Below are 230,686 nucleotides of genomic sequence, written 5' to 3'. Positions count from 1 at the left end.
GTATATCTTGGGAAGGATTGATGAAGTGAGCCAAGAGCTAGACAAGCTTAAAGAAGATGAGCATAGATTAAACCTGAAAATCAGCTCAATGCATTTGGCGAGCAAGTCCGACTTTAATGTGATGGAGATTTACCGCCTATTGCTAACAGAGCGAGGACGCATAAAGATCAATAACTTTCTGCACTCACAGAAAATTAAGCTAATTATCAATCCAATAAAAAAGAAATTCTTTGAGCTTGATATTTATCACGCTGACAAACATTTAGATACTATTGATGTAACGCCGGACGGTTACACGGCTCGATATAAGCCTCATCTGAAATAACGCATACCCAGCCCTAAAAAGCACCCAATCAAGATTGGGCACCTTTTAGGGCTCCACCCATAAAATCAAAAATCGTTAAGCTTGTCGAGCTTGCCGTTACCGTTCAATGCGCTTTGCATTTCTTTACTGATATTATCGAACTGACCAACAATTTGTGGATAGTCGCGCTTGGGAGGTAATGTCCAACCACACACTGAAGGGTTAGGTGCTCCCGGCACTAGCGCCAGCTGGAGTCTTGCTCGCCCGTCTTTAGCAATGAAGTAGATGTCATAGTTAGAGTAACAGGGCATTCCGGTAATAACGAAGCTATCAATGCTTAATTTCCAGCTTGAAACTGCTTTGGCGATGATAGTCCCTCGCTCCTTATCTTCAACCCTAGAGATTACTTTGCTGTTATTATAGGTGATCGCGAGATAATCACTTGCGCGCGTGTATAACTCATCCTTGCTAATTCCGGGGACCGAGTAGTCATAAAGAAATTCTTTTTTTTCGGTAGTTATGGGGAGTTGGTCAGGCGGAGTCGTTACGCAAGCAGATAATGCTAGGGCGCAGGCAAGAAGCATTGTTTTTCTTATCATACTATTAACATCCATGGTCGTTATGTGATTCGTTAATTTTTGTGAGTAACTATGGAAAATATCATGTTGCCATCAACTCGTCAAAATATATTCACCAACAAAGTATGCAAGGTGAACAAGTCCAGCCAAAAGCACAGCCCCATACAAGTATGGGTAAGCTGAACAAGTCCAGCTTAAAAGCAAAAGCATTGATCCAAATGCTAATATTTATATAGGGTTTATTCTAACCCGTTGGGCTTACCACCACACTTTGCTTCGCAAAGACGCTTCGCTTGCGGTAGTAAGCACAGGTTCCTTGCCGGAATGGCAGAAGCTAAAAGCGCTCTACTCCAATATAACAATCAACATGAGGATAAAATGAATGGCAAAAAAATAACTTCAATGATATTCAAAACATTGAACTATACAAATGAGATTAAGAAAAAATCAACAAATGGGCACGGCGGTCGCCGTCAGTTATTCAAGAGTCTGCGCCACTCCCTGCGCATACCAGCAAGTCAGCCAAAAAAATTGGAATGGTTCGATGAGCAATCTCATCTTAACCTAATCTGGCTTCCTGAAACTGGCACAACCAGACTTGACGATTACCCGAAAGAACAGAGAGAAGCACTACTTGCAAAAATCACCGATGAGGCAGAAGCACCAACTGTCGTTAAGAATAATAGAGCCGAACTACTGGAAGCACGCACAAAACTAAAAAACAAAGTCAAGAACGCAAGCAAAAAAGAAACTGACGATGGAAGTATCCTCGCTTTTCAAAACATACTCAACGTCAAAGGCATTGCTGATACTGAACAGCTTTTATCTGACATTGCTTTGTTTGACATACAACGAAAAAACCAGAAACTCGATACAGTGCGAAAATTTCTTGAATGTCATAACGAGATTGAAAACGGTCCAAAGCCTCTCATAAGAAAAAACCAAGCAGTCATCCAAGAAGCATTTTTTAAATTCCCTTCTAAAAACGAAGTTTCAGGGGTTAGCGCAGAAGGTCGAATTGACTTAATCAAAGGTTTTTACCAGCAGGTATTTCCTGAATATCCTATTCATTTCATCGTTTTGCATGGTGATGAAGACGTTGATCTAACAGACCATAGCGACCATCCGCACTTATTCATTTCAACAAAGAGCAGTAAAACTGGGCGTTATGACTTGCGTGAAACGCAGATCAAAAAAGTTAATTCTTACCTAAAAAAGCATCGCCCAGGAACAGAACTGATTGGCGAGACGCCTGATTTTTTGGAGTCTCAATTATTGTTCGGGTATTTACAGGATATGTTTTACGCCTACACGAACAACAGACTATTGAAAAACACCTCTTACTATGCAAAAAAACACGAAAAGACCGAAGGGCACATGAACACACTCCGCTACATCAATGGCGAGGCTAAAAAGCCAAAATCAGAACGTGCGTTTAATCTCTATGAATTGGCAAAAATCAAAAGAGAGGAAGCGGAGAACGCTTTAAAACTTGCACAAGGACGAAAGCAGGAAACCACTCATTATGTCCATAAAGCCCAGCAATATGTTAAAGCTCAGTTGACCAAGGCAGAGGACGCCATAGAACGCCAGAGGCTTGCAGAGGAAGCAACAGCCGAGGAACGTGAACAAGCAGATGCTTATCGCAGGAAAACTCAAAACCACATCAAAAATATTGAGAGTAAAAGTGCCGAGTCAGACCGTATTCAAGGAGAAATAACGGCAAGGATTGCCGAGTTAAAGTTATTTAAAACCAACCTCGGTGATCTCATATCTGGTGTAGTTGGCTGGCTTGATGAATTATTCTATGAGAAACGTCAAGACATACAGGAAAAGGCTCTTGAACGAGCAAGACTGGCTTATTTAAGAATTCAGATAAACGATAGGACGGATGGTAGCGAATTTATAAATCAAGCTGATAGAGAAATAGACCAGCATTTGGAGGTGCTGGATGAACATCGTGAAGAACTTCCAGACCTTCCGATTTCATCAGAAATAAAGCGCAAAATAAAACCAAGGTAAATAAAACCATCATTAGATGGTTTTTCAATGCAGAAACATTAAAAAATAACTATTGGCATCTGCTTTATAGCAATTATTCGGCGCTAGAGCCCTTGGCAATAAATATAAAACCCCTAGCTATGACTAGGGGTTTTACGGGTTATTATGCGAGTGAGCCGATTCAAAGCTCTTATTCATCATAACATATTGAATTTCAATTTTTAGCTTATAAAAACAAAACCCCTTAAAATTTGCACTTTAAGGGGTAAATGTTATCTTGCTTGTAAGGAGTAGAAATTAGGAGCGACCAAGCCTATCAATTTCTACGTTCAACGCATTGTATATCCAATATACCATTTCAAGTTGATGTAGCAAGAGCCAGTCTCAAATTTTCCTCCTAAATAACTAAATAATTAGAGGGGAAAATGAACAATGCTCATTTAAGGCTTGAAAACACGCTTGAACAATATAAGTCAAAACTTCCACCAAAGCCTTATCACACTAACGATTACTACTTCGGCAAGAAGATAGGCGCATTAGATTTAGCTCTAAAATCAAACCATATTCAGCCGAATTCGTTGACTCATAAATATTTCATCATACTTGATTTAGATAGTGATATGAGCGTATTGGATTGGGCAGACAAAGGATTGCCAGCGCCACATTTGATTGTGAGGAATTTAGATAATGGTCGCTCACATATGACCTACATACTAAAAACGTCCATCAAAAACGACGTGACGGGGCTCCAAAAGCCTATAAAATACTTTTCCGATGTTGAGCATGGGCTTGCAGTAAGGGTCGGCGCAGATATGAACTATAATGGGCTTTTGACTAAAAACCCTTTTAAAGCGTCCTCCTATAAAGTCCTTTCCTATGAAGATACACCCTACGATCTCGACTATCTCAATGAGTTTGTTGATAAAGACCTTGTTAAAAAACAGAGAGCCGAAAAAAAGAAAAAGAAAATTGAAGACGGATTCGCCTCGGGTAGAAATTGTACACTGTTTGAAAATCTCCGTTTATGGGCATATTCAAATTGGCATAGGTGCCATCAAACAGAGTTACGCTCAAATATTCTTGAGCAAGCAATGGAATTTAATACATTTGAGTGCCAGTTAGGTACAAGAGAGGTTGAAACCATTGCGAATAGTGTCTATCGGTTTATTACTCGCCATTTCTCTATAGAGAGGCTTAACGAATTGAAAAGTGATAGGGCTAAGCAGTCAAGAAAAAAGAGTTCTGCAAATCTAATATATATCGATGGCAAGCCTTGGGAAGATGAAGGGATACCGAAAAGAACCTACTATTATCGGAAAGAGAATAATGTCGATGCAGACCGCTCAGTTGAGTCCCAAGATAAGCCTTGGGAGAAAATGAATATGAGCCGTAGAACGTATTATAGAAAGAAAAGCCAAGGATTGATTGAAATAAATTTTTAGTTTGGCACTAAAGTTGCACTTTTACTATATCAAGGATAATAGCCCCGTAGGGGGAGCAACTTGGCAGGGTATCTCCAATATACTCCCATAAATTTTCGGACAAACAAAAAGCCCAATCAAGGGCTTTGTTGTTTTGGCAGAGCATTAGGTATTCGAACCTAATCTAATAAACACAAGGTCGGTAACTTCACCTCCGTTATCTCCACATACACTCCCCACTTGAGATATGCTGTAAGTGCTATCGTATGTAGCCAGAGCTTTACCTTCGACAGTATCCCAGCCAACAGCCTTTTGTGCTCTAACTATATTTGAACACACTTCGCCAGAAGGCACGCCTGTATATGTCACAGTGAACCCGCTTGGGGTTTGCCCTGTTATTTCGATAGTCCCGCCGAAGACGTTGCTGATAACACCACTGCTACTTACTTTAACGCTTTTAGGAAAAACGCCCATTTTTAGAGCGAGCGCTTTATCTAGGTCTTTCGTATCTTCACTAGCGAAAAGTTGTTCTGTCTGAGAGAATATCGTAGATAGCTCCTTATTCACAGTTGATGAATTGCTGGCATTACGTGCATTTGAATAAAGAGCAAATATCCCTGCAACTACTGCTGCAAATATAGCAAACCATATCAAAGCTTCAATTAGGGTTAATCCGTTATTTTTGGATGAGTGTTTTAATTTCATATATATATTTAATGTTATTTGATTAATTTAACATATATTTTTCTTTAACTCAGGAATTGGACTTGACAGTTAGTAATCAAATGCTAAATTGATATTGTTTAGTGTTGTTATTAAACGCCAACTTATAGTTTGTTATGAGATTTTAAGTTGTTAAGAAAAAACCGCCTTCGGGCGGTTTTTCGTGTTTAATCTTTATTGGTCATTATTCGAGGTATTCGGTTTTGTTGCCAGAGGAATGATTGACACGACCTTGATCATCCCAGCCTTATAGAGCACGGTGAAAAAATACTAATGCGCAAACTTTCCAACTCCTTGTAGTTTTGTCTTATCCACTCTCGTAACGCACGCCCTCCCATTATCCTTGGTGTTCCATTGCTATTGGCTTTTCTGTTTATTACTCCTACAACTGGATCACTATATTTCCCCAGATAAATCTCTATGTTTTCTCCATCATCTCCGAACAACTTTGATTCCAGTATCGGAACGTTGAAAAAACCTTTCTCATAATAGGTAGAATGCAATATAAGTTGGAACTGTTTCTTTATTTTTGGTGCGACTTCCGCCCGCTCTATTTTTGGAGCTTCTAGCTCTTCACTTGCGAAATGGTTAGTCTGCCGACCATTCCATTCAGGATTTACAGTTTTTATAAGACTGTCTTCGAGTCCAGCAGCAAGATTCAGATGAAAGACTCCGTAATGCATAAGCCCATTGTCAGGCAGAACGTAAATATCAACAACTTCATCTTGGGATATAGAGCTCAAGATATTAGCATTATTTTTTATATTAGTTCTTTGAGTTTCAGAGGGTTTCTTATAACCATACATACGTTCTGCAATAGTTCTTGTTGTTTTTCCAATATATTTAACTTCATCATCTATAGCGAATGCGTAAAGAGCGTTTTTTTGACTGGCAGACTTGTTTAGTTCAAGTTTTAGCTCTTTGTTTTCGCTGAACCAATGACCAATTAATTCAAATCCTATCGCCCTCAACCTATCCATATTTAAAACGCTCCGAATCCGATCACTTTCTTAAATACAATATTCAATCATAGCAGTCCGTTGGACAGAAATGCAGGGACGTGTCAGAATTCTGAAATTCTACATATCGCCCCGTTCATTGCGTTCATGGGCGTGCGGATCTCATGGCTCATGGTCGCCAGGAACGTGCTTTTCGCGCGATTGGCCTCATCGGCGCGGTCCTTGGCGGCGCGCAGGTCATCGAACAATTGACGGCGTTCGCTGATGTCGATCCAGCCGCCGATGATGCCCTGGACCATACCCACGGAATCGCGGTACGGCAGGATCCAGTGATAGATCGTCAGGTGTTGCCCGCGAATATGCAGGGCGCGGTCAAGAATCAACGGCTTGCCCTCGGCCACCACCCGCAGATAGTCGGCATGGTACTGGTTGGCTTGCGTTTCGTTTTCCAGGCTGATCTGCATGACGCTCTTGCCGATGACCTCCTCGCGCTTGACGCCGAAGACCTGCAAGTAGCTGTCATTACAGGTCTGTAGCAAGCCATTGCGATCACGCACGTAGATTGGGTGAGGGGTTTCATTGACCAGGGCGCGCATGAATTCGTACTGGTCGCTCAGGGCCCGCTCCGCCATCTGCCGGTGCTTGATCTGCCGGCGCATGTAGCCGTTCCAGGCCAGTGAGGTGAGCAGCAGCAGCCCGGCGGCGCTGATGATCTGGATAATCAGGCGGTGGTAGTTGCGCCAGTAGCTATCGGAGGCGGCCGTGTAGCCACGCCAGCGGTTGTTGATGACCCCCAGTTCATCCGGTGCGATGCTGAGCAGGGCCTTGTCCAGGATGGAGGCCAGTTCGGTGGCGCTGCGTGACGTCGCCAGGGAAAAAGAAGCCAGTTGCGTGCCGATACTCGAGCTGATCTGCAATTGCCCCTGAAAAAAGTGGGAGGAGAGAAAGTAATTGGCGACCACCAACGAGTTGACGGCCCCCTCCACATGCCCCTGGGCCAGCATTTCCGAGGCCTTGAAGGTATCGCTGGCCTGCACCAGGATGATCTGTGGAAAGGCCTGGCGCAGGTAGTCCACCAGGGGATTGCCTTCGGTGATCGCCAGTTTTTTCCCGGCCAGTTGTTCAAGGTTCGAGGGCGCTCCAGGCTCCTTGCGCGTCAGCAGGACATAGGAATTCTGCAGGTAGGGGCGGGTGAAATTGAGCTTGGTTTCGCGTTCGTGGCTTGGACTGATGGCGGCAATGATGTCGGCGCTGCCGTTTTCGACCTGCTCGATCATCTGGTTGACGCTACGGGTGTGCTGGAACACCAGGCGCAAGCCCGTACGTAGCCGGATCAACTCCAGCAGGTCGGCGGTCATGCCCCGCAACTGGCCATCTGAATCGACGAACGTCAGTGGTGCGAAGGTTTCGTTGATGACCACTTTCACCACCGGGTGGTCCTTGAGCCAGCGTTCTTCCCGTTGGGTCAACTGCAACTTGTGGTCGGTCAGCAGGATATCGCTGCCTGCACTCCAGCGTTGGGCGATGTTTTCCCGCTCATAGGTCCCGACCCCGGCGAGGACCGTATCGACGATGCCCAGCAGGATTGGCTGGTCGCGGTGTACGGCAAAGCTGAAGCCATACGCTTCGTGCTTGCCGAAATTGGCCATGCGGATGTTCTTCAGGTAGCCCTTGTTGATCATGTAATGGGTGGAAATGGTATCGCCGAGAAACACGTCGGCCTGGTCGAAGGCCACGGCGTTCAGCGCATTCAAATAGGACGGATGGACCTGGATGATCGCATTGGGGTACAGCGCCTCGACTTCCTTCAGCGGCAGGTAGTGGTAGACAAGGCTCAAGCGCATGCCCGCCAGCCCGTCATTGAGCGGGCGGGTTTCTGCGTCACGGGTGACCAGCACCGGCTGGTCGACCGCGTAGGGCGTTGACAGGACGATGTCGGCGTTGCTCGCTTCAAATCCGTTGGCGCTGCCCAGCAAATCGATTTCCCCGTCCTCCAGCGCCTGGATTGCCGCCTCCCGCGAGGGGTAGCGCATCACCGTGACGGGCAATGCCAGGGCTTTGGCCAGGATCCCCGCGTAATCGGCAGTAATACCTTCATAGTCATGACCGCTGGCGGTGATGTCGAAAGGCGGGTAGTCGGGTGTCGAGGTTCCCAACACCAGTTCGCGTTTGTTTTGTAGCCATTGGCGCTGCGTGGGGTTCAGTTGGGTGTCCAACTGAACGATACCGGCACGACTCAGCAGTGAGTAGCGTTCTGGAGCGGTTTGAGTGGCTGGCACGGCTGTACTCAAGCACAGCCCGGTACTCAAAATGATTAGATAGTCCTTTAAACGCCTTGGCATCCTGTTTCTCACACTAACGCGTTGCGTTTTGCCATCTCGATAAGTTCTACCAAGGACTTGGCCTTAAGTTTTTGCATCAGTCGTTTTTTATAAGTGCTGACAGTTTTGTTACTGAGAAACATACCTTTGGCAATTTCCTTATTTGTACGACCTTGTGCAAAAAGTTGTAAGACCATAAGTTCACGGTCATTGACTGACTTGAAAAGACTCAATTCTTCATTTTCGCAGGAGTCGGAACCTGTGGTATTCAAGGCCTGGCTTGGAAAATAGTTGTAACCTGAAAGTACAGCTCTGATGGCACTTAGCAGTTCACTCAGGTCACCTTCTTTGCAGACATAGCCATCGGCACCTGAACGCATGCAGCGTGTGGCAAAAAGTGTTGGAGACTGTGCCGTCAGGATCAGGGTTTTCATGGGCGTACTCATTGCGTTGAACCTGCAGAGAACCTCCAGCCCGTCGAGTTTTGGAATACTGATGTCAAGTATGATGAGATCTGGAAGGCACTCGCGGACCATTTGTATTGCATCACAACCGTTATCTGTTTCACCGACTACTTTGTAACCTTCATGTTCCAGCAACATTCGGATTGCAAGTCGAATAACCGGGTGGTCGTCAATAATAAAAACTGTATTCATGAGCCAATTCCATACTAGTGCAAATAAGCGCGCACATTAGCTCAGAAGGTAGGGCAGGAGCATGAAGGGAAGGCTGAGTAGATATAAAACAGGAAAATTCCTACGACTAAAAAGGTATTGGACTACAATGCATTGAGGCTTTATTGACCGAGATGTAAGCGTTTTTTGGGTGAAAGGTTTAAAAGTTGCGCAGTGTTATTTGCGAGTTGGATGAGGGTGATATTTCATTTGCAGGCGCGTTTAATGTCCTACGTTTAAAGTTGAAAAGTTACCAGGGCAATCAACAGTGCCCTGGTGCAGTGAGGCGCTTCAGGTTTATCAGGCGGTTTCGGCTCATGTGCAAGGTCGTACTCTTTAATCGTGGGCAAGCCCTGATTGGTTGATCAACTCGATCCAGGCTTCCTTATTCAAGGGCTTAGCCAAATATCCAAGCAGGCGCAAGTCGCGTTGTATTGCCAGGGTTTTCAGATGTTCCAGTTCGGGGGCGGGCAACCCACTTAGCAATACAGCACTTTTGATAAAGCCTGCATGGCTGGCGATCTCCACCAGCTCCAGCCCGGTGAGGTCGGGCAGGCATTGATCGCATAACATGAGATCGAAGGGGGCTTCGTTTGTTCTCATCAACTTGATCGCCTGCTCGGCATTCTCGGCAGGTGTCAGTTGGTTGAAGCCGAAACTCTTGAGCAGGCACTGAATGGCCAGGAGTTGGAAAGGGTGATCTTCCACCAGCAGGATGCGCAATTGTCGTTCGGGCATAGGAAGTTCCGTGGAAGTAGCTGCAGCCGGAAAAATGCCAGCCAGTGCCGGTGTCTGTTTGCCCTGTGAGCCAGGCGCTGGCTATCGTGGGTTTGGGTGAATGTAGGAGCTGATCGCTGGGGTGGATAAGAGAGGGGTGATTATTCATCGGGTGTTGGGGCGAATTCGATCAGGCTGCTCTGGTGCCCGCGTAGGTCGATTCTTTGAGGCAAGCGTCCAGGCAGGAAAACCTGCCTGGACCATGGGTCACTGAGGGTGTGAACGCCCGGTCATTTCCCGGGCCATCTCGCTGGCGTAGCTGTCGGTCATGCCGGCGATGAAGTCGATCATACGCAGGAACGAGCGATGCAGCGGCCAATCGGGATGGGGGGCGCTGTTGCCCAGCAGATCCAGGACGCGACGGTTCTTGAAGGAGGGGGTACGCCCGCCATGTTGCTCCAGGGCCGCGCCGCAGAAGGTGTTCAGGAGGATCTCCAGGGTGGTGTAGGCGCCGATCTCATGCAGGGTCTTGCGCTTGTCCTGGAAGATTTTCTTGCGCGCCATGTCTTTGGCATTCAGTACACAACGCTTGGCCGGGCCATGCATATGTTCCACCAGGTCACCTTGCAGGGTCCCGGCCAGCAGCGCCGGCTGTTGCTCGACGAACGCCCGTGCGGCGGCGTTGGTCAGGTGCTCGATGGCCTTGCCTCGCAGGATCGCGAGTTTGCGTCGCCTGGAGTCCTGGGGCCCCAGTTGCCGGTAGGTTTCCGGCAAGTCATCGCCGACCAGGTTCAACAGCAGGGACTCGACCTCGGCGTACTCCAGCAAGTCCATTTCCAGGCCATCTTCCAGATCGATCAGGGCGTAGCAGATATCGTCGGCCGCCTCCATCAGGTAGACCAGTGGGTGGCGCGCCCAGCGTTGTTCCTCAAGTTGTGGCAGGCCGAGTTTGTGGGCGATCTGTTCAAGGATCGGCAGCTCGCTCTGGTAGCAGCCGAACTTGTGTTTCTTGTAGCCCAGGGAGTCGGCGTGGCGCGCGGTCCAGGGGTACTTCAGGTAAGTGCCCAGGGTGGCGTAGGTCAGGCGGGTGCCACCGTCAAACTGGTGGTATTCCAGTTGTGTCAGCACGCGAAACCCTTGCGCGTTGCCTTCAAAGTTGAGGAAGTCATTGCGCTCGGCGCTGCTCATATCATCCAGCCAGCCACGGCCGGCTGCCTGCTGGAACCAGTGGCGGATCGCATCTTCGCCGGAGTGGCCAAACGGGGGATTGCCGATGTCGTGGGCCAGGCAGGCCGATTGCACCACCATGCCCAGGTCGCTGGGGTCGCACCAGTCGGGCAGGGCGCTGCGAATGGTCTCGCCGACGCGCATCCCCAGGGAGCGTCCCACGCAACTGACTTCCAGCGAGTGGGTCAGCCGGGTATGGATATGGTCGTTGCTGGTCACCGGATGGACCTGGGTCTTGCGGCCCAGGCGGCGAAAGGCCCCGGAGAAGATGATCCGGTCATGGTCTTTGTGAAACGGGCTGCGGCCCAGCTCTTGCGGGCTGTGCAGGGTTTTTCCAAGGCGTTCGCGGGTAAGCAGGGTAGGCCAATCCAAGGCGGGGGCGCTCCGTGGGATGAATGTCGGCCTCCAGCTTCCCGGTTCGGCGTGCCGGGAGCAAGCGAAAAACTATAGGCCGGCGGCGTCAAGATCGATTAACAGCAAGCGCTGGCCGTTATCGAAGAATTGTCCTGCCGTCAGGCAGTATTGATTGGTCGTGGCATCGCGGTAGGTGTTGGAGAGAATCAGGCGGCGCTCTTCCCAGCCTTCGGCCAGCAGATGATAGAAGTAAGGGCGCCATGACCAGTTGTGGCCCAGGTAGCGGCTGTCAGCGTGCCAGGCATCCTGGCGCCATTCAAAGTTGGGGGTCAGTTGGGTGCCATGGCGATCGCACTGATAGAACCGCAGTAACCGGGGAAAGCCCGGCAGCTGTGGCAATTGCGTGAGCGGTGCGTGGGCCTGCGCCCAGCCTTGCAGGATCTGCATCAGCTCGATCAGTGGCTGGCGCAGCAGCATGATCCGCCCACGCTCCGCCAGTTTCTGCTGGACATAGGCCTGGCGCAGTACGGCGAAACGCGGGACAAAGGCGTCGCTGGCGAACCAGTCCAGTTGCGCCTGGGCAAACAGGTAGCCCTGGACATAACGCGCGCCACATTCAAGGGCAAAGCGCAGTTGCGCTTCGGTTTCCACGCCTTCGGCAATGATCCAGCACCCGGTTTTTTCCGCCATTTGCGCCAGGGCGCGTACCACCTCGCCGCTCGGGCCACCCAGGGCTGCGGCCTGGAACAGGCGCATATCCAGCTTGAGGATATCCGGGCGCAGGGCCAGGACCCGATCCAACTGCGAGTACCCGGCACCAAAGTCATCAATGGCAATCCGTGCCCCCGCCTCGCGGTAGCGGGCGACGACCTCGGCCAGGCGCTGGCTGTTGCCGCCCAGTTCGGTGATCTCAAACACGATGCGTTTTGGATCGACGCCATGGGCCTGCAACTGTTTCAGGCTGGGTAGCGGTTGCCCCGGTCGTAGCAGGGTGATCCAGCGCGGCGAGATATTGAGGCTCAGGAACCAGTCTTCAGGCGCTTCATGCAGGCGGCTCAGGGCATTGTCGCGCAGCGTGCGGTCGAGGCGGCGTAGCGCCGGGGTGGGCGTGCGCGTATCGGCGAACAATGGGCCCACCGAAAGCAATTGCCCATCTGCCTGGAGTAGGCGGCCCAGTGCTTCGACTCCGGCAATGCGGCCGGTGGCGGTGTCGATAAAGGGTTGGAAACAGGCGAGCGGTTGCCCGTCAATCACAGAGCCTCCTTAGGGTACATCGCATAGGAAATAGTCGACATAAAAAAGGCCCGGCTCCTCTAGGGAAGGAGCCGGGCCTGATCCGTTTGCAAGAATGCAGCCAGTTGCGTCAGGACTTGCGGGTGGCACCCTGCATGGCGAGCTTGATCAACGGGATCAGGCCCGCACCGAGTCGCACCAGGCGGGTCATGGTGCCAATGCCGCCGCCCTTGGCGCCTTTGCCGGTGAAAAATCCCAGCAGGGTCACTGCGGCGACGCCCCACAGCGGCGCATGCTTGAGCCCGAACCCGTCCTGCCAGCTTTGGCCCATGTTGCGCACCTTTTGCAAGGGCAGCAGCAGTTGCTGGGATTCGTGGCGAATTTCCTGGCGATGCATTTCCATGCGCAGGCGGATCAAGGCCTTGCGCATTTCCCGCCGGGAGTTGGTTTGCGGCAGTTCAGTCAGGCTCATGGCAGCAGGCGCTCCCGGTCGTTGGCCAGCTCTTCGAGGGTGGCGTGGAAAGGCGTGGACTCATCGAACACCGCGGCCTTCAAGCGTAACCCGCAGAACGCTGCGGCCAGCACGTAAAACACGCAGAGGCTGATGATCCCGGTCAGGCGATAGGTATCCCAGACCAGGATCATGACCAGTGCCGATAGCCCCACCAGCAGCAACAGGGCGAACACCAGCGCCAGCCCGGCAAACAGCAGCAGGCTGACGGTGCGTGCCTTCTGTTCCTGCAACTCGATGCCGAACAGTTCGACATGGCTATGCAGCAAGCCCAGGACAGCCGCGCCGAGGCGCCGCGATGTGGAGCTTGGGCCCGAGGACGAGCCGGTTTCGCCGATAGACATGATTAGCGCCTTGTAGCCAGCAGGCCGATCAGAAAGCCCACGCCGGCAGCGATGCCAACGGATTGCCAAGGATTGGCCTGTACATAGTCTTCGGTGGCGGTGACCGCCGCCTTGCCGCGCTCGCGCAGGGAGTCTTCGGTCAACTTCAGGGTTTCCCGGGCCTGCAGCAGGCTGTCGTGGATCTTCGAGCGCAGTTCATCAGCCTGGTCACCGGCCAGAATCGCGGTGTCGTCCAGCAGCTTTTCGGTATCGCTGACCAGGGTCTGGAAATCTTCCATCAGTATTTCTTGAGCAGTCTTTGCCGATTTTCTGGCCATGGTTATCTCCGTGAGTGGCTGTCTGGTGCTTTTACAGGGTTTTGCTTGAGAGTCACCGGCATTGGTGAAGGTTCACTGCAATTGTCTGGTACAGCTTTTGCTTTGCCTTGGTGCGCCAGCCGCAAGGCTTGCGCGCAATGTGGGCGGTTTTCGCCAAAGCCTTGGAAAACCTTACCCTAAATCCCTGAAACCCGTGGAAAAACCCGCAAGTCACTGCCTTCTGCAACGGTCGTCGCGCCAAAGCGGTTCATACCCTCTGAAGAAGGGTGGAACGCGCGGTGCCAATTTAGTGCGCGATCGTTGGGCGATGAACTGCTTTGGTGCTTTTCCTGAACTGTAGGCCTGCCAATCCCCATGGAAAATGTGCAAAGCGCGGTGGACACCCTGGTCCACAGCTCCAATACGCTGTTTATTTTGATCGGCGCGGTGATGGTCCTGGCGATGCATGCCGGCTTCGCGTTTCTGGAAGTCGGTACGGTGCGGCAAAAGAACCAGGTCAACGCGTTGTCGAAAATCCTCAGTGATTTTGCGGTCTCGACCCTGGCCTATTTCTTTATAGGCTATTGGATCTCCTATGGGGTCAGCTTTATGCAGCCGGCCGCAGTGCTCAGTGCCGACCACGGTTATGGCCTGGTGAAGTTCTTTTTTCTGCTGACCTTCGCGGCAGCCATCCCGGCGATCATCTCCGGGGGCATTGCCGAGCGGGCTCGCTTTGCTCCACAACTGTGCGCCACGGCGTTGATCGTGGCGTTTATCTACCCGTTTTTCGAGGGCATGGTGTGGAATGGCAACTTCGGTCTGCAAGCCTGGTTGTTGGCGACCTTTGGTGCGACGTTCCATGACTTTGCCGGCTCTGTGGTGGTGCACGCCATGGGGGGCTGGCTGGCATTGGCGGCGGTGTTGCTGCTGGGGCCGCGCCAGGGTCGCTATCGCGATGGGCGGCTGGTGGCGTTCGCGCCGTCGAGCATTCCGTTCTTGGCGCTGGGTTCGTGGATATTGATCGTCGGCTGGTTCGGTTTCAACGTGATGAGTGCGCAGACCCTGCCCGGGGTGAGCGGGCTGGTGGCGGTCAACTCGTTGATGGCCATGGTGGGCGGCACCGTGGCGGCGCTGGTGATTGGGCGTAATGACCCAGGCTTCTTGCATAACGGCCCGTTGGCCGGGCTGGTGGCGATCTGTGCGGGTTCCGACTTGATGCATCCTGTTGGCGCGCTGGTCACCGGGGTGGTGGCCGGTGGCTTGTTCGTGTGGTGCTTTATTGCCGCCCAGGCGCGTTGGAAGATCGATGATGTGCTGGGTGTCTGGCCCCTGCATGGCTTGTGCGGGGTGTGGGGCGGGATTGCCTGCGGGATCTTCGGCCAGGCCGCCCTGGGTGGGCTGGGCGGCGTGAGCCTGATCAGCCAGTTGATCGGCACCGCCCTGGGAGTGGTGGTGGCCCTGGCGGGCGGGTTGCTGGTGTACGGCGTGCTCAAGCGCCTCTGCGGCCTGCGCTTGAGCCAGGAACAGGAGTACTACGGCGCGGACTTGTCGATCCATAAGATTGGCGCTGTCAGTCAGGATTGATCGGGGCTGCACGGTTGTCGTCGGTGTGCTGGTAGAAACCGTGGAGCAAGCGGTAGCGGTTGCGCCGTACTTCATCGACGCGGTCGCGCACCTGCTGGTCGGGCAGGCCGAGCATGATCATTGCGTGCGAGGCGAGCATCAGGCTCGACTCCAGTAGTTCGGGCACCACCTCGCTGGCCCCGGCGGCCTTCAGTTCAGTCAACTGGCTGTCGTCGCGGGTGCGCACCAGGATCGGCACTTTGTGGTTGATCCGCCGTGCTTCCTTGAGCACCACCAGGGCCACGTCGCTATTGTCCACGGCAATCACCACCAGGCGTGCGCGCTCCAGGCCGACCGCGCTGAGCAGGGCGCCACGCCGGCAATCGCCATAATGCACGCTGCTGTCCTCGGTGGCGGCTTCCTGCACCCGTTCAGGGTCATCGTCCAGGGCAATGAACGCCTGTTGTTCACGGCGCAGGAAGCGCCCGATGGATTGCCCGACCCGGCCATAACCGCAGATCAGCACATGCCCGCGCAGTTCGGCGTTGAGCGCGGTGATTGCCTCCAGCTGCACTTGCTGGTTGGGCTTGCGATGCAGGCGCAGTGCAATAGCGGGGGCGGCGCGCAGCAGCAGGGGCGTCAGCAGCATGGAGCAGAACGTCGCCGCCAGCAGCAGGCTGCTGATTTCGCCTGGCAGCATGTTGCTCAATTGCATCTGCGCCATCAGCGCAAAGCAGAACTCACCGCCCTGGGCCAGGGCCAGGCCACTGCGCCAGGCGGTTTCGCTGTCGCTGCCGCGCAGCTTGACCAGCGCGGCGACAATGCAGCCCTTGATCAGCATCAGCGCCAGGGTCAGGCCAAGGATCTGCAGGCTGTGGCTGATAAACAGCTGCAAGTCGATCAACATGCCGATGCTGACAAAAAACAGCCCCAGCAGGATGTCGCGAAACGGGCGGATATCCGCTTCGATCTGGTGCCGGTAATGACTTTCGCCCAGCAGCATGCCCGCCAGGAATGCGCCGAGGGCTGGCGACAGGCCCAGCAGGTGTGTGAGCCAGGCCGTGAGCAACACGATCACCAGGGCCAGCAGCACGAACAGTTCCGCCGAATGCGAGGCGGCCACTTCGTGGAACAGGCGCGGCAGCAGCCAACGGCTTGCAAGCAGGAGGCCGAGGAACAGCACCACGGTCTTGCCCAGGGTCAGCGGCAGAGCCCAGTACCAGGCCTGCTCGCTGCTGCCGGCGAACACCGGCACCAGGGTCAGCAACAGCACCGCGACCACGTCCTGGAACAACAGCACGCCAATCGCGTTCTGCCCATGGCTGCTGAAGATCTCCCCCAGGCTGGTCAACTCCTTGCTCACAATGGCGGTGGATGACAGGGCCAGCCCGGCCCCCAGCAGCAACGCGGCCACCGGCGACATGCCCATCAACAGCAGCAAGGCGCCCAGCACGATGGCGCAGCACAGCACCTGCAGGCTGCCGAGGCCAAACACCACCCGGCGCAGGCTGAGCATCTTGGACAGGGAGAACTCCAGGCCCAGGGAAAACAGCAGGAACACCACCCCCAGTTCGGCGAGGTCGGGCAGGTCTTCGCTGTCATTGACCCAGTCCAGGGCCGTTGGCCCGACGGCCAGGCCCACGCACAGGTAGCCGAGCACCGGCGGCAGTTGCAGCCGGCGGAACAGCGCAATGACGACCAGGGATGAGGCAAGAATGATCAGCAGGTTGGCAAACACAGACATCTCCGTCGGGGTGTTGCAGGAAAAAAGCCGCGAGAATCGCTGAATCAGTTATAGGCCATGCTGATCTGGATCAGGTCTTTGGCATGACTCGACGAGGTTTTTCCCGCGGCCTAGAATGGTGACCTGTTTCTTATCGGGTCTGTACGCCATGCTTCCTGAATGCCAGTTGTTCGGCACCCTGGGCTGCCATCTGTGTGAGTTTGCCGAAGCGCAAATCATGCCGTTGGTCGAACACGGGCTGATGGTCGAGTTGGTGGATATCGCCGATTCGCAAGCGCTGTTCGACGCCTATGGCCTAAGCATTCCGGTACTGCGCCGGGTGGATACCGGGGCGGAACTGGGCTGGCCGTTCGACACGGAACAGGTCGTTGCCTTTCTAATCTAGCGCCAACCCATGGCAGGTTGCTGATTATTCGGTTACTGTATGTTTGTACAGCTATTTGAGTGAGAGGGAACGCCCGTGGTGAATGTCGAACAACTGAAAAGCAGCGTCAACCGCATGTCCGTAGATATCGTGCGCGATGCGGTGAATGAGCTGCGCCTCGATGGCCTGGTCACGGAAGGCAAGACGCCGTTCAACAAAGTGCATTTCAACACCTGCTTTGCCGAAATCGAAGCGTTGTTCCAGCGCGCCGGTTATCACAAGCAACTGGACGTGGTGGGCTATCAGGGCCTGTTGTATGCGTTGTACGACCCTGGCCGCTGGGAGGCGGTGGATGTACTGCGCTGGCTCAAGGAGTTCACCGAGGCGGCCAGTGCCTCGCCGGTACTGCGGGCCGAATTGGTCAGGGCTTGAGATTCTGGGGGATAATGCCTCCTTAGTCTTTCCAGGCCTTGAGTGTACGCATGTCCGATACCGGTTTTTCCGCTGCCCAGAACCAAGCCAGTACCTTGTACCTGCCGCCTGGCCCCTGGGTGACGGTGCTCGATTGCCTGTGCGGGCACTTTCGCGCCATCGGCCGCGCGCAGTGGCTGGACCGCATCGCCCGTGGCCGGGTGCTGGATGGCAATGGCCAGCCCATTGCCGTGGACCTGGCCTACAAGGAAGGTTTGCGCATCCACTACTTTCGCGAAGTGCCGGATGAAAAGCCGATCCCGGTGCAGGAGAGCATCCTGTACGCCGACGAGCATCTGGTGGTGGCCGACAAGCCGCACTTCCTGCCAGTGACGCCTGCCGGCGAGTATGTCGAGCAGACGCTGTTGCGCCGTCTGATCCGCCGCCTGGATAACCCGTCGCTGGTGCCGCTGCATCGCATTGATCGCCATACTGCCGGGCTGGTGCTGTTCTCGGCCAACCCGCAAAGCCGTTCGGCGTATCAGCAACTGTTCCCCACCCGCCAGATCGATAAAATCTACGAGGCCATTGCCCCGGCCTTGCCCGCGCTGACCTTCCCGCGGGTGCACAAGAGCCGCCTGGTGGATGGCGAACCGTTCTTCCGCATGCAGGAGGGGCCCGGGGCGAGCAACACGGAAACGGCGGTGCAGGTGCGCGAGAAAAACGGTGACCTGTGGCGCTATGGCCTGTTTCCGGTGACGGGCAAGAAGCATCAACTGCGTGTGCATATGACGGCGCTGGGCGCGAGCATCTGCAATGACCCGTTTTATCCCCAGGTTATCAAGGATGCTGTGGACGACTACGCCAACCCGCTCAAGTTGCTGGCCCAGGGCGTACGTTTTGTCGACCCGGTGACCGGCGAACAGCGCAGCTTCAACAGCAGGATCGTGCTGGATTGGTGATATTTCCCACGCGCCAGATGCAACAAAGCCCGCTCAAAAGCGGGCTTTGTCGTAGCAGGTGTTAAGACTTACAGGTCTTTGACGGTGCGAACCTGATCCTTGTTGATGCGGGTGTGCTTGCCATCCAGTTGTTCGAATTCGTAGAAGCCCGAATCCTGATCGAATTTAGGGGTGTCGACAGCCTGGATTTCGCGACCGTCATTCAGGGTGATCACTGTTGGCGAGGCGCAACCGGCGAGGGTAGCAAGGCCCAGTGCAAGCATGAGAGCGGCGATGGTCCGTTGAGTCATGAGTCTTCTCCGAGAGTGTTGCTGTATTGAGTTCTGACCTTGTGACGTGTGCAACGTCGGCAAAGTTCCTTGTTCTGGCGCTCATTCTGACACGCCGGGGCGTGGGTGCAACAACTCTGGTGTATTGAGGTTGGCCAGGCGCGGGTCGTTCTCGGCGCAATCGAGCGCCCGGGCCCCCAGTTTCAGGAGGATCTGCCGTGGGCTGCGCTCTGCCGCCAGCCAGGCGTTTTCCACGTCGCCGCGCAGGCGCGTCGGTATGACGCAGAGCAAAGGCTCCCAGAACGCGCCGTGGCGGATCATCACCGGCACCTGTGGGTGTTGTCGGGCGGTTTCGAGCAGGTCTGCCAGCAACTGCCCGTCGATGTGTGGCACATCACAGGGCAATACCAATAAGTGTTCATGACGTGCGGCAGCCAGCCCGGCGCGGATACCGGCCAGGGGCCCCGGGAAGTCCAGGCTGTCGTCGCTGACCAACCGGTCGCCGTAGGGGGCGTACTGCGCCTGGTTGCGGTTGCAGGAGATGATCAGGTCGTCGGTCAGGGGCCGCACCCACTGATGCAGGTGGGCAATCAGCGGTTGCCCGTGCCAGTCGAGCAGGCCCTTGTCCAGCCCGCCCATGCGCTGGCCGCGACCGCCGGCCAGCAACAGGACCGAGCAGGGCAGGGGCGAAGAATTGAATGGCATGACGGCTCCGCAGCGGCAGTGAAATAGGGGGCTGTGATATAACATCGGGCTGTTCCTTCGACAACCGGACCGAGCCATGAAAGCCCAGGCTGATACGCCTTTCGTACCTCTTAACATTGCTGTCTTGACCGTCAGCGATACTCGCACCCTGGAAACCGACACCTCCGGGCAGGTCTTTGTTGAGCGCCTGCTCGCGGCCGGCCATCGCCTGGCTGAACGGGTATTGCTCAAGGATGATCTCTACAAAATCCGTGCGCAAGTCGCGCACTGGATCGCCGAGGACGTGGTGCAAGTGGTGCTGATTACCGGCGGTACCGGCTTCACGGGCCGCGACAGCACCCCCGAGGCGGTCAGTTGCTTGCTGGACAAGCAGGTGGATGGGTTTGGCGAGCTGTTCCGGCAGATTTCGGTGGCCGATATCGGCACTTCCACCGTGCAGTCCCGCGCCCTGGCCGGCCTGGCCAATGGCACCCTGGTGTGCTGCCTGCCGGGCTCCACCAACGCGGTGCGCACCGGCTGGGACGGGATTCTCGCCGAACAGCTGGATGCCCGCCATCGCCCGTGCAATTTCGTGCCGCACCTCAAGCTGGCCGAACCGTGTGAATCCCGTGGGTAAGCCGGGCCAGACCGGCGCCTTGATGCCGCTAGAGCAAGCCCTGGAACGCCTGTTGAACATGGCCGAGGCCGCGCCGATCCGTGAGCAGGAACACCTGCCATTAGCCGCGTGCGACGGGCGCGTGCTGGCCGAGGCGCTGGTGTCCACCCTCGACCTGCCGCCCTGGCCCAACAGCGCCATGGACGGCTATGCCTTACGCACTGCCGATTGGGCGGGCGAGCCGCTGCTGGTGAGCCAGCGCATCTTCGCCGGCCAGGCCCCCGAGCCCTTGGCGGCGGGGACGTGTGCGCGGATCTTCACCGGCGCCCCGGTGCCGGCAGGCGCCGACTGCGTGGAAATGCAGGAAAACGCCGAGGTGCAGCCCGATCAGCGCGTCAGCTTTACCCAGGCACTGCGCGCAGGGCAAAACATCCGGCCCAAGGGCCAGGAGACGACGGTCGGCGAAGAAGTCCTGGCCGCCGGTACACGGCTTGGCCCGATAGAACTGGGCCTGGCGGCGTCCCTGGGGCGCGACCGCCTGGCGGTGGTGCGCCGCGTGCGCGTGGCGGTGCTGTCAACCGGCGACGAGTTGATCGAGCCGGGCCTGCCACTGGGGCCGGGGCAGATCTACAACAGCAACCGGCGGGTGTTGTGCAGCTGGTTGCAACGCCTGGGTTGCGAGGTGGTCGACGCCGGTATCTTGCCCGATGACCTGGAATTGACCCGGACCCGTCTGGCGGCCCTGGGCTCGGTGGACCTGATTCTGTCCACCGGTGGGGTCTCGGTGGGGGAGGCGGACTTCCTGGGTATCGCATTACGCGAAGAGGGCGAGCTGGCCTTGTGGAAGCTGGCGATCAAGCCTGGCAAACCGCTGACATTCGGCCATTTCCGTGGCGTGCCGGTGATTGGCCTGCCGGGGAATCCGGCGTCGACCCTGGTCACGTTCGCTCTGTTGGCGCGCCCGTACCTGCTGCGCCGCCAGGGTGTCGAAGCGGTGCAGCCGTTGCGTTTCGAGGTGCCGGTGGGGTTCGTCTGGGCCAAGCCGGGCAACCGTCGCGAATACCTGCGCGGGCGCCTGGAGCAAGGGCGGGCGGTAATCTACCAGAACCAGAGTTCCGGGGTCTTGCGCAGTGCCGCCTGGGCCGAGGGCTTGGTGGAAGTACTGGAGGGCACCACCTTGGCCATCGGTGACCGGGTGAATTTCATTCCTTTGAGCGAAGTGCTGGGCTGAAGAATTAATTTACAGCCCAATGGCTTTTTTCCGACTGCCGAAGGTCAACATCCCTCAGGTCCCCTCCAACGATAGGAGCTTCACCCCCATGAGCAAACCCAAGGCACTGTTGATTCTGCACGGCAAGCAAGCCCTCAATGAAGACGTGCGGGCAGCAGTGCAAGGCAAGCGCGAGCAGGGGTGGGAGCTGGCGGTGCGCGTCACCTGGGAGGGCGGTGATGCCCAGCGCCTGGTGGGTGAAGCCCTGGAGGCCGGCTACACACGGCTGATTGCGGGCGGTGGCGATGGCACCTTGCGCGATGTGGCCGAGGCCATGGCTCGGGCGAAAACTGACGCCAGCCTGGTGCTGATGCCCCTGGGCACTGCCAATGACTTCGCCCGTGCGGCCGGGGTGCCGCTGGAGCCGCGCCTGGCCCTGGAGCTGCTGGACGTGGCACCGCGCGCCATCGACCTGGGGGAGGTGGGCGGGCAGGTGTTTCTCAATATGGCCACCGGCGGTTTTGGCAGCCAGGTCACGGCCAACACCTCCGAGGACCTGAAAAAGGTGCTGGGCGGCGCGGCCTATCTGTTTACCGGCCTGTCGCGCTTCAGCGAGCTGCGGGCCGCCTATGGGGAGCTGGTGGGGCCGGACTTTCATTGGCGCGGCGAGTTGCTGGCCCTGGGGATCGGCAACGGTCGCCAGGCCGGTGGCGGGCATGAGCTGTGCCCAGGCGCCCTGGCCGATGATGGCCTGCTGGATATCAGCATCCTGCCGGCGCCCCAGGAAGTGGTGGGCACCTTGCGCAGCCTGATGACGGACGGCTGGGGCCTGGACAACCTGTTTGTGCGCGCACGCCTGCCATGGGTAGAAATCAAGGTGGCCGAAGGGTTGGATATCAACCTCGATGGCGAGCCGCTCAAGGGCACCGACCTGCGCTTTTGCACCTTGCCCAAGGCCTTGCAGGTGCATTTGCCGGTGGGTTCGCCGTTGCTGGCTAATCGTCCAGGCTGATGATCTGCTCGCGCACGGCAAACAGCACCAGGCCGGCCACATCGAAAATCTGCAGGCGCTTCATGATCTGCGAGCGGTGGGCTTCCACGGTCTTGATGCTCAGGCCCAGGCCATGGGCGATTTCCCGGGTGGACTTGCCGCGCACGATCAGGCGCAGGATTTCCAACTGGCGTGCCGTCAGGTTGTGGCGCTGTACGGGGGCTTCCGGGTGGGACTGGCTGTGGATCAAGGCCTGGTTGATCACCGTGTGGGCAATGGCCGGGCTCAGGTAGCGCTCGTTATTGCGCAGCGCCAGCAGCGCATGTTCCAGCTCATTGGCGGTGGTGTCCTTGAGCAGGTAGCCATGGGCACCGGCCTCCAGGGCACGCATGATCAACTGCGGGTCGGTGTGCATCGACAGGATCAGCACTTTGCTCTTGGGGTAGGCGTGCTTGAGTTGCTGCAAGGCATCCAGGCCACTGGTGTGCTTCATCGACAAGTCCAGCAGGACGATATCGGGTTGCAAGGCATCGAACTGGGCGAGCACTTGCGCGCCGTCGTTGGCTTCGCCAATCACCGCATAGCCGGGAATATCCAGGATCAGCGCGCGCACACCAGCGCGGATCAGGGCGTGGTCATCTACCAGGAGTAAATTGCAGGTCACTCTAGAGCCTTAGGGGGACTGGCCCGTTCGAGGGTGCGCGGCGCCCAGGGAAACAGCGCTTCGATCTGCGTGCCACAGCCGGGTTGGCTATTGACCGCCAGCATGCCGCCCAGTTGATCAATGCGCTCGGACATGCCCGCCATGCCCCGTTGCCCGGCCCGGCCCGGGTCGGTGGCGGGCGAGAAGCCCTGGCCGTCATCGCTGATAAACAGCGACAGCCCCTGGGGCAAGCGTTGCAGGCGCACCAGCAGGTTGCGCGCCTGGGCATGGCGCAGCATGTTGGTCACGGCCTCCTGGGTGATACGAAAGGCCGCCACGGCCATCTCTTCTGGAATCCCGGTCAGGCGTTGCTGGCATTCCAGGCTCCAATGTACCGGGGTGTTTTCCAGGGTCTTGAGCAGGTGCGCGCGCAGGCTCGCTTCCAGGCCCAGGCTGGCCAGTTGCCGAGGGTTGAGAATGGCTGACACGTCCCGCACCTTGGCCAGGGTTTCGTTGAGGGTATTGCACAGTACGTTGCATTGTTCCTGCAGTTCCGGCGGCAGGCGGCGGCGCAGCCAGTCGCTTTGCAGCTTGGCGGCGGTCAGCAGTTGGCCGATATCGTCGTGCAGCTCGCGGCTGAGGCGGTGGCGCTCGTTTTCCTGGACTTGCAGCAGGCGGTCGGCCAATTCCTGGGGCTGGAACTTGATCGATTTACGCGAGCGCCAACGCTGCAGGCCAACGGCGACCAGGGTGGCAAGGTTGAGCAGCAGCAGGACTATCGGCAGTGGCGCTTGGTGCGCATAGACCCACAGGCTGACCAGCGTCGCACACAGGCATAGGCCAAGGGTGATCCAGCGGGTACTGCCTTGGGATCCGAACCGGGCGATGAGTGAGATGGGGCTGGTGTACATAGCAGATGGAGCCGATGGGTGTTCGCTGCGGGTAGACCGGTCACGACCGCTGACCGGGCTCTGTTTGGAAAGCGCTCTGGGGACATGGGCTCCCTTCGGCACCGGGTCTGCACGGTAGTGACTCTGATGTTGATTCGAGGTGCGTTTCACGTTTTCTTGCATCATGACGTTCAGCCACTTCGAGCGTGGTCATAGTACCATCAACCATTACCGCTGGTCGCCTGGCGTTGTGCTTGGCGACAGTCATGGGCCCCAGCGCTGCCATGGCCAGTTCTACGGGCGGCTAGTTGTATGATTGATCTTGTCTTGTATCTTTGTTGCCGATAATGGCCTATTGATAGTTGTGTGCTCAAACACCCTTTCAAACAGTGAAGCCGGCGCGTCTACCTATGGAAAAGGCCGGCTCAGGAGGCGTGTGGTGCGGCCTGGCGATAGGTGTAGTCGACGCTTTTTTGTGGGATCAACTGGGCAGCCGTCTCGATCAGCGCAACTTGCTCAGTCTCATCCAGGCTGAGTTTGCCGGTCTTGATATCAATCAGTTCCAGTTGCCAGGCCATCAGTGTCAGGCAGTCATGCAAGGCCGAGAGTGCCTGGTCGTGCAGTTGCACCGGGCTTTGGGCGTTGTTGATCAGGTCCTGCAGGCGCCGGGAAAAATCACCGATAGCCCCCAGCGACATGGCATCGGCCTTTTCGGCGAGTTTCCTCAGGCTGTTTTTCATGCAATCGATGGCATCGTTGTCGTTGCGGATCAAATGCAGGTGACTCAAGCATTCCTCTGACTTGGCCAGCAGCATTTCGGCCTCCAGGAGGAACTCGGGAAGTGCGTCTTGCCACTCTTTACCGTCGTTCATCATGAAAGTCTCCACAACATACGGTCAGATATTGAGATGCAGCACTGGAGCAATGGCTTCAAGCTAGCGCCGAAATATGACCGAAATCTGTAGTTCATTTCTGAATTTTGAGTAGTACTTTTATTTGAGTGATCAGCGTCGCGACGGCTGGTGCTGCAAACAACCAGTGGCATTCGCATGACTTCGATTACCAAGGCGTTAATGCCTGGAAGGCCCCTGGACCGGGGGCTTGCGATAGCAAACAAAAGCCTGACTCCATTCATGCAATGAGAATGGCGTCACATTAATGGCTATTGGATATTGCGAATATCAGGTTGGGCCTGATTGTGACTAGGGGAATCCCTTACATGGCGGAACCTTGTGACCGTTTGAGGGTCTCGCGGCATTGCTTGACTGCCAGACGATAAGGTGATGGCAGTAAAGCATGATGTCAGTGTGACATCAATGCATTTACGTGGCATTTTACCGAGGGTCAAGCTCTGGCACTGGCTGCCGATAACCTTTTTAGTAAGCAGTCAATCTTTCAGCACACCCCAGGAGTCTTTAATGGCTGGCATTCTCGACACGGTAGATCAACGCACACAATTGGTGGGTGAGAATCGCCTGGAGATCCTCATGTTCCGCCTGGCCGGTCGTCAGTTGTTCGCGATCAACGTGTTCAAGGTGCAGGAAGTCCTGCAGTTGCCCAAGCTGACCCTGATGCCCCAGCGTCACCCGTTTGTCTGCGGCGTGGTCAACCTGCGTGGCCAGACCTTGCCGGTGATCGACCTGTCCCAGGCCATCGGCATGCGTCCGCTGGTGCCGGGGCCCAACAGCACCATTATCGTTACCGAGTACAACCGTTCGGTGCAGGCCTTCCTGGTAGGCGGTGTCGATCGCATCGTCAACATGAACTGGGAGTCGATCCTGCCCCCGCCCGCGAGCGCCGGCCGCCAACACTACCTCACGGCCATCAGCAAGGTGGACGAGCAACTGGTAGAGATCATCGACGTGGAAAAAGTCCTCGCCGAGATCGTGCCCTACAACGCCAAGGTCTCCCGGGAAAAACTCGATGACCCGGTACTCGAACGTGCCCGCGGCCGCGAAGTGCTGTTGGTGGATGACTCCAATGTGGCCTTGTCGCAACTGCGCGACACCCTGGGTCAACTGGGGGTGAAGATGCATATCGCCAGCGATGGCCTCAAGGCCTTGAACATGCTCAAGGCCTGGGCGGACAGCGGCCAGGTAATGACCGACAAGTTGCTGATGATCTTCACCGACGCCGAAATGCCCGAGATGGACGGCTACCGCCTGACCACCGAGATCCGCAACGACCCGCGCCTGCGCAGCCTCTATGTGGTGCTGCACACCTCGTTGTCCGGCAGCTTCAACGAATCGATGGTCAAGAAGGTCGGTTGTGACAACTTCCTCTCCAAGTTCCAGCCCGACAAACTGGTTGATGTGGTGCGCGAGCGCCTGATGCTGGATGAGCCTTCCGCCTGATCCCCTGCGGCCGTAAGGCGTGGGGATATTTTGATTCTCTCGACGGCCTCGTATAGGGTGACGCTTTTGCTCACAGGAACCCAGGCTCATGCTTCGTCTCAGCGCGTTGTATCGGTACCCCTTGAAGTCCGGCAAGGCACAACCCTTGTCGCATATTGGCCTGGATAAACTGGGGCTGGACGGGGACCGCCGATGGATGCTGGTGGACGAGGCCAGTGGGCGTTTCCTGACCCAGCGTGCAGTGGCGCAGATGAGCCAGCTGTCGGCCCTCTGGAATGACGCCGGGGGCTTGACCTTGAGCAGCGCAGGCCAGCCCAGCCTGGACGTGGCATTGCCCGGTGCGGATGCCGAGTTGCGTGGCGTGACCATCTGGCGCGACACCCTGCGAGTTCCCGATGCCGGCGATGAAGCCGCGCGCTGGGTCAGCGAGTTTATCGGCAAACCGACCCGCCTGGTGCAGGTGCCCCTGGAGCGCGCCCGCACCACGGCCGCCGGCTACGGCAAGGATGATGACCAGGTTGCGTTCGCCGACGGTTTCCCACTGTTGCTGATTGGCCAGGCGTCCCTGGACGACCTGTCGCAGCGCATCGGCCGGCCCATGGAAATGCTGCGCTTTCGTCCCAACCTGGTGATCGAAGGCAGCGAGGCCTTTGCCGAAGATGGCTGGAAGCGCCTGCGCATTGGTGAGGTGGAGTTTCGGGTGGTCAAGTCCTGCTCCCGGTGCATCCTCACCACCATCGACCCGGCAACCGGTGAGCGCAACGCCGACCGCCAGCCCCTGGCGACCCTGGAAACCTACCGCAAGCAGCCCGATGGCGTGATGTTCGGCCAGAACCTGGTCAATGACGGGGTAGGCCACCTGGAAGTCGGCATGCCGGTGACCATCCTCGAATAAACCGGCCCCATGAAAAATGCCCGTCTCACAGGAGACGGGCATTTTTTTGCGTGCGGGAAAGGCTTAGCCGCGGTATTCGCACAGGTAGGCAGTGTTCACGGCCACCTTGAGCTGGAACTTGCTGTCGGCCGGCACATTGAACTGGCTGCCGGCGGCGAAGGTTTCCCAGCTGTCGCTGCCGGGTAGCTTGACGGTCAGTGCGCCCGAGACCACGTACATGATTTCACGCTGGGCCGTGCCGAATTCGTATTCACCCGGGGCCATCACGCCGACGGTCGCCGGGCCTTCAGGGGTGCCGAAAGCGATCGACTTGACGGTGCCGTCGAAGTACTCATTGACTTTGAACATGGGGGAATCCTCGAAAAAGGGGCAAGAAAGGCCGGCCAGTATGCCTTCTACACGGGCAAAATCAACGGCAGCAAACGCGCCGTATTGCGCGCATCTTCCAGGGCCCGGTGTTGCTGGCCGTTGAACTGCATACCCGCCAGTTGCAACGCGCCATTGAGCCCCAGCGGCTTGTCCAGGCGCCGGGCCTTGGCGAAGCGTTGCTTGAGGTTCACATGGGGCGTCTGGCCCAGCACGCTGGTCAAGCCATGGCGCTGCCACTCCAGTTCCAGTTGCTGACGATCATAGTCGCCCCAGCTGGCCCAGCCTTCCAGGCGCGGGTGATGCTGGCCGAGCCAGCGCTCGAACAGCGGCCAGACCTCGGTCAAGGGCGCCGCGCTGTCGATATTGGCCTGGCTGATGTGCGTCAGCTGGCGGCAGAACGGCGTCAACAACGGGCGCCGCAAGGGCCGCACGAAGCGCTGGAAGTGGTCCAGTTCGCGGCCTTGGCGGTTGACCAGGCTGACGCCGATTTCGATGATTTCCATCTCCGACACGGGCCAGCCGCCGTCATCCGTTGTGGCTTCAAGATCAATAATCAGCCAATGAGGCATCGCAGGTTCCCGTACTCATCCCTTTCTGATGGGGATAGAGCGTAGCCAAGCCTGGTAGTTCCGCCCAGGGCTACTCGATCTGTAGCAAGACCTGGCGATTGCGCACCTGATCGCCTGCGCTGACATGAATGGCCTTGACCACCCCATCGATGCCAGCCTTGAGCGGGTGCTCCATTTTCATTGCTTCGAGCACCAGCAGCAGTTGGCCCTTGCTCACCACATCCCCTTCGTGCACCTGCACCAGAATGATGGCCCCGTCCATCGGTGCCTTGACCGTGCCGCTGCTGGCGGGCGCTTCGCGACTGGCCACGGTTTGCGTCTGGTTGCTCACGCACAGGCTGTGCCCTGCGTGCAACAGCCAGAGCTGGGTGCCTTGCAGGTGATAGGCAAGCCGCTGCCGAATGCCGTTGATGACCAGGCTGGCCCAACGGCCGTCACTGTCGAGCAGGTGTATGTCGATGTTACCGACTTGCAGATGATCGTCCGCCAGTACCTGGGCGGTGACCTCGTGGCGCTGCTCATCGACGCTCAGGCGGTAGGTCCAGGGCACGCTGGCATTGTTGCGCCAGCCCGCCAGGGCCGGGCGGTGCACGGCCGCGCTGTGTCGATAGAACAGGGCGGCGGCCACTGCCAGTTGTTCGTCGCTGATGGCGGGGCGGGCAATATCCCGGAAATGTTCGGCGATAAACCCGGTGCTGAAATCCGCCGCGACAAACTGCGGGTGCCCGAGCAAGTCCACCAGTAACCGTTGATTGCTGGGAACCCCCAGCAGCACACAGTCCTGCACGGCGCGTAGCAACTTGCGCCGCGCCTCTTCACGGGTGGCGCCATGGGCGATGATCTTGCCCAGCATCGGGTCATAGAACGGGCTGATCCGCTGCGGGGCCAGCAAGCCATGATCGACCCGCACCCCGGCCGCCGGCTCCCAGCGCAGTACCTCGCCGGTCTGTGGCAAGAAGCCCTGGGCCGGGTCTTCGGCGTACAGGCGCACCTCCATGGCATGCCCGGTCAGTGTCACTTGGTCCTGGCGCAAGGGCAGGGGCTGGCCGGCGGCGATTTGCAGTTGCCAGTCCACCAGGTCCAGGCCGGTGATCAGTTCGGTGACCGGGTGCTCCACTTGCAGGCGCGTGTTCATTTCCAGGAAATAAAACCGCCCGTCCTGGTCCAGCAGGAACTCCACGGTGCCGGCGCCGACATACGCCACCGCACGCCCGGCCTTGAGCGCCGCGTCGCCCATGGCCTGGCGCAGCTCGGCGGTCATGACCGGGCAGGGCGCTTCTTCGATGACCTTCTGATGGCGGCGCTGCACCGAGCAATCGCGCTCGCCCAGGTAGATCAGGTTGCCATGGGCATCGCCGAACAGTTGGATTTCCACATGGCGCGGCGCGAGCAACGCCTGCTCCAGGATCAGTTCGTCGCTGCCAAGGGCGTTCAGGGCTTCGGAGCGTGCGGTGTGCAGTTGTTCGAGCAGTTGCGCGGGCGTGTGCACCAGGCGCATGCCACGCCCACCGCCGCCGGCACTGGCCTTGATCATCAGCGGGTAGCCGATGCGCTCGGCTTCGCCCTGCAGGGTGGCGTCGTCCTGCGCGCTGCCCTGGTAGCCGGCAATACACGGCACACAGGCGTCGAGCATGGCGATTTTCGACAGGCGCTTGCTGCCCATCAGTTCGATGGCGTCGGCGCTGGGGCCGATAAACACCAGGCCAGCGGCGAGACAGGCCTTGGCGAATTCGGGGTTTTCCGAGAGAAAGCCGTAGCCGGGGTGGACGGCATCGGCGCCGGTGAGGCGTGCGGCATCGAGGATGGCCGGGATATTCAGGTAAGACTGCTGTACCGGGGCCGGGCCGATGTTCACGGCTTCGTCGGCCATGTGTACGTGCAGGGCGTTGGCGTCGGCCTCGCTATAGACCGCCACGGTGCGGTAGCCCAGGGCTTGGGCGGTGCGCTGGATCCGGCAGGCGATTTCGCCACGGTTGGCGATGAGGATTTTATGGAAATTGGGCATTTTGGCTCCCTGTTTGATGGGTTGCGTAGGTGCGGGCTGGTGTGGGAGCTGGTGTTTTCAAGATCAAATCACCCACCGGGCCTTGCGCTTCTCGACAAACGCCCGCGTCCCTTCAATGCCTTCTTCCCCGGTCACCGCCTCGGCAAACCACTCGGCAGCCTGGTCCAGCAACGGTTCCAACGGCTGATCCAGGCTCTGGAGCAACAGCGTCTTGGTTCGCGCATTGGCTTGGGGCGCACAGCGCAATACCTGCCCCAGCACTTCATCCAGGCGTTGCGCCAACCCCTGGGGGGCTGGCTCGACAAAATGCACCACCCCCAGGCGCTGCGCCTCGACCCCATCGAACCGCGCCGCAGTCAACGCCAGGCGCCGGGCCTGGGTCAGGCCGATACGCCGCACCACAAACGGTGCAATCTGCGCTGGCAACACACCGAGGCTGGTTTCCGGCAGGCCGAATTGCGCCTGGTGGTCGGCAATGGCGATGTCGCTGACACACGCCAGGCCAAACCCACCGCCCAGCACCGCACCTTGCAACAGCACAATCACCACTTGTGGCAAGGCTTCGACTTCTTGCAGCAGTGCACCAAATACCCGGTTCAAATCACGCAAGCCCTGGCGGCTGCCCGCACGGCTCAGGTCCTTTACATCGCCGCCCGCACAGAAGTGCCCGCCGGCACCACTGATCACCAGCGCCCGCAGTTGCTCGTCACGCGCCACGTCTGCCAACACGGCGCGCAGCTCGCTGACCATCTGCACGCTCATGGCATTGCGGTGCTGTGGGCGGTTGAGGGTGATGTGCAGCACGCCGTTATGCGGTTCCAGCAGCAGGGTTTCACCGGCGTTCACGACCTTTTCCCCGGCAGCGTGCCCATCAGTTTGCAGATGATCCCCAGCATGATTTCGTCGGCGCCGCCGCCAATCGACACCAGGCGCACATCGCGATAGGCACGGGCCACCGGGTTGTCCCACATAAAGCCCATGCCGCCCCAGTATTGCAGGCAGCTGTCGCTGACTTCGCGGCCCAGGCGCCCGGCCTTGAGCTTGGCCATCGAGGCTAGCCGTGTCACATCCTGGCCCTTGATGTATTGCTCGGTGGCCTGGTAGACCAGCGCCCGCAGGCATTCGACCTCGGTGGACAGTTCGGCCAGGCGGAAGTGGATCACCTGGTTGTCGATCAGCGCCTTGCCGAAGGTCTGGCGCTCCTTGCAGTATTCGATCGTGCTGTCGATGCAGGCCTCCAGGCCCTTGATCATATTGGCCGCGCCAAACAGCCGCTCTTCCTGGAATTGCAGCATCTGCATCATGAACCCCGCGCCTTCGTGGCCGATGCGGTTGCGCTGGGGCACGCGCACATCATCGAAAAACACCTGGGCGGTTTCCGAGCTGCGCATGCCGAGTTTTTCCAGGGGCGGGCTGACGCTGACCCCCGGGGTGTTCATCGGCACCATGATCAGCGACTTGTTGATGTGCGGCTTGCCGTCCGAGGTGTTGACCAGCAGGCAGATAAAGTCGGCGCTGGGGGCGTTGGTGATCCACATCTTGCTGCCGTTGATCACGTAGTCGTCGCCGTCCTTGCGGGCGTGGGTCTTCAGGCCGGCCACGTCGGAGCCGGCGCCGGTTTCCGAAACGCCGATGCAGCCCACTTGTTCGCCGCTGATGGCCGGGCGCAGAAACTCGTCGCGCAGCTCATCGGAGCCAAAACGCGCGAGGGCTGGGGTGCACATATCGGTCTGCACGCCGATGGCCATCGGGATGCCGCCGCAGCGGATGCTGCCGAACTCTTCGGCGGCGACAATCGAGTAGCTGTAGTCCAGGCCCATGCCGCCGAATTGCTCCGGCTTGGAAATACCCAGCAGGCCGAGGTCGCCGGCCTTGCGGAAAATCTCGTGGATCGGGAAGCGCCCGGCTTTTTCCCACTCGTCGACGTAGGGGTTGATCTCGCGTTCGACAAAGTTGCGCACGGTACGACGCAGCTCTTCGTGTTCCTGGGTGATGATCATTTTTATTGTTCTCCTGCTCGTTAAAAGCGCGCGGCGCCGAAGCTGTTGGGTTGCAGTTGGCGCACCTGGGCCTGCTGGCAGATATCCAGCAGGTAGCCCAGCAGCGTGCGGGTGTCCCGGGGGTCAATCAGCCCGTCGTCCCACAGGTTGGCGCTGCCATACAGGGCCGTGGACTGGCTGTCGAGTTTCTGCGCGGTGACCTGTTCGAGCATGTCGAGCACCTTGGGGTCGGGCACCAGGCCGTCCTTCAGTTGCTTGGCCTCGGTGACAATGCGCAGCACCTTGCCGGCCTGGGCACCGCCCATCACGGCGGTGCGGCTGTTGGGCCAGGCGAAGATAAAGCGCGGGTCCAGGCCCCGGCCGCACATCGCATAGTTGCCGGCGCCGTAGGAGCCGCCAACCACCACGGTGAGCTTGGGCACGCGGGCATTGGCCACCGCCTGGATCATCTTCGCGCCGTGCTTGATCACGCCTTGTTGTTCGGATTCGGTGCCCACCATAAACCCGGTGGTGTTGTGGAAAAACAGCAGCGGCGTCTGGCTCTGGTCGCACAGCTGGATAAACTGCGCCGCCTTGCTCGCGCCCTTGGGCGTGATCGGCCCGTTGTTGCCGATAAACCCGCAGGCGCGGCCCTGGATCTGCAAGTGGCCGCAGACGGTGTGGGGGTCGAACTCGCCCTTGAACTCCAGGAAGTTGGAGGCATCGGCGATACGCGCAATGATTTCCCGCACGTCATAGGGTTTTTTCGGATCATCGGGGATCAAACCCAGCAGTTCCTCAATCGGATACAGCGGCTCGGCGTAGGTCCGTACCGGTGCAGGCGGCAGCCGGTCGTCCCACGGCAATAGGCTGACAATCTCGCGCACGATGCGCACGCCATCAGCATCATTTTCGGCAAGGTATTCGGCGGTGCCGGCGGTTTGCGCATGCATTTGGGCGCCGCCGAGCTCTTCATCCGTCGCCACTTCACCGGTGGCCGCCTTGAGCAGCGGTGGGCCGGCGAGGAACAGCTTGGCCTTGCCACGCACCACCACCACGTAATCCGACAGCCCCGGCTGATAGGCACCGCCGGCGGTGGCCGAGCCGTGCACCACGGTGATCTGCGGCAGGCCCATGGCCGACATCCGCGCCTGGTTGGCAAAGCTGCGTGCGCCTTCGACGAAAATCTCCGCCGCGTAATTCAGGTTGGCACCGCCGCTTTCGGCCAGGGTCACCACCGGCAGTTTGTTTTCCATGGCGATCTGTTGCAGGCGCAGGGATTTTTTCAGGCCGCTGGGGGAAATCGTCCCGCCCTTGATTGCGCTGTTATTGGCCACCACCAGCATGCGCACGCCGCTGACATAACCGATACCGGCAATCAGACCGCCACCGGCGGCGCTGCCGTCCTTGTCGTCATGCAGCTTGTAGCCGGCCAGGCTCGCCAGTTCGAGGAAGGGCGCGCCGGGGTCGAGCAACAGGTTGAGGCGCTCGCGGGGCAGCAGTTGGCCGCGCTTGTCGAACTTGCCCTTGGCCTCGGCAGCCTTGTCCAGCAGGTTCTGTTCCAGTTGGCGCAGGTGGTTGATGGCGCTGAGCATGGCTTCGCGGTTCTGGGCGAACTGCGGGCTGTGGGGGTCGAGCAGGGAGTCGATGACGGGCATGGCTTATTGGCCCTCCTTGAGCACATCCGGCAGGTAGGCGCGGTGAAAACCATTGAACGATGGGCTCGGCGGCTGGGCCTTGTGCAGCGGCCAGGCGCGGCTGCCGAGGCTGGCGGCACCGTCGATGCGCAAGGTGCTGCCGCTGATGAACGCAGCGGCGGGGCTGAGCAAAAACACAATCGCCGCGCTGACTTCCGATTCGGTGCCAATGCGCTTGAGGGGCACATGCTCGCGCAGGGTCGGGATCACCGCTTTGAACGCGCCTTCGTAGGTGTCCATGCCACTGGAGGCGATCCAGCCCGGCGCCACCGCGTTGACCCGCACCCCGGCATAACCCCACTCGAACGCGGCAGTCTTGGTGAAATTGTCCATCCCCGCGCGCGCCGCGCCCGAGTGGCCCATGCCGGGCATGCCGCCCCACATGTCGGCGAGCATGTTGACGATGGCGCCGCCGTGCTTGCTCATCGACTGATTGAACACTTCCCGCGCCATCAGGAAACCGCCCACCAGATTGGTGCGCAACACGGTTTCAAAACCTTTTTGATTGATCGAGGCCAGGGGCGAGGGGTATTGGCCGCCGGCATTGTTGACCAGGCCGTGGATCGGCCCGTGTGCTTCGGTGACCTGGCTGACCAGCGCCTTCACCGCCTCTTCATCGCGAATATCACAGGCCTGCCAACTGGCGCGGCCGCCGTCCTCGCTGATTTCCTGGGCGACCTGTTGCAGCTTTTCCGGCTTGCGCCCCACCAGCACCACATGGGCGCCCAGCGCCGCCAGTTCATGGGCGGTGCAACGGCCAATACCGCTGCCGCCGCCGGTGACGATAAGGGTCTGCCCCTGGAACAGGTCGGCTTTGAAGATCGAGTCGAAGGCCACGGTGTGAGTCCTTTAGTTGAGTTGATCAGCGAGGTGGCGGGGCACGGCAATCGGTATTTCCAGCAGTTGCTGGGCGAAGGCCTTGCCTTGCGGGTCGATGCGCAGGCTGGCGATACCGCCGCCGCCCAGGGCGTTTTCCAGGAGGAAGTTGAGGCTGTGGCTGCCGGGCAGGTACCAGCGTTCGACGCGCCCGTGCAGTGGGTCGAGCACATGGCGCATCCAGTCGGCGATCACTTGCGGGGTCAGTGCCTCGGCAATCCATGGCAGGTATTCGGGCCGGCGCGCGATCACCCCGATATTGCTGTGATTGCCCTTGTCACCGGAGCGCGCCACAGCCAGCTTCACCAGGGGCACGCTGGCCTCGGCGCGGCCTTCGGGCCTGGGCGGGTCGAGGGGCGCGCGGGGCGTGCTCGGGGCGGCCGGGGCCGGCAGTTCGCAAGGGTGGGACTGGCCCAGGAAGTCCACGCTCAGGTTGCAGGCGCGCTTATCGATCAGGAACGAAAACAGGCGGATCAGTGGATACACCGTGGGCCTGCCGCCGACAATGCCGGTCAGGCCCGGTGCCATGCCGGTGGCCGCCTGGGCGATTTCCCGGGCGAACAGCACCAGCGCCTGTTTGCTTGGGTGGCGCACCGCGAGCTTGAGCACCACTTCGCGGCAGTCCTCGCGCCGGGCGTGGGCGCCGTAGGTGGCTTCGCTGCCGAGCAACTCGATATTGACCTCGGTGTAGGGTGCCCAGCCGCGCTGGCTGAACAGTTCTGAAGTCTTGTTGATGATCGCCTGGCTGACCCGTTCGGCCTTGGCCCGCGCATCGATACCGGCCAGCAGGCAGCTGGCGGTGCAGCGAAAGCCGTCGGGGTAGGTGGCACTGACTTTGTACTGGTCGGTCGGTGCCTGCCCTTTGGCGCCGCGCAGGTGCACCCGGTCCGTGCCCTGCTGGGTCAGCGTGACCTGGCTGAAGTCGCAGATCACGTCCGGCAGCAGATAGGCGCGTGGGTCGCCGATTTCATACAGCAGTTGTTCGGCGACGCTCAGTTCGCTGATCAACCCGCCCGTGCCCGGTGCTTTGCTGACGGTGAACTGGCCGTCGGCGCTGACTTCGACAATCGGGAAACCGATGTGCTCGTAGTCCGGCACCTGGCGCCAATCGGTGAAGTTGCCGCCGGTGCACTGCGCGCCACATTCGATGATATGCCCGGCCAGTGCGGCCTGGGCCAGGTGGTCGTAGTCCTGCCACGTCCAGTTGAACTCATGCACCAGGGCCGCGCTGACCACCGCGCTGTCCACCACGCGTCCGGTGATGACGATATCGGCCCCCAGTTGCAGGGCCTGGACGATGCCCGGCGCACCGAGGTAGGCATTGGTGGACACGCACATCGCCGGCAACGGCGCGCTACTGAACATATCCTGGATGCCCTGCAGTTGCTTGAACTGCGGTTGCAGGTCATCGCCCAGCACCACGGCGATTTTCAGTGGCACCTGGGCCTGGTCGCAAGCGGCCTGCAAGGCCGCCGCGCAGGCCTGGGGGTGGATGCCGCCGGCGTTGCTGATCACCCGGATGCCCTGGCGCTGGATATCGCCGAGCAGCGGCGCCAGCACTTCGACGAAATCCGTGGCGTAGCCGGCCTGGGGGTCTTTCAGGCGCGCCCCGGCGAGGATCGACATAGTGACTTCGGCCAGGTAGTCGAACACCAGGTAATCCAGGGTGCCGCCGTGCACCAACTGCGCGGCGGCGGTGCAGGTGTCGCCCCAGAATGCACTGGCGCAGCCGATACGAACGGTCTTGTCCATGGGAAGCCCTTCTTTGGAAAATCGCTGGGTCGAGACTACCAAGCAAGCGCTTGGTTTGTAAACTACAGACACAACTTATGCCCAAGCGCTTGCTTGGGTGGCTGTCACGGCCTAAATTGCCGGCCACGACGCAATCAAAGTAGTTGAGGAGAGCAGCATGGATGAGCAAAAAGCCCTGGAGGTGATGCGCACCATGGTGGACGGCGGGCAACTGACCGACCCCGACAGTGCCCGGGGCAAGCTGCTGCAGACCGCAGCTCACCTGTTTCGCAACAAGGGGTTTGAACGCACCACCGTGCGTGACCTGGCCAGTGCGGTGGGGATCCAGTCCGGCAGCATTTTTCACCATTTCAAGAGCAAGGACGAAATCCTGCGGGCGGTGATGGAAGAAACCATCCATTACAACACCGCGATGATGCGCGCCTCCCTGGCCGAGGCGAGCAATGTGCGCGAGCGGGTGCTGGCGCTGATTCGCTGCGAATTGCAGTCGATCATGGGCGGCAGCGGCGAAGCCATGGCCGTGTTGGTGTATGAATGGCGCTCGCTGTCGGCAGAGGGCCAGGCCCAGGTGCTGGCGTTGCGCGATGTCTACGAAGAGATCTGGTTGCAGGTGCTGGGCGAGGCCAAGCAGGCGGGTTATATCAAGGGCGATGTGTTTATCACCCGGCGTTTCCTGACCGGGGCGCTGTCGTGGACCACCACCTGGTTCCGCGCCGAGGGCAGCATGACCCTCGAACAGTTGGCCGAGGAAGCATTGTTACTGGTGCTCAAGGCCGATTAGGCCTGGAGTGCAGGCCATTAAATTGTCGGGTAGAAAGTTGTCTCTGGGGACAAAAACGCCTAGCTTAGCGAGATCCAGATTTTGAACGGTGCGTGCCTGATGTTTTCGCCATGGCGGCTGGCTGCAGGACTTACAGTGTTGGCGATGGGCACTTTGTGGCAGGCGCAGGTTTCGGCGGCTCAATTGGTGCGGATCGGTGCCGCGCATTTTCCGCCGTATACCGTGCGCCCGGAGCAGGGCGCCGACACCGGATTGCTGCCGCAACTGCTGGAGGCGCTGAACCGTGCGCAGAGTGACTACCAGTTCGTGCTGGTGCCCACCTCCATCCCTCGGCGCTTTCGTGATTTCGAGCAGGGCCGGGTCGACATGGCCATCTTCGAGAACCCGCAGTGGGGCTGGCAGGGCATTCCCCATACCAGTGTCGACATGGGCCTGGAGGACGCCGAGATTTTCGTCGCCCAGCGCCAGGCCGGTCGTGACCAGGGGTATTTCGCCGAGCTCAAGGGCAAGCGCCTGGCGGTGTTCAGCGGTTATCACTACGCCTTTGCCAACTTCAACCCCGACCCCAAGGCCATGGCCGCGCAGTTCAACGCCACGTTGACCTATTCCCATGACAGCAACTTGCTGATGGTCACCCGGGGGCGCGCGGATATTGCCCTGGTGACGCGCTCCTACCTCAGTGACTTTATGGTGCGCAATGCCGACACGGCTGGGCAGTTCCTAGTGTCGGAGCGCATTGACCAGGTCTACCACCACTACGCGTTGCTGCGCCCCAAGGCGCCGATCAGCGGCCCGGCGTTTGCCGCATTGCTCAAGGGCCTGCGCGACAGCGGTGAGCTGTTGAAGATCTTCGAGCCCTACCGCATCGATGTGCTGCCGGTCGCTGACGCGCCCTGATGGCGGCAACACCTGCTTAAATTTTTGCGGCTGGTTCACGTCACTTCGTCTAACTGTCGACGATTACCGTGAGCCTCCTCCATGCCCAATCCCCAAGACTTGTCAGCCCTGCCACTCCCGGCAGGGCCTACCCTGAACGCAGACGAAAGCGATGGCCGCCTGACCCTGACCCTCGCCGGCCAGCCGCTGGTGCGCCTGCGCCTTGCGCGCGGCGAAGCGTTGCACCTGCATTTGCAAAACCCCGGTGAGGTGCCGTCGGTGCAGGCCTTGTGGGCTGCGGCTTACTGGCTGTTTGCCCGGGAGCCTGAGCGCCAGCAACTCTTCTGGCACCTTGAACATACCCCGGATGAGGCCCTGCGCAGCGGCCTGCTGCTGGCCACGGACGTGGCGGGGCAGTTACGTTGCGAGCGCACCCTGTTCTGGCAATTGCCACAACCGTGGCTGGGCCTGCCGTCGAATGAGGCTTATCCGCAGCAGATGATCATCAGCACGGGCAAGCGCCATCCGGCGCGCGCGCCCAAGCCGCGGGGGGAAGTCTATCGACGTTTCGACATCCGCCTGGGCGCGTGGATCTCACTGCGCACACTGGAGATCGATGTAGACCTGGCCCGCTTCAATCGCTGGCAGAACAGTGCGCGGGTCGCCAATTTCTGGCAGGAAAGCGGCAGCCTGGAGCAACACCGGGACTATCTGCAGAAGCTGGACGCCGACCCGCACACCCTGACCCTGATCGGCTGTTTCGACGACGAGCCCTTTGCCTATTTCGAGGCGTACTGGGCCAAGGAGGATCGCATCGCGCCGTTCTATGAGGTGGGCGACTACGACCGGGGCATCCATATGCTGGTGGGCGAGGAGCATCATCGCGGGCCACACAAGGTTGCCAGTTGGCTGTCGGCGCTGGTGCACTACCTGTTTCTCGACGACCCGCGCACCCAGCGGGTGGTGGCGGAGCCCAGGGCCGACAATGCCAGGATGATCGGGCATATGCAGAACCAGTGCTTCCACTGCGAGAAGGAATTCGATTTCCCCCACAAGCGCGCGGCGCTGATGATTCTGGGGCGGGAGCGGTTTTTTGAGCGGTGCGGGTTGGTCTGAGCGCTACAGGGCAACGCAGATCAAAAGTGGGATTTGTGTGGGAGCTGGCCCCCACACAAGCTTATGCCCATGGTGGTTAGACCCGTCGGGCAAACGTATCGCTATGGGTCCCCGAAACCTTGCGGCAGTGCACCAGCGCATCACGGATCATAAAGTTGACCAGGGTCGGCGACACGCCCAGTTCCTTGGCAATGTCCTTTTGCGGCACGCCATGCAGGCGGTACATCTCGAACGCGTAGCGCGTGCGCTGGGGCAGCTCGGTCAGGGCGTCGGCGATGTTTTCCAGGGTGGAGAAATTGATGTGCGAGGTTTCCGGTGAAGCGCCATGAATAACCACATTCAAGCCTTCCTCTTCCGTCCCGGAGTATTTCAGTTCCAGGGCCTGTTTACGGTAGTGGTCGATAGCCAGGTTACGCACGATCTGGAACAGGTAGCTCAGTTGCGCCTTGAACGATGAGGTGATCTGCGGGGCCGATTGCAACCGGAAGTAGGCGTCCTGCACCACGTCTTCGGCACGGGAACGGCAGCCGGTGATGCGCGCTGCGATCTTGACCAGGATCAGGCGGTTATCGACAAACGCCTGGAGTAACGGTGAATCGCACCTGCTTGTGGATACTTGTTCCGTCATGGAAATCACCTTGCTGCAAATAAGGTTAGTGGAGGGCATCCCTGCTGAGGCCTCCTACACATCGGGCAACAAATTATGCTTAATGATAATGATTGTCAAATGAGAAGCGGAACTAATCTTATACCGAAATGCAAACGGTGAGGCACTTCTCTTTGTCTGCGGACCTTGGCCTGCCGAGTAATTATTTTGCCGGGCCATCCGTTCTCATTGGTGACAGGCCCGCCAACACGCCGGCCATGGATGTGCACCCAGAGGAGGACGACATGCGTTTGTATCGCGAGAACCCGGCGTTCCAGGCAGGGGTGTCTGAGATGAGCCCATCGACCCGCTGGCACCATGGCCCGGCGCGGCAGGCGGCCGGCTGAATACGCCGCGACACGCCCCCTATCCCCCGATTTCCCCGTAAGCCGATTGCAGGCAGGAACCCCTCATGATGGACGCCCTCGAACTTCCCCGCACCCTGGTCCAGTCCCTCCAGCGCCGTGCCGCGCAGACCCCGGACCAGGTGGCCCTGCGCTTTTTGGCCGAGTCCGCCGATGACAGTGTGGTGCTCAGCTACCGTGACCTGGACCTGCGCGCCCGCACCATTGCCGCCGCCCTGCAGGCCTCGGCCGGCCTGGGCGAGCGTGCGGTGTTGCTGTTCCCCAGCGGCCCGGATTATGTCGCGGCGTTCTTTGGCTGCCTGTATGCCGGGGTGATCGCGGTGCCGGCCTATCCGCCGGAGTCCACCCGCCGGCATCACCAGGAGCGCTTGCTGTCGATCATCGCCGATGCCGAGCCCAGGCTGTTACTGACCAGCAGCGGTTTACGCGATGCCCTGAGGCAGATCGAGCAAGCGCCGCCGTTGCTCTGCGTGGATGAGCTGCACAGCGAAATCGCCGCTGATTGGGTCGCGCCAAACCTGCAGGACAACGATATCGCCTTCCTGCAATACACCTCCGGCTCCACGGCCTTGCCCAAGGGCGTGCAAGTCACCCACGGCAACCTGGTGGCCAACGAACTGCTGATTCGCCGCGGGTTTGGCATCGACCTCAACCCCGATGACGTGATTGTCAGCTGGCTGCCGCTGTACCACGACATGGGCCTGATCGGTGGCCTGCTGCAACCGATCTTCAGCGGCGTGCCGTGTGTGTTGATGTCGCCGGCGTACTTCCTTGGCCGGCCCCTGCGCTGGCTGGAAGCGATCAGCCAATACCGCGGGACCATCAGCGGCGGCCCGGACTTCGCCTACCGCCTGTGCAGCGAGCGGGTCAGCGACTCGGCCCTGGAGCGCCTGGACCTGAGCCATTGGCGCGTGGCCTATTCCGGCTCCGAGCCGATCCGCCTCGACACCCTGGAGCGCTTCGCCGAAAAATTCGCCTGCTGTGGTTTTACCCCGAACAACTTCTTTGCCTCCTATGGCCTGGCCGAGGCGACCCTGTTTGTCGCTGGCGGCACCCGTGGCCAGGGCATCCCGGCGTTGCGCGTGGACGAGCAGGCGCTGGCCGCCAACCGGGCCGAGCCAGGGCAGGGCAGTGCGATCATGAGCTGCGGCACCAGCCAGCCCGAGCATGGGGTGCTGATCGTCGAGCCGCAGACCCTGGCTGAACTGGCCGACAACTGCGTCGGCGAAATTTGGGCCACCGGCCCGAGCATTGCCCACGGCTACTGGCGCAACCCCGAAGCCACCGCCAAGACGTTTGTGTCGCACGCCGGGCGCACCTGGTTGCGCACCGGGGACCTGGGCTTTATGCGCGACGGCGAGGTGTTTATCACCGGGCGCCTGAAAGACCTGCTGATTGTGCGTGGCCACAACCTGTACCCGCAGGACATCGAGCAAACCGTCGAACGCGAAGTGGAAGTGGTGCGCAAGGGGCGTGTCGCGGCCTTTGCAGTGAACGACCAGGGCCTGGAAGGCATCGGTATCGCCGCAGAAATCAGCCGCAGCGTACAGAAGATCCTGCCGCCCGAAGCCCTGATCAAAGCCATTCGCCAGGCGGTGGCCGAGGCCTATCAAGAGGCGCCGTGCGTGGTGCTGCTGCTCAACCCCGGCGCGTTGCCGAAAACCTCCAGTGGCAAGCTCCAGCGTTCGGCCTGCCGCACCCGCCTGGCCGATGGCAGCCTCGACAGCTACGCGCAGTTCCCCGAACAGGGCGGGCAGGCCGGCGAGGAGGGCCTGCAATCAGCACTGCAACAGCAGATTGCGGCGATCTGGTGTGAACAGCTGCAGGTGGCGCAAGTGGCTGGCGATGACCATTTCTTCTTGCTTGGTGGCAACTCCATCAGCGCCACCCAGGTGGTCGCCCGCCTGCGCGAAACCCTGGGCCTGGAACTCAACCTGCGCCTGTTGTTCGAGGCGCCGGTGCTGGCCGATTTCGCTGCCGGCATCGGGCAGTTGCAGCTGGACGGGGGTGTGGCCCAGGGCGCAATCAGTGCCTTGTCACGCCAGCAGGAGATGCCGCAATCCCTGGCGCAAAACCGCCTGTGGATCACCTGGCAATTGGACCCGCAAAGCAGCGCCTACACCATCCCCGGTGCCCTGCGCCTGCGTGGCGAGCTGGACGAAGACGCGCTGCATGCAAGCTTCGCGCAACTGATCCAGCGCCACGAAGCGCTGCGTACGCGGTTCTATGAGCGTGACGGCCAGGGCTACCAGCGCGTCGATGCCCAGCGTGAATTTGCCGTGCAAGTCATCGACCTGCGCGACCTGCCCGTGGCCGAGCGTGAAGCCCGCGCCGCGCAGATCCGCGAGGACGAGGCACGTACCGTATTCGACCTGGAACAAGGCCCGCTGCTGTGGGTCACCCTGTTGCGCCTGGACGATGAAGATCACCAGTTGCTGGTGACCCTGCACCACATCATTGCCGACGGCTGGTCGCTGAATGTATTGATCGACGAATTTTCGCGCCTCTATGCCGCCGCGTCCCAAGGCCAGGCCGTCGAGTTGCCGGCCCTGACTGTGCAGTACGCCGACTACGGCAGTTGGCAGCGCCAATGGCTGGCCGAGGGTGAAGGCCAGCGCCAGTTGGATTACTGGAAGCAACAGTTGGGCGACGAACATCCGACCTTGAGCCTGGCCACCGACCATCCGCGCTCGGCCCAACAACGCCACAGTGCCGCACGCTACAGCCTGCGCCTGGAGGCGGGCCTCGGCGAAGCGATCCGCCAGACCGCCCAGGCCCACCAGGCCACCCCCTTCGTGCTGTTGCTGACGGCATTCCAATGCCTGTTGCACCGCTACAGCGGCCAGCGCGATATCCGCATCGGCGTGCCCAATGCCAACCGTGGGCGCCAGGAAACCCAGGGCCTGATCGGCTTCTTTATCAATACCCTGGTCATGCGCGCCGAGGTGGACCCGCGCCAGCCCTTCAGCGAACTGCTGGCGGCGACCCGCCTGGCGGCCACCGAGGCCCAGGCCCATCAGGACTTGCCCTTCGAGCAATTGTTGGAAGCTTTCCCACAGGCCCGCGAGCAAGGCCTGTTCCAGGTGCTGTTCAACCATCAGCAACGCGACCTGGGCGCCTTGCGCCGCCTGCCGGGCCTGCTCGCCGAAGAGCTGCCATGGCACAGCCGCGAGGCCAAGTTCGACCTGCAGCTGCACAGCGAAGAAGACCGCCACGGGCGCCTGAGCCTGTCATTCGACTACGCCGACGAGCTGTTCGACGCCCGTACTATCCAACGTCTGGCCGCGCATTTGGTCAGCCTGTTGCAGGCCGTCTGCGCGCAACCGCAGCAAGCCCTGGGCGATATCCCGCTGCTGAACGCCAACGAGTACGTCGAGCAACGCCACTGGGGCGAAGCCCCCTGCGCACCGGCGCAGCGCCTGGTGCCGGAGCAACTCAACCACTATAGCGACGAGCGCACCGCCCTGGTCTGGCACGATGCCAGCCTGACCTTCGCCCAACTGCACACCCAGGCCAACCGCCTGGCCCATTACCTGCGCGACAAAGGCGTCGGCCCGGACGTGTGCGTGGCGATTGCCGCCGAGCGCTCGCCGCAACTGCTGATCGGCTTGCTGGCGATCCTCAAGGCCGGCGGCGCCTATGTGCCGCTGGACCCGGACTACCCGGCCGAGCGCCTGGCCTACATGCTGGCCGACAGCGGCGTGCAATTGCTGCTGACCCAGACCCATCTGTTGCAACAGTTGCCGGCGGCCGAGGGCGTGTCGGTGATCGCCATGGACAGCCTCAAGCTCGACAGCTGGCCGACCCAGGCCCCGGGCCTGCACCTCAATGCCGACAACCTCGCCTATGTGATCTACACCTCCGGCTCCACTGGCCAGCCCAAGGGCGTGGGCAATACCCATGGCGCCCTGGCCGAGCGCTTGCAGTGGATGCAGGCCACCTATCAGTTGGATGCAAGCGATGTGCTGCTGCAAAAGGCACCGATCAGTTTCGACGTGTCGGTGTGGGAGTGCTTCTGGCCGCTGATCAGCGGGTGTCGCCTGGTCCTGGCCGGCCCCGGCGAGCATCGCGACCCCCATCGGATTGCGCAACTGGTGCAGGCGCATGGGGTGACCACCCTGCATTTTGTGCCGCCGCTGTTGCAACTGTTTGTCGATGAACCCCTGGCGGGCGAATGTACCAGCCTGCGCCGGGTGTTCTCCGGTGGCGAAGCCTTACCCGCCCAATTGCGCAATCGACTCCTGGCGCTACTGCCAATGGTGCAGTTGCACAACCGCTATGGGCCCACCGAAACCGCGATCAACGTCACCCATTGGCACTGCCAGCGCGCCGACGGCGAACGCTCGCCGATTGGCCGCCCATTGGGCAATGTGATTGGCCGGGTGCTGGACGCGCAATTCAACCTGTTGCCTGCCGGGGTGCCGGGTGAACTGTGCATCGGCGGGGTTGGCCTGGCGCGCGGTTATCTGGGGCGTGCCGGGTTGACCGCCGAGCGTTTTGTCGCCGACCCCCTGGGCGCGGCGGGCGCACGCCTGTACCGCACCGGCGACCGTGTGCGCTGGACGGCCGACGGGGTGCTGGAGTACCTCGGGCGCCTGGATCAGCAGGTCAAGTTGCGTGGCTTTCGTGTGGAACCGGAAGAAATCCAGGCGCGGTTGCTGGCCCAGGCCGGCATCGCCCAGGCCCTGGTGCTGATCCGCGACACCGCCGGCGGTGCCCAGTTGATCGGTTACTACACCGCCAGCGGCAAGTTGGATGAGCAGGACGTGAAAGCCGCCCTGGCCGCCGAGTTGCCGGAGTACATGGTGCCGGCGCAACTGATCCGCCTCGACGTCATGCCCCTGGGCCCCAGCGGCAAAGTGGACCGGCGTGCCTTGCCGGAACCGGTATGGCAGGTGCGTGAACATGTGGAGCCGCAGACCGCCCTGCAACAGCAGATCGCCGGGATCTGGCGCACGGTGCTGGGCGTGCCGCGTATCGGCCTGCGTGACGACTTCTTTGCCCTTGGCGGCCATTCGCTGCTGGCCACGCAAATCATCTCCCGCACACGCCAGGCCTGTGATGTGGAGCTGGCGCTGCGCACCTTGTTTGAAGCCAGTGAGCTGGGGGATTTCGTCGAGCAAGTGCGGCTGATCCAGGCCAGTGGCCAACGCAACCAGCAGACCGCGATCGGCAAGGTGGACCGCCGCCAGGCGGTGCCGCTGTCCTATTCCCAGCAGCGCATGTGGTTCCTCTGGCAAATGGAGCCGGATAGCCCGGCCTATAACGTCGGCGGCATGGCGCGCTTGCGCGGGGTGCTGGATGTGGGGCGTTTCGAGGCGGCGTTGCAAGCCTTGATCATGCGCCACGAAACCCTGCGCACCACCTTCCCGAGTGTCGATGGCGTGGCCCGGCAGAACGTTGCCGCGCAAAGCAGCGTACGCATGAGCTGGCAGGATTTTTCGGCGCTGCACGAGGCTGAACGGCAAGTACGCTTGCAGCAACTGGCTGACCAGCAAGCCCACAGCCCCTTCAACCTGGAAACCGGGCCGTTGCTGCGCGCCTGCCTGGTCAAGGCCGGCGAGCAGGAGCACTACCTGGTGCTGACCCTGCACCATATCGTCACCGAAGGCTGGGCCATGGACATCTTTGCCCGTGAACTCAGCGCGCTCTACGAAGCCTTTATCGATGAGCGCGAATCGCCCCTGGAACCGCTGCCGGTGCAGTACCTGGACTACAGCGTGTGGCAGCGCCAATGGCTGGAGGCCGGTGAGCGCCAGCGCCAGCTCGACTACTGGACCACGCAGTTGGGCAACGAGCATCCGCTACTGGAATTGCCCGCCGACCGGCCACGCCCGGCGGTGCAAAGTCACCAGGGCGAGCTGTACCGTTTTGACCTTGGCGATGAACTCGCCGCCAAGGTGCGCGCCTTCAATGCCGAGCAGGGCCTGACTCTGTTCATGACCATGACCGCGACCCTGGCGACGCTGCTCTACCGCTACAGCGGCCAGACCGACCTGCGCATCGGCGCGCCAGTGGCCAACCGTATTCGCCCGGAAAGCGAAGGGCTGATCGGCGCTTTCCTCAACACCCAGGTGCTGCGTTGCCAGCTCGACGGGCAGATGCGCGTCGCTGAGCTGTTGGAGCAGGTGCGTCACACCGTGATCGAAGGCCAGTCCCATCAGGACCTGCCGTTCGACCACCTGGTGGAAGCCCTGCAACCGCCGCGCAGCGCCGCGTACAACCCGCTGTTCCAGGTGATGTGCAACGTGCAGCGCTGGGAGTTCCAGCAAAGCCGGCAACTGGCCGGGATGACCGTCGAATACCTGGCCAACGATGCGCGCGCCACCAAGTTCGACCTCAACCTGGAAGTCACCGACCTCGACCATCGCCTGGGTTGCTGCCTGACCTACAGTACCGACCTGTTCGATGAGCCGCGCATTGCGCGCATGGCCGCCCATTGGTGCAACCTGCTGGAGGCGTTGATCGTCGACCCGCAACAGCGCTTGAGCGAACTGCCGCTGTTGCACGTCGATGAACAGCATGCGCTGCAAGACAGCCTCGGCATTGAGGCTGGCGAGCACCGTCTCGACCAGTGCATCCATCAGTTGTTCAGCCAACAGGTCCAGGCCCGTGGCGATGCCCCGGCATTGACCTTTGCCGGGCAGACCCTGAGCTACCGCGAGCTGGACCGCCGCGCCAATCGCCTGGCCTGGATGTTGCGCGAGCGTGGGGTGGGCCCGCAGGTGCGGGTCGGCCTGGCGCTGCCGCGCTCACTGGAAATGGTCATCGGCCTGCTGGCGATCCTCAAGGCCGGTGGCGCCTATGTGCCGCTGGACCCGGAATACCCGCTGGACCGCCTGCACTACATGATCGAAGACAGCGGCATCGGCCTGCTGCTCAGCGATGGGGCGATGTTCAAGGCCTTGGGCGAGTTGCCCGCCAGCGTCAGTGGCTGGTGCCTGGAAGATGACCTGCCGGCGCTGGCCAACTACCCGGCCAGCGACCTGCCGACGATCAGCCTGGCGCAGCACCAGGCGTACCTGATCTACACCTCCGGTTCCACCGGCAAGCCCAAGGGCGTGGTGGTGTCCCACGGTGAAATCGCCATGCATTGCCAGGCAGTGATCGAGCGCTTTGGCATGCGCCCCGACGATTGTGAGCTGCACTTCTATTCGATCAACTTCGACGCCGCCACCGAGCGCCTGCTGGTGCCGTTGCTCAGTGGCGCGCAGGTGGTATTGCGCGCCCAGGGCCAATGGGATGCCGAAGAAATCTGCGGGCTGATCCGTGAGCACCGTATCAATATCCTCGGCTTTACCCCCAGCTATGGCAGCCAGTTGGCGCAATGGCTGGCCACGCAACACCAGACCTTGCCGGTGCGCATGTGCATCACCGGCGGCGAAGCCCTGACCGGCGAGCATTTGGCGCGTATCCGTGCGGCGTTCCAGCCGGCGCTGTTTTTCAACGCCTACGGGCCGACCGAAACCGTGGTCATGCCCCTGGCCAGCCTGGCGCCGCAGGTGCTGGAGGAGGGCGCCGGCAGTGTGCCGATCGGCAGCATCATCGGCGCCCGGGTTGCCTATATTCTGGATGCCGACCTGGCGCTGGTGCCCCAGGGCGCGACCGGCGAGTTGTACGTGGGCGGCGCCGGCCTGGCCCAGGGTTATCACCAGCGTCCGGGCATGACCGCCGAACGTTTTGTGGCCGACCCCTATGCCGATGGCGGGCGTCTCTATCGCACCGGCGACCTGGTACGTCAGCGCGCCGATGGCCTGGTGGAGTACCTGGGGCGCATCGATCATCAGGTGAAAATCCGCGGTTTCCGTATCGAACTGGGCGAGATCGAAACCCGTCTGCTGGAACACGAGGCGGTACGCGAAGCCGTGGTCCTGGCCCTGGACACGCCGGGTGGCAAGCAACTGGCGGCGTACCTGGTCAGCGCTGCCAGTGACCACACCGCCTTGCGCGAGGCACTCAAGAGCCACCTGAAGGCGCAACTGCCGGACTATATGGTGCCCGCGCACCTGATGGTGCTCGACAGCATGCCGCTGACCGCCAACGGCAAGCTCGACCGCCGCGCCTTGCCGCAGCCGGACCCCGAGGCCAATCGGCAAGCGTATGTGGCGCCGAGCAATGCGCTGGAGCTGAGCCTCGCCGCGATCTGGTGTGCGGTGCTCAATGTGCGGCAGGTCGGGTTGCACGATAACTTCTTTGAGCTGGGCGGCGATTCGATCCTGTCGATCCAGGTGGTCAGCCGGGCGCGGCAGGCGGGGATTCACTTCAGCCCCCGCGACCTGTTCCAGCACCAGAGCGTGCAGGCCCTGGCCGCAGTGGCCACGCGCAGTGAGCAGATCACTGCCGAGCAAGGTGTATTGACCGGCCCTTCGGGCATGACGCCAATCCAGCACTGGTTCTTCGACAGCGAGATCCCGGCGCGCCAGCACTGGAACCAGGCCTTGGTGCTGGCACCGGTGCAGGCCCTCGATCCACGTCGCCTGGAGCAGGCGCTACTGGCTGTGCTGGAACACCACGACGCCTTGCGCCTGGGCTTTACCCAGCGCGACGCGCAATGGCATGCCGAGCATCTGGCAATACCGGAGGGCGGCGTGTTGTGGCTGGCCCAGGTGGCGGATATGGCGCAGTGCGAGGCGCTGTTCGCCGATGCCCAGCGCAGCCTCGACCTGGAGCACGGCCCGCTGTTGCGCGCTTTGCTGGTGGACGGGCCGCTTGGCCAGCAACGCTTGCTGATCGCCATCCATCACCTGGTGGTGGATGGCGTGTCCTGGCGTGTCTTGCTGGAAGACCTGCAAAACGTCTATCGCCAACTGAGCGACGGCCAGGCCGTCAGCCTGCCGGCCAAGACCAGTGCCGTGCGCGACTGGGCCGCCCGTTTGCAGGCCTATGCCAGCAGCGAATCCCTGCGCGAAGAACTGAGCCTGTGGCAGCAACAGTTGGCCGGCCCGGCGGTGGCGCTACCGGTGGACCGGGCGCACGGCAGCCTGCGCCATCGCGACGCCGAGACCGTCAGCGTGCGCCTGGATGCCGAGCGCACCCGCCAATTGCTGCAACAGGCGCCGAGCGCCTACCGCACCCAGGTCAACGACCTGTTGTTGACGGCATTGGCCCGCGTACTGTGCCGCTGGAGTGGGCACACATCGACCCTGATCCAACTGGAAGGCCATGGCCGCGAAGCCCTGTTCGATGAGATCGACCTGACCCGCAGTGTCGGGTGGTTCACCAGCGCCTACCCACTGCGCCTGACGCCACAGGAGGCCGGGCCGGGCGCGTCGATCAAGGCGATCAAGGAACAATTGCGCGCTGTCCCGCACAAGGGCCTGGGCTATGGCGTGCTGCGCTACCTGGCCGACAGCCCTTGTCGCCAGGCCATGGCGGCGTTGCCGAGCGCTTCGATTACGTTCAACTACCTCGGGCAGTTCGACCAGAGCTTCGACAGCCAGGCGCTGTTCCACCCGCTGGAAACGCCTGCCGGCCCAGCCCATGACCCGGATGCGCCGCTGCCCAACGCCCTGAGTGTGGACAGCCAGGTGTACGGTGGCGAACTGGTGCTGCGCTGGACCTTCAGCCGTGAACGCCACGAGCGCCAGACCATCAGCGACCTGGCCGACGCCTACCTGGACGAATTGCACAGCCTGATCGCCCACTGCCTACATGAGGATGCCGGTGGCCTGACGCCGTCCGACTTCCCCTTGGCGCACCTGACCCAGGCGCAACTGGATGCACTGCCGGTGCCGGCCAGCGCCATCGAGGACGTGTACCCGCTGACGCCCATGCAGGAAGGCCTGCTGTTGCACACCCTGCTGGAACCGGGCACCGGCCTGTATTACATGCAGGACCGCTACCGCATCCACAGCGAGCTCAACCCCGAGCGTTTTGCCCTGGCCTGGAAAGCCGTGATCGCCCGGCATGAAGCCTTGCGCGCGTCGTTCTGCTGGAATGTCGGCGAAGAGATGTTGCAGGTGATCCACAAGCCCGGCAGCACGCCGATTGAATACCTGGACTGGACCGGCACCCCGGCCGAGCAACAGGAGCCACGCTTGCAAGCCCTGCTCAAAAGCGAGCGCGAGGCCGGTTTCGATCTGCTCAACCAGGCGCCGTTCCACCTGCGCCTGATCCGCGTCGGCGAGGCCCGCTACTGGTTCATGATGAGCAACCACCACATCCTGATCGATGCCTGGTGCCGCTCGTTGTTGATGAATGACTTCTTCGAGATCTACATGGCCCTGGGGGAGGGCCGCGAGGCACAACTGGCCGCGCCGCCACGCTATCGCGACTACATCGCCTGGCTGCAACGCCAGAACCTGGCCGAGGCGCGGCAGTGGTGGCAACAGAACCTGCAAGGCTTTGAGCGCACCACACCGATCCCCAGCGACCGGCCATTCCTGCGCGAACACGCCGGCCACAGTGGCGGCATGGTCGTAGGCGATTGCTATACCCGTCTGGATTCGCGCGATGGCGCGCAATTGCGTGAGCTGGCCCAGGCTCATCAACTGACCGTCAATACCTTCGCCCAGGCCGCATGGGCCCTGGTGCTGCGGCGCTTGAGCGGCGAGCGTGACGTGCTGTTCGGCGTCACCGTGGCCGGGCGCCCGGTGGACATGCCGCAGATGCAGCGCACGGTCGGCCTGTTTATCAACAGCATCGCCCTGCGGGTCAAGGTGCCCGAGGACGATCAGCCGTGCAGCGTGCGCCAGTGGTTGAGCGCCTTGCTCGACAGCAATATGCAACTGCGCGAGTACGAGTACCTGCCGCTGGTGACTATTCAGGAGCACAGCGAACTGCCCAAGGGCCAGCCGCTGTTCGACAGCCTGTTTGTATTTGAAAACGCCCCGGTGGAAGTCTCGGTGCTGGACCGCGCGCAAAGCCTCAACGCCACCTCGGACTCGGGCCGTACCCACACCAACTTCCCGCTGACGGCGGTGTGCTACCCGGGCGATGACCTGGGGCTGCACCTGTCCTATGACCAGCGTTATTTTGATGAAAGCACCGTGCAGGGCATGCTCGCCGAGTTCAAGCGCCTGCTGCTGGCGCTGGTGCAGGGCTTCCATGGTGAGATGGCCGACCTGCCGCTGATGGGCGCGCAGGAACGCGAGTTCCTGGTGCACGCTTGCAACCAGAGCGCCCATGAGTACCCGCTGGAGCGCAGCTACGTCGAACTGTTCGAGGCGCAAGTGGCGCAGCATCCGCAGCGCATCGCCGCCAGTTGTCTGGAGCAGCAATGGACCTATGCCGAACTGAACCAGCGCAGCAACCGCCTGGGCCATGCCCTGGTCGCGGCGGGTGTCGGCCTGGACCAGCCGGTGGTGCTGCTGGCCGAGCGTGGCCTGGACCTGCTGGGCATGATCATCGGCAGCTTCAAGGCCGGTGCCGGTTACTTGCCGCTGGATCCCGGCCTGCCGAGCCAACGCTTGAGCCGGATCATCGACCTGAGCCGCACGCCATTGCTGGTGTGCACTGCGGCCTGCCTTGAACAGGCGCAGGTGTTGCTCGACGACTTTGCCTGCGGCGCGCGGCCGAAGTTGCTGGTGTGGGAAGACATCGTGGGCGCAGATAGCAATCCGGGGATCTACAGCGGCCCGGACAACCTGGCCTATGTGATCTACACCTCCGGCTCCACCGGGTTGCCCAAGGGTGTGATGGTCGAGCAGCGTGGCATGCTCAACAACCAACTGAGTAAGGTGCCGTACCTGCACCTGAGCGAGCAGGATGTGATCGCCCAGACCGCGTCCCAGAGCTTTGATATTTCCGTGTGGCAGTTCCTCGCCGCGCCGCTGTTTGGCGCGCGGGTGGATATCGTCCCCAACACCATCGCCCATGATCCGCAGGGCTTGCTGGCCCATGTGCAGGCCCAGGGCATCACCGTGCTGGAAAGCGTACCGTCGCTGATCCAGGGCATGCTTGCCCAGGAGCGCATCAGCCTGGAGGGCCTGCGCTGGATGCTGCCGACCGGTGAGGCAATGCCGCCGGAACTGGCGCACCAATGGCTGCTGCGTTACCCGCACATCGGCCTGGTCAATGCCTACGGCCCGGCGGAATGCTCGGATGACGTGGCGCTCTTCCGCGTCGACCTGGCCTCGACCCGCGGCACCTACCTGCCGATCGGCATGCCGACGGATAACAACCGCCTGTACCTCCTTGATGGCGCGCTGGAGTTGGTGCCGCAAGGCGCGGTGGGCGAGTTGTGCGTGGCCGGCACCGGTGTGGGGCGCGGGTATGTCAGCGATCCGCTGCGCACCGCCCAGGTGTTTGTGCCGGACCCGTTTGGCGCACCCGGGGAGCGTCTGTACCGCACCGGCGACCTGGCGCGGCGGCGCAGCGATGGGGTGCTGGAGTACGTCGGGCGTATCGACCACCAGGTGAAGATTCGCGGCTACCGCATCGAGCTGGGTGAAATCGAGGCGCGTCTGCATGAACAACCCGAAGTGCGCGATGCTGCCGTCGGCGTGCAGGAAGGGGTCAATGGCAAGCACTTGGTCGGCTATCTGGTTGCCAGCGACGCCAGCCTCAGCCCTGGCGAACGCCTGGACCGCATCAAGCAACGCCTGCGCAGCGAGTTGCCGGAGTATATGGTGCCGTTGCACTGGTTGTGGCTCGAGCGCCTGCCGCTGAACGCCAACGGCAAGCTCGACCGCAAGGCCCTGCCGGCCCTGGAGATCGGCCAACTGCACAGCCAGGACTACCTGGCGCCGCGCAGCGAACTGGAGCAGACCCTGGCCACGATCTGGGCCGAGGTGCTGAAGGTCGGGCAGGTGGGCGTGCTGGATAACTTCTTCGAGCTGGGTGGGCATTCGTTGCTGGCCACACAAATCGCCTCGCGGGTGCAGAAGAGCCTGCAACAGGATGTACCGCTGCGGGCGATGTTCGAGTGCAGCACGGTGGCCGAGCTGGCGAGCTATATCGAGGGCTTGGCGGCCCATGAGATCAGTGCCGGCACGGTGGACCGGTTGAGTGATTTGATGGCGGAGCTGGAGGGACTCTAAACAGGAGTGGGGCTGCTGTGCTGAGCAGGCAGCGGCGCCACTTTTCCATGCAAACTGTGAATTCTGACAGTAGAAAATTACTTTTTTTGGGCGTTTGCTAGGCCAGTGCCAATGGGGCGTAAGGCTTAAGCCTCTGGCAAAACGGCCATTGAAAAGGAGTTTTCATTATGTCAGGTACATTGCCACCTCTTGAGCTGCCTGCCCCCATCCTCGTTGAGGCTGAGGGCGCACTGAAAGTCGATTCGCTGAAATTGGTGGCGGGAGCTACCATTCGGGTCCGCTATGAGGAGATGACTCCGCGTCACCGGATTACGGTCCGTTGGCCTATCTCTGGTGGGGAGTACGCTCCTGTCAGCGCTCAGGATGGAGTCGAGGCCGGGTGTGTCGATTTTGTGATTCCTGCGCAATACGTGGGGATAAACATCAGCATTGCCCCCATCTCGTTCTCTTACATCGTAACGGTAGATGGCCAGGCGTATCCCCCTTCGGCGGCAGGGGCAGTTGTCATTGATCGGCCCTCGAATGCACCTTCCCCACTCTTTTTAGGCATGCACAAGGACGTTCTGGATCTGGCTCTACTGTGCTGCGATGACCCGGTTATCCATGTCGAGCCTTGGGCATTTATCGCCACGACCAATGTGGTCGAGCTTTATGTTGCTGGGGAATATATCGACGGTTCGCGATTCAGGCGTACTTACTACCGTAACGAGGCGGTCACGGCGGACGAAGTGCGTAATGGCTGGAGTAGGGCTCTGCCTCGAGCCGATCTGGCAGCGCTCAAGCATGGCAGTGAACTGTATGCGTATTTTTATGTAGCGTTTCGCCCCAGTACGGGTCCGAATCCTACTTACATTGGGTTTCCGGGCCTTGTTACGACGTTGCTCACCGAACCCCATCTGGCACTGACCGCGCCCCATCTGGTCGAGTCCGTGGACTGCGGCGCCGACGGCTGGGTACTCAACCCGGTGAACACAGTAGACGGCGCACATCTTCAGGTGGCCTACGAGTTTATGTGTCCAGGGGACCGGGTGTGCCCAACGGTTATCGGCACGCCAGGGTCGGGTTCGCCAGTGTTGGAGTGTCAGCAGGTGGCGGATGAGGCCAGTCTTGAGTTTTGGGTGCCGCCTTCTGCCATCAGTGCCAATTTCAACCAGCCCATTCTGCTGGCCTACCGCGTGATGCGCTGCGATGGCAGTGAGTGGCAATCGCCTGCGAGGGAGGTCGAGGTTTTAGGTCTCAGTGGCTTGCCGACGCCAAGGGTGGAGCAATCAACCGGTAATGTTTTGGACCTCAATACGTTTAGCGGCGATGCCACTGCCTTGGTGGTGGTATGGGACTATATGGCCTTGGGGCAAGCGTGCTGGATGTGGATCACAGGCGAGGAGGAAGATGGCAGCCCCTACCGCTTTGAGGTATTGGAAGGTGAACCGGTCACCGAAGAGTGGCTGGCCAGTGGCGTCAGTGCGCAGCTGCCGCGCCTGGCGTTGCAGGCACTGGCCGATTGCAGTGATCTCCAGGTGCATTTTGCGGTGAATTTCAACGGCCGGTTGGACCGGGGCAGTGCGCAGACATTCCCCGTGTTGAGCCTGGAGGTTGTCCAGGAAGACCTGGTGCTCAACGCCCCAACGGTGCGCGAAGCGGTGGGTTCCCAACTGACGGTGTACAACGGCCGGGAGGGTGTGACGGTACGGGTAGCGTATGAGCGCATGAGTGCCAGCCATGGGATCAGCGTGTGCTGGAAACGCTCGGACGGTACATGCCTGCCGCTGATGTCCAAGCCAGGCAATAACGACCCGCAATACGTGGACTTCCATATACCTCGGGAAGCGGTGATCCATGGGAGCGGCAAGACGGTAAAGATCCACTACACCGTCACCAGCCTGTGCAAAGTGGCGACTTCTGCGGACCTTGATTTGCAGATCAGTGTGCCGGTGCGTTTGCCGACGCCGGTGGTGCCACAGGCGACCAATGGCATCCTGGATTTGCGCACCTTTACCGGGGATGCGGACATCAGGGTTGAGCCCTGGTGGTTTATCTTGCCAGGTCAGAAGGTGTGGCTGCGGGGTATCGGGACGCGTAAGGATGGCAGCCCTTACCTCTTCAATATTTACCTGGGCAAAGAGGTGACGGCAGGCGAGGTCACTGCCGGCTTGCGGCAAGCCTTGAAACGAATCGAGCTTGAGCTATTGAAGAATTTCAGCACCTTGACCTTTACCTGCAAAGTCACTGCTGATGGGAGCAATCAGGAAAGTGCGGCGGTGGTGTTCCCCGCCTTGATCCTGAGTGTGCGCATGGAGCCAGAAATACGTTATGAAAACTTCACCGGGCAGCCCAATCGCAAAATTTCCGCAGGTCAAAGCGTTGATATTGCAACAATGACGATCACACTATTACCGGGGTCTGGGGGGACATCCGGTATTGAGTTCTACGCGTGGACCACCCCCGGCATGTTGGATGGCCCGGCGTTAGTGGTTTGTAGCAATAGCTCTAACCAGGTTCCCGAGCAGCGCATACGGGTTGATTTCAAATTGGCTAGCCAAAGAGTCAAATTTGCCTACACATGGCAACAGCATCCGGTTGACATTGTGTTTTACGATAAGACCGGTAGGAGCATTGGTTCACGTTACCTCCCCCCGGCACCTTCGGATAATGATCAGCAAAATCACTGGATTGATTTTACGGCGCCTGCTGACAGTAGCATTACGTCAATGATCGTCAGGGCATCAGATCATGCGTATATAGACTTTTTCACTTTTTGGGGGGCTTGAAACCGGTGCTCCTTCCGTTGAACCAGTGGGGGAGTACCTTCTCTTTTACTGAGACATGGCCCTGCTAGCAGGGCCTGTCTTTTAACGGGCAATTATTTGCTGCCAAGGATTTTCCCCAACTTGTCCGGCGACGGCGCCCCTTGCTGTTGCTGCAACTGACCCTTGTCATCCAGATAGAAAATCGCCGGGGTGGCCGACAACTCCAGCTCCTCCATCAGCTTCATATTGGCATCGAGCTTGGCCTGGATCTGGGCGGGGATCTTGTTCAGTGCCTTGAGCTTGCTGGCTTTACCCGCCGACTCATGTTCTTCCAGGGCCTTGGCCGTATCGTTGCTGGCCAGCAGCGCCGCCGATTTGCCCGGGCTGTCCTCGCGGATAATCCCCACCATGATGTGGCGCAATTGCACCTTGCCGGCCTTGACCCAAGGCCGCGCCTGTTCCCAGAACATATTGCAGTACGGGCAGTTGGGGTCGCTGAACAGGTAGACGGTGCGCGGCGCATTTTTATCGCCGTCCTGGATCCAGCTGCTTTGCTCCATCTTGGCCCAGATTTCCTTGGCCATCGGCGCGTAGACCAGCTTTTCCAGGGGCGCGGTGCTCAGGTCATTGCCCTTGGCGTCGTACAGGTTGCCGGCCAGCACGTGCTGGCCGTCGGCGGTCAGGTACAGCGCCATGCCGCGGTTCTGGTATTGCGCGGCATAGCCCTTGAGCCCGCCCGGTGCGTCGAAGCTACCGATGATCTTGGCACCCTTGGCTTCGATCTGTTTGATCGGTGCCGGCCATTCTTCGGCATGGGCGAGGCTGGCGGCGAGGGTCAGGGGCAGTAGGGTCAGCAGGTGGCGGAGGTGGGGCATAAGGGTTTCCTTGCAGGGGCCGTCTTGGCGGCAGTCGAGTCCGTGGGGGCGAAAGATTCCATGGCGCGGGCCAGGCTGGCCTGGGACAGCTCGCCCAGGTGGCTGTTGATCAGCCGGCCATCGGCTTGATAGAAGAGGGTGGTGGGCAGGGCCATGGAGCCCACGGCCTGGCCCAGGCGGCCGCTGGCGTCGAACAGCACGTTGTCCAGGTTCAGGCCCTGGGTGGCCAGGTAGGTGCTGACGCTTTGCATGCTTTCGGCCTGGTTGACGAACAGAAAGGTCACATCCGGCCGTTGTTTCTGGGCGTTTTCCAGCACCGGCATTTCCCGTCGGCAGGGTGGGCACCAGGTGGCCCACAGGTTGATCACCAGTGGGCCGCCCTGGTAGTCGGCCAGTTGCACGGTTTCGCCATCGGCATTGCGCAGGGCGATATCCGGCAGGCGCGTGCCTTTTTCGTAGATATTCAACGAGAAACTGGCCAGCGCCCAGAAGGCCAGGCCGCTGACCACACCGGCCGTGAGCGGCTTGCGCAGGGCCGGGCGGCGCCAGCTCCACAGCAGGGCGGCGATGATCAGCACGATCACCCCAGGCCAGGCCAGGAAACCGCCGTCGCGCAGGTCGACGATCTGCAGCGGGTCGTCGCGGTAGTACGACCAGTACATCAGCACAAAACCGATACGCGCACTGAGCATGCCCAGCAGGAACAGGCTGAACAGCACGGATTCGGGGTTCTCGCCGCCTCGTTTGGCCACGCGCCAGCCCACCAGGGTGGCGAGGATCAGCGCACTGATCAGCAGCAGGTGGTTCAAGGCGATGGCGAAGGTGCCGATGGTCAAGGTCAGCATCAGCGCGCGTCCCGGGTCTGGGTCCAGCGTTGCAGGAAGGCGGCGGCATCCACTTCGCCAGTGATGCGTTGGGCGCGGCGCTCTTCACCGTCCGGGCCGATCCACACAAAGCTCGGTGGGCCGGGGACTTTGTAACGGCCCAGCAGTTCGCGGCTGGCGGCGTTGTCGGCGGTGACGTCCAGGCGCAGCAGGCGCACGTTCTTCAGGGCGTCCAGCACTTCGGCTTTGCCGAACACCTGTTTTTCCATGATCTTGCACGATACGCACCAGTCGGCGTAGTAGTCCAGCAACACCCATTGGCCCTGGGCCTTGGCGCTGTCGAGCTGGGCTTGCAGGGCTATCGGATCGTTGACGGTGATAAAGCTGTCATGGGCGCTCGGCGCGCCAGCGACCGGCGAGCCGCCGAAAACCTTGAGCGGCTGATAGAGATCATCGCTACCACCGGCGGCGCCGATCACCAGGATCGCGCCCCACAACCCCAGGACCAGGGAACCGGCACCCAGGACCCTGGCGACCAGCCCGTGCTCGCGGGCCAGGCTCCAGCCGCAGTAGGCCATGACCAGGGCCAGCACGCCCCACAAGCCGAGCCACAGGCTTTCGTCGACGACCGGGCGAATCATCAACACGGCGGTCGCGAGGAACAGGAAGCCAAACACGCCCTTGAGCACATTCATCCAGTTGCCCGGCTTGGGCAGGAAGCGATTGCCCACCGTCACCAGCAACAGCAGGGGCACACCGATACCGATACCCATGGCAAACAGGATCAGGCCGCCGTGCAGGGCATTGCCGCTTTGCGCGATATACAGCAGGGCGCCGGCCAGGGGCGCGGTCATGCACGGGCCCACCAGCAGGCCGGACAAGGCGCCGAGCACCCCGGCGCCGACCAGGCTGCCGCCACGTTGCTGGCGGGTGGCGTTGTCCAGGCGATCGCGCAGGAAGGCCGGCAGTTGCAGTTCAAAGAAACCGAACATTGGCAGGGAGAGGATCACAAACAAGGCGGCGAAGCTACCGAGGATCCACGGGGTTTGCAGCAGCGCGGCCAGGTTGCTGCCGGCCAGCGCGGCCAGCACGCCGAGGGCGGCATACACCAGGGCCATGCACACCACATAACTGGTGGCCATGGCAAAACCACGGCGTGGGCTGGCACCGCTGCCCACCACCAGGCCAGCCAGGATCGGCAGCATCGGCAGCGAACATGGGGCAAACGCCAGCAACAGGCCCAGGCCGAAGAACACCAGCAGGCTCCAACCCAGGCTGCGTTGTTGCAGGCCGCTGGCCAGGCTTTCATCCTGGGCCTCGGCGGTGGCGGCCACGGCGGGGTTGCCGCCCAGGTCCACGGTGAGCGATTGCGGCGGGTAGCACAGGCCGGCATCGGCACAGCCCTGCCAGCCCAGTTTCACCTGGCCGGTGGCGCCGGCCGGGAGCTTCACTTCCAGGCCCTGGCGATACACCTGTTGCTCGCCAAAGAACTCGTCGCTATGGGCCTCGCCCTGGGGCAACACCGGTTGCTCGGCCAGGCCCTCGAACTTCATGCGTTGCTGGTACAGGTAATAACCATCGGCAATCTGCCAATACAGCTGGGTTTCACCGGAAGCCAGGCGCTCGGAGGTAAAGGTGAAGGCCTTGCCCACCGGGAGGAATTCGGTTTTGGTCTCGAACGGATTGCTGCCAGGCGCGGCCTGGGCCAATCCAGTGAAAAATACCAGCAGGAAGATAAACAGATGCCGCATGGTCAAGCCTTAGTTCGATGCAAGTGGAGCACACAATGTGGGGTGCTGATTAACCGATGATTAACCGGGCTATATTCTAGAGTGTAGGGATTTTCGGAGCGCGCATCTTTTTCGGCATAATGCACGCTTAATCCGCCCGCCTTTAAATCAGCATTTTTGCAAAGGGTTCAGCATGCACGTACTGGTCTGTGAAGACGATGACCTGATCGCCAGTGGCATCGTTGCCGGTCTCGGCGCCCAGGGCTTTACGGTCGAGCGCGTAGCCACGGCCGCCGCCGCGCGGGCGATGCTCAAGGCGGCGGAGTTCGACATCATGGTGCTCGACCTCGGCCTGCCAGATGAAGACGGCCTGAAACTGCTGCAGCAACAGCGCAGCGCGGGCCTGGAGATTCCGGTGCTGATCCTCACTGCGCGGGATTCGGTGACCAACCGTGTCGATGGCCTGCAAGCCGGTGCCGACGACTACCTGCTCAAGCCCTTCGACCTGCGCGAACTGGCCGCGCGCCTGCAAACCCTGTTGCGTCGCGTGGCCGGGCGCAGCGTCAACCTGATCGAACATGGCCAGCTGACCTACAACCCCAGCAGCCGCGAAACCCTGCTGGGCGGTCAGCCCGTGGACCTGTCCCGTCGCGAACAGGCCCTGTTGCAGGCCCTGCTGCACAACCGTGGCCGGGTGCTGTCCAGCGAGCAGCTCAAGGACAGCGTCTACGGCTTCAACGATGAGCTGGAAAGCAACGCCCTGAACGTGCATATCCACCACCTGCGCCGCAAGCTGGGCAACGGCATTGTCGAAACCGTGCGCGGCCTGGGCTATCGCCTGGGCCCGGCGGCCGGTGCAGAGGACGCCTCGTGATGAGCCTGCGTCTGCGCCTGACCTTCAAGTTGGGCGCTGCTTTTGTGCTGATCTGGGTGCTGGCGGCGGCCTGGATGCTCAACGACCTGCGTAACCAGATGATGTTTTCCCTGGACCAACGGCTGGTGGCCTCGGCGCGCATGGTGGCCGGGCTGATGGAGCAGATGCCGGGCCTGGCCAGCGTGGGCGAGGGCAAGCGTTTTGGCGCCGAGCAACTGAATGTGCCGGGTGGCATGGCGTGCCAGGTCAGCTCATTGCGTGGCGAAATCCTGGCCCGTAACCACAACACCCCGGACCAGGGCCTGGAATCCCGGCAAAGCGGCTTTCGCGACCAGATCATCGACGGTGCCGCCTGGCGTAGCTTTACCCTGGCCCGTGGCGATTTGTTCATCACCACGGCGGATCGCCAGGTAGAGCGCGAGGCGTTGAACCTGTCGATCCTGCTGGCGGCCTCGGTGCCGGTGGGCGTGGCCCTGCTCGGCTGCCTGTGCCTGTTGTGGCTGGGGATCGGCCAGAGCCTGGTGCCGCTCAACCGCATGCGCGACGCCTTGATGCGCCGCAGCGCCGACTCCCTTGAGCCCTTGCAGATTCACCCGTTGCCCAGCGAACTCAAGCCGTTGCTCGACACCCAGAACCAGCTGTTGCAACGCATTGCCAAGACTATCGAGCGCGAGCGCCGGCTGACCGGCGATGCCGCCCACGAGCTGCGCAGCCCGCTCACGGCGATCAAGACCCACCTGCAAGTGGCGCGTATGACCGACGGCGCGGCCCGCGACCAATCCCTGGCCCATGCCGAGGAGGGCGCCGACCGCCTGCATCGCACCCTGGAGCAATTGCTGCTGCTGGCGCGGGTCGAGGGCAGCCTGTCGTTTGACGACGGTTTGCAGTCCAGCGCCGAGCAAGTGGCGCGCCTGGCGATCCAGGACGCCCATGCCGGCGATAACCGGCGTATCGACCTGGTCCTGCCGGACAACCTGCCCGATAACCCGGTGGAAATGCCCGTGGGCCTGGCAGTTGCCGCCTTGCGCAACCTGTTGGATAACGCCCTGCGCCATACCCCGGCCGAGACGCGGGTGCAATTGAGCGTGTTTACCCAGGGCCATCAAGTGGTGTTCCGCGTGCGCGACCATGGCGCGCCGATCTCCAGCGAAGACCTGCAGCACCTGACCGAGCGTTTCTGGCGCAATGGCAACAGCGGCGGTTGTGGCCTGGGCCTGGCCATCGTGCAGGCGATTGTCCAGCGTTGTTCCTGTTCCCTGGTCTTCGACAGTCAGCCCGACGGCCTGCGGGTCGACCTGGGGATGCCGTTGCGCCGCTGATCCTTGCTTGCACACACATAACTACCGCCATCCTCAGGCCCGACGCTTCAGGATGGCGTTAATTTTTGTGTTTGCAGGTTTGCCGGCTGAATGACTCAGCCTGTATTGAAAAGGACAGCGCTTATGTTGGTCATCGATTCCACTTACCCCGCCAAGGATTTTAATGCGCGCAATGGCGAAGCCGTGCGCCAGTTGGTGGTGCATTACACCGCCGCGCCCTTTGCCTCCTCCCTGCGCACCCTGACGCAGCTGGGTGTCAGTGCCCATTACCTGTTGCCCGATCCCCGTGAGGCCAGCTACCGAAACGCCGGCTACGACGAACTGCGGGTGTTCCAGTTGGTGGACGAGCGCCAGCGGGCCTGGCATGCAGGCGCCAGCCATTGGGCGGGCCGCGATAACGTCAACAGTCGTTCCATCGGCATCGAGATCGTCAACCTGGCCCGCGATGAGGGCGGTGTATTGACCTTTCCGGCCTATGACCTGGAGCAGATCGCCGTGCTGATCACCCTGATCCGCGATATTTGCGCCCGTCATCCGCAGATCGGTGCCAGGGATATCGTCGGCCATGCGGATGTGGCGTTCTGGCGCAAAAGTGACCCGGGGCCACGCTTGCCCTGGCACGATTTGTTCGAGGCCGGCATTGGCGCCTGGTTCGATGAAGAGGTCAAAAATGCCTATGTGCGGCGCTTTCGCCTGGGGTTGCCCCAGGAGGTGGAGGTCGAACGGGCCTTCCAGCGCTATGGCTACGCCCCGGCAAAAAACCGCCAGGCGTTCGAGCAGCGGGTGCGGGCCTTCCAGATGCACTTCCGGCCCGCCGACTATCGTGGGCAGCTGGATATCGAGACCTGCGCGATTCTTTATGCGTTGAATGAAAAGTACACCAGTGCCGGCGAGTGACCGGCTATTTGCCGGTTTTTCGCCGGCACTGGTGTAAATCCCCGCGCCGCTGAAGCGTTTCCAGAACAGGAAACCCGTGTGCACGCCACATCAACGGGTTGGCAGTTTGGTCACCATCATTCGCGTATTGAGGGATCTAGAGATGTCAGTCGCTACCAGTCGCATTGAAGAGTTGCAGGTGTCGGCCAGCCCGACTCCGGTGGAAACGCTGTACCAGTTCGATGAATCACCGCTGCTGGCCCGCCAGCGCCTGCAGGAGTCCAATGCCCGCAGCTACCCGCGGCGTATCCCCCTGGCGCTCAAGCGGGCCAAGGGTATTTATGTCGAGGACGTTGAGGGTCGCAGCTTTATCGACTGCCTGGCCGGGGCCGGGACATTGGCCCTGGGGCATAACCATCCGGTGGTGATCGAGGCGATCCAGCAGGTGCTGCTGGACGAATTGCCCCTGCATACCCTGGACTTGACCACACCGGTCAAGGATCAGTTTGTGCAGGACCTGTTCAGCCTGTTGCCCGTGGAACTGGCGCGGGAGGCAAAGATCCAGTTTTGCGGCCCCACCGGCACCGATGCGGTGGAAGCGGCGCTGAAGCTGGTGCGTACCGCTACGGGGCGCAGCACGGTGCTGTCGTTCCAGGGCGGTTACCACGGCATGAGCCAGGGCGCGTTGAGCCTGATGGGCAGCCTGGGGCCGAAAAAGCCGTTGGGGGCCTTGCTGGCCAATGGCGTGCAATTCTTGCCATTCCCTTACGACTACCGGTGCCCGTTCGGCCTGGGTGGGGCCGAGGGGGTCAAGGTCAACCTGCATTACCTGGAGAACCTGCTCAATGACCCGGAGGCCGGGGTGTTGCTGCCGGCGGCGGTGATCGTTGAAGTGGTGCAGGGCGAAGGTGGTGTGATCCCGGCCGACCTCGATTGGCTGCGCGGCCTGCGGCGGATTACCGAGCAGGCCGGGGTGGCGTTGATCGTCGACGAGATCCAGAGCGGTTTCGGGCGCACCGGCAAGATGTTTGCCTTTGAACATGCTGGTATTGTGCCTGATGTGGTAGTGCTGTCCAAAGCCATTGGCGGCAGCTTGCCGCTGGCGGTGGTGGTGTATAGCCAGTGGCTCGACACCTGGCTGCCGGGCGCCCATGCCGGGACCTTCCGTGGCAATCAGATGGCCATGGCGGCGGGCTCGGCGGTGATGCGCTACCTCAAAGAGCACAAGGTGGCCGACCACGCGGCGGCCATGGGTGAGCGCCTGGCTGAACACCTGCGCCTCCTGCAACGGGACTTCCCGCACCTGGGGGATATCCGCGGGCGCGGCCTGATGCTGGGTGTGGAACTGGTGAACCCGAGCGGCACGCCCGATGTCCAGGGCCACCCGCCGGTCCATCGGCAACTGGCGCCGTTGGTACAGCGCGAATGCCTCAAGCGCGGGTTGATCCTGGAGCTGGGTGGGCGCCATGGCAGTGTGGTGCGTTTCCTGCCGCCGTTGGTCATCACCGCCGCAGAAATCGACCGCGTGGCAGAACTCTTCGGGCGGGCGGTGGCGGCGGCGGTGGCCAGCCTCTAATTTTCCTGCGCCGCTGTACGTTCCTACATACATCAGCCACGCGCAGTGCGTGGCAGCCTTTAAGTGACGGAGAACCGCAATGACCTCAGTATTTGACCGCGAAGACATCCTGTTCCAGGTAGTGGTCAACCATGAAGAACAGTATTCCATCTGGCCCGACTACAAGGCCGTGCCAGAAGGCTGGCGCACCGTGGGTAAAAGTGGGATGAAGAAAGAGTGCCTGGCCTATATCGAAGAAGTGTGGACCGATATGCGCCCGCTGAGCCTGCGCCAGAAGATGGACGCCCAGGTTGCTGCTGGCTGAACACAAGCAAATGTGGGAGCGGGCTTGTGTGGGAGCGGGCAAGCCCTAATGCCGATCAGTTAAGCGAACGCAATGCTCAAAGCAGCGCAGATCAAATGTGGGAGCGGGCTTGCCCGCGATGGCGGTGGATCAGCCAACACAGTTGTTAACTGACATACCGCTATCGCGGGCAAGCCCTAATGCCAGTCAGTTAAGCGGATTCTGCTTTCTGTAGGAGCGAGCAAGCTCGCTCCTACAAAAAGGCTTAACTGACTGGCATTAGGGCAAGCCCGCTCCCACACAAGCCCGCTCCCACATGGGTATTGTGTTGCTTTCAGGGCGCCAATGCCTTGATCACCTGATCCACATTCCCTTCCAGCTCCGCCACCGGGTCCGCGCCGTCGGTGTTCAGCACCAGCAGCTTCGAGCCCCCCGCACTGATAGCCGCTTTCACCGCCTCAGCCGGTTGGCGATGATGCAGTACCAGTGCCACGTCGTTGTCCTTCAGGCTGGCAGCCAGCGCTTGTAGCGCCTCGGCAGACCACTCGGCATCCGGCCGTGGATCAGTGCTGAGCAACTCCAGGTTCAACCCACTCACCAGATAAGCAAAATGATCGCTCAGGCTGACCACGCTCAGGTTGTCGGTCTGGGCCAGGCGCGCCTCGCTGTCGGCAGTCAGCTTGAGCAGGCGTTGCTTGAGGCTGGCCAGGTTGCTGTCGATTCGGGCCTTGGCGCCGGGTGCCAGGCGGCTCAGGTCGGCGGCCATGACATCGGCCATGCGCCCCAGGTTGTTGCTCGATTGCCACGGCTGGCTATTGAGACCATCGACAGTGCCTGGCTGCAGGGCCACGCCCGGCAAGCCACCGTCTACCGGGCGGGCCGCGTCCACTTCGACGATGCGGATATTGCTGCGCCGGGCCACCGGGTACAACGGGTCATCCGGCCACAGCGAACGCAGGCCGATGGCCGCGTCGGCGTCCAGTGCCAGGGTATGCAAGGCCGGCGCGCCACGCCCGGTAAAGTAGGCGGTCTGGCGCGAACCCGGCAAGTTGGCCGGTGCTGCGCGTTCAAGCTTGACCGGGGTGCCCTTGAGCAGGGCGTCGGCCAGCCCGTAGGTCACGGGCAAGGCCGCCAGGACCTTGACCGGTTTGGCGGACTGGGCTGCCACCGGCAGCGGTTTGGCCGTGTCGGCCGCCAGCAGCGGGGTGCTGATCAGGCAGGCGATGGCCAGGGCGAGGGGGCGTAGAACAGGGCGCATTATCCAAGATTCCCTTTCAGGCTGGGGACCGTGCCGCGCGCGATGGCGGCCAGGGCGAAGGCGATGCCGGCGACGAGGATGATCGCGGCACCGGACGGGATGGGCAGGTCGAAAATGATCGGTAGCAGAATCCCGCACAGGGTGCTGACCGTGGCAATCACCACCGAGACCCAGAAGAACCCCTTGAGCGACTGGCTCAGCAGGCGTGCGGCCGCGGCCGGAATCACCAGCAGCGCGCCGACCAGGATGGCGCCGATGACCTTGACCGCCGCCACCGTGATCAGGGTGACGAGGATCACGAACAGGTAGTCCAGGGTCTTCACCGCCACGCCACGCACGGCGGCCAGTTGCGGGTTGAAACTGGCGAGCATGATGCGGTTGTACAGCGGCAACGCCAGGGCCATGACCAACGAGCCGACAACCGCCAGCACCAGCAGGTCATTGCCGTTGACGGTCAGGACCGAACCAAACAGCACGTTTTCCAGGATATGCACGTTGATCTTGCCCGCCAGGATCAGCAACAGGCTCGCGCCCAGGGCCAGGGACACCGAGAGGAACACGCCGATCAGCGTATCGGGGGCCAGGCCGGTGCGGTTGCGCAGGTAGTTGAGCAGGATGCCGAACAACAGGCAGTAGCCGAACAGGCTGCCATAAGGCCCGGTGTAGGGTTCCCCCAGCAGAATGCCCACGGCCACGCCGGTCAGCGCGGCATGGCCGACGGCTTCGGAGAAAAACGCAAAGCGCTTGACCACCACCAGCGTGCCCAGGCCGCCCAGTACCGGGCCGATCAGCAGGCCGGCGAGCAAGGCATTGACCACAAAACCATAGGCCAGGGCTTCCGGCAGGTAGCCGGAAGAGGCCCAGCCCTGGACCATCAAGCGAAAGGCTTCGTAGCTCATTGGGCTGCGCTCCGTGGGTGAGTGGAAAACAGCGTGAGCAGGCGCTCCGGGGTCAGGGCTTGTTGCGGCGTGGCGTCGAACAGCACGCGGCGGTTCAGGCCGGTGACGCGATCCGCCAGGCGGCCCACGGCCTCCAGGTCGTGTTCGATCCACAGCACGGTGATCCCGGCCTGGCGCCAGTCGCCCAGCAGGCGCTCGAACACCTGGATCCCGGCTTCGTCGAGGGCCGACATTGGCTCATCGAGCACCAGCAGTTGTGGGGCCGGGATCAAGCCCTGGGCCAGCAGCACCCGCTGGCGCTCGCCGCCGGACAGCGCGCCCATGCGGCGCTTGCGCTTGTCTTGCATGCCCACGCGCGCCAGCGCCTCGCCAATCGCGCCGGCGTAATGCCGGGACAGGCCGAGAAAGGCCGGGCGCCGCTGGCACATGGCAGCCATAAAGTCATCGACGGTCATCGGCAGGCCACGGTCGAACTCCAGGGCCTGGGGCACGTAGCCGATGGTGCCGGGGGTGCCCGGCCAGTGCAGGCTCAGTTGGCCCTGGTGCGGGGTTTGCCCCAGCAGCGTCTTGATCAGCGAACTCTTGCCGCCGCCGTTGGGGCCGACCAGGGCGTGGATACTGCCCGGTTGCACCTGAAAACTGACGTTATCGAGGATCGCCGTACGGCCCAGGGTCAGCGAGATGTTATTGAATTCAAGCGTCGGGCCGATGCTGGCCGCGCTCAGGTGTTCAGCTGCCGTCATGCCCCCGACTCCTGGATGGCCCGGACCACGGTGTTGAGGTTGCCGGTCATTTCCACTTCGTACTTCTCGGCGCTGTATTCACCGTAGGAAATATGTGACAGCGGGTACAGCTTGACCCCTGATTCGCGCTGGATGGTATCGACGTAGGAGGACGGGAAGTCCATTTCCGAGAAGATCACTTTCACGTCCAGTTCGCGCAGTTGGTCGATGGTTTTCTTCAGTTGGCTCGGGCTTGGCTCGATGCCATGGGCCGGTTCGACCACGGCGGTCACTTCCAGGCCGAATTCACGCAACAGGTAGTCGTAGGCGGCGTGCACCGTGGCCACGCGCAGGTCGGCGTTGGGTGCGCGGGTGAGCTTGGCCAGGGCGTCGGCGCGCATCTGGCGCAGGCGCTTGCCGTAGGCGCGGGCGTTCTGGGTGTAGGCGCGGGCGTTGTCCGGGTCGAGCTTGCCCAACTCCCGGGCGATGTTGTTGACCTGGGCAATGGAGGCGCTGATGGACAGGAAGGTGTGCGGGTTGACCACCTTGCCGGCGCCGCGGGCCGCGTTGCCGGTGGCGGCCAGCAGCGGCACATTGGCGTTGGCCTCGATCACCGGGATGTCCGGGCGTTCGCTGGTGGCGATCATGCGGTCGGCAAAATCATCATGGCCGACGCCATTGAGCACGATCACGTCCAGGGTGCCAATGCGTTTGATATCTTCGGCGCGCGGTTCGTAGGCATGGGGGTTGAAGCCGGCCGGAATCAGCGGCACCACTTCGGCCTTGTCGCCGACGATATTCGCCACGTAGCTGTAGTAAGGGTGCAGGGTGATACCGATACGCAGGCGCTTGGCCGCCTCGGCATTGGCCAGTGGTGTCAGCAAGACGCTGAACAGGCCCACCAGCAGCAGGCGGAGCAAGGGAGATGACATAGACATGGGTAATCGATCTTCTCTCGGGGTCAGTGGCGATGCTGGCGGGTGACGCCAGCGTCGAATTGCGCAACGACCTGCTGCCAGCCAGCGGCGATCAGCCCCTGGTCGCTCAGGTCGGTAGGGGCGGCCAGGTTGGCGCTGCGGTTGAGCCAGATATCCGGCTCGGCACCGTTCACGCGCATCAGCAGCGAACCGCTGGTGTCGTTGGCCTGGCTCAGGCCCAGGTACGCCGAAGGCGCCAGCAGCTGCCAGCGGTGCTCGCCACGGCTGACTGAGCTGGCGTCCTGGGCGAACGGCGCAAAGCCTTCTTCGGCCAGCTGCGCGGGTGTGGGCAGGGTGCTGTGTTCCTGCGCCAGCAGCTGGATTTCATCCAGGGTCACCCGCAGGTCGGCATAGATGCCTTGCTCGGCGGCGCTCAGGTCGCGGCGGGCGTCCAGTTGGTGGCTGGCCACGGCCTCGACGGCCTGGGTTTCGCCGTGCAGGGACACCACGGTGCCGGCGACGGCCAGGATGATCAGGCACAGCAGCAGGACGTAGAGGGTTTCGTGGCCGGCGCCGGCGGGCCGGACCACCTGGGTGCTGCCTGGGTTCATGCCGCTCATGGCGCCTGGATATCCGCTTGGTCGATCTCGACAACGTGGCCGGGACCGGCGTCAAACAGCACGTAGAACTCGCTGGCAGGTTTCTTGAAGGTCAATGTCGAGTCAGCCCCCAGCTTGCCGGGCACCAGGATGGTCTCGTCGTAGCCGATCACATCCAGGGTCACGCCGGGCGCGCCGCTGCCGTCGGAGAAGCCGCCGGTGCACTGGATCTGCTCGCCGGGGATTTCCTTGCATTCGCACATCGGGTTGTGGGCCAGGGCGTAGTTGCTCGCACCCAGGCCGAGGATCAGCGCGGCGCAGGCGCGGGTCAGGCGCAGTACAGTCATGGTTTAACTCCTTGCTTGTTCAACCAGGCGACAGTGGCAGGCGAAGCCTGACTCAAGGGAATGGAGGCCTGTTGCATGCTGCCGTCCCAGCCTTCCATGGTGATCCACAGTTCGGCGTCGGGTGGGGTGCGTTCAGGGATCGGCAGCACGGCGCCCATGCGGTACGGGGTGCCGAAGAAAATCACCCCGGCGGCGCGCAGGCTGCGGGGCTTGCCGATGCGCAGGTAGGTGGCCTTGACCTGCTCGCCGCAGGTGGCGCACAGGGCGGCGTTGAAGGATTTCATCGGGCCGGCCGGATCGGGGCGCGGCGCTTCATTGCGCAACTCGGCGAGGGTGATGCTCCAGGGGCCGACCTGCACTTGGCCAACCTCGCGCTCACCCAGGCCGGCGTCGCCGCGAAACAGCGCGGCGTCGGCAAAGTACTTGGGCATAAAGCCCAGGGGCACCAGCAACAGCAGGATATTGATGTGGAAGCGCCACTTGAGCCAGAAGGCGCGCAGTGGCGAGGGCGCTTGAACGGGGGTGGCCTTGCTCATTATTTGCCCTCCGAGGTTTCAGCCTGCAGGGCGCCGATGAGGTTGGCGGGCGCCGTGTTGCGCGGGGCCTTGGCGCTGCGCTTGAGAGCGTGCAGCGTGGCCAGGGCTGTGCGCTTGCTCCAGATCAACAGACCGCTGAGCACCATCATGCTCAGCAGCAGGCCGAAGAAGAACCACACCAGCTTGATCCAGATCCCGCCAAAGTCGCCGGTGTGCAGCGGGCGCATGGACTCGGTGACGAACTCCAGGCCCGAACGGTCGGACAGCAGGTGCGTGGCGGCGATTTCACCGTTGTAGGGGTTGATGTCGGCCGTCTGGTACATCAACGGGTACCAGCCGCGGCCGCCGACGCTCAAGTGGCTGTAGGCATTGCTTGGCAGGCCGACAAAGCTGACCTCGAACCCCGGGATACGCTGGGTGGCAATATTAATGGCATCGTCCAGGGGAATCATGGGCGCCGGTACGCCAGGGGCCGAGAGCGGCACCTTGTCCCGGGAGATCACCGGCACGATAGGCTGGCTGGAGAGGGTGATCTGGTTGTCCGCGAGAATCGCCTGGATCAAGAACCAGGTGCCGGTGATGGAAATCACCGCGATAAACCAGATCGACCAGATGCCGCTCAGGCGGTGGAAGTCCCCCCAGAAAATCCGCGCCCCATGCCTGAAGCGCAGGGTCGGCTTGAAGAAGCCTTTCCAGAACCGCTTGTACACCACCAGGCCCGTGACCAGCGACGCGAGCATCGGCAGCCCGAGGAGCGACACCAGGTACCAGCCCCAGCTGAAGCCATTGGTAAACGGCACCAGCCACCAGCCATGCAGGGCGCGGGTGAACTGGGGGAAGTTGAACGATGGGCTGATGCCCTGGATGCTCCCGGTGTACGGGTTGACGTAGACCGCCACGGAACGGCCGTCGGGGTAGCTGATGTCGACGGTGAGGGCAAAGTGCGACTCGTCTGGTGTGACGATGGCTTCGACAATGGCCGTGGGCTCGGCCTGCTTGATCGCGGCGAGGACCTGGTCGTAACTGAGCAGTTCGGCATCGTCCGATGGCTTGCTGGCGCGGATTTCCGGGTTGGCCAGCCAGACGATTTCCTGGCTGACCACCGCCAGGGTCCCGGTGACGCAGACGATCAGTACGAAGAACCAGATGGGCAATGCCAGCCAGCTGTGGACGAGAAACCAGAGTTTGGAGCGTGACTTCTTCGACATGTCTATGGGGGTCTTGATCGGAGGGGGGCAAGGATGGCCCGGGAAAGGCCGGTCGTAGCTTTTGCTGACGCGACAGGCTGTATCTAAGTTAAGACGGATGAGAATCGCAAAACCCTAAGGCGCAAATGAAAGCAAATGTTTCAAGCGCGCGAAAAACCCCTGTCGGGGCTGGCTTGTCGGGGCGGCGCATCGCAGCGCCAATCGCCAACGACCGATAACGCGGGGTGCCTGGTACCCCGCGTGGTTCTCGGTTTTTTCGCCGGCAGGCCGGCTCCTCCAGATGATCGGGGGCTTACGCAAACAGCGCCTTGGCACGCTGGCGAACTTGTTCCTCGGTCAACTCCTCTATATGGGTGGCGAGGAACCAGACATGCCCGAACGGATCCTTCAGCGTCCCGCAGCGGTCGCCGTAGAACTGGTCCTTGGGTTCGGAAATTACGCTGCCGCCTGCCGCGATCGCCTGTTTGTACTGCGCATCGACGTCCTTTACATACAGATGCAGGCCAACGCTGGTGGGGTGCGCTCCAGGGCTGCCGAAGGCCATTTCGTCACAGGGCGAGGCCAGCATGATCGGTGAATCGCCAATGCGCAGTTCGGCGTGGCCGACCTTGCCGTCTGGCATGTCCAGGCGCATGAAAACGGTGGCATCGAAGGCTTTTTGGTAAAACTCGATGGCTTGCGCGGCCTGGTCGATACCCAGGTAGGGCGTGATGCTGTGATAGCCCTCGGGGATGGGTTTGACGCTCATTTCGCTCTCCTTGAAGGTTGCCAGTGGGCCGGTTTTCCCGGTCTTTTCACTATAGGCCAGGTCTTTCGTGGCCTCTGGGCAACCGACGACTGTCCTGTCACTGCCTGTTGAAGCTTGACCTCAACTTGACTAGAGGTTTTACCCTGCGTGGCATCGAATCGCACGATTGCACTTACAGTTAAAGGGGATGAGTCATGCAGGCATCAGTGAAAAGCCATGGTTTTACCCAACTGATCGAGTTTCAGATCGAGCCGCGGCAGCAATCTGCGCTGGTGCTGGCGCTGTCTGAGCAGGCCGAGCGCCTGGCTCAAGGCCATGAGGGGTTTCTGAGTGCCAGTGTGCAGGTCAGTGAGGATGGACAGCGGGTGCTCACCTACCTGCAATGGCAGACCCGCGCCGATGGCGATACGGCGTTCCTGCGCCTGGAGCGCGCGGGCGAGGACTTCTGGCGATTGATTCGCGCCCACCAGGCCACGGCCGTGACCTTTGGTTCATTCCAGGTGCTGCGCAGTATCGAGCGCAGCGTCGACAATGCATTGATGTGCAACCTATATCGATAGATGCAGCATGCGTTCGCCTTGCAGGTTTTGCTCGGGGCGGCGCTTGTTGACCGCCAGTTCGCCGATCTTGATCAGGCGCGTGCGCGTGATATTGCGGCTCAGGCCCAGCAGGTTGGCGGTGTGGACCTGGTTGTAGTGGCTGAAGCGGTAGGCGGCGCGTAGCAAGGCGTCCTCGACCTTCTCATGCAGGGCGCCGGCCTGTTCGTCGAACAGCTTCTGGAAGGCGCGCTCCAACAGGGCTTCGGCACTGTGGTCGAGGCCGTGCTGGCTATCGTCCTGGCGTTCGATGCGCAGGTTCGACAGGCGCAGGTCATCGCGCTCGATCACACCATTGCGGCAAATCAGCAAGGTGTGATGAATGACGTTTTCCAGTTCACGGATATTGCCCGGCCAGCTGTAGCCCTTGAGCTTGTGCTCGGCTGCGGGGCTGAGGGTGACGGGGCCGTAGCCCAGGCGCTGGCTGTAGGTGTCGATAAAGTGCCGGGTCAGGGGCAGGATATCGCCGGGGCGCTCGCGCAGGGGGTTCAGTTCCAGGCTGACCACGTCCAGGCGGTAGTACAGGTCCTCGCGAAAATGCCCGGCGTTGATGGCTTTTTCCAGCTGTACATTGGTCGCCGCCAGCACCCGCACATCGATGGGAATACTCTTGCGCGAGCCCAGGCGCACCACTTCGCGTTCTTGCAGGACACGCAGCAGCTTGACCTGGATGGCCATGGGCAGGTCACCGATCTCATCGAGGAACAGCGTGCCGCCGTCGGCCTCTTCAAACCAGCCGGCCTTGGCGCCGAGGGCACCGGTGAACGCGCCTTTTTCATGGCCGAACAGCTCCGCTTCCACCAGGGATTCGGAAAACGCCCCGCAGTTAACCGCCACGAAGGGCCGCTTGCGCCGGGCGCTGAGGCTATGGATATGGCGGGCCACCAGCTCTTTGCCGGTGCCGGTTTCGCCGATGATCAGCACGCTGGCTTCGCTGGGCGCCACTTGCTGCAGATGCGCGAGCAGGGCCTGGGACTTCGGGTCTTCAAAGACTTGCGCGGTGGCGCGAATCGACGTGGCGAGGGCGGGCGAGGGCGGTAGGGTCAAAAGCTGCATGGGCATCTCTAGGCAGGGTGGGCCGGCGTGCCTGGTATCAGCGTTCAGGCAGGACATTGTTGGCAATCATTTCGTCGAGCGGCCCGCTGAGGTTGGTGATGCCGCGTCCGGCCAGGCTGGCAACAGTGGCGGCGTCGGGGAACCGATATAGAACATAGAGCGCATTTTTTATTCCGTAAACTAACGTATTTCTATATTTATAGATCTATAAAGAATATAAGGGATTGGCTGATAGCGACTATCAAAGAGGATGATTTTTCCCTGGGAAGGGGCGGGAGTAGCCTGTGTTCATTGCCCTAACGCCCCATTCGCAGGACCTTTGCCATGAACCGTTTACTGTCTGTTGCCTTGTTGTTGGCCGCCTCTTTCCTTGCCGGTTGTGCCACCCATCCGGCGCCTGAATTGCGCCCGTACTCTGCCGAGGAAACCAGGCAATTGGCGATGGAGGCGCTCAACCGCCGGGGGTTGTCGTTTGACGACTATCAACAGCAGAAAGCCAAGCTGGCTGCCCAGCCACAGAAGCCTTTTGGGTTTGATCGCCAGGGTGAAATGAACGCCGAGCGCAACGTGACGTTGCCTGGCCGTCCCAGCTAAAGACACTGGCAGTGGTCCCAGGGCCCGAGGTTCCGAGCAGGAACTTCGGGCTTTTTGTTTTCCATCCTTTTCATCGAGCCTGTTAAGCTCGATTTCAGGAGCGTTCCTACGCACTTTAAATTCTTTAACGGCATCCGATCGGGTTAACCTGACGATCTCTGTACTGATCGCTGCCCCTGGGACGCTGATCTCGGGAACATGCTCTGCGGGTCTTTAATGTCATGAATAAACGTCCTTTGTATTTCGACTACGCCGCCACCACACCGGTGGATGAGCGGGTCATCCAGGTCATGGTCGAGTGCCTGGGTTTCAACGCCAATTTCGGTAACCCTGCGTCCAGCTCCCATGCGTTTGGCCAACAGGCCCGGCAAACGGTCGAGCAGGCGCGCCGGCAGGTGGCGCAGTTGGTCGGCGCCCAGGCCGAGCAGATCGTCTGGACCTCGGGCGCCACCGAATCCAACAACCTTGCGCTCAAGGGCGTGGCCCAGGCGCGGGGTGTGGCCGGTGGCCATATCATTACCAGCCAGATCGAACACAAGGCGACGCTGGACACTGCGCGCCAATTGCAGGACGCCGGGGTTGCGGTGACCTACCTGGTGCCGGACGCCGACGGCCTGATCAGCGTCGAGGCGGTCAGCCAGGCGCTGCGTGAAGACACGTTCCTGGTGTCGCTGATGCTGGTCAACAATGAGCTGGGTACGCTCAACGACATCCCGGCCATTGGCGCGCGGGTGCGTGAGCATGGCGCGCTGCTGCATGTGGACGCGGCGCAAGGGGCGGGTAAGGTCGAGATCGACCTGGCGCGCTGGCCGGTCGACCTGATGTCGTTTTCTGCGCACAAGTTGTATGGCCCCAAAGGCATCGGCGCGCTGTATGTCGGGCCGCGGGCGCAGCAGAACGTCACGGCGCAGATCCACGGCGGCGGCCATGAAGGCGGGTTGCGCTCGGGCACCCTGGCCACCCACCAGATCGCCGGCATGGGCAGCGCCTTCGCGTTGGCGGCGCAATTCTTTGCCGAAGAGTCGGCGGGCATTGTCGCCCTGCGCCAGCGTTTGCTTGAGCCATTGCTGAGCCTCCCCGGCGTGCGCCTGAACGGTAGCGCCACCCAGCGGATCCCCCACACCTTGAGCCTGACCTTCAGCGAAGGCGAGTTCAATTCGGCGGCCTTGAGCGCCGGGATCGCTTTTTCGGCGACCTCGGCCTGCAATTCGGCAAGTAATGCACCGTCCCATGTGCTGCTTGCCCTGGGGCATGATCCACGCAGTGCCGGTCGCACGATTCGCCTGAGCCTGGGGCGGTTTACCACCGAACAGGATATCGATCAGGCAGTGCAGTTGATCACGGCCGCACTGGCCAGCGCCCCGGTTTTTTGGGCGGTTTGAAACCTATAACAATTATCAGTGGTTAGCAGGAGACAAGATGAGTACGCAGCCTTTGACCCATGGAACGGTTCCCCAGCGCCTGGCGCGCACCCGCGAGCTGATGAAACGGGAGGGTATCGATGCCCTGCTGGTGCCATCGGCCGACCCGCATCTGTCCGAATACTTGCCGGGCTACTGGCAGGGGCGGCAGTGGTTGTCGGGGTTTCATGGGTCGGTAGGCACGCTGATTGTCACGCCTGATTTTGCCGGCGTCTGGGCTGACAGCCGTTACTGGGAGCAGGCGACCAAGGAACTCAACGGCAGCGGCATCGAGTTGGTGAAGCTGCAACCGGGGCAACCCGGCCCGCTGGAGTGGTTGGGCGAACAGACCCCGGAAGGCGGGGTCGTGGCGGTGGATGGTGCGGTGATGGCTGTTGCGTCCGCCCGTACCCTGGGCGGCAAGCTGGCTGAGCGGGGAGCGCGCCTGCGGACCGATATCGATCTGTTGAACGAGGTCTGGACCGACCGTCCGGCATTGCCCAACCAGCCGATCTACCAGCACCTGCCGCCCCAGGCCACGCTCAGCCGAGGCGAAAAGCTCGCGGCATTGCGTGCCAGCCTCAAGGAAAAGGGCGCGGATTGGCATTTCATTGCCACCCTGGATGACATCGCCTGGCTGTTCAACCTGCGCGGTGCCGATGTTTCGTTCAACCCGGTGTTTGTCTCGTTCGCCCTGATCAACCCGCAGCAGGCCACGCTGTTTGTGGCCCTTGGCAAGGTCGATGCCCAGTTGCGTGCGGTGCTGGAGCAGGACGGCGTGACGCTGCGTGACTACAGTGACGTGGCGGCGGCCCTGGCTGAGGTGCCGGAGGGGGCCAGCCTGCAGATCGATCCGGCGCGGGTGACGGCAGGCTTGCTGGATAACCTGGCCAGTGGCGTCAAGCGGGTGGAAGGGCTCAACCCGACCACGCTGGCCAAGTCCCGCAAAAGCCTGGCGGATGCCGAGCATATCCGGCGGGCGATGGAGCAGGACGGTGCGGCCTTGTGCGAGTTTTTCGCCTGGCTGGACTCGGCCGTGGGCCGGGAGCGCATCACCGAGCTGACAATTGATGAACACCTGACGGCTGCCCGCACCCGGCGCCCGGATTACGTGTCGTTGAGCTTCAACACCATCGCCGCCTTCAATGCCAATGGGGCGATGCCGCATTACCACGCCACTGAAGAAGAACACGCGGTGATCGAAGGTGATGGCTTGCTGCTGATCGATTCGGGCGGCCAGTACCTGGGCGGTACCACTGATATCACACGGATGGTGCCCATCGGCACGCCGAGCGAGGAGCAAAAGCGCGATTGCACGCGTGTGCTCAAGGGCGTGATTGCCCTGTCGCGCGCGCAATTCCCTAAGGGTATTCTCTCGCCCTTGCTGGACGCCATCGCCCGTGCGCCGATCTGGGCCGAAGGCGTGGATTACGGCCATGGTACCGGGCATGGCGTGGGCTACTTCCTCAATGTCCATGAAGGCCCGCAGGTGATTGCCTACCAGGCAGCGGCCGCGCCGCAAACGGCGATGCAGCCGGGCATGATCACCTCCATTGAGCCGGGGACCTACCGCCCGGGGCGTTGGGGGGTGCGGATCGAGAACCTGGTGTTGAACCGCGAGGCGGGCAAGACCGAGTTCGGTGAGTTCCTCGCGTTCGAGACCCTGACCCTGTGCCCGATCGATACCCGTTGCCTGGTGCCATCGTTGCTGACGACCGAGGAGCGGCAGTGGTTCAACGACTACCATGGCGAGGTGCGTCAACGCTTGAGCCCGTTGCTCAGTGGCGCGGCGCTGGAGTGGTTGCAGCTGCGCACGGCCGCGATATAAGGCCCGGCCGCTCGCAGGTGTAGGCCTGCGAGCGGCTTGCCGGCTTTAACTCAAGGCTTCACGGACAAAGTCCAGGCGATCCTGGCCAAAGAACAGTTGTTGACCGACAAACAGGCTAGGCGCCCCAAACACGCCACGGGCAATCGCCTCTTCGGTCTTGTGCTTGAGGGCGTTCTTGACGTCCTCATCCTGGGCCAACTCCAGCACTTGGGCAGGGTCGAAGCCGTGTTCCGCCAGGACCGCTGCTACGACTACCGGATCACCCAGGTTGCGCCCCTCCACCCAGAGTGCCTGGAACAGGCAGTCGATGAACGGGATAAAACGCTCTGGCTGGCGTAGTTGAATGCCGGTGACGGCGCGCATCAGTGTCAGGGTATTGATGGGGAAGTGCGGGTTGAACGTGAGGGGGACAGCGTAACGCTTGGCGTAGCGTGCCAGGTCTTGCAGCATGTAGCGACCCTTGGCCGGGATAGTGATGGGCGAGGCATTGCCGGTGGCCTTGAAGATGCCGCCCAGGAGGATGGGCTGATACACCAGCTGGCTGCCGGTTTCGGCACAGATTCCAGGCAGTTGGGTATAGGCCAGGTAAGTGGTGGGGCTGCCGAGGTCGAAGAAGAATTCCAGGGTTTTACTCATGTCGGGTGCTCGCGGCTTATTGTTATGGGGGGGCTTACCAGGTTTCGCTCCAGGGGCGCAGGTCCAGCTCGAAGGTCCAGGCGTCCCGTGGCTGGCTGTGCAGGTGCCAATAGTTGTCGGCAATATGCTCGGGATCAAGGATGCCATCCTGGTCCTTGAGCGCGTACTTGGTTGGGAAGTTGTCGCGGATAAAGTCCGTGTCGATGGCGCCATCCACCACCACATGGGCCACATGAATGTTCATCGGGCCCAGTTCGCGGGCCATGCTTTGAGCCAGGGCGCGAATGCCATGCTTGGCCCCGGCGAAGGCGGCAAATCCAGCCGCACCCCGCAAGCCTGCGGTGGCACCGGTAAACAGGATAGTCCCGCGCTTGCGGGTCACCATGCGCTTGGCCACTTCCCGGGCATTCAGGAAACCCGAGAAACAGGCCATCTCCCAGATCTTGAAATATTTGCGCGCGGTTTCTTCGAGGATGCTGCACGGCACGTTGGCGCCGATGTTAAACACCAATGCCTCGATCGGACCCAACTCGCTCTCGATCTGCTCGATCAACGCGATGACCTGATCTTCCTTGCGCGCATCGCAGGCAAAGCCGTGGGCCTCGCCGCCAGCGGCCTGGATACTCTCCACCAGGGGTTGCAACTTGTCGGCACTGCGGCGGGTGACGCAGGCCACATAACCCTCGCGGGCAAAGCGCTTGGCGATTGCACCGCCTGTAGCATCACCTGCACCGACGACCAGGACGATTTTCTTGTTTTCAGCCATGGGGGAGCCCTTTAGTAAACGATCGTTAACTAAACGTACGTTATGCTACGATCTGGCAAGCGTCAAGGTTGTGTATTTTCGGGGGAGTCGATGCGCTATTCGGTCAGTCACAAACAGCAAACCAGAGATAAGCTTTTACAGAGCAGCGCGGCCCTGGCCAAGAAAGAAGGGTTTGCCAGTGTGGGCGTGGACGGCTTGATGAAAGCGATTGGCTTGAGTGGGGGGGCGTTCTATAGCCACTTTTCTTCCAAGGACGCGCTGTTCAGTGCAATTGTCGAGCGTGAGTTGAGCCAGAGCCTTGAGCGTTTGGGGGAAGGGGAGCAGCAGAGCCGCGAGCGCCTGGAGCGGTGCCTGAAGATCTATTTGAGCATGGCCCACGTGGAGCAAGTGCAAGACGGGTGTGCATTGCCCAGCATGGGGGCGGATATTGCGCGCGCTGATATAGCCGTACGCCAGCAGGCGCAGGCGTGGATTTGTCGGCTGCAGGCCAACTGGGCACGGACGTTGGAGAGTGACAGCCTGGCCTAGGCGATTTTGTCCCAGTGTGTGGGGGCGCTGGTGGTGGCCAGGATGCTGGTTGACCCGCAGATTCAGGCACGGGTGATCTCATCGAGCTATGAAGTGCTCAGCCAGAGCATCACCCGGCAATGACCCTCTACTTGCAGAGCACGATCATGCTCCGGCTGGTATAGCCGGCAGGGTTGAGGCCGAAGGGGTAGTCGCCCGGCTCTTCGGTGTTGTCACCGGACTTGGCGATGACCCGGTAGCCCTTCTTGCCGCACGAGTTGGCTGCGCTGGTGTAGCACTGGTCCCAGGAGGAGGACAGGCCAGAGCAGTTGATATGCAGTCCTTTCTTTCCGCGTTTGACTTCTGTCTTGGTGGTCGCGGCACACCCTGCAAGGGCGACCACGACAAGCATTATCACAATTCGCTTCATTACCATCCTTAATAGCCGCGCCGTTGGAAGGTCCGATGCTGGCTTTGCTCGCTCTCAAGTGTAGCGTTCGTGGATGTCCGTATTCAAAAATCTCCATGACTGACACTGAGTTACAGTCTAAACATGGCCTAATTGAGCGGCAAATGCCAGGGCTTCGTTAAATCCTGACTCAATCTGCCGCGACGATGGGTTTCGACTGGCTGCGCATGGTCAGCGTCGCACCCACGGAGGCCAGGATAATGCAGGCGATAGCCAGCCATTGCGCCAGGGACAGGTATTCCTGGAGGAAAAACAGCCCGGAAAGCGCGCCGAATGCAGGCTCGATACTCATCAGGGTGCCGAAGGTGCGCGCAGGCAGTCGGGTCAGGGCGACCATCTCCAGGGTATAGGGCAGGGCGGTGGAAAGAATCGCCACGCCGATGGCGATTGGAATCAGCGCGGGGGTCAGCAGTGCGCTACCGGCGTGGACGATGCCGATAGGCGCAACGAACAGCGCAGCGATCATCACGCCGAGGGCGGCTGTCTGGACGCCATTGTCCGCCCCCGCCTTTTGCCCGAACAGAATATAGAGGGCCCAGCAGATCCCCGCGCCCAGCGCGTAGGCGCCGCCGGTCAGGTCAATGCCCTGGCTGGCTTCACCAACCGGTATTAATAGCAGCAGGCCTACGACCGCCAAGGCTATCCACAGAAAGTCGACGGCGCGGCGGGAAGCATAGATGGCAACCGCCAGTGGGCCGGTGAATTCCAGGGCCACTGCGATGCCCAGGGGCACGGTGCGCAATGACATATAGAAGAGGAAGTTCATGCCGCCCAGCGCCATCCCGTACACGATGACGGTGCGCAGTGACTTGGCGGTGAGTTTGGCGCGCCAGGGGCGAAGCAACAGCAGCATGATGATGCTGGCAAAAACCAGGCGCAGCGTGGTAGTGCCTTGGGCGCCAACAATCGGGAACATGCTTTTGGCCAGCGAGGCGCCCGACTGGATCGAGGCCATGGCAATCAGCAGCAGGCCGACAGGGAAAAGCGCCGAGCTCAGGCTGCGGGATGAGGTGGTCATTGGGGTGTTCGTCCAGGGTCATATAGAGGCAGAAGGCACTATGATGATCAACTGCTAGCCATTGAGCAATATATTGCTCAATGGCTGGGCTCTTCTATATAGAAGGGCGGGGTTTTGAGGGTTATTGGGCTCTTCGATAGAAAAATGAAATTAAGGGTTGACGGCAGATCCTGGAAGTCTATAATTCGCCCCACTTCCGGCGCAGTCGAAACGGAAAACTCCTTGGTAAACAAAGAGTTATGCAGAATTCGACAGCGAGTTGCTTCAGTCCATCGAAGCCCAGAAGGAGTTGGTAGGGCAATGTTGTTTGGCTCTATTAACGTTTCGATCCTCTCGGTCGAAAGCGGAGAAAAGAGGTGTTGACAGCAGCGTGTAACGCTGTAGAATTCGCCTCCCGCTAACGAGAGATCGGAAGCGCAAGTGGTTGAAGTTACAAAGGAAACTTTGAAAACAAAAAGAGGTGTTGACAGCAGCGTGTAACGCTGTAGAATTCGCCTCCCGCTAACGAGAGATCGGAAGCGCAAGTGGTTGAAGTTACAAAGGAAACTTTGAAAACTTCTGAAAATAATCACTTGACAGCAAATGAGGCTGCTGTAGAATGCGCGCCTCGGTTGAGACGAAAGATCTTAACCAACCGCTCTTTAACAACTGAATCAAGCAATTCGTGACTTCTGAAAATAATCACTTGACAGCAAATGAGGCTGCTGTAGAATGCGCGCCTCGGTTGAGACGAAAGATCTTAACCAACCGCTCTTTAACAACTGAATCAAGCAATTCGTGTGGGTGCTTGTGGAGTCAGACTGATAGTCAACAAGATTATCAGCATCACAAGTTACTCCGCGAGAAATCAAAGATGTAACCAACGATTGCTGAGCCAAGTTTAGGGTTTCTTAAAAACCCAAAGATGTTTGAACTGAAGAGTTTGATCATGGCTCAGATTGAACGCTGGCGGCAGGCCTAACACATGCAAGTCGAGCGGTAGAGAGAAGCTTGCTTCTCTTGAGAGCGGCGGACGGGTGAGTAATGCCTAGGAATCTGCCTGGTAGTGGGGGATAACGTTCGGAAACGGACGCTAATACCGCATACGTCCTACGGGAGAAAGCAGGGGACCTTCGGGCCTTGCGCTATCAGATGAGCCTAGGTCGGATTAGCTAGTTGGTGGGGTAATGGCTCACCAAGGCGACGATCCGTAACTGGTCTGAGAGGATGATCAGTCACACTGGAACTGAGACACGGTCCAGACTCCTACGGGAGGCAGCAGTGGGGAATATTGGACAATGGGCGAAAGCCTGATCCAGCCATGCCGCGTGTGTGAAGAAGGTCTTCGGATTGTAAAGCACTTTAAGTTGGGAGGAAGGGTTGTAGATTAATACTCTGCAATTTTGACGTTACCGACAGAATAAGCACCGGCTAACTCTGTGCCAGCAGCCGCGGTAATACAGAGGGTGCAAGCGTTAATCGGAATTACTGGGCGTAAAGCGCGCGTAGGTGGTTAGTTAAGTTGGATGTGAAATCCCCGGGCTCAACCTGGGAACTGCATTCAAAACTGACTGACTAGAGTATGGTAGAGGGTGGTGGAATTTCCTGTGTAGCGGTGAAATGCGTAGATATAGGAAGGAACACCAGTGGCGAAGGCGACCACCTGGACTGATACTGACACTGAGGTGCGAAAGCGTGGGGAGCAAACAGGATTAGATACCCTGGTAGTCCACGCCGTAAACGATGTCAACTAGCCGTTGGGAGCCTTGAGCTCTTAGTGGCGCAGCTAACGCATTAAGTTGACCGCCTGGGGAGTACGGCCGCAAGGTTAAAACTCAAATGAATTGACGGGGGCCCGCACAAGCGGTGGAGCATGTGGTTTAATTCGAAGCAACGCGAAGAACCTTACCAGGCCTTGACATCCAATGAACTTTCTAGAGATAGATTGGTGCCTTCGGGAACATTGAGACAGGTGCTGCATGGCTGTCGTCAGCTCGTGTCGTGAGATGTTGGGTTAAGTCCCGTAACGAGCGCAACCCTTGTCCTTAGTTACCAGCACGTTATGGTGGGCACTCTAAGGAGACTGCCGGTGACAAACCGGAGGAAGGTGGGGATGACGTCAAGTCATCATGGCCCTTACGGCCTGGGCTACACACGTGCTACAATGGTCGGTACAGAGGGTTGCCAAGCCGCGAGGACGGTGACAAACCGGAGGAAGGTGGGGATGACGTCAAGTCATCATGGCCCTTACGGCCTGGGCTACACACGTGCTACAATGGTCGGTACAGAGGGTTGCCAAGCCGCGAGGTGGAGCTAATCCCACAAAACCGATCGTAGTCCGGATCGCAGTCTGCAACTCGACTGCGTGAAGTCGGAATCGCTAGTAATCGCGAATCAGAATGTCGCGAGGAGCTAATCCCACAAAACCGATCGTAGTCCGGATCGCAGTCTGCAACTCGACTGCGTGAAGTCGGAATCGCTAGTAATCGCGAATCAGAATGTCGCGGTGAATACGTTCCCGGGCCTTGTACACACCGCCCGTCACACCATGGGAGTGGGTTGCACCAGAAGTAGCTAGTCTAACCTTCGGGAGGACGGTTACCACGGTGTGATTCATGACTGGGGTGAAGTCGTAACAAGGTAGCCGTAGGGGAACCTGCGGCTGGATCACCTCCTTAATCGACGACATCAGCTGCTCCATAAGTTCCCACACGAATTGCTTGATTCATTGAAGAAGACGAAAAGAAGCAGCCCGAAATTGGGTCTGTAGCTCAGTTGGTTAGAGCGCACCCCTGATAAGGGTGAGGTCGGCAGTTCGAATCTGCCCAGACCCACCAATTTTGTGTGGGAAACGCCTGTAGAAATACGGGGCCATAGCTCAGCTGGGAGAGCGCCTGCCTTGCACGCAGGAGGTCAACGGTTCGATCCCGTTTGGCTCCACCACTACTGCTTCTGTTTGTAGAAAGCTTAGAAATGAGCATTCCATCGTTGCGATGGTGAATGTTGATTTCTAGTCTTTGACTAGTTCGTTCTTTAAAAATTTGGGTATGTGATAGAAAGATAGACTGAACGTTACTTTCACTGGTAACGGATCAGGCTAAGGTAAAATTTGTGAGTGGCTCTTAATTGAGTATGATCGAATTTTCGGCGAATGTTGTCTTCACAGTATAACCAGATTGCTTGGGGTTATATGGTCAAGTGAAGAAGCGCATACGGTGGATGCCTTGGCAGTCAGAGGCGATGAAAGACGTGGTAGCCTGCGAAAAGCTTCGGGGAGTCGGCAAACAGACTTTGATCCGGAGATGTCTGAATGGGGGAACCCAGCCATCATAAGATGGTTATCTTACGCTGAATACATAGGCGTAAGAGGCGAACCAGGGGAACTGAAACATCTAAGTACCCTGAGGAAAAGAAATCAACCGAGATTCCCTTAGTAGTGGCGAGCGAACGGGGACTAGCCCTTAAGTGGCTTTGAGATTAGCGGAACGCTCTGGAAAGTGCGGCCATAGTGGGTGATAGCCCTGTACGCGAAAATCTCTTAGTCATGAAATCGAGTAGGACGGAGCACGAGAAACTTTGTCTGAATATGGGGGGACCATCCTCCAAGGCTAAATACTACTGACTGACCGATAGTGAACTAGTACCGTGAGGGAAAGGCGAAAAGAACCCCGGAGAGGGGAGTGAAATAGATCCTGAAACCGTATGCGTACAAGCAGTGGGAGCCCACTTTGTTGGGTGACTGCGTACCTTTTGTATAATGGGTCAGCGACTTATTTTCAGTGGCGAGCTTAACCGAATAGGGGAGGCGTAGCGAAAGCGAGTCTTAATAGGGCGTCTAGTCGCTGGGAATAGACCCGAAACCGGGCGATCTATCCATGGGCAGGTTGAAGGTTGGGTAACACTAACTGGAGGACCGAACCGACTACCGTTGAAAAGTTAGCGGATGACCTGTGGATCGGAGTGAAAGGCTAATCAAGCTCGGAGATAGCTGGTTCTCCTCGAAAGCTATTTAGGTAGCGCCTCATGTATCACTGTAGGGGGTAGAGCACTGTTTCGGCTAGGGGGAGAAAGGCTAATCAAGCTCGGAGATAGCTGGTTCTCCTCGAAAGCTATTTAGGTAGCGCCTCATGTATCACTGTAGGGGGTAGAGCACTGTTTCGGCTAGGGGGTCATCCCGACTTACCAAACCGATGCAAACTCCGAATACCTACAAGTGCCGAGCATGGGAGACACACGGCGGGTGCTAACGTCCGTCGTGAAAAGGGAAACAACCCAGACCGTCAGCTAAGGTCCCAAAGTTATGGTTAAGTGGGAAACGATGTGGGAAGGCTTAGACAGCTAGGAGGTTGGCTTAGAAGCAGCCACCCTTTAAAGAAAGCGTAATAGCTCACTAGTCGAGTCGGCCTGCGCGGAAGATGTAACGGGGCTCAAACCATACACCGAAGCTACGGGTATCACCTTCGGGTGATGCGGTAGAGGAGCGTTCTGTAAGCCTGTGAAGGCGAGTTGAGAAGCTTGCTGGAGGTATCAGAAGTGCGAATGCTGACATGAGTAACGACAATGGGTGTGAAAAACACCCACGCCGAAAGACCAAGGTTTCCTGCGCAACGTTAATCGACGCAGGGTTAGTCGGTCCCTAAGGCGAGGCTGAAAAGCGTAGTCGATGGAAAACAGGTTAATATTCCTGTACTTCTGGTTATTGCGATGGAGGGACGGAGAAGGCTAGGCCAGCTTGGCGTTGGTTGTCCAAGTTTAAGGTGGTAGGCTGGAATCTTAGGTAAATCCGGGATTCTAAGGCCGAGAGCTGATGACGAGTTACCCTCTGGGTGACGAAGTGGTTGATGCCATGCTTCCAAGAAAAGCTTCTAAGCTTCAGGTAACCAGGAACCGTACCCCAAACCGACACAGGTGGTTGGGTAGAGAATACCAAGGCGCTTGAGAGAACTCGGGTGAAGGAACTAGGCAAAATGGCACCGTAACTTCGGGAGAAGGTGCGCCGGTGAGGGTGAAGGACTTGCTCCGTAAGCTCATGCCGGTCGAAGATACCAGGCCGCTGCGACTGTTTATTAAAAACACAGCACTCTGCAAACACGAAAGTGGACGTATAGGGTGTGACGCCTGCCCGGTGCCGGAAGGTTAATTGATGGGGTTAGCTAACGCGAAGCTCTTGATCGAAGCCCCGGTAAACGGCGGCCGTAACTATAACGGTCCTAAGGTAGCGAAATTCCTTGTCGGGTAAGTTCCGACCTGCACGAATGGCGTAACGATGGCGGCGCTGTCTCCACCCGAGACTCAGTGAAATTGAAATCGCTGTGAAGATGCAGTGTATCCGCGGCTAGACGGAAAGACCCCGTGAACCTTTACTATAGCTTTGCACTGGACTTTGAATTTGCTTGTGTAGGATAGGTGGGAGGCTTTGAAGCGTGGACGCCAGTTCGCGTGGAGCCAACCTTGAAATACCACCCTGGCAACTTTGAGGTTCTAACTCAGGTCCGTTATCCGGATCGAGGACAGTGTATGGTGGGTAGTTTGACTGGGGCGGTCTCCTCCTAAAGAGTAACGGAGGAGTACGAAGGTGCGCTCAGACCGGTCGGAAATCGGTCGTAGAGTATAAAGGCAAAAGCGCGCTTGACTGCGAGACAGACACGTCGAGCAGGTACGAAAGTAGGTCTTAGTGATCCGGTGGTTCTGTATGGAAGGGCCATCGCTCAACGGATAAAAGGTACTCCGGGGATAACAGGCTGATACCGCCCAAGAGTTCATATCGACGGCGGTGTTTGGCACCTCGATGTCGGCTCATCACATCCTGGGGCTGAAGCCGGTCCCAAGGGTATGGCTGTTCGCCATTTAAAGTGGTACGCGAGCTGGGTTTAGAACGTCGTGAGACAGTTCGGTCCCTATCTGCCGTGGACGTTTGAGATTTGAGAGGGGCTGCTCCTAGTACGAGAGGACCGGAGTGGACGAACCTCTGGTGTTCCGGTTGTCACGCCAGTGGCATTGCCGGGTAGCTATGTTCGGAATAGATAACCGCTGAAAGCATCTAAGCGGGAAACTAGCCTCAAGATGAGATCTCACTGGAACCTTGAGTTCCCTGAAGGGCCGTCGAAGACTACGACGTTGATAGGTTGGGTGTGTAAGCGCTGTGAGGCGTTGAGCTAACCAATACTAATTGCCCGTGAGGCTTGACCATATAACACCCAAGCAATTTGACTACTCGAAAGAGCATCAGATTGCGGTGTGTGAAGACGAAATGAACCGAAAGTTCGATACTCACAAAACACCGAAAGCTGTCACATACCCAATTTGCTGAAGCGAGGCATCTGCCGCGACTCAGTACCCGAATTTCTTGACGACCATAGAGCATTGGAACCACCTGATCCCATCCCGAACTCAGTCCCAATTTGCTGAAGCGAGGCATCTGCCGCGACTCAGTACCCGAATTTCTTGACGACCATAGAGCATTGGAACCACCTGATCCCATCCCGAACTCAGCAGTGAAACGATGCATCGCCGATGGTAGTGTGGGGTTTCCCCATGTGAGAGTAGGTCATCGTCAAGATTAAATTCCGAAACCCCAATTGCGAAAGCATAGTGAAACGATGCATCGCCGATGGTAGTGTGGGGTTTCCCCATGTGAGAGTAGGTCATCGTCAAGATTAAATTCCGAAACCCCAATTGCGAAAGCAGTTGGGGTTTTGTTTTGGGCGGTTGAAAAGGTTATGGCATGTCGACATCCAACTGCCCTTCGGTCAATTCAATACAAAGTGTTTCGGTAATTTTGGTAAGGTGCAGCAGCTTTTTCAGGGACGACCTTTTCAACCGCAGGATGCGGCATCGCCCTTATTCAACGAGATGCTGTAGAAATGCCTCAAGCCATACCGATCAAAGACCACGAAAAAGAACACCGCCTGGTCAACAAACGCCTGCTGGCCTGCGCCGTGCTGGTACTTGGCATCACCTGTACCCTGGTCGCCCGCCTGTATTTCCTGCAAGTGGTGGAGTTTGACTATCACTCCACCATCTCTGAAAACAACCGTGTCCACGTCCTGCCTATCACCCCGACCCGCGGTCTGATCTATGATCGCAACGGTGTGGTTTTGGCCGATAACCGTCCCAGTTACAACCTGACCATCACCCGTGAACGGGCTAGCGACCTGCAAGGGGAGTTGGACTCGATCATCACGTTGCTGCATCTGCCCGCTGCAGACCGCGTAGCCTTCGACAAGGCCCTGAAGCAGGCGCGTCACCCGTTTGTACCCGTGACGTTGTTCTATGAATTGACTGAAGAGCAGATCGCCCTATTGGCCGTCAACCAATTCCGCCTACCCGGCGTGGAGGTCGAGCCACAGTTCGTGCGTCACTACCCGTTGGGTGCCCACTTTGCGCATTCCATTGGTTACGTGGGCCGCATCAACGAAAAAGAGTCCAAGGCGCTGGATTCAGTCGAGTACCGTGGCACGCAATCGATTGGTAAAACCGGCATCGAGTGTTTCTATGAGTCGCAATTGCACGGCCATGTGGGTTACGAAGAGGTCGAGACCAATGCCCAGGGCCGGGTCCTGCGGGTGCTTAAGCATACCGACCCGGTCCCTGGTAAAAACATCGTCCTGAGCCTGGATATCAAGCTCCAGGAAGCCGCCGAAGAAGCCCTGGGCGATCGTCGCGGTTCAGTGGTGGCCCTCGACCCGCAAACCGGCGAAGTCCTGGCGATGGTCAGCAAACCCAGCTTTGACCCCAACGCGTTCGTCACCGGCATCAGCTTCAAGGAATATGCCGCGCTGCATGACTCCCTCGACCGCCCCCTGTTCAATCGGGTGCTGCGCGGGCTGTATGCACCCGGCTCGACGATCAAGCCGGAAGTGGCCATCGCCGGTCTCGACAGTGGTGTGGTCACCGCTCAGACCCGGGTCTTCGACCCCGGCTACTACCAACTGCCGGACTTTGATCACAAATACCGCAATTGGAACCACAATGGCGATGGCTGGGTGGATATGGACGCCGCCATCATGCGCTCCAACGATACCTACTTCTACGACCTGGCCCACAAACTGGGGATCGACCGCCTGCACGACTACATGGCCGAATTCGGTCTTGGCCAGAAAGTCTCCCTGGATATGTTTGAAGAGTCCGCCGGCCTGATGCCATCCCAGGCCTGGAAGCGTGCGACCCGGCGCCAGCCCTGGTTCCCCGGGGAAACCGTGATCCTTGGCATCGGCCAGGGCTATATGCAGGTCACCCCGTTGCAGCTGGCCCAGGCCACAGCGCTGATCGCCAACAAGGGAGTATGGAATCGCCCGCACCTGGCCAAGAGCATCGACGGCGTGCCACCCGTGGACGAAAACCCGATGCCCAATGTCGTGCTCAAGAACCCCCGCGACTGGGATCAGGTCAACCACGGCATGCAAATGGTGATGCACGACCCGCGCGGGATTGCCCGGGCGTCGGCCGCCGGCGCACAGTACCGGATCGCCGGCAAGAGTGGCACCGCGCAGGTGGTGGCAATCAAGCAGGGCGAGCGCTACAACCGCCTGAAGACCCGCGAGCGCAACCGCGACAACGCGTTGTTTGTCGGCTTTGCCCCGGCCGAGCACCCCAGGATCGTGATTTCAGTGATGATTGAAAACGGCGAGGCGGGCGGTCGCGTGGCTGGCCCGGTGGTACGCCAGATCATGGATGCCTGGTTGCTCGACCAGCAAGGCCATCTGAAACCGCAGTATGCAACCCCCGCCAAGGCAGCGGGCGACCCACGCGTCTGATGCCGGGCTAAACGTCACAAATACACGGCCAGAAACGCACAGCGTCCCTGGCCGTGTCCTACGAGTGGTGAACTACTTGATCACCACCGGGTTCACCGGCGCGCCGCTGCCGCCGACAATCTTCAACGGTGCGGCGGTGTAGAGGAACTTCCACTGGCCGTCGTCGGCACAATCGGCGGCCAGTTCCTCCAGCAGCACAATCTCGGTAAAGGCAATGCCGAGGTTGCGCATCAGCGCGCAATGCAATGGAATCTGCACCCCCGACACCGGGTCGGTGATCACCTCGTTGGCGATGGTATCGGTCACCAGGTTGGGGATTTCCATGGCATGGAACCACTCCACCAGTTCCCGGCTGTAGGTCAGGCCGGGCTCCACCAGGTCCTTGAAGAACTCGGTCTTGCCATACTCGTAGAACGCACCCATGGAGCCGGTACGGATGATCAGGATGTCGCGCTTTTCGATGGTCACGCCCTGGGCCTTGGCAGCGGCCAGCAAGTCCAGGTGGTTGAAGGTTTCGCCACGGCCCAGGTATTTCTTGCCACGATGGCGGGCCATGTCGATCAGCACTGCGCGCCCGACCACGCCGCGCTCGGCAATCGCCAGCACACTGGCCTTGGCCATGCCGCCGACGGTGCTCATGGCGTCGTAGCCGTTCCACAGTTGATTGTCATACCAGGCATGCCCCAGGGCATCGTACTGGGTCGAGCCTTGCAGCTGCATGAAGATCACATCGTCGCAATACGCCGCGCCGCCGGTCATTTCGGGTTGCTTGCCGAAGTGATAGTGGCTGTGATCCAGGGTATTGAAGCGCATCGATGGGTTGCGCGCCGGCCACATCGGGTCGCCGCCCGGATGGCCGATCTGCACTTGCAGGGTGAAGGTCTTGCCCTGGCGCACCGCGGCCACGCCGCGCAGCACTTCGGTTTCGGTCAGGTAATTGAGGGCGCCGACTTCATCGTCCGGTCCCCATTTACCCCAGTTCTTTGGCAGGCCTTCGAGTAATTGCCTGGTGTTCGGTTCGTTCTTGTTATGTAAGTCACACATATCGACTCCGATCCCTTTGGTCGTTGAGTTACACGCAGCGCCCACCATCGACTTCAAGGCAGGTGCCGGTGATAAAAGCCGCTTCGTCCGAGGCCAGGTACAGGCAGGCATTGGCCACGTCCTGCGGGGTGGAAAAACGTCCCAGGGGGATGGTCGCCATGAACTTCTGGCGGTTTTGCGGGGTGTCCGGCACGCCCATGAACTCACTGAGTAACGCGGTTGCGCCGACCACCGGGTTCACGCAATTGACGCGGATATTGTCCGGCCCCAGCTCTGCCGCCATGGTCTTGCTCATGACCACCACCGCGCCCTTGCTGCCGTTATACCAGACCAGCCCCGGGCGCGGGCGGATCGCGGCGGTCGAGGCAATGTTGACGAACACGCCGCCGCCCTGGCTGCGAAAGTGCGGCACAAAATGCCTGGCGCTGAGGAAGATGCTTTTGACGTTGACCGCGAACACCCGGTCGAACTCGGCCTCGTCCACCTCCAGCATCGGCCGGTTGCGGTGGGTGGTGCCGGCGTTGTTGATGACGATATCCAGCCCGCCGAATTGCTCCAGGGTCGCGCGCAGCAGCGCGCCCATGCTTTCATCATTGGCCACATTGACCTCGACGAAATGCGCATGACCGCCAGTGGCGGCGATCTCATTGACCACCCGCTGGCCGCCGGTGGCGTTCATGTCGGCGACGATAACCCGCGCCCCCTGTTGGGCGAAGGTCTTGGCGATGCCTTCACCAAAGCCGGAACCGGCGCCGGTGACGATGGCCACTTTGTTTGCTAGACGCATGGAGTGTGCTCCTTTTTTGTTGTTGTAAGGGCTTAGCCGTGTTTGATCGCAATGGTCTTCAAGGTGGTAAAACCCAGCAGGGCCTCGAAACCTTTTTCCCGGCCATAACCGCTGGCCTTGACGCCGCCGAAGGGCAGTTCAACCCCGCCGCCGGCCCCGTAGTTATTGATAAATACCTGGCCACAGCGCAGCTTGCGCGCCAGGCGCATCTGCCGGGCGCCGTCGCGGGTCCATACGCCAGCGACCAGGCCGAAATCGGTGCCGTTGGCCAGGCGGATCGCCTCGGCTTCGTCGTCGAAGGGCATCACGGCCAACACCGGGCCGAAGACTTCCTCCTGGGCCAGGCGGCTGTCGGGCGGCACATCGCGAAACAGCACCGCTTCCTGGAAGTAACCACCACTGCCGGCCTCGGCCACCACCTGGCCGCGCGCGGCCACGGTGATGCCGGCCTGTTCGGCCTCGCGCACGAACTCGCGCACCAGGCGTTGCTGCTTCTGGTTGATCAGCGGGCCCATGTCCAGGTCCAGCGCCGAAGGCCCGGTGCGCAGTTCGCCAAAGCGCTGGCTGAGCTGCTCCACCAGCGCTTCATAAATGCTGCGCTCCACCAGCAGCCGGCTGCCCGCCGAACAGGTCTGCCCGCAGTTCTGCACAATGGCGTTGACCAGCACCGGCAAGGCTTCGTCCAGGTCGGCATCGGCAAATACCAGTTGCGGCGATTTCCCGCCCAGCTCCAGGGTCACCGGGCAGTGCCGTTCAGCGGCGGCTTTGGACACCGCCGTGCCAGTCACGCTGGAGCCGGTAAACGAGAGGTGGTCGATACCCGGATGGCTGCACAACGCCGCGCCGGCCTCGTAGCCGTAGCCGGTCACCACGTTGATCGCGCCGGCCGGGAAGCCCACCTCGGCGGCAATCTGCGCCAGGCGCAGCAACGACAGGCTGGCGTCCTCGGCCGGCTTGACCACACAGGCATTGCCCGCCGCCAGGGACGCGCCGACGCTGCGCCCGAAGATCTGCATCGGGTAGTTCCACGGGATGATATGCCCGGTCACCCCATGGGGCTCGCGCACCGTCAGCACCGTGTAGCCGTTCTGATAAGGCAGGGTCTCGCCGTGCAACTTGTCGGCCGCGCCAGCGTAGTACTCGAAATAACGGGCGAGGGCGGTGGCATCGGCCCGGGCCACTTTCAACGCCTTGCCGGTGTCCCGCGCCTCGATCTGCGCCAGTTCTTCGTGATGCTCCAGTACCGCCGCGCCAAGCCTGGCCAGCAGGCGGCTGCGCTCCAGGGCCGACAAGCTGCCCCATGGGCCATCGAAGGTCTCGCCCACGGCCAGGCGCGCGGCGCAGACGGCGGCGTCGATATCGGCAGCGGTGCCACGGGCGAGGCTGGAATAGGTTTCGCCGCTGCTGGGATCGATCACCGGGATGTCTTCCAGGGACGTCGAGGCCTGCCATTGGTTGGCGATGTAATGTGCGTTGATCATGTTCAGCTCCTGTTCCCGGCGATGCATTCGGCGATGGCCACGCCCACTTCAATCGTACTGGCGCTGCCGCCCATTTCCCGGGTGCGTGGGCCTTGCGCAAGCACCGTCTCGATGGCCGAGACAATCGCAGCTGCGGCCTCCTGGTACAGCGGCTCGCCATTGCCCAGGTGCTCGATCATCAGCGCGGCCGACCAGATCTGCCCGATGGGGTTGGCCACGCCCAGCCCGGCAATGTCCGGCGCCGAACCGTGTACCGGCTCGAACAGCGACGGGTAGCGCCGCTCGGGGTTGAGGTTGGCCGACGGCGCAATGCCGATGGTGCCGGTACAGGCCGGGCCGAGGTCGGAGAGGATGTCGCCAAACAGGTTGGAGGCCACCACCACGTCAAACCAGTCCGGGTGCTGCACAAAGTGCGCACACAGGATATCGATATGGAATTTGGCGCTCTTGACGTCTGGGTAGCGCTGGGCGATCAGGTTCACCCGCTCGTCCCAGAACGGCATGGTGATGGAAATGCCGTTGGATTTGGTGGCGGCCACCAGGTGCTTGCGCGGTCGCCGCTGCGCGAGTTTGAAGGCATAGTCCACTACCCGGTCCACGCCTTCGCGGGAGAAGATCGACTCCTGCACCGCGATCTCGCGCGGCGTGCCTTCCCACATCCGCCCGCCGACGCTGGAGTATTCGCCCTCGGTGTTTTCCCGCACCACGATAAAGTCGATATCCCCCGGCACACGGCCGGCGAGGGGGCAGGGCACGCCGGGCATCAGGCGTACCGGGCGGATGTTGACGTACTGGTCGAACTGACGGCGGATCTTGAGCAGCGACTCCCACACCGCCGTATGGTCGGCGATGATATCCGGGGCACCCACGGCGCCGAAGAAGATCGCGTCATGGCTGCCGATCTGCTCGGCCCAGTCGTGCGGCATCATGGTGCCGTGGGCCAGGTAGTGCTCGCTGCACCAGGCAAAGTGATCGAACGCAAAGGCAATCCCGAAACGCCGGCTGACGGCCTCCAGTACGCGCAGGCCTTCGGGCACCACCTCGCGGCCGATACCGTCGCCGGGAATCACCGCAATACGATGAGGGGTGCTGGTCGTGGAATTGGACACGCCGTGTCTCCTGTTTTTGTTGTTGTCAGTGAGGCGGGGACATTCTTGGCACAGCTGCCGCGGTGGGGGAATTGCTGATTATGGAAGTGGCCTTCGCAAGACTCGAAGGCCAGCGGCAATGCGCAGTACTAGGCAACGAGGTAGTCGAATAGCGCCAGGCTTGTAGGAGAAGGCTTTTCCTGACGCATGCAGAGGTACATCTGGCGGTCGGCCCATGGGTCGTCGATTTCGATAAAGCGCAAGGCCATTTCCTTGCGAAAGATCTGCACCGCACCCTGGGGCAACACGCCAACCCCTTGCCCGGCGGCAATCAACCGGCACACGGCTTCAAAGCTGCGCACCTGGACCCGCAGGCGCAGCGGCATGCCAATCGCGGCGGCGGCTTCGGTGATCAGCGCGGTGATGGCGGCGTTGTCCTCCAGGCCGACAAAGTCATAGCCCAGCAAATCGGCAAAGCGTGCATGGCGCATCTTGAACGGATGATCATCGGGCACCAGCAGGCACAGGCGGTCCTGGCAGTACGGGGCAAAGCGCAAGTCCTCGCCGCCCGGCTGGGTGGTGACGATGCCCACATCGGCCACGCCATCACGCACCGCCTGCAGTATTTCGCGGCTGCGCTCCTCGCGGATATCCAGGCGGATACCGGGATGCAGGGCGTTCCACTGGGTCAGTTGGCTGGGCAGTTGCTGGCTCATCGCCGAACTGTTGGCATACAGGCACACACGGCCGGTGGCGCCCTTGGCGTAGTCGGCGAGGTCGGCGTGCATCCCATCCACCGCGCGCAAGATCGCCAGCCCATGCCCGGCCAGCACCTCGCCGGCCGCCGTGGGCGAGACGCCGGTGGAAGAGCGATACAACAGGGCGACCTTGAAATGCTGCTCGAGCAACGACAGGCGCCGGCTGGCCGCGGACAGCGAGAGGTGCGACTGCTCGGCCGCCCGGGACAGGCTGCCGAGCTTGACTGTCTTGAGGAACAGCGCGATGGAAGTAAGATCGGGGGCCATGCCAGAGTCCTTGTGCGCGGTCTGTGAAAACTACGCAGTTGGGACCGGACTGTCCAATCGTCTGCCCCCTGTTGATACAACGTTGGAGGCACCGCCGATCCCTTGTGGGAGCTGTCGAGCCCCGGCGAGGCTGCGATGGCGGCGGCATTGCCAGCATTGATGGTGACTGACCCTCCGCCATCGCAGCCTCGCCGGGGCTCGACAGCTCCCACCTTTGATCTTTGCTGCCTTGAGTAATGTGTCGGTTAGAACTCGATGCTCGCCGACAGCTTGGCCACCCGTGGGTCGCCCTGGGTCAGCTCAATGGCGCTTTACAAACTAGTGTGTGAGGTACGACGTATCTGAAGGCCAGAAATTTCTATTAAGGCCTGATGGCGGATGCCGAGTAGAATCGCGCCCTGAAAGCGATTCCTGAGGTGCGGCAAGGTGGATTTACAGCAGGGTTTTGTCCTGACCCGGCATTGGCGCGACACCCCGGCGGGCACGCAGGTCAGCTTCTGGTTGGCGACCGACCAGGGGCCGCGGTATATCCGTCTTCCGGTGCAGCCTTCGGTGATGTTTATTCCGCTGGCCCATCGCGAGCACGCGCAACGGGTGCTCAAGGGCGAGCGCGAGGTAGAACTGCGCCCGCTGCAACTGTGCGACTTCCACCACCGCCCGGTCCTGGGCCTCTATACCCGCCAGCATCGCCAGGCGATGGACCTGGAAAAACGCCTGCGCCAGGCCGGTGTGGATGTCTACGAAGGCGATGTGCGCCCGCCCGAGCGCTATATGATGGAGCGCTTTATCACCGCGCCGGTGGCGTTTGGCGGCACGCCGGGCGAGGACGGGATGTTGCTGGAGGCGCAGATGAAACCGGCGCCCGACTACCGCCCGGCGTTGAAGCTGGTGTCCCTCGACATCGAAACCACCGCGCGCGGCGAACTGTATTCCATCGCCCTGGAAGGCTGCGGCGAGCGCCAGGTGTACATGCTTGGTCCGCCGAACAAAACGGACGCGGTGGATTTCAAGCTCGACTACTGCGACAGCCGCGCCCAACTGCTGGAGCGCCTGAACCAGTGGCTGGCGCAACACGACCCCGACGCAATCATTGGCTGGAACCTGGTGCAGTTTGATCTGCGGGTCCTCCACGAGCATGCCCAACGCCTTAAGGTGCCATTGTTGCTTGGCCGTGGTGGCGAGGCCATGGCCTGGCGCGAACACGGCAGCCGCAACCATTACTTCGCCGCCGCTGCCGGGCGGCTGATCATCGATGGCATCGAAGCCCTGCGTTCGGCGACCTGGAGCTTTGAGTCATTCAGCCTGGAAAACGTCGCCCAGACCCTTCTTGGCGAAGGCAAGTCGATTTCCACACCCTACCAGCGCATGGATGAGATCAACCGCATGTTCGCCGAGGACAAGCCTGCCCTGGCGCGCTACAACCTCAAGGACTGCGAGCTGGTGACGCGGATTTTTGCAAAGACCGAACTGCTCAAGTTCCTGCTGGAGCGGGCCAGCGTCACCGGCCTGCCGGCGGATCGTAACGGCGGTTCGGTGGCGGCGTTCACCCATTTGTACATGCCGCTGATGCATCGCCAGGGCTTTGTCGCGCCCAACCTGGGGGACAAGCCGCCCCAGGCCAGCCCCGGCGGTTTTGTCATGGACTCGCGGCCGGGGTTGTACGAGTCGGTGCTGGTGCTGGACTACAAAAGTCTGTATCCGTCGATTATCCGCAGCTTCCTGATCGACCCCGTAGGCCTGATCGAAGGCCTGCGCCACCCTGACGACAGCGCGTCGGTGGAAGGCTTTCGCGGCGCGCGGTTTTCCCGCACCCGGCATTGCCTGCCGTCGATTGTGGCGCGGGTCTCCGAAGGCCGCGAGGTGGCCAAGCGCGAACATAACGCGCCGTTGTCCCAGGCCCTGAAAATCATCATGAATGCCTTCTACGGCGTGCTGGGCTCCAGCGGCTGCCGGTTCTTCGATACGCGGCTGGCCTCGTCCATCACGATGCGCGGCCACCAGATCATGCGCCAGACCCGCGAGCTGGTCGAAGCCCAGGGGTATGAGGTGATCTATGGCGATACCGACTCCACCTTTGTCTGGCTTGGCAGTGCCCATTCCCAGGAGGAGGCCACGCGCATCGGCCAGGGCCTGGTGCAGCACATCAACCACTGGTGGCGCGAACGCTTGCACAGCGAGTTCGGCCTGCAAAGCGCCCTGGAGCTGCAATACGAAACCCACTTCAGCCGCTTCCTGATGCCGACCATTCGCGGGGCGGAGGAGGGCAGCAAGAAGCGCTATGCCGGCCTGGTCAGCCATGCCGATGGCAGTGAAGAGATGATCTACAAAGGCCTGGAGACTGTGCGCAGCGACTGGTCGCCCCTGGCCCGCCAATTCCAGCAGGAGTTGTACCAGCGCATCTTCCACCGCCAGCCCCACCAGGATTATGTGCGTGACTACGTGCGCCGCACCCTCAGTGGCGAGTTCGATGAGCTTCTGATCTACCGCAAGCGCCTGCGCCGGCAACTGGGCGACTACGAACGCAACGTGCCGCCCCATGTACGGGCCGCGCGCCTGGCGGATGAATACAACGACCGCCAGGGCCGCCCACGCCAGTATCAGAACGATGGCTGGATTCGCTACGTGATCACCGTCAACGGCCCCGAACCCCTGGAAGTACGCCAGGCGCCGATTGACTACGACCACTACGTCACCCGGCAATTGCAGCCGGTGGCCGATGCGATCCTGCCGTTTGTCGATGACGATTTCAGCACCCTGGTCGGTGGTCAGATGGGCTTGTTTTAACCTGTGGCTGACGCTTCACCCGGCCCCGGCCCCGGTGCCTGCCTGGCACTGGCCCAAGCCGTAAACCTTGGCAATCAGAAGAAACAATGAGCCCCGAAGCGCCTCAAGCCCTTGCGTCGCGGGCGTCCTGGCCTACTCTTTCTGAAGGTCGCGTAGGAATCATCCTTGAAATTGACTGTCGCAGACATGAAACTCAAAAACTCTGCATGGAATTGGAAGGAGGTACGCATGCTCGTCCGGTCGCTGACCCTGGCTACCTTGATGGCGTTTACGGGGCCGTTGTTGGCTGCGGATAACCGAGGCCCGCTGGAACAGGATCAAGGCAAATTCCGCCCGCTGATCGTGATTGCACCCAGCTCCATCGACCCGACTCAGGTCCAACTCAAGAAAGACCTTGAACAGCCTGAGAACAAACAGAAGTTCACTGAGCGCAACATGGTGCTCTACACCGTGAACTACACGAGCATCGGCACCGTCGGCCAGCGTGACGGCAAGGACCTCGGCGCCCAGGACACCAATGCGTTGATCCGCGCCTTGAAGCTGGGGGCCAGTGCCGGCACCAAAGTGATCCTGGTGGGCAAGGACGGCGAGAAGAAAGTCGAAAAGACCGTGCCCCCCGATACCCTTGACCTTGCAGAGTTCTTTGCGGCCGTCGACAAGATGCCGGCGGCAGAAAAAGAAGCCGCCGCCCCCGCCGAACCGGAACCCGCCGCACCGGCGGCAGGCAAGCCTGGGGCCAAGGCCAAGCCTGGCAAGCACGCGCCGCAACCGCTGGAAGATTGATGCTCCTTGCTGGCGCCTACAGGGGAGGTGCCAGCGAACCCTACAAGCTGTATGCCACTTGCAGGCATTGCGCCATGAAGCATATGATAACCGTTATCATTTACGACTTGCCTTCTGTGCGCACCCTCCATGCCCCCGACCCCTGCGACAAGCCCAACTGACCTGGCCACGCTGTATCAGCAGCAACACCGCTGGCTGCAGCACTGGCTGTGGCGTCGCCTGAACTGTTCGCAGAGCGCCGCCGACCTGGCCCAGGACACGTTCCTGCGTCTGCTGGCCAAGAACCAACCCCTCGAAGTCCAGGCGCCTCGCAGCTTTCTGGCGAAGGTTGCACAGAGTGTGCTGTCCAATCACTTTCGGCGGCAGAAGCTGGAAAAGGCCTACCTGCAAGCCCTGGCGCTGTTGCCCGCAGAGGTGGCCCCCAGCGCTGAGACGCAATGGCTGCTCCTGGAAACCCTGATGGCCCTCGACGAAGTGCTCAGCCGCCTGGCATTGCCAGTGCGCCAGGCCTTCCTCTGGTCGCAGCTCGACGGCTTGGGCCACGGCGAAATTGCCGAGCGCCTGGGCACCAGCATCACCACGGTCAAGCGCTACATCGTCAAGGCCGGTGCGCAGTGCATTGTGCTCGACAGCCAGCGTCCATGAATCCCTCGCCCCTGACCCTGGACGCCGCCGAGCAAGCCATGCACTGGCAGTTGGAGTTGCAGGCGCCGGACGTCACCGAACAGACCCGCGCGCAGTGGCTGGCCTGGCGCCAGCAGGACCCGCTCAACGAGCAGGCGTGGCAGCATGCCCAGCGATTTTTCCAGCGGATGCACGAGGTGCGCGACCCGGCGCACCAGGCGCTGGTCAGCGCCACCCTGTTGCCGGCGATGTCCCGGCGCCGGGTGCTGAAAAACCTGGCCCTGTTGCTGGCCGCCGGCAGCGTGGCGTGGACCGCCCGGGATAGCGGACTGTTGCAACCCTGGACCAGCGATTTCAGCACCCAGGTCGGTGAGCAATGGCGCATCGACCTGGCGGACAACAGCGAAATCCAGCTCAACACCGACACCGCTGTCGATGTGCACTACAGCCCCGCCCAGCGCCAGATCCACCTGTTGCGCGGGGAAATCCTGGTGCTGCCCAACCTGCTGGACGCCCGCCCGCTGTGGGTGAAAACCGCCGAAGGCCTGACCCAGGCCACGGGCGGTCGTTTCAGCGTGCGCCAGCGTGATGGCTTTACCCAATTGGGGGCCGACCAGCAGCCACTGGCGGCGCAGATTCCATCGCGCAACCTGAGCCTTTCGCCCGGCGAAATCATCAGCTTTGACCAACAGACCCTGCTGGCGCGGCGCCCCCAGCGCGCCGGCGAGCTGGCCTGGAGCCGCGGCATGCTCGTCGCCGAAGGCCTGCGCCTGGAAGACTTCCTCAATGAACTGAGCCGCTACCGGCGCGGGCACCTGGATTGTGATCCGAGCGTGCGCGAGCTGCGGGTGTCCGGCACCTATCCGTTGGCCGACACCGACCGTATCCTCGCGGCGCTGCAACAGACCCTCACGCTGGATGTGCAACATTTCACGCGGTTCTGGGTCACGTTGAAACCGCGTCGGGCGCAGGTCTGAATTTATTTTGCATGCAGGTGGTCCGTTTGCGAATCTCACGAGACTTATATCCCCAGACACTCACTTATCTGGGGAACAGGGCATGCACCCGCAACGCACCATCCGGGCAACACTGAAAAAATCACTGGCCGTGGCCGTCGTCCGCGGCATCGCCAGCTTCGGCGTGGCCGCGCCGTTGCTGCTGGCGCCGGCCTGGGTCATGGCCGCACCGCAGCAGGCCTTCGATATTGCCCCTGGCTCACTGGCCAGCGCGTTGAACCAGTTTGGCCAGGTTACGCAGATCCTGCTGTCCTACCCGGCCGCGCTGACAGAAGGGCAGACCAGCCCGGGCCTGCAAGGGCAGCATGACCTCGACAGCGGCCTGGCGATCCTGCTCAGTAACAGCTCGCTGCAAGCCGTGCGCGGCAGCGGCGATAACTACTCCCTGGAACCCCGTCCTACCGGCGGCGCATTGCAACTGGGCACCGTGTCGATCTCCGGCAAGGCGCCGGGCTCGACCACCGAAGGCACCGGTTCCTACACCACGCAGTCGTCCAGCAGCTCCACGCGCCTGAACCTGACGCCCAGGGAAACCCCGCAATCGCTGACCGTCATGACCCGCCAGCGCCTGGATGACCAGCGCCTGACCAACCTGTCCGATACCCTGGATGCCACCCCCGGCATCATCGTATTGCGCGATGGCCTGGGTTCGGAAAGCGACAGCTATTTCTCCCGTGGCTTCCAGATCCAGAACTTCGAAATCGACGGCGTGCCCACCGTCACGCGCATGGACAACTACACCCAGAGCATGGCGATGTACGACCGGGTGGAAGTGGTGCGTGGCGCCACTGGCTTGATCAGTGGTATGGGCAACCCCTCGGCCACCATCAACCTGATCCGCAAGCGCCCGACGGCCGAGGCGCGGGCCAGCGTCACCGCTGAAGCGGGCAATTGGGACCGCTACGGCAGTGGCCTCGACGTGTCCGGCCCGCTGACCGAAACCGGCAATGTGCGTGGGCGCCTGGTGGCCGACTACAAGAGCGAACATGCCTGGGTTGACCGCTACAAGCAGCAGACCCAGCTGCTGTACGGCATCACTGAGTTCGACCTGACTGAAGACACCCTGCTGACCCTGGGCTTCAGCTACCTGCGTACCGACGTGGATGCCCCGGCGCGTTCCGGTTTGCCCACACGCTTTACCGATGGCTCGCGCAGCAACCTCAGCCGCTCCCTGAATACCGCGCCGGCCTGGTCCTATAACGACCATGAGCAGACCAGCTTCTTTACCTCCATCGAACAGAAGTTCGACAGCGGCTGGAGCGCCAAGGCCGAGTTCACCCATTCGCAAAACAAGTTCGATGAGGTGTTCAACTACGTCAATGGCAGCCTCAACAGCGATGGCAGCGGCACCACGCAGTTGCCGGTGCGTTTCTCCGGTACGCCGCGCCAGGACAACCTCGACCTGTACGCCACCGGCCCGTTCAACCTGCTGGGCCGCGAGCACGAGTTGATCGCCGGCGTGACCCTGTCCAAGTACAAGGAAAACGTGCCCAGCCATGGTGGCTGGAACTATGCGTATTCCGGCTCTCCGGCGGGCGCCATCGACAACCTGTTCGACTGGGACGGGCACTCGGCCAAGCCGGACTTCCCGGTGACCGGTAAATCCTCGGTGGATGAAAGCCAGTACGCCGCCTACCTGAGCACCCGCCTGCGCATGACCGACGACCTGAGTGTGATCCTCGGCAGCCGGGTTATCGACTGGAAACGCGACACCGCAGACAGCCCCTACGGCGGCGTCGCCACCCGTACCAGCGAGTCGGAAACCGGTGTGTACATTCCCTACGCGGGTGTGGTCTACGACCTGACCGACAACTGGTCGGCCTACGCCAGCTACACCAAGATCTTCAATCCCCAGGCCAGTTGGGTGCGTGATATCAACAACAAGGCCCTGGAACCCATGGAAGGCAAGGGCTACGAGCTTGGCTTGAAGGGCAGCTTCTTCGACGAGCAGTTGAACACCAGCCTGGCGCTGTTCAAGCTGGAACAGGACAACCTGGCGATCTGGATCGACACCCCGGGCGGCAACACCTACCGCAACGAGAAGGGCACCACCACCGAGGGCGTCGAGCTGGAACTCAACGGTCAATTGGCTGAAGACTGGCAAGCGTCTGCGGGCTATGCCTATGCGGTCAGTACCGATGCCGACGACAAACGCATCGTCACCACCCTGCCGCGCCAGAGCTTGAAGACCTTCACCACCTACCGCCTGCCGGGCGCGTTGAACAAAGTGACCGTGGGGGGCGGGGTGAACTGGCAGAGCAAGGTCGGTGAAGACCTGCACACGTTCAGCCAGGGCAGCTACGCCATCACCAACCTGCTACTGCGCTATGACGTGACACCGCAGTTGAGCACCTCGGTCAACCTCAACAACCTGTTCGACCGCGAGTACTTCAGCTATGCCGGCAACCACGGGATGTACGGCGCACCGCGCAACCTGATGACCAGCGTCAAATACGACTTCTAGACCCACCCACGACCCCCTGTGGGAGCGGGCTTGCTCGCGATAGCGGTAGTTCAGCCACTATTTCTACTAGCTGACACACCGCCATCGCAGGCAAGCTCCCACATTTGAACTGCGGTGTGGCAAAAATCCTATGCCCAACAGAGCCCCCCCTGTGGGAGCGGGCTTGCCCTAATGCCAGTCAGTTAAGCCTTTTTGTAGGAGCGAGCTTGCTCGCGAAGAACTTGAGAGCGCCGCGTTTACCTAGCAAACACGCGTTATCGTTGACGCCCTTCGCGAGCAAGCTCGCTCCTACAGAAAGCAGAATCCGCTTAACTGACTGGCATTAGGGCTTGCCCGCGATAGCGGTAGTTCAGGCACTATTTCTACTAGCTGACACACCGCCATCGTCGGCAAGCCAGCTCCCACATTTGAACTGCGGTGTGGCAAAAATCCTATGCCCAACAGAGCCCCCACTGTGGGAGCGGGCTTGCCCGCGATAGCGGTAGTTCAGGCACTATTTCTGCTAGCTGACACACCGCCATCGCAGCTTACGCCTTCCACGGCTTGAACCACAGCCCCAACCCTGCCAATACCACGATGCCCGCCAAGGTACTCAACCCCAACTGCCAGCCATCGTTGTGCAGCGGGTGCAGCACCAGCGCCGCCGCTGCCAGCAACACCACACTCAGCCCCCACTGCAACGGCCAGCCCAGTTGCCCGAGCAGGTGTTGGCGTTGCATCAGCAGCAGGTTGGTGACGATCACCCCGCCCAGGGCCGCCAAGGCAATCCCCGGCAAGCCCAGGAAGTACGGCAGCAAGACCAGCAGGCCGGCATTGACCAGGCTGCCCAGCAATTCACAGTTGAGCGGCAGGCGTGTGTCGCCGCTGGCGTAGGCATAGCGCGCGAGCATGGCGTTCCAGGCGCCGAACACCAGGGGCGTGGCGAACCAGGCGAGCAGGGCGGGCAGCGGGCCGTCGGCGCTTTGTGCGGGCATCAGCAGGTGAATCAGCACGGGGCTGGCGCCAATCAGGCCGAGGGCGGCGGGCAGGCTCAGCAGGGTGGCGGCGTCCAGGCCACGGCGCAGCAGGGCCAGGCGTTGTTGGCCTTGCTCTGCGCTCATCATCCCCAGCAATACCTGGTTAAGGCTCATCAGCGCAATCAGCGGCAGGTTGATCAGCTTGCGCGCCAGGTTGACCCAGGTCACCGCGCCTTCGCCCAGGTAGCTGGCGATCAACCGTTCAAGCAAGGCCAGGCCCTGGCTGGCGAGATTGCTCGCCAGCAGCGGACCGATACGCCCCAGCAACTCGCGGCCGGCCAGGGCATCGCCCTTGAGCTGCCAGGGGCGCCAGCCGAATGACCAGACCGGCGCCAGCAGCGGCAGGCACATCAATACGCTACCGGCAAAAAAACACATCGCCAGTTCCGCGCTGTCGCTGGCCGGGCCGCGGATAAACAGGTACAGCACCGGCGGCAGGTTGAACAGCAACGAGCCCAGCCCCGGCAGCACAAAGCGCTGGCGCGCCTGCAACGGAATACTGAACAGGCCATGCATCACCAAGCCCGGCGCACAGGCGGCCAGCCAGCGCAGGTTGGCGGCGGCCTGGTCGTGGGCGGCAGCGTCCAGCCCCGGGCCGATCAGCCGGACCCACAATGGCGCGCCAAGGGCCAGCACGGCGAACAGCGCCAGGCCCACGCCAAGCAGGCGCGGCGACAGGCTGGCCAGCCAGGCTTGCTGGCGTTGCGCATCACGCTGTTGATAGAGGGGCAGGGCAGCGGCGGCGAGCAAGCCGGCGGCCAGGGTCATGCGCAGCGCTTCGGGCAGAAACACCGCCACCAGGAACCCGTCGCTGCGGCTGCCCGCACCCCAGGCCGCCACCAGCAGCCATTCGCGGGCAAAGCCGGCCACCAGCCCGGCCAGGGTTGCCAGGGTCAGCCACAGGGTGCTGCCAAACATCAGTGGAACAGGGTGAACAGGCCCTTGCCACCCACCTTGTAGTTCAGCCCGCGAACGCGCTCGCCCATGACTTTGGCGCCGGTGCCGCCGACAATTTTGTACGGCGCAACGGTCTTGGCCACCACCGTATTGGCGGTCACCACCGAGCCCTCGCACAGGTGGGTGCCGAAGCCGATCAGCGCACGGCTGCCGATCCACACATAGTCGTCGATATAAATCGCCCCGGAAATCGACCAGAACTCCGGTGCCTGCAAGTCATGGCTGCCGGCGATGATCAGCACATGGGAGGCAATCGCCACATGGTTGCCGATCACCAGGCCGGAGCGCGCATCCACCTGGCAATGCCAGCCGATCACCGTGTCGTCGCCGACCCTCAGGTTGTGGATGCCCAGCACCTCGGTGTTGCGCCACAGGCTCGAGCCCTTGCCGATCTTGGCGCCGCCCAGGCGCAGCCAGCCGATACGGATATGGTGGCTGGGGATCTTGTTGATCAGGATGTTGTAGGCCATGTCCCAGGCGCTGCGCCAGCGGTCCTTGAGGGTTGCCCAGTTCTTGCCATAGAGCGGCAGGAACTGCGCCGGCACATCCTGCTTCAGGCGATGGAACAAACGGCGTGCCACCGGATGCTCGATGGTCGGCTCCACATCGATGGCGCTTATCCAGAAGCGTTTGTTCTCGCCTTCGCCTTCTTCAAAGACCACCTCGTTGGCCAGGCACCAGGCCAGGCCGTCTTGCAAGTCTTGCAGGCTCACGCCCAGTTCACTGGCCAGGGCGGGCAGGCGGTCACGCAGGTCGGGGGAGTGAATAGTGCGATGTTTCATGGTCGGTCATCCTTTGGCACGGAAACAGGAGCGGTCAGGGTCGGGCTCAGGCGTACCTGTTGCAGGCTGATGCCCATCAACAGCCAGAACAGTGCGATCAAGACAAAGGTGAAGCTGAAGTAGTGGTCGAAAATTCCGGTCAGCAGCGCCGCCAGCACACCGCACACGCAGCCCAGCCACAGGGCATTGTCGGCAGTGACCTTGCGCACCGAGCCCAGCGGCCGCACTTCGCGCCACCACAACACGGTGACGGCGATAAACAACAGCATCCCGGGGATGCCGATCTTGTAGATGAAGTTCAGCCACAGGTTGGAAATCCCTAGCAGGTTGCTGCCCGGCACCGGAGGGTCGATCTTGAAGCCGATGCCCAACGGGTACTTGGCCATCACGTCGGGGAACCCGGCGTACTCGTCGAAGCGGATCTCGGTACTGGCGTTGGTGGTCGAGAACATCGTCATCAAACGGTCCTGCAACGGCGGATAGAACAGCACCAGGGCGACCACAAAGGCCACGCCGATACCGATGATCCGCCCGCTGTGGGGCACGCGCTTGTAGGTCAGCCAGATCAGGATCAGCGCCAGGGCCACAATCGCGCCCCGGGAGATACTCAACAGCAGGCCGGCGCAACCGAGTACCGCCACTGCCAGGCCCAGGGCGCGGCGCCAGCCGTTGCGGGTCCAGCCGTAGAACAGCGCCAGCGGGATAAACAGCACCAGCACGCCACCGGTCAGGTTTGGGTGGACCCAGGGCGAGGCCATGCGCTTGTAGTTGGCCGAGAAGATGTCCTTCACCGCCTCGGGGTGGGCGTACTTGAGGTCGGTGAGAATGTCGATCATCGACATCGCGTTGCGCGTCTTGAGGAACATGAAGATCGACAGCAACAGCATCGCCAGGTTGCCCAGCAGCAGGGCGACCACCACTTTGTCGCGGTCGGCATCGGTGCGCAGCAGCAGCGGCACGATAAACAGCAGCGACAGGTTCATCAGCCAACGCACCCAGTTCACCGGGCCGTTGCCCTCGGCGTGGATGATGAGCATGCCCCAGATAAACGGGATGGTGCTGAACAGCATCAGCCACATCAAGGCCCGCTCGGTGGGGCGCCAAAGCAGCAAGCCACGGGTCTTGCCGATAAACGATTGCCAGAACACCCCAGCCCAGGTCAGGCCCAGCACCGCCTCGCTGACGGTGGTGCGGATCCCCAGCTGCAAGGTGGTGTAGGGAATGCTGGTGGCCAGTACGGCAAAGATCAGCAAGCCCCACTACGGTTTGCGGATCAGGGTCAGCGCCACGCCCAGGCCGACCACGATCATCAAGACCTTCATCGGCGGCAGTGCCAACAGCAAGCCACCGAAGACCAGGCCCAGGAGCAGACTAACGAGTTTTCCTGGCAGCATTAGCGGTTCAATTCCTTGAGCAGTTTATCCAGGTGCAGGCGATAGGCCGGTTCGGCAAACTGCCGGGCCCATGTGCGTTGCAGTTCGCGGTCGGCCGTGGCCCCGGGGGGCGCCAGTAAGAGCATCAATGTTTGCAGTTGCTCGGCGTCGTCGGGCGCAAAGCGCGGTGCGGTGGGCGGCGCCACTTCATCCAGGGCCGAGCCACGGGCCACCGCGACCGGCGTGCCGACACTCAGCGCTTCCACCACTGGCAAACCAAACCCTTCAGCATAGGACGGCTGCCACAGGTACGCGGCATGCCGATAGAGCGCCTGCAACTGGCCGTCGGACAAGCCGCTGCACCAATGCAGGCCCGGCAATTCGCCCAGGGTGGCCGGCACATCGCTGGCATGGCCGACCAGTACCAGGTCCGGCACGTTCGGGTCCTGGGCGCGGCTGGCCTGCCATTGCGCCAGGAAAAACGCCATGTTCTTGCGCGGCTCACGGGTGCCCACCACCAGCCAGTAGCGCGCTGGCAAGCCTTCGGGCAGCGGCTCGGGGGCTGCGCTGAACTCCGGCACCAGGTTGTTCAACACGCGGAACTTGGCCCGCGCCCAGGGGAACAGGCGCGCCGCTTCATCGCACGAAAACTGCGACGGGCACCACACCCGGTCCGCCTGCCACACCGACCAGGCAATCGACGCCCCATCGATCAGGCGGTAGGCCAGGGCCTTGAGCCGGGAGCGATGGAAATTGCGCTGGGTCAGTTGAAACAGATCGTGCAGCACCAGCACATAACGGGTGCCGGCGGGCTTGCGGCACAGGGGCAAGCCCATGTTGGCCGTGGCGATGTACAGGTCGATCTGCTGTTGGTGGATTTCCCGGGGCAGGAAACCGCGCTCAAAGCGCCAGCGCACCTGGGGCCGTTGCAGGCCTTCGAGGGGGCTGGCCCAGGGTGGGCACACCGCCGTGTCGCGCTGGGGATGATCCAGCGGCGCTTCGGTAAACAGCACCACTTGCGTCGTGTCCCGTGCGCGCAAGGCGTGCTCCAGGGCCAGCACCTGGCGGGCGATGCCCGACGAAGGTGCGACCGTGGCCGGGCGGTAATCCAGGGCTACGCGCATGCTTGGGGCTCCTGTTGGGTGGGCAAGGTGCGGTAGATCTGCTCCAGTTCATTCGCGGCCACCGCCCAGTCGTGATGGTTGCGCGCATACTCCCGTGCAGCTTCCGCCAGTTGGCTGGCCAGCGCCGGTTCGTCCAGCAGGCGCACAATTCCCTCGGCCAGGGCCTCGGCGCTTTCACCGGCCAGGTAGTGCGCCTGCGCCTCGACCGCCAGCCCGGACACGCCCTGGGCGGTGCTTACCAGCGGCAGGCCGGCGGCCATGGCTTCCAGCACTTTGAGTTTGGAGCCGCCGCCATGGCGCAGCGCGGCGACAAAACCTGCGCAACGGCGCTGCAAGGCGCTCAGGTCGGGGACAAAACCCTGCCAGTCAATACGTTCGTCCGGCCAGCGCTCGCGCCAGTGTGCGGGCAAGCCGAAGCCGGCCACCGCCAGGCGGGCAGTGGGGCACTGCAACCAGACCCGGGGGAAGATATCGTCGAGCAGCCACTGCACCGCATCGAGGTTCGGCGCGTATTCGTAGTTACCGACAAACAGCAGGCGCTGGCTCTGCGGGTCGGCGCTGACGGCGCTGAACGCGCGGCTGTCGACCCCATTGACCACCACACTCACCGGTGTGGCGGTCAACTGGCCGATGGCCTGGGCATCGGCCTGGGTCACGGCCACCACATGGCACGCCGCGTCAAACGCCTTGCGTTCCCACTGCCGGCAGCGCCACTGGTCGTAGCGCACGAACAGTCCGGCCCATTTGGGGAAGCGGTCATAGGTGGCACCGCCCAGGCTCGATTCCAGGTTGTGCTCGGTGAGCACGAAACCCTGCGATTGCTGGCGCAGGATAGTGAGGTACGGTTGCAGGCTGTAGCTGTGCTCGACCTGGATCACATCCCAGGTTTCGTCCAGCAGCTCGTTAAAGCGCGCCTGCAACGCTGGCGACAGGCCGTTGACCGTGGTCAGCAGCGGCCAGGGCGCAAACACCCCGGCAAGCAGGGTCATGGGGTGTTTCAGCGGCCGGCGCGGCACTACGACCAGGCGTTCGAGCAAGGGCTCAAGGGCGGCGTGCACGGCAGCATCGGCCGGAGTTTTCGATTGCACCAGCAAAGTGATGCGATGCCCGCGCTCACTCAAGGTGCGCAGCAAATGGTACTGCCGGGTCTTGCCGCCGCTGGTCATCGGCCACGGCAGATAGGGCACAATCCACAGGATTCTCACGTGCAGCTCTCCATGCCTGGGCGTGCTACCACACCACTATCTGTAACGTCGGTTTCACCGGGGGGCGAATGCCGTTGTAGTCGTTAAGGGTCTGCCTAGCGCCGGTCAGCGGGTCCAGCAGTTCGGCGCGCTGGATCTCGGGCAAGTGGATGCTGGTGCCTTTGGCGCTCCAGTACATCAACAGGCGTTTGCCGTCGTCGCGGGTCCAGGCCACGCTGTACAAGGTGTTTGGCACATCCTTGAGCTGCGGTGTGGCGCCGGGCGTGAGGCGCGGGCCGGTGATGTCGAGGAAGCGGGCGAGGGCGTTGTAGACCGGCTTCGGTTCGCCGTTGAGGTCCAGCAGGCCGTAGTGCTGGTCACGCACGGAGGCGCGCGCATCCAGGTCGGACAGGGCAAACAGGAAGATCTTCTGGTAGTCCTGGGACGCCATCAGCGCCAGGCGGCGCAAGGTGAAGTCGGCCTGGCCGTCGACGCCGATCAGGTCCTGCATCTCCTTGGGCCCGGCATAGCTGGACCAGCCCCATTCGGTGGCCCATACATCCTTGACCCCGGCCCCGTGCAGCACCGCATTGAGTTGGTCGCCGCGCAGCAGCACTTCATTCTTGCCCGGCTCGTCGGTTTCCGGGGTCATCGAGTACGGGTGATAGGCCGCCACCATGCCCAGGCTTTGCACGCCGAGCGCGCCGAGGGCTTCAAACATCAGGGTCTTGCCACGCGGCGGCATCTGGCTGTAGTAGGCCATGCCACCCATCACCTGGATCTTGTCCGGTGCGGCGATATTCAGTGCCTGATGACTGGCCAGCAGCAAGCGCCCGTATTCTTCGGCGTTGACCTTGGGGCGCCAGTTATTGGGCAGGTTCTGTTCGTTCCACACCTGCCAGGCGTTGATATTCGGGTAGCGCTTGGCCAATAGCGCCAGGCGCAGGGCATACACGTTGGCATCCCGGGGCCGGTACTGGTCCTGGAACTCCGCGCCCGGGGGGGCCGTGGTGATAAACGGCGCCGAGCCCACCAGGTAGAACACCGAGCGGATCTTCTCGGCGGTCAGGGTGCGGTCCAGTTCGTCGAAGGTGCTCAGTTGGTAATCTTCTTCCTTGGGCTCCAGGCGGTCCCAGTGCAGGTCGACGCGCACCCAGTCCAGCCCCAGCTTCTGGTATTGGCGGATCTGCTTCTGGTACTGCTCGGGCTTGAACCACAGAAAATGCGCGTTCACCCCCAAGAACTCGCGCCAGACCACGGTGCGCTGGGGCGCCAGGTTGACCGGCTCCGCGTCGACCTTTTCACTAAGCAGCAGCGCGCCGCCCACGGCCAGGGCGATCACCAGTGGCAGGTAGCGCCACATCCGGCGAGTAGACGAAGGGTTCATCACAAAGGCTCCTTGACTGCGGCCTGGAACAACTCGGCAAAGTGCTGGGCGGTGCTGGCCCACTGGCGCTGCCGGCCGATCTCGGCAGCGTGGTCGGCCCACTGGCGGGCCTGTTGCGGGTCGAGGATCAGGCGGCTCAGGGCATCGCTCAACGAGGCGATATCCCCCTGTTGATAGGTGATGCCATTGCCAGCGGCGACTTCTTCGGCAAAGGCGCGGGCATTGGAGGTAATCACCCCGCGCCCGCAGGCATTGGCCCAGGACAGTGCGCCGCTGGTGCCACGCATCTGCCCCAGGAAACCGAGCTTTTTCGATTCGCGGTACGGCAGCACCAGCACATGGTGGGCCTGGAGGGTGTGGGGAATGTCCGCCGAAGGCAGGTCCAGTTGCCAGTCCACCACATCGCCCAGGTGCAGGGTGGCGATCAGTTGGCGCAGGCCATCGAGGTAATTGCCGGCCGGGTCGAAGGTCATTTCCGGCGCGGTGCCACCGGCCAGGGTCAGGCGCACCTGGCCACGGCATTGCGGGTGGGCGGCCAGGGAGCGGGCCAGGGCCTGCAGCAGGTCTTCGATGCCCTTGCCACGGTAGATAAAGCCGAAATACAGCAGGCGCAACGGTTGCAACGGCGGCAAGGCCACGGGGGCGATGGGCAGGTTGCCGTGGGCAATCACCGCCACTTGCTCAGGCCTTAGCCCCATGCGCTGGCGCAGGCAATCGCCACCCAGGCGGGTGAGGGTGATCAGGCGGCGCAGGCTTTTGGCCAGGCGCCGCTCTTCGTACAGGGTCAATGGGTCAGCCAGCAACGCCGCGGCCTGGGGCAGCGGGTGGGGCAGGCGTTCAAGCAGGGTCAGCGGGAAAAACAGCTTGGCCCGGCGCCAGATCAGGCGCTCCGGGTCGTGTACGGTGGCAGTCAACGGCAACTGCGGCTGGGCCCGGCGCAGGTAGTCCAGGGCCTGGAACTCGGCAAAGCGCCCACCGCCCAGCTCGGCATGCACCAGGTCCACGCCGCGCCAGTCAAAGGCATGCAGGCGCTGCAACTGTTGCGCCAGGTCCAGGCAACCTTCCAGGGGCGTCAGCACCTCCAGGCCCCGTTCGCGCAACGCGCTGCGCAAGTGCGCAGCGTAGTCGGCGATCCCGGTCTGCTCGGGGGGCAGTGGCGCCAGTAACACAATGCGCATCAGGCCGCACCGCGCCAGCTGTTGAGCCGCGCCAGGACAGTGGCCGGCACTTCAAAACGGCGGCGGTTGAGGATCATCCCGTCGACTTTGCCGAATGCGGTGGTCAGCAGCGACAGAGCGTTCTCGATGGTCGGCACGGTGCTGGTGCGGGCTTCAATCACCAGCACAATCTGCTCAGCGCGGCGCAGGGTAAGGAACGCCTGCGGGTTGGACGACAGGGCCGAGGCATCCAGCAGCAGCACTTCACCCGGCTTTGCCGCTTCAGTGCCGTTGACCGAGACCCGGTGGCCGCGCTCTTCGAGCAGGCGCTTGAGTTGCTCGATGATAAAACTCACGCCTTCGCCATGCCGTGCCGAGGTCAGACCCAGGGCAAAGCCCTCGCTGGCGATGCGCTCGGCGGGCAGCAGGCTGTACAGGCGATAGATGCTGGCGGTGAGGGCGGCTGGCGTGGCGTGTTGCACATCGGGGATGCTGCTCCACAGCGGTACACCGAACATTTCCTGCAGGCGCGCGCCATCGTGGATGCGCTGGTCCAGCAGGTACAGCACGTAGATAGTCAGCAAACCTACAGCCAGGCCCGCAGGAAGGGTGAACAACAGAATCAGCAGGCTCTTGGGAAACACGCGCGCAGGGTTGAGGGTGGCGTGCTCGATCAGGGCGATGTTGCTGATCTGGCTGCTGTCCAGCTCGTGGTCGATGCGCGCCTGCTCAAGGTTTTCCGAGTACAGCGCGTAGCTTTTCTCGGCGGTGCGCAGTTGCTGGGTCAGCTTGTTCAACTCGGGTTCATCGGTCATCGCCTGGTCACGCTGGGCGCGCAGTTCAGCGAGGGTCTTCTCGTAGTTCTCGATTTCCCCGGCCAGTTTGCGCTCCTGCAACTGGGCGTCGATGATCTGTTGCTTGACGTTGATTACCAGGCTGTTGGGCGCGGTGTTTTGCGAGCGCTCCAGGCGTGTGGCTTCCTGGGCGCTGAGGGCTTCGATGTCGCGGATGTTCTGCTCGATCTGGTTGACCTGCGGCGTGTTCGGCAGGTAGGTGCGCAGCAGGCGCGCGCGTTCTACTTGCAGGGCGTTGAGCTGACGCTTGAGGTCCAGCTGGGTCGGGTTGAGGCTGGTTTCCCGGCCCGTGACCACTTCGGCCGGCTGGTTCTTGATCTGCTGGCTGGCGTTGGCCAGGAAGCTGCGGATCCCGGCGATCTGGTTTTGTGCGGTGACCTTGGCGTCGGTGACGCGGTCGATCTGGTTGGTCAGGTTTTTCAGGCGCGCATCCACGCTGATCGAATCGATCTGCTTCAGGCGGCCCTGCAATTGATCCTTGAGCCCCTGGATCGTGGTCGCGACCTTGGTCCGCTCGGTTTCATAGAAGGTATGCAGGCTCTTGCGCCCGAGAATCCGCGCGCGCTCTTCCAGGTAGGCATCGACCCAGGTCTCGACGACTTTTTGCGCGATGGCCGGATCGTCCCAGGTAAAGGAAATCTCGATCACCGAGGAGCCCGGTTCGTGGCCGGCTTCAAAATTCTTTTCCAGCTTGGTCGCCAGGCGTTCCAGCGGGCTTTGCTTCTCGGCCAGGCCCACGAATTGCAGGACGCTGCGCACCGCATCGAGCACGTCGCCGGCGGCTTTTTTGAGGTAGAACTTGGTGACTTTCCAGAAGCCCTGCGGCGGCTCGGATGTCATTGCCAGGTAGCGCTCGGCCACGATATGCACGATGGGCCGGCCGGTGAGCATCTTCTCCTCATCGACAATCGGGTCGTGCTGGGTGCTGGGGGCAATTAGCGTCTGGCGGTTGGCGGCTTCGATCGGCAAGGTGGTGTTGTCCCGCCCTGGCTTGACCAGCAAGCGCGCGTCGGACTCGTAGCGCGCCGGCAATAGGAAGGCACCCAGCACGGCCACCACAATCGTGGTGATCACGGCCAGTTTGAATTCGCGGCGGAAGATGAAAAACAGCCGCAAAAGGTCGCGTAGAGAGCGGATTTCGATCACAGGATCACTCCATTGATGGGGAGGTGAAAGCTTCTATTTAGGGAAAGGGCGTGATCATTAATGACTAAAAGCAAGTGCCACCCCGGCAGTCGACATTGTTCCCGCTGTTTTTAACGTCGCTCTGATTTAGGTCGTAATTCAAACCAACACCAATCCCCTTGTTAACCGGAAACAGCCGTGTGAAGTACATATCCACCGCTTCCACCGTGGCGCCGATGCCCGACTGCGGCACATAGATCAGGTCGCCACGTTGCAGGGCCACCCGTGGGTGATTGGGATCGGTCAGCATGTTGTTCAAACTGATGAAGTAGGTCTTGTACTTGCCATCCGGGCCGGTACGCATCAGGGCCACGTTGGAGGCGTCCGCCGAGGCCAGCACACCGCCGGAGCTGAGCAACGCCTGCTCCACACTGACATTGCCCGCCAGGTCGAAAAACGCTGGGTTAGGCACTGCACCGCCGATAAACACCTTGTTGCTCGGGGCGCTGGCGATGTTCACCGTCACCGCCGGTTCCCGGTAGATGCGCTTGTACTTGTCGGTGATTTCCTTGCCCAGGTCTTCCGGGGTGCGCAAGGCCGCCTTGACCCGACCGATGTTGGGAATAGAGATCACGCCGTCGGGGCGCACGACGAACACGCTCATGTCGTCGGCCGCCGCCGGCTCCTGGGCATCGCGCACGATGCGCAGCAAGTCGCCGCTCTGGATCAGCACCTGCGGGGGCGGCAGGTCGGCCAGGGACAGCGCCGCCTGGTGGCCGGCCTTGAGCGTGTTGTTATCAGGAAGCGGCACCCGCGCAGGGGTCGAACAACCCGCCAGCCAGATCGAGGCACTCAACAGGCTGAACAGGGTAAGACGGGAACGTCGGTTGGTAGTCTTCATGACGGCTCAAGTCCAGTAGGTGGAAAACATGCCCAGGCGCTGCTTGAGCGATTTGGGCAGGTAGCGTTCAAGGTGGCCGAGGCGATAGCCCAGCAATTTAAAGGCACTGCGCACCACCACTTCGGGGGCGCGGTGCAAGGCGTTGGCCTCGCGCAAGGCCCGCAATTCGGCCAGTACATAGCGTTTACCTTCACCGCCGGCGTCGCCGAAGGCCTGGCGGATCCACGGCTCGCGGCCATAGAACACGCCAATGTCGAAGTAGCGGTGAAACTCATCCATGAGTCGGTAATCGTGGGAGTGGTAGACCCGGGCGCTGGCGGCGTACTGTACCTTCCAGCCCGCCAGCAGCAGGCGCGCGGCGACGTAGGCGTCCTCGCTGCCGATCACATCGGCCGGGAAGCCGCCCACCGCTTGCAGGGCGCTGCGCCGGTACACGGAAAACGAGTCGGAGCTAAAGCAGGTCTTGATCCCCAGTTGCGGCGCATCGGCCAGGCTTTTGCTGCGGCTGTGGGCCGGGTAGTTGAAGTGCCGCGACTGCGCGCCCAGCACCCCCGCGCCGGGGTGCGGCAGTTGCCGGCCATAGGCGACGCCGTTGAGCGGGTCCTGTTGCAGCTCGGCGAGCAGCTTGGCGAAGGTCTCGGGCTCGGCCGGGATCGCGTCCTGGGTCATCACGATCAGCGCGTCGCCGCCCACCTGTTCGCTGGCCCAGCGCCGGGTGCCGCCGTGGTTGAAGTCGCGGGCGGCGATCACTTCGACACGCGCACCGAACTCGCGAAAGCGCGCCACCGTGGCATCGCTCGAGGCGCTGTCCACTACCAGCATTTCGTCGGGTTGCAGGGTCTGCATGCGCAGCGCCGGCAGCAGCCGGTCGAGGTGGCCGGCGGCGTTGCGGGTCGGGATGATCAGGGACGTACGCATCAGGGCTTGGGCTCGCTGGCGGGCGCACGGCCGTAGATGTCGTCGAAGCGCACGATGTCGTCTTCGCCCAGGTATTCGCCGCTCTGCACCTCGATCATCACCAGGTCGATGATGCCGGGGTTGGTCAGGCGGTGTTTGTGCCCGGCGGGAATATAAGTGGACTCGTTCATGTTGAGCAGGATCTCGCGCTCGCCATTGGTGATCATGGCTGCGCCGCTGACCACCACCCAGTGTTCGCTGCGGTGATGGTGCATTTGCAACGACAGCGAGGCCTTGGGCTTGACCACGATGCGCTTGATCTTGAAGCGGGTGCTTTCCTCCAGCACGGTGTAGGTGCCCCAGGGCCGGGTGACGGTGCGGTGCAGGCTGAAGGCCGGATGGTTCTGGCGCTTGAGCTCGGCAACGATATGGCGCACATCCTGGCTGCGGTTGGCGTCGGCGATCAGGAGCGCGTCGGGGGTGTCGACGATAATCAGGTCGCGCACCCCGACCGCGCCCAGCACGCGCTTGGGCGAATCGATATAGCAGTTGTGCACATCGTGCAGGATCGCTTCGCCATTGATCTGGTTGCCGTTGCCGTCACTGGGGGTCAACTGGCGCAGGGCTTCCCAGGAGCCAATATCGCTCCAGCCGATATCACAGGGCACCACGGCGACCTGGGTGGATTTCTCCATCAGGGCCACGTCGATGGCGATGTCCGGCGCGGTGCCAAAGCCTTGCGGGTTCAGCTCGCGCTGGCGGCTGTTGCTGTTCTGCAGGCTGGTGCTGTGTTCCAGCGCCGCCCTGGCCGCGTCCAGCACGGCCGGGGCGTGGGTCGCCAGCTCTTCGAGCACGGTGGCGGCCTTGAAGCAGAACATCCCGGCATTCCACAGGTGCTTGCCGCCGTCCAGGTAGGCTTGGGCGGTGGCCAGGTCGGGTTTTTCCACGAAACGCTGGACACTAAAGCCCTGGGCCAGGGCCGGGCCTTGTTCGATATAGCCAAAGCCGGTCTCGGGGCGGTCGGGCTGGATGCCGAAGGTCACCAGGTAGCCGGCGTCGGCCAAGGCGCGGGCCTGGGCCACGGCCTTGGCGAAGGCGCTTTCATCGAGGATCAGGTGGTCGGCCGGCATCACCAGCAACTGCGCGTCACCACCGAAAAACTCCTGCACGTGCAGGGCGGCGACCGCGATGGCGGCGGCGGTGTTGCGGCCGAACGGTTCGAGCAGCAGATCCAGGCCCAATTGGGCGGTGTTGACCGCGCGGTAATCGTCGAGGGTGCGGAACAGCAGGTCGCGGTTGGTCACCGTCAATACGCTGTCGACCCCTGGCAGGTGGCTGGCGCGCAGGAAGGTTTTCTGCAACAGGCTCTGGTCGTCGCGCATGCGCATGAACGGCTTGGGCATGTTCTGCCGCGAAACCGGCCACAGCCGCGTGCCCGAGCCACCGGAAATAATGCAGGGAATCAATCCGTTGAGGGGGTTCATCAATAGACTTCCTTGGTAGAAAGGACGGCCGGGATCGTCAAGAAAACGATGTAAAGGTCAAACCACACCGACCATTTGGCGATGTATTCCAGGTCGTATTCGACCCGTTTCTGGATCTTGAACAGGGTGTCGGTTTCACCGCGGTAGCCATTGATCTGCGCCCAGCCGGTGATGCCCGGCTTGACCCGGTGCCGCGAGCTGTATTCGCTGACCGCTTCCTCGAACGGAATCCCGGCGGCCTTGGTGGCGGTGGCATGGGGGCGCGGACCGACCATCGACATATTGCCCAGCAGTACGTTGAACAACTGCGGCAGCTCGTCGATGCTGGTCTTGCGGATGACGCGCCCGACGCGGGTGATACGCGGGTCGCGGCGGGTGGTCTGGCTCTCGGCATTGAAGTCGCTCTGCTCCACGTACATCGAGCGGAACTTGAACACCCGGATCAGGTTGTCGTTGTAGCCATAGCGCTTCTGGCGAAACAGCACCGGGCCCTTGGAGTCGAGTTTGATGGCCAGGGCGGTCACCAGCATGATCGGTGAAAACAGCAGCAGGCTGACGCTGGCCAGCAACAAGTCTTCGCAGCGCTTGATAAAGGGCGACCAGCCGCGCAGCGGCAATTGCGACGTGTTGAACATCAGGATGCCGCCGACATCGGTGATGCGGTTATGGCCATAGCGCAGGGCGGCCATGTCCGGCACCAGCATGACGTTGACCGACATCTGCCGCAGGCGCTTGACCAGCCCGTTGACGCGCTGTTCGGCAGCCCAGGGCAGGGTGATCATCACCTGGTTGACCTGCTCGGAGCGGATCAGCTTTTCCAGGTCGCGGGTATTGCCCAGCAACGGCAGGCTGCTCAATTCCTTGGGAATGCGTTCGGTGCGGTCGTCGATAAAACCGATCAGGCCGGAGCGGATATCACTGTTGCGCGACAGGTGTTCGGCCACATGGATGGCGGTGTCGGTAAAGCCGAGGATCACCGTGCGCTGCAGGAACTTGCCGTTCTTCATCAGGTTGCGGTACAGGCGCAGCATCAGGATGCGTTCCACGCCAAACAGCACCAGGCTCAGGGAAAACCAGAACATCAGGTTGCGCGGGCTCAACTGCGGGAACAGCAGCAGGATCTGGTACATGAACAACAGGATGCAAAACGCCGAGATCCACGCGACCAACATCACGCGAAAACGCAGGCGATTGCTGAACAGTTCCTCGGAGTACACCCCCAGGGCCTGGAACAGAATGATGGTCAGGATCGCAAAAAACAGCAGCAGGCCGAGGTAGTGGTTGCGCATTTGCGGGTCGACCGGATCCGGGTAGAACAACAGGATCATTGCCGGCAGGACCGCTGTCAGGCCGTGGAGCAATTTGACGAAAACCACAAAGAATTCAACAAAACCGGTACGAGTCAGAAACAGACTGTCGACTGACGACTTCTCACGCATAAATCATCCCTCAATACAACCACCAGGACTTCCCTGTTCTATTTGCTCATCCATAAGGCAGTTCTGCTTTATAAGTGGCGCAAGGCGAACGACTGCTTTCGCTGGGTCACGGGCAATTACCTGTCTGGGTGCAGGTATTTGCTAAATAATGTCTAAATGATGGCTCCTTTCAAATGTATCGTCAAGGTTTTGACTTTTTTAAAGGTTTTCGCCGTCGAGTTTCATAAGATACTCTTATCATGACGGTTTGTTGACGTGTTTTGTCGGTTTGCTCAGATTTATCGAGAATAAGTAATGGCTTTTTGGAGTGTAGAAATAAAAGCGGGAATAATCCTGGCGGGCAGGAAACCCTTTCTTGACGGGTGTAGGAGCCGGCAAACCGGCCCCTACAGGGGGATGGGAGTCAGAAGTCGCCCTTGAGGCTCACCGTGAAATTACGCGGTTCACCGTAGAAGTTACCCCAGGACGCGGTGCCTTCGCTGGCGGCGTATTGGGTGTCTTGCAGGTTGCGGCTGTGTTGGCGATGTCCCTGTATGAACCCCGGTTCTGCTGGCTGACCACTGCCCGGCCGCGTGCGTATAGGCTGGTATCGGTGGCTGGGGTAGGACTAATCTACGGTTTTCCCTGGCGGATGAGTTGAGCATGATCGATCTCGCAACCCTGGCGGTTTTCTCTGGTTCCGTGCTGCTGTTGCTGCTGTCGCCCGGGCCGAACATGGCCTTTGTCATCAGTCATGGGGTGAGCTATGGCTGGCGTGGCGGGGTGGCGGCCGGCCTGGGGATCGGGGTGGCGGACCTGCTGTTGACCGCATTGACCGCCACCGGCGTCACGGCCCTGGTGGCCAGTTGGCCGCCGGCCTTTGACCTGATCCGTTATGCCGGCGTGGTCTACCTGCTGTGGCTGGCGTTCAAGACCCTGCAGAAAAAGCCATCCCTGGACACCGCCCAGGTTGAGCGGGTCCGTCTGGGCAGGGTGTTTATGCGCGCCATGCTCAACAGCCTGCTCAACCCCAAGGCGCTGCTGTTTTTCATGGTATTCCTGCCGCAGTTCGTCAAGCCCGAGGCCGGTCCCATTGCCTTGCAATTGGTGCAACTGGGCCTGGTCCTGACCTTGATTGCCGGGGTATTTCACGCGGTGCTGGGGATTTTTGGCGGGGCGATCAGCCGGTATTTTGCCGGCAGTAAAAGAACCGCCGGCTTGCAGAAATGGGGGCTGGCCACGGTGCTGACAGTCTTGGCCGTGCGCCTGGCGGTGATGCCGCGCACCTTGTAGACGGCAGGCGCATCTCCTTGTGGGAGCGGGCTTGCCCGCTCCCACAGGGGAAAATAGTTCGACCTTCAGCCCAGCCGCGCCGCCGCCCGCGCGGTAATTTCGCCCCGGGTCTTGCGTGATTCAGTCGTGCGCTTATTGGCCTCGTCCAGCACAGACCGTGGTGCGGTGTCCGGCCGGCCGGCATTGAAGGGCGGGGCCGGCGCATATTCCAGCTGCAACTGCACCAACTGCGCCGCTGCTTCGCTGTACAACTCGGCGGCCAGGGTCAGGGCAAAGTCGATCCCTGCCGTGATGCCGCCGCCGGTAAATAGATTGCCATCTCGCACCACACGTTCCTGTACCGGGATCGCGCCAAGGGTGGCCAGCATGTCGTGATAGGCCCAGTGCGTGGTGGCCCGCCGCCCGCGCAGCAAGCCCGCCGCGCCCAGCACCAGCGCGCCGGTGCACACCGACGTCACATAACCTGCAGTCCGGGACTGCGCCCGCAGAAAGTCCAGGGTCGGCTCATCCTCCATCAACGGCCCAACCCCCGAGCCGCCCGGCACGCAGATCACATCCAGGGTCGGGCAGTCGTCGTAGGTGATGGTCGGCGCCAGCACCAACCCGCTGCTGGAGGTGATCGGCGCCAGGTCTTTACAGATCAGGTGCAGCGCCACATCCGGCAAGGACGCCAGCACGTCGTAAGGGCCGGTGAGGTCCAGTTGCTGGATGCCGGGGAACAACACAAAGCCGATCTGCAAGGTCATGGTCAAACTCCAGGAAAGGGATGGACGGCTTCACTCTAGTGGCCTAGGCTTTGGCGTATACGCCATTGAGCCCACGAATCGCGCCAATCATGCCGAAAATCATCCATGTACTGGCCTTTGCCAATGTGCAAGTGCTCGACGTCACCGGGCCCTTGCAAGTGTTTGCCTCGGCCAACGACCTGGCGCGCCAGCAAGGCTGGCCGCTGCCCTATGCAGTCAACGTGATTGCCGCCCAGGCCGAGCCGGTGATGACCTCTGCTGGCCTGGCCCTGGTGGCCGAGCCATTGCCTGGCGCCGAGACGCCCTGCGACACCCTGGTGATCGCCGGCGGCTGGGGCGTGTATGGGGCGGCCGAGGACCCGCAACTGGTGGCGTGGGTGCGGCAGAAAGCCACGCAGTCGCGGCGCATGGCCTCGGTGTGCACCGGCGCCTTCCTGCTGGCCGCCAGTGGCTTGTTGGACGGCTGCCGTGTCGCCACCCACTGGACGCGCTGCGAGGAGCTGGCGCGCAAATACCCCAGGCTGCAGGTCGAGGCCAACCCGATCTTTATCCAGCAGGGCTCGCTCTGGACCTCGGCGGGGGTCACGGCCGGTATCGATTTGTGCCTGGCCCTGGTGGAACAGGACCTGGGCCGCGCAGTGGCCCTGGACGTGGCGCGGCACCTGGTGGTGTTTCTCAAGCGCCCCGGTGGGCAGGCGCAGTTCAGCGTTACCCTGTCCCTGCAAAAGGGCGGCAGCCGTTTCAGCGAATTGCACGCCTGGATGGCCGAACACCTGCACCTGGACTTGAGCATCCCGACCCTGGCCGCTGTGTGCGGCATGAGTGAGCGCAGCTTTGTGCGCCACTACCGCGCCGACACCGGCCAGACCCCGGCGCGGGCGGTGGAACTGCTCCGCGTGGAAACCGCACGCCGGCAACTGGCCGACAGCGCCGTGGCAATCAAGCGCATCGCCGCGCAATGTGGTTTTGGCAGCGAAGAAACCATGCGCCGCAGTTTTATCCGCGCCTTGTCGATCACCCCGCAGCTTTACCGCGAGCGGTTTTCGGCGCCGGCCTGAGTCTGTTCCAGCAATTCAAACAGGGCGTCCAGCGTGGCTTGCGGTGCTTCCTGGGGAATATTGTGGCCGACCCCGGCGAGTACCCGGCGCCGATAAAACCCGCTGAAATTGCCCACGTCGTCATCCACCTCGGGCGCCGGGCCGACCCCGTCGTCGGCGCCGCACAGCGAAATGCTTGGCACCGCAATCGGCGGCGGCTGCACCAGCGCCTGTTCAATCCCTTCCAGCGCCGGATCACCCTCGGCATACATAAAGCGATGGCGATAGGAGTGGATCACCACCTCGACAAAATCCGGGTTATCAAATGAGGGTGCCGTTTGCGGGTAAAGGCTTGGCCCCTCGGCCCAGGAGGGCGACCAGAGTGACCACAACAGCTCACACAACTCGCGGCGGTTAGCGGTCAGGCCATCGACGCCCCGTTGGGTGTGGAAGTAGAACTGGTACCACAACCGATGCTCGGTGACCGGCGCGCGTGGCTGGATGGACTGGGCAATATCTTGAATGTTGTAGCCATCGCCCGTGACCAGGCAGCGCACACGCTCGGGCCAAAGCGCCGCGACAATGCACGCGGCGCGCCCACCCCAGTCATACCCGGCGAGGGCGGCCTGCTCGATGGACAGGGCGTCCATGAAATCCAGCAGGTCCTTGGCCAGCGCCGCCTGTTGGCCGGAGCGCGGCACCTGGGCGTGGGCAAAACGGGTCGGGCCATAGCCGCGCAGGTAAGGCACCAGCACGCGGTAGCCAGCCTCGGCCAGCACCGGCGCAATGGCATCGTAGCTGCGGGGGTCATAGGGAAAACCATGCAGCAGGATCACCACCTCACCCCCGGCCGGGCCATGGGCTTCGTAGGCGATGTCGAGCATGGGCGTGCGGATAGACAGCAGCGCGATCGAGGGGCTCATCGGGACTCCTTTCGGGTCACAGCAGTGAGCCTGGACTTTAGCGCGAAACCGCTATGTGTTCACGGGCCCAGCGCGGGTTCTTGAATAGAGGAGGGACAGCTCCCACAAGGGTTTTGCTGCGCTGCTCGATTCTTAAGGCTGCCACACGTTTTTCTGCCCACTCAACTTGCGATCCAGAAACGTCGCCGCGCTGATCAACGCCAAATGGCTCAAGGCCTGCGGGGTGTTGCCCAGGTGCCGTGCCTGGCTGTCGAATTCCTCGGCATATAACCCCAGCGGGTTGGCATAGCGCAACAGTTGCTCGAACTCCAGATGGGCCTTTTCCACTTGCCCCGCGCGCGCCAGGCATTCGACATACCAGAATGAACAGGCGGTAAACGCACCTTCGGTGCCTTGCAAGCCGTCGATCTGGCTGTCGTCATTGCGGTAGCGGTACACCATGCCGTCGCGCACCAGGCTTTTCTGGATCGCCTCCAGGGTCGACAACCAGCGCGGGTCGGTGGCCGCGACGAAGCGCACCAGCGGCATCAACAGCATCGAGCCATCCAGGGCCGTGCTGCCAATATGCTGCACGAAATGCCCGCGTTCCTCGTTCCAGAAGTTGCTCCAGATGTCTTCATAAATCGCCTGGCGGGTCTGGTCCCAGCGGGCGAAGGGCGCCGGCAATGAGCGTTTGGAGGCCAGGCGGATGGCGCGGTCGAGCGCCACCCAGCACATCAGCCGCGAGTGCAGGAAGTGATGCTGTTCGCCGCGCATTTCCCAGATGCCGACGTCTTTCTGGTTCCAGGTCTCGCACACCTGGTCCACCACTTCCCGGGTGTGTTTCCAGCCCTCATGGGAGATGGCCTCGCCGTACTTGTTGACCAGGTACACCGCGTCCATCAGTTCGCCAAAAATGTCCAGTTGCACCTGGTCAACGGCCCCGTTGCCAATGCGCACCGGCTGCGCGCCGCCGTGGCCGCGAAGGTGAGGCAACTCGGTTTCCGGCAACTGTTGGCGGCCGTCGATGCCATACAGGATGTTGATTTTCATCGGCCGCCCCTGGCAGTCGCTGACGCGCCCGCGCAGCCAGCGCATGTAGTCATTGGCTTCCTGGACAAAACCCAGGCGCATAAAGGCGTAGACGGTGAATGAGGCGTCGCGGATCCAGGTGTAGCGGTAGTCCCAGTTGCGTTCGCCGCCGGGGGCTTCCGGCAGGCCGAAGGTGGCCGCTGCGAGGATCGCGCCGTGTTTGCGCGAGGTCAGCAGTTTCAGGGCCAGGGCCGAGCGATTGACCATTTCGCGCCAGCGCCCGCGGTAGTTGGACTGGGCCAGCCAGCCCCGCCAGAAGGCCAGGGTGCGCTGCAGGCACAGGTCGGTGCCGCGGCTGTCGACGCGTACATCGTCGAGGGCGCCGAGAACAAATTCGGCGCCCTGGTCCTGGTCCAGGGTAAAGCAGGCGACGGCGGCATCGTCCTCGATCTGCACGGGCAGGCTGCTGGCCAGGCGCAGGCCGGGCAGGCCCGGGGCTTTAAAGCACACGTCGGCGTTATCCGCCGTGGCCCGGGTGGGGGCCCGGGCATAGTCATGGCGTACCGCGCAGCGCATATGCACGGTGGCCTTGCCGCTGATCACCCGCACCCGACGGATCAGCAGGGGCAGGTCATCGACGTCATCGCTGATGCTTAGCAGGTCGGTGATTTCCACCACCGCCTCATCGCTCAGCCAGCGGGTTTGCAGGACGTTGGTGTCCGGCAGGTAGATCTGTTCCCGGCGCGCCCCGGGCAGGTCCGGGGTGAGCTGGAAGATCCCGGCGGCGGGGGCGTCCAGGAGCGAGCAGAAGATCGACGGGCTGTCGAATTCCGGCCAGCAGAAAAAGTCGATGCTGCCCTGGTCGTTGATCAGCGCCGCACTGCGCATGTCGCCGATGATGCCGTGGGCATCGATGGCACTTTGAGGTTCGTTGTTCAGATCGCGCATTGTCCACCCAACTTTTCTTCCAGGAGTCCCTTGAGCTGACTGACGGCGTGCGGCACAAGTTCAGCGGCTTGTCTGGAATGCGACGATGGCTGTCTATATCTATCGTTTTCGCCATGGGGCTTTTGGTTAGAATCACCGGCTTAACGACGTGAGACGCTGCCCATGACAACTGCGCACCGGCCTTGGCTTGAGGCTTATGCTGACAATTACCGTAACGATGAAGTGGTGCATCCCCATTGTCATACCCAGGCGCAATTGATTCACGGCGTCTCCGGGGTGATGGTGGTCAGCACGGCCCAGGGCAGTTGGCTGGTGCCGTCCGGGCATGCGTTGTGGGTACCTGCCGGCACGCCCCACGAGATCCGCATGGCCGGCGAGGTGCATATGCGCACCTTGTTCCTGTTGCCCGAGGTGGAGCCGAGCCTGGGCCGGACCTGCCAGGTGATCGAGGTCTCGGCGTTGCTGCGCGAGCTGATCGTGGCGGCTACGCTGATTGCCGGCGAAGTCAACAGCCCGCGCTTGCAGGCCATGGTGGAGGTGATCCGCATGGAGCTGCTGGCCGCGCCGGTGGTGGCCATGCATGTGCCAGTGCCCGGCGAAGCACGGCTGGCCAAATTGTGTACCCGGTTTATCGGCAACCCGGCCGATGACAGCAGCCTGGAATCCTGGGCCGACACCCTGAATATGAGCGCGCGCACCCTAAGCCGGATCTTCCAGCGGGAACTGGGCATGAGCTTTGGCGAGTGGCGTAAACGCGCACGCCTGGCCTTGAGCCTGAAGTTGCTGGCCCAGGGCGCCTCGATCCTGGAAGTGGCGCTGGAACATGGTTACCAGAGCCCGAGTGCGTTCAGCGCAATGTTCCGGCGCTCGCTGGGTTATCCGCCGAGTCATTTCCGCCCCCGGGCCTGATGTTGCTTCATGTAACCCAATTGTCCATTTGGCGACGATACATGGCCTTGGCGCGGGCGAATCCGCCAGGGCGCGTGCCTACTCTGCAAAGCTCATTCTTCAGCGAGCTTTGTGATGCCCAGCCTTGTCGTTCATCCCCCCACTAGCAATCGATCCCCGGTAGCCCTGGCCCTGCTTCTGCTGGGCACGCTGGCCGGATGCAGTGGCCTGCCCGACGAGCCAGCAGCGCAGTTGACAGCCCAGGCGACGCCGCCTTTGTCCAGCGGGCCGGCGACCCAGGCGTTGCCCGCGCGCTGGTGGCAGCTTTACCGTGACCCGCAATTGGATCTGTTGGTCGAGCAGGCCTTGAGCCACAACCAAGACCTTGAGGCCGCCGCCGCCCATGTCGACGCGTTATTGGCGCGCCTGGAGCAGGTTGAGGGCGAACGCCAACCCTCGACCCGCCTGGCCTACAGCGTAGGCTACGGCCGCAGCCGGGATGACCAGACCCTGGCCCAGGCCAGCGGTGAGCAGGCCGATGCCGAGTGGAGCCACGCCCCCGGGTTCTCCCTGAGCTACACCCTGGACCTGTGGGGTGAGATGCGTTACCGCCTGGCCGCCGCCCGCGCGGATGCGCAGGCGGCGCGGGCGCTGGAGGATGAATGGCGGGTGACGGTGGCCGCGCAGACCACACGGGCCTATGGCCAGGCCTGTGTCTATGCGTTCAGCCGCCAGGTGCAGCGCCATTCGGTGCAGGTGCTGGAGCGCAGTGTCGACGTCACTCGCCGGCTGCAGAAGGCCGGCGCGGCGACAGCGCTGGACCTGGCGCGCCTCAATGGCCTGCTGGAAGAAACCCGTGCGCCGCTGCCCCTGTTGGCTGCCCGCCATCAGGCGGCGCTGTATGAACTGGCGGTGCTCAGTGGCCTGCCGCCGTTGGCGGTGGCCCGGCAAACCTGTGCCCAGCGCCCGCAATTGCAGGCGCCGCTGCCCGTGGGGGATGGCTGGGCGCTGGTGCAGCGGCGTGCCGATATCCGGCGTGCCGAGCGCCAGCTGCAATCGGCCACGCTGGCCATCGGCATCGCCCGCGCCGCACTGTATCCACGGGTGACGTTCGGTGCCGCGCTGGCGTCTTCCGCAAGCAGCCTGGGCAAGCTGGGGGACAGTGAGGCGCTGGTGTATTCCGTGGGGCCGTTGCTGTCCTGGCGCTTTCCCCAGCGCGGCGTTGCCCGGGCCCAAGTGGGGCAGCGCCGGGCCCAGGCGCGGGAGGCCCAGGCGCGTTTTGACGGCACGGTCCTCAGCGCCTTGAAACAGGTCGAGCAAGCCCTGGTGCTGTACCAGGCCGAACAGCAGCGCCGCCAGGCTCTGCAAGCCGCGCTGGACCACAGCCAGCAGGCGTTCGAGCTGGCCACCCGCAGTTATCGGGCCGGTGCCCTCGATGCCCTGCACCTGCTGGACAGCGAGCGCCGCCTGGTCACCCTGCAGGCCACCCTGGCCCGGGCCGACCTGCGCTTGATCAACCGTCAGATCGACCTGTTCCAGGCGCTCGGTGGCGGCTGGCAACGCGACGATCAACCTCAACCCTTACCCCTTGCTGCCCTTGGAGCCAAGCCATGAACCAGGCTGTTGAACCCGCGACCCTGCCATCCACCTCCGGCTTGATGGCGCGCCATCGCCGCGTACTGCTGACGGGCGCATCACTGGTGACGTTGTTGGGGGTGGGGTTGTTTGCCGGGTATTGGTGGCAGGTGGGGCGCTTCCTTGAAGAAACCGACGATGCCTATGTACGCGCCGATTGGGTGGCGGTCAGCCCGCGGATTGCCGGCTACGTGGCCCAGGTCCTGGTGGAGGACAACCAGCCGGTCAAGGCCGGGGATGTCTTGGTGCGTCTGGATGACCGCGACTTTATCGAGCAGTTGCGCAGCACCCAGGCCCGGTTGCTGCAGGCCCGGGCGGCGGCGACGGCCCGTCAGTCGAGCCTGCATACCCTCGATGCACGTCTCGATGAGCAGCAGCAACGCATCGCCCAGGCCGAGGCGGCCTTGCATAGCAGCGAGGCCGAGGCCCAGCGCGCGCGCCTGGACTTTCTGCGCTACCGCGATCTGGTGGACCAGCAGATTGCTACCCGTGAGCGCCTGGAAACTGCCAGCGCCGGCCAGGCCAAGGCCCTGGCCGCCGTGGCCCAGGCCCGTGCCCAAGTGGCCCGGCAGCAGGCCCAGTGCCAGGTGTTGCAGGCGCGCCGCCAACAGGCCCAGGCGCGGATTGCCGAGTCCCAGGCCCGGGTGGGCGAGGCCCAGGCCAACCTGGCCCTGGCCCAGAATGCCTTGAATGACACGGCGATCCGCGCGCCGTTCGACGGGGTCGTGGGCCAGCGCAAGGTGCGTCGCCAGCAATATGTGATGCCAGGCCTGCCATTGCTGGCCGTGGTGCCGGTGGAGCAGGCCTATGTGATTGCCAACTACAAGGAAACCCAGTTGCAGCACATGGCCCCGGGGCAATCGGTGGATATTGCGGTGGACAGTTTTGCCGGCCAGCGCTGGCGCGGCGAGGTGGAAAGTATCGCCCCCGGTTCCGGCGCGGTGTTCGCCTTGTTGCCGCCGGACAACGCCACCGGCAATTTCACCAAGATCGTCCAGCGTTTCCCGGTGAAAATCCGCCTGGTCGAGGACGAGGCCAATGCGCCCGCCATCTTGCCGGGGATGTCGGTGATTGCCACGGTGGACACCCGTCCGGCCAGCCAGCAGGACCGGGCCCATGGTGGTTGATGCGCGCCCCGCGACCGTCTCGTTTCGCGCCTGGGTCGCGGTGATCGGTGGCTTGTTCGGGTGCTTCATGGCCGGCATGAACGTGCATGTCACCAGCGCCGCGCTGCCGGAAATCGAAGGCGCCCTGGGGGCCACGTTCGAGGAGGGCTCGTGGATTTCCACGGCTTACCTGGTGGCCGAAATCATCATGATCCCGCTGACGGCGTGGCTGGTGCAGGTGTTCTCGTTGCGGTGGGTGATGCTGTGGGGCTCCGGAGTATTTCTGGTGGCCTCGGTGGCGTGTTCGATGGCGCCGAACCTGCCGGTGATGATCATCATCCGGGTCATCCAAGGCGCGGCGGGGGCGGTGCTGATCCCGTTGTCGTTCCAGTTGATCATCACCGAACTGCCCGCCAGCAAGATCCCCCTGGGCATGGCCCTGTTCAGCCTGGCCAACAGTGTGGCCCAGGCGGCGGGGCCGTCCATGGGCGGCTGGTTGACCGATGTCTATTCGTGGCGCTGGATCTTCTACCTGCAACTGTTCCCCGGCGTTGCCCTGTTGGCAGCCGTGGCCTGGTCCATCGAGCGCCAGCCGATGAACCTGGGGTTGTTGCGCCAGGGCGACTGGCTGGGCATCGCCTGCATGGTGCTGGGGCTGGGGGCCTTGCAGATCGTGCTGGAGGAGGGCGGGCGCAAGGACTGGTTCGGCTCGGCCTTTATTGTGTGGATGAGCCTGGCGGCGGCGCTGGGCCTGGTGGTTTTTGTCGGCCGGCAAGTGTGGGGCGGCAAACGCTTTATCAACCTGCGGCTGCTGGCGCACTACAACTTTGGCGTGGCCAGCGTGGCGATGTTTATCTTCGGCGCCAGCACCTATGGCCTGGTGTTCCTGGTGCCCAACTACCTGTCACAGATGCAGGGCTATAACGCTAGCGAAATTGGCATTAGCCTGATCGCCTATGGCCTGGTGCAACTGGTGCTGGCACCGTTCCTGCCACACCTGATGAAGTGGCTGAGCGCCAAGATCCTGGTGGCCTCGGGTTTCGCGATCATGGCCCTGGGCTGCTGGATGGGCGCGCATTTGTCGGCAGACAGCGCCAGTAACGTGATCATCCCGTCGATCGTGGTGCGGGGCATTGGCCAGCCGCTGATCATGGTGGCGCTGTCGGTGCTGGCGGTGCATGGGCTGGCCAAGGCCGAGTCCGGTTCGGCCTCGGCGGTGTTCTCGATGTTGCGCAACCTGGGCGGCGCGGTGGGCACGGCCTTGCTGGCGCAACTGGTGGTGGTGCGCGAGCAGGTGCATTCGGCGCGTATCGGTGAGTCGCTGAGCATCTTTGAACCGGCCTTGCAGCAACGCTTGCCGGGCGGCGGCCTGCTGCAGGAGCAATGGCCGGATCAGCAGCAAGCGCTGGGCTTGCTCGACCAGGGGGTGCGGCAGCAGGCCTTCTTGATGGCTTACAGCGATGCGTTCTACCTGGCGTGTGTGGCGTTGACGTTGTGTGCGGTGGCGGCGTTGTTGCTTCGGCGCACCTGATGGCTGTCGCGGGCTGTCAGCGCTGGGGTTTCAACCCCCGCAGCAGCAACTCCAGCCCTTGCAGCGCTTGCTCCAGGCATTCATCCGGGCGTTCGGCATGGGCAATCCATTGCGCTGTATCCACCAGGCTGCCATTGATCAAACGGGCCAGCGCCAGGCTGGGAGCCTGTTCAATCAACCCGGCGTGCATCAACCCCTCCAGCAGCCCGCGCAATGATTGGATGCATTGCTGCTGGGCTGCGGTATTTTCGCCAAGTACCGCCGGTGCATCTTGCAGCACGATGCGCTGGATCTCGGGGTCCTGGGCCATACGCAGATAGGCGCGACAGCGTTCGCAAAAACCATTCCAGGGGTTGGCGGCCTGGGCGCTGATCTGCTGTAGACGCTCGTCCATTTCGTTGTCGAGTTGCGCAACCACCGCAGCCAATAGCCCTTTTTTATCGCCAAAGTGATGGTACAGCGCCCCACGCGTAAGGCCGGCGCGGGCGGTGAAATCATCCATCGAGGTATTGGCAAAGCCTTGGCTGGCAAAGGCCTGGCGGGCACTGGCCAGCAGGCGGGCGCGGGTTTGTTCGATCATCTCGGCGCGGGCTCGGCTCATGGGAAAACGCTCGCTATCGGCGGGTGAGTGGTTGACATACGCTGCGTATGTTACTCATTATTTGTCACATACGCAGCGTATATCTTTTCCCCGGATGGCATTGAATGGCACGCTCCAGGGTTCCCAGCAAGAGGTCACGCACCATGGCAAACCCCTACGCCGAGTTGTTCCAGGCGCCAGGTTCCAGGGCTTTTGTATCGGCCGGCATGCTCGCCCGCATGCCGATTTCCATGACCGGTATCGGCTTGATCACCATGTTGTCCCAACTGCGCGGCGGCTATGGGCTGGCGGGCGCGGTGGCGGCGACGTTTGCCCTGGCCACGGCCTTTTGCGCGCCGCAGGTTTCACGGCTGGTAGACCGTTACGGCCAGGGCCGTGTCTTGCCGGTGGCGGCCATGATCGGTGGTACTGCGCTGCTGTTGCTGTTGCTGTGCACCCGTTTGCAGGCGCCGGACTGGACCCTGTTTATCTTTGCCGCCCTGGCCGGTTGCATGCCCAATATGTCGGCCATGGTGCGGGCGCGCTGGACCGCGATCTACCGTGGCCAGCCGCGGTTGCAAACGGCCTTTGCCCTGGAATCGGTGCTCGACGAGGTGTGCTTTATCCTCGGCCCGCCGCTGTCGGTGGGGTTGTGCGTGCTGCTGTTTCCCGAAGCCGGGCCCCTGGCGGCGGCGATTTTGCTGGCAGTCGGCGTGACCAGCTTCGTCCTGCAAAAACAGACCGAGCCTGCGATCCATGCGCATCATGGCCCTCAGGGACGCTGGTTGATCGCCTCCCCCAAAGTGTTGGTGCTGATGCTGCTGTTAATGGCCATGGGCACCATCGTCGGCGTGGTGGATGTGGTCAGCGTGGCGTTTGCCGAGCATCAGGGCCAACCGGCGGCCGCCAGTATTGTGCTGTCGGTGTATGCCATTGGCTCGTGCCTGGCCGGGTTGGCCTTCGGAGCCCTGCGCTTGACGATGCCATTGCACCGCCAGTTCCTGTTCTGCGGCCTGGCCACGGCCCTCACCACCCTGCCGTTGCTGTGGGTGGGGGATATTCTCGGGCTGGCGCTGGCGATCTTCGTTTCCGGGCTGTTCTTTGCCCCCACACTGATTGTGTCCATGGCCCTGGTGGAAAAAGTCGTGCCGGCCAGCCGCCTGACCGAAGGCATGACGTGGTTGATCACCGGCCTGAGCATTGGCGTGGCACTGGGGGCGGCGAGTACTGGCTGGATGATCGACCGCTTCGGTGCACCCAGCGGGTTCTGGGTGGCGCTGGTGGCGGGGGCGGTGGTGCTGGTGTCAGCGCTGCTGGGCGCGCGCTGCCTGGGTCCGGGGATGGACCGTCAACCCTGCACGGGGTGATGCATGAGGGGAAACCCGGGCAGGCAAGGTGCCTGCCCGGGGGGCGCGCTTAGAAGTTGGTGCGCATGGTGAACATCATGTTGCGCGGGTTGCCGTAGTAGCTGTTGCTCTCGATGGTGCCCGTCTGGGAGTAATACGTGCGGTCAAAGATGTTTTCGATATTGACCGACAGATTGACGTTCTTGTTTACGTCGTAGCCAATGCGTGCGTTGTAGATGGCATAGCCACCTGTCTCATTCTTGATCCCTTTGCCGACGTTGCCCCCCACATGGCGGCCATAAACACCACTTTGGATGGTGCTGCCTGCGCCGATCTGCCACTTCGAGTACTCACCTTGCAACTGATAGTTGGCCCAGGTGCGCAGCATATGTTCGGGCATGGAGGTCTGGAATGTGGTGCCTTCCAGGTCCGGGTTGTTCGGATTATTGACGTACTCGCTGGTGTTGTAGGTGTAGCCAGCGGTCAGGTCCAGGCCAGGCATGACCCTGCCTGTGATCTCGGCTTCAAAGCCTTGGGAGCGCACTTTGCCGCCTGCCACATAGCAATTGCAGGTGGTTGGCTGGTTCGGATCGCGCTGGGCGAGCCCGGAGTAGGTGGTGCGGAAGATGGCGAAGTTGGTGTTCAGCGTACCGTCGTAGAACTCGCCCTTGAGGCCCAGTTCGTAGGTATCCCCCGAGCGCGGTGTCAGGGCACTGCCGTCAACGGTTTCGACGTTGAGTTGCGGGGTGAAGATCTCCGCGTAGCTGACATATGTCGACCAGTTGGGGTTCAGCGCATAGACCAGGCCATAGAACGGCACCACCTTGGCGTTGGTCTGCATGTCGCTCTTGATGTGCCGGCCGTTCGTTTCGTCGAGCTGGTCCTGCTTGTAATCGAACCAGCTGGCACGCGCGCCGACGATCACGTCCAGCGGCTCGAACACATTGACCCGCAGGGAGCCGTACAGGCCTTGCTGGTCGAGGGTCGAGGTGGTGGTGCGGTACTTTTTGGTCCGCGCATATTTGGGGGGAGTGAAATTCAGGATATCCGGGATGAAGTCGTAGGCCCTGTTGTAGTCGGTGACTTCGTAACGTGCGGCAACCCGTTTGCTGTGGGAGAGGTTGGCACCCAGGATCACTTCGCTGCGCCGGCCCAGCATGTCGAAGTTGCCGTTGACGAACAGATCGGTGTTGTACTGGTAGTTGTTTTCGCCACGGCCCTCGGCCCAGTTGTAGGCGCCGGAATTGTCGATCGGGTCGATCTGGCCGCCGGTGTTGCTGTACAGGGCATCCAGGTTGAAACGGGTGTAGTTGGTGGCCAGGGTGGCTTTCCAGTCTTCATTGAGCTGATGTTTGGCCTCGAAGAAATACTGGGTCGACTCGACGTCGTTATAGTCCGATGGCGAACTGAGGTTGGTCGAGCGTTTGAAGTCGATCTTCGAGCCGTCTTTGTAGCCCGGCAGGCCCCAGTCCATGGTCGAGCGGTTATCGGCATTCTGATAAGTGAAGCCGGCACTGAGCAAGGTATCCGGGTTGAGGTCGAACTCCAGGACGCCGTAGGTCGATGCCCGCTTGCTCTTGCCACCGTCATAGAAATAACTACGCGTGTTGTAGGAGGTCGCCAGACGACCGCGCAGGGTTTTTTCTTCGTTGAGGGCACCCTGAACATCGACTTCCTGGCGATAGTTGTCCCACGTCCCGGCCTGGGTCACGGTGCTCAGCTTGAAGTCGCCGCTGGCGCGCTTGCGCACCAGGTTGATCGCACCGCCTGGGGAACCGGCGCCCTGGAACAGTCCGGCCGAGCCCTTGAGGACTTCCACGCGCTCATAGGAGATCAGGTCTGACCAGTTCAGCGAGGTGATGCCGGTGCTGGTGCCGGCCGGGATCGGAATGCCATTGATCTGGAAATTGTCGATCTCAAAGCCACGGGCATACGGTTGGTTGTCGCCGTTGAGGGCACCGTAGGTGACCACCCCTGGCACGAGGCCGTAGACGTCGTTGAGGGTGGTGATGTTTTGATCCTTGATCCGTTGGGCCGTCAGCACCGTAACGGTTTGCGGGATCTCTTTGAGGCTGCGTTCGCTCTTGCCGATGGTCACCGCGCCGGTGGTGTAGGAGCGGGTGTTTTCAGTGTTGACGCCCAGGCCTGCTTGCCCGACGACACTGGTTGCAGCCAGTTCCAGGGCATCCCCGGATTTGCGGCTGATGCTCGCGGCATTGCCCTGGAAGCTGTAATTGACGCCGGTCTCTTGCAACAGCTTCGCCAGCCCCTCCTGTGCACTGAACGTACCGTTGAGGCGTGTGCTGTGTAAGCCCTGAATATCATTCGGGCTGTACAGCACTTGCACGCCCGACTGCTGGCCGAAGGCTTGCAGGGCATTGGCCAGTGGCTGTTCCGGGATATTGAAGTTCACCGCCTGCTCCTGCGCATGTGCCACCAGAGGCAGCGCCATGGCCATGGCCAGGCTCAGGGTGGTGAGGGAGAAGTGCTTGCTCAGGGCGTGAGACATCGCAACGGCTTTGACATAAGGGTTGAGTTGTCGGAGAGCGGGCCTTGTCATTTGTTTTACCTGGTCTGTAAGAGGCAGAAAGTTATTTTTTAGTTGTGGGGTGAAGCAAATCGTCAGTCGTACACACGTTCTGTCAGGCGGGTTGCGCCTGAGTCATCACCCGGCCGCTCTCCATGCGCACCAGTTGGTCGGCGATATCGAAATAACGGTCGTCGTGGGAGATCACGATGATCGTCTTGCCCAGGCGCTTGAGGTCCGGCAGCAGTTCGGTGTAGAAAATCCGGCGGAAGGTCGGGTCCTGATCAGCCGCCCATTCGTCGAACACCAGAACCGGACGCTCTTCCATCCAGGCGTTGACCAGCGCCAAGCGTTTGCGCTGGCCGGTGGAAAGATCGGTGGTGGTGAAGTTGCCGTCGCGCACGCTGACCTTGTGCGCGATTTCCAGGCGTTCCAGGTAACGGTTGGCGTCGTCCGGGATGTGTTGGTCGCCTTGGACAATGTCATCGAACAGGTAATAGTCGGCAAAAATCGTGGTGAACAGTTGCCGGTAGTCATCGCGGTTGGTCGCGTCAATCGCGGCGCCATTGAGGCTGATCTCCCCCTGTTGCGGGGCATACAGCCCCAGCAGCAACTTGATCAGGGTGGTTTTGCCACAGCCATTCTCGCCGACGATAAAGGTGATATCGCCCTGGTTGATCTTCAGGTTTACCGGGCCCAGCCGGAAGGGCGCGCTGCCTTCGACGGCCGGGAAGGTGTAGCTGACATTGTGCAGTTCCAGGGTCTGCACGGGCGTGGCCGGTGCGCCCGTGTCGCTGAGCAGCAAGTGCGGTTCGGGTGAGGAGAACTGCTCGCCCAGTTCGGCGATACGCCGGAAGGCGATCTGTGCACGGCTGATGATGGGCAAGGTGCCGATCAGGTGTTCCAGTGGGCCTTTCATGTACAGCAGCACCAGGACAAAGCCGCTCATCACCGTCTTATCGGCGCTTGGCCATTGCGATTGCAGGGTCAAGGCCAGGCCGATGACCACGAAGAACAGCATCGAGCCGAAGCTCTTGGCGATGATAAAGGTGTTGATCGAGCTGATCTGGGTGTCGCGAATGGCGTCGGCGGTACGCTGGATCCCCAGGGTGAACATGCGCTGGCGGCGGGGACGATGAATGCGCAGTTCCTTGGCCCCTTCGGCAATCGCGTTGTAATGCTTCTGCAGTTCGTCTTCGGCTTCGCGTGCGGCGATGAAGCCCTTGATACCGCGGGCCCGGGCAATCGACTGGACCACACTGCCGATGCCGATCGCCACCAGGATCATCAGGAACATCGGCCACGACAACATCGCCAGGTAACCCAGGCAACCGAGGATCACCGTCAGGGAAATCGCCAGTGGGGCGAAGGCAAAGGCAAAGTCGCTGATGGTGTCGACATCGTGGGTCAGTACCGGAATCAGGCGGTGCGTGCGATAGCGCTCAATCTGCTCGATGGGGGTCGACAAGACCTTTTCTCCCAGCTCTTTACGCAACCGGGCAATGATGTGCTGGCCTACATAATTGGTACCGATGTCCGAGAGGATTGAACTGGCCAGGGCCAGCAGGCATAGGCCGGCGAACAAGGCGATGACGGTCTGGGTCAGGCCTTCTGGGGCGTGCAGGGCATTGTTGATAGTGGCCAGCAACACGGTCACGCTCAGGCCCCCGATCATGCCGAGCACGATGGAGACACAGACGATCAGGCGGAAGGGCTTGAGCAGGGCGAGCAATTCTTTGATTGCCCCGCGTGTTGGCTTGTTCATGGAAGTTTCCTGCCAGGAGAAGAAAAAAGGGCCGCTAATAACCAAAACGAATGGCCTGGCGGTTTATTTAAAGGACCGCAACGGGTTGCGGTCCGGTGGCAGGATCAAAGGTCGCGTTCTACGCGAAAGCCCAGCCAGTCGCCGCTCTCGTTGGGGTACATGTTGTTGCGGTTGCCGGAGCGCGAGAAGACGGGGGCTTCGAGGTAGTCATTGCCACGGATGCTTTGCAGCTCACAGCTTTTCTCGACCCAGGCACTGCCGTCAGCCGGGGCGCCGACGTAGTTGGGGTGATAGCAATCGGCAACCCATTCGGAGACGTTGCCGTGCATGTTGTAAACACCAAAGGCATTGGGGGTAAAGGCCTTGGCCGGGTTTGTGTAGGTATAGCCATCGGTCGGGCCGTAGGTGTTGGCGTGCTTGGAGATCTGATACTGCGTGCCTTCATCGAAGGGGAACGGGAACGGGCCTGGGTTACCACCACGGGCGGCGTACTCGCGTACGGCTTCGCTGACCAGGCGGTACTGCTTGCCGGTCTTGTTCGACAGCCAGGCAATATAAGCCTGGGCTTCGGCCAGGTTCATGCACACAGCCGGTTGTTGTGATTGCTGGGGGTAGCTCGGCTTGCCGTTGGTGCAGCGGCGACCGGGGCGTACATCGAAGTCATTGAGGCGGGCGCCGGTTTCACTCTGGTAGGCCTTGAACTCACCGGCCAGTACCTGGAAACGGCTGATGGCAAAGGGTTTGGCAAAGGTCACTGGGTGCTGCGGGCTTTCGTCAGGCTCGTGGCCGATTTCATCGTCCGGGGTGCCCATGGTGAAGGTGCCGGCCGGCAACACAACCATTTCCGGGCAGTCCTTGCAGTCCTTGAAGACCTTGCCTGGCTGCTGCGCGGTGGTGGCGGCTGCGGCCAGGCCTGGCAGCAAACAGAGGGCGGTGGCCAGGGCCGCCAGGGTCTTGAGGGGGCGCGTCGAAGGGGTGGGCGTGCAAGTCATCAGTCGTCTCCATAGGAAAAATCGGCACTCAAGGGCGGCCTCAGAGTTTTTTGCCAAGCAGGGTCATAAAGCGATCGACTTCGGCCTCGGTATTGAGCAATCCCGGGGCGGTGCGGATCACCGGACCGGCGTCGCGGTGCACCGCGTCGCTGACCACACGGTTTTCCATGAGGTAGGCCGCCACTTTGTCACTGCTTTGGTCCTTGACCCGGAAGAAGGTGAAACCTGCCGAAAGCTCGGGGCTGGTGGGGGTCACCAGTTCGATCTGCGAATGGGCCAGCAGGCGCTCCTTCAGATAACGGTTGAGCCCGTGGATACGGGCCTGCACGTCGGCCTTGCCCAGTTGCAGGTGCAGCTTGAACGCCTCGCTCAAGGCCCAGCGATGTTCAAAGGCGTGGTAGCCGCCCGGTGACATCGTGGTTGCAAAGTTGGTGTCTTCGGAGAAGGTCGGCACCGTCGGGGTGACGTCCTTGAGCACTTCGGAGCGGGCGCAGATGATCCCGGTGCCCCGTGGCCCGAACATCCATTTGTGGGTGCCGGCGATAAAGAAGTCGCAGTGCATCTGTGGGAAGCTGAGGTCTTCCACGCCAAAGCCGTGTACACCATCGACCACATAGAGGATGCGGTCTTGCTCATCGCGGCTGCGGTTGAGTGCCTCCACCAGCTTGCCGATTTCGCCGATGGGCAGTTTCACGCCGCTGCCCGATTGCACCCAGGTCATGCCCAGGACCCGGGTATTGGGGCGGATATTACGGTTGATGGCGCTGAGCACTTCATCCACCGAAACCCGGTGGGCGTCCTTGAACAGCTTGATCTTGCGGACTTGGGTGCCTTGCTTCTTGACCCGGTAGTCGAGGGTGAATTCGGTGGAGTAATGCTCGTGGACCGTGGTCAGAATCTCTTGATCCGGGCGCACATGAATGCCGCCGTAGATCATCGCCAGGCCTTCGGTGGTGCTGCCGGTCAAGGCAATCTGCCCCGGTTTGGCTTGCAGGTAACGGCCAGCCCAGTCACGGACCTCGGCTTCGCGTTTCCAGGTTTCCTGCAAGTCCCAGTCCATGGCCAGGCCGGGGTTGCGGTCGATCTGCGCGCGGTACCGCTCGATCGCATCGCGGACGGGCTTGGGGTGGGAGGTGACCAGGAAATTGGAGAAGTGGATGTAGTCAGGGTCCTGGGTGAACAACTGGCGCAGTTGCGCCCATTTTTCCTCGGGCACGGGGGGTGAAGCGTTTGCCAATGCGTGCCGGTTCAGGACGGCTGCGCCCAGGGGCAGGCCTGCGGCGAGTATCCCGGCCTGTTTGAGAAACGTACGGCGATCAGTCATAGGTAGGTTCACTTGTCGGCAAAAGGCAAAGGCAAAGGCAAAGGCAAAGGCAATCAGCGGTCGGCCACCGGTGTGGCGGCTTTTTGCACCTGGTCCCAGACCCGCAGGAAGTTGCCGCCCCACAGTTTGGCGATGTCCGCCTCGGAGTAGCCGCGGGTAATCAGCTCGGCGGTCACGTTACGAATCTCGCTGACATTGTTCCAACCTTGCACACCGCCCCCTTCGTTGAAGTCAGAGGCAATGCCAACATGGTCGATGCCGATCTTGCGCACGGTGTAGTCGATGGCGTCGCCGTAGTCTTTGAGGCTGGCCTTGGGCTCTTCTTCAAGGATCGAATACAGGCCGCTGGCGTATTGGCCAAACTTCTGTTCAGGCCAGGCGGCGATAATCGGGTCGCCCGGCATCAGCGCCATGGCCAGGTTCGGCAGCGGTGGTAGGTCGAAACGCGCGCGCAGGCGATTGAGCTTGTCCTGGGTGGGCTGGGTCAGTGGGCGCAGGTATTGGGAGAACCCGACGACCTGGACCACGCCGCCGCTGTTCTTGATCAGTTGCATCTCTTTATCGCTGAGGTTGCGCGGGATATCCACCGAGGCGCGAGGCGCCGAGTGCGAGGCCACCATCGGCGTGCGGCTCAGTTGCGCGACCTGTTCCAGGGCCTGGGTCGACATCTGCGAAACGTCGATGATCACCCCCAGGTCATTGAGGCGATGCACGGCCTGTTGGCCGATGTCCGACAGGCCGTTGAGGGCGTCGGGGGAGTCGTTGAAAAAGGGCAGCGGGCGCGAGGAGTCGGCCCAGCTGTTATTGCCGATGTAGCTGAAGCCGAACATGCGCATGCCGCGTGCGGCCCAGATGTCCAACAGGTTGAGGTCGTTACCCAGTGGGTAGGCATTGAGCATGCTGATAAAAATCGCGAACTTGCCTTCGCCATGCAGGCGTCGGAAGTCGTCTGGGGTGTAGGCAATGGCCACTTGATTGGGAAAGTCGCGGACCATCCCGGAAATGATTTTGTAGCGCACCTCCTGCTGGTTGCGTGCTTCTTCGACAAACCCGGCGGTGGGGCGATGGGGGGCATTGTCGCCGTTCCACATCTCGGGCCAGCCGAAGATCGTCAGGGCGGCCCCGGACAGGCGCCCACGGTTGGCCTTGACCAGGTCGAACTGGCCGTCGCCGTCTTTGTCGGCTTCATGATTGTGGGTGCCGAAATTCAGCGGCAGCGAGATGTGACTGTCGAAGGACAGCAAGCGATCCTGCATTTCATTGGCTTGCTTGATCACCTCCAGCGGGTAGCCGGCATTGCCCTTGAACCAATGGTCCCAGGCCAGAAAACCGGCCCCGGCGCCAATGGCCAAGGCCAGCGGCAGGCCGATGTAAAGAGCCTTTCTCGAACGTGGTTTTGTCATTGCCATCTCAGTTGGTTCGCCGTCGAAGTGCAGGCGCAAGGGCCTTTGCTATCTGGGAAGAACGAGCGATGGAAAGGGAAATTTAGGCCGCACGCCCGTGGCGGTAAATTTCCTGTGGCAACAAACGTTCTAGCTTGGATAAAGCCTGCTCCATGGCTGATTCCGGCCGGGCAAACCAGGCGGGACAATACAGGTAGGAACATGACGATTTCTCGACGAGGGTTCATCGCAGGCCTGGCGCTGACGGGCGCCGCAGTGCCCGCAGCCTTTTATGCCCATCGCGAGTTGACGCGTGAAGAATTCCCGGTCACGCCGGAAGAAGCGACGGTTGACCTCGCCGATACGGCCGGCCAGCGCCTGGCCGATTCCCTGCGAGGTGTCTGGAGCCTGCGCTTGGAAGGGCGTGATGGCGGGCTCCACGGTCTGCCACGTGAGGGGCTGGAGTTGTTTTTGGATATTGCTCCGCGCGGGCGCGGCTTGCGTGGCTACCTGGATACTGGCGAACAACTGCGTGCCGATGTTGAGCCGCGTTACCAGGTGATGGGGGACTTGGTGCCGGGCGAGGGGGCTGAGCTGTATTGGCGCCTGATCGACCGTGAGTCGCCGGGTGGTGCGCCGGTGTATGAACTCAAAATGATGTTGGATGAAGTCTGGGCGGATTTCGGCAATGCCGGCAGCGGCACCCTCAGCGGGCAAATCCTGCGCCTGGACCGGCCTTTGGCGCTCCCCGAGCTGGACAGCCGTTTTGTTGCCACCAAACACCTGTTTCCCGAGGCCCGGGAGCGTATTGGCTTGAATCAGACCTTGCTGGCCTGGCTGATCGCGCCTGAGCATCGCCTGTTCCACCAGCTGTGGCACGCCTCTCGCGATCAGTGGCACAAGCTCGCCGAAGACAAGCGCGACGCCTTGCGCGGGATTGGCTGGCAGCCCGGGCCACGGGATCAGGAGCGCGATGCCCGCGGCCCGCGCAAAGACCGCAACGGCTCGGGGATCGACTTCTTTTTTATGCATCGGCACATGCTGGGTACGGCGCGCTCGATGCAGGATTTGCCGTCCTGGTCGCGTTTCCCCGCACCGCAGCCGGAGCTTGAGCGTGATCGCCAGGGGTTTGCCCGTTACTTCGACAACCACGATGGCTTTGCCCTGCCGCCCACCTGGCTGGCCAGCGGTGACAGCGATTACACCCAATGGGTCAGCGATATCAAGGCCAGCGAGACCTACCACAGCAATTTCCAGGTCTGGGAGTCGCAGTATCGCGATCCGCGCTATCTGGCCAAGCTCACCCTGGGGCAGTTTGGTTCGGAAGTTGAGTTGGGCCTGCATGATTGGCTGCACATGCGTTGGGCCTCGGTGCCACGGGACCCATCCAATGGCGCCCCGGTGCCGTTTGCCCGCGACCCGGCAGACTTCGCCGGGCGTTGGTATGGGGCGCAGAATGACTTTCTCGGCGATCCGTTTTCCTCCCATGTGAACCCGGTGTTCTGGTATTTCCATGGCTGGATCGACGACCGTATCGAGGACTGGTTTCGGGCGCACGAGCGTTTTCATCCCGGTACCGTCAGCCGCCTTGAAGTCAATGGCGTGCCTTGGTTCGCGCCTGGGCGCTGGGTGGAGGTGGCGGATCCCTGGCTGGGCCCGGTGACGCACGGTTGCAGTACCACGCCGGGGTTGCAGATGGGCCGGTCGGTGGAGATGGATCCAGAGACCATGAAGCTGGCGCTGCGCATCACGTTTAGTGCGGATGACGAGCAGCTCACCCAGCTGTTTCGCAAGGTGCCCCGGCGCCCCTGGTATGCGCGGCATTTGAAGGTTGCAAAGGCGCCAGGGGGCTGATGTGGGGGCGGGTGTTACCCGCCGCGCCCGGAGTTGACCCAGAAATTCACCGACAGCGAGGTGGAGACTGACTCCACCTGGTGGAACCAGCCTTCGGGCAGGAACAGCAGGTCGCCGGCCTCCAGAATCACGCGCAGGAACGTCACCTCGCGGGATGCCGGAAAGCGTTGGTAGTCCGGTGCATCGGGGTTGACGTCGCAGCCGTCGAGCCCGCCTTCTGGCGACGTCGACCAGGTGCCTAGCGCTTGACGGTGGTGCGGTGCGGCGAGGATGAAGGATTTGCGCCCCCAAACCTGGGCAAACAGATTGTCCGTGTCATCGCGATGCAGGGGCGTCAGCGTGCCTTTGGGGCCGATCCAGATACGTGGCGCGATAAACTGCGACGGGTCGAAGTAGGGCGGCTGCCTGATCTGCTGCATCAGTTGCGCCGGCAGAATATTGTTGCCCATGTAGGCGGGCGGCGTGCCGTCGGGGCTTTTCGAGGCGGGCGTGTCCAGCGAGGCAATAAAGTCCGCCATGGAAGTGGAGCGAAAGTCGCGGTCGGCGGAGAAGGTCTTCTTCACGTAGTCGCCGTGACGGGTGATGCCTTGCAGTTGGGCAAAGTGCGCCAGGGACTCTTCACGGCTGAGTTTGAACAGGGGCCAGTCCTGCAGGGCATCGCTGATCACCAGGGGGATGCCGTGGGGCACATAGCGGCGGCGAAACTCGCTGACCGAGACGTCGCTGCGCGGCCGCCGTTCCACGGTGTTCAGGGGTGGCTGGCTGGCTGAAATTCGTTCGCTCAAGCGCGGCGGCGTTGGGTAGCGTTTGTTCTTGTCGACCTTTTCAGCCTTGGCGCCACCCTGGCGTGCCTGCTCGATGATCTGTGGCAGCAGCGTGGCCAGGCCCATATTGCCGCTGATCTTCAGGCGCCCGCTGGCAAACAGTTCTTCGACGTTGGCCGCGCCCCCCATGATCCCGAGGAAGTCCCGCTCCGTCACCTCAATGGTCACGTCGGGGTGGGCGTGGCGCCCGCGCTCGGTGCGGCTGTGGGCCTTGACCTCGGACCAGAATGCCAGTTCGGGGGCGAAGGTGAATTGAAAAACCCCTTCAATGCCGACGGCGCCGGCATTGGCGAACAGCTGGGTCAGAATGCTCTGCAAATCCACGGCGATCCCTCTTGTATTGGCGATGGGCCTGAGCAAGGGAACGAGCGCTGCTGCATGAAATTTATACGTGGCGTTACAGGCACGCTGGCGTGCCCCTAATTTGCCCAGGTCTTCATCCGTTCCTTTTACACGTAATGGATTGAGGTAAACGTGGTGACCAAGCTGACACTGCTGTGCTTGCCGTACTCCGGCGCCAGCGCCATGGTCTACAGTCGGTGGCGGCGCAAACTGCCGCAATGGCTGCACGTGCAGCCGGTAGAACTGCCGGGCCGTGGCGCGCGTTTTGATGAACCCCTGCAAACTGATATGCATGCCCTGGCGCGCCAATTGGCGACGGAGCACAAGCCGGCGCTTGAAGCCCCTTATGCGCTGTTCGGGCATAGCCTAGGGGCCTTGCTGGCGTGTGAAATGGCCCATGCGTTTCGCGCCCTGGGCTGCCCGGAACCCGTGGCGCTGTTCGCTTCCGGCACGGCCGCGCCGACCCTGCGCAGCGACTACGACCGTGACTTTGCCGAGCCCAAGACCGACGAGCAACTGATTGATCAGTTGCGTACGTTCCAGGGCACCAGTGAAGCCGTGCTGGCGGACAAGGAACTGATGAGCCTGACCTTGCCGGTACTGCGTGCCGACTTCTTGCTGTGCGGCCGCTTCCGTCCCCGGGAGCGGCCACGGCTCAAGTGCCCGGTCCATGTGCTGGGCGGCAAGGAAGACAAGGCCACCACCGAGCAACTGATCGGCTGGAGCCAGGAGACGGGCGGCAGCTTCTCGGTGGACATGATGACCGGTGGCCACTTCTTCATTCATGAGCATGAGGCGCGGGTGCTGCGGGTCATCAAGGAACACTTGGAGGGGCATCATCGCCGCTATACCCAGATGAGCGCGCTCGCTCGCTAGAACCGCGCCTGCTGGCGCCATTGATTGTTTACAGGAGGCCCGTGATGGGTGTTGCCTTGGGATTTTCCGTTGGTCCGTTACGGGCAGGGCAGGGGCGCTTGCCGCTGCTGGTCGAAGCCACTGAGCCGGACACCAGCCTGCTGGCGGTGTTTGAAGAGCTCAGTGCCTTGGTGGATGAGCACTTGCTGCGCGACGGCGGGATTCTGTTTCGCGGGTTTACCCTGGCGGGGGCCGAGCAGTTTCGCGAGTTTGCCGCCAGCTTTGGTCACCCGCTGTTGAGCTACGAGTTTGGCTCGACCCCGCGCAGCAGTGTCACGCAAGGGGTGTACACCTCGACCGAGTATCCGGCGCACCAGCGTATCCCGCTGCACAATGAGCAGGCCTACTCCCGTGACTGGCCCATGCGAATTTGGTTCTACAGCATGATCGCCGCCCAGTCGGGAGGCGAGACGCCGATTGCCGATAGCCGTGAAGTCTACAAGCGCATCCCGGCGTATATTCGCGAGCGTTTCGTCAGCAAGGGCCTGATGTATGTCCGCAACTTCGGCAACGGCCTGGATGTGGCCTGGGAGCAGGTCTTCAATACCGAAGACCGAGCCGTCGCCGAGGCGTACTGCAAGGCACACGCCATTACCTGCGAATGGAAGGACGACGGCGAGCTGCGTACCCGCCAGATCTGCCAGGCGGTGGCCCGCCATCCGCGCACGGGGGAAATGGTCTGGTTCAACCAGGCGCACCTGTTCCATATCTCCAACTTGCAGCCGGAGGTGCGCGAGTCACTGTTGGACATCGTCGATGAGGAGGATCTGCCGCGCAACGTCTATTACGGCGACGGCACGCCCATCGAAGACGAGGTGCTCAACCAGATCCGTGCGGTGCTCGACGATTGCATGATCAGTTTCCCCTGGCAGTCGGGCGATGTGCTGATGCTCGACAACATGCTGGCGGCTCACGCGCGTGCGCCCTTCGAGGGCCCGCGCAAGGTGATCGTGGCCATGGCCGAAGGCTTTTCTGCCGACCAGCTGTGAAGTTTTAAGCGCTGAAGTGAACCCCTGCGGCAGATTCCAGGGTTGAGGCATTCCACTCGACCCTGGTGTCTGCCGCGCCTGTATTTACCTGCTTTTTCAAAGGCCTCGATGCGCGTGGGCCTTACTCCCGGCTGCGTCGGCAGCTAAAAGATAGTTGTTCTCAAGTCGCTAATTTTCCTCGGTTGCATTCGTTTTATAGGGACGACGTGCCTTTGTGCTTCCTGCCTATTGAACCGGATGCTAAGAAATGAATGCTGAAGACTCCTTGAAACTCGCTCGCCGGTTTATCGGGCTGCCCCTGGAAAAACGCCGGCTGTTCCTTGCGGCCTTGCAAAAGGAAGGGGTGGATTTTGCGCAGTTTCCGATCCCGGCAGGGGTCGAGGTCGAGGATCGCCAGGCGTTGTCCTACGCACAGCGCCGGATGTGGTTCCTCTGGCAACTTGACCCGCAAAGCGGCGCCTATAACCTGCCCAGCGCCGTGCGGCTCAAGGGCAGCCTGGACGAGGCGGCGCTGGAGCAGGCCTTTGCCAGTCTGGTGGCGCGCCATGAAGCCTTGCGCACGGTCTTTCGCCAGTTGCCCGACGAGAGCCTGCAACAAGTGCCCGCCAGTGCTCCACTGATTGTCGAGCGCGAGGACTTCAGCATCCTCCCCGAGGACGAGCGTGAGCGTCGGGTCCGCAGCGAAGCCCAGCAACAGTCGATGCAGCCATTCGACCTGGCCACCGGCCCCTTGCTGCGAGTCAAGCTGATCAAGCTCGATGCCCAGCAGCACGTGCTGTTGTTGACCTTGCACCACATCGTTTCCGATGGCTGGTCGATGAGTATCATCATCGACGAGTTCGTGCGTTTCTATGAGGCGCACCGGCGTGGCGAGGCGCTGAGCCTCGAACCGCTGCCGATCCAGTATGCCGACTATGCCCTGTGGCAGCGGCGCTGGATGGAAGCCGGCGAGCAAGAGCGCCAATTGGCATATTGGCAGGAGCAACTGGGCGATGAGCATCCGGTGCTTGAGTTGCCGACCGATTTCCCGCGCCCGGCGGTGGCCAGCCATCAAGGCAGCCGTTACGAGTTTGACCTGCCGCCGGCCCTGGCCGATGAGCTGCGGCAGTTCGCGCGCCAGCAGAATGTGTCGTTGTTTACCGTGCTACTGGCCGCCTTCAATATCCTCTTGTACCGCTACACCGGCCAGACCGACTTGCGCATCGGCGTGCCGATCGCCAACCGTAACCGGCTGGAGGTCGAAGGCCTGATCGGTTTATTCGTCAACACCCAGGTGATCCGTGCGCGGTTTGATGAGCAGACGCAGGTGACGGGCCTGTTGCACGACCTCAAGGAGCTGGCCAATGCCGCGCAGGCCCATCAGGACCTGCCATTCGAGCGCCTGGTGGATGCCCTCAAGCTGGAGCGGAGCCTGAGCCACACCCCGTTGTTCCAAGTGATGTACAACCATCAGCCACAAGTGGCTGACATCGAGACGTTGCAGCTGGATTGCGGGCTAAGCGTGAGCCGGCTTGAATGGGACAGCCGCACCACCCAGTTCGACCTGACCCTGGATACCTATGAGAAAGGCGGCACGCTCAAGGCTGCCCTGACCTTTGCCAGTGACCTGTTCGTTGCGGCGACTATCGAGCGCATGGCGGGGCATTGGCTCAAGGTGCTCAGCGAGATTGTCGCCGACAGCACGCGCCGGGTCAGTGAGCTGCCAATACTCGATGCCGCCCAGGTGCAGACCCAGGTCCTGGACTGGAACCGTACCGCGGCGCAGTTCCCGGCACAGCGCGGTGTGCATCAGTTGTTCGAGGAACAGGTGCAGCACAATCCACAGGCGATTGCCCTGTTGTTCGATCAGCAAGTCCTGACGTATCAGCAACTCAATCAGCGCGCCAACCGCCTGGCGCACAAGCTGCGCGAATCGGCACCGGCTGGCGCCGAGTTGCTGGTGGGCGTGGCCACCGAGCGCTCGGTGGAAATGGTCGTGGCACTGCTGGCGGTGCTCAAGGCGGGTGGCGCCTACGTGCCGCTCGACCCGGAATATCCCAGCGAACGCCTGCGCTACATGCTCGAAGACAGTGGCGTGCGCTTGCTGTTGACCCAGAGCCACCTGCTGGGCCGCCTGCCGTTGGGCGAGATGGTCCAGGCCTTATGCCTGGATCAGGACGGCGACTGGCTGGAAGGCTACAGCGACGCCAACCCGGCACTGCCCTGCCTGCCGGAACAACTGGCCTACATGATCTATACCTCGGGCTCCACCGGGCGGCCCAAGGGGGCGGGCAACCGTCACACGGCACTGACCAACCGCCTGTGGTGGATGCAGCGCGCCTACACGCTGGATGCCCGCGACACGGTACTGCAAAAGACCCCGTTCAGTTTCGACGTCTCGGTCTGGGAGTTCTTCTGGCCGCTGATGGTCGGTGCGCGGTTGGCCGTGGCGCTACCGGGCGAGCACCAGGAGCCGGCACGCCTGATCGAGACCATCGGGCGTTACCAGATCACCACCTTGCACTTCGTGCCGTCGATGTTACAGGCCTTTATCCATGAGGCCGGGGTCGAGGCCTGTAGCAGTCTCAAGCGCATCATCTGCAGCGGTGAAGCCTTGCCGGTGGATGCCCAGCAGCAGGTCTTTCGCAAATTACCGGGCGCCGGCCTGTTCAACCTCTATGGCCCGACGGAAGCGGCCATCGACGTGACGCACTGGCGCTGTGTCGACGAGCGCCGGGCCAGCGTGCCTATCGGTGTGCCGATCGACAACCTGCGCACCCAGATCCTCGGTTCCGGCCTGGGCCTGCTGCCGGTTGGCGCGGGTGGCGAGCTGTACCTGGGCGGGGTTGGCCTGGCCCGTGGTTATCACCAGCGGCCAGGGCTGACCGCCGAGCGCTTTGTGCCCGACCCGTTCAACCCCGGCGAGCGCTTGTACCGCACCGGCGACCTGGCGCGCTATCGGGTCGATGGGGTTATCGAATACCTCGGGCGTCTCGACCACCAGGTCAAGCTGCGTGGCCTGCGTATCGAACTGGGCGAAATCGAAGCCAGCCTGTGCGACCACGAACTGGTGCGTGAAGCAGTGGTGCTGGCCCAGGACGGCAAGCAACTGGTGGCTTATCTGGTGTTGGCCGGCGAGCAACCGCCGGCCGACTGGCGCGAACAGCTCAAGGCCAGCCTGCTGCAAGGCCTGCCGGACTATATGGTGCCGCAACACCTGCTGGAACTGGCGGCGCTGCCGTTGATGCCCAACGGCAAACTTGACCGCAAATCCCTGCCGCGCGCCGAGGCCAGCGTGCAGGCCCAATACATTGCCCCGGTCAGCGAGACCGAGAAAGCCCTGGCAGCGATCTGGCGTGATGTATTGCGGGTGGAGCAGGTCGGTCTGGAAGACAACTTCTTCGAGTTGGGCGGCGACTCCATCGTCTCCATCCAGGTGGTCGGGCGTGCCCGTCAAGCCGGGATCACCTTCAGCCCGCGGGACTTGTTCCAGCACCAGACCGTGCGCAGCCTGGCACAGGTCTGCCAGGCCAATGTGGCCGTGACTATTGATCAAGGCCCGGTCAGCGGCGAGGCGCCGCTGACCCCGGTGCAACAGTGGTTTTTCGAGCTGCCGATGGCCCGGCGCGCGCACTGGAACCAATCGCTGTTACTCACCCCACGGGAAACCCTCGACCTGGCCGAGGTGGATGCTGCGGTACTGCGCCTGATCGAGCAGCACGATGCCCTGCGTCTGCGCTTCGAGGCCAGCGCCCAGGGCTGGACCCAGGTTTATGCCGCGATGCCGGATGCGTCGCCAGTGTGGCAACGCCAGGCGGCGAGCGCTGAAGAGCTCGACGCCCTTTGCGATGAGGCCCAGCGTAGCCTGGACCTGGCGCAAGGCCCGTTGTTGCGGGTGCTGTTGGTGAAGATGGCCGACGGCAGCCAGCGGCTGTTGCTGGCCATCCATCACCTGGTGGTGGACGGGGTGTCCTGGCGCGTCTTGCTCGAAGACCTGCAAAGCCTGTTGAGCCAGGCCCGGGCCGGCGCGCCCCTGGTACTGCCGGCGAAAACCAGTGCCTACCAGGCCTGGGCCGAACAGCTGCAAGACTATGCCCGGCGCCCGGCCCTGGCCCGGGAGCTGGACTATTGGCAGGCGGCGCTGGCCGATGCGCCGGCAGATTTGCCCTGCGATCACCCCCAGGGCGGGCTGGGCAGTGCCCTCGGGCAACAGGTCAGCGTGACCTTCGATGGCCAATTGACGCGCCAACTCTTGCAAGAAGCGCCGGCAGCCTACCGGACCCAGGTCAACGACCTGTTGTTGACCGCACTGGCCCGCGTCATTGCCCGCTGGAGCGGTGAACAATCGGTGTTGATCCAGCTTGAGGGCCACGGTCGCGAGGAACTGTTTGAAGCGGTCGACCTGAGCCGGACCCTGGGCTGGTTCACCAGCCTGTTCCCGGTGAAGTTGACCCCGGCACAGGACCTGCCCGCATCGATCAAGGCGGTCAAGGAGCAACTGCGCGCCATCCCCGGCAAAGGCCTGGGTTTCGGGGTGCTGCGCTATCTGGGCGAGCCGCAGGTCCAGGCGGCCCTGGCGCAGTTGCCGGCTCCACGCATCACCTTCAACTACCTGGGGCAGTTCGACGGTCAATTCGACGACGGCGCGCTGTTCGTGCCGTCTACCGAAAAATCCGGCAGGGCTCAGGACGAGCACGCCCCGCTGGCCAACTGGTTGAGCATCGAAGGCCAGGTATATGGCGGTGAACTGTCATTGCAGTGGACCTTCAGCCGCGAGGTGCACGAACGCGCGACCATCGAACGGCTGGCCGAAGACTATCGCCAGGAGTTGACCGCGCTGATCGGTCATTGCCTGCACGCGCAAGCCGGCGGTGCCACACCGTCGGACTTCCCGTTGGCCAGCCTGACTCAAGAGCGTCTGGACGCGCTGGAGACCCCGCTGGGGCAGATCGAAGACATTTACCCGTTATCGCCGATGCAAGAGGGGTTGTTGCTGCACACCTTGCTCGAGCCCCATTCGGGGATTTACTTCATGCAGGATCGCTACTGCATCGACAGTGACATCGACCTGCCGCGTTTCCGTAGCGCCTGGCAGCAAGTCATCCAGCGGCACGATGCCTTGCGGGCCTCATTCAACCTCGACCGCCAGGGTGAAATGCTACAGATCATTCACCGCCACGCGCCGCTGCGCCTCGACTACCTGGACTGGAGCGAGGTGCCGGCCGAGCAGCACGAAGCCGATTTGCAGGGTTTGCTGGAGAACGAGCGCCAGCAAGGCTTCAACTTGCTGGAGCAGCCCCCTTTCAGCCTGCGCCTGATCCGTCGCGGGCCCCAGCAATACTGGTTCATCCTCAGCAACCACCACATCTTGATCGATGCCTGGTGCCGGTCGTTGCTGCTGCAAGACTTCTTCACCCTTTACCAGGGCAAGCCGCTGCCGCAACCGGCGGCGCGCTACCGCGACTTTATTGCCTGGCTGCAAGCACAGGGCGAGGAGGCGGCAATCAGCGCCTGGCGTGAAGAGTTGCAAGGCTTCGAGCAACCGACCGGGCTGCCTTACGACCGGCCGCTACAGCGCCAGGGTGGCCAGTCGCAGATCGGTGACCGTTACCTGAACCTGGAACGCAGTGAAGGTCGCGCGTTGCGTGAGCTGGCCCAGCATTATCAATTGACCGTCAATACCTTCACCCAGGCGGCCTGGGCCTTGGTCATGCACCGCTACAGCGGTGAGTCGGATGTGCTGTTCGGTGTGACGGTGGCGGGTCGACCGATCAGCCGTCCCGAGATGCAGGACACGGTCGGCCTGTTCATCAACAGTATCCCGCTGCGGGTGCGCATGCCGCAGACCGGTAGCGTCAAGCAATGGCTGCAAGCGTTGTTCGAGCACAACCTGGCCTTGCGTGAGCACGAGCATCTGCCGCTGGTGAAAATCCAGGCGTGCAGCCACATCGACAGCAGCCAGCCGTTGTTCGACAGCCTGTTTGTGTTCGAGAACGCGCCGCTGGAGAGCACGGTGGTCAGCGGCGCCCAGGCGCTCAGCGCGGTTGCCGATAGCGCTCGGACCCACACCAACTACCCGCTGACGGTGGTGGTCTACCCGGGCGACGAGCTGGGGCTGCACCTGTCCTACGACCAGCGTTTCTTTGATGAAGCAACCATTGATCGCCTGCTGGACGATATGAAACGTGTGCTGGGGGCGCTGGTCAGCGGTTTCCATGGCCAGTTCTCGTCCCTGGCGCTGCTGTCCGAGGCGGACCGCTACCAGTTGGTGGAAGCGTGCAACCAGACCGAGCGCCGTTACCCGCTGGAGCAGGGTTATGTGCGCCTGTTCGAGGCCAGTGTGGCGCAGTATGGCGAGCGCACGGCGGCGTCGTGCCTGGACCGGCACTGGAGCTACAACGAACTCAACCGCCAGGCCAACCGTGCCGGGCATGGGCTGATTGCCGCGGGCGTACAGGTTGATCAGCCGGTGGCGTTGCTGGCTGAACGTGATCTGTCGTTGCTGGGCATGATCATCGGCAGTTTCAAGGCCGGGGCCGGTTACCTGCCACTCGACCCGCATTTGCCCGATGAGCGCCTGCTGCGTCTGCTGGCGCTGAGCCGCACGCCGGTGCTGCTGTGCAGCGCCGCCTGCGCCGAGCGTGCCCGCAGCTTGTTGGCCGGCCTCGACGCGGACGACGCGCCACGGCTGCTGGTCTGGGAAGACCTCCAGCAGGGTGAGGTTGCCCAGGGCAACCCGCAGATCTACGTCGGCGCCCGTCACTTGGCGTATGCCATCTATACCTCCGGTTCCACCGGCACGCCCAAGGGGGTGCTGGTCGAGCAGGGCGGCATGCTCAACAACCAGTTGAGCAAACTGCCGTACCTGGAACTGGGGGAAACGGACGTGATCGCCCAGACGGCGTCGCAGAGTTTTGATATTTCGGTATGGCAGTTCCTCACCGCCGCGCTGTGCGGGGCGCGCGTGGATATCGTGCCGAACGATATCGCCCAGGAGCCGGCAGCCTTGCTGGCCCATGTGCGCAAGGTGGGCATCACGATCCTGGAAAGCGTGCCGTCACTGATTCAGGGCTTGCTCGATGAGCCGGTCATGGTTTTTGAACACCTGCGCTTTATGCTGCCGACCGGTGAAGCGATGCCGCCGGAACTGGCGCGCCGCTGGCTGCAACGCTACCCGGCGATTGGCCTGGTCAACGCTTACGGTCCGGCTGAATGTTCGGACGACGTGGCCTTGTACCGTGTGGAAATGGCTGCGACCCAGGGTACTTGCCTGCCCATCGGCAGCCCGACCGACAACAACCGCCTGTACCTGCTCGACGCCCAGTTGCAACCGGTGCCGGTGGGCGCCGTGGGTGAGCTGTGGGTCGCCGGTGTCGGGGTGGGCCGGGGTTACCTGAGCGACCCAGCGCGTACGGCCACGGCCTACCTGCCGGACCCGTTTGCCCTGGAGGCCGGTGGCCGGCTGTACCGCACCGGCGACCTCGGTCGTCGGCGTAACGATGGCCTGCTCGAATACGTGGGGCGCGTCGATCAGCAGGTCAAGGTGCGGGGCTTTCGGATCGAGTTGGGCGAAATCAGTGCGCACCTGCTGGAGTTGGAGGCGGTGCGCGATGCGGCGGTCGATGTCTTCGCGAGCGGCACCGGCAAGGCCTTGGTGGGCTACGTGGTGCCGGCGTCGGCCGACCTTGCCCAGGATGCATTGCGTGACAGCCTGCGCGACAGCTTGCGCCAGCGCCTGCCCGATTACATGGTGCCGTTGCAGTGGGTGTTCCTTGAGGCGCTGCCGCTGACCCCGAACGGTAAACTGGATCGCAGAGCACTGCCTGCGCCGGATGCCAGCCCGTTGCAACAATCCTTCGTGGCCCCGCGTAATGAGCTGGAACAGCGCGTCGCGCAGATCTGGCAGGACGTGCTCAAACGCGAGCGTGTCGGCCTCAATGACAACTTCTTTGAATTGGGCGGCCATTCGTTGTTGGCGACCCAGGTGGTTTCCCGGGTGCGCCATGCACTGAATATCGACCTGGCGCTGCGTACGCTGTTTGAGCACAGCACCTTGCACGCCTTTGTCCAGGCCCTGGGCCAGAGCCGTGCCGGTGACGAGCCGGCGCTGGTGGCGGTGGATCGTCAGCAGCCGCTCTTGCTGTCCTATGCCCAGGAGCGGCAGTGGTTCCTCTGGCAACTGGAACCGCACAGTGCTGCCTATAACATCCCGCTGGCCTTGCGCCTGCATGGCAGCCTGGATGTGGCAGCCCTGGCCCGCAGCTTCAATACGCTGATCGAGCGCCATGAAAGCCTGCGTACGCGCTTTACCCAGGACCAGCAGGCGCTGCAAATCATTGATGCCCCACTGGCATTGGCGCTGGTGGCAGAACCTTTGGCCAGTGACGCGCTGATCGCCGCTGCGGTGCAAGCCGAAGCCCAGGCACCGTTCGATTTGCAGCGCGGGCCGTTGTTGCGGGTGAAATTGCTGCAACTGGCGACGGACGATCATGTGTTGCTGCTGACGCAGCACCACATCATTTCTGATGGCTGGTCGATGCAGGTCTTGGTCGAAGAGTTGATTGCCCTGTACGGCGCCTATAGCCAGGGCCAGGGTCTGGAACTGCCAGCCCAGCCGATCCAGTACGCCGACTATGCGCAATGGCAGCGCCAGTGGATGGAGGCCGGTGAGCTGCAACGGCAACTGGCTTACTGGAGCAACCAGTTGGGCGGTGAGCAACCGGTCCTGGAACTGCCGACGGACCGGCCGCGTCCGGCGGTACAGGACACGCGTGGCGCGCGCCTGGAAATCCCGCTGGATGCGGCGCTGAGCGCCGGCCTGCGACAACTGGCACAGCGCGCAGGCGCGACGCTGTTTATGCTGCTGCTGGCGTCGTTCCAGGCCTTGCTGCATCGCTACAGCGGGCAAAGCGATATTCGTGTCGGCGTGCCGGTGGCCAACCGGCAGCGGGTCGATATCGAGCGCTTGATCGGCTTCTTCGTCAATACCCAGGTGCTCAAGGCCGAGGTGGATGGCCAGGGCGCGTTCATCGACCTGTTGCACCAGGTCAAGCACACGGCGCTGCAAGCCCAGGCCCACCAGGACCTGCCGTTCGAGCAACTGGTCCAGGCGCTGCAGCCCGAGCGCAGCCTGAGCCATAGCCCGTTGTTCCAAGTGATGTACAACCACCAGAGTGCGGGCAAGCAAAGCATCGATGTCGACTTGCCTGGGTTGCGGGTCGAAGGCCTGGCCTGGGACAAGCCGACCGCGCAGTTCGACCTGACCCTGGAAACCTACGAATCCCGCGACAGCCTCAGTGCCTCGCTGGTGTATGCCAGCGAACTGTTCGACGCCAGCACCATCGAACGCCTGGCGCAGCACTGGCAGCGCCTGTTGCAGGCCGTGCTGGCTGACCCGACGCAGCGCATTGCCCAATTGCCGTTGCTGGCCGCCGCAGATGAGCGGGTGATCCTCGAAGACTGGAACCGCAGCGCCGTGGCCTACCTGGCCGGGCAGTGCATCCAGCAGTTGATCGAAGAACAGGCAGCGCGTACCCCCGAGGCGCTGGCGCTGGTGTTTGCCGAGCAAGCACTGAGCTACGCCGAACTCAACGCCCGGGCCAACCAGTGGGCACACCGCCTGATGGAGCTAGGTGTTGGCCCGGATGTGCTGGTGGGCGTGGCGCTCGAGCGTTCGCTGGACATGGTTATCGGCCTGCTGGCGGTGCTCAAGGCCGGTGGTGCCTATGTGCCGCTGGACCCGGATTACCCGCAGGATCGCCTGAGCTACATGATCGAAGACAGCGGCCTCACGTTGCTGCTGAGCCAGGCCCACCTGGCCTTGCCGATTCCGTCTGATGTGCAGATGCTGGACCTGGGCCGGGCCCTGGACGGCTACAGCACGGCGAACCCACAGGTTGCGCTGGACCCGGAAAACCTCGCCTATGCGATCTACACCTCCGGCTCCACCGGCAAGCCCAAGGGCGTGATGGTGCGCCATGGCGCGCTGACCAACTTCATTGTCAGCATGGCCGCCGCGCCGGGGATCGCTGCGCAGGATCGCCTGCTGTCGCTGACCACGTTCTCTTTCGATATCTTCGGCCTGGAGCTGTACGCGCCGTTGATGGTCGGCGCGCGGGTGGTGCTGGCCAGCCAGGACACCCAGCGCGATCCCGAATTGATCCTGCAACAGGTGCAAGAGCAGGGCATCACGCTGCTGCAAGCCACGCCCTCGACCTGGCGCATGTTGCTGGAAAGCCCCAACGCGGGGGCCCTGGCGGGCCGGCGCTTGCTGTGCGGCGGTGAAGCGCTGGCCGATGAGTTGGCGCAGCGCATGACGGCCCTGGGGGCCGAGACCTGGAACCTATATGGCCCGACCGAGACCACCATCTGGTCGGCCTTGCAGCCGTTGACGAGCGAACACAGCCAGCCGTACCTGGGCAAGGCGATCAACAACACTTCGTTGTACATCCTCGGTGAAGACCTGTCGGCCAACCCGGTGGGAGTGGCCGGCGAGCTGCTGATCGGTGGCGATGGCTTGGCGCGCGGCTATTTCGAGCGCCCGGCGCTGACTGCCGAGCGTTTCCTGCCCAACCCCTATGGCGAACCGGGCGGGCGCTTCTATCGCACCGGCGACCTGGCGCGCTACCGCGCGGATGGGGTGATCGACTACATCAGCCGGATCGACCATCAGGTGAAGATCCGTGGTTTCCGCATCGAGTTGGGAGAGATCGAAGCGCGTCTGCTGGAGCACAGCGAGGTGCGCGAAGCCGTGGTGGTGGCCCAGGACGGTGCGCACGGCGCGGTGCTGGTCAGTTACCTGGTGGCGCCTGAGGCGGCACAAGACAGCTTGCGCGAAGCGCTGAAACATCGCCTGCAGCAACAACTGCCGGACTATATGGTGCCGCAGCACTGGCTGTTCATGGCGCGCCTGCCGCTGACGCCCAACGGCAAGCTGGACCGCAAGGCCCTGCCCAAGCCGGACGCCAGCCAGGTGCAAAAGCACTATGTGGCGCCGAGCACCGAACGCCAGCGCCAAGTGGCGCAGATCTGGCAGGACGTGCTCAAGCTGGCGCAGGTGGGGCTGACGGATAACTTCTTTGAACTGGGCGGGCACTCGTTGCTGGCCACCCAGGTCATGTCGCGGGTGCGGCAGTTGCTGAACGTGGAAGTCCCGCTGCGCACCTTGTTTGAACACAGCACTTTGCAGGCCTTTGTCCAGGCCCTGGGCCAGGAACAGGCAAGTGCGGCGCCGCCGCTGTTGCCCGTGGCCCGGGACCAGGGGTTGCGCCTGTCCTATGCCCAGGAGCGGCAGTGGTTCCTCTGGCAACTGGAGCCGCAGAGTGTCGCCTACAACCTGCCCCTGGCCTTGCGCCTGCAAGGGCAATTGGACGTGATGGCACTGGAACGCAGCTTCAATAGCCTGATCGCCCGTCATGAAATCCTGCGTACGGGGTTTGCGCAGCATGACCTGCAGGTGGTGCCGGTGATCCATGCCCAGGCCGACCTGCAACTGGAGGCGCAGGCGCTGGACCACGAGGCCGGGCTCGAGGCTGCGGTGGACGCCGAGGCGCATCGCCCGTTCGACCTCAAACACGATGCCCTGCTGCGGGTAAAACTGCTGCGCCTGGGGGCTGAGGAGCATGTCCTGATCCTCACCCAGCACCACATCGTGTCCGATGCCTGGTCGATGCAGGTGATGGTTGACGAACTGATTGAAACCTATGCCGCCTACAGCCAGGGGCGCACGCCGAGCCTGCCGGCACTGGCGTTGCAGTACCTCGACTATGCGCAATGGCAGCGGCAGTGGATGGAAGGCGGCGAGCAAGCCCGGCAACTGGCCTACTGGACCGACACCCTGGGCGGCGAGCAGCCGGTATTGGCCCTGCCCACCGACCACCCACGGCCGAGTGTGCAGAGCTTTGTCGGCGCCAGCCAAGAGGTGACATTGCCGGCCAGCCTGCTGCACTCACTCAAGGCCCTGGCCCAGCGTGAGCAGGTCACGCTGTTTATGCTGCTGCTGGCTTCGTTCCAGGCCTTGTTGCATCGCTACAGCGGGCAAAACGACATTCGGGTCGGCGTGCCCATCGCCAACCGTAACCGGGTGGAGATCGAGCGTCTGATCGGCTTCTTCGTCAATACTCAGGTGCTCAAGGCCGAGGTGGATGGGCAGGGCCGCTTCAGCGACTTGCTCGCTCAGGTCAAACAGACCGCGCTGCAGGCCCAGGCCCACCAGGACCTGCCGTTCGAGCAACTGGTGCACGCGTTGCAGCCCGAGCGCAGCCTGAGCCACAGCCCGCTGTTCCAGGTGATGTACAACCACCTCGACGAAGGCCGCAAAGGGCTCGATATTGCCTTGCCGGGCCTGAACCTGTGCGGGCTGGAAGCCCGCGGCCGCACGACGCAGTTCGACCTGAGCCTGGAAACCTACGAATCCTACGGGCAGTTGGTCGCGACCCTGACCTATGCGGTCGATCTGTTTACAGCGCAAAGCATGGCGCAATTGCTCGGCCACTGGCAGAACCTGCTGCACGCCATTGTCGCCGAGCCGACGCAGCGGGTGGCGGCGTTGCCGCTGCTGGCCGAGGCCCAGGCCCAACAAGTGCTGCTGGACTGGAACCAGACCCAGGCCGAGTACCCGCTGCACCTGGGGGTCCACCAGTTGATCGAGGCCCAGGCCGAGCGCACGCCAGAGGCCATCGCCCTGGTGTTCGGCGACACGCAACTGAGCTATGCCCAGCTTGATGCCCGGGCCAACCAATGGGCGCGGCGCCTCAGCGGCCTGGGGGTGGGCACCGATGTGCTGGTCGGCGTGGCCGCGCAGCGCTCGCTGGAAATGGTCATTGGTTTGCTCGCCGTGCTCAAGGCCGGCGGCGCTTATGTCCCGCTCGACCCCGAGTATCCGCAGGAACGTCTGGGCGACATGATGCAGGACAGCGGGATCGGCCTGTTGTTGACCCAGGCGCATCTGCGTGAGCAGCTTCCGGTTCCCCAAGGGCTGCAAGTGCTTGACCTCGATGAGTCGGTGGCAGCCTTCAGTACCGAACGGCTCCAGCGCGAACCGGACCCGCAAAGCCTGGCGTATGTGATCTACACCTCAGGCTCCACCGGGCAACCCAAAGGCGCCGGCAACCGGCACGCCGCGCTGACCAACCGCCTGTGCTGGATGCAGGAGGCCTATCCACTGGATGCCACGGACGCGGTGTTGCAGAAAACCCCGTTCAGCTTTGACGTGTCGGTCTGGGAGTTCTTCTGGCCGCTGATGACCGGTGCGCGCCTGGTGGTCGCGGAACCTGGGGCCCATCGTGACCCGGGCGCTCTGGTCGAGCTGATCAACCAGCACGCCGTGACCACGCTGCACTTTGTGCCCTCGATGCTCCAGGCCTTCTTGCTGGACCCGCGCGCGGCCAGTTGCACAGGCTTGCGCCAGGTGATCTGCAGCGGTGAAGCGTTGCCGGTGGAGGCTCAGCAGCAGGTGTTCAAACAACTGCCGCAGGCCCGCTTGTACAACCTGTATGGCCCAACCGAAGCGGCCATTGACGTGACGCATTGGCACTGTGTCGATGAAGGGCGCGACAGCGTGCCGATCGGTCAGCCGATCGCCAACGTGGGCACCTATATCCTCGGCCCGGATCTGGAACCGTTGCCGGTGGGTGTGGCCGGTGAGTTGCACCTGGGGGGGGAAGGCCTGGCCCGTGGTTACCATCGCCGGCCGGCGCTGACCGCCGAGCGTTTTGTGCCGAACCCGTATGGCGCCGGGCGTCTGTACCGTACCGGTGACCTGGCCCGGCATCGGGCCAGCGGGGTGATCGAGTACCTCGGGCGTATCGACCATCAAGTGAAGATCCGCGGCCTGCGTATCGAGCTGGGGGAAATCGAAGCGCGCCTGATGGAGCAGCCGTCGGTGGTCGAGGCGGTCGTGATCGCGCAGGACGGGCCGACCGGCAAACGCCTGGTGGCCTACGTGGTGCCAGGCGATGGGCAACTGCTGCACAGCAGCGAGCAGGATCAGGCCCGGTTTGGCGCAACGCTGGGCGCAAGCCTGTCGCGCCACCTGCCGGACTATATGGTGCCGGGGCAGTGGATCGTCCTCGCGCGCATGCCGTTGAGCCCCAACGGCAAGCTGGAGCGCAAGGCCTTGCCCAAGGCCGATCCGGTGTTGGCGCAGCAGGTTTACCAGGCGCCGGAAACCGAACTCGAACAACAGATCGCCGCGATCTGGCAGGACATCCTGCACATCGAGCGCATTGGCCTGGGTGACAACTTCTTTGACCTGGGCGGGCATTCATTGCTCGCGACACAGGCGATCTCGCGCATCAACTCACAACTGGGCATCGACATTGCGCTGCGCCTGATCTTTGAAGCGCCGACCCTTGCCGAGTTCGCCCAGGCGGTGCTCGAAAGCCGCTCGGCCCTGAGCGAAGAAGGGCTGTCGGATATTGAAAAAATGATGGACCTGATGGAGGAGGCTTGAAATGGATAAGACTACCGCAGAGCGTATTGCCAAGCGTTTCATCGGCCTGGGTCTGGAGCAGCGGCGCCAGATCCTGGCGAAGATGAACGAGGCCAACAACAGCTTCAAGCTGTTGCCGATTGTCGCCAGTCGCCATGACGTGCCCCGCATTCCTTTGTCTTTTGCCCAGCAACGCCTGCTGTTTCTCTGGCAGATGGAGCCGCAGAGCCCGTTCTACAACGTGCCGCGTGCCGTGCGCCTCAAGGGGGCGTTGAACGAAACCAGCCTGCGCCAGGCCTTTGATGCGTTGGTGCAGCGCCATGAAGTGCTGCGCACCCGTTTCGTCTCGCAAGACGGTGCCTTCTATCAGCATATTGACGAGCACGCGCCGGTGCATCTGCAGTGCATCGACGTGCCTGCGGCGGCCCTGGAGGCGGCAGAAGCCGGGCTCAAGGCCCTGGTCGCCGAGGAACTGGCGCAGCCCTTCGATCTGATCAATGGCCCGTTGCTGCGGGTCAAACTCTACCGTCTCGGCGCCCAGGAGCATGTGCTGGTGGTGACGGTGCATCACATCGTTTCCGATGGCTGGTCGAGCCAGTTGATGGTCGAGGAATTTGTCCACCTGTATGACGCGATCGCGCACCAGCGTGAGCCCCGGTTGCCAGTCTTGCCGATCCAGTACGCGGACTTTGCCCTGTGGCAACGCAGCTGGATGGAGGCCGGTGAAAGCGAGCGCCAGTTGCAGTACTGGACGCAGACGCTGGGCGACGAGCAGCCGTTGCTGGCGTTGCCGTTGGACCGCGAGCGTCCACCGCAGCCCAGTTATCGCGGCGCGGCGTTCACCGCCGATTGCTCCAGGGCCTTGTCCCAGGCCCTGAAAACCCTGGGCAGCGAGCGCGGTTACACGTTGTTCATGCTGGTGCTGGCGGGGTTCTCGGTGGTCTTGGCCCGCCAGAGCGGGCAGTGCGATATCCGTCTGGGCGCGCCGAACGCCGGGCGCAATCGCAGTGAAACCGAAGGCCTGATCGGTTTCTTTATCAACACCCAGGTCTTGCGGGTCGAGGTCGATGAGCAGCAGAGTTTCGAGCAGTTGCTGGCACAGGTCAAAGAGGTCGTATTCGGGGCCCAGGCGCATCAGGACTTGCCCTTCGAGCAGTTGGTGGATGCCCTGGCGCCTGAGCGTAACCTGAGCCACAACCCGTTGTTCCAGGTGAAGATCAATCAGAACCTGGCGGGTAGCGGCCTGAGCCACAATGGCCAGGGCAGTTTTTCCGCGCTGGGTATTGAGCCCTTCGAGATCGCGGAACATGACGCGCGTTTCGACCTGGCATTGGACTTCACCGACACTGAACACGGCATCCAGATCAGCTTCAGCTACGCGACCGACCTGTTCGAGCGCGGCACTGTCGAGGCCATGGCCGAGGCGTTGCAGGCCGTATTGCAGGCGATGGTCGCGGCGCCTGCCGCGCCGATTCATCAACGGCCCGGCGTGGCCGGGGTGGTGGGCGAAGAGGTCAGGCAGGCTTTCGCGCACCCGCATTTCCTGGGGTTGTGGCAAGCCAACGGGCCGACCCGTGGCGATGCCGCCGCCGTGCGCTGCGGGCAGGAACTCATCAGTTTTGCCGAACTGGAGCAGCAGTCCAACCGCCTGGCCCGGCACTTGCGCGAGCAAGGGGTGCGCAGCGGCGAGGTCGTGGCCCTGGCCCTGGAGCGCAGCGCCGCCTGGACCGTGGGCCTGCTGGCGATCCTCAAGGCCGGTGGCGTGTACCTGCCGCTGGATGTGCAACAACCGGCCGAGCGCTTGCAACAGGTGCTCACTGGCAGTGGCGCGGCCTGGCTGTTGCGCCCGGCGGGCGATAACCGTATCGAGTGCCAGTGTGCGGTGGTTGACTATGAGCCGGCGCGGTTTGCTGCGTACAGCGCCGCCCCGCTGGACCTGCAAGTGGCCCCGGAGCAACCGGCCTACCTGATCTTCACCTCGGGCTCCACCGGGCAGCCCAAGGGGGTGCTGGTCAGCCATCAGGCCTTGGGTAACTACGTACAAGCGATTGTGCAGCAGTTGCGCCTGCCGAGCGATGCCAGCCTGGCGATGATTTCCACCCTGGCGGCGGACCTGGGGCACACCATGCTGTTTGCTGCGCTGGCCAGCGGGCGCCTGTTGCACCTGGTGCCGCAGGCTTATGCGTTCGACCCGGACCGTTTCGCCCGTTACATGCGCGAGCATCGGGTCGGCGCGCTGAAAGTCGTGCCCAGCCATTTGCATAGCCTGTTGCAGGCCGGCAACCCGGCCGATGTGCTGCCGGCCCATGTGTTGGTGCTGGGGGGCGAGACGTGCCCGTGGTCCTTGGTGCACCAGGTGGCGCAACTGGCGCCGGATTGCCGGATCATCAACCATTACGGGCCGACCGAAACCACGGTCGGCGTACTGACCCACGAGGTGACGGGCGAGCGACCCGCGACCTTGAGCGTGCCCGTCGGCCAACCCCTGGCCAATACCCGCGCGCGCCTGCTGGACGCCTACCTCAACCCGGTCGCCGCGCGAGTGGCGGGGGAGTTGTACCTGGGCGGTGCCGGTGTGGCGCAAGGTTATCTGAACCAGCCAGGCTTGACCGCCGAACGTTTTGTGCCTGATCCACAAGGGGGGCAGGGCGAGCGGGTGTACCGCACCGGCGACCGTGCGCGGCGTGTCGATGGCGCGCTGGAGTTTCTCGGGCGTGGCGACGACCAGGTGAAAATCCGTGGCTACCGGGTCGAGCCTGGCGAAGTCCAGCAGGTTCTGCGGCAGTTGGACAGCGTACAAGATGCGGCCGTGCTGGCGTTGCCGATGGACAGCGATGCCGGGCGTGTACAACTGGTTGCCTACTGCGTACTGGCGCCAACGGCCAGCACCGATGCCGAACAACTGACCCGCGAGCTGCAGGGGCGGCTGCCCGACTACATGGTGCCGGCGCGGATCATGTTGCTCGAACGCTTGCCGCTGACGGCCAACGGCAAGCTGGATCGTCGGGCCCTGCCGGTCCCGGATGCACAGGCCCAAGCCTATGTGGCCCCCGGCAATGAGCTGGAGCAGGCGTTGGCCGAAGTCTGGGTCCAGGTGCTCAAGGTCGAGCAGGTCGGCACGGGCGACAACTTTTTTGAACTGGGCGGTGACTCGATCCTCAGCCTGCAAATCATTGCCCGGGCCAAGCGTCGCGGGATCAAGCTGACCCCCAAGCAGTTGTTTGAAAAACAGACCATTGCCCAGTTGGCGCAAGTGGCCAAATGGGTCGAGATCAAGGCCCCTGCGGCGCCGGCCAGCACCCGGCAGATCAGCGGAGCCCAGGCGATGCTGCCGATCCAGGCACGTTTCTTTGCCCTGGATATTCCCCAGCGTCATCACTGGAACCAGTCGATCCTGCTGCACCCCCAGGCCCGCCTGGATGGGGCCGCGTTGAACCTGGCCTTGCAGGCGTTATATGCCCAGCACGATGCGCTGCGCCTGGCCTTCACGCAACAGGGCGAGCAATGGCGCGCCGACTATCAGGCGCACATACCCGGCGAGTTGCTGTGGACCCCCGCGGCCCTGGCCACAGCGGATGAGGTCCAGGCCCTGGCCGATCAGGCCCAGCGCAGCTTGAACCTGGAGCAGGGCGTGTTGCTGCGTGCCGTCTTGATGGAGTTGCCCCAGGGGCAGCAACGCCTGCAACTGGTGATTCATCACACCGTAGTCGATGGCGTGTCCTGGCGGGTGTTGCTGGAAGATCTGCAAAGCGCCTACACCCAGGCGGCGCGCGGGGAGCCGGTCAAACTGGCAGGCAAGGGGGCTTCGCTGCAAGCCTGGGGCGAGCGTGTGCAGGGCTATGCCCAGAGTGATGCACTTAAGGCCCAGTTGGGTTATTGGCAGGATTGCTTGCAGGGTAGCGTGTTGGATCTGCCACGCGACAACCCGGACGGCGGATTGAGCCTGTCCCAGGCCGCTGTGGTATCGACCCGCCTGGATCAGGCTTTGACGCACCAGCTGTTGAAAGTCGCGCCAGCGGCCTACCGGACCCAGGTCAATGACCTGTTGCTGACCGCACTGGCCCGCGTGCTGTGCCGCTGGAGCCAACAGTCTGCGGTGGCGATCCAGCTGGAGGGGCATGGCCGTGAAGCCTTGTTCGATGAGCTGGACATCTCCCGGACCATGGGCTGGTTCACCAGCCTGTTCCCGGTGAAGCTGACCCCGGCTGCCGATCTCGACACGTCGATCAAGCACGTCAAGGAGCAACTGCGTCAGTTGCCGAACAAAGGCATCGGCTACGGCTTGCTGCGTTACTGTGGCGATGCGGTCAGCCAGGCGGCGTTGGCCGACCTCGGCGAGCCACGGATTACCTTTAACTACCTGGGCCAGTTCGACGGGGACTTTGCCGCAGGCCAGGGCGCGCTGTTCCTGCCGGCGCCTGAAGCCGACGGTGCCGCACGCAGCGAACTGGGGGAACTGAGCAACTGGCTGAGCATCAACGGTCAGGTGTACGGCGCCGAGCTGGAACTGAGCTGGACCTTCAGCACGGGCATGTATCACCACCACACGGTGCAGGCGTTGGCCGACGATTACGCCGCTGAGCTGGCGGCGCTGATCGAGCATTGCAGTAACGAACAGCACAGTGGTGTGACGCCGTCGGACTTCAACCTGGTGAATGTCACCCAGGCGCAGCTGGAGCGGCTGCCCGTCACGCCACGGGACATCGCCGATCTGTATCCGCTGTCGCCTATGCAGCAGGGGATTGTGTTCCACAACCTGCACGAGCCGGATGGCCCGGCCTACACCAACCAGTTGCGGGTCGATGTGCAGCAATTGGATGCCGAGCGTTTCCGCGCGGCCTGGCAGCAGACCCTGGATGCCCACGATATTCTGCGCACCGCGTTTGTCTGGCCGCAGGAGATGAATGCGCCGCTGCAGATCGTGTTGGGCAGCGTGCCCATGCCACTGGTGATTCATGACTGGCAGGGCCGGGCGAACCTTGAGCAGGCCCTCGATCAGTTGGCCCGTGAGGATTTGGACACTGGTTTTCAGCTTGATCGTGCGCCGTTGCTGCGGGTAATCCTGGTACGTACCGGCGCCAGCACTTATCACCTGATCTACACCAGCCATCACATCCTGATGGACGGCTGGAGCACTTCGCAGCTGTTTGGCGAGGTGTTGCAACGTTACGCCGGGCAGGCGCCTGCCGCAGCGCAGGGGCGCTATCGCGACTATATCGAGTGGTTGAGCCAGCGGGATGCCCAGGCCAGCCAGGGGTTCTGGCGCCAGGCCTTGGAGCACTTGCAGGAGCCGACCCGCCTGGCTGATGCCGTGGGCCCGCAACAGGTGCTGGGCAGTGGTTATGCGGACCATGAGCATCGGTTCAGCGCCGAGCTGACGGCGCAGTTGAACGCGTTTGCCCGCGCGCAAAAAATCACCCTCAACACCCTGATGCAGGCTGCCTGGCTCTTGTTGTTGCAGCGCTACACCGGCCACGCCACGGTGACCTTCGGTGCCACTGTGGCCGGGCGCCCGATGGACTTGCCAGGGGTCGAGCAGCAGATCGGCCTGTTTATCAACACCTTGCCGGTGGTGGCCACGCCGTCGCCGCAACAGACGGTGGCGCAGTGGGTTCAGCAGGTGCAGGACCTTAACCTGGCCTTGCGCGAGCACGAACACACGCCGCTGTATGACATTCAACGCTGGGCCGGGCTGGGGGCGGGCCCGTTGTTTGACAGTATCCTGGTGTTCGAGAACTACCCGATGTCCGAGGCCTTGCAGCAAGGGCAGGGGAGCGGCCTGGTGTTCTCGCCGATTCGCCGCCAGGAGCAAACCAACTACCCGCTGACCCTGGTGGCCGTGGCAGGTAGCGAGCTGACCCTGGGTTGCAGTTTTGACCAGGCCTGTTTCGACGTGACAAGTGTCCAGCGTCTGGCCGAGCAACTGGAACATTTGATGAGCCAGTTCATGGCTGACGCCGGCCAACCACTCGGCGCCCTGGAGTTGTTGCGTGCAGACCTGCGTCAGGCCGCATTGGCCTGGGGGCGTGCGCCGAGTCGCGCACTGACCACCGCGAGTGTGGTCGCGCAGATCGAAGCCCAGGTACGGCGTGAGCCGCAGGCGCCGGCGTTGGTGTTTGGCGAAGAGCAACTGGATTACGCCACCCTCGATGCCCGGGCCAATCAGTTGGCGCACAAGCTGCGGGCGCTGGGCGTTGGCCCGGAAGTGCGAGTGGGCGTGTGCCTGCGCCGCACCCCGCAGATGGTCATTGGCCTGCTGGCGATCCTCAAGGCGGGCGGTGCTTATGTGCCGCTGGACCCGGAGTACCCACAGGAGCGCTTGCTGCATATGCTCGACGATAGCCAGGCAAGCGTGGTGCTGAGCGAAGCGCCATTGCTCGAGGTGCTGCCCGCCGAGCTGCAAGCCCAGGTGCTGCTGGTCGAGCCGGGCCCGCAATGGCTGCATGACTGGCCGCAGACCTGCCCGGCGCCGCTGACCTGCGCGGCCAACCTGGCGTATGTGATTTACACCTCCGGCTCCACCGGCAAGCCCAAGGGTGTGGCCATCACCCATGGCAACGTCGCGGCATTGGTCCAGTGGTCGCTGGCGACCTATCCGCGTGAAGCCCTGCAAGGGGTGCTGGCCTCGACGTCGATCTGCTTCGACCTGTCGGTGTGGGAGATCTTCGTCACCCTGGCCGGCGGTGGTTTCATGGTGCTTGCGGACAACGCCCTGGCCTTGCCCGAGTTGCCGGCGCGCGCGCGCGTACGCCTGATCAATACCGTGCCCTCGGCGATTGCCGCCTTGCAGCGGGCCGGGCAGATCCCGCCCTCGGTGCAGACCATCAACCTGGCGGGCGAGCCGCTCCGGCAGGCGCTGGTCGACAGCTTGTACGCCAGCACGGCGGTGGAACGTGTCTACGACTTGTACGGCCCCTCGGAAGACACGACCTATTCGACCTTCACCCTGCGTGTGCCGGGCGGGCGGGCGAATATCGGGCGGCCACTGGAAAACACCACGGCCTACTTGCTCGATTCGCAGTTGCAGGTGCTGCCGGCGGGTGTCGCGGCCGAGTTGTACCTGGCGGGCGCCGGGGTCACCCGTGGTTACCTGATGCGTCCAGGGCTGACCGCAGAGCGTTATGTGCCAGATCCCTTTTCCACTGGCGGTGAGCGGCTGTACCGCAGCGGCGACCTGGTGCGCCAGGGCGCCGAGGGCGATATCGAGTACATCGGGCGGGCCGACCATCAGGTGAAAATCCGCGGTTTCCGTATCGAACTGAGCGAGATCGAAGCCCGCCTGCTGGCGCATCCCACCGTGGGCGAGGCGGTTGTACTGACGCAGGAGGGCGCTGGCGGCAACCAGTTGCTGGCGTATGTCGTGGCCGAGCCGGCTGCCGGCGCGCAGCCCGGCCTGGTGGACAGCCTGCGCCGCCATCTGGCGGCCAGCCTGCCGGCGTATATGGTGCCCAGTCATCTGCACCTGATCGACGCGTTGCCATTGACGCCCAATGGCAAGCTTGACCGCAAGGTCCTGCTGGCCCTGGGCGGCAACCCACGGCTATTGGAATACGCCGCGCCGCGCACTGACCTGCAACGGGAGGTGGCGACTATCTGGCAGCAAGTGCTGGAAGTCGAACAGGTCGGCTTGAACGATAGTTTCTTCCAGCTCGGCGGCCATTCGTTATTGGCGACCCTGGTGGTCACGCGGATCAGCGAGCGCCTGGGTGACCAGGTGCCGCTCAAGGAGTTGTTTGCCGCAGACACCCTGGAACAGTTCTGTGACCGCATCGAAGCCCTGCGCGCCGATTTGTCGCCGGTTCAGGATCAATTGGCTAAATCTCTGGAGGCCCTCAAACGTCTATCTCTCGATGATCTTGAAAAACTGATTTCTTGAGTGAGGACAACGCGTGCAAGAGCTAATCGAGTCGGTAGGAAAACTTTCGGCCAAACAAAGAAAGGCGCTGGCCGTTCTGCTCAAGCAGAAAGGCCTGAACCTTTTTACGATTGCCCCGGTTTTCCAGCGCGCGGCCGAAGAACCGCTGTTGCTGTCCTATGCCCAGCAACGGCAATGGTTCCTCTGGCAGTGGGCGCCGCAGAGCACGGCTTATAACATCCCGACGGCCCTGCGACTCAAGGGGCGGCTGGATACTGCTGCGTTGCAACGCAGCATCGAGGCCCTGGTCGACCGACACGAAAGCCTGCGCAGCGTGTTCACTCAACAAGATGATCAACCCTTGCAAGTGATCCTGCCCCCAGGGCCTTTTGCATTGGCTATCGATGAACTGCACCTGCCGCAGGGCGAGTCCCTGGAGGCTCACTTGCAGGCATTCGTTGCCGAGGAAACCGGCAAACTCTTTGATTTGCAGGCAGGCCCGCTGATACGCGCGCGTTTGTTGCGTCTGGCCGCAGATGACCATGTGCTGGTGATGACCTTGCATCACATCGTCTCCGACGGCTGGTCGATGCAGGTCATGGTCGAGGAGCTGGTGCAGTTTTATACAGGCTTCAGCCAGGGCCAGGCCGTCCAGCTGCCGGAGTTGACGATCCAGTATCCCGACTACGCGCAATGGCAGCGCCAGTGGATGGAGGCCGGCGAGCAAGAGCGGCAACTGGCCTATTGGCAAGACAAACTTGGCGGTGAACAACCGGTGCTGGAACTGCCGACCGATTTCCCACGGCCGGCGTTGCAGAGTTTTGCCGGGGCCAGCTGTGGCCTGATTCTGGATGCGGCGCTCGCCGAAGGCCTCAAGGCCCTGGCCAAGCGGGAAAACACCACGCTGTTTGTGCTGTTGCTGGCGTCATTCCAGGCGCTGTTGCACCGTTACACTGGTCAGGAAGACATTCGCGTTGGTGTGCCTGTGGCCAATCGGGGGCGCGCTGAAATCGAGCGTTTGATCGGCTTCTTCGTCAATACTCAGGTGCTCAAGGCGGATATCGATGGCCAGGGCTCCTTCATCGAGTTGCTGCGCCAGGTGCGCCAGACCGCCCAGGATGCCCAGGCCCACCAGGACCTGCCGTTCGAGCAACTGGTGGAGGCGTTGCAGCCCGGGCGCAGCCTGAGCCACAGCCCATTGTTCCAGGTGATGTTCAATCACCAGGCCGAAAGCCGCAACGCTGCGCAAACCGGCCTGGGCGAACTGAGCATTGAGCGCCTGGAATGGCAAAGCCAGACGGCCCAGTTCGACCTGGTGCTCAACACGGTCGAACATGCCCATGGCATCGAAGCGGTGCTCAAGTACGCCACGGATCTGTTCGACGCCAGCACCATCGAGCGCCTGGCACAACACTGGCAGCGCCTGTTGCAGGCCGTGGTGGCTGACCCGACGCAGCGCATTGCCCAATTGCCGTTGCTGGCCGCCGCAGACGAGCGGGTGATCCTCGAAGACTGGAACCGCAGCGCCGTGGCCTACCCGGCCGGGCAGTGCATCCAGCAGTTGATCGAGGAACAGGCGGCGCGTACCCCCGAGGCCCTGGCGCTGGTGTTTGCCGAGCAAGCACTGAACTACGCCGAACTCAATGCCCGGGCCAACCAGTGGGCACACCGCTTGATGGCGCTAGGCGTTGGCCCGGATGTGCTGGTGGGTGTAGCGCTCGAGCGTTCGCTGGATATGGTTATCGGCCTGCTGGCGGTGCTCAAGGCCGGTGGCGCCTATGTGCCGCTGGACCCGGATTACCCGCAGGATCGCCTGGCCTACATGATCGAAGACAGCGGCCTCACGTTGCTGCTGAGCCAGGCCCACCTGGCCTTGCCGATCCCGGCCCATGTGCAGGCGTTGGACCTGGGCCAGGCCCTGGACGGCTACAGCACGGCGAACCCACAGGTCGCGCTGGACCCGGAAAACCTCGCCTATGCGATCTACACCTCCGGCTCCACCGGCAAGCCCAAGGGCGTGATGGTGCGTCATGGCGCGCTGACCAACTTCATCGTCAGCATGGCCGCCGCGCCGGGGATCGCTGCGCAGGATCGCCTGCTGTCGCTGACCACGTTCTCCTTCGACATCTTCGGCCTGGAGCTGTACGCGCCATTGATGGTTGGCGCCCGGGTGGTACTGGCCAGCCAGGACACCCAGCGCGATCCCGAATTGATTCTGCAGCAGGTGCAAGAGCAGGGCATCACGGTACTGCAAGCCACGCCCTCGACCTGGCGCATGTTGCTGGAAAGCCCCAACGCGGGCGTCCTGGCGGGCCGGCGCTTGCTGTGCGGCGGTGAAGCGCTGGCCGATGAGCTGGCGCAGCGCATGACGGCCCTGGGGGCCGAGACCTGGAACCTGTATGGCCCGACCGAGACCACCATCTGGTCGGCCTTGCAGCCGTTGACGGGCGAACACAGCCAGCCGTACCTGGGCAAGGCGATCAATAACACCTCGCTGTACATCCTCGGTGAAGACCTGTCGGCCAACCCGGTGGGGGTGGCCGGCGAGCTGCTGATCGGTGGCGATGGCCTGGCACGCGGCTACTTCGAGCGCCCGGGGCTGACTGCCGAGCGCTTCCTGCCCAACCCCTATGGCGAACCGGGCGGGCGCTTCTACCGCACCGGCGACCTGGCGCGCTACCGGGCGGATGGGGTGATCGACTACATCAGCCGGATCGACCATCAGGTGAAAATCCGTGGGTTCCGCATCGAGTTGGGAGAGATCGAAGCGCGTCTGCTGGAGCACACCGAGGTGCGCGAAGCCGTGGTGGTGGCCCAGGACGGTGCGCACGGTCCGGTGCTGGTCAGTTACCTGGTGGCGCCTGAGGCGGCACAAGACAGCTTGCGTGAAGCGCTGAAACACCGCCTGCAGCAACAACTGCCGGACTATATGGTGCCGCAGCACTGGCTGTTCATGGAGCGCCTGCCGCTGACGCCCAACGGCAAGCTGGACCGCAAGGCCCTGCCCAAGCCGGACGCCAGCCAGGTGCAAAAGCACTATGTGGCGCCGAGCACCGAACGCCAGCGCCAAGTGGCGCAGATCTGGCAGGCAGTACTCAAGCTGGAGCAAGTGGGGCTGACGGACAACTTCTTTGAGTTGGGCGGGCACTCGTTGCTGGCCACCCAGGTCATGTCGCGGGTGCGGCAGTTGCTGGGCGTGGAAGTCCCGCTGCGCACCTTGTTTGAACACAGCACCTTGCAGGCCTTTGTCCAGGCCCTGGAGCCAGAAGCGTCGAGTGTGCAGGCCCCGGCGTTGACCCGGGTCGTGCGCGATCAAGCGTTGCCGCTGTCCTATGCCCAAGAGCGCCAATGGTTCCTCTGGCAGTTGGACCCGGACAGCGCCGCCTACCATATTCCGACGGCGTTACGCCTGCGCGGCGTACTGGATGTGGCTGCTTTGCAGCGCAGTTTCAACGCGCTGCTGGCGCGTCATGAGAGCCTGCGCACGCAGTTTATCGAGGCCGATGGGCGCACCGTGCAGGTGATTCAGCCCGAGATGACACTGACCCTCGCCGTCGAGCCCTTTGGCCCCACAGCCGATTTCGATAGCCGCCTCAAGGCCCGGGTCGATGAGGAAATCAGCCAGTTGTTCAATCTGCAACAAGGCCCGTTGCTGCGGGCCAGGCTGCTGCAATTGGCCAGCGATGACTACGTGCTGATCGTGACCCAGCACCATATCGTCTCCGACCGCTGGTCGATGAAAGTGACCGTGGATGAGTTGATTGAACGCTATGCCGGGTACAGCCAGGGCCGGGACGTGCAACTGCCGGCCTTGCCGATCCAGTACGCCGACTATGCACTGTGGCAGCGCCAGTGGATGGACAGCGGCGAGCGCGAGCGTCAACTGGCCTACTGGCTGGAGCAACTGGCCGGTGAGCAGCCCGTGCTGGAGTTGCCGACCGATCACCCGCGCCCGGCCCAGCAGAGCTACCGTGGCGCGCAAATTCATATCCCGTTGCGCCCAGGGTTGGGCATGGCGTTGAAGCAGTTGGCCCAGCGCGAGCAGGTCACGCTGTTCATGCTGCTGCTGGCTTCGTTCCAGGCCTTGTTACATCGCTACAGCGGGCAAAACGACATTCGGGTCGGGGTGCCCATCGCCAACCGTAACCGGCTGGAGACCGAGGGCCTGATTGGCTTCTTCGTCAATACCCAGGTGCTCAAGGCGCAGTTCAGCGAAGGCCTGTCGTTTCGCGACTTGCTCGGCCAGGTACGCCGCACCGCACTGGCCGGCCAGGCCTGGCAGGACCTGCCGTTCGAGCAGTTGGTCGACCGCTTGCAACCCGAGCGCAGCCTGAGCCATAACCCGTTGTTCCAGGTGATGTTCAACCATCAGAGCCAGGACCCTCAGGTCCAGCACAGCACTCAACTGGGCGCGCTGCAGGTCGAAGGCTTGGGCTGGGAGAGCACCACCGCGCAATTTGACCTGACCTTGAACACCTTTGAATCCGAAGACGGGGTGTCGGCGTCACTGATCTATGCCACTGACCTGTTCGAGGCCGCGACCATCGAGCGCCTGGCCTTGCACTGGCAAACCCTGCTGGAGGGGATTGTCAGCCATCCGCAGCAGTCGGTGGCCGAGCTGGCGCTACTCAGCGCCCACGAGGTGCAACTGATCAGTCACGACTGGAATGCCAACGCTTCGCCCTTTGCCGATCAGCCCGGTATCCAGCATCTGATCGAAGCGCGCGCGGCGCAACAACCGGAGGCCCTGGCCCTGGTGTCGGGCGAGCACACCCTCAGTTACGCCCAACTCAATGCGCGGGCCAACCAGTTGGCACACCGTCTGATCGAGTTGGGGATTGCCGCGGAAGTCCGGGTGGGTGTGGCGATGCCGCGCTCCAGCGAGTTGGTGATTGCCTTGCTGGCGGTCTTGAAGGCCGGTGGCGCCTATGTGCCGCTGGACCCGGATTACCCGCAGGAGCGTGTGGCCTACATGCTTGAAGACAGCCAGGCCAAGGTGTTGTTGACCCAGGCCGGCTTGCTGGCACAACTACCCCAGGGGGACGCCCAGGTACTGCTGGTGGAGGCCGGTGGCCATGAATTTGCCGGGTATCCTGAGCACAACCCGGGGCCGCGTGGGCACTCGTCGAACCTGGCCTATGTGATTTACACCTCCGGCTCCACGGGCAAACCCAAGGGCGTGGCGATTGCCCACCGTAACGTGCTGGCGCTGATCCACTGGTCGCAGCAGGTGTACCGCCAGGCTGACCTGCAAGGTGTCCTGGCCTCGACGTCGGTGTGTTTCGACCTGTCGGTCTGGGAAATTTTCGTCACTCTGGCCAGTGGCGGCTCACTCATCATGGCGCGCAATGCCCTGGAGCTGCCTGAGCTGGCGGCCCGCGATCAAGTGCGCCTGATCAACACCGTGCCGTCGGCGATTGCCGCCCTGCAGCGGGCCGGGCAGATTCCTGCCAGTGTGCGCATCATCAACCTGGCTGGCGAACCGCTGAAGCAGGCGCTGGTAGAAGTCCTCTACGCGCAGCCCACGGTGGCGCACGTCTATGACTTGTATGGCCCATCGGAAGACACCACCTATTCGACCTGGACCCGGCGCGGCCGCGGGGCGTCGGCCAATATTGGCCGGCCCCTGGCCAACACCGCCAGCTACTTGCTGGACCGCCAGTTGCAAAGCGTACCGGTGGGCGTCGCGGCCGAGCTGTACCTGGCGGGCGAAGGCATTACCCGTGGCTACCTGTTCCGCCCCGGCCTGACTGCCGAGCGCTATGTGCCCAACCCGTTCTCGACCACGGGCGAGCGTCTGTACCGTACCGGCGACCTGACCCGTTACCGCGCCGATGGCGTGCTCGAATACGTTGGGCGCATCGACCATCAGGTCAAGGTGCGTGGCTTCCGTATCGAATTGGGGGAAATCGAGGCGCGGTTGCTGGCTCTTGAGTCGGTGCGCGAAGGCGTGGTGTTGGCGATCGACGGGGCCAGCGGCCAGCAGTTGGTGGCCTATCTGGTGGCATCGGTCAGTGCCAGCGCAGGGCCGGCCGCCCTGGGCGAGGCGATCAAGGCGCAACTCAAGGAGCACTTGCCGGAGTACATGGTGCCGGCGCATGTGGTGTTCCTCGACCAGTTGCCGCTGACCCCCAATGGCAAGCTCGACCGCAAGGCTTTGCCGGCCCCGGACCTGACCCAGAACCTGCGGGCTTATCTCGCCCCGGGCAATGCCCTGGAGCGCCAGCTGGTGGCGATCTGGCAGGACATCCTCAAGCTGGAACAGGTCGGGGTCACCGATAACTTCTTTACCCTGGGTGGCGACTCGATCATCTCGATCCAGGTGGTCAGCCGGGCGCGTCAGGCGGGCATTCGCTTTACCCCCAAAGACTTGTTCCAGCAACAAACCGTGCAGCGCCTGGCGAGGGTGGCCGAGGTCGGCGAACCGGACGTACTCGGTGAGCAAGGCCCGATAAGCGGGACCAGCGCCCTGTTGCCGGTGCAGCAGTGGTTCTTTGAACAGGCCATTGCCGAGCGTCAGCGCTGGAACCAATCGGTGTTGCTCAAGCCCTTGAACCCTTTGGACCCGCAATGCCTTGAGCAGGCCTTGCAGGCGCTGATCAGTCATCACGACGGGTTGCGCCTGAGCTTTGATCCGCAGACCCTGACGGCCCGCTATCGCTCCCTGGCGCAACAGCAGCAGATGCCCGCGCCGCTCTGGCACAAAACCGTGGCCGACCTGGACGAGCTGGAACGGCTTGCCGACCAGGCCCAGGGCAGTCTCGACCTGGAGCAGGGGCCACTCCTGCGCGCCGTGCTCTTTGAGTTGCCCAATGCCCAGCAGCGCCTGTTACTGGTGGTGCATCACTTGGTGGTGGACGGTGTGTCCTGGCGCATTCTGCTGGAGGACCTGCAAGGTGCCTACAAGCAGCTGTTGGCAGAACAGGCGGTGCTGTTTAGCCCCAAGACGGTGTCATTCAAACGCTGGGTCGAGCACGTGCAGGCCTATAGCCAGAGCGCCGCTTTACGGCAACAGTTGCCCTACTGGCAGGCCCAGGGGCTGGCCGATGCCGTGCAACTGCCTTGCGACAACCCGCAAGGCTCACTGCAAAACTGTCACGCCCAGACGGTCTACACGCGCCTGGACTCAACCCTGACCCGCCAGTTGTTGCAAGACACGGCCGCAGCCTATCGGACCCAGATCAACGACTTGCTGTTGGCCGCGTTGGCGCGGGTGGTCTGCCGCTGGACCGGGCAGGGCTCAACGTTGATCCAGCTTGAGGGCCATGGTCGTGAGGAGTTGTCCGAGCCGTTGGACCTGACCCGCACTCTGGGCTGGTTCACCAGTATGTTCCCGGTCAAGCTGACGCCCGCCGACGCGATTGCCGACTCGATCAAACAGATCAAGGAGCAACTGCGTGCGGTACCGGACCGCGGGATCGGCTTTGGCCTGTTGCGTTACCTGGGCGACGAGCCGACGCGCCAGGCCCTGAGTCAACAGGCAGTGCCGCGCATTACCTTCAACTACCTGGGGCAGTTCGACGGCAGTTTCGATGCCGAGGACGCTGGGCTGTTTGTCCCGGCCACTGAAGCCAAAGGCGCCGAGCACAGCCCGCTGGCGTCATTGGGCAACTGGTTGTCGCTCAATGGCCAAGTGTATGGCGGTGAGCTGAGCCTGGGGTGGACCTTCAGTGAGCAGATGTTCAGTGAACCGGTGATCCAGCGCCTGGCCGATGAATACGCCCGGGAGCTTAAGCAACTGATCGAGCATTGTTGCCAGCCGCAGCATCGTGGGCTGACACCGTCGGACTTCCCGCTGGCGAACCTGAGCCAGCAGCAACTGGACGCGTTGCCGGTCAGCGCCGAGGCGATGGAGGATGTGTACGCGTTGTCGCCGATGCAGCGCGGCATGTTGTTCCATGCCTTGTATGAACCACAGGGCGGCAGCTACACCAACCAGGTCCGGCTGGATGTCGAGGGCCTCGATCCGCAGCGTTTCAAGGCGGCCTGGCAAGCCACGATGGATGCCCGCGATGTGTTGCGTACCAGCTTTATCTGGCAGGGCAGCCTGGAGCAACCGGTGCAGGTGGTTCACCCACACGTCAGCGTGCCGTTCACGGTATTGGACTGGCAAGGGCGTGCCGACCTCGAAGCCGCACTGGATGCCCGGGCCTTGGCCGAGCTGGCGCAGGGCTTTGATTTGTCGCAGGCGCCGCTGTTGCGCCTGGTGCTGGTACGCGTCGATGCACAGCGTTATCACTTGATCTATACCAACCACCATATCCTTATGGACGGCTGGAGTGCCTCGCAGTTGATGGGTGAGGTGCTGCAGCGCTACAGCGGTGAAGCGCTGGCGTTGAATGCCGGCCGCTATCGTGACTACATTCAGTGGCTGCAACGCCAGGATGCCGAGGCCAGCGAGCGCTTCTGGAAAGAGCAACTGCTGGCGCTCAATGAGCCGACCCACCTGGCCCGTGCGATTGCATACACACCGGTTGCCGGTGTGCAGACACTCTATGGCGAGCAACGCCAAGTATTGGACGAGCCCACCACCCAGCGTCTGCGCAGTCTGGCCCAGGCTCACAAAGTCACCCTCAACACCCTGGTCCAGGCGGCCTGGCTGTTGCTGCTCAAGCGTTATACCGGGCAAGCGAGCGTGGCGTTCGGGGCCACCGTGTCCGGGCGCCCAGCGGACCTCAAGGGCGTCGAACAACAGATCGGGCTGTTCATCAACACGCTGCCGGTGATTGCCAGCCCACAACCGGAACAAAGCCTGGAAAGCTGGTTACACAGTGTGCAGCAGTTGAACCTACGCCTGCGTGAGTACGAATACACGCCGCTGTTCGACATTCAGCGCTGGGCAGGGCAAGACGGTGGTGACCTGTTCGACAGCCTGTTGGTGTTCGAGAACTACCCGGTGTCTGCGGTGCTGGAGCAAGAAGCACCGCAGGAACTGGTGTTCAAGAACGTCAGTTATTTCGAGCGGACCAACTACCCGTTGACCGTGATGATTGGCGTCGGTCAGACCCTGGCGTTCAACTTCAGTTACCAGTGTGGGCATTTCGCGGCTTCGAGCATTGCTCAGGTGAGCGAACAACTGCTGGCGGTGCTTGAGCAGATGCTTGAGGTGGCAGCGGGCAGTCCGCTGGGCGAACTCAAGCTGTTTGCGGCCAGCCAGCAGCAAATGCTGCATGACTGGAACCGCAGCGCCGTGGCCTACCCGGCCGGGCAGTGCATCCAACAGTTGATCGAGGAACAGGCGGCGCGTACCCCCGAGGCCCTGGCGCTGGTGTTTGCCGAGCAAGCACTGAGCTACGCCGAACTCAACGCCCGGGCCAACCAGTGGGCACACCGCCTGATGGAGCTAGGTGTTGGCCCGGATGTGCTGGTGGGCGTGGCGCTCGAGCGTTCGCTGGATATGGTTATCGGCCTGCTGGCGGTGCTCAAGGCTGGTGGTGCCTATGTGCCGCTGGACCCGGACTACCCGCAGGATCGCTTGACCTACATGATCGAAGACAGCGGCCTCAAACTGCTGTTGAGCCAGGCCCATTTGGCCTTGCCGACCCCGGCTGATGTGCAGGTATTGGATTTGGGTCAGGCCCTGGACGGCTACAGCACGGCGAACCCGCAGGTCGCATTGGACCCGGAAAACCTCGCCTATGCGATCTACACCTCCGGCTCCACCGGCAAGCCCAAGGGCGTGATGGTGCGCCATGGCGCGCTGACCAACTTCATCGTCAGCATGGCCGCCGCGCCGGGGATCGCTGCGCAGGATCGCCTGCTGTCGCTGACCACGTTCTCCTTCGATATCTTCGGCCTGGAGTTGTACGCGCCGTTGCTGGTCGGCGCCCGTGTGGTACTGGCCAGCCAGGACACCCAGCGCGATCCCGAATTGATCCTGCAACAGGTGCAAGAGCAGGGCATCACGCTGCTGCAAGCCACGCCCTCGACCTGGCGCATGTTGCTGGAAAGCCCCAACGCGGGGGCCCTGGCGGGCCGGCGCTTGCTGTGCGGCGGCGAGGCGCTGGCCGATGAGCTGGCGCAGCGCATGACGGCCCTGGGGGCGCAAACCTGGAACCTGTATGGCCCGACCGAAACCACCATCTGGTCGGCCTTGCAGCCGTTGACGGGCGAACACAGCCAGCCATTCCTGGGCAAGGCGATCAATAACACCTCGCTGTACATCCTCGGTGAAGACCTGTCGGCCAACCCGGTGGGTGTGGCCGGCGAGCTGTTGATCGGTGGCGATGGCCTGGCGCGCGGCTATTTCGAGCGCCCGGGGCTGACTGCCGAGCGTTTCCTGCCCAACCCCTATGGCGAGCCGGGCGGGCGTTTCTACCGCACCGGTGACCTGGCGCGCTACCGCGCAGACGGGGTGATCGACTACATCAGCCGGATCGACCATCAGGTGAAGATCCGTGGGTTCCGCATCGAGTTGGGAGAGATCGAAGCGCGTCTGCTGGAGCAAACCAGCGTTGTCGAGGCCGTGGTGGTGGCTGTTCCCGGACCCACCGGGCCGCGCCTGGTCGGTTATGTGGTGCCTCAAGACCGCTGGCTGCTGGCGGCCGAACAACCGCGCCAGGCGGATTTCGTCAGCCAGCTGAGCGAGCAATTGAGCATCAACCTGGCCGATTACATGGTGCCGTCTGCCCTGGTATTGCTTGAGCGCATGCCGTTGACTCCCAACGGCAAGCTGGACCGCAAGGCCCTGCCGGTGCCGGACCAGGCATTGGCCCAATCGGCGTTCGTCGCGCCCGGCAGCGAGGTCGAACGTCTGCTGGCCGAGATCTGGCAAGGTGTGTTGGGGGGTCGTCAGGTTGGGGTGAGCGATAACTTCTTTGCCCTGGGGGGCGACTCCATCAGCTCGATCCAGGTGGTCAGCCGTGCCCGTCAGGCGGGCCTGGAGCTGAGCCCCCGGGATATTTTCCAGCACCGTAGCATCGAGGCCCTGGCCCGGCATATCCGCTGGGCTGTACCGGCGATTGCGGCTGACAGCACCTTTAGCGAACAACCGTTGCATGGGCTCAGCGATGAACAGTTGCAGGGGCTTGGGTTGCCTCTGGAGCGTATCGAACAGCTGTATCCCTTGTCGCCCATGCAGCAGGGTATGTTGTTCCTCGGGCTGAATGCGCCGGATGCCGAGCTCTACATCAACCAGTTGAGCATTCCGGTGCAGGGCCTGGATGTCGAGCGCTTCAAACGCGCCTGGGGCGCGGCTTGCGAGCGGCATGCCATTTTGCGCACCGGCTTTGTCTGGCAAGGCCTGGAGCAGCCGTTGCAATTTGTCATGGCGCGCCTTGAGCTGCCATTGGTCGAGTTGGACCTGCAAGGCGCCAACGATTTGCCCCAACGCCTGGAGCAGTTGGCCCGCGATGAGCGTGAACGGGGCTTCGATCTGGAGCGCCCGCCGTTGCAGCGCATTGTCCTGGCACGGCTGGGGCCCGACAGCTACCAGATGGTCTGGACCTATCACCACTTGCTGATCGACGGCTGGAGCGTGTCGCAACTGCTGGGAGAGATCCTGCAGCACTACTCGGGCGCAGCGTTGCCGGAGCCTGTGGCCTATCGCAATTACATCGCCTGGCTGCGCCAGCAAGACCCACAGGCCAGCCAGGCGTTCTGGAGCCAGCAGTTGGCACGCCTGGACGCGCCGACCTACCTGGCCAATGCGTTTGCGACCGGGCAACGCGGCCACGGCCATCATGCGTTGTACAGCCGCCTGGGCGAGGCCGCGACCGAACGCTTGAAAGGTTTTGCGCAAGCCCAGCACGTCACGCTCAATACCCTGGTGCAAGCGGCCTGGCTGATCTTGCTCAGTCGCTACAGCGGCCAGAGCAGCGTGGCGTTCGGCGCCACGGTTGCCGGGCGTCCGGCTGAACTGGCCGATTCCGAACGCATGCTGGGGTTGTTCATCAACACCCTGCCGGTGATTCAAGTGATCGATCCTGCGCGCCCAGTGGGTGACTGGCTACGCGAAATCCAGGATTACAACCTGCAACTGCGCGAACGCGAGTACACGCCGCTGTCCGATGTACAACGCTGGGCCGGGCGCAGTGGCCAGGCCTTGTTCGACAGCATTATCGTGTTTGAAAACCACCCGGTCGACCAGGCCCTCAATGCGGTCGAGGATCCACGCCTGCGCTTTGGCGAGACCGGCAGCTACGGGCGCACTGACATCCCGATGGACCTGATGGTGACGCTCGAAGACGGCCTGGTCATCGAGTACATGTACTTGCAGGCGCATTTCGACGAAGCCTCGGTGCAGAGCATTCGCCGCAACATGGAAGGGCTGCTGGAACAACTGGCGAGCAATGCGCATCAGCTGTTGGGCACTCTCGGTCTGCCTGAGGCACTGACTGGCGAGGCGCAGCCGGTGGAGGCCGGATTCGATGGCCTGTATGTGCACCAGCGTATTGCCCGGCATGCCGCCCGTGCGCCGCAGCAACCTGCCGTGTTGTTTGGCGAGACCGTGTGCGGCTATGCCGAACTGGACGCCGCCGCCAACCGCCTGGCGCACCTGTTGGTCGCCGAAGGCGTGGGGCCAGAGGTGCGAGTGGGGGTGGCCATGCCACGCGGCGAGTCGTTGATCGTGGCCTTGCTCGCGGTCTTCAAGGCCGGTGGCGCCTATGTGCCGCTGGACACCGGCTACCCCAAGGAGCGTCTGGCCTACCTGATGGAAGACTCCGGGATTGCCTTGCTGCTGACCGACACCGCGTTGCGCCAGACGCTGCCGGTATTGGCCCATGTGCGGGTGCTGGAACTCGATCGACTGGACCTCGCCGACCGGCCCGCGACAGACCCGCAAGTGCCGCTGCACGCGCAAAACCTGGCCTACGTGATCTACACCTCGGGGTCTACCGGCCTGCCCAAAGGCGTGGCAGTGGCCCATGGTCCGCTGGCCATGCATTGCCGGGCGATTGGCGAGCGCTACAGCATGGGGCCTGAAGACTGCGAATTGCTGTTTATGTCCTTTGCCTTCGACGGTGCCCATGAGCGCTGGCTGACCACGCTGACGCACGGCGGGCGCCTGTTGATTCGCGATGACAACCTGTGGACGCCGGAACAGACCTTTGCGGCCTTGCACCAGCATCGCGTGAGCGTCGCGGCGTTCCCGCCGGTGTACCTGCAACAGTTGGCCGAGCATGCCGAGCGTGAAGGTAACCCGCCGGCGGTGCGCATCTATTGCTTTGGCGGGGATGCGGTGCCGCAGGCCAGCCTGGCCCTGGCACAGCGAGCCTTGCAACCGCAGTTCATCATCAACGGCTATGGCCCGACCGAAACCGTGGTCACGCCGCTGATCTGGAAGGCGGGGCCCGACGACACCTGCGGGGCGGCTTACGCGCCCATTGGCAGCAAGGTCGGTGCGCGCAGCACCTATGTCCTGGACAGCGACCTGAACCCCTTGCCTAAAGGCGTCGCGGGTGAGTTGTACCTGGGGGGCTACGGCATGGCCCGGGGTTACCTGGACCGTGCGGGGCTGACGGCCGAACGTTTTGTAGTGGACCCGTTCAGCCTCGACGGTGGGCGCTTGTACCGTACCGGTGACTTGGTGCGCGAACGCCAGGATGGGGTCTTCGATTATCTGGGCCGTATCGACAACCAGGTGAAGATCCGTGGGTTCCGTATAGAACTGGGCGAAATCGAATCGCGCCTCAAGGGCTGTGCCGGGGTGCGGGACGCCGTCGTCGTCGCCCGTGAAGGTGGCAGCGGCAAGCAACTGGTCGGCTATGTGGTGCCCCAGGACATGCAGGGCGACCGCAACTGGTGCGAGCACCTGCGCGAACAACTGCGGGGCGAGTTGCCGGACTACATGGTGCCGGCGCACATGATGGTGCTGGCGCGTATGCCGCTGACCCCCAATGGCAAGCTCGACCGCAAAGGCCTGCCAGACCCCGATATCAACCAGCAGCAACGCGGCTATGTCGCGCCGCGCACCGAGCTGGAGACAGCCCTGGCGCAGATCTGGCAGAACGTACTCAAAGTCGAGCAGGTCGGCCTGACGGACAACTTCTTCGAGCTGGGTGGCGACTCGATCCTCAGCCTGCAAGTGGTGGCCAAGGCGCGTGCGCTGAAGGTGCATGGCTTTAGTCTGAAACTGCGCGACCTGATGCAGAAACCAACGATTGCTGAACTGACCGGCAGCGCTGAGGCGCCGGCGCCTGAGGCGAAACCGACGTCGATGCTGACGATGAATCAGGCGGGGACGCAACTGGCCCCCTTGTTCTGTGTACACGCCGGCTTTGGCACGGTATTCGACTACGAGCCCGTGGCGCGGCTGTTGGCCGGGCGCCGCTCGGTGCAGGCGATTCAGTGCCGCATGCTGCTTGACGCCCACTGGCAGGAGCAGTCGCTGGAGCACATGGCCGTGGCTTACGTCGCTGACTTGCGCACACGGCAACCCGAGGGGCCTTACCATTTGCTGGGCTGGTCCCTGGGCGGCACGCTGGCCATATTGATGGCGGCGGAGCTGGAGCGCCAGGGCCAGCAGGTCGAGTTCCTTGGCCTGATGGACAGTTTCGTTCCGGGCACCGAGCCCGGTGCGCAGAGGGATGAGGGGCTGGAGGATCTGCACGCGTTTATCCAGGTGATGATGCCTGGCGTGCAGGCGACCCTGCCGCTGACCCTGGATGAAAGCCCGGCGGGCTTGCGTCAACTGTTCGCCGGCTTACTCGCGCAGCAGACGGTCGCCGTAGGCTCGCTGTCCCAGGTGTTGGGGGCGGATGAGCTGGGGCATATCTTCAGCGTGGCTCGGCGTCTCAAGCATTTGTCCCAGGCATTGGTCCGGTGCCCGCCGATCCAGGCGACGCCTCATTGTTGGTGGGCCGCAGGCCATGAAGCGGCGGCCCAGGCATTGAGCCTGCAAATAGGCCAGGACGCTGGCGGTCCGAGCTTGCCTTGCGGGCATTTTGAAGTGCCCCGCAATCCGCGTTTCCTTGAGAGCCTGGATCAGGCCCTTACCCGGTTGCTGAACCCCATCAGCGCTTGAACCTGAACCTGGCCGGGCGCATCGCCTGGCCAGTATGGAGTTGTTTCATGTCGTTAAACCCTGATATTGCCGCCTTCCTTGAATTGGTCGGTGCCGGTCGTGACAGCGGCAAGCGCACGGCCATGCATCAGTTGAGCCCACAAGCCGCCCGTGAACAGTTTGATCAATCCTCCCAGTTGATGATGGCTGACTGCGAGGAGTTGCCACGGGTTGAAAACCTGTCGATAACGGTACGTGACGGCAGCCACCTGCACGCGCGCCTGTACAGCGCCGCGCTGCCTGGCGCCAGCAGTGCTGCGGTGTTGTATTTCCATGGGGGCGGTTATGTGGTCGGCAGCCTCGACTCACACGATGCGCTGTGTCGTGCGCTGGCGGCGCGGGCCGGTTGCGTGGTGATTGCCGTGGGTTATCGACTGGCACCGGAGTGGGTATTTCCCACGGCGGTCCACGATGCCCAGGACGCCTGGCACTGGCTGTTGCAGGAAGCTGAGGCCCTGGGTATCGATCCGACGCGCCTGGCCGTGGCCGGTGACAGTGTCGGCGCCAGCCTGGCCACGGTGTTGTGCAATCAGTTGGCGGTTGATCCGCGCCAGGCCCAGCCGTGCTTGCAGGTGTTGATCTACCCGGTGACCGATGCCAGCCGCCCGACCGCTTCGTTGCAGCGTTATGGCTCGGGCTATCTTTTGGAAAAGGACACGCTGAGCTGGTTCTATGAGCATTACGCTGGCGAGCCCAGTGACCGCCTGGATCCGCGCTTTTCACCGCTGTTGGCGCAGATTGCACCGAACGTGGCGCCGGTGTTGCTGGCGGTGGCCGAGTGCGATCCGCTGCATGACGAAGGGGTGGCCTATGCCGCTCACTTGCAAGCGGCGGGCGTGGCGGTGGATATGAAGCTTTATGCGGGCATGACCCATGATTTTATGCGGATGGGGGCGATTGTCGACGAGGCTGAAGAGGCGCTGGAGTGGATCGCCGACGCATTGCGGGTAGCGTTCGCGCGCCACTGACCGCCCGGCTCAAGCGTAGGCGCCGGCAAGCCGGCGCCTACTGTGCCTGCCAGCCTCCGCCCAGGGCCTTGTACAGCGCCACACTGGCCTCCAGCCGCGCCTGGCGCAGTTGCACGTTCAGGTCCTGGGCGGCATAGAGCGTGCGTTGGGTTTCCAGTACCGTCAGCAAGTCTTCCGCGCCGGCCTCATAGCGGCTCTGGGCGAGGCGGAAGGCGGTCTGCGCCTGGCTCAACTCCTCACGCTGCCACTGGCGTTGTTCGTCGAGCTGGCGAATGCTGTTCAGGGCCTTTTCCACATCGGCAAAGCCATTGATGATCGCCCCGCGATAGGTGTGCAGCAATTCTTCCTGGCGTGCCGTAGCCCTGTCGCGTTCGGCGCCGAGGCGACCGTTGTTGAAGATCGGCGCGACCAGCCCGCCCGTAAGGCTGTAGAGCGGGTTGCGCAGTATATCGGCCGCGCGATTGGCGCCGGAGCTGAGATTGGCGGTCAGGGTGACTGTGGGCAGCATGGCGGCGCGGGCGACGATGATGTCGGCCTGGGCCGCCGCCAGTTGTGCTTCGGCGCTGGCGATGTCCGGGCGGCGGCTGAGCAGATCGCTGGGGACTCCGGCAGCAATGCTGGGCCAGCGCAGTTGGTCAAAGGATTGATCGGTAAATTGCAGGGCCTGTACCGGTTGGCCGAGCAGGGCTGCCAGGCTGATCCGGGCGGCTTCGGTGCGTTGGCGCACTTGCGGTAGCTGGCGTTGCTGCGCGGCGACCAGGCTCTTTTGCTGCGCCAGTTCCAGCGGGGTGGCAGAGCCGGCGTCATGGCGGGTCTGCACCAGTTTGAGGACGCTTTGCGCATTGGCCAGGTTCAGCTCGGCGATACGCTGTTGTTCATGCAGTGCCAGCAGTTGGGTGTAGGTCGTGGCCACGCCGCTGAGCAGGGTCAACTCCACCGTGGCGCGGTCGAATTCGCTGGCGCGCACGGCCAGTTGCGCGCTGTCGCGTGCAGCACGCTTGCCGCCCCAGAAGTCGATTTCGTAGGTGGCGGTGAGGTTCGTACTGAAGTAGTCCACCGCGTCGTTGTTGCTGCTTTGCAGTTGATTGTTGCCCGTGCCCCGCAGCTGTTTCTGCCGGTTGGCGCTGAGCCCGCCCGTGAGTGCGGGCAGCAAGGGCGCGCCGGCGACCACCGCGCTGGCCTGGGCCTGGCGTACCCGGGCCATGGCGCTGGCCAGGTCATGGCTGGTGCTGCGGGCCTGTTCGATCAGTTGGTTGAGCGGTGGGCTGGCAAATGCCGTCCACCATTGCCGGTTGACGTGCACAAGGGCGGCGTCGCTCGCGGTGTTCCAGGCGGCAGGTGCTTGCAGGCCGCTGTCCGGGCGCGGCGCCGGGCTGCTGCACGCGGCCAGCAGCAGGCTGGCGGCGATAAGGGTCAACTGCGCTTTCATAGGGCGATCATTCACTGGTAAGGGCCGTGACCGGGTCGAGCCGGGCTGCTTTGCGGGCCGGCATAAAGCCGAAGATGACACCGGTGACCAGTGCACAGGCGAAGGCGCCCAGGGCGGCGGGCAGCGAAAAGGCGACCGCCACGCTGCTGAGGATCAATGCGCCGCCGACCAGCAGGGCCAGGCCGATCCCCGCCACCCCGCCGACCACCGTGAGCATCACCGCTTCGGTGAGGAACTGGCGCAGGATGTCCCGCTGCCGGGCGCCGGTGGCCATGCGGATGCCGATTTCCCGGGTGCGTTCGCGCACGGTCATCAGCATGATATTCATCACGCCAATGCCGCCCACCAGCAGCGAGATGGCGGCAATCGAGCCGAGCATCAGCGACAGGGTGTTCTGGGTGCGGGCCTCGGCCTGGATCATCGCGGCGTTGTTGGTCAGTTCGAAATCCCGCTTGCCGTTGTGCAGGCGCAGCAGCAACTGGTCGATGGCTTTTTCGGCCTCATGGACCTTGCGCGCATCGGCGGCGGCAATCACCACGTATTCAGGGTTATAGCTGCCGAACAGGCGGATACTCGCGGCGGAGTAGGGGATGGCGACACGGTCGTCGCTGTCCTTGTCGCCGGAGCTGGCGCCTTTTTCGGCGAGTACGCCGATCACCTGGAACGGCACGTTTTCGATCAGGATGTATTGGCCGATGGGGCTCGGCAGGTCCTTGAACAGCTTGTCACGCACCCGTTTGCCAATCACCGCGACGGTGGCGGCGGCGCGCTCGTCCGCTTCGGTGAAGTAGCTGCCCTCGACCACCGGCCAGTTGAAGATTGCCGGAAAGTTGGTGTCGTTGCCGCCCACGTAAGCCATATGGTCCACATTGCCAAAACGCACCCCGGCTTCCGCGCCATTGACCGGCATGATGCGCTTGACCTGGGGCAGGGCGGCCATGGCCGCGACGTCGCTCATGGTGATAATCCCGGGCGGCGTACGCGGGTTGGGGGCCGAGCCGCTGACGTAGAGGATATTGGAGCCAAAGGCGCCCATCTGCGCCATGACCTGGCGCTTGCTGCCTTCACCCACGGCCAGCATCACCACCACCGAGGCCACGCCGATAATGATCCCCAGCAGGGTCAGGGCGGTGCGGAAACGGTTGATCCACATCACCCGCCAGGCCGCCTGCACCGCGTCCAGCAATTCGGCTTTCCAGGCGCCGTTGTGTTCGGCGCCATCGGCCAGGCGCTGGCGCAAGTCCACCGCCTGCAACGCCTTGGGGTTGGGCGCGGCGGTGGATAAGGCGCAGGCATTGGGCGTGTCGCTGATGATCAGGCCGTCGCGGATCTCGATGATGCGCTTGGCCCTGGCCGCCACTTCGCGGTCGTGGGTGATCAGGATCACCACATGGCCCTGGCTGGCCAGTTCATCGAGCAGGCTCATGACCTCGGCGCCGCTGTGGCTGTCGAGCGCGCCGGTGGGTTCGTCGGCGAGGATGATATGGCCGCCGTTCATCAGGGCGCGGGCAATCGACACCCGTTGCTGCTGGCCGCCGGACAGTTGGTGCGGGCGGTTTTCGGTACGCCCGGCCAACCCCAGGCGGGTCAGCAGGGCGGCGGCGCGGGCGTGGCGTTCAGCGGCGGGCGTACCGGCATAAATCGCCGGCATCTCGACGTTTTCCTGGGCCGAGCCGGACGGGATCAGGTGATAGCCCTGGAATACAAAGCCAAAGGCCTCGCGGCGCAGCCAGGCCAGTTCGTCAGTGTCCAACTGGGCGACGTTTTCCCCGGCGAACAGGTATTGGCCGACGGTGGGCCGGTCAAGGCAACCGAGGATATTCATCAAGGTGGACTTGCCGGAACCGGACGCGCCGACAATCGCCACGAATTCCCCGGCATGGATCGACAGGTCGATCCCGCGCAGCACATCGACCTGGGGTGCATCGCCGCCGCCATAGGATTTGCGGATGTCGCGCAGTTCGATCAGTGGCGTCAACATTCAACCTCCGCTGCTGTCGGCGGGGCCGATCAGCAGGTGGTCGCCTTCATTGAGGCCGTCAAGGACCTGGATGCGCAGGCGATCGCTGATGCCCACCCGTACTTCGCGGTCTTCGATACGTCCATCCTTGGCCACCACCCGCGCCAGTTGGGTGTCGGGGCGGGTGCTGCCTTGCAGGGCCGCGACCGGCGCGGTCAGCACATTGATGGCTTGGCTGGCGACGAAGAACACCTGGGCGGTCATTTCTGCCATCAGCGCATTGTCGGCGTTATCCACATCCAGCAGCACGGTGTAGAGCACTACGCGGCCGCTGCCGCTCTTGTTTGAGCTGCTGGGGCTGCCGCCGCCCTGGCTGGTTTCGTTGAGGGGCTTGGGCGGCACCGGGAGGATCTGGCGCACAGTGCTGGTCCAGCGCCGGTTGCCGCCGCTCAGGGTGGTGAAATAGGCCTGCATGCCCGGTTTGACATGGCCGATATCGGCCTCCGAGACTTCCGCCCAGACGGTCATCGGCGACAGGTTGGCAATGCGCAAAATCAGCGGCGTCTGTTGCTGGCTGTTGAGGGTCTGGCCTTCGCGGGCATCCACGGCCACCACCGTGCCGGAGATCGGCGCATAGATGCGGGTATAGCCCAGTTCGGCCTGGTCCACCCGCAACGTGGCCTGGGCCTGGCTGATCTGGGCCTTGAACATATTGATGCGCGCCTGGGTGGCGTCCAGTTCGGCCTGGGCGGTCTGAACGTCTTCATCGCGGGTGGCGCCGCCGGCGGCCAGGCGTTGCTGGCGCTGGTATTTCTGCTGGGCCAGGCGGTGTTGCGCGTGCTGCTCTTGCAGTTGCGCCTGCAGATTGGCGATGGAGTAACGGGTGGCGTCGAGCTTGGCTTGTTGGGTGGCAGGGTCGATCTCTACCAGCAGGTCGCCTTCCTTGACCTGGGCGCCGGCCTCGACGTGAATCTTGCGGATCTGCCCGGAGGCCTGCGCGCCCACATCGACGTAACGCCGCGGTTGCAGGGTGCCCAGGGCCGTCACGCTGCTCTCGATATCGCCCCGGTGCACTTGCAGCGTGGCAAATTTATCCCGGCCGGGCGGGATCAGTTGCCAGGCGGCAAAGGCCGCCACGGGGATCAGGCAAAGTGCTGCCAGCAGAGCGCGCCGGGTGTGTCGGGGACGGTTCATGCACGGGTTCCAGCCAGGAAAGTTCGGACCGCGGCTTAATCGCCCAAACGGGGGCAGCGACAGGCGCGGGAAGCTGTCAGGTAAACGAGGGATTTGCCCTGAAATTTAAGTGCTTACATACGCCGTTACAGCTGGGCGAAACGCCAGTACCCGAGAACGTATACAAGGCTTGTTTAAAGCCATATGAGAATTATTCTAAATTAGATGGGTTCAAACTGCCATTACTGCATTGCCGCATCAGTTGCCGCCGCGCCTGCCAGAGTGAATCCAGCGCGCGCCTTAAATTTTTTTTCATTGTCCTCGTTTCCTATCAACACATGGCCTGTTGTTCAGCAGGTCGCCCAGGCTTTCCGCCCCACTGCCACGGGGCTTATCCAGAGGACACTGGAATGACACAGGCAATTGCATCGCCCGCGGTTCACGACCTGATCGGCATTGGTTTCGGTCCCTCGAACCTGGCGCTGGCCATCGCCCTGCAAGAGCGCGAGAAAGCCCAGGGCAAGCTCGATGTGCTGTTTCTCGACAAGCAGGCCGACTACCGCTGGCACGGCAATACCCTGGTGAGCCAGAGCGAGTTGCAGATTTCCTTCCTCAAGGACCTGGTGACCCTGCGCAACCCCACCAGCCCCTATTCCTTCGTCAATTACCTCAAGGCCCACGGGCGTCTGGTGGACTTTATCAACCTGGGCACCTTCTACCCGTGCCGCATGGAGTACAACGATTACCTGCGCTGGGTCGCCGGGCAATTTACCGAGCAGAGCCGCTATGGCGAGGAAGTGCTGGCCATCGAGCCGATCCTGCATCAGCAGCAGGTCGAGGCGCTGCGGGTGATCTCCCGCGATGCCCACGGCGAGCAACTGGTGCGCACCGCGCGCTCGGTGGTGGTCAGCGCCGGTGGCACGCCACGGATTCCCGAAGCGTTCAAGGCGCTCAAGGAGGACGGGCGGGTGTTCCACCATTCCCAATACCTGGCGCGCATGGCCCAGCAGCCGTGCCTGGAAGGCAAGCCGATGCGCATTGCAATCATCGGCGGCGGGCAGAGCGCGGCCGAGGCGTTTATCGATCTGAATGACAGCTTCCCCTCGGTGCAGGTGGATATCATCCTGCGCGGCTCGGCCCTCAAGCCTGCCGATGACAGCCCGTTCGTCAACGAAGTGTTCTCCCCGGAGTTCACCGACCTGGTGTTCCAGCAGCCCAGCAGCGAGCGCGAGCGCTTGGTCAACGAGTACCACAACACCAACTATTCGGTGGTGGACCTGGACCTGATCGAGCGCATCTACGGGATCTTCTATCGCCAGAAAGTCTCCGGCATCGCCCGCCACGCATTCCGCACCCTGACCACCGTGGAAAAAGCCAGCGCCGGTCCCCTGGGCATCGAGCTGCTGGTGCGTCACAACGCCACCGGTGAAACCGTGCTCAACCACTACGATGCGGTGGTCCTGGCCACCGGCTATGAGCGCCAGATGCATCGCCAGTTGCTGGCGCCGCTGGAGGCCTATATGGGGGACTTTGACGTGAGCCGCGATTACCGCGTGGTCACCGACGAGCGCTGCAAGGCCGGTATCTACATGCAGGGCTTCAGCCAGGCCAGCCATGGCTTGAGCGATACCTTGCTGTCGATCCTGCCGATTCGCGCCGATGAGATTGCCGCGTCGCTGCATGAGCATGACCGACGCCTGGGCCAGGGGCGCTCGGTGCGTGACCGGCTGCTGGCCACCGCCAGCTGACAGCGGCCGCTCCCGCGCCTGCGGGAGCGACCCTGGCTGAACCCTTGCTGAAGAACCCGCCGATTCGCTGCTCTGTCACTTTCCTCCTTCAGACTGCGGGCGTAAGCTGCGCCGGTTTTCAACCATAGCGCAGACCTTCGTGAACAGACTTTCGAGTGACAGTTGTCGACCAGGCTTGGCCAGCTGACGCGCATTTGCATGCCGTTGTCTCGCCGATAAAGCGAGAAGCGGTATTGGGGTAGCGAACCGTCCTGGTGGCTGCCTGATCCCCCTTTTTTTCGACGCGGATTCTGCGGGCAATCAAAGGGAGATTTATCATGCAGGCCCTCAACAATATCAATCTGGATTCCTTGATCGACACCCTGGTCAGCCTCAGTGCGGCCTTTATTCTCGGTGGCCTGATCGGCTTTGAACGCCAGTTTCGCCAGCGCACGGCAGGGCTGCGCACCAACGTGCTGGTGGCGGTGGGGGCCGCCATTTTTGTCGATATGGCCAATCGCCTCGGTGGTGCCGAAGGCGCCGTGCGGGTGGTGGCGTATGTGGTGTCCGGCATTGGCTTTCTCGGTGCCGGGGTGATCATGCGTGAGGAGGGCAATGTACGCGGGCTCAATACCGCCGCCACGTTGTGGACCTCCGCGGCAGTGGGCGCCTGTGCCGGTGCCGACCTGATCATCGAGGCGCTCCTGGGCACCTTGTTTGTGCTGGCGGCCAACACCTTGCTGCGGCCGATCGTCAATAACATCAACCGCCAGCCCCTGGACGTGGTGTCGGCCGAGGTGACCAACATCCTTTACGTGATCGCCCGGCGTACCCAGCAGCAGGCGGTGATGGCCTTGTTGGAATCGGAGTTGGCGCGCTGCAACTACCCGGCCAGTGATGTCGACGTACGGACCTTTGGCACTGAGGAGGTGGAGATCGAAGCCACGCTGGCCGCCAACTCGGTCGATGGTGACGAGTTGGACGCCCTGGTGGCGCGGATTTCCCGCTCGACCCTGGTGGTACAAGCCTTCTGGAGCCCCAGCACCACCGATTGAGGGGGCCTTTTTCCGGGCCGAAAAAAGCCGCCTCCTGTCATGGGAGGGCGGCTTTTTTGCTGTTTTTGACTACGCTTTAGTGAGGATAAGTCCTACAAGTGCGCCGGATTTTACCTTCAGGCGAAACATCATTGCGTTGTTAATGTTGAGCCGTTGCACCTAACCAAATTCCGTTGAAACGTTCTGTGTAGATAGCGCCGCTGGTCGGAACTGGCAATTCTCACAGGTACAGGGGTTTCGTGTGATGTGTAAGGGTATTGGCGCTCCTTAAATGAGTAGTCGCCAATGAAGCAACTAAACAGTCGTGGTGTTCTGCCAGGGAGTCGCATGAGCAAAGCGTTAATCGTGGATGATCATCCGTTCATTCGTGCAACTGTTAAATACTTGTTACGCCAAGAGGGCTTCGAGACGATTTTCGAGGCCGCCAACGGTGCTGATGCCTTACAGATCGCCAGGGAGGAACGACCAGACCTGGTCATTCTGGACCTGGCGATGCCCAAGCTGGGCGGGCTGGAGGTGATCAGCCGAATCAAGGCATTGGGCCTGCCTTGTAAAATCCTGGTCCTGACCTCTTACCTGGCGGTGTTTTTCTCGACACGTTGTATGCGCGCCGGGGCGATGGGGTTTGTCGCGAAAACCGGTGAGCTGGATGAGCTGCAAAAAGCCATCAAGGCGGTCATGTCCAACTACAGCTGCTTCCCCAGCCTGCCCACCAGCTCCGTACGCAAGGACGACTTGCAAACCACGGAACAGCAACTGGTAGAGGCCCTGTCTGACCGCGAACTGATGGTCTTGCAGAAGCTGGCCCTGGGCCTGGGCAACAATGAAATCGCGAGGGACATGCTGTTGAGTCACAAGACCATCAGCACTTACAAGACCCGGTTGAAGGAGAAACTGCGTATGTCTTCAGTGGTGCACTTATCCAAGTTCGCCCATCGAAATCATTTGATCTGATATGTCGAGCACTTTGGGCAAATGGTTCGCGGCCTTTTGGCTGGCGAGCCTGTCACTCACCGTCAACGTGGCTCTGGGCGAGCCACAGACTCTGCAACTGTTGGGGCATTCGAGGCTGGATGCCCCGCAGGTGAACCTCAATGAAGCGGACTGGCGCTGGCTACGCGAGCGCCGCACGCTGGTGATGGGGGTGTCGGCTCCCGACTATGCCCCCTTTGACCTGACGAACAACAACGACGATCTGGAAGGAATCACCGCCGATTATGCCGCGTTGATCGGCCAGGCGTTGAATGTCGCGATCCAGGTGCAGCGCTACGAGCATCGGGACGAGGTTATTGCGGCCCTCAAGCGCGGTGACGTGGACTTCCTCGGCACGGCCAATGGCTACGAGGCCGCGGACCGGCAGCTAAGGCTTTCGCATTCGTATGCCAACGACCAGCCGACCCTGGTGACGCGCGTCGATGACAGCCAGGCCCTGAGCGCGGAGCTTGCGGGCAAGCGCCTGGCCATGCTCTATCACTACATGCAGCCCGAGGCGGTAGCGGCCTATTACGCCAATGCTTCATTGCAGCTTTATTCGTCGACCTTCGAGGCGATTGGCGCCGTAGCCTTTGGCCAGGCGGACGTTTACCTGGGCGATGCGATCAGCACCAACTATCTGATCAACAAAAACCACCTCAATAATGTGCGCATGGCCGACTTCTCCAGCCTGGAGGTCAACCCTTTCGCGTTCGCTTTTACTGGGGATAATGTGCGGCTGCTGCGTATCTTCAATGCGGCGCTGGCAGTGATCCCGATCAACGAACAAATGGAGATCCTGCGCCGCTGGAGCGCCGGCAACCTGGGGATCGTTGGCCGCGAGCGCCTGCGCCTGAGTGCCAGTGAACAGCGCTGGCTGGACAAGCATCCGCGGATCAAGGTCACGGCGCTGGACAAGTTCATGCCCTTGTCATTTTTCAACGATCGAGGCCAATTGCAGGGCTTGAGTGCCGAGGTCCTGGCCCAGATCAGCTTGCGTACCGGCTTGAAGTTCGATGTGGTACGCGGCAATTCGCTGCCTCGTCAAGTCCAGCAGGTCAGCGAGGGCGAGGCGGATATGATCGCGCTCATTACGCCGAGCATGTCCCGGGAGGACAAGATCCGCTTTACCCGGCCGTACCTGAGCAACCCGTTCGTGCTGGTCACGCGCGACGATGACCGCAGCCCGGTCACCCTGGATGACATGGCGGGTAAGCGCCTGGCGGTCATCGGCCGCAGCGTGCAGCGGGAAATCATCAGCCGCGACTACCCCAAGATCGTGCTGGTGGACGTCGAGACCCCTGCGCAGGCTATGGCCCTGGTGGCCAGCGCGGGGGCCGACGCCTCGGTCAACGCACTGATCATTGCGCGCTACATGATCGCCCATCAATACCGTGACCGCCTGCGCATCACCAGTACGGTTGGCTCGCAGCCGGCACGACTGGCCTTTGGTGTGGGGCGCGGTCAACTGGAGTTGTTCTCGATCCTGGAAAAGGCGCTATTGAGCATCACGCCCCAGGAAATGGATGAGTTGACCAACCGCTGGCGCAGCGAGCTGGTGATCGACGACAGCTACTGGCTACGGCACCGCAACACAATTATCCAGGGGTTCTCGCTGGCCGCCGTGCTGTTGCTGATCACCCTGGGCTGGGCCATTTACCTGCGCAGCCTGATCCGCAAGCGGGCCCAGGCCGAGCGCGCCCTGAGCGACCAGATGCGCTTTATGAGCGTGTTGATCGACGGCACGCCGCACCCGATCTATGTACGCGACCGCCTGGGCCGGTTGATGGCGTGCAACAGTGCCTACCTCAATGTGTTCGGCTTTCACCTCGAAGATGTGATCGGCAAGACCGTGGTCGAGACCGACACCGGCAATCAGCCCCAGTCCCAGTCCTACCATGAAGACTACATGCGCCTGATGGAGCGCGGCGAACCGCAGATTCATGACCGGGTGCTCAAGGTGCCGGGGGGCGCGACCCTGACCATCTACCACTGGATGCTGCCGTACCGCGATGCCAACGAAAAGGTCGTGGGCATGATTGCCGGCTGGGTGGATGTCAGCGAGCGCCAGCGTTTGCTGGGGCAATTGCAGGAGGCCAAGGAAGGGGCCGATGCGGCCAACCGTGCCAAGACCACCTTCCTGGCAACCATGAGCCATGAGATCCGCACGCCGATGAATGCGGTGATCGGCATGATCGAATTGGCCCTGAAAAATGCCGAGCAGGGGCGTATCGACCATGACGCCCTGGCGGTGGCCTCCGACGCTTCGCGGGGCATGCTGGAGTTGATCGGCGATATTCTCGACATTGCCCGGATCGAGTCTGGGCACTTGTCCCTGACCCTGGAACCCTCGAACCTGCGCGAGCTGCTGGCCTCGGTGGTGCGTATCTTCGGAGGGCTGGCGCGCACCAAGGGCCTGGTCTTGCAGGTGGACCTGGACCCGCTGGTCGATCGTCACGTTTTGATCGATCCGCTGCGCTTCAAGCAGGTGGTCTCCAACCTGTTGAGCAATGCCATCAAGTTTACGGCCCAGGGCCATGTGCGCTTGAGTGCCAGTGGGTCGCCCGCCGTTGCCAATGGCTATCTGAGCCTGCGGTTGGTGATAGAGGACAGCGGGGTCGGGATCAGCGTCGAGGACCAGATGCGCCTGTTCAACCCGTTTATTCAAGGGCGTAACACTGACCAGTCGGCGCGCAGTGGCTCGGGGCTGGGACTGGTGATCAGCCGCAGCCTGTGTGAAATGATGGGCGGCCAGCTGAAATTGAGTAGCGTGCTGGGGCAGGGCACACGGGTCGAGGTCACACTGCCATTGGCGGTGGCCGCTTCGGCCAGTGCGCATTCCGAACCGGTTGCCCTGGAGGCGCCGCCGGCCCATGTATTGAATATCCTGGTGGTGGACGACTACCCGGCCAATCGTCAGTTGCTGACCCGGCAGCTGAGTTTCCTCGGGCACCGGATCACCACCGCCAACGATGGGGTGCAGGGCCTGGAATGCTGGCAGGCCGAGCGCTTTGACGGTGTGATCACCGACTGCAATATGCCGCTGAAAAACGGCTATGACCTGGCCCGGGACATTCGTGCCGATGAGCGCGCCCGTGGCTTGGCGCCCTGCCTGCTGCTGGGGTTTACCGCCAATGCCCAGCCGGAGGAAACCGAGCGTTGCCTGGCGGCGGGGATGGACGGCTGCCTGTTCAAACCCACCGGGCTTGAGGATCTGCATGCCGCGCTGGCCTCACGTACGGCCATGCCTTCGGTCAATGAGCTGGTGACGGCTGCCCCGGCGCTCGACTTGAGTCGTTTGTTGAAGTTGACCGGCTCTGACACGGACGCCGTCAAGGAGTTGTTGGTGCAACTGCTCGACAGCCTCAGTGCCGATCGCACGCAACTACAGGCCTTGCTTGCAGAAAACGACTACGCCCACTTGCATGACCTGGCCCACAGGACCAAGGGCGGGGCACGCCTGGTCGAGGCGCAGGTCTTGGTGAGCCACTGCGAAGCACTGGAGGCGGCCTGTGAGCAACAGGATTCGGGGGCGTTGGGCTTGGCGGTGGCCGGTGTGCAAGAGGCCATTGATCAATTGCATCAGGCCCTGACGGACTATTGCAACCGGGTATAAGGGGATAGGCTCGGGGAGGGTTTGGGAGAACTCCTACGTGTAGGGGGAACTACGCTGATTTTTTCGTCGAATTATGTCTGGAAGAGTAGGTCGCTCCTTCCTTCCACGAGCGCTGCCTGCTCAGGGACTTGCCATGCCAACCAAAGCACTGACGATCCTGATTGCCGATGAACAGCACCTGCAACGGTTACACATCGAAAAAATGCTCAACCAACTGGGCTACTACCGGATTGTCCCGGTGCAGACCTTCGAGGAAGTGCTGATCCTGACCGATATCCCTGCCCAGCCATTCGACGTGTTGATCATCAATGCAGGCCTGGCCGCCAATGACGGTGGCGCGCTGGCGTTCCAGCAGCAACACCCGCAGGTGCGCCATGTGCTGGTGTATGACGACCAGGACCTGGGGCCGCCGACCTGCCTGGCGCCCCTGGCCCTGGTCCGTTTGCCGGGATCGCCCGACAGCATCACCCTGGAGCATTTCATGGACATCATCGACCCGCCGTCACCGGCCAGCGGTTTGCGGGTGTTGCCATGGCTGCGGGAGCTGGCACGCAGCCCGGCGGTCTAGCTCAGCCCCATTGCGGTGCAATGCCCTTGGGGTTGGTCTGTGGGAGCGGGCTTGCCCGCGATGGCGGTGGATCAGCCAACACAGTTGTTAACTGACATACCGCTATCGCGGCATAGGTATCTACACAACTCTCTTCTCGGTCTGTGTACATATCCATTGTTGCGATGGCGACCAGTCAGCCAACGTATTTATCGACTGATACACCGCCATCGCGGGCAAGCCCGCTCCCACAGGGAATGTAGCTTCGCGCTCTGGCTCTGGCTCTGGCTCTGGCTCTGGCTCTGGCTCTGGCTCTGGCTCTGCTGTTGCTTTTGATCTGGCTTTTGATCTTAGGCGCCCCGTTAAACCACGATGGCCGCAGGCAGGTATTGCGTAGTGGGCACCCCGGCATGGATGCCGGGGTAGCCGCGACACGGCCATGGATGGCCGATCGCGGCGGGCCCACGGAGCAATGCCTGACTGCGGGCATGCCGAGCCTAGGCGAGGCACCGAGTGGTGGGGCAAGAGCCCTTTGGTTACTTTGGGCTGGGCCGGCACTCCGGCTTTTCCAAAGTGACCCGCCGTCAGGGCGGAACCCTAAGTGGCCGTTACCGCAGCAATGGATATGTACTCATATCCAGAAGAGAGTTGTGTAGATACCTATGGCTATCGCGGGCAAGCCCTAATGCCAGTCAGTTAAGCCTTTTTGTAGGAGCGAGCTTGCTCGCGAAGAACTTGAGAGCGCCGCGTTTACCTAGCAAACACGCGGTATCGTTGACGTCCTTCGCGNCGAGCAAGCTCGCTCCTACAGAAAGCAGAATCCGCTTAACTGACTGGCATTAGGGCAAGCCCGCTCCCACAGGGGATCTTCGTTCGCTTAACTGAACGGCATTACGGCAAGCCCGCTCCTACAGGGCGTTGAGCTTATGCGCCAGGTCCAGCGCCACTTTGCCGCTGTCGACAGTGGGCACCAGATGGGTAAACGGGATCTCGATCAGGCGGTTCTCCCGCACTGCCCGCAGGCGCGACAGCACCGGGTCGCGGGTCAGCAACTGGCGTTTGCGGCTGGCCGGGGACCACAGGGCGTCGGCCAGCAGGATCACATCCGGGTCGCTCATCAATAACGTCTCGCTGCTGACCCTGACCCGGTATTGATTAATCCCGGCCAACAGGTTGCGCGCTCCGGCAGCGGCCAGCAGGGCACTGACGAAACCGTGTTGTCCTTCGCTGTCCAGGCCATTGACTTCACTGTCGAGGTAAAACACCGACAAGGGTTTGGCCGGCTTGGCCAGTGCCCGGGCGCTGGCCAGGTCGGCGTCCAGGGCCTCAATCAAGTCGCGGGCCCGCTGCGGTTTATGCAGCAGGTTGCCCAGGGTCAGCAGATCATTGCGAATATGCCCGAAGTAATCCAGGGAATGCCCGGCACACGCCGACTCCAGCAGGTACGAGGCCACACCGTTGCCGGCCAGCCCGGTGCGCGAGGTGATGCCGTTGCCAAAGGCCGTGGCAAAACCGCCCACCACCAGGTCCGGCTTTTGCCCATACAACACCTCGCTGGCCGGGTAGCGCGGGGCAATCACCGGCACGCCCTGATACTGGCCCTGCTGGTGCGCGGCGCCGTTGTCATCCAGGTACGCCACGCCCACCAGCGCCGGGCCGGCTCCCAGGGCCAGCAGCATGTCGGCGGCGTGCTGGTTCAGGGCGACGATGCGCGATGGCGGCGCAGTGGGCAGGTGCCAATCCTGCTGGCAGTTGCGATAGCCGTCCGCCAGGGCCGAGGCACTGCCCAGCAGGGCCATGGCCAAGCCTGCCAGGCGCTTCACGGGTGCTCCCGGATCAGCAGTGCTTCGACCACGTCGCCGCCCACCAGGTGCACATCCACCAGGCGCACGGCATCGGCCTTGCTGCGCACGCCATACCAGCAGCGCTCCGGGTACACCGTGAGCACCGGCCCCAGGTTGCAGGGGAACTGGCAATGGGTGCGCGTCAGCAGCACACCGCCGGGTACTTCGATGTGTTGGTGTTCCAGCAGGCGTCGGCGCAGGGTTTTCCACAGTTGCAAGGCGCCACGCTGGGTGCAGCGCGGGCCGGTGCACAGCAGCACATGGCGGGCATGCTCGGGGATCCGGGACCAGTCGGGGTGGCTGTCCACCCCGTCGATGTGTGTGATTTCAGTCATCAGAAGCGATACGTGTAACGCACCTCAGAGGTGAAGGGGCGGCCCAGGTTGTCGACATTGCTGGAGCGGCTGGTGACGTAGTCGCGGTCGAACAGGTTCTCTACCAGCAGGCTCACGCGGTGTTGATGGGCGTGGTCGAGGTAGCGGTAGGCGTCGGCGTCCACCACCGAGTAGTGACCGTACTCGATGCGTTTCGAGCTGGTCACATCGTGGATATAACGGATGGCCGCGCCGGCGCCCCACAGGCGGTTCTGCGACTCGAAACCCACCCGCGAACGGGCGAAGAAACTGGGCACATCATTGATCGTGACGCCGGCGCGCGACTCGGTCAGGTTGCGGGTCATGTCCGCCTGCAGGCTCCACTGGTCGTTGAGCGCCCACTTGGCGTCGGCCTCGAAGCCGCGCATCTGGATCTGCCCCTGGCCGTTGACCCACTGGATATCGTCGAGGGTGATCAGGTCGGTGATCGTGCGCTTGAACAGGGTCAGGCTGGCACTGAACTCACGGTCGGCCAGCAGGCCCTTGTAGTCCAGGCCCAGCTCGGCGTTGCGGCTTTTTTCCGGCTTGAGGTTGCGGTTGCCGAGTTCGTCGCCGGGCTCATTGACAAACAGTTGCTCGGCATTCGGCAGCTTGTAGGCGGTGCCGTACTGGCCGCGCAGGGCCCAGTTGGCGTTGAGGTCATAGAGCGAGGTGAGCATGCCGACCGTGGCACTGTCGCCGCCGCTCATGGTTTCGTGGCGCACGCCGATACTCGGGTGCCAGTCGGGCAGGGCGTCGATCTGCGGGCGCAGTTGGCTGTACAGGGCGTGGGCCTCGGCCTGGTTGTTGTCGATGACCAGCACATCGTCCTGGCCCTTGAACCACTGGTTGTCGGAGCCGAACACCAGCACATGCCCGCCTTCAAGCTCAGCCTTGCCTTCGGCCTGCACGCCCCAGTCGGTAAAACCCCAGTAGTCATTGTGGTTGCGTACCAGGGTGCCGCCGTCGGCGGTGTTGTTGACCCGCGAGTAACGGGTGTCCCAGTCGTTGATATGGCCCTTGACGAAGTAACTCAGCCGCTCGTTGAGGCGTTGCTCGAAGGTCGCCGTGGCGATCTGTTGCACACGGTCGTTGGTGGTCTTGCGGTTGTTGGTGGCGCCGGCGAAGTCCAGGTTGGCGTCGGAGTACTGGTAGAACAGCTCCAGGCGCGAGTCATCGGCAAAAGACTGGATAGCCTTGGCGCCGAGGGTGGTGACTTCGTAGGAACGTTTCTTGTCGCTGACATGGCTCATGTCGCGGTTGCGAAACGGCTGGTAGCCCTCGGACACGTTATGGCTGACATAGGCCAGCAGGCCCAGGTCGCCCAGGCCGTTAGTGAAAACCCGCTCGGCCCGGGCATCGCCGGTGGTGCCGCCAAAGGTATCGACGCCCAGGTTGGTTTCGCCGGACACCTCGCGGGTCTGCGGGCTGCGCGTGACGATATTGATCACGCCCGCCACCGCCTGGGTCCCGAACAACAGGCTCTGGCCACCCTTGAGCACTTCGATGCGCTCCACGGCGTTGGCCGGCAGGGTGTCCAGGTACAGGCCACCGTACAGGCGGTTGTTCAGGCGTACGCCGTCGAGCAGGATCAGGGTGTCGTCATTGCGTCCGCCCAGCAGGGAATAGGTGCCGTAGTCGAACGGGCCGTTTTTGGGCGCGACATAGAAACCGGGGATAAACATCTGCATCGCCCGCGTGATATCGGCGCTGGGGCCGGCGCGTTCAATCTGTTCGCGGGTGACAATCGCCACTTTGCTGCCGTATTGGGCCATCTCGGCCACGGTGGTGGATTCCACCGACGGCGCCGAAACGGTCTGCGGATGGAGCACCAGGGCCGCGTCATCGGCGAGCAGCAGCGGGCTGAACAGGCAACCCAGGAGCAGGGTTGGGCCAGAGGTAGAGGAACGTTGGAAAATCATAGTCTTCTCGAAAGTATCTTCGCAGAAGCACGCAGGAGAAGGCGCCGGGCACACACCGACACCGGCCCATGCCCGCCCACCGCAGGATTATGCCAAACAGAAATTCCAGGCCGGTCTCCGGGCTCTCGCGTATCGAACCCTTCACCTTCCCATGGCGTTCTGGCCACAGTGGTGTAACGAAGGGGTCACGCGAATACCGTTGCGGGGGCAGCACCGGACTTGCTCGAACGAGCGTACCGGTTTCCCGTTTCACCTCATGCACGGCGGCATGCGGCACCTGAAACAGGGCCGCATCTGAACATTCGTAGGACCGTTCGTCAATGCGACGAACCGATTGGCCAGTGCCGCGTGCTGGAGGGTGCTCAGCGATTTGCCGTTGTAGCGCTCGTGCGGGGCGGGTAATACACGGGGTAGTAGGAGAAGAGAATGTATTCCAGAGGGTTGCGGATCAGGGAAATACCCGTGCGGTCCTTGACGGTGTCGACACTGTCGTATTCTGCGTAGGTGTCACTCACCAGCTTCGGCCCGTTTTGCGGTCCGTGCATCTGGGTGCCGGTTTCAAATTCGGAGGTGACCAGTTCGGGGCTGGGAGTCACTGTCACGGTCCCCACGAAGGCCTTCACCGGCTTTTTGATCAACCTCTGGAACTCGGCGGCAAAGGAGTTCTCGGAGCCATTGCCGGAGTAACAGACAAGCAAGCGAACGTTGTCGAACTGGCTGGGGTCGATGCCTTTGGCGAGCAGATGGGCATGTAGTTGTTCGGCGGTATGCTCGGCGCCGTCATAAAGGATGGTTGAACTCTTGCCCAGCAGTTGCTCCGTGAAGCTGAGGTCGCGGCCATGGGCGTTGATGTTGAGGCGGGGTTTGCCTTTGTATTCATCTTCAAAGGTAAAAAGGTTGCCTTTGACCAGTTGCATTTTTTTCATGTTGCCTTTCATGACGATCATGCGTCGGACCTTTTCGCCATTGGGTGCCTCTACGATACTGTTGTAGCGGCCACCACGCAGAGGTGTCTCGGCCAACCCTGAGGTCGGGTGTATGTCGGTCTGCCTGGGCAGGGGGCGTGCTCGACGATGGGTCACCAGCATCGCAAGGTTGAGCAACAGATCCGCCATGGCCGGTTCTTTGTTCGACGTGTCATCGTCCGCCAGCGTTTGCAGGTCGCTGAGAAGGCCCTGGAACTGCAACATCGTACCGATGGCGGCACCCGGGCCGCGCAGGGCGGGCAGTACGGCGTTGAGCAACAGATAGCCGCCTTCCTTGAGCGTTGCCCAGCGGCTTTCGGCATCGGAGACAGATTGTTGTTCGGCCATGCTGATCAGGCCCTGGGCGTTGGCGTCGTACAGGTGGTTTATCAGTTTCCCGGTTTGCAGTTTGGCCTTCAGCGCATCGGCAGCGGCGTAGCTTCCTACGGCTAGCGTGGGTGCGGCGGGAATGGTTTCTCCGTCACCCACGCCAAACAGGCTGGTTGTCTGGGCGGAGGGCTCCTTGAAACTCCAGGCCTTGTAGTATTCCCGGGTCGAGCTGTCGGGAAACCAGGCCAGGATGTCTTTTTGCAAACGCCCTGGCTGCTGGATGGCCTCCAGCAAGGCCTGGCGGGTCGGGAATTGCAGCAGCGGCGCGTCGGCGATCAATGGGCGATAGAGAATGTGCGGGCCGCTGGCGCTGTCTTCGGGCTCGATCAGGTACATGTTGTCGACCACGTCGGGCGTCGCGCCTGGCCCGGCGATGAACGCCAGCGGTCGCACGGCGATTTCTTTGCCGTCGACGGTCTTTGTGCCGGGCTCTGGATTGATGGCTGCCTGGACGTAACGCAAACCTGTGGTGTCGAACCCCGATTGTTTTTGAACGGCCAACTCCAGGGCCTTGATTTGCAGTTCCACCGGAATCTGCTGGGCAAACAAAGACTGGCGCTCGGCCTTTTTGGCGGGATCGTCCAGCAGTTCGCGTTTGAGCAACTCGGGGTAATTTTTTCCCACGTCTATGTTCTGGATCAGCTTCTGCAGTTCGCCATCCACTTCCAGTTCGGGAACCCGCGTGTTACCCGGTTTGAGATAGACCTCCACGTCCCGGCTGGGCAGCCCCGAGAGGTTTCTCAGGAGCACATCGGTCATGCTCAGGCGTTCGCGATGGAGGCTGCCACTGACCACACCACCCGGGGAGTTGCCGCCCACGGGAACCCTGAACACGACTTCCAGGTTTTTCGCCGGGTGCCCCGACACCATCAATTGACCGAAGGCCTTTTCGGCAAAGGGGCGGATATCCGGGATATCGCTGTTGTAGGTCCGCCCTTTATTGCGCTGGGTGAAACTCGCCAGTTCCAGGCTGAGTCCACGTAAGACAAAGCGCTCGGCCTCGCTGGCTTGACTGACCCAGGCTGGCATTTTGCGTTGGGGCTGATCCAGTGTGTTGAGGTTGAGATAAGCCGCAGCACTGGCAAGGCTGTGATCCAGGCGTTGATCGATAAGGGGTTGGGCCTGGTTATCGAAGGCATGGCCGTCCACTTTGCGCAAGGTGTTGAGGCGCCGTTGCCCGGGGAATTGCGCGTTGAGCTCTTGCTCGCGTGCTGCGTTGAAGGCTGCGTAGGAGCCATACGGGGTGACTGTGCCGTTGGGTTCGCAGAGCAGGAGAGTCGTACGCTCGGCGATATGACGCTGAATCAGCAGGTTCGGCGAGGTGGATTCGATTGCGCCTTGGTTGGCCGCTGGAAGGCTGCCGAGGGCGAAGACTGTCACTTCGCTGTTGTCGGTGGGGGTTGGGCGCGTCAAGCCACTGGGGTAGCGCACTACCAGATCGAGGGTTTCGCGTTGCTGCTCATCGAGCCCCGGTTGCTTGAGCCCGGCCAGTCGCACATTGTCGCGCAGCAGGTCACTGATCAGTGTCCGATGACTGCCGGCAAAGGGGCTCAGACCTCCAGAGGCGGGTGTGCTGAAGGCGGGCTGGTCCCAGTACTTGGGCACGTCCGCAGCCAAGGCTGGGTTCATCTGGCCTGGGAGGGCGCGTAAAGCGCTTTGAAGGTCGTTCATTTCAACGGGCAGTGGCGTGTCCGGGGTATTGCCGGTATGGGCCATAAGGTCAGGGCGGGTATCGACCAGCTTGCTGCCGGCGGGCAAGTCTGGCACAGCGTCGTCTGTCAGGTAATCCAGGGCCAGGTCCATCAGGGGCGTGCGCTTGAACTGGCCAGGCTTGTCCGGGTCGGGCTGGGCAAAGTCGAGGTGGTTGATATCGAAGTCCAGCCCGAGCGATGCGCTCTTCAAGGCATCAGTGAGCAGTCGGGCCATGACCGCGCGCAGGCCGGGCTCGCCGGCAAACTGGTGACTGGCTATCTCGGTGGTCGGGTTAAGGGGCGTGGCAGGTGTGGCTTCGCGGGGGCTGGTTTTGTTGTCGAGGCGATCAATGACCGCGCGTCGTTTCGCCCGGACGGCGCTAGAGCGTTCGCTGTGGGCTGGGGCGTTCTCGTTCAAGGCAGGGAAACCGGTGTAGTTGAGTGCCGCGCACCGTTTGAGGGTTTCCAGCAACGTCCCCGTCGCCAGGTTTTCCCCGTAGAAATTCAACAACTCATTGACACTGATCCAGCTGTACCGGGGGTGACGCACCTGCTCTGTCGAGCCTGCGGCCAGGCTCTTGGCTGACGCCCAGATGTCGGTGCTGACGGCTGACCAGCCTGAGTCGTCGGTCATGCGGAAAACCTTCTGGACCTTGACACCTTTGGCCCCTATTACCTGGCAGGTCAGTTCGCCGGTTTGTGGCGCAATGCTGATACTTGAGAGATCAATCTTGTTGTTTTTCACGAAGGTCAAGAATGAAGGCTCGGCCAGTGCGTTTTCGAGGGCCATGCGTACCTGTCCAAAGGTCGAGTACTCTGGAACCGTCCCGAAGGCAGAGGTGATGCCCTCTCCAGGGGGCCGGGTTTCCGTATGCCGGGCTGTCAAGACTGTGCTGCACCACCTCGCCAGTTCCAGATCGCCTTTGGCGATGAGCGGCGATGAGGTTTTGACTTGTTGCGCAGGCAATTGTTGACCCTGCGCCTGTGTGATTTGCGCCGCGAGGGTGTCGATCGCATCCTGTTGCAATTGTTGGATGTGCCGGTGTTCGGGTTGGTTATGACGCGGCAGGTGAGACCTGGAGAACGCTACGCAAGGAAATCCCTGGTCATGCTGTAAGCGACCGATAAAACGGAGCATGTCAGTTCTGGTATTCGAGTAGCGGGCACCGTAGAAGTCGCCCACGATATTCAGCGATGCGCGGTCTTCGCCGGCATATTCAAACGGTGATTCGAGGGTGGGCGCCAGATTGCGCGCGGCGGCCACGACGGCTGCAGACACCGCGTCCCAGCCGGGGGTGTACGTTGTAAAGTTGGCTGGCTGGCCATTGATCATGCACTCCAGCCACCCGGACCTTGGGTTCAGTTTGAAATGTGATGTGTCGATGTTGTTATTTTTGGCAAAGGTTGCAAAAGGCTCATCCTTGAGGGCCTGGGTGAGCCGCGCCCAGGCTTTTGCGAAGGTGGAATCGGGCGGGATGTTGTAGACCAACCGGGTCTCCGGGCTGTCTTGAGCACCTGAATCAAGTGAGATGACCTGGTTCATCAAGGTGGCGGCGAACTGCGCCGACAGCTCACTGTCGGCCACTCTGACCGTATGTTCGGCTTTTGCCTGGGCGTTCAGGGTAATGACATTCAGCGAAGGGCTGCGTCGTGAGCGTGCCAGGTTGTTCTGTGCGCCCAAGGGGGAGCCTGATGGCGAGGCTGCGGGAGGAAACAGGGCTTCCTCGAGGCGTTGTGCGTAGGTTTTTCCGGCGCCCCGGTCTCTGGGCGGGGGCAGTCGCAGGGGTAATCCTTGTTGAACGGCAGGCTCGGGTGAGGGGTTCAAGCCTGGGGGGTTGGGCATGGCGGGCAGAGTGGGTCGGGGGTTGGCGACTTTCATGATTATTCCTTCAGGCAGTGGTTCAACAAGGGGGGGCGCAACGTTGTCGGTTGGGTGGCTTTCTGTCCGGCATCCGTTCCCGCCGTTCGTAGGCTTTCAGTGTTTCTACAAGCCTTGCTGCTCCTGTGTCAGGATGTCGGTCTTACCTTGAAATCGGGGCGATGTTCGATGCAGGCCACTCGTTTGACCCTTATGTGCCATGCCCGCACACCTACTCAAAAACGTGCGCGTTTCGCGTTGGACGAGCCCTTGGAAAGCGCGTGGCAGTTGCCGGCGTTGTCATTGGCCGGCCGCTTCAAGCGTGCCCCTCGTGTGCTCTGCGGCCCCGAGGTCCGAACCTGGCAAACAGCCATGTTTTTTGCCGAATCCCCGCAGGTGGAAGAGGCCCTGCGCGACTGTGATTTGGGGCGGTGGCGCGGGCAGGGCCTCGATGAGGTGCAACTTGCCGAGCCCGACGCCTTGCAGGCCTGGCTGACGGATACCACGGCGGCCCCCCATGGAGGTGAGTCCGTTGAGCAACTGTGCGAGCGGGTAGGGCAGTGGCTGCGGTCCCTGGAACAGACCCCGGGCCATGTCCTGGCGGTGACCCACCCTTTCGTGATCCGTGCCGCGTTGCTGTACGCCATGCAGGGCCCGCTGGCGATGTTCAACCGGATTGATGTGGAGCCGTTGTCCGCCACCGAGCTGCGTTTCAACGGCGTGTGGCGCCTGCGCCTGGAAACGCGCGAGACCTGAGCGGCGCGAACATGGCAAAATCGCAGCCCCGCACTGAGAACCCCTTCATGAAAAAGATCCTGATCATCGGCATTGGCGCCGGCAACCCCGACTACATCACGATGCAGGCGGTGAAGGCGCTGAACCGCACCGACGTGTTTTTCCTGATGGACAAGGGCCAGAGCAAGGACAAGCTGATCGACCTGCGCCGGGAAATCTGCCAGACCTATATCGACGCCGGGCACGCCTACCGCTTTGTCGAAGCCGACTGCCCCGAGCGTGTGCGCGGCGAAATCGACTACACCACGGCGGTGCAGGATCTGAACCGCGACAAGCAACAGACCTTCGAGCGCATGATCAACGAACACATGGCTGACGGTGAAGTGGGGGCCTTCCTGGCCTGGGGCGATCCGGCGTTGTACGACAGCACCATCCGTATCCTGCAGGCGATCCTGGCCGATGGGCGCTGTGCCTTTGAGTTTGACGTCATCCCCGGGATTACCAGCGTCCAGGCCCTGGCGGCCCAGCATAAAGTGCCGCTGAACCGCATCGGCCGTTCGATCGAGATCACCACTGGGCGGCGGCTCGCGGCGGGGCAGGCCAGCGATGCCGATACCCTGGTGGTGATGCTCGATGCCGAGGACTCCTACCGCAGCGTTGCGGACCAGGACCTGGAAATCTACTGGGGCGCGTACCTGGGCACGCCGGATGAAATCCTGATCAGCGGCAAGGTGGCCGAGGTGGCCGATGAGATCGAGCGTGTACGCAAGGCCGCGCGCCAGGCTAATGGCTGGATCATGGATACCTACCTGCTACGCAAGCCGTAGGGGGGAATGCATTAAAAAATGTGGGGCTTGTGTGGGAGCTGGCTTGCCTGCGATGCAGGCACCTCGGTGTGTCAGTCAATTATTTATCAACAGATCCACCGCCATCGCGGCGAGGCGGCGACCCGACAAGCCGCTCCCACATTGGATTTTTGGTGCTTAGGGGAATGTCACTTGCCGCTGGTAATCTGCCTGACCAGCAGCCCATGCCCCATCACATCCTCGGCCCGGGAAATGGCCTGGATCACCAGCAAGCGGTTGCCTGCGCCGGCAAGGAAGGTCGAGTTCAAGGTCTTGCCACCGCCCATGCTGGCGGTGCCATCAACCTGGCGCAGGCCCACGCCCTTGATCAGCAGTTTCTTCTGCGCCAGTTTCTTGTAGTCCGGCAGGCTGGTGCCTACGTCCTTGAGGAAGCCTTCAACCGCACTATCGAGAAACAGCGGTTCGTTGTCTTGCAGGTCGATCCCGTCATTGCGCAGGGTCTGGGCCACGACCACTACGCTTTTTGACGCCTGGTTGATATACATCGTGCCGTTGGCGCCAGCAGTGCCCTGGGCTTGCGCGCCGGCGGGCAGGGCGTCGGCGACATAGCCCTTGGGCAGGGTGAAGGTGAACTTGCCGTCCAGGGTCGAGACGATCTGGAAGTCGTCCGGCGCCGCCGCGGCCGGCTTGGTGGCCGCGAACAGTGGGCTGGCGCCCAGGCTGACAGTCAGCGCCAGGGCCAGGCGGGCGGCGGTTTGGCTGAGGGTGAGCATGAGGTCTTCCAATGGATGAACGAAATTGCGCTGTATTCTGTCAGAAAATTCGCAATTTCGTTCGGATCCATCCTCAAACCTTCCCCGACTCCTCCTCAAGACGGTCCATTTCAAACAACCGCGCCAGCTCTGCGCGCGATTCCTGGGCCGACTGCATCACCTTGGCCGCGTCGTCGTACACCGCGTGCTGCGCGGCCAGCAGTTGCAGGTCGTGGTGCTTGAAACGGTTGATCCGCGCATCGGCCTGGGTCTCGCTCAGCCCCAGGCCGACCAGGGTACGGCGGCTCATTTCCAGGCTGGAATAGAAGGTTTCGCGCACCGGTGACGCGTCCAGGTCCACCAGGCGATGCACATGCTGGCGGTTACGGGCACGGGCGATGATTTTCATGTGTGGGTAGAGGTTGCGCACCAGCTCGGCGGTCTTGATGTTGATTTCGGGATCATCCATGGCGATCACGACGTACTCGGCCTGGTCGACCTTGGCCGCGTGCAGGATCTCTGGGCGCTGGGGGTCACCGTAAAACACCGGCATACCACCAAAACTGCGGGTCAGCTCGATGGTTTCCACCGACGTGTCGAGGGCGATAAACGAAATATTCTGCGCCCGCAGGATCCGCGCCACAATCTGCCCCATCCGGCCCATGCCGGCGATCACCACCCGTGGCGCATCGCTCTCGATCGCACGGTATTCTTCCGGCACTTCCACCGGCTTGGCCTTGGGCCGGAACAGCTTCGGGCACAGCAGTAACAGCAACGGGGTGAGGGCCATGGACAGGGTGATGGTCAACACCAGCACATCGTACAGGTGCGGGGCGAACAGGCCCTGGTCGCGGCCGATCTTGAACACCACGAAGGCAAACTCACCGCCGGCCGCCAGGACCACGCCCAGGCGGACTGCGCTCTCGCGGTTCAGCTCACCGACCATCTGCCCGACCGCATACAGCAGCGGCAACTTGATGCCGATCAGCAGCAGGGTCAGGCCCAGCACCACAAAGGGCGTGCTGAACAACAGGCTGATATTGGCGCCCATGCCCACGCTGATAAAGAACAACCCCAGCAGCAGGCCCTTGAACGGCTCGATCTGTGATTCCAGCTCGTGGCGGTATTCCGAGTCGGCCAGCAGCAGGCCGGCGAGGAACGCGCCAAGGGCCATGGACACGCCCACCAGTTCCATCAGCCAGGCGGTGCCGATCACCACCAACAGCGCGGTGGCGGTGGACACTTCACGCAGGCCGGTCTTGGCCACGATGCGAAACACCGGGCGCAACAGGTAGCGGCCGCCGATAATCACCACGGCGATGCTGCCCAATACCTGTAACCCGTGGTTCAGGTCCTGGGCGGCGGTGGTGGTGTGGTCGCCGCCGGCCAGCAGCGGCACCATGGCGATCAACGGGATCGCCGCGATGTCCTGGAACAACAGGATCGCAAAGGCCAGACGCCCGTGGGGGCTGTTCAGCTCCTTGCGTTCGGCCAGGCTTTGCAGGCCAAAGGCCGTGGAGGACAACGCCAGGCCCAGGCCCAGCACAATCGCGCTGTTCCATGACTGGCCAAACGCCCAGAGCGCCACCGCCCCCATCACCATGGCGGTCAGCAGCACTTGCGCCAGGCCCACGCCAAACACCGCCTTGCGCATCACCCACAGGCGCTTGGGCGACAGTTCCAGGCCGATGATAAACAGCAACAACACCACCCCCAGCTCGGAGAACTGCGCGACGCTTTGCGGGTTGCCTATCAGCCCCAGTGCCGAAGGGCCGATGATCACGCCGGCGAACAGATAGCCCAACACCGCGCCCAGTTTCAGGTGCTTGGCCAGGGGCACGGTCAGTACGGCGGCCAACAGGAACACTACGGCCGCTTGTAACAGGTTGCCTTCATGGGGCATCGCTTACTCCAGGATCTTTGAGGCGAATCGATAGGGCGCCATTAGAACGCGCTTTTATGTTGCTGAATCTGAATTTTTGCCAGGGCACAGCGCTTTGTGCCAGTGCCTGTTGGATGTCGTATAAATCCTACAGGGCGCTCGCGAAAGTTTTAATACCGTTTATTTCAATGAGTTCGGTGAGGGCGGTTTTTTTTTGAATTAAAAGCTAGGTGTCGGGCGCGTTGTAGAAAGTCCTAAAGTTATGCCCTTGAGTTTATATTCCATGGATGGCATATTTACATGAAGTGGGAAATTGAGTACACGGATGAATTCGGCAATTGGTGGTTTGGGCTGGATGCAAAGGAGCAGTCTTCTGTCTCGGCGACTGTAGATTTACTGGGCCTTTTGGGGCCAGCCCTGGGCTTTCCACACAGCAGCGATATCAAGAACTCCCGACATGGCAGCCTGCGGGAACTACGGATCCAGCATGCCGGGCGACCTTATCGGGTGCTGTATGTATTTGATCCGCGCAGATGTGCGCTGCTGCTGACCGGTGGTGAAAAAACCGGGCGCAATCGCTGGTATGCAGACCATATTCCGATTGCCGAAAAGCTGTATGACGAACACTTGGAAACATTGCTTAAGGAGGGCCTGAATCATGGCTAAGAAATTTGCTGACCTGCAGGCGCGCATGACCCCCGAGGCCCGTGCCGATGCCGAGCGGATCTTGCGGCAGCACCTCAAGGAAATGCCGTTGCACGAGCTGCGCAAAGCGCAACAGATGAGCCAGGAGAGCCTGGCCAAGGCCCTGAATATCAACCAGGCAGCGGTTTCCAAGATGGAGCGTCGTACCGATATGTACATCAGCACCTTGCGCAACTACATCCGTGCAATGGGTGGGGAGTTGGAGATTGTGGCGACGTTCCCGGACGGGCAGGTCAAGATCGAGAACTTCGCCACCTGACGTCTTTTACAGGGGCAGGCCCTGCGCCAATTCTTGTTACTATCGCTCTGCGTTTTCACCAGGAGCCAGCGCCTCATGCAACACCAGTGGGATGAAATGCACCGCACCCGCAAGCCCACGTTCGTGCTGTGCGGCGAGCCCCAGGGGCAGGTGCTCAATCTCTATGTCCATGGCTATTCTGCGTTTTTCAATCCGCAGCAACTGGCCAGTTTCCAGGCGCAACTGGCGGATATCGAAGGTTCGACCAACCTGATGCTGTTCTGGCCGGCCGGGCATTTCCTGGAAAACCTGTTCGCCCCCTTCAAAGACATCATCGCCTCGATGCTCGGCGGCGGCACCCTGGGCGCGGCGACCGTGGGCCTGGGCAAGGCGGTGGGCTATTTTCTTGATCACTACAAAAGTGTCGAGGCCCGGGTCGACGAGGTGGCCAGGACACTGTTGGCGGAACTGACCAACTACCTGCACCGCGAATCGATCGAGGTGCGCCAGATCAACCTGGTCGGCCATTCCCTGGGCGCTCGCCTGCTGGTCAAGAGCCTGCTGGCCAACCCGGAGCTGGCCCGGGAACTGCCCCTCAACCACCTGTTGTTGATGGGCGGCGCGATATGCACATCCAGCCCCTGGGAGCAGGTGGCGGCGCCGCTCAAGGGGCGGGTGATCAATTGCCATTCCAGCAAGGACTGGGCCCTGGCGCTCAAGCCGGATACCGAGCGCTGCATTGGCCGCTATGCCATTCCCCTGACTCCATCCCTCAAGGGCAAAGTGACCAATGTGCATCTGGTCACCTTCGACCACGCGGCCTACTGGCCGCAGTTGCAGACGGTGGTGCAGTACACCGACTTGCTGCACGAGCGCCGGGGCATGATCCGGGTGGACCCGCGCAGTGCCGAGGTGCGCTTTGCCCAAGAGGATGTGGACCTGTTCCCGGTGCTGCTCCAGGCACGGGCGCCAGAGTTGCAGTTTCTCGCCGAGCTGATGGCTGCCAAGCACAGTGCGGCCATCGATGGCGAGGTGCGCGACCCACTGAAACTGGCTATCGAGTTGCAGCGCATGGGCGGTGACAGCTTTATGAACCTGGCCCGTGGGCACGGTGTGAGTTACCGCCAATTGGCCCAGGACGTGGCCTTGCGCGTCGGCATCAAGTTTGACCAGCCCATCGACAGCGTGGCCCTGGTGAGCCTGGAGGAGCGGGTCGCCGAGACCCTGATCGAGCAGTACAAGGACAAGCTCAGCCTGGCCGACCGCCAGGTGTTCGAGGCCGAGCTCCGGGCCGCAGCGCAAAAGGAACAGGGGTTTTTCCACCGTTTCGATGTCGGCCGTTCGGCCACCACCGCCTTGAGCGGTACGGCGCTGGCCGGGTTGACCGGGTTTATCCTGCGGCGCGGGGCGGCCACGGCGATTCCGGTGGTGGGGCAGGCGTTGGCGGCGGCCATGCTGCTGGTGAGCGGGGTGCGGGCGTTTTCCGGGCCAGCATACTCCATCACGACCCTGGCGGTGCTGGTGCTGGGGGTGATTCGCCAGCGCATGGAGCGCGAGGCGCTGAATCAGGAAATGGACCTGGTGGTGCAGGTGGTCGAGACGCTTGATCTACCCCGGGAAACGCTGATGCGCACGGTCTCGCCGGACTGCTAAGCTGCGGGCTTGTCTTGTCTGCCTGCCTGGTACCCCGTGTGAAATTCAGCCTGCCGAAAACTGCCACCGCACCGTTCTGCCCACCGGAAGTGGCGGGCACCATCCCCGTCGATCCCCGTGCGCCATTTTTCAAACGGGTGCTGCAGTTTGCCGGCCCCGGCCTGCTGATTTCCATCGGCTACATGGACCCCGGCAACTGGGCCACGGCCATCGAGGCCGGGTCGCGCTATGGCTACAACCTGTTGTTCGTGGTGTTGCTCGCCAGCCTGGCGGGGATGGCGGTGCAGTGCCTGTGTTCGCGGCTGGGCATCGCCACCGGCAAGGACCTGGCGCAGCTGTGCCGCGAACGCTACAGCCGGCGTTCAGCGCGCACGCAATGGGTCTTGGCGGAAATCTCGATCATCGCCACCGACCTGGCCGAAGTGCTCGGCTGTGCCCTGGCGTTCCACCTGTTGCTGGGGGTATCGCTGACCACCGGCATTGTCATCACCGCGTTTGACACACTGCTGATCCTGGCCCTGCAAAACCGTGGCTTCCGGCGCCTGGAAGCGATCATGCTGGCGTTGGTGGCGACCATCGGGGTGTGTTTCTTTGTCGAACTGGTGTTGATCAAACCTTATTGGCCGGACGTTTTGCGTGGTTTCACGCCATCTCTCTCGGCGATCAGCGACGCCGCGCCGCTGTACCTGGCCATCGGCATCCTCGGGGCCACCGTGATGCCCCATAACCTGTACCTGCACACGTCCATCGTGCAGACCCGCCTGTTTGGCAAGGACCTGGCCAGCCGCCAGGACGCGGTCAGGCTGGCGCGTATCGACACCATCGGCTCCCTGGCCCTGGCCTTGCTGGTCAACTCGGCGATCCTGGTGCTGGCCGCTGCGGCATTCCACCAGACCGGGCATAGCGAGGTCGTGGAAATCCAGGACGCCTACCACCTGCTGGACCCGCTGGTGGGCGGCGCCTTCGCCAGTATCCTGTTCGGCATTGCCTTGCTGGCGTCCGGGCAAAGCTCGACCTTCACCGGCACCATCGCCGGCCAGGTGATCATGGAGGGCTACCTCAACCTGCGCCTTCCCTGCTGGCAACGCCGCCTGATCACCCGTGGCCTGGCGCTGATCCCGGCGTTCCTCGGGGTGTGGTTGATGGGAGATGATGCCATTGGCAAGCTGCTGATCCTCAGCCAGGTGGTGCTTAGCCTGCAGTTGCCCTTTGCCCTGTACCCGCTGATCCGCATGACCGGCGATCAGCAACTGATGGGGCCGTTCGTCAATCGCCTGCCCACCAGGATCCTGGCCTGGAGCCTGTTTACGGTGATCAGCGGCGCCAATGCCTGGTTGATCGGCCAGTGGCTGTTTTGAGTCAGCGGTCCCAGTAGGGCACGCTGCCGAAGCGTTCGACAAAAAAGTCGATGACCGTGCGCACCTTCACCGACAAGCGCCGGCTGCCGGGCCATAACGCGGCAATCTGCTGTGGTTCCAGGGTAGTGGCCACTTCATAGTCGGTCAGCACCGCCTGCAGGCGCCCGGCGCGCAGGCTGTCGCCGATCAGCCAGGAGGGGAACACCACCAGTCCCAGGCCTTGTTCGGCGGCGCGCGCCAGGGTGTCGGCGTGGTTGCCGGTGAGCGGGCCCTTGACCGAGTAGGGCGTCCAGTCGCCTGGTTCGCGACGGAAGTACCAACGTTGCTGGCCATTCACCCCCTTGTACGCCAGGCACTGGTGATGGCGCAGTTCATCGGGATGGCGCGGCGTGCCGAAGCGCGCCAGGTAGTCGGGGCTGGCGGCGATCCGGTAGCGCTGGGGCGCGAAAATGCGCGCCTGCATCCCGGAATCGTTGAGCACACCGATACGGAACAACAAGTCAGCACCTTCTTGCAGGGGGTCGATGTAGGTGTCGGTCTGCTGGATATCCAGTTGCAGCCTGGGATAACGCTGGCACAACTCGGCCACCCAGGGCGACAGGTGCCGCTGGCCGAACACCATGGGCGCATTGATGCGCACCAGGCCGCTGGGCTCGCGTTCCTGTTCTTGCAGGGCCTGCCCGGCTTCTTCCAGCTGTTGCAGCATCAGGCGCGCATGATGCCCGAGCAAACGCCCGGCTTCTGTGGGGCTGATCGCCCGGGTATGCCGATAGAGCAATTGCTGGCTCAGGGCCTGTTCCATCAATTGGATCTGTCGGGAAATGGAAGAGGGCGCCAGGCCTTCGCGGCGTGCGACTTCGGAGAAGCTGCCGTGGTCCAGCACCGCGACAAACAGGCGTAGCGCCTTGAAACTCAACTCGTTGAAGCCCTGCATGACCGCTCCGTGCTGTGCGTAATACGCAAAAGTGTTGTCGGCATGCTCCCATTTATCGCACAGATTTGTCACCGGATAATGCGCGTCATTGTGCTTCTCTGACGTGTAGGTGATGTATGCAAACTTCTTCTCTTGAGACTACGGCCCAGGCCCGCCCGCAGAACCGGCTGGGGCTGCTGCTGTTGCCGCTGGTGATCCTGGCCGGCATGGGCCTGTCGGTGGAGGCTGGCCTGTTGGGGCCGCTGGGGGCCCAGGTGGGGCATTTATGGGCCACCTTGAGCATCTTTGGGGTGGGTACGCCCATCCTGCTGCTGTTGCTGCTGTTCAGCGGCCCGCAAAAAGGCCCGGCCCTCAACGCACTGCCGCGCTGGCAACTGATCGGCGGTTTCCTGGGCCCCACGTATGTGGTGGTGCTGATCCTGGCCACGCCCCGGATCGGCATTGCCATGACCATGGTCGCGATCCTTTCCGGGCAAGTGGGCAAGAGCGTGCTGATTGACCATTTCGGCTGGTTCGGCAGCGCCCGCAAGCGGGTCAATGGCGAACGCTGGATTGCGCTGCTGTTGATTGGGGTGGCTCTTGTTCTGATTGCGCGGGGTTAAGGCGATGAATCTGATTCTATTGTTGGTGCTGGTGGTTGCCGCTGGCGCGGTGTTGAGTGTGCAAGCGGCAATCAATGGACGCCTGGGGCAAACCGTGGGGGTGCTGCGCAGCAGCCTGGTCACGTTCGTGGTGGGCATGCTGGTGACCGGCCTGCTGATTCTGTTTTTCGAGCCGGCCCAGGCCGTGAGCTTGCTTGAGGTGCCCAAGTGGCAACTGACCGGGGCATTGTTCGGCGTGGTCTACATGCTAGTGATGGTCGGTGCCGTGCCCATCGTGGGCACGGCGGTAGCGACGGTGGCGGTGATCGTCGGCCAATTGGCCATGGGCCTGTTGATCGACAGCTTCGGCTGGCTGGGCAACACGGCCATCGAACTGTCCGGCAGCCGGGTGTTGGCGATGCTGTGTCTGGCGTTGGCGCTGGTGTTCATGTATCGCAGCAGCACGCGCCAGGCGGATTGAGCACGGGCTAGAACTGATACCCCACGCCCGCGTAATAACCCCAGCCATTGGACCGGGCACGGAAGTTGCCATCGCCGAAGTTCAGCTCACTGCCGTCCTGCCAGTTGCCACCGTTGTGGAAGTAACGCCCCACCAGGGTGAAGCGCAGGTGGGTAAAGGCATACAGCAAGACGTTGGTGGCCACCAGGGAGTTGGCGGTGCGTGCCGGGTTGTCCTTGTGCAGGTCCGAGCCAAAGTCATAGTTGGTAAAGCCGATGTAGGTCAGCGATGCACCATTGTCGAACTGGCCAAGGGGCACGATGTATTTCATCTGTGCACGGTAGCCGTCCCAGGAGTATTCGTTGCTCGCGCCGTAGTTCTCCCACTGGTATCGCCCATAGAAGTTGGCCGACAGGATGACCCGCGAGCGGGTGTCGATATCCGTGCCCAGGCCGCTGTACAAGGTATTGGCCCGGTTGGCGCTATTGCTGCCATGGTCGTAGATCCAGTCGAAGGCCACATACCACTCCTTGAACGGCCCAACCGCCAGGCTGCGTCCGGCCAGGTAGTCGATGGAGATCCGTGGCTCATGTTCCATGAACACCGGTGAGCCGCGGTCCCACACGCCCTTGTCGTTACTGTTGCCGATGCCGAAGATCTTCGGCACGTCGATATAGCCATATAGCTCGAATGGGCCTTTACGGCCGAAATACTCGTATTCCAGATAGATATCATCGGTCGGCCTGGGCCCGAAGCTGATGTCTTTGCTGCCAATGATCGTCAGGTCCTGGTTGAACCAGTCCGACAGGTACACGCCCTTTTTCGCCGGGCTGGCTTCGGCGCTCAGGGCCTCGCCCTGGGCTGATTCATCAAGCGGTTTTTTCTCGGCCTGGGTGGGAGTACTGAGTACTCCCGTAACGGCAGCCAGCATTAAGGAAACACCCAAGGTGGTCAGCGGGGTGGGGCGCCTGGAGGTCAATGGCATGGAAAATCCTTGTTCGTGTGCGGTGTTGAGCCGGTGGCCCGGAGACGGACGAACATGCAGGCAATCGGTGGCCAAGTTCGTGACGCAAACGTTTGCATAAGCTGTACCAACTTTGGTCAAACGCTTGACGAGCCTGGGGAAAGTGGGAAATTTCCGATCTTTTGATCAGAAGGTAACTCTGCTCACCTTGCCGCCGGCGTAAGCTGACCTACCTTTTCCAATCGTTGTGGAGTCTGTTTGTGGCCAAAGCATCTGCTGTCATTGAAATCCCGGTCTCGGCCGATCAAGTCTGGCAACTGGTCGGCGGGTTCAACTCGTTGCCCGATTGGTTGCCGCTGATTGCCAAGAGCGAGCCGGGCGAAGGCGGGCGTGTGCGTCACCTGCAAACCGTGGATGGCGCGGTGGTGGTCGAGCATTTGCAGACCTTCGATAACGTTGCGCGCACCTACACGTACACCATCAGCGAATCGCCGTTCCCGGTCAGTGCGTATCTGGCGACCTTGCAGGTTGAAGCGCTGGGTGAGCACTCGGCCAAAGTCACCTGGTCGGGTGTGTTCACTCCGATTGCCGGGGTGACGGATGCCGAGGTGGAAGAGCTGTTCAGCGGCGTTTACACCGGCGGCGTCGAGGCCCTGCGCAAAAACTTCCCGGCCTGACCTTGTAAGCGCCGGCACGCCGGCTTCTACAGTGGGGGCTGTGGACGGCACTCCAGGGTCAACCGCGCGCCCCCACGCTCGCTGCTGCCGACTTCCAGCCGGAAGCCATGCAGGTTGATGATCGCCGCCACAATCGACAGGCCCAGGCCAAAGCTGCCCTGCTGCTGACCGCCCTCGACCCGGTAAAAGCGCTGGAACACCGCGGCCCGTTCCGCCTCTGGAATCCCCGGGCCCGAGTCCAGGACGTCGATGCGCGTGCTGCCAGCCTGGTCGATCCCGCGCAGAATCACTTCGCCGCCCGGCGGGGTGAACTTGAGCGCATTGCTCAGCAGGTTGGCCAGGGCCTCGAACAGCAGCGCGCGGTCGCCGGTAATCGGCGGCAAGGCTGCGGGAACTTGCAACAGCAGCGTCATCTGGCCTTCTTCTGCCAAGGGCAGGTAGACGTCATGGAGTTCCTGGAGCAAGGGCAGGGGGGCGAAAACCCGGAAGCCTGCGCGCCGCTGGCGGTCCTCCAGTTCGGAAATGCGCAGCAAGCCACGAAAACGCGCCATCAGCGTATCGGTCTCGCTGATCACTGCATCCAGTTGCCAGGCCAGGGGCGAATCCTCATCGGCCTGTTGTTTGATCCGGTACAACTGCGCGCGCAAGCGGGTCAGGGGGGTACGCAGGTCGTGGGCAATGTTGTCGCACACGCCCTTGACCTCGTTCATCAGTTTTTCGATGCGCTCCAGCATGGCATTGACGATGGCCGCCAGCATGTCCAGTTCGTCGCGGCGGTTGGACAGCGGCAGGCGGTGGGTCAGGTCGCCGGCGACGATGGCCTCGGCACTGGCCTGGATCCCGCGAATCCGCCGCAGCGGGCGCCGACGCAGCAGGTGCCAGCCGGCGACGCCGGGGAGGATGGTCAGGGAAATGGCCCAGAACAGGGCTTGCAGGATGATCCGGGTCACGCCCAGCAACGAGCCGTTGTCGCGCACCAGCACCAGCCAGCGGCCATCCTGGGTGTGGGTCGCCACCGCGTCGCAACTGCCCCGGGGCAGTGTCGGGTCATCTGATTCGATGCAGTTGGCCAGGGCATGGATACGCCCGTCCAGGGGCAAGCCTGCGGGGATCTGCTGGAGCGGGCCGCTAAGGGGCCGTTGTTGTCTGTCGAACAGGCCATAGGCATCAATACCCTTCATATCGAAGGTCATGCTGGTGGCCAGGGCCTCATCCAGTTGCGTGCCCTCGAAGTGTTGGAACAGGTGCTGGCGCTGCAATAGCGAGTGGCGCGACAGGTCGCCCAGGTAAGCCGAGACCTCGTAATACAGCACCCCCATGAGGATGCAGCTCCAGGCCACGAACAGCGAGCTGTACAGCGCCAGCAGGCGGCTGCTGGACGAGCGCCAGCCGTTAGACGGGTTCAGCAATGACATAGCCCGAGCCTCGTACCGTGCGGATCAGCGGCGTCAGGCCCGGCGGGTCGATTTTCTTGCGCAGGCGGCCAATGTGCACGTCGATCAGGTTGGTGCCCGGGTCGAAGTGATAACCCCACACTTCCTCGAAGATCATCATCCGCGAGAGGATTTGCCCGGTGTTGCGCATCAAGAACTCCAGCAGCTTGTACTCGGTGGGCAGCAGGCTCAGCGGCTGGTCGGCGCGGCTGGCTTCGCGGCTGATCAGGTTCAGTTCCAGGTCGGCCACGCGCAGTGCGGTTTGCGCGGCCTTGGCCGCGTTGTTGCGGCGCAGCAGCACCTCGACCCGGGCGGCCATCTCGTCGGAAGCAAAGGGTTTGGTCAGGTAATCGTCGCCCCCGGCGCGCAGGCCGCGCACCCGTTCATCCACGTCGGAGAGGGCGCTGATCATCAGGATCGGCGTCGACACGCCAAGGGTGCGCAAGGTGGTGACAATGGCCAGGCCATCGAGCTCCGGGAGCATACGGTCGAGGGTGATCAGGTCGTAATCGCCACTGACCGCCCGTGTCAGGCCTTCGCGGCCGTTGTCGACCCAGTCCACCTCCAGTCCATGGCTGCTCAGCTCGGCGACGATTTCGCGGGCCGTCACGGCGTCGTCTTCGATGGTCAAAATACGGGGCATGGGGGGCTACCTGGTTACACGGGAGTGAGGCATTTTGCCAAGAAATGCTAGCGAGGTTTCTAAAAGAAAATTCATGTAGGCCATTCTTGGGGCTGCCTCGGTCAACATGTGGGAGCAGGCCTTTTTAGTCGTCGAAGCCCACCTGTTCGTGAATCTCATCGACCTTTAATTCCAGCCGGTACGCCACGGCAATAAACAGCGCCTGGCACAGGCACAACGTGGCACTCAGCGAGCGGAACGCGAACGACGAGCCTTCATTGACCAGCAACACCGTGTTGGCGCGCTTGGCCAGCGGTGACAGGTTGCTGTCGGTGATGATCAGCGTCTTGGCCTGGTGGTGCTGGGCGATGCGCAGGCAGTGCTGGGTTTCCTTACCGTAGGGCGTGAAGCTGATGGCGATCACCAGGTCATTGGCACGCACGCTGCGCATCTGCTCGCGGTAGCTGCCGCCCAGGCCCGAGACCAGGTGAATGCGCTTGTTGGTGTGTTGCAGGTTGTAGACCAGGTAGTCGGCCACCGCAAAGGAGCGGCGCACGCCGACCACGTAGATATTGTCGGCGTTGACCACCAGGTCCACGGCTTTCTCGAAGGCGCTGTCGTCCAGTTCCAGGCCCAGGCGCTCAATGCCCGACAGCGTGGCATTCACGCATTCGCGGGCCAGGTCGCCGCCGCTGGCTTTCTGCGACTTGTTGGCGATCATGCTGCGGATGCGCTGCTGGTAGTTCTGCACCGGCGTGGTCTTGTGGGTATACGCCTCGCGAAACAGCGCCTGCATCTCACTGAACCCGCTGAAACCAAAGCGCTGGGAAAACCGCACGATGGCCGAAGGATGGACTTCGCATTCCCGGGCGATATCGCTGATGCGATCGACCATGATCCGATCGCTCTGCTGGCTCATGTAGCTGGCGATGCGCTTGAGCTGGCGGGGCAGGCTTTCGTATTCATCGGTGATCAACTGCAACAGACGCTCGGCATTGATCGGAGGGCTGGCGAGAGCTTCGGTAACGTCGGTCTCGGCGCGAGCCTGCTGATCGGTGCGGGACATAGGCAATCCTTCTGGCGTGTTCTTATCAGGGCAGGTGACGGGCACGTCGCCCCTGACAATAGGTCAATGGGCGCAAGTCTACAGGGAAGGTGGCAAAAAATATCTTAATGGAAAATATATTCCACATAAAATATTTATAGAATAAATATTGATTGCTGGCGCCGGACGTCCTAGTCTGCATCCACCAAGCGCGTCGCCGCCACGACGGCAGGCGCGGGCAGATAAAAATAACAGGAGCCAGCATGGGCCAGACTCGTTTTGCCAGTGGGCGTCAATTGGATCTGATTTGTCTTGGGCGCCTGGGCGTCGATCTTTACGCGCAGCAAGTCGGGGCGCGGCTGGAAGATGTCGCCAGTTTCGCCAAGTACCTGGGCGGTTCTTCCGCCAATATTGCCTTTGGCACGGCGCGGCTGGGGCTCAAGTCGGCGATGTTGAGCCGGGTCGGGGACGATCACATGGGACGCTTCCTCGTGGAGTCCCTGGTGCGCGAAGGCTGTGATGTCAGTGGCATCACGCTCGACCCGCAGCGCCTGACCGCCATGGTCCTGCTGGGCCTCAAGGACCGCGAGACCTTCCCCCTGGTGTTCTACCGCGAAAACTGCGCCGATATGGCCTTGCGCGCCGAGGACATCCACGAAAGCTTTATCGCCAGCAGCAAGGCGCTGTTGATCACCGGCACCCATTTTTCGACCGACGGCGTGTACCAGGCCAGCCTCGAGGCCCTGGACTACGCCGAGCGGCACGGCGTCCGGCGCGTGCTGGATATCGACTACCGCCCGGTGCTCTGGGGCCTGGCGGGCAAGGCTGACGGCCAGACCCGTTTTGTTGCCGACCAGAACGTCAGCCAGCACCTGCAAGGCATCCTGCCGCGCTTTGACCTGATTGTCGGCACCGAGGAAGAATTCCTGATTGCCGGTGCCGGCCACGACTTGCTCAGCGCTTTGCGTAACGTGCGCCAACTGACGGCGGCGACCCTGGTGGTCAAGCTCGGCCCGCAAGGCTGCACGGTGATTCACGGGGCGATCCCGGCGCGCCTGGAAGACGGGGCGATTTACCCCGGCGTGCGCGTCGAAGTGCTTAACGTGCTGGGGGCTGGCGATGCGTTTATGGCGGGCTTTCTCAGCGGCTGGCTGAACGACGCCGATGACGCGCGTTGCTGCCAGCTGGCCAATGCCTGCGGCGGGTTGGTGGTGTCACGCCATGCCTGCGCCCCGGCGATGCCGACCCCGGCCGAGCTTGACTACCTGTTCAGCAGCCCGGTGCCGATCACCCGGCCGGACCAGGACCCGGTATTGCAGCGCCTGCATCAGGTCAGTGTGCCGCGCAAGGCCTGGAAGCAACTGTTTGTGTTTGCTTTCGACCATCGCTGGCAATTGGTGGAACTGGCGCACAGAGGCGGCCAGGATCCGGCGCGGATCTGCGCGATCAAGCAATTGTTTATCCAGGCGGTGGAGCGCGTGGAGGGCAAGCTGCGCGAGCAGGGCGTCGAGGCCGATGTGGGCATTCTGGCCGACCAGCGTTTTGGTCAGGATGCGCTGAATGCCGCCACCGGCCGTGGCTGGTGGGTCGCGCGTCCGGTAGAGGTACAGGGCTCGCGGCCGCTGGCGTTCGAGCACGGTCGCTCGATTGGCAGCAACCTGATCGCCTGGCCCCAGGAGCAGATCATCAAGTGTCTGGTGCAGTTTCACCCCGATGACGAGCCGTTGCTGCGCCTGGAACAGGAGGCGCAGCTCAAGGGCCTGTATCAGGCCGCGCAAACCAGCGGCCATGAACTGCTGCTGGAAGTGGTGCCGCCCAAGGATCACCCCTCGACCTACCCGGATGTGCTCTATCGCAGCCTCAAGCGCCTATACAACCTGGGCATCTACCCGGCGTGGTGGAAGATCGAAGCGCAGAGTGCCGAGCAGTGGCAACAGCTCGATGAGCTGATCGAGGCGCGCGACCCCTATTGCCGGGGCGTGGTATTGCTGGGCCTGAATGCCTCGGCGCAATCGTTGGCCGAGGGCTTCCGGCAGGCCAGCCGGAGCCGGACCTGCCGCGGGTTTGCCGTGGGCCGGACGATCTTCCAGGAGCCGAGCCGGGCGTGGATGGCGGCGGAAATCGACGACGAAACCCTGATCCAGCAGGTGCAGCAGACCTTCGAGCAACTGATCCAGGCCTGGTGCAGCTCCAGAATTTAAACACGCTCAACTGTAGGAACCGGCAAGCCAGCTCCCACACAAGCAGATTTCAGCAGCCTCAAGGTTAAAACAATAAAAGGTGCAGCCATGCCCGCAATCCGTATTGGCATCAACCCCATCTCCTGGAGTAACGACGACCTGCCGGCCCTGGGCGGCGAAACGCCGTTGAGCACCGCGCTCAGCGAAGGCAAGGCCATCGGCTACGAAGGTTTCGAGCTCAACGGCAAATTCCCCAAGGACGCCAAGGGCGTGGGCGATGTGTTACGCCCGTACGGCCTGGCCCTGGTCTCCGGCTGGTACTCCAGCCGCCTGGCCCGGCGTTCGGTGGTCGAGGAAATCGACGCCATCGCCAGCCATGTGCAATTGCTGCGCGAGAACGGCGCCACGGTGCTGGTCTATGGCGAAGTGGCCGACTCGATCCAGGGCGCGCCGATCCGCCTGATCGAGCGCCCGCGTTTTCACAGTGAACAGGCCTGGCAGGCTTATGCCGACAAACTCACGGAGCTTGCGCGTTTTACCCTGTCCCAGGGCGTGCGCCTGGCCTACCACCACCATATGGGTGCGTACGTCGAGTCCCCGGAGGATATCGACACCCTGATGCGCCTGACCGGCCCGGAGGTCGGCCTGCTGTTTGATTCGGGGCACTGTTATATGGGCGGTGGCGAGCCGGTCGAGGTGTTGCGCAAGCACCTGGGGCGTGTGTGCCATGTGCATTTCAAGGATGTGCGCAAACCGGTGGTGCAACTGGCGCGCAACCAGATGTGGAGCTTTCCCGACTGCATCGTCAATGGCACCTTCACCGTGCCGGGCGACGGCGATATCGACTTCGCCCAGTTGCTGGATGTGCTGCTGGGCGCCGGCTACCGTGGCTGGCTGGTGGTGGAGGCCGAGCAGGATCCGGCCGTGGCGCCCAGCTATATCTATGCCAAGAAAGGCTTCGATACCTTGCGCGCGCTGTTGGACGGGAGGGCCGCACAATGAGCCTGCTGGTCAAGAGCAGCCCGGATGGGCAATCCATGGTCGCGCTGCCAGCGGGGCGCCTGGAATATGTAGGGTTTGCCGCGTACCGCCTGAACCTGGGGCAAACGCTGCCGGTCAGTGCCGGCGACCAGGAGCTGTGCCTGGTGCTGCTCAGTGGCCGGGTCTCGATCGAGGGCGAAGGGTTCAGTTGGCAGGACCTGGGTGATCGCCAATCGGTATTTGAAGACAAATCGCCGTTCGCTGCCTACCTGCCACCGGGCACGCTTGCCCAGGTGACCGCCCTGGGCGATGTGCAGATCGCCGTCTGCGCCGCGCCGGGCTCTACTGCCGCCGGCCTTGCACCGCGACTGATCCGCCCCGAGCACTGCAAGCGCAGCGTACGTGGCAAGGGCGCCAACACCCGCTATGTATGCGACATCCTGCCCGACAGCGAGCCGGCCCATTCGCTGCTGGTGGTGGAAGTGCGCACGCCGTCCGGGCATTCGTCCAGCTACCCCCCGCACAAGCACGACACCGATGACCTGCCGCACCAGAGCTTTCTTGAAGAAACCTACTACCACCAGGTCAACCTGCCCCAGGGTTTTGTGTTCCAGCGGGTGTACACCGACGACCGCAGCATCGACCAGGCCATGGCCGTGGAAAACCACGACCTGGTGGTGGTGCCCAAGGGTTATCACCCGGTCAGCGTGCCGTATGGCTACGAGTCGTATTACCTGAATGTGATGGCCGGCCCCAAGCGCGCCTGGCACTTTCACAACGACCCGCAGCACAGTTGGCTGCTGGACCTTTAACCCGTAGGCGCCGAGGGACGAAACATGAGCACAACCCGATTGACCATGGCCCAGGCCCTGGTGAAGTTCCTGGATAACCAGTACATCGAAGTCGATGGCGTGCAGAGCAAGTTTGTCGCCGGGGTCTTCACCATTTTCGGCCACGGCAATGTGCTGGGCCTGGGCCAGGCCCTGGAGCAAGACAGTGGCGAACTGGTGGTGCACCAGGGCCGCAACGAGCAGGGTATGGCCCATGCCGCGATTGGGTTTGCCAAGCAGCACCTGCGGCGCAAGGTCTACGCTTGTACCGCGTCGGTCGGCCCGGGGGCGGCGAATATGCTGACCGCCGCCGCGACCGCCACGGCCAACCGCATCCCGCTGTTACTGCTGCCCGGCGATGTGTATGCCAGTCGCCAGCCGGACCCGGTGTTGCAGCAGATCGAGCAATTCCATGACTTGAGCCTCAGCACCAACGACGCGTTCCGCGCCGTGAGCAAATACTGGGACCGCATCAACCGCCCCGAACAGTTGATGAGTGCGGCGATCCACGCCATGCGCGTGTTGACCGACCCGGCCGAAACCGGCGCCGTGACCCTGGCCTTGCCCCAGGATGTGCAGGCCGAGGCCTGGGACTACCCCAATGACTTCCTGCAAAAACGCGTACACCGCCTGGACCGGCGCCCGGCCACCGAAGCGATGCTGCGCGACGCTGTCACGCTGCTCAAATCCAAGGGCAAGCCGCTGATTATCTGCGGGGGCGGGGTCAAGTACTCTGGCGCGAATGCCGCGCTGCAGGCCTTTGCCGAGCGTTTTCAGATCCCCTTTGCCGAAACCCAGGCCGGCAAGAGCGCCATTGTCTCCAGCCACCCGCTGAATGTCGGCGGCATCGGCGAAACCGGTTGCCTGGCCGCCAACCTGCTGGCCCGGGACGCCGACCTGATCATCGGCATCGGCACGCGCTATACCGACTTCACCACCTCCTCTAAGTCGCTGTTCCAGCATCCCGAGGTGCAGTTTCTCAACCTCAATATCAGCCCCGGCGATGTGCTGAAACTCGACGGGGTACAGGTGTTGGCAGATGCCCGGGACGGGTTGCTGGCCTTGGCCGACGCACTGGGCGATTACGCCACGCAATGGGGCGAGCAGCCACGCCAGGCCCGCGCGCAGGGCGATGCCGAAGTGGAGCGGGTCTATCAGGCGCGCTACACCGACGCCGACTTCAGCCCCGAGATCAACGACCATATGGACCCGGTGGTACTGCGCGAGTTTATCGAGCTGACCGGCTCCTGCCTGACCCAAAGCCAGGTCCTGGGGGTGCTCAACCAGACCCTGGCCGACGACGCGGTGATTGTCGCCGCCGCCGGCAGCCTGCCCGGTGATTTGCAGCGGGCCTGGCGCAGCAAGGGGGTCAATACCTACCACGTCGAGTACGGCTATTCGTGCATGGGCTACGAGATCAACGCGGCCCTGGGCGTGAAGCTGGCCGAGCCTGCGCGCGAGGTCTACGCCCTGGTCGGCGATGGCTCCTACATGATGCTGCATTCGGAGCTGGCCACCTCGATCCAGGAGCGCCGCAAGATCAATGTGCTGCTGCTGGACAACATGGCCTTCGGTTGCATCAACAACCTGCAGATGGGCCATGGCATGGACAGCTTCGGCACCGAATTCCGCTTCCGCAACCCTGACAGCGGCAAGCTCGATGGCGGCCTGGTGCCGGTAGATTTCGCCATGAGCGCGGCGGCCTATGGTTGCAAGACCTACAAGGTCACCACGCTGGAACACCTGCACGCCGCGTTGGCCGATGCCCGCACGCAAAGCGTGTCGACGCTGATCGATATCAAGGTGCTGCCCAAGACCATGATCCACGGCTACTTGTCGTGGTGGCGGGTTGGCGTGGCCCAGGTGTCCACCAGCGCACGTACCAATGCCTGTGCCAGGCAACTCAATGAACGCCTGGCCAAGGCCCGGCAGTACTGATAACAAGAGAAAGGAGTGTTGCCATGTCTTTGAAGCTGGGTGTGATCGGTACGGGCGCCATCGGCCGGGACCATATCCGCCGGTGCAGCCAGACCTTGCTCAACAGCCAGGTGGTGGCGGTTACCGATATCAACCTTGAACAGGCGGCCCAGGTGGTGGCTGACCTGCAACTGAGCGCCGAGGTGTACGCCGATGGCCATGCCTTGATCCAGTCGGCGCAGGTCGAGGCGGTGCTGGTCACTTCCTGGGGGCCGAGCCATGAGGAGTTTGTGCTGGCGGCGATCGCAGCAGGCAAGCCGGTGTTCTGCGAAAAGCCCCTGGCGGTCACGGCCCAGGGCTGTCGCAACATCGTCGATGCGGAAGTGGCCCATGGCAAGCGCCTGGTCCAGGTCGGCTTCATGCGTCCGTATGACCAGGGCTACCAGGACCTCAAGGCGGTGATCGACAGCGGCCAGATCGGTGAGCCGCTGATGCTGCACTGCGCCCACCGCAACCCGACGGTGGGCGAGAATTACACCACCGGCATGGCCATCACCGACACTTTGATCCATGAGCTGGATGTGTTGCGCTGGCTGCTGGCCGATGACTATGTATCGGTGCAGGTGGTGTTCCCGCGTAAAGCCAGCAAGGCCTTGAGCCATCTGCGCGATCCGCAGATCGTGTTGCTGGAAACCGCCAGGGGCACGCGGATCGATGTGGAAGTGTTTGTGAACTGCCAGTATGGCTACGACATCCAGTGTGAAGTGGTGGGGGAGACCGGCATTGCCAAATTGCCGGAGCCGTCCCAGGTGCAACTGCGCAGCGGAGCCAAGCTGTCGACGGCGATTCTGATGGATTGGAAAGACCGCTTTATCGCGGCCTATGACGTCGAGTTGCAGGCCTTTATCGATGGCGTGCGCGCCGGCCAAGTGGGTGGACCTTCGGCGTGGGATGGCTTTGCGGCGGCGGTGGCGGCGGATGCGTGTATCGAGGCCCAGGGCAGTGGGCAGATCGTTGCGGTCAGCCTGCCGCAGCGCCCGGCATTCTACGGCTAGTGCGGTCAGTGTGGGAGCTGGCAATCCAGCTCCCACATTTTGATTGGGTTTCCATTTCCTAGAAGGAGCTGATCCATGCGCATCGGACTGGTTGGATACGGCCACGGTGGCCGTTTTTTTCATGCCCCGCTGATTGCCACATTGCCCGGGGCGACGTTTGTCGGTGTGGTGACCCGCTCCCCCGAGCGGCGCCAGCAACTGGCGGCGGAGCATCCCGGGGTGCCGGCCTTCGACAGCATCGCGCAGATCGTCGAAGCCGGGCTGGATGTGCTGGTGATCTCCACCCCCCTCAAGGGCCGCCCGGCCCTGGTGCTGGAGGCGATTGAATATGGTGTGGCGGTGGTCAGCGACAAACCCTTTGCCAGCAATGCCGAGCAGGCCCGGGCGCTGATTACCGCCGCCGAGCGTGAAGGGGTGAAACTGAGCGTCTACCAGAACCGGCGCTGGGACTCGGACTACCTCACCCTGCGCAAGCTGATCGACGCCGGCACCCTGGGCCGTATCACCCGCTTTGAATCACGGGTGGAGCGCTACAGCCCGCAGGCGCTGGGGAACGCCAGTGGCGGCGGGTTCCTGCGGGACCTGGGCAGCCACCTGGTGGACCAGGCCTTGCAACTGTTTGGCCCGGTGGAGCGGGTGTTTGCGCAATTGCAGTACAGCGCCGAGCACCCCACGCTCGATCATGGTTTTTTTGTCAGCCTGAGCCACGCCAACGGGGTGGTTTCCCACCTGTGGGGCAGCGCCCTGCAAAACTGCCCGGCCCCGCGTTTTCGGGTCAATGGTACGGCGGGTTGTTACACCGTCGATGGCCTGGACGGCCAGGAGCAGGCCCTGCTGGCCGGCAAGACCCCGAAAACCGAAGGCGAACACTGGGGCGCCGAAGAGCATCGACGCTGGGGCTGGTTTGAACACGGCGCGGAACGCGAGCGTATCCCCTCGGAAAAGGGCGCCTGGAACCAGTTCTATCGCCAGTTGCAAAGCGCCGTCGAAGGCCAGGGCGCGTTGCCGGTGCAGGCGCAGGATGCCTGGGAAACCACGCGGGTGCTGGACGCTGCCAGGCTCAGCGCCGAGCGTCGGCAAGTGGTGGAGATGGCGACGATGGAAGACGGAGAGTGGAAATAGAATAAAATTCTAAAATGAGTTGATATGGAAATTATTTTCCAATAAAGTCATTTCCAGGTTGCCGACAGTCCATCTCGACCTTCCTTTGTAAAGGGGCCGGGGGACTCAACAAAAACAAGATAAAAACAACCAGGTACCGTCAGATGAAAATCTTCAACGCTGTACTGCGAGTGTTACGTACTGCCTTCCCACCCCGCGCACGGCCCTTCTATTTCTCTTTTCTCAATGTCCTTTGCATCGAAAGCAAGGGCGCCCTGGTGTGCTGCATTCCGGGGGCGCCCGTGGTACGGCTGCCTGCTGCCAACTCATCGCTCTGATAAACGCTACGTCCAGAAAACCAACAAGAAAGTGGAGACAGACCGTTCATGAAGACCCAGATCCGTTTCGCCTCGCTGGCCTTGTCGATGCTGCTCGCCAGTGGCGTGGCCGCGGCCGCCGATATCAAGATTGGCGTCAGCATGTCGCAGTTCGACGACACCTTTCTCACCTACCTGCGTGAGGATATGGACAAGCAAGCCAAGTCCTACCCCAAGGGTGACGGTGTGCAACTGCAGTTTGAAGATGCCCGCGCCGACGTGGTCAAGCAACTGAGCCAGGTCGAGAACTTTATCAGCCAGAAAGTCGATGCCATGGTGGTCAACCCGGTGGACACCGCCTCCACCGCACGCATCACCAAGGCCGCGGTGGCGGCCGGTATCCCGCTGGTCTACGTCAACCGCCGCCCGGATCAGACCGACCTGCCCAAAGGGGTGGTGACAGTGACGTCCAATGATGTCGAGGCCGGCAAGCTGCAAATGCAGTACCTGGCCGAGAAGATGGGCGGCACAGGCAAAATCGTGATTCTGCTGGGTGACCTGGCCAACAACTCGACGACCAATCGCACCAAGGGCGTCAAGGAGGTCCTCGGCAAATACCCGGACATCAAGATTGAACAGGAGCAGACCGGGATCTGGCTGCGGGACAAGGGCATGACCCTGGTGAACGACTGGCTGACCCAGGGCCGTGAGTTCAATGCGGTGGTGGCCAACAATGACGAAATGGCGATTGGCGCGGCCATGGCCTTGAAAACCGCTGGTGTGAAGCCGGGCAGCGTGTTGATTGGTGGGGTCGATGGCACGCCCGATGGGTTGAATGCGATTACCAAGGGCGAGATGGCGCTCTCGGTGTTCCAGGATGCCAAGGGGCAGGCGGTCGGCTCGGTGGAGGCGGCTGTGAAAATGGCCAGGGGCGAGGCGGTCGAGCAAAACGTCGTGGTGCCGTTCCAACTGATCACCCCGGACAATGTCGCCTCGTTCAAGTAACGCTCAATCACAACAATAAGCCGGCAGGGCGGTCACAATCGCCCTGCCGATGGAGCCCCGATATGCTCGCTCAAGCGACTGCTGTGCAGCCCGCAGGCCTGGAACAACCCTACCTGCTGGAAATCGCCCATATCAGCAAAGGCTTTCCCGGCGTCGTGGCCCTGGACGATGTGCAACTGCGGGTGCGCCCCGGCTCGGTCCTGGCGCTGATGGGAGAAAACGGCGCCGGCAAGTCGACGCTGATGAAAATCATCGCCGGCATCTACCAACCCGATACCGGGGAGATCCGCCTGCGGGGCAAGCCGGTGGTGTTTGATACGCCCCTGGCCGCTTTGCAGTCGGGCATCGCGATGATCCACCAGGAACTCAACCTGATGCCCCATATGAGCATCGCCGAGAACATCTGGATCGGTCGCGAGCAGCTCAATGGCCTGCGCCTGGTCAATCACCGGGCCATGCACCGCTGCACGGCCGAGTTGCTGGCGCGGCTGCGGATCAACCTCGACCCCGAGGAGCAGGTCGGCAACCTGAGCATTGCCGAGCGGCAGATGGTGGAGATTGCCAAGGCGGTGTCCTACGACTCCGACATCCTGATCATGGATGAGCCGACCTCGGCGATTACCGACAAGGAAGTGGCGCACCTGTTTTCGATCATTGCCGACCTCAAGGCCCAGGGCAAAGGCATCATCTACATCACCCATAAAATGAATGAAGTGTTTGCCATTGCCGATGAAGTGGCGGTGTTTCGCGATGGCGCCTATATCGGCCTGCAACGCGCCGACAGCATGGACAGCGACAGCCTGATCGCGATGATGGTCGGGCGCGAATTGAGCCAACTGTTCCCGGTGCGCGACAAACCCATCGGCGAGTTGCTGTTGTCGGTGCGCGACCTGCGCCTGGATGGGGTGTTCCAGGGCGTGTCCTTTGACCTGCATGCCGGCGAGATCCTCGGCATTGCCGGGCTGATGGGCTCGGGCCGCACCAATGTGGCGGAAACGCTCTTCGGCATTACCCCAAGCGACGGCGGCGAGATCCGCCTCGACGGCCAGGCGTTGCGCATCAGCGACCCGCACATGGCTATCAAGCAGGGGTTTGCGCTGTTGACCGAGGACCGCAAGCTCAGTGGCCTGTTCCCCTGCCTGTCGGTCCTGGAAAACATGGAAATGGCCGTGCTGCCCCATTACTCGGGCAACGGCTTTATCCAGCAAAAAGCCCTGCGGGCCTTGTGCGAAGACATGTGCAAGAAGCTGCGGGTGAAAACCCCCTCCCTTGAGCAGTGCATCGACACCCTGTCCGGCGGCAATCAGCAAAAGGCCCTGCTGGCCCGCTGGCTGATGACCCAGCCACGGCTGCTGATCCTCGATGAGCCGACCCGTGGCATCGACGTCGGCGCCAAGGCCGAGATCTACCGCCTGATCGCCTTTCTGGCCAGCGAGGGCATGGCGGTGATCATGATCTCTTCGGAGCTGCCGGAAGTGCTGGGCATGAGCGACCGGGTGATGGTGATGCACGAGGGCGAGTTGATGGGCACCCTGGACCGGGCCGAGGCCACCCAGGAAAAAGTCATGCAGTTGGCTTCCGGTATGACGGCAGTCCACTAACGAATAAAAAGGTGACGGGCAATGAACGCAATACTGGAAAGCAAACCCGAGGAAAAGAAGCCCGCCACGGCGGCCAAGGGGCGGCGGCGGTTCCCTACCGAGCTGAGCATTTTCCTGGTGCTGATCGGTATCGGCCTGGTGTTTGAACTGTTCGGCTGGATCGTGCGTGACCAGAGCTTTTTGATGAACTCCCAGCGCCTGGTGCTGATGATCCTGCAAGTGTCGATCATCGGCTTGCTGGCGATTGGCGTGACCCAGGTGATCATCACCACCGGTATCGACCTGTCCTCGGGCTCGGTGCTGGCGTTGTCGGCGATGATTGCCGCGAGCCTGGCGCAAACCTCGGATTTTTCCCGGGCGGTGTTTCCGTCGCTGACGGACTTGCCGGTATGGATCCCGGTGGTGGCCGGCCTGGGCGTGGGCTTGCTGGCGGGGGCGATCAACGGCAGCATCATCGCCATTACCGGCATCCCGCCGTTTATTGCCACCCTCGGCATGATGGTCTCGGCCCGTGGCCTGGCGCGTTATTACACCGAAGGCCAGCCGGTGAGCATGCTGTCGGATTCCTACACGGCCATCGGCCATGGCGCGATGCCGGTGATCATTTTCCTGGTGGTGGCGGTGATCTTCCACATTGCCCTGCGCTACACCAAGTACGGCAAGTACACCTACGCCATCGGCGGCAATATGCAGGCGGCGCGCACCTCGGGGATCAACGTCAAGCGGCACTTGATCATCGTCTACAGCATTGCCGGGCTGCTGGCCGGGCTGGCCGGTGTGGTCGCCTCGGCTCGGGCGGCGACCGGGCAGGCGGGGATGGGCATGTCCTACGAGCTGGATGCAATTGCTGCAGCGGTCATCGGCGGCACCAGCCTGGCGGGCGGGGTAGGGCGCATCACCGGCACGGTGATTGGCGCGCTGATCCTTGGGGTGATGGCCAGTGGGTTTACCTTCGTCGGGGTGGATGCCTATATCCAGGACATCATCAAGGGCCTGATCATCGTGGTGGCAGTGGTGATCGACCAGTATCGCAATAAACGCAAGCTCAAGCGCTGAGCCGACTTGAACCTGTAGAAACGCAAAATGTGGGAGCGGGCTTGCCCTAATGCCAGTCAGTTAAGAAATTGACTTCTCCGCCAAGCAATAATAGAAACGGGCTCTGTTTTTATGAGTTCGTTTCATGCCCCTC

Annotated in this window: 150 protein-coding genes, 2 tRNA genes, 3 rRNA genes, 5 pseudogenes and 1 riboswitch (1 of these 161 cut by a window edge); of the genes and pseudogenes, 75 read left to right on the top strand and 85 right to left on the bottom strand. The window is 62.0% G+C overall.

Annotated features, from left to right (window positions below; translation table 11 throughout):
• Positions 1-325, top strand: partial view of a recombinase family protein gene (locus AO268_RS27730; protein ID WP_257154466.1) — the 3' end only. 881 nt of this gene lie to the left of the window's left edge; only the last 325 of its 1,206 coding nucleotides appear in the window; its start codon lies beyond the left edge, outside the window; its stop codon occupies positions 323-325.
• A gap of 65 nt (positions 326-390) precedes the next feature.
• Here AO268_RS27730 and AO268_RS27725 read toward each other — a convergent pair whose 3' ends face one another.
• Entirely contained in the window at positions 391-888 is a 498-nt protein-coding gene (locus tag AO268_RS27725; protein WP_099170490.1) for a DUF4468 domain-containing protein, read from the bottom strand.
• A gap of 318 nt (positions 889-1,206) precedes the next feature.
• Between AO268_RS27725 and AO268_RS27720 the strand changes: the two genes are divergently transcribed.
• Entirely contained in the window at positions 1,207-2,904 is a 1,698-nt protein-coding gene (locus AO268_RS27720) for a hypothetical protein (RefSeq protein WP_141562850.1), read from the top strand.
• Between the two features lie 404 nt (positions 2,905-3,308).
• The gene (locus AO268_RS27715; protein ID WP_082461731.1) at positions 3,309-4,325 is read left to right on the top strand and encodes a replication initiation protein; all 1,017 of its coding nucleotides are present in this window, start codon (positions 3,309-3,311) and stop codon (positions 4,323-4,325) included.
• A 144-nt stretch (positions 4,326-4,469) separates the two neighbouring features.
• Here AO268_RS27715 and AO268_RS27710 read toward each other — a convergent pair whose 3' ends face one another.
• From AO268_RS27710 to AO268_RS27665, 10 genes and pseudogenes are all read right to left on the bottom strand, one after another.
• Entirely contained in the window at positions 4,470-5,009 is a 540-nt protein-coding gene (locus tag AO268_RS27710; RefSeq protein ID WP_082461735.1) for a type 4 pilus major pilin, read from the bottom strand.
• A 254-nt stretch (positions 5,010-5,263) separates the two neighbouring features.
• Positions 5,264-6,007 (bottom strand): GIY-YIG nuclease family protein, encoded by a 744-nt coding sequence (locus AO268_RS27705; protein WP_082461738.1) that lies wholly within the window; start codon positions 6,005-6,007, stop codon positions 5,264-5,266.
• A 104-nt stretch (positions 6,008-6,111) separates the two neighbouring features.
• Positions 6,112-8,328, bottom strand: a pseudogene (locus AO268_RS27700) (transporter substrate-binding domain-containing protein); the annotation flags it as partial.
• Between the two features lie 8 nt (positions 8,329-8,336).
• Positions 8,337-8,963, bottom strand: a complete 627-nt coding sequence (locus AO268_RS27695; protein WP_099170486.1) for a response regulator transcription factor — start codon at positions 8,961-8,963, stop codon at positions 8,337-8,339.
• 354 nt (positions 8,964-9,317) lie between these two features.
• On the bottom strand, positions 9,318-9,719 hold the full coding sequence (locus AO268_RS27690) for a response regulator (protein ID WP_099170485.1): 402 nt from the start codon (positions 9,717-9,719) through the stop codon (positions 9,318-9,320).
• 246 nt (positions 9,720-9,965) lie between these two features.
• Complete coding sequence (locus tag AO268_RS27685) at positions 9,966-11,297, bottom strand: deoxyguanosinetriphosphate triphosphohydrolase (RefSeq protein ID WP_099170484.1); 1,332 nt, start codon at positions 11,295-11,297, stop codon at positions 9,966-9,968.
• Positions 11,298-11,369: 72 nt separating this feature from the next.
• On the bottom strand, positions 11,370-12,533 hold the full coding sequence (locus tag AO268_RS27680; RefSeq protein WP_099170483.1) for an EAL domain-containing protein: 1,164 nt from the start codon (positions 12,531-12,533) through the stop codon (positions 11,370-11,372).
• Between the two features lie 109 nt (positions 12,534-12,642).
• The gene (locus AO268_RS27675) at positions 12,643-12,984 is read right to left on the bottom strand and encodes a hypothetical protein (RefSeq protein ID WP_099170482.1); all 342 of its coding nucleotides are present in this window, start codon (positions 12,982-12,984) and stop codon (positions 12,643-12,645) included.
• A complete protein-coding gene (locus AO268_RS27670; RefSeq protein ID WP_029298076.1) occupies positions 12,981-13,367 on the bottom strand; it encodes a phage holin family protein in 387 nt (128 codons plus the stop codon). Before AO268_RS27670 ends, AO268_RS27675 begins: the two co-directional genes overlap by 4 nt.
• Before the next feature lie 2 nt (positions 13,368-13,369).
• Positions 13,370-13,684 (bottom strand): DUF883 family protein, encoded by a 315-nt coding sequence (locus AO268_RS27665; protein WP_057439163.1) that lies wholly within the window; start codon positions 13,682-13,684, stop codon positions 13,370-13,372.
• A 354-nt stretch (positions 13,685-14,038) separates the two neighbouring features.
• Here AO268_RS27665 and AO268_RS27660 point away from each other — a divergent pair, with 354 nt between their 5' ends.
• Entirely contained in the window at positions 14,039-15,247 is a 1,209-nt protein-coding gene (locus tag AO268_RS27660; RefSeq protein ID WP_099170481.1) for an ammonium transporter, read from the top strand.
• Here the strand turns inward: AO268_RS27660 and AO268_RS27655 are convergent.
• A complete protein-coding gene (locus AO268_RS27655) occupies positions 15,234-16,964 on the bottom strand; it encodes a cation:proton antiporter (protein ID WP_099170489.1) in 1,731 nt (576 codons plus the stop codon). The genes AO268_RS27660 and AO268_RS27655 overlap by 14 nt on opposite strands.
• Positions 16,965-17,118: 154 nt before the next feature.
• Between AO268_RS27655 and AO268_RS27650 the strand changes: the two genes are divergently transcribed.
• The 3 genes from AO268_RS27650 (at position 17,119) to AO268_RS27640 (ending at position 18,707) form a co-directional block, all read left to right on the top strand.
• Positions 17,119-17,355: a glutaredoxin family protein gene (locus tag AO268_RS27650; protein WP_099170480.1), complete on the top strand. Its 237-nt coding sequence runs from the start codon at positions 17,119-17,121 to the stop codon at positions 17,353-17,355.
• Between the two features lie 75 nt (positions 17,356-17,430).
• A complete protein-coding gene (locus tag AO268_RS27645; RefSeq protein WP_029298086.1) occupies positions 17,431-17,766 on the top strand; it encodes a hypothetical protein in 336 nt (111 codons plus the stop codon).
• A 50-nt stretch (positions 17,767-17,816) separates the two neighbouring features.
• Positions 17,817-18,707 carry a pseudouridine synthase gene (locus AO268_RS27640; RefSeq protein ID WP_099170479.1) on the top strand — a complete coding sequence of 297 codons (891 nt, stop codon included), beginning with the start codon at positions 17,817-17,819 and terminating at the stop codon, positions 18,705-18,707.
• Positions 18,708-18,775: 68 nt separating this feature from the next.
• Here the strand turns inward: AO268_RS27640 and AO268_RS27635 are convergent, their stop codons facing one another.
• Positions 18,776-18,997, bottom strand: a complete 222-nt coding sequence (locus tag AO268_RS27635) for a YgdI/YgdR family lipoprotein (RefSeq protein ID WP_099170478.1) — start codon at positions 18,995-18,997, stop codon at positions 18,776-18,778.
• 81 nt (positions 18,998-19,078) lie between these two features.
• Positions 19,079-19,681 (bottom strand): molybdenum cofactor guanylyltransferase MobA, encoded by a 603-nt coding sequence (mobA, locus tag AO268_RS27630; RefSeq protein WP_099170477.1) that lies wholly within the window; start codon positions 19,679-19,681, stop codon positions 19,079-19,081.
• Between the two features lie 76 nt (positions 19,682-19,757).
• Between mobA and moaB the strand changes: the two genes are divergently transcribed.
• The 3 genes and pseudogenes from moaB to yegS form a co-directional block, all read left to right on the top strand.
• Entirely contained in the window at positions 19,758-20,297 is a 540-nt protein-coding gene (gene moaB, locus AO268_RS27625) for a molybdenum cofactor biosynthesis protein B (protein WP_099170476.1), read from the top strand.
• Positions 20,281-21,507, top strand: a complete 1,227-nt coding sequence (locus AO268_RS27620) for a molybdopterin molybdotransferase MoeA (RefSeq protein WP_099170475.1) — start codon at positions 20,281-20,283, stop codon at positions 21,505-21,507. The genes moaB and AO268_RS27620 overlap by 17 nt, the downstream gene beginning before the upstream one ends.
• An 88-nt stretch (positions 21,508-21,595) precedes the next feature.
• Positions 21,596-22,520: pseudogene (gene yegS / locus AO268_RS27615) on the top strand (lipid kinase YegS); the annotation flags it as partial.
• Here yegS and AO268_RS27610 read toward each other — a convergent pair.
• The 3 genes from AO268_RS27610 to AO268_RS27600 form a co-directional block, all read right to left on the bottom strand.
• Positions 22,482-23,141, bottom strand: a complete 660-nt coding sequence (locus AO268_RS27610) for a response regulator transcription factor (RefSeq protein WP_099170473.1) — start codon at positions 23,139-23,141, stop codon at positions 22,482-22,484. The pseudogene yegS and the gene AO268_RS27610 sit on opposite strands and share 39 nt — an antisense overlap.
• Complete coding sequence (locus AO268_RS27605) at positions 23,138-24,031, bottom strand: sensor histidine kinase (RefSeq protein WP_099170472.1); 894 nt, start codon at positions 24,029-24,031, stop codon at positions 23,138-23,140. Before AO268_RS27605 ends, AO268_RS27610 begins: the two co-directional genes overlap by 4 nt.
• Before the next feature lie 404 nt (positions 24,032-24,435).
• Positions 24,436-24,885: a hypothetical protein gene (locus AO268_RS27600; RefSeq protein WP_099170471.1), complete on the bottom strand. Its 450-nt coding sequence runs from the start codon at positions 24,883-24,885 to the stop codon at positions 24,436-24,438.
• Between the two features lie 543 nt (positions 24,886-25,428).
• Between AO268_RS27600 and AO268_RS27595 the strand changes: the two genes are divergently transcribed.
• Together AO268_RS27595 and AO268_RS27590 are read left to right on the top strand one after the other, a co-directional pair.
• Positions 25,429-26,364 (top strand): chemotaxis protein CheV, encoded by a 936-nt coding sequence (locus tag AO268_RS27595; protein ID WP_099170470.1) that lies wholly within the window; start codon positions 25,429-25,431, stop codon positions 26,362-26,364.
• Positions 26,365-26,452: 88 nt separating this feature from the next.
• Positions 26,453-27,259 (top strand): MOSC domain-containing protein, encoded by an 807-nt coding sequence (locus AO268_RS27590; RefSeq protein WP_099170469.1) that lies wholly within the window; start codon positions 26,453-26,455, stop codon positions 27,257-27,259.
• A gap of 63 nt (positions 27,260-27,322) precedes the next feature.
• Here AO268_RS27590 and ppnP read toward each other — a convergent pair whose 3' ends face one another.
• From ppnP to AO268_RS27550, 8 genes are all read right to left on the bottom strand, one after another.
• A complete protein-coding gene (gene ppnP, locus AO268_RS27585; RefSeq protein ID WP_099170468.1) occupies positions 27,323-27,607 on the bottom strand; it encodes a pyrimidine/purine nucleoside phosphorylase in 285 nt (94 codons plus the stop codon).
• 47 nt (positions 27,608-27,654) lie between these two features.
• A complete protein-coding gene (locus AO268_RS27580) occupies positions 27,655-28,197 on the bottom strand; it encodes an exonuclease domain-containing protein (protein WP_099170467.1) in 543 nt (180 codons plus the stop codon).
• A 70-nt stretch (positions 28,198-28,267) separates the two neighbouring features.
• A complete protein-coding gene (locus tag AO268_RS27575) occupies positions 28,268-30,202 on the bottom strand; it encodes an acetyl/propionyl/methylcrotonyl-CoA carboxylase subunit alpha (RefSeq protein WP_099170466.1) in 1,935 nt (644 codons plus the stop codon).
• A gap of 63 nt (positions 30,203-30,265) precedes the next feature.
• Positions 30,266-31,048, bottom strand: a complete 783-nt coding sequence (locus AO268_RS27570; RefSeq protein ID WP_099170465.1) for an enoyl-CoA hydratase/isomerase family protein — start codon at positions 31,046-31,048, stop codon at positions 30,266-30,268.
• Complete coding sequence (atuD, locus tag AO268_RS27565; protein WP_099170464.1) at positions 31,045-32,202, bottom strand: citronellyl-CoA dehydrogenase; 1,158 nt, start codon at positions 32,200-32,202, stop codon at positions 31,045-31,047. Before atuD ends, AO268_RS27570 begins: the two co-directional genes overlap by 4 nt.
• 20 nt (positions 32,203-32,222) lie before the next feature.
• Positions 32,223-33,839 (bottom strand): geranyl-CoA carboxylase subunit beta, encoded by a 1,617-nt coding sequence (atuC, locus tag AO268_RS27560; protein ID WP_099170463.1) that lies wholly within the window; start codon positions 33,837-33,839, stop codon positions 32,223-32,225.
• A 3-nt stretch (positions 33,840-33,842) separates the two neighbouring features.
• On the bottom strand, positions 33,843-34,715 hold the full coding sequence (locus tag AO268_RS27555) for an SDR family oxidoreductase (RefSeq protein WP_099170462.1): 873 nt from the start codon (positions 34,713-34,715) through the stop codon (positions 33,843-33,845).
• A gap of 12 nt (positions 34,716-34,727) precedes the next feature.
• Positions 34,728-36,506: an acyclic terpene utilization AtuA family protein gene (locus AO268_RS27550; protein ID WP_099170461.1), complete on the bottom strand. Its 1,779-nt coding sequence runs from the start codon at positions 36,504-36,506 to the stop codon at positions 34,728-34,730.
• Positions 36,507-36,663: 157 nt separating this feature from the next.
• Here AO268_RS27550 and AO268_RS27545 point away from each other — a divergent pair, with 157 nt between their 5' ends.
• From AO268_RS27545 to AO268_RS27535, 3 genes are all read left to right on the top strand, one after another.
• Positions 36,664-37,287, top strand: coding sequence for a TetR/AcrR family transcriptional regulator (locus AO268_RS27545; protein WP_099170460.1), 624 nt, complete (start codon positions 36,664-36,666; stop codon positions 37,285-37,287).
• A gap of 99 nt (positions 37,288-37,386) precedes the next feature.
• Positions 37,387-38,184 (top strand): substrate-binding periplasmic protein, encoded by a 798-nt coding sequence (locus AO268_RS27540; RefSeq protein WP_099170459.1) that lies wholly within the window; start codon positions 37,387-37,389, stop codon positions 38,182-38,184.
• An 81-nt stretch (positions 38,185-38,265) separates the two neighbouring features.
• Positions 38,266-39,279 (top strand): GNAT family N-acetyltransferase, encoded by a 1,014-nt coding sequence (locus AO268_RS27535; protein ID WP_099170458.1) that lies wholly within the window; start codon positions 38,266-38,268, stop codon positions 39,277-39,279.
• 76 nt (positions 39,280-39,355) lie between these two features.
• Here the strand turns inward: AO268_RS27535 and AO268_RS27530 are convergent, their stop codons facing one another.
• Complete coding sequence (locus tag AO268_RS27530) at positions 39,356-39,907, bottom strand: RNA polymerase factor sigma-70 (protein ID WP_029298131.1); 552 nt, start codon at positions 39,905-39,907, stop codon at positions 39,356-39,358.
• Positions 39,908-40,337: 430 nt separating this feature from the next.
• On the opposite strand from AO268_RS27530, the gene AO268_RS27520 reads away from it, so the two are divergent.
• Both AO268_RS27520 and AO268_RS27515 read left to right on the top strand, forming a co-directional pair.
• The gene (locus AO268_RS27520; RefSeq protein ID WP_099170456.1) at positions 40,338-53,270 is read left to right on the top strand and encodes a non-ribosomal peptide synthetase; all 12,933 of its coding nucleotides are present in this window, start codon (positions 40,338-40,340) and stop codon (positions 53,268-53,270) included.
• Between the two features lie 167 nt (positions 53,271-53,437).
• On the top strand, positions 53,438-56,038 hold the full coding sequence (locus AO268_RS27515) for a hypothetical protein (RefSeq protein ID WP_099170455.1): 2,601 nt from the start codon (positions 53,438-53,440) through the stop codon (positions 56,036-56,038).
• A gap of 92 nt (positions 56,039-56,130) precedes the next feature.
• Here AO268_RS27515 and dsbG read toward each other — a convergent pair whose 3' ends face one another.
• The 3 genes from dsbG to dsbD are packed head-to-tail and all read right to left on the bottom strand — an operon-like array spanning position 56,131 to position 59,467.
• Positions 56,131-56,892, bottom strand: a complete 762-nt coding sequence (gene dsbG, locus AO268_RS27510) for a thiol:disulfide interchange protein DsbG (protein WP_076963779.1) — start codon at positions 56,890-56,892, stop codon at positions 56,131-56,133.
• Positions 56,868-57,737, bottom strand: a complete 870-nt coding sequence (locus AO268_RS27505) for a TlpA disulfide reductase family protein (RefSeq protein WP_076963778.1) — start codon at positions 57,735-57,737, stop codon at positions 56,868-56,870. The genes dsbG and AO268_RS27505 overlap by 25 nt, the downstream gene beginning before the upstream one ends.
• Positions 57,737-59,467 carry a protein-disulfide reductase DsbD gene (gene dsbD, locus AO268_RS27500; protein WP_076963777.1) on the bottom strand — a complete coding sequence of 577 codons (1,731 nt, stop codon included), beginning with the start codon at positions 59,465-59,467 and terminating at the stop codon, positions 57,737-57,739. Before dsbD ends, AO268_RS27505 begins: the two co-directional genes overlap by 1 nt.
• 172 nt (positions 59,468-59,639) lie before the next feature.
• Here dsbD and AO268_RS27495 point away from each other — a divergent pair, with 172 nt between their 5' ends.
• The 5 genes from AO268_RS27495 to AO268_RS27475 all read left to right on the top strand — a co-directional run bounded on the left by AO268_RS27495 (position 59,640) and on the right by AO268_RS27475 (position 64,395).
• On the top strand, positions 59,640-60,320 hold the full coding sequence (locus tag AO268_RS27495) for a response regulator (protein WP_076963776.1): 681 nt from the start codon (positions 59,640-59,642) through the stop codon (positions 60,318-60,320).
• On the top strand, positions 60,320-61,639 hold the full coding sequence (locus tag AO268_RS27490; protein WP_099170454.1) for an ATP-binding protein: 1,320 nt from the start codon (positions 60,320-60,322) through the stop codon (positions 61,637-61,639). The genes AO268_RS27495 and AO268_RS27490 overlap by 1 nt, the downstream gene beginning before the upstream one ends.
• A 123-nt stretch (positions 61,640-61,762) precedes the next feature.
• Positions 61,763-62,536 (top strand): N-acetylmuramoyl-L-alanine amidase, encoded by a 774-nt coding sequence (locus tag AO268_RS27485; protein ID WP_076963774.1) that lies wholly within the window; start codon positions 61,763-61,765, stop codon positions 62,534-62,536.
• 142 nt (positions 62,537-62,678) lie between these two features.
• Positions 62,679-64,091, top strand: a complete 1,413-nt coding sequence (locus AO268_RS27480) for an aspartate aminotransferase family protein (protein ID WP_099170453.1) — start codon at positions 62,679-62,681, stop codon at positions 64,089-64,091.
• Positions 64,092-64,170: 79 nt separating this feature from the next.
• Positions 64,171-64,395 carry an MbtH family protein gene (locus AO268_RS27475; protein WP_076963772.1) on the top strand — a complete coding sequence of 75 codons (225 nt, stop codon included), beginning with the start codon at positions 64,171-64,173 and terminating at the stop codon, positions 64,393-64,395.
• A 313-nt stretch (positions 64,396-64,708) separates the two neighbouring features.
• On the opposite strand, the gene AO268_RS27470 is transcribed toward AO268_RS27475, so the two are convergent.
• The 9 genes from AO268_RS27470 to AO268_RS27430 all read right to left on the bottom strand — a co-directional run bounded on the left by AO268_RS27470 (position 64,709) and on the right by AO268_RS27430 (position 71,608).
• Complete coding sequence (locus AO268_RS27470) at positions 64,709-65,632, bottom strand: metal ABC transporter solute-binding protein, Zn/Mn family (RefSeq protein ID WP_099170452.1); 924 nt, start codon at positions 65,630-65,632, stop codon at positions 64,709-64,711.
• Entirely contained in the window at positions 65,632-66,531 is a 900-nt protein-coding gene (locus AO268_RS27465) for a metal ABC transporter permease (RefSeq protein ID WP_076963770.1), read from the bottom strand. Before AO268_RS27465 ends, AO268_RS27470 begins: the two co-directional genes overlap by 1 nt.
• Positions 66,528-67,274 (bottom strand): metal ABC transporter ATP-binding protein, encoded by a 747-nt coding sequence (locus tag AO268_RS27460; RefSeq protein ID WP_099170451.1) that lies wholly within the window; start codon positions 67,272-67,274, stop codon positions 66,528-66,530. Before AO268_RS27460 ends, AO268_RS27465 begins: the two co-directional genes overlap by 4 nt.
• Complete coding sequence (locus AO268_RS27455; protein WP_099170450.1) at positions 67,271-68,191, bottom strand: metal ABC transporter substrate-binding protein; 921 nt, start codon at positions 68,189-68,191, stop codon at positions 67,271-67,273. The genes AO268_RS27460 and AO268_RS27455 overlap by 4 nt, the downstream gene beginning before the upstream one ends.
• A 23-nt stretch (positions 68,192-68,214) precedes the next feature.
• On the bottom strand, positions 68,215-68,781 hold the full coding sequence (locus tag AO268_RS27450; protein ID WP_076963767.1) for a DUF6162 family protein: 567 nt from the start codon (positions 68,779-68,781) through the stop codon (positions 68,215-68,217).
• A gap of 5 nt (positions 68,782-68,786) precedes the next feature.
• Positions 68,787-69,116 carry a hypothetical protein gene (locus AO268_RS27445; RefSeq protein ID WP_076963766.1) on the bottom strand — a complete coding sequence of 110 codons (330 nt, stop codon included), beginning with the start codon at positions 69,114-69,116 and terminating at the stop codon, positions 68,787-68,789.
• Positions 69,113-69,652, bottom strand: a complete 540-nt coding sequence (locus tag AO268_RS27440; protein ID WP_099170449.1) for a thiamine pyrophosphate-binding protein — start codon at positions 69,650-69,652, stop codon at positions 69,113-69,115. The genes AO268_RS27445 and AO268_RS27440 overlap by 4 nt, the downstream gene beginning before the upstream one ends.
• The gene (locus tag AO268_RS27435) at positions 69,652-70,860 is read right to left on the bottom strand and encodes a PepSY-associated TM helix domain-containing protein (protein WP_099170448.1); all 1,209 of its coding nucleotides are present in this window, start codon (positions 70,858-70,860) and stop codon (positions 69,652-69,654) included. Before AO268_RS27435 ends, AO268_RS27440 begins: the two co-directional genes overlap by 1 nt.
• Before the next feature lie 292 nt (positions 70,861-71,152).
• Entirely contained in the window at positions 71,153-71,608 is a 456-nt protein-coding gene (locus AO268_RS27430) for a VOC family protein (protein WP_099170447.1), read from the bottom strand.
• A 194-nt stretch (positions 71,609-71,802) separates the two neighbouring features.
• Here AO268_RS27430 and AO268_RS27425 point away from each other — a divergent pair, with 194 nt between their 5' ends.
• Positions 71,803-72,168 (top strand): antibiotic biosynthesis monooxygenase, encoded by a 366-nt coding sequence (locus AO268_RS27425; protein ID WP_076963762.1) that lies wholly within the window; start codon positions 71,803-71,805, stop codon positions 72,166-72,168.
• On the opposite strand, the gene AO268_RS27420 is transcribed toward AO268_RS27425, so the two are convergent.
• Both AO268_RS27420 and AO268_RS33355 read right to left on the bottom strand, forming a co-directional pair.
• Complete coding sequence (locus AO268_RS27420; RefSeq protein WP_076963761.1) at positions 72,157-73,260, bottom strand: sigma-54 interaction domain-containing protein; 1,104 nt, start codon at positions 73,258-73,260, stop codon at positions 72,157-72,159. The two genes, AO268_RS27425 and AO268_RS27420, sit on opposite strands and share 12 nt — an antisense overlap.
• A gap of 37 nt (positions 73,261-73,297) precedes the next feature.
• A pseudogene (locus tag AO268_RS33355) lies at positions 73,298-73,381 on the bottom strand (hypothetical protein); the annotation flags it as partial.
• Positions 73,382-73,584: 203 nt separating this feature from the next.
• Between AO268_RS33355 and AO268_RS27415 the strand changes: the two are divergent.
• The 3 genes from AO268_RS27415 (at position 73,585) to AO268_RS27405 (ending at position 77,082) form a co-directional block, all read left to right on the top strand.
• The gene (locus tag AO268_RS27415) at positions 73,585-73,854 is read left to right on the top strand and encodes a hypothetical protein (RefSeq protein ID WP_076963760.1); all 270 of its coding nucleotides are present in this window, start codon (positions 73,585-73,587) and stop codon (positions 73,852-73,854) included.
• Positions 73,855-74,075: 221 nt separating this feature from the next.
• Positions 74,076-75,236: a cysteine desulfurase family protein gene (locus AO268_RS27410; RefSeq protein ID WP_099170446.1), complete on the top strand. Its 1,161-nt coding sequence runs from the start codon at positions 74,076-74,078 to the stop codon at positions 75,234-75,236.
• Positions 75,237-75,273: 37 nt separating this feature from the next.
• Positions 75,274-77,082: an aminopeptidase P family protein gene (locus tag AO268_RS27405; RefSeq protein WP_099170445.1), complete on the top strand. Its 1,809-nt coding sequence runs from the start codon at positions 75,274-75,276 to the stop codon at positions 77,080-77,082.
• A gap of 45 nt (positions 77,083-77,127) precedes the next feature.
• Here the strand turns inward: AO268_RS27405 and AO268_RS27400 are convergent, their stop codons facing one another.
• On the bottom strand, positions 77,128-77,718 hold the full coding sequence (locus AO268_RS27400) for a 2-hydroxychromene-2-carboxylate isomerase (RefSeq protein ID WP_076963757.1): 591 nt from the start codon (positions 77,716-77,718) through the stop codon (positions 77,128-77,130).
• A gap of 34 nt (positions 77,719-77,752) precedes the next feature.
• On the bottom strand, positions 77,753-78,484 hold the full coding sequence (locus AO268_RS27395) for an SDR family oxidoreductase (RefSeq protein WP_076963756.1): 732 nt from the start codon (positions 78,482-78,484) through the stop codon (positions 77,753-77,755).
• A 90-nt stretch (positions 78,485-78,574) separates the two neighbouring features.
• On the opposite strand from AO268_RS27395, the pseudogene AO268_RS27390 reads away from it, so the two are divergent.
• Positions 78,575-79,135, top strand: a pseudogene (locus AO268_RS27390) (TetR/AcrR family transcriptional regulator).
• Between the two features lie 4 nt (positions 79,136-79,139).
• On the opposite strand, the gene AO268_RS27385 reads toward AO268_RS27390, so the two are convergent.
• Positions 79,140-79,421 (bottom strand): hypothetical protein, encoded by a 282-nt coding sequence (locus AO268_RS27385; protein WP_076963754.1) that lies wholly within the window; start codon positions 79,419-79,421, stop codon positions 79,140-79,142.
• 169 nt (positions 79,422-79,590) lie between these two features.
• Positions 79,591-80,478 carry a threonine/homoserine exporter RhtA gene (gene rhtA / locus AO268_RS27380; RefSeq protein ID WP_099170444.1) on the bottom strand — a complete coding sequence of 296 codons (888 nt, stop codon included), beginning with the start codon at positions 80,476-80,478 and terminating at the stop codon, positions 79,591-79,593.
• Between the two features lie 910 nt (positions 80,479-81,388).
• Between rhtA and AO268_RS27370 the strand changes: the two genes are divergently transcribed.
• The 6 genes from AO268_RS27370 (at position 81,389) to mrdA (ending at position 89,213) form a co-directional block, all read left to right on the top strand.
• Positions 81,389-83,135, top strand: a 16S ribosomal RNA gene (locus AO268_RS27370).
• Between the two features lie 82 nt (positions 83,136-83,217).
• Positions 83,218-83,294: transfer RNA gene (locus tag AO268_RS27365), tRNA-Ile, on the top strand.
• Between the two features lie 30 nt (positions 83,295-83,324).
• A tRNA-Ala gene (locus tag AO268_RS27360) sits at positions 83,325-83,400 on the top strand.
• Between the two features lie 249 nt (positions 83,401-83,649).
• Positions 83,650-86,647, top strand: a 23S ribosomal RNA gene (locus AO268_RS27355).
• A 253-nt stretch (positions 86,648-86,900) separates the two neighbouring features.
• Positions 86,901-87,016, top strand: a 5S ribosomal RNA gene (rrf, locus tag AO268_RS27350).
• The 16S, 23S and 5S rRNA genes sit together here with 2 tRNA genes alongside, the layout of an rRNA operon.
• A 304-nt stretch (positions 87,017-87,320) precedes the next feature.
• A complete protein-coding gene (gene mrdA / locus AO268_RS27345; RefSeq protein WP_099170443.1) occupies positions 87,321-89,213 on the top strand; it encodes a penicillin-binding protein 2 in 1,893 nt (630 codons plus the stop codon).
• 72 nt (positions 89,214-89,285) lie between these two features.
• Here mrdA and AO268_RS27340 read toward each other — a convergent pair whose 3' ends face one another.
• The 5 genes from AO268_RS27340 to AO268_RS27320 all read right to left on the bottom strand — a co-directional run bounded on the left by AO268_RS27340 (position 89,286) and on the right by AO268_RS27320 (position 94,638).
• Positions 89,286-90,257: a cyclase family protein gene (locus tag AO268_RS27340; RefSeq protein ID WP_076965209.1), complete on the bottom strand. Its 972-nt coding sequence runs from the start codon at positions 90,255-90,257 to the stop codon at positions 89,286-89,288.
• A 28-nt stretch (positions 90,258-90,285) separates the two neighbouring features.
• Positions 90,286-91,044 carry an SDR family oxidoreductase gene (locus AO268_RS27335; RefSeq protein WP_099170442.1) on the bottom strand — a complete coding sequence of 253 codons (759 nt, stop codon included), beginning with the start codon at positions 91,042-91,044 and terminating at the stop codon, positions 90,286-90,288.
• A gap of 32 nt (positions 91,045-91,076) precedes the next feature.
• Positions 91,077-92,525 carry an aldehyde dehydrogenase family protein gene (locus AO268_RS27330; RefSeq protein WP_099170441.1) on the bottom strand — a complete coding sequence of 483 codons (1,449 nt, stop codon included), beginning with the start codon at positions 92,523-92,525 and terminating at the stop codon, positions 91,077-91,079.
• 2 nt (positions 92,526-92,527) lie between these two features.
• Positions 92,528-93,634, bottom strand: a complete 1,107-nt coding sequence (locus tag AO268_RS27325) for a tartrate dehydrogenase (RefSeq protein ID WP_076965212.1) — start codon at positions 93,632-93,634, stop codon at positions 92,528-92,530.
• A 128-nt stretch (positions 93,635-93,762) separates the two neighbouring features.
• Positions 93,763-94,638 carry a LysR family transcriptional regulator gene (locus AO268_RS27320; protein ID WP_099170440.1) on the bottom strand — a complete coding sequence of 292 codons (876 nt, stop codon included), beginning with the start codon at positions 94,636-94,638 and terminating at the stop codon, positions 93,763-93,765.
• Positions 94,639-95,064: 426 nt separating this feature from the next.
• Between AO268_RS27320 and AO268_RS27315 the strand changes: the two genes are divergently transcribed.
• The 5 genes from AO268_RS27315 to AO268_RS27295 all read left to right on the top strand — a co-directional run bounded on the left by AO268_RS27315 (position 95,065) and on the right by AO268_RS27295 (position 102,309).
• Positions 95,065-97,422 carry a DNA polymerase II gene (locus tag AO268_RS27315; RefSeq protein WP_099170439.1) on the top strand — a complete coding sequence of 786 codons (2,358 nt, stop codon included), beginning with the start codon at positions 95,065-95,067 and terminating at the stop codon, positions 97,420-97,422.
• A gap of 228 nt (positions 97,423-97,650) precedes the next feature.
• Positions 97,651-98,205 (top strand): DUF4174 domain-containing protein, encoded by a 555-nt coding sequence (locus AO268_RS27310; RefSeq protein WP_099170438.1) that lies wholly within the window; start codon positions 97,651-97,653, stop codon positions 98,203-98,205.
• A gap of 129 nt (positions 98,206-98,334) precedes the next feature.
• A complete protein-coding gene (locus AO268_RS27305) occupies positions 98,335-98,850 on the top strand; it encodes a sigma-70 family RNA polymerase sigma factor (protein WP_099170437.1) in 516 nt (171 codons plus the stop codon).
• On the top strand, positions 98,847-99,806 hold the full coding sequence (locus tag AO268_RS27300; RefSeq protein WP_099170436.1) for a FecR domain-containing protein: 960 nt from the start codon (positions 98,847-98,849) through the stop codon (positions 99,804-99,806). The genes AO268_RS27305 and AO268_RS27300 overlap by 4 nt, the downstream gene beginning before the upstream one ends.
• 82 nt (positions 99,807-99,888) lie before the next feature.
• Positions 99,889-102,309 (top strand): TonB-dependent siderophore receptor, encoded by a 2,421-nt coding sequence (locus AO268_RS27295; RefSeq protein ID WP_099170435.1) that lies wholly within the window; start codon positions 99,889-99,891, stop codon positions 102,307-102,309.
• Between the two features lie 527 nt (positions 102,310-102,836).
• On the opposite strand, the gene AO268_RS27290 is transcribed toward AO268_RS27295, so the two are convergent.
• From AO268_RS27290 to AO268_RS27235, 12 genes and pseudogenes are all read right to left on the bottom strand, one after another.
• A complete protein-coding gene (locus AO268_RS27290; protein ID WP_099170434.1) occupies positions 102,837-104,243 on the bottom strand; it encodes a lipid II flippase MurJ in 1,407 nt (468 codons plus the stop codon).
• Complete coding sequence (locus AO268_RS27285) at positions 104,243-105,064, bottom strand: acyltransferase (RefSeq protein WP_099170433.1); 822 nt, start codon at positions 105,062-105,064, stop codon at positions 104,243-104,245. The genes AO268_RS27290 and AO268_RS27285 overlap by 1 nt, the downstream gene beginning before the upstream one ends.
• Positions 105,061-106,458, bottom strand: a pseudogene (locus tag AO268_RS27280) (O-antigen ligase family protein). The gene AO268_RS27285 and the pseudogene AO268_RS27280 overlap by 4 nt, the downstream one beginning before the upstream one ends.
• Entirely contained in the window at positions 106,458-107,561 is a 1,104-nt protein-coding gene (locus AO268_RS27275) for a glycosyltransferase family 4 protein (RefSeq protein WP_099170432.1), read from the bottom strand. The pseudogene AO268_RS27280 and the gene AO268_RS27275 overlap by 1 nt, the downstream one beginning before the upstream one ends.
• Positions 107,552-108,766, bottom strand: coding sequence for a glycosyltransferase family 4 protein (locus AO268_RS27270; protein WP_099170431.1), 1,215 nt, complete (start codon positions 108,764-108,766; stop codon positions 107,552-107,554). The genes AO268_RS27275 and AO268_RS27270 overlap by 10 nt, the downstream gene beginning before the upstream one ends.
• Positions 108,767-108,791: 25 nt before the next feature.
• Positions 108,792-110,132, bottom strand: coding sequence for a beta-galactosidase (locus AO268_RS27265; protein WP_099170430.1), 1,341 nt, complete (start codon positions 110,130-110,132; stop codon positions 108,792-108,794).
• Positions 110,132-111,310: a glycosyltransferase gene (locus tag AO268_RS27260; RefSeq protein WP_099170429.1), complete on the bottom strand. Its 1,179-nt coding sequence runs from the start codon at positions 111,308-111,310 to the stop codon at positions 110,132-110,134. The genes AO268_RS27265 and AO268_RS27260 overlap by 1 nt, the downstream gene beginning before the upstream one ends.
• The gene (locus AO268_RS27255; protein WP_099170428.1) at positions 111,310-113,289 is read right to left on the bottom strand and encodes a GumC family protein; all 1,980 of its coding nucleotides are present in this window, start codon (positions 113,287-113,289) and stop codon (positions 111,310-111,312) included. The genes AO268_RS27260 and AO268_RS27255 overlap by 1 nt, the downstream gene beginning before the upstream one ends.
• A 64-nt stretch (positions 113,290-113,353) precedes the next feature.
• Positions 113,354-114,169 carry a polysaccharide biosynthesis/export family protein gene (locus AO268_RS27250; RefSeq protein ID WP_099170427.1) on the bottom strand — a complete coding sequence of 272 codons (816 nt, stop codon included), beginning with the start codon at positions 114,167-114,169 and terminating at the stop codon, positions 113,354-113,356.
• Positions 114,170-114,175: 6 nt separating this feature from the next.
• The gene (locus AO268_RS27245; RefSeq protein ID WP_099170426.1) at positions 114,176-115,087 is read right to left on the bottom strand and encodes a glycosyltransferase family 2 protein; all 912 of its coding nucleotides are present in this window, start codon (positions 115,085-115,087) and stop codon (positions 114,176-114,178) included.
• On the bottom strand, positions 115,087-116,550 hold the full coding sequence (locus AO268_RS27240; protein ID WP_099170425.1) for a mannose-1-phosphate guanylyltransferase/mannose-6-phosphate isomerase: 1,464 nt from the start codon (positions 116,548-116,550) through the stop codon (positions 115,087-115,089). The genes AO268_RS27245 and AO268_RS27240 overlap by 1 nt, the downstream gene beginning before the upstream one ends.
• Positions 116,550-117,989 (bottom strand): undecaprenyl-phosphate glucose phosphotransferase, encoded by a 1,440-nt coding sequence (locus tag AO268_RS27235; RefSeq protein WP_099170424.1) that lies wholly within the window; start codon positions 117,987-117,989, stop codon positions 116,550-116,552. The genes AO268_RS27240 and AO268_RS27235 overlap by 1 nt, the downstream gene beginning before the upstream one ends.
• A 642-nt stretch (positions 117,990-118,631) precedes the next feature.
• Between AO268_RS27235 and AO268_RS27230 the strand changes: the two genes are divergently transcribed.
• The gene (locus tag AO268_RS27230) at positions 118,632-119,261 is read left to right on the top strand and encodes a LysE family translocator (protein WP_099170423.1); all 630 of its coding nucleotides are present in this window, start codon (positions 118,632-118,634) and stop codon (positions 119,259-119,261) included.
• A gap of 65 nt (positions 119,262-119,326) precedes the next feature.
• Here AO268_RS27230 and inhA read toward each other — a convergent pair whose 3' ends face one another.
• Entirely contained in the window at positions 119,327-120,007 is a 681-nt protein-coding gene (inhA, locus tag AO268_RS27225) for an isonitrile hydratase (protein ID WP_099170422.1), read from the bottom strand.
• 89 nt (positions 120,008-120,096) lie between these two features.
• Here inhA and AO268_RS27220 point away from each other — a divergent pair, with 89 nt between their 5' ends.
• On the top strand, positions 120,097-121,065 hold the full coding sequence (locus AO268_RS27220) for a GlxA family transcriptional regulator (RefSeq protein ID WP_099170421.1): 969 nt from the start codon (positions 120,097-120,099) through the stop codon (positions 121,063-121,065).
• Here AO268_RS27220 and AO268_RS27215 read toward each other — a convergent pair.
• Together AO268_RS27215 and AO268_RS27210 are read right to left on the bottom strand one after the other, a co-directional pair.
• On the bottom strand, positions 121,035-121,967 hold the full coding sequence (locus AO268_RS27215; RefSeq protein WP_099170420.1) for an alpha/beta fold hydrolase: 933 nt from the start codon (positions 121,965-121,967) through the stop codon (positions 121,035-121,037). The two genes, AO268_RS27220 and AO268_RS27215, sit on opposite strands and share 31 nt — an antisense overlap.
• A gap of 132 nt (positions 121,968-122,099) precedes the next feature.
• Positions 122,100-123,926, bottom strand: coding sequence for a glycoside hydrolase family 15 protein (locus AO268_RS27210; RefSeq protein ID WP_099170419.1), 1,827 nt, complete (start codon positions 123,924-123,926; stop codon positions 122,100-122,102).
• 162 nt (positions 123,927-124,088) lie between these two features.
• On the opposite strand from AO268_RS27210, the gene AO268_RS27205 reads away from it, so the two are divergent.
• From AO268_RS27205 to AO268_RS27190, 4 genes are all read left to right on the top strand, one after another.
• Positions 124,089-124,835 carry an AraC family transcriptional regulator gene (locus AO268_RS27205; protein ID WP_076963959.1) on the top strand — a complete coding sequence of 249 codons (747 nt, stop codon included), beginning with the start codon at positions 124,089-124,091 and terminating at the stop codon, positions 124,833-124,835.
• A gap of 114 nt (positions 124,836-124,949) precedes the next feature.
• Positions 124,950-126,428: an efflux transporter outer membrane subunit gene (locus AO268_RS27200; RefSeq protein WP_099170418.1), complete on the top strand. Its 1,479-nt coding sequence runs from the start codon at positions 124,950-124,952 to the stop codon at positions 126,426-126,428.
• Complete coding sequence (locus AO268_RS27195) at positions 126,425-127,576, top strand: HlyD family secretion protein (RefSeq protein WP_099170417.1); 1,152 nt, start codon at positions 126,425-126,427, stop codon at positions 127,574-127,576. The genes AO268_RS27200 and AO268_RS27195 overlap by 4 nt, the downstream gene beginning before the upstream one ends.
• Complete coding sequence (locus AO268_RS27190) at positions 127,566-129,086, top strand: MDR family MFS transporter (protein ID WP_099170416.1); 1,521 nt, start codon at positions 127,566-127,568, stop codon at positions 129,084-129,086. Before AO268_RS27195 ends, AO268_RS27190 begins: the two co-directional genes overlap by 11 nt.
• Before the next feature lie 16 nt (positions 129,087-129,102).
• Here AO268_RS27190 and AO268_RS27185 read toward each other — a convergent pair whose 3' ends face one another.
• Positions 129,103-129,687: a TetR/AcrR family transcriptional regulator gene (locus tag AO268_RS27185; RefSeq protein ID WP_076963955.1), complete on the bottom strand. Its 585-nt coding sequence runs from the start codon at positions 129,685-129,687 to the stop codon at positions 129,103-129,105.
• A gap of 143 nt (positions 129,688-129,830) precedes the next feature.
• Between AO268_RS27185 and AO268_RS27180 the strand changes: the two genes are divergently transcribed.
• Positions 129,831-131,033 carry an MFS transporter gene (locus AO268_RS27180; protein WP_099170415.1) on the top strand — a complete coding sequence of 401 codons (1,203 nt, stop codon included), beginning with the start codon at positions 129,831-129,833 and terminating at the stop codon, positions 131,031-131,033.
• A 49-nt stretch (positions 131,034-131,082) separates the two neighbouring features.
• Here AO268_RS27180 and AO268_RS27175 read toward each other — a convergent pair whose 3' ends face one another.
• The 5 genes from AO268_RS27175 to pvdM form a co-directional block, all read right to left on the bottom strand.
• On the bottom strand, positions 131,083-133,521 hold the full coding sequence (locus AO268_RS27175; protein ID WP_169865284.1) for a TonB-dependent siderophore receptor: 2,439 nt from the start codon (positions 133,519-133,521) through the stop codon (positions 131,083-131,085).
• A 133-nt stretch (positions 133,522-133,654) separates the two neighbouring features.
• Complete coding sequence (locus AO268_RS27170) at positions 133,655-135,304, bottom strand: cyclic peptide export ABC transporter (protein WP_099170413.1); 1,650 nt, start codon at positions 135,302-135,304, stop codon at positions 133,655-133,657.
• A gap of 104 nt (positions 135,305-135,408) precedes the next feature.
• On the bottom strand, positions 135,409-136,296 hold the full coding sequence (locus tag AO268_RS27165; RefSeq protein ID WP_076963951.1) for a formylglycine-generating enzyme family protein: 888 nt from the start codon (positions 136,294-136,296) through the stop codon (positions 135,409-135,411).
• Positions 136,297-136,336: 40 nt separating this feature from the next.
• Positions 136,337-137,620 (bottom strand): pyoverdine-tailoring periplasmic protein PvdN, encoded by a 1,284-nt coding sequence (gene pvdN, locus AO268_RS27160; RefSeq protein ID WP_099170412.1) that lies wholly within the window; start codon positions 137,618-137,620, stop codon positions 136,337-136,339.
• A 53-nt stretch (positions 137,621-137,673) separates the two neighbouring features.
• Positions 137,674-139,023, bottom strand: coding sequence for a pyoverdine-tailoring dipeptidase-like protein PvdM (gene pvdM / locus AO268_RS27155; RefSeq protein WP_099170411.1), 1,350 nt, complete (start codon positions 139,021-139,023; stop codon positions 137,674-137,676).
• Between the two features lie 201 nt (positions 139,024-139,224).
• Between pvdM and pvdP the strand changes: the two genes are divergently transcribed.
• Positions 139,225-140,856, top strand: a complete 1,632-nt coding sequence (gene pvdP / locus AO268_RS27150; RefSeq protein ID WP_099170410.1) for a pyoverdine maturation tyrosinase PvdP — start codon at positions 139,225-139,227, stop codon at positions 140,854-140,856.
• Positions 140,857-140,870: 14 nt separating this feature from the next.
• Here the strand turns inward: pvdP and AO268_RS27145 are convergent, their stop codons facing one another.
• The gene (locus AO268_RS27145) at positions 140,871-142,004 is read right to left on the bottom strand and encodes a cupin-like domain-containing protein (protein WP_099170409.1); all 1,134 of its coding nucleotides are present in this window, start codon (positions 142,002-142,004) and stop codon (positions 140,871-140,873) included.
• Between the two features lie 150 nt (positions 142,005-142,154).
• Between AO268_RS27145 and AO268_RS27140 the strand changes: the two genes are divergently transcribed.
• The 6 genes from AO268_RS27140 (at position 142,155) to AO268_RS27115 (ending at position 182,163) form a co-directional block, all read left to right on the top strand.
• Positions 142,155-142,898 (top strand): thioesterase II family protein, encoded by a 744-nt coding sequence (locus tag AO268_RS27140; protein WP_076963947.1) that lies wholly within the window; start codon positions 142,155-142,157, stop codon positions 142,896-142,898.
• Between the two features lie 44 nt (positions 142,899-142,942).
• Positions 142,943-143,926, top strand: coding sequence for a TauD/TfdA family dioxygenase (locus tag AO268_RS27135; protein ID WP_076963946.1), 984 nt, complete (start codon positions 142,943-142,945; stop codon positions 143,924-143,926).
• A 247-nt stretch (positions 143,927-144,173) separates the two neighbouring features.
• Positions 144,174-158,357, top strand: a complete 14,184-nt coding sequence (locus AO268_RS27130) for a non-ribosomal peptide synthase/polyketide synthase (protein WP_099170408.1) — start codon at positions 144,174-144,176, stop codon at positions 158,355-158,357.
• Position 158,358: 1 nt separating this feature from the next.
• Positions 158,359-166,212 (top strand): non-ribosomal peptide synthetase, encoded by a 7,854-nt coding sequence (locus tag AO268_RS27125; protein WP_099170407.1) that lies wholly within the window; start codon positions 158,359-158,361, stop codon positions 166,210-166,212.
• Positions 166,213-166,225: 13 nt separating this feature from the next.
• Entirely contained in the window at positions 166,226-181,156 is a 14,931-nt protein-coding gene (locus tag AO268_RS27120) for a non-ribosomal peptide synthetase (protein WP_099170406.1), read from the top strand.
• A 47-nt stretch (positions 181,157-181,203) separates the two neighbouring features.
• Positions 181,204-182,163, top strand: a complete 960-nt coding sequence (locus AO268_RS27115; RefSeq protein ID WP_099170405.1) for an alpha/beta hydrolase — start codon at positions 181,204-181,206, stop codon at positions 182,161-182,163.
• Between the two features lie 37 nt (positions 182,164-182,200).
• Here AO268_RS27115 and AO268_RS27110 read toward each other — a convergent pair whose 3' ends face one another.
• The 3 genes from AO268_RS27110 to AO268_RS27100 are packed head-to-tail and all read right to left on the bottom strand — an operon-like array spanning position 182,201 to position 186,746.
• On the bottom strand, positions 182,201-183,592 hold the full coding sequence (locus tag AO268_RS27110; protein ID WP_099170404.1) for an efflux transporter outer membrane subunit: 1,392 nt from the start codon (positions 183,590-183,592) through the stop codon (positions 182,201-182,203).
• 7 nt (positions 183,593-183,599) lie between these two features.
• Positions 183,600-185,573, bottom strand: coding sequence for a MacB family efflux pump subunit (locus tag AO268_RS27105; RefSeq protein WP_076963940.1), 1,974 nt, complete (start codon positions 185,571-185,573; stop codon positions 183,600-183,602).
• Entirely contained in the window at positions 185,574-186,746 is a 1,173-nt protein-coding gene (locus AO268_RS27100; RefSeq protein ID WP_099170403.1) for an efflux RND transporter periplasmic adaptor subunit, read from the bottom strand.
• A 389-nt stretch (positions 186,747-187,135) separates the two neighbouring features.
• Here AO268_RS27100 and AO268_RS27095 point away from each other — a divergent pair, with 389 nt between their 5' ends.
• From AO268_RS27095 to AO268_RS27075, 5 genes are all read left to right on the top strand, one after another.
• Complete coding sequence (locus tag AO268_RS27095; protein ID WP_076964316.1) at positions 187,136-188,473, top strand: lysine N(6)-hydroxylase/L-ornithine N(5)-oxygenase family protein; 1,338 nt, start codon at positions 187,136-187,138, stop codon at positions 188,471-188,473.
• A 317-nt stretch (positions 188,474-188,790) separates the two neighbouring features.
• On the top strand, positions 188,791-189,507 hold the full coding sequence (locus AO268_RS27090) for an MgtC/SapB family protein (RefSeq protein WP_076964315.1): 717 nt from the start codon (positions 188,791-188,793) through the stop codon (positions 189,505-189,507).
• Between the two features lie 327 nt (positions 189,508-189,834).
• Positions 189,835-190,461 (top strand): response regulator transcription factor, encoded by a 627-nt coding sequence (locus tag AO268_RS27085; RefSeq protein WP_076964314.1) that lies wholly within the window; start codon positions 189,835-189,837, stop codon positions 190,459-190,461.
• 1 nt (position 190,462) lies between these two features.
• Positions 190,463-194,095: a transporter substrate-binding domain-containing protein gene (locus AO268_RS27080; protein WP_099170402.1), complete on the top strand. Its 3,633-nt coding sequence runs from the start codon at positions 190,463-190,465 to the stop codon at positions 194,093-194,095.
• Between the two features lie 133 nt (positions 194,096-194,228).
• Positions 194,229-194,663 (top strand): chemotaxis protein CheY, encoded by a 435-nt coding sequence (locus AO268_RS27075; protein WP_099170401.1) that lies wholly within the window; start codon positions 194,229-194,231, stop codon positions 194,661-194,663.
• Between the two features lie 887 nt (positions 194,664-195,550).
• Here AO268_RS27075 and AO268_RS27065 read toward each other — a convergent pair.
• From AO268_RS27065 to AO268_RS27050, 4 genes are all read right to left on the bottom strand, one after another.
• Positions 195,551-196,441 carry an ABC transporter substrate-binding protein gene (locus AO268_RS27065; protein WP_099170488.1) on the bottom strand — a complete coding sequence of 297 codons (891 nt, stop codon included), beginning with the start codon at positions 196,439-196,441 and terminating at the stop codon, positions 195,551-195,553.
• 20 nt (positions 196,442-196,461) lie between these two features.
• Positions 196,462-196,821: a (2Fe-2S) ferredoxin domain-containing protein gene (locus AO268_RS27060; RefSeq protein WP_076964310.1), complete on the bottom strand. Its 360-nt coding sequence runs from the start codon at positions 196,819-196,821 to the stop codon at positions 196,462-196,464.
• A complete protein-coding gene (locus AO268_RS27055) occupies positions 196,821-198,761 on the bottom strand; it encodes a TonB-dependent receptor plug domain-containing protein (protein WP_099170399.1) in 1,941 nt (646 codons plus the stop codon). Before AO268_RS27055 ends, AO268_RS27060 begins: the two co-directional genes overlap by 1 nt.
• Positions 198,762-198,852: 91 nt before the next feature.
• A riboswitch (cobalamin riboswitch) is annotated at positions 198,853-199,057 on the bottom strand.
• Positions 199,058-199,123: 66 nt separating this feature from the next.
• Positions 199,124-203,488 (bottom strand): DUF6543 domain-containing protein, encoded by a 4,365-nt coding sequence (locus AO268_RS27050; protein WP_099170398.1) that lies wholly within the window; start codon positions 203,486-203,488, stop codon positions 199,124-199,126.
• Between the two features lie 366 nt (positions 203,489-203,854).
• Between AO268_RS27050 and AO268_RS27045 the strand changes: the two genes are divergently transcribed.
• Both AO268_RS27045 and cobF read left to right on the top strand, forming a co-directional pair.
• Positions 203,855-204,421, top strand: coding sequence for a histidine phosphatase family protein (locus AO268_RS27045; protein WP_099170397.1), 567 nt, complete (start codon positions 203,855-203,857; stop codon positions 204,419-204,421).
• Positions 204,422-204,468: 47 nt separating this feature from the next.
• Positions 204,469-205,227 (top strand): precorrin-6A synthase (deacetylating), encoded by a 759-nt coding sequence (cobF, locus tag AO268_RS27040; RefSeq protein WP_099170396.1) that lies wholly within the window; start codon positions 204,469-204,471, stop codon positions 205,225-205,227.
• A 167-nt stretch (positions 205,228-205,394) separates the two neighbouring features.
• Here the strand turns inward: cobF and AO268_RS27035 are convergent, their stop codons facing one another.
• Positions 205,395-205,979, bottom strand: a complete 585-nt coding sequence (locus tag AO268_RS27035; protein ID WP_099170395.1) for a hypothetical protein — start codon at positions 205,977-205,979, stop codon at positions 205,395-205,397.
• A 73-nt stretch (positions 205,980-206,052) separates the two neighbouring features.
• Complete coding sequence (locus tag AO268_RS27030; protein WP_076964304.1) at positions 206,053-207,861, bottom strand: monovalent cation:proton antiporter-2 (CPA2) family protein; 1,809 nt, start codon at positions 207,859-207,861, stop codon at positions 206,053-206,055.
• Between the two features lie 279 nt (positions 207,862-208,140).
• On the opposite strand from AO268_RS27030, the gene AO268_RS27025 reads away from it, so the two are divergent.
• The 4 genes from AO268_RS27025 (at position 208,141) to AO268_RS27010 (ending at position 211,794) form a co-directional block, all read left to right on the top strand.
• Entirely contained in the window at positions 208,141-208,506 is a 366-nt protein-coding gene (locus tag AO268_RS27025) for a type II toxin-antitoxin system RelE/ParE family toxin (protein WP_076964303.1), read from the top strand.
• Positions 208,499-208,804 (top strand): XRE family transcriptional regulator, encoded by a 306-nt coding sequence (locus AO268_RS27020; RefSeq protein ID WP_076964302.1) that lies wholly within the window; start codon positions 208,499-208,501, stop codon positions 208,802-208,804. The genes AO268_RS27025 and AO268_RS27020 overlap by 8 nt, the downstream gene beginning before the upstream one ends.
• A 75-nt stretch (positions 208,805-208,879) precedes the next feature.
• Positions 208,880-210,436 (top strand): DUF726 domain-containing protein, encoded by a 1,557-nt coding sequence (locus AO268_RS27015; RefSeq protein ID WP_099170394.1) that lies wholly within the window; start codon positions 208,880-208,882, stop codon positions 210,434-210,436.
• 38 nt (positions 210,437-210,474) lie between these two features.
• Positions 210,475-211,794 (top strand): Nramp family divalent metal transporter, encoded by a 1,320-nt coding sequence (locus tag AO268_RS27010; RefSeq protein ID WP_076964300.1) that lies wholly within the window; start codon positions 210,475-210,477, stop codon positions 211,792-211,794.
• Position 211,795: 1 nt separating this feature from the next.
• Here the strand turns inward: AO268_RS27010 and AO268_RS27005 are convergent, their stop codons facing one another.
• Complete coding sequence (locus tag AO268_RS27005) at positions 211,796-212,728, bottom strand: LysR family transcriptional regulator (protein WP_099170393.1); 933 nt, start codon at positions 212,726-212,728, stop codon at positions 211,796-211,798.
• Positions 212,729-212,844: 116 nt separating this feature from the next.
• On the opposite strand from AO268_RS27005, the gene AO268_RS27000 reads away from it, so the two are divergent.
• A complete protein-coding gene (locus AO268_RS27000) occupies positions 212,845-213,330 on the top strand; it encodes a DMT family transporter (protein WP_099170392.1) in 486 nt (161 codons plus the stop codon).
• Positions 213,331-213,334: 4 nt separating this feature from the next.
• Complete coding sequence (locus tag AO268_RS26995; protein WP_076964297.1) at positions 213,335-213,790, top strand: DMT family transporter; 456 nt, start codon at positions 213,335-213,337, stop codon at positions 213,788-213,790.
• A gap of 7 nt (positions 213,791-213,797) precedes the next feature.
• Here the strand turns inward: AO268_RS26995 and AO268_RS26990 are convergent, their stop codons facing one another.
• Entirely contained in the window at positions 213,798-214,754 is a 957-nt protein-coding gene (locus tag AO268_RS26990; RefSeq protein ID WP_099170391.1) for a nucleoside-specific channel-forming protein Tsx, read from the bottom strand.
• 239 nt (positions 214,755-214,993) lie between these two features.
• On the opposite strand from AO268_RS26990, the gene AO268_RS26985 reads away from it, so the two are divergent.
• The gene (locus AO268_RS26985) at positions 214,994-215,410 is read left to right on the top strand and encodes an SRPBCC family protein (RefSeq protein WP_099170390.1); all 417 of its coding nucleotides are present in this window, start codon (positions 214,994-214,996) and stop codon (positions 215,408-215,410) included.
• A gap of 26 nt (positions 215,411-215,436) precedes the next feature.
• Here the strand turns inward: AO268_RS26985 and AO268_RS26980 are convergent, their stop codons facing one another.
• The 3 genes from AO268_RS26980 to AO268_RS26970 form a co-directional block, all read right to left on the bottom strand.
• The gene (locus AO268_RS26980) at positions 215,437-216,825 is read right to left on the bottom strand and encodes a sensor histidine kinase (protein WP_099170389.1); all 1,389 of its coding nucleotides are present in this window, start codon (positions 216,823-216,825) and stop codon (positions 215,437-215,439) included.
• A complete protein-coding gene (locus AO268_RS26975; protein ID WP_076964327.1) occupies positions 216,803-217,486 on the bottom strand; it encodes a response regulator transcription factor in 684 nt (227 codons plus the stop codon). Before AO268_RS26975 ends, AO268_RS26980 begins: the two co-directional genes overlap by 23 nt.
• 124 nt (positions 217,487-217,610) lie before the next feature.
• Positions 217,611-218,531: a MurR/RpiR family transcriptional regulator gene (locus tag AO268_RS26970; RefSeq protein ID WP_099170388.1), complete on the bottom strand. Its 921-nt coding sequence runs from the start codon at positions 218,529-218,531 to the stop codon at positions 217,611-217,613.
• Between the two features lie 242 nt (positions 218,532-218,773).
• Here AO268_RS26970 and AO268_RS26965 point away from each other — a divergent pair, with 242 nt between their 5' ends.
• The 9 genes from AO268_RS26965 (at position 218,774) to AO268_RS26925 (ending at position 230,553) form a co-directional block, all read left to right on the top strand.
• Positions 218,774-220,711 carry a bifunctional 5-dehydro-2-deoxygluconokinase/5-dehydro-2-deoxyphosphogluconate aldolase gene (locus AO268_RS26965; protein WP_099170387.1) on the top strand — a complete coding sequence of 646 codons (1,938 nt, stop codon included), beginning with the start codon at positions 218,774-218,776 and terminating at the stop codon, positions 220,709-220,711.
• Positions 220,712-220,798: 87 nt separating this feature from the next.
• Positions 220,799-221,692 (top strand): myo-inosose-2 dehydratase, encoded by an 894-nt coding sequence (gene iolE / locus AO268_RS26960; RefSeq protein WP_099170386.1) that lies wholly within the window; start codon positions 220,799-220,801, stop codon positions 221,690-221,692.
• The gene (iolB, locus tag AO268_RS26955) at positions 221,689-222,483 is read left to right on the top strand and encodes a 5-deoxy-glucuronate isomerase (protein WP_099170385.1); all 795 of its coding nucleotides are present in this window, start codon (positions 221,689-221,691) and stop codon (positions 222,481-222,483) included. Before iolE ends, iolB begins: the two co-directional genes overlap by 4 nt.
• 24 nt (positions 222,484-222,507) lie before the next feature.
• On the top strand, positions 222,508-224,439 hold the full coding sequence (gene iolD / locus AO268_RS26950) for a 3D-(3,5/4)-trihydroxycyclohexane-1,2-dione acylhydrolase (decyclizing) (RefSeq protein ID WP_099170384.1): 1,932 nt from the start codon (positions 222,508-222,510) through the stop codon (positions 224,437-224,439).
• Between the two features lie 23 nt (positions 224,440-224,462).
• Positions 224,463-225,473: a Gfo/Idh/MocA family protein gene (locus AO268_RS26945; protein ID WP_099170383.1), complete on the top strand. Its 1,011-nt coding sequence runs from the start codon at positions 224,463-224,465 to the stop codon at positions 225,471-225,473.
• A 75-nt stretch (positions 225,474-225,548) separates the two neighbouring features.
• Positions 225,549-226,595 (top strand): Gfo/Idh/MocA family protein, encoded by a 1,047-nt coding sequence (locus AO268_RS26940; protein ID WP_099170382.1) that lies wholly within the window; start codon positions 225,549-225,551, stop codon positions 226,593-226,595.
• A 365-nt stretch (positions 226,596-226,960) separates the two neighbouring features.
• Entirely contained in the window at positions 226,961-227,896 is a 936-nt protein-coding gene (locus AO268_RS26935) for a sugar ABC transporter substrate-binding protein (protein ID WP_099170381.1), read from the top strand.
• 62 nt (positions 227,897-227,958) lie between these two features.
• On the top strand, positions 227,959-229,497 hold the full coding sequence (locus tag AO268_RS26930) for a sugar ABC transporter ATP-binding protein (RefSeq protein WP_099170380.1): 1,539 nt from the start codon (positions 227,959-227,961) through the stop codon (positions 229,495-229,497).
• A 21-nt stretch (positions 229,498-229,518) separates the two neighbouring features.
• The gene (locus AO268_RS26925) at positions 229,519-230,553 is read left to right on the top strand and encodes an ABC transporter permease (protein ID WP_099170379.1); all 1,035 of its coding nucleotides are present in this window, start codon (positions 229,519-229,521) and stop codon (positions 230,551-230,553) included.
• The last annotated feature ends 133 nt before the right edge of the window (positions 230,554-230,686 follow it).

Source organism: Pseudomonas sp. ICMP 8385, from assembly GCF_002699915.1.
In the GTDB taxonomy this organism is placed as follows: Bacteria; Pseudomonadota; Gammaproteobacteria; order Pseudomonadales; family Pseudomonadaceae; genus Aquipseudomonas; species Aquipseudomonas gessardii.
The sequence above is the reverse complement of the archived record's forward strand: the minus strand, read 5'-3'. Positions and strand labels throughout refer to the sequence as shown.

Bases quoted from the DNA above. Each gene is read 5' to 3' on its own strand.
- cobF (WP_099170396.1), top strand. From the start codon at position 204,469: ATGAAAAAGATCCTGATCATCGGCATTGGCGCCGGCAACCCCGACTAC.
- AO268_RS27105 (WP_076963940.1), bottom strand. From the start codon at position 185,573: ATGTTGACGCCACTGATCGAACTGCGCGACATCCGCAAATCCTATGGC.
- AO268_RS27395 (WP_076963756.1), bottom strand. From the start codon at position 78,484: ATGGCTGAAAACAAGAAAATCGTCCTGGTCGTCGGTGCAGGTGATGCT.
- AO268_RS27650 (WP_099170480.1), top strand. From the start codon at position 17,119: ATGCTTCCTGAATGCCAGTTGTTCGGCACCCTGGGCTGCCATCTGTGT.
- AO268_RS27430 (WP_099170447.1), bottom strand. From the start codon at position 71,608: ATGAGCGTCAAACCCATCCCCGAGGGCTATCACAGCATCACGCCCTAC.
- AO268_RS27170 (WP_099170413.1), bottom strand. From the start codon at position 135,304: ATGAACAAGCCAACACGCGGGGCAATCAAAGAATTGCTCGCCCTGCTC.
- AO268_RS27405 (WP_099170445.1), top strand. From the start codon at position 75,274: ATGAGTACGCAGCCTTTGACCCATGGAACGGTTCCCCAGCGCCTGGCG.
- AO268_RS27075 (WP_099170401.1), top strand. From the start codon at position 194,229: ATGCCAACCAAAGCACTGACGATCCTGATTGCCGATGAACAGCACCTG.
- AO268_RS27515 (WP_099170455.1), top strand. From the start codon at position 53,438: ATGTCAGGTACATTGCCACCTCTTGAGCTGCCTGCCCCCATCCTCGTT.
- AO268_RS27310 (WP_099170438.1), top strand. From the start codon at position 97,651: ATGCTCGTCCGGTCGCTGACCCTGGCTACCTTGATGGCGTTTACGGGG.
- AO268_RS27115 (WP_099170405.1), top strand. From the start codon at position 181,204: ATGTCGTTAAACCCTGATATTGCCGCCTTCCTTGAATTGGTCGGTGCC.
- AO268_RS27035 (WP_099170395.1), bottom strand. From the start codon at position 205,979: ATGCTCACCCTCAGCCAAACCGCCGCCCGCCTGGCCCTGGCGCTGACT.
- AO268_RS27205 (WP_076963959.1), top strand. From the start codon at position 124,089: ATGACAACTGCGCACCGGCCTTGGCTTGAGGCTTATGCTGACAATTAC.
- AO268_RS27250 (WP_099170427.1), bottom strand. From the start codon at position 114,169: ATGAAGACTACCAACCGACGTTCCCGTCTTACCCTGTTCAGCCTGTTG.
- AO268_RS27725 (WP_099170490.1), bottom strand. From the start codon at position 888: ATGCTTCTTGCCTGCGCCCTAGCATTATCTGCTTGCGTAACGACTCCG.
- AO268_RS27200 (WP_099170418.1), top strand. From the start codon at position 124,950: ATGCCCAGCCTTGTCGTTCATCCCCCCACTAGCAATCGATCCCCGGTA.
- AO268_RS27320 (WP_099170440.1), bottom strand. From the start codon at position 94,638: ATGGCCCCCGATCTTACTTCCATCGCGCTGTTCCTCAAGACAGTCAAG.
- AO268_RS27285 (WP_099170433.1), bottom strand. From the start codon at position 105,064: ATGAAACATCGCACTATTCACTCCCCCGACCTGCGTGACCGCCTGCCC.
- AO268_RS27195 (WP_099170417.1), top strand. From the start codon at position 126,425: ATGAACCAGGCTGTTGAACCCGCGACCCTGCCATCCACCTCCGGCTTG.
- AO268_RS27240 (WP_099170425.1), bottom strand. From the start codon at position 116,550: ATGAACCCCCTCAACGGATTGATTCCCTGCATTATTTCCGGTGGCTCG.
- AO268_RS27450 (WP_076963767.1), bottom strand. From the start codon at position 68,781: ATGAACCCAGGCAGCACCCAGGTGGTCCGGCCCGCCGGCGCCGGCCAC.
- AO268_RS27720 (WP_141562850.1), top strand. From the start codon at position 1,207: ATGGCAGAAGCTAAAAGCGCTCTACTCCAATATAACAATCAACATGAG.
- AO268_RS27490 (WP_099170454.1), top strand. From the start codon at position 60,320: ATGAGCCTGCGTCTGCGCCTGACCTTCAAGTTGGGCGCTGCTTTTGTG.
- AO268_RS26925 (WP_099170379.1), top strand. From the start codon at position 229,519: ATGAACGCAATACTGGAAAGCAAACCCGAGGAAAAGAAGCCCGCCACG.
- AO268_RS27435 (WP_099170448.1), bottom strand. From the start codon at position 70,860: ATGTCGAAGAAGTCACGCTCCAAACTCTGGTTTCTCGTCCACAGCTGG.
- AO268_RS27715 (WP_082461731.1), top strand. From the start codon at position 3,309: ATGAACAATGCTCATTTAAGGCTTGAAAACACGCTTGAACAATATAAG.
- AO268_RS27420 (WP_076963761.1), bottom strand. From the start codon at position 73,260: ATGCAGCTTTTGACCCTACCGCCCTCGCCCGCCCTCGCCACGTCGATT.
- AO268_RS27440 (WP_099170449.1), bottom strand. From the start codon at position 69,652: ATGAGCAAGGCCACCCCCGTTCAAGCGCCCTCGCCACTGCGCGCCTTC.
- iolE (WP_099170386.1), top strand. From the start codon at position 220,799: ATGCCCGCAATCCGTATTGGCATCAACCCCATCTCCTGGAGTAACGAC.
- mrdA (WP_099170443.1), top strand. From the start codon at position 87,321: ATGCCTCAAGCCATACCGATCAAAGACCACGAAAAAGAACACCGCCTG.
- dsbG (WP_076963779.1), bottom strand. From the start codon at position 56,892: ATGCCCCACCTCCGCCACCTGCTGACCCTACTGCCCCTGACCCTCGCC.
- AO268_RS27215 (WP_099170420.1), bottom strand. From the start codon at position 121,967: ATGAGCCCCTCGATCGCGCTGCTGTCTATCCGCACGCCCATGCTCGAC.
- AO268_RS27290 (WP_099170434.1), bottom strand. From the start codon at position 104,243: ATGTTTGGCAGCACCCTGTGGCTGACCCTGGCAACCCTGGCCGGGCTG.
- AO268_RS27675 (WP_099170482.1), bottom strand. From the start codon at position 12,984: ATGAGCCTGACTGAACTGCCGCAAACCAACTCCCGGCGGGAAATGCGC.
- AO268_RS27210 (WP_099170419.1), bottom strand. From the start codon at position 123,926: ATGCGCGATCTGAACAACGAACCTCAAAGTGCCATCGATGCCCACGGC.
- AO268_RS27575 (WP_099170466.1), bottom strand. From the start codon at position 30,202: ATGCCCAATTTCCATAAAATCCTCATCGCCAACCGTGGCGAAATCGCC.
- AO268_RS27635 (WP_099170478.1), bottom strand. From the start codon at position 18,997: ATGACTCAACGGACCATCGCCGCTCTCATGCTTGCACTGGGCCTTGCT.
- AO268_RS27055 (WP_099170399.1), bottom strand. From the start codon at position 198,761: ATGATTTTCCAACGTTCCTCTACCTCTGGCCCAACCCTGCTCCTGGGT.
- AO268_RS27415 (WP_076963760.1), top strand. From the start codon at position 73,585: ATGAACCGTTTACTGTCTGTTGCCTTGTTGTTGGCCGCCTCTTTCCTT.
- atuC (WP_099170463.1), bottom strand. From the start codon at position 33,839: ATGCCCGTCATCGACTCCCTGCTCGACCCCCACAGCCCGCAGTTCGCC.
- AO268_RS27520 (WP_099170456.1), top strand. From the start codon at position 40,338: ATGATGGACGCCCTCGAACTTCCCCGCACCCTGGTCCAGTCCCTCCAG.
- AO268_RS27545 (WP_099170460.1), top strand. From the start codon at position 36,664: ATGGATGAGCAAAAAGCCCTGGAGGTGATGCGCACCATGGTGGACGGC.
- rhtA (WP_099170444.1), bottom strand. From the start codon at position 80,478: ATGACCACCTCATCCCGCAGCCTGAGCTCGGCGCTTTTCCCTGTCGGC.
- AO268_RS27015 (WP_099170394.1), top strand. From the start codon at position 208,880: ATGCAACACCAGTGGGATGAAATGCACCGCACCCGCAAGCCCACGTTC.
- AO268_RS27090 (WP_076964315.1), top strand. From the start codon at position 188,791: ATGCAGGCCCTCAACAATATCAATCTGGATTCCTTGATCGACACCCTG.
- AO268_RS27400 (WP_076963757.1), bottom strand. From the start codon at position 77,718: ATGAGTAAAACCCTGGAATTCTTCTTCGACCTCGGCAGCCCCACCACT.
- AO268_RS26945 (WP_099170383.1), top strand. From the start codon at position 224,463: ATGTCTTTGAAGCTGGGTGTGATCGGTACGGGCGCCATCGGCCGGGAC.
- AO268_RS27590 (WP_099170469.1), top strand. From the start codon at position 26,453: ATGCTTCGTCTCAGCGCGTTGTATCGGTACCCCTTGAAGTCCGGCAAG.
- AO268_RS27000 (WP_099170392.1), top strand. From the start codon at position 212,845: ATGCAAACTTCTTCTCTTGAGACTACGGCCCAGGCCCGCCCGCAGAAC.
- AO268_RS27080 (WP_099170402.1), top strand. From the start codon at position 190,463: ATGTCGAGCACTTTGGGCAAATGGTTCGCGGCCTTTTGGCTGGCGAGC.
- AO268_RS27710 (WP_082461735.1), bottom strand. From the start codon at position 5,009: ATGAAATTAAAACACTCATCCAAAAATAACGGATTAACCCTAATTGAA.
- atuD (WP_099170464.1), bottom strand. From the start codon at position 32,202: ATGATCATCACCCAGGAACACGAAGAGCTGCGTCGTACCGTGCGCAAC.
- AO268_RS27530 (WP_029298131.1), bottom strand. From the start codon at position 39,907: ATGACGGAACAAGTATCCACAAGCAGGTGCGATTCACCGTTACTCCAG.
- AO268_RS27410 (WP_099170446.1), top strand. From the start codon at position 74,076: ATGAATAAACGTCCTTTGTATTTCGACTACGCCGCCACCACACCGGTG.
- AO268_RS27475 (WP_076963772.1), top strand. From the start codon at position 64,171: ATGACCTCAGTATTTGACCGCGAAGACATCCTGTTCCAGGTAGTGGTC.
- AO268_RS26990 (WP_099170391.1), bottom strand. From the start codon at position 214,754: ATGCCATTGACCTCCAGGCGCCCCACCCCGCTGACCACCTTGGGTGTT.
- AO268_RS27505 (WP_076963778.1), bottom strand. From the start codon at position 57,737: ATGCTGACCTTGACCATCGGCACCTTCGCCATCGCCTTGAACCACCTG.
- AO268_RS27535 (WP_099170458.1), top strand. From the start codon at position 38,266: ATGCCCAATCCCCAAGACTTGTCAGCCCTGCCACTCCCGGCAGGGCCT.
- AO268_RS27660 (WP_099170481.1), top strand. From the start codon at position 14,039: ATGGAAAATGTGCAAAGCGCGGTGGACACCCTGGTCCACAGCTCCAAT.
- AO268_RS26975 (WP_076964327.1), bottom strand. From the start codon at position 217,486: ATGCCCCGTATTTTGACCATCGAAGACGACGCCGTGACGGCCCGCGAA.
- AO268_RS27670 (WP_029298076.1), bottom strand. From the start codon at position 13,367: ATGTCTATCGGCGAAACCGGCTCGTCCTCGGGCCCAAGCTCCACATCG.
- AO268_RS27470 (WP_099170452.1), bottom strand. From the start codon at position 65,632: ATGCGCCCTGTTCTACGCCCCCTCGCCCTGGCCATCGCCTGCCTGATC.
- AO268_RS27695 (WP_099170486.1), bottom strand. From the start codon at position 8,963: ATGAATACAGTTTTTATTATTGACGACCACCCGGTTATTCGACTTGCA.
- AO268_RS26940 (WP_099170382.1), top strand. From the start codon at position 225,549: ATGCGCATCGGACTGGTTGGATACGGCCACGGTGGCCGTTTTTTTCAT.
- inhA (WP_099170422.1), bottom strand. From the start codon at position 120,007: ATGACCTTGCAGATCGGCTTTGTGTTGTTCCCCGGCATCCAGCAACTG.
- AO268_RS27340 (WP_076965209.1), bottom strand. From the start codon at position 90,257: ATGTGTGACTTACATAACAAGAACGAACCGAACACCAGGCAATTACTC.
- AO268_RS27495 (WP_076963776.1), top strand. From the start codon at position 59,640: ATGCACGTACTGGTCTGTGAAGACGATGACCTGATCGCCAGTGGCATC.
- AO268_RS27045 (WP_099170397.1), top strand. From the start codon at position 203,855: ATGCAGGCCACTCGTTTGACCCTTATGTGCCATGCCCGCACACCTACT.
- AO268_RS27540 (WP_099170459.1), top strand. From the start codon at position 37,387: ATGTTTTCGCCATGGCGGCTGGCTGCAGGACTTACAGTGTTGGCGATG.
- ppnP (WP_099170468.1), bottom strand. From the start codon at position 27,607: ATGTTCAAAGTCAATGAGTACTTCGACGGCACCGTCAAGTCGATCGCT.
- AO268_RS27480 (WP_099170453.1), top strand. From the start codon at position 62,679: ATGTCAGTCGCTACCAGTCGCATTGAAGAGTTGCAGGTGTCGGCCAGC.
- AO268_RS27595 (WP_099170470.1), top strand. From the start codon at position 25,429: ATGGCTGGCATTCTCGACACGGTAGATCAACGCACACAATTGGTGGGT.
- AO268_RS27065 (WP_099170488.1), bottom strand. From the start codon at position 196,441: ATGGCCCTGCTGGGCAGTGCCTCGGCCCTGGCGGACGGCTATCGCAAC.
- AO268_RS27580 (WP_099170467.1), bottom strand. From the start codon at position 28,197: ATGCCTCATTGGCTGATTATTGATCTTGAAGCCACAACGGATGACGGC.
- AO268_RS27245 (WP_099170426.1), bottom strand. From the start codon at position 115,087: ATGCGTACGTCCCTGATCATCCCGACCCGCAACGCCGCCGGCCACCTC.
- pvdM (WP_099170411.1), bottom strand. From the start codon at position 139,023: ATGACAAAACCACGTTCGAGAAAGGCTCTTTACATCGGCCTGCCGCTG.
- AO268_RS27265 (WP_099170430.1), bottom strand. From the start codon at position 110,132: ATGAACCCTTCGTCTACTCGCCGGATGTGGCGCTACCTGCCACTGGTG.
- AO268_RS27295 (WP_099170435.1), top strand. From the start codon at position 99,889: ATGCACCCGCAACGCACCATCCGGGCAACACTGAAAAAATCACTGGCC.
- AO268_RS27260 (WP_099170429.1), bottom strand. From the start codon at position 111,310: ATGCGCATTGTGTTACTGGCGCCACTGCCCCCCGAGCAGACCGGGATC.
- dsbD (WP_076963777.1), bottom strand. From the start codon at position 59,467: ATGCGGCATCTGTTTATCTTCCTGCTGGTATTTTTCACTGGATTGGCC.
- AO268_RS27125 (WP_099170407.1), top strand. From the start codon at position 158,359: ATGGATAAGACTACCGCAGAGCGTATTGCCAAGCGTTTCATCGGCCTG.
- AO268_RS27185 (WP_076963955.1), bottom strand. From the start codon at position 129,687: ATGAGCCGAGCCCGCGCCGAGATGATCGAACAAACCCGCGCCCGCCTG.
- AO268_RS27335 (WP_099170442.1), bottom strand. From the start codon at position 91,044: ATGCGTCTAGCAAACAAAGTGGCCATCGTCACCGGCGCCGGTTCCGGC.
- iolD (WP_099170384.1), top strand. From the start codon at position 222,508: ATGAGCACAACCCGATTGACCATGGCCCAGGCCCTGGTGAAGTTCCTG.
- AO268_RS27550 (WP_099170461.1), bottom strand. From the start codon at position 36,506: ATGGACAAGACCGTTCGTATCGGCTGCGCCAGTGCATTCTGGGGCGAC.
- AO268_RS27425 (WP_076963762.1), top strand. From the start codon at position 71,803: ATGCAGGCATCAGTGAAAAGCCATGGTTTTACCCAACTGATCGAGTTT.
- AO268_RS27600 (WP_099170471.1), bottom strand. From the start codon at position 24,885: ATGATGAACGACGGTAAAGAGTGGCAAGACGCACTTCCCGAGTTCCTC.
- AO268_RS27235 (WP_099170424.1), bottom strand. From the start codon at position 117,989: ATGCGTGAGAAGTCGTCAGTCGACAGTCTGTTTCTGACTCGTACCGGT.
- AO268_RS26995 (WP_076964297.1), top strand. From the start codon at position 213,335: ATGAATCTGATTCTATTGTTGGTGCTGGTGGTTGCCGCTGGCGCGGTG.
- AO268_RS27690 (WP_099170485.1), bottom strand. From the start codon at position 9,719: ATGCCCGAACGACAATTGCGCATCCTGCTGGTGGAAGATCACCCTTTC.
- AO268_RS27100 (WP_099170403.1), bottom strand. From the start codon at position 186,746: ATGAACCGTCCCCGACACACCCGGCGCGCTCTGCTGGCAGCACTTTGC.
- AO268_RS26930 (WP_099170380.1), top strand. From the start codon at position 227,959: ATGCTCGCTCAAGCGACTGCTGTGCAGCCCGCAGGCCTGGAACAACCC.
- AO268_RS27085 (WP_076964314.1), top strand. From the start codon at position 189,835: ATGAGCAAAGCGTTAATCGTGGATGATCATCCGTTCATTCGTGCAACT.
- AO268_RS27135 (WP_076963946.1), top strand. From the start codon at position 142,943: ATGGGTGTTGCCTTGGGATTTTCCGTTGGTCCGTTACGGGCAGGGCAG.
- mobA (WP_099170477.1), bottom strand. From the start codon at position 19,681: ATGCCATTCAATTCTTCGCCCCTGCCCTGCTCGGTCCTGTTGCTGGCC.
- AO268_RS27300 (WP_099170436.1), top strand. From the start codon at position 98,847: ATGAATCCCTCGCCCCTGACCCTGGACGCCGCCGAGCAAGCCATGCAC.
- AO268_RS27005 (WP_099170393.1), bottom strand. From the start codon at position 212,728: ATGCAGGGCTTCAACGAGTTGAGTTTCAAGGCGCTACGCCTGTTTGTC.
- AO268_RS27180 (WP_099170415.1), top strand. From the start codon at position 129,831: ATGGCAAACCCCTACGCCGAGTTGTTCCAGGCGCCAGGTTCCAGGGCT.
- AO268_RS27705 (WP_082461738.1), bottom strand. From the start codon at position 6,007: ATGGATAGGTTGAGGGCGATAGGATTTGAATTAATTGGTCATTGGTTC.
- AO268_RS27605 (WP_099170472.1), bottom strand. From the start codon at position 24,031: ATGTACACCAGCCCCATCTCACTCATCGCCCGGTTCGGATCCCAAGGC.
- AO268_RS27175 (WP_169865284.1), bottom strand. From the start codon at position 133,521: ATGTCTCACGCCCTGAGCAAGCACTTCTCCCTCACCACCCTGAGCCTG.
- AO268_RS27095 (WP_076964316.1), top strand. From the start codon at position 187,136: ATGACACAGGCAATTGCATCGCCCGCGGTTCACGACCTGATCGGCATT.
- AO268_RS27640 (WP_099170479.1), top strand. From the start codon at position 17,817: ATGTCCGATACCGGTTTTTCCGCTGCCCAGAACCAAGCCAGTACCTTG.
- AO268_RS27385 (WP_076963754.1), bottom strand. From the start codon at position 79,421: ATGAAGCGAATTGTGATAATGCTTGTCGTGGTCGCCCTTGCAGGGTGT.
- AO268_RS27330 (WP_099170441.1), bottom strand. From the start codon at position 92,525: ATGATCAACGCACATTACATCGCCAACCAATGGCAGGCCTCGACGTCC.
- AO268_RS27445 (WP_076963766.1), bottom strand. From the start codon at position 69,116: ATGACTGTACTGCGCCTGACCCGCGCCTGCGCCGCGCTGATCCTCGGC.
- AO268_RS27275 (WP_099170432.1), bottom strand. From the start codon at position 107,561: ATGCGCGTAGCCCTGGATTACCGCCCGGCCACGGTCGCACCTTCGTCG.
- AO268_RS27455 (WP_099170450.1), bottom strand. From the start codon at position 68,191: ATGTCTATGTCATCTCCCTTGCTCCGCCTGCTGCTGGTGGGCCTGTTC.
- AO268_RS26970 (WP_099170388.1), bottom strand. From the start codon at position 218,531: ATGTCCCGCACCGATCAGCAGGCTCGCGCCGAGACCGACGTTACCGAA.
- AO268_RS27025 (WP_076964303.1), top strand. From the start codon at position 208,141: ATGAAGTGGGAAATTGAGTACACGGATGAATTCGGCAATTGGTGGTTT.
- AO268_RS27665 (WP_057439163.1), bottom strand. From the start codon at position 13,684: ATGGCCAGAAAATCGGCAAAGACTGCTCAAGAAATACTGATGGAAGAT.
- AO268_RS27190 (WP_099170416.1), top strand. From the start codon at position 127,566: ATGGTGGTTGATGCGCGCCCCGCGACCGTCTCGTTTCGCGCCTGGGTC.
- AO268_RS26965 (WP_099170387.1), top strand. From the start codon at position 218,774: ATGGGCCAGACTCGTTTTGCCAGTGGGCGTCAATTGGATCTGATTTGT.
- moaB (WP_099170476.1), top strand. From the start codon at position 19,758: ATGAAAGCCCAGGCTGATACGCCTTTCGTACCTCTTAACATTGCTGTC.
- AO268_RS27305 (WP_099170437.1), top strand. From the start codon at position 98,335: ATGCCCCCGACCCCTGCGACAAGCCCAACTGACCTGGCCACGCTGTAT.
- AO268_RS27485 (WP_076963774.1), top strand. From the start codon at position 61,763: ATGTTGGTCATCGATTCCACTTACCCCGCCAAGGATTTTAATGCGCGC.
- AO268_RS27465 (WP_076963770.1), bottom strand. From the start codon at position 66,531: ATGAGCTACGAAGCCTTTCGCTTGATGGTCCAGGGCTGGGCCTCTTCC.
- iolB (WP_099170385.1), top strand. From the start codon at position 221,689: ATGAGCCTGCTGGTCAAGAGCAGCCCGGATGGGCAATCCATGGTCGCG.
- AO268_RS27230 (WP_099170423.1), top strand. From the start codon at position 118,632: ATGATCGATCTCGCAACCCTGGCGGTTTTCTCTGGTTCCGTGCTGCTG.
- pvdN (WP_099170412.1), bottom strand. From the start codon at position 137,620: ATGACTGATCGCCGTACGTTTCTCAAACAGGCCGGGATACTCGCCGCA.
- AO268_RS26980 (WP_099170389.1), bottom strand. From the start codon at position 216,825: ATGTCATTGCTGAACCCGTCTAACGGCTGGCGCTCGTCCAGCAGCCGC.
- AO268_RS26935 (WP_099170381.1), top strand. From the start codon at position 226,961: ATGAAGACCCAGATCCGTTTCGCCTCGCTGGCCTTGTCGATGCTGCTC.
- AO268_RS27130 (WP_099170408.1), top strand. From the start codon at position 144,174: ATGAATGCTGAAGACTCCTTGAAACTCGCTCGCCGGTTTATCGGGCTG.
- AO268_RS27165 (WP_076963951.1), bottom strand. From the start codon at position 136,296: ATGACTTGCACGCCCACCCCTTCGACGCGCCCCCTCAAGACCCTGGCG.
- AO268_RS27110 (WP_099170404.1), bottom strand. From the start codon at position 183,592: ATGAAAGCGCAGTTGACCCTTATCGCCGCCAGCCTGCTGCTGGCCGCG.
- AO268_RS27460 (WP_099170451.1), bottom strand. From the start codon at position 67,274: ATGACGGCAGCTGAACACCTGAGCGCGGCCAGCATCGGCCCGACGCTT.
- AO268_RS27060 (WP_076964310.1), bottom strand. From the start codon at position 196,821: ATGACTGAAATCACACACATCGACGGGGTGGACAGCCACCCCGACTGG.
- AO268_RS27220 (WP_099170421.1), top strand. From the start codon at position 120,097: ATGCCGAAAATCATCCATGTACTGGCCTTTGCCAATGTGCAAGTGCTC.
- AO268_RS27020 (WP_076964302.1), top strand. From the start codon at position 208,499: ATGGCTAAGAAATTTGCTGACCTGCAGGCGCGCATGACCCCCGAGGCC.
- pvdP (WP_099170410.1), top strand. From the start codon at position 139,225: ATGACGATTTCTCGACGAGGGTTCATCGCAGGCCTGGCGCTGACGGGC.
- AO268_RS27030 (WP_076964304.1), bottom strand. From the start codon at position 207,861: ATGCCCCATGAAGGCAACCTGTTACAAGCGGCCGTAGTGTTCCTGTTG.